This is a genomic window from Mycobacterium sp. NGS39 (assembly GCF_059812765.1).
Genome location: NZ_JCALDH010000004.1, coordinates 112816 through 343501, shown reverse-complemented (window position 1 = coordinate 343501; position 230686 = coordinate 112816). Strand labels below are relative to the sequence as shown.

The 230686-nt window shown below is 67.2% G+C and carries 199 protein-coding genes and 2 pseudogenes (2 of these 201 running past the window's edge); 121 read left to right on the top strand and 80 right to left on the bottom strand.

Translation table 11 applies throughout. The features are described 5' to 3' along the window. The 3 genes in view from cbiE to AC5Y39_RS08345 are tightly spaced (each overlapping or abutting the next) and all read left to right on the top strand, a layout consistent with a single transcriptional unit that may run on beyond the window. On the top strand, positions 1–895 hold the 3' portion of the coding sequence (gene cbiE / locus AC5Y39_RS08355; RefSeq protein WP_500017059.1) for a precorrin-6y C5,15-methyltransferase (decarboxylating) subunit CbiE. 269 nt of this gene lie to the left of the window's left edge; only the last 895 of its 1164 coding nucleotides appear in the window; its start codon lies beyond the left edge, outside the window; the stop codon is at positions 893–895. After that, a complete protein-coding gene (gene cobM, locus AC5Y39_RS08350; RefSeq protein WP_500017061.1) occupies positions 892–1644 on the top strand; it encodes a precorrin-4 C(11)-methyltransferase in 753 nt (250 codons plus the stop codon). The genes cbiE and cobM overlap by 4 nt, the downstream gene beginning before the upstream one ends. Then, positions 1644–2381 (top strand): cobalt-precorrin-6A reductase, encoded by a 738-nt coding sequence (locus AC5Y39_RS08345; protein ID WP_500016523.1) that lies wholly within the window; start codon positions 1644–1646, stop codon positions 2379–2381. The genes cobM and AC5Y39_RS08345 overlap by 1 nt, the downstream gene beginning before the upstream one ends. Before the next feature lie 345 nt (positions 2382–2726). Here AC5Y39_RS08345 and AC5Y39_RS08340 read toward each other — a convergent pair whose 3' ends face one another. From AC5Y39_RS08340 to cobG, 4 genes are all read right to left on the bottom strand, one after another. After that, a complete protein-coding gene (locus tag AC5Y39_RS08340) occupies positions 2727–3644 on the bottom strand; it encodes a GGDEF domain-containing protein (protein WP_500016525.1) in 918 nt (305 codons plus the stop codon). Positions 3645–4061: 417 nt separating this feature from the next. Beyond that, on the bottom strand, positions 4062–5531 hold the full coding sequence (locus AC5Y39_RS08335) for a precorrin-2 C(20)-methyltransferase (protein ID WP_500016527.1): 1470 nt from the start codon (positions 5529–5531) through the stop codon (positions 4062–4064). Continuing rightward, on the bottom strand, positions 5528–6148 hold the full coding sequence (locus AC5Y39_RS08330) for a precorrin-8X methylmutase (RefSeq protein ID WP_500016529.1): 621 nt from the start codon (positions 6146–6148) through the stop codon (positions 5528–5530). Before AC5Y39_RS08330 ends, AC5Y39_RS08335 begins: the two co-directional genes overlap by 4 nt. 10 nt (positions 6149–6158) lie before the next feature. Then, positions 6159–7268 carry a precorrin-3B synthase gene (cobG, locus tag AC5Y39_RS08325; RefSeq protein WP_500016531.1) on the bottom strand — a complete coding sequence of 370 codons (1110 nt, stop codon included), beginning with the start codon at positions 7266–7268 and terminating at the stop codon, positions 6159–6161. 42 nt (positions 7269–7310) lie between these two features. Between cobG and AC5Y39_RS08320 the strand changes: the two genes are divergently transcribed. The 14 genes from AC5Y39_RS08320 (at position 7311) to AC5Y39_RS08255 (ending at position 21195) form a co-directional block, all read left to right on the top strand. After that, a complete protein-coding gene (locus tag AC5Y39_RS08320; protein WP_500016533.1) occupies positions 7311–8261 on the top strand; it encodes a DUF4129 domain-containing protein in 951 nt (316 codons plus the stop codon). Beyond that, positions 8258–8743, top strand: coding sequence for a hypothetical protein (locus AC5Y39_RS08315; protein ID WP_500016535.1), 486 nt, complete (start codon positions 8258–8260; stop codon positions 8741–8743). The genes AC5Y39_RS08320 and AC5Y39_RS08315 overlap by 4 nt, the downstream gene beginning before the upstream one ends. Further along, positions 8740–9708 (top strand): AAA family ATPase, encoded by a 969-nt coding sequence (locus AC5Y39_RS08310; RefSeq protein ID WP_500016537.1) that lies wholly within the window; start codon positions 8740–8742, stop codon positions 9706–9708. The genes AC5Y39_RS08315 and AC5Y39_RS08310 overlap by 4 nt, the downstream gene beginning before the upstream one ends. 13 nt (positions 9709–9721) lie before the next feature. After that, positions 9722–10978 (top strand): DUF58 domain-containing protein, encoded by a 1257-nt coding sequence (locus AC5Y39_RS08305; RefSeq protein WP_500017063.1) that lies wholly within the window; start codon positions 9722–9724, stop codon positions 10976–10978. Between the two features lies 1 nt (position 10979). Next, positions 10980–11459: a hypothetical protein gene (locus tag AC5Y39_RS08300; RefSeq protein WP_500016539.1), complete on the top strand. Its 480-nt coding sequence runs from the start codon at positions 10980–10982 to the stop codon at positions 11457–11459. Further along, positions 11449–12087, top strand: a complete 639-nt coding sequence (locus tag AC5Y39_RS08295; RefSeq protein WP_500016541.1) for an HD domain-containing protein — start codon at positions 11449–11451, stop codon at positions 12085–12087. Before AC5Y39_RS08300 ends, AC5Y39_RS08295 begins: the two co-directional genes overlap by 11 nt. A 132-nt stretch (positions 12088–12219) precedes the next feature. After that, complete coding sequence (locus AC5Y39_RS08290; RefSeq protein WP_500016543.1) at positions 12220–12348, top strand: hypothetical protein; 129 nt, start codon at positions 12220–12222, stop codon at positions 12346–12348. 3 nt (positions 12349–12351) lie between these two features. Next, positions 12352–15921 carry a cobaltochelatase subunit CobN gene (gene cobN / locus AC5Y39_RS08285; protein WP_500016545.1) on the top strand — a complete coding sequence of 1190 codons (3570 nt, stop codon included), beginning with the start codon at positions 12352–12354 and terminating at the stop codon, positions 15919–15921. A 103-nt stretch (positions 15922–16024) separates the two neighbouring features. Beyond that, the gene (locus AC5Y39_RS08280; protein WP_500016547.1) at positions 16025–16408 is read left to right on the top strand and encodes a PPOX class F420-dependent oxidoreductase; all 384 of its coding nucleotides are present in this window, start codon (positions 16025–16027) and stop codon (positions 16406–16408) included. Positions 16409–16411: 3 nt separating this feature from the next. After that, positions 16412–16795 carry a PPOX class F420-dependent oxidoreductase gene (locus AC5Y39_RS08275; protein ID WP_499908153.1) on the top strand — a complete coding sequence of 128 codons (384 nt, stop codon included), beginning with the start codon at positions 16412–16414 and terminating at the stop codon, positions 16793–16795. 33 nt (positions 16796–16828) lie between these two features. Further along, positions 16829–17260, top strand: coding sequence for an FxsA family protein (locus tag AC5Y39_RS08270; protein ID WP_500017065.1), 432 nt, complete (start codon positions 16829–16831; stop codon positions 17258–17260). Beyond that, a complete protein-coding gene (locus AC5Y39_RS08265) occupies positions 17257–18789 on the top strand; it encodes an amidohydrolase (protein ID WP_500016549.1) in 1533 nt (510 codons plus the stop codon). Before AC5Y39_RS08270 ends, AC5Y39_RS08265 begins: the two co-directional genes overlap by 4 nt. After that, a complete protein-coding gene (gene lnt / locus AC5Y39_RS08260; RefSeq protein ID WP_500016551.1) occupies positions 18782–20407 on the top strand; it encodes an apolipoprotein N-acyltransferase in 1626 nt (541 codons plus the stop codon). The genes AC5Y39_RS08265 and lnt overlap by 8 nt, the downstream gene beginning before the upstream one ends. Continuing rightward, positions 20404–21195, top strand: a complete 792-nt coding sequence (locus AC5Y39_RS08255) for a polyprenol monophosphomannose synthase (RefSeq protein ID WP_500016552.1) — start codon at positions 20404–20406, stop codon at positions 21193–21195. The genes lnt and AC5Y39_RS08255 overlap by 4 nt, the downstream gene beginning before the upstream one ends. A gap of 9 nt (positions 21196–21204) precedes the next feature. On the opposite strand, the gene rbpA is transcribed toward AC5Y39_RS08255, so the two are convergent. Next, positions 21205–21540 (bottom strand): RNA polymerase-binding protein RbpA, encoded by a 336-nt coding sequence (gene rbpA, locus AC5Y39_RS08250; RefSeq protein WP_499908158.1) that lies wholly within the window; start codon positions 21538–21540, stop codon positions 21205–21207. Between the two features lie 165 nt (positions 21541–21705). Here rbpA and AC5Y39_RS08245 point away from each other — a divergent pair, with 165 nt between their 5' ends. The 8 genes from AC5Y39_RS08245 (at position 21706) to AC5Y39_RS08210 (ending at position 30283) form a co-directional block, all read left to right on the top strand. Further along, positions 21706–22035, top strand: a complete 330-nt coding sequence (locus AC5Y39_RS08245; RefSeq protein WP_500017067.1) for a hypothetical protein — start codon at positions 21706–21708, stop codon at positions 22033–22035. Positions 22036–22081: 46 nt separating this feature from the next. Continuing rightward, positions 22082–23701, top strand: coding sequence for a RecQ family ATP-dependent DNA helicase (locus tag AC5Y39_RS08240; RefSeq protein ID WP_500016554.1), 1620 nt, complete (start codon positions 22082–22084; stop codon positions 23699–23701). A 67-nt stretch (positions 23702–23768) separates the two neighbouring features. Beyond that, positions 23769–25274 carry a carboxylesterase/lipase family protein gene (locus AC5Y39_RS08235; protein WP_500016557.1) on the top strand — a complete coding sequence of 502 codons (1506 nt, stop codon included), beginning with the start codon at positions 23769–23771 and terminating at the stop codon, positions 25272–25274. Between the two features lie 12 nt (positions 25275–25286). Further along, positions 25287–26465, top strand: a complete 1179-nt coding sequence (locus tag AC5Y39_RS08230) for a lactate 2-monooxygenase (RefSeq protein ID WP_500016559.1) — start codon at positions 25287–25289, stop codon at positions 26463–26465. 9 nt (positions 26466–26474) lie between these two features. Further along, positions 26475–28427 (top strand): DUF7064 domain-containing protein, encoded by a 1953-nt coding sequence (locus AC5Y39_RS08225; protein ID WP_500016561.1) that lies wholly within the window; start codon positions 26475–26477, stop codon positions 28425–28427. Continuing rightward, positions 28428–29678: a chloride channel protein gene (locus AC5Y39_RS08220; protein ID WP_500048202.1), complete on the top strand. Its 1251-nt coding sequence runs from the start codon at positions 28428–28430 to the stop codon at positions 29676–29678. Positions 29679–29730: 52 nt separating this feature from the next. Next, positions 29731–29952 (top strand): hypervirulence associated TUDOR domain-containing protein, encoded by a 222-nt coding sequence (locus tag AC5Y39_RS08215; protein WP_500016565.1) that lies wholly within the window; start codon positions 29731–29733, stop codon positions 29950–29952. A 1-nt stretch (position 29953) separates the two neighbouring features. Beyond that, on the top strand, positions 29954–30283 hold the full coding sequence (locus AC5Y39_RS08210; RefSeq protein ID WP_500016567.1) for a DUF3140 domain-containing protein: 330 nt from the start codon (positions 29954–29956) through the stop codon (positions 30281–30283). Positions 30284–30286: 3 nt separating this feature from the next. Here the strand turns inward: AC5Y39_RS08210 and AC5Y39_RS08205 are convergent, their stop codons facing one another. Continuing rightward, positions 30287–31177 (bottom strand): SCO6745 family protein, encoded by an 891-nt coding sequence (locus tag AC5Y39_RS08205; RefSeq protein ID WP_500016569.1) that lies wholly within the window; start codon positions 31175–31177, stop codon positions 30287–30289. A 20-nt stretch (positions 31178–31197) separates the two neighbouring features. Between AC5Y39_RS08205 and AC5Y39_RS08200 the strand changes: the two genes are divergently transcribed. Continuing rightward, complete coding sequence (locus AC5Y39_RS08200; RefSeq protein WP_500016571.1) at positions 31198–31701, top strand: gluconokinase; 504 nt, start codon at positions 31198–31200, stop codon at positions 31699–31701. Beyond that, entirely contained in the window at positions 31698–33116 is a 1419-nt protein-coding gene (locus AC5Y39_RS08195; protein ID WP_500016573.1) for a GntT/GntP/DsdX family permease, read from the top strand. Before AC5Y39_RS08200 ends, AC5Y39_RS08195 begins: the two co-directional genes overlap by 4 nt. Positions 33117–33124: 8 nt before the next feature. On the opposite strand, the gene AC5Y39_RS08190 is transcribed toward AC5Y39_RS08195, so the two are convergent. The 5 genes from AC5Y39_RS08190 to AC5Y39_RS08170 form a co-directional block, all read right to left on the bottom strand. Further along, a complete protein-coding gene (locus AC5Y39_RS08190; RefSeq protein WP_500016575.1) occupies positions 33125–34033 on the bottom strand; it encodes a DoxX family membrane protein in 909 nt (302 codons plus the stop codon). A gap of 40 nt (positions 34034–34073) precedes the next feature. After that, positions 34074–34592: a DUF6328 family protein gene (locus AC5Y39_RS08185; RefSeq protein ID WP_500016577.1), complete on the bottom strand. Its 519-nt coding sequence runs from the start codon at positions 34590–34592 to the stop codon at positions 34074–34076. Positions 34593–34644: 52 nt separating this feature from the next. Then, positions 34645–35082: a hypothetical protein gene (locus tag AC5Y39_RS08180; protein ID WP_500016579.1), complete on the bottom strand. Its 438-nt coding sequence runs from the start codon at positions 35080–35082 to the stop codon at positions 34645–34647. Positions 35083–35156: 74 nt separating this feature from the next. Continuing rightward, entirely contained in the window at positions 35157–36275 is a 1119-nt protein-coding gene (locus tag AC5Y39_RS08175) for an ABC transporter substrate-binding protein (RefSeq protein WP_500016581.1), read from the bottom strand. Positions 36276–36720: 445 nt separating this feature from the next. Further along, positions 36721–37656 (bottom strand): hypothetical protein, encoded by a 936-nt coding sequence (locus AC5Y39_RS08170; protein WP_500016583.1) that lies wholly within the window; start codon positions 37654–37656, stop codon positions 36721–36723. A 125-nt stretch (positions 37657–37781) separates the two neighbouring features. Between AC5Y39_RS08170 and AC5Y39_RS08165 the strand changes: the two genes are divergently transcribed. Both AC5Y39_RS08165 and AC5Y39_RS08160 read left to right on the top strand, forming a co-directional pair. Further along, the gene (locus AC5Y39_RS08165) at positions 37782–38372 is read left to right on the top strand and encodes a TetR/AcrR family transcriptional regulator (protein ID WP_500016586.1); all 591 of its coding nucleotides are present in this window, start codon (positions 37782–37784) and stop codon (positions 38370–38372) included. After that, a complete protein-coding gene (locus AC5Y39_RS08160) occupies positions 38369–40600 on the top strand; it encodes a molybdopterin-dependent oxidoreductase (protein WP_500016588.1) in 2232 nt (743 codons plus the stop codon). The genes AC5Y39_RS08165 and AC5Y39_RS08160 overlap by 4 nt, the downstream gene beginning before the upstream one ends. On the opposite strand, the gene AC5Y39_RS08155 is transcribed toward AC5Y39_RS08160, so the two are convergent. From AC5Y39_RS08155 to AC5Y39_RS08145, 3 genes are read right to left on the bottom strand one after another with little or no spacing between them, the layout of a single operon-like run. After that, positions 40597–41415: an alpha/beta fold hydrolase gene (locus tag AC5Y39_RS08155; RefSeq protein ID WP_500016590.1), complete on the bottom strand. Its 819-nt coding sequence runs from the start codon at positions 41413–41415 to the stop codon at positions 40597–40599. The two genes, AC5Y39_RS08160 and AC5Y39_RS08155, sit on opposite strands and share 4 nt — an antisense overlap. A 17-nt stretch (positions 41416–41432) precedes the next feature. Next, on the bottom strand, positions 41433–41807 hold the full coding sequence (locus AC5Y39_RS08150; RefSeq protein ID WP_500016592.1) for an ACT domain-containing protein: 375 nt from the start codon (positions 41805–41807) through the stop codon (positions 41433–41435). 23 nt (positions 41808–41830) lie between these two features. Beyond that, positions 41831–42241, bottom strand: a complete 411-nt coding sequence (locus AC5Y39_RS08145) for a nitroreductase family deazaflavin-dependent oxidoreductase (RefSeq protein WP_500016594.1) — start codon at positions 42239–42241, stop codon at positions 41831–41833. A 114-nt stretch (positions 42242–42355) separates the two neighbouring features. Between AC5Y39_RS08145 and AC5Y39_RS08140 the strand changes: the two genes are divergently transcribed. The 8 genes from AC5Y39_RS08140 to AC5Y39_RS08105 all read left to right on the top strand — a co-directional run bounded on the left by AC5Y39_RS08140 (position 42356) and on the right by AC5Y39_RS08105 (position 49861). Next, positions 42356–43387: a histone deacetylase family protein gene (locus tag AC5Y39_RS08140; RefSeq protein ID WP_500016596.1), complete on the top strand. Its 1032-nt coding sequence runs from the start codon at positions 42356–42358 to the stop codon at positions 43385–43387. 18 nt (positions 43388–43405) lie between these two features. Next, positions 43406–43864, top strand: a complete 459-nt coding sequence (locus AC5Y39_RS08135) for a helix-turn-helix transcriptional regulator (protein WP_500016598.1) — start codon at positions 43406–43408, stop codon at positions 43862–43864. Between the two features lie 5 nt (positions 43865–43869). Continuing rightward, positions 43870–44280, top strand: coding sequence for a VOC family protein (locus AC5Y39_RS08130; protein ID WP_500016600.1), 411 nt, complete (start codon positions 43870–43872; stop codon positions 44278–44280). Positions 44281–44295: 15 nt separating this feature from the next. Beyond that, complete coding sequence (locus AC5Y39_RS08125; RefSeq protein ID WP_500016602.1) at positions 44296–46680, top strand: ATP-binding cassette domain-containing protein; 2385 nt, start codon at positions 44296–44298, stop codon at positions 46678–46680. Between the two features lie 139 nt (positions 46681–46819). Then, positions 46820–48298, top strand: a complete 1479-nt coding sequence (locus tag AC5Y39_RS08120; RefSeq protein WP_500016604.1) for an FAD-dependent monooxygenase — start codon at positions 46820–46822, stop codon at positions 48296–48298. 157 nt (positions 48299–48455) lie between these two features. Further along, the gene (locus AC5Y39_RS08115; protein ID WP_500016606.1) at positions 48456–48653 is read left to right on the top strand and encodes a hypothetical protein; all 198 of its coding nucleotides are present in this window, start codon (positions 48456–48458) and stop codon (positions 48651–48653) included. 8 nt (positions 48654–48661) lie between these two features. Then, positions 48662–49009 (top strand): DUF3253 domain-containing protein, encoded by a 348-nt coding sequence (locus tag AC5Y39_RS08110; RefSeq protein WP_500016608.1) that lies wholly within the window; start codon positions 48662–48664, stop codon positions 49007–49009. A gap of 30 nt (positions 49010–49039) precedes the next feature. Next, the gene (locus AC5Y39_RS08105; protein WP_500016610.1) at positions 49040–49861 is read left to right on the top strand and encodes an acyl-CoA thioesterase domain-containing protein; all 822 of its coding nucleotides are present in this window, start codon (positions 49040–49042) and stop codon (positions 49859–49861) included. A gap of 17 nt (positions 49862–49878) precedes the next feature. Here the strand turns inward: AC5Y39_RS08105 and AC5Y39_RS08100 are convergent, their stop codons facing one another. Then, positions 49879–50034: a DUF6131 family protein gene (locus tag AC5Y39_RS08100; RefSeq protein ID WP_499964435.1), complete on the bottom strand. Its 156-nt coding sequence runs from the start codon at positions 50032–50034 to the stop codon at positions 49879–49881. Positions 50035–50160: 126 nt separating this feature from the next. Here AC5Y39_RS08100 and AC5Y39_RS08095 point away from each other — a divergent pair, with 126 nt between their 5' ends. Continuing rightward, on the top strand, positions 50161–50841 hold the full coding sequence (locus AC5Y39_RS08095; protein ID WP_500016613.1) for a response regulator transcription factor: 681 nt from the start codon (positions 50161–50163) through the stop codon (positions 50839–50841). Positions 50842–50924: 83 nt separating this feature from the next. Here AC5Y39_RS08095 and AC5Y39_RS08090 read toward each other — a convergent pair whose 3' ends face one another. Continuing rightward, positions 50925–51317 (bottom strand): glycoside hydrolase family 6 protein, encoded by a 393-nt coding sequence (locus AC5Y39_RS08090; protein ID WP_500016615.1) that lies wholly within the window; start codon positions 51315–51317, stop codon positions 50925–50927. Positions 51318–52220: 903 nt separating this feature from the next. Between AC5Y39_RS08090 and AC5Y39_RS08085 the strand changes: the two genes are divergently transcribed. The 3 genes and pseudogenes from AC5Y39_RS08085 (at position 52221) to AC5Y39_RS08075 (ending at position 55143) form a co-directional block, all read left to right on the top strand. Then, on the top strand, positions 52221–53315 hold the full coding sequence (locus AC5Y39_RS08085; protein ID WP_500016617.1) for a tyrosine-type recombinase/integrase: 1095 nt from the start codon (positions 52221–52223) through the stop codon (positions 53313–53315). Continuing rightward, the gene (locus AC5Y39_RS08080) at positions 53312–53659 is read left to right on the top strand and encodes a helix-turn-helix domain-containing protein (protein WP_020729198.1); all 348 of its coding nucleotides are present in this window, start codon (positions 53312–53314) and stop codon (positions 53657–53659) included. The genes AC5Y39_RS08085 and AC5Y39_RS08080 overlap by 4 nt, the downstream gene beginning before the upstream one ends. 76 nt (positions 53660–53735) lie before the next feature. Further along, positions 53736–55143 (top strand): annotated as a pseudogene (locus AC5Y39_RS08075) (site-specific integrase). 22 nt (positions 55144–55165) lie between these two features. Here AC5Y39_RS08075 and AC5Y39_RS08070 read toward each other — a convergent pair. Next, positions 55166–55480 (bottom strand): type II toxin-antitoxin system Phd/YefM family antitoxin, encoded by a 315-nt coding sequence (locus AC5Y39_RS08070; RefSeq protein ID WP_500048201.1) that lies wholly within the window; start codon positions 55478–55480, stop codon positions 55166–55168. Between the two features lie 109 nt (positions 55481–55589). Further along, positions 55590–58946, bottom strand: a complete 3357-nt coding sequence (locus tag AC5Y39_RS08065; RefSeq protein ID WP_500016623.1) for an NACHT domain-containing protein — start codon at positions 58944–58946, stop codon at positions 55590–55592. A gap of 268 nt (positions 58947–59214) precedes the next feature. Between AC5Y39_RS08065 and AC5Y39_RS08060 the strand changes: the two genes are divergently transcribed. Together AC5Y39_RS08060 and AC5Y39_RS08055 are read left to right on the top strand one after the other, a co-directional pair. Continuing rightward, positions 59215–60630, top strand: a complete 1416-nt coding sequence (locus tag AC5Y39_RS08060) for a HEPN domain-containing protein (protein WP_500016625.1) — start codon at positions 59215–59217, stop codon at positions 60628–60630. Between the two features lie 231 nt (positions 60631–60861). Next, the gene (locus AC5Y39_RS08055) at positions 60862–61647 is read left to right on the top strand and encodes a hypothetical protein (RefSeq protein ID WP_500016627.1); all 786 of its coding nucleotides are present in this window, start codon (positions 60862–60864) and stop codon (positions 61645–61647) included. 545 nt (positions 61648–62192) lie between these two features. On the opposite strand, the gene AC5Y39_RS08050 is transcribed toward AC5Y39_RS08055, so the two are convergent. Then, complete coding sequence (locus AC5Y39_RS08050) at positions 62193–62876, bottom strand: hypothetical protein (protein WP_500016629.1); 684 nt, start codon at positions 62874–62876, stop codon at positions 62193–62195. Positions 62877–62914: 38 nt separating this feature from the next. Beyond that, positions 62915–63715 carry a hypothetical protein gene (locus AC5Y39_RS08045; RefSeq protein ID WP_500016631.1) on the bottom strand — a complete coding sequence of 267 codons (801 nt, stop codon included), beginning with the start codon at positions 63713–63715 and terminating at the stop codon, positions 62915–62917. Between the two features lie 578 nt (positions 63716–64293). On the opposite strand from AC5Y39_RS08045, the gene AC5Y39_RS08040 reads away from it, so the two are divergent. Beyond that, on the top strand, positions 64294–64995 hold the full coding sequence (locus AC5Y39_RS08040; RefSeq protein ID WP_500016633.1) for a S1 family peptidase: 702 nt from the start codon (positions 64294–64296) through the stop codon (positions 64993–64995). 399 nt (positions 64996–65394) lie between these two features. Here AC5Y39_RS08040 and AC5Y39_RS08035 read toward each other — a convergent pair whose 3' ends face one another. Next, positions 65395–67323 (bottom strand): serine/threonine-protein kinase, encoded by a 1929-nt coding sequence (locus tag AC5Y39_RS08035; RefSeq protein WP_500016635.1) that lies wholly within the window; start codon positions 67321–67323, stop codon positions 65395–65397. Positions 67324–67925: 602 nt separating this feature from the next. Between AC5Y39_RS08035 and AC5Y39_RS08030 the strand changes: the two genes are divergently transcribed. After that, entirely contained in the window at positions 67926–68861 is a 936-nt protein-coding gene (locus tag AC5Y39_RS08030) for an aldo/keto reductase (RefSeq protein ID WP_500016637.1), read from the top strand. Positions 68862–69278: 417 nt separating this feature from the next. Here AC5Y39_RS08030 and AC5Y39_RS08025 read toward each other — a convergent pair whose 3' ends face one another. Together AC5Y39_RS08025 and AC5Y39_RS08020 are read right to left on the bottom strand one after the other, a co-directional pair. Next, the gene (locus tag AC5Y39_RS08025; protein WP_500016639.1) at positions 69279–70250 is read right to left on the bottom strand and encodes an NmrA/HSCARG family protein; all 972 of its coding nucleotides are present in this window, start codon (positions 70248–70250) and stop codon (positions 69279–69281) included. 30 nt (positions 70251–70280) lie between these two features. Next, a pseudogene (locus AC5Y39_RS08020) lies at positions 70281–70553 on the bottom strand (zinc-binding dehydrogenase); the annotation flags it as partial. A gap of 354 nt (positions 70554–70907) precedes the next feature. On the opposite strand from AC5Y39_RS08020, the gene AC5Y39_RS08015 reads away from it, so the two are divergent. After that, positions 70908–71825, top strand: coding sequence for a class I SAM-dependent methyltransferase (locus AC5Y39_RS08015; protein ID WP_500016641.1), 918 nt, complete (start codon positions 70908–70910; stop codon positions 71823–71825). A gap of 364 nt (positions 71826–72189) precedes the next feature. Here AC5Y39_RS08015 and AC5Y39_RS08010 read toward each other — a convergent pair whose 3' ends face one another. Then, the gene (locus AC5Y39_RS08010; protein ID WP_500017069.1) at positions 72190–72660 is read right to left on the bottom strand and encodes a DIP1984 family protein; all 471 of its coding nucleotides are present in this window, start codon (positions 72658–72660) and stop codon (positions 72190–72192) included. Between the two features lie 54 nt (positions 72661–72714). Between AC5Y39_RS08010 and AC5Y39_RS08005 the strand changes: the two genes are divergently transcribed. Together AC5Y39_RS08005 and AC5Y39_RS08000 are read left to right on the top strand one after the other, a co-directional pair. Next, positions 72715–73299, top strand: a complete 585-nt coding sequence (locus tag AC5Y39_RS08005; protein WP_500016643.1) for a hypothetical protein — start codon at positions 72715–72717, stop codon at positions 73297–73299. 113 nt (positions 73300–73412) lie between these two features. After that, positions 73413–74030: a hypothetical protein gene (locus AC5Y39_RS08000; RefSeq protein ID WP_500016645.1), complete on the top strand. Its 618-nt coding sequence runs from the start codon at positions 73413–73415 to the stop codon at positions 74028–74030. Positions 74031–74286: 256 nt separating this feature from the next. Here the strand turns inward: AC5Y39_RS08000 and AC5Y39_RS07995 are convergent, their stop codons facing one another. After that, positions 74287–75636 (bottom strand): aldehyde dehydrogenase family protein, encoded by a 1350-nt coding sequence (locus AC5Y39_RS07995; RefSeq protein ID WP_500048200.1) that lies wholly within the window; start codon positions 75634–75636, stop codon positions 74287–74289. A 100-nt stretch (positions 75637–75736) separates the two neighbouring features. Here AC5Y39_RS07995 and AC5Y39_RS07990 point away from each other — a divergent pair, with 100 nt between their 5' ends. The 11 genes from AC5Y39_RS07990 (at position 75737) to AC5Y39_RS07940 (ending at position 86876) form a co-directional block, all read left to right on the top strand. Next, positions 75737–76492 (top strand): glutamine amidotransferase, encoded by a 756-nt coding sequence (locus tag AC5Y39_RS07990; protein WP_500016649.1) that lies wholly within the window; start codon positions 75737–75739, stop codon positions 76490–76492. A gap of 74 nt (positions 76493–76566) precedes the next feature. Beyond that, on the top strand, positions 76567–77010 hold the full coding sequence (locus AC5Y39_RS07985; RefSeq protein ID WP_500016651.1) for a Fur family transcriptional regulator: 444 nt from the start codon (positions 76567–76569) through the stop codon (positions 77008–77010). Between the two features lie 36 nt (positions 77011–77046). Beyond that, positions 77047–79281, top strand: a complete 2235-nt coding sequence (gene katG, locus AC5Y39_RS07980; RefSeq protein WP_500016653.1) for a catalase/peroxidase HPI — start codon at positions 77047–77049, stop codon at positions 79279–79281. Between the two features lie 182 nt (positions 79282–79463). Continuing rightward, positions 79464–80672, top strand: a complete 1209-nt coding sequence (locus AC5Y39_RS07975) for a PP2C family protein-serine/threonine phosphatase (RefSeq protein ID WP_500016655.1) — start codon at positions 79464–79466, stop codon at positions 80670–80672. A gap of 35 nt (positions 80673–80707) precedes the next feature. Then, positions 80708–82288 (top strand): sensor histidine kinase, encoded by a 1581-nt coding sequence (locus tag AC5Y39_RS07970; RefSeq protein ID WP_500017071.1) that lies wholly within the window; start codon positions 80708–80710, stop codon positions 82286–82288. Then, positions 82285–82725, top strand: a complete 441-nt coding sequence (locus tag AC5Y39_RS07965; RefSeq protein ID WP_500016657.1) for a response regulator — start codon at positions 82285–82287, stop codon at positions 82723–82725. The genes AC5Y39_RS07970 and AC5Y39_RS07965 overlap by 4 nt, the downstream gene beginning before the upstream one ends. A gap of 112 nt (positions 82726–82837) precedes the next feature. Beyond that, entirely contained in the window at positions 82838–83296 is a 459-nt protein-coding gene (locus AC5Y39_RS07960) for an STAS domain-containing protein (RefSeq protein WP_500016659.1), read from the top strand. A 54-nt stretch (positions 83297–83350) separates the two neighbouring features. Beyond that, on the top strand, positions 83351–84346 hold the full coding sequence (locus AC5Y39_RS07955) for a magnesium transporter CorA family protein (RefSeq protein ID WP_500016661.1): 996 nt from the start codon (positions 83351–83353) through the stop codon (positions 84344–84346). Between the two features lie 82 nt (positions 84347–84428). Further along, positions 84429–84989, top strand: coding sequence for an Rv1352/Rv1906c domain-containing protein (locus AC5Y39_RS07950; protein ID WP_500017073.1), 561 nt, complete (start codon positions 84429–84431; stop codon positions 84987–84989). A 73-nt stretch (positions 84990–85062) separates the two neighbouring features. Then, entirely contained in the window at positions 85063–85737 is a 675-nt protein-coding gene (locus AC5Y39_RS07945; RefSeq protein ID WP_500016663.1) for an alpha/beta hydrolase, read from the top strand. Beyond that, complete coding sequence (locus AC5Y39_RS07940; RefSeq protein WP_500016665.1) at positions 85734–86876, top strand: alkaline phosphatase family protein; 1143 nt, start codon at positions 85734–85736, stop codon at positions 86874–86876. The genes AC5Y39_RS07945 and AC5Y39_RS07940 overlap by 4 nt, the downstream gene beginning before the upstream one ends. 9 nt (positions 86877–86885) lie before the next feature. Here the strand turns inward: AC5Y39_RS07940 and AC5Y39_RS07935 are convergent, their stop codons facing one another. Further along, positions 86886–87713 (bottom strand): alpha/beta fold hydrolase, encoded by an 828-nt coding sequence (locus AC5Y39_RS07935; RefSeq protein ID WP_500016667.1) that lies wholly within the window; start codon positions 87711–87713, stop codon positions 86886–86888. Between the two features lie 45 nt (positions 87714–87758). On the opposite strand from AC5Y39_RS07935, the gene AC5Y39_RS07930 reads away from it, so the two are divergent. Together AC5Y39_RS07930 and AC5Y39_RS07925 are read left to right on the top strand one after the other, a co-directional pair. After that, the gene (locus AC5Y39_RS07930) at positions 87759–88256 is read left to right on the top strand and encodes a glutathione peroxidase (RefSeq protein ID WP_500016669.1); all 498 of its coding nucleotides are present in this window, start codon (positions 87759–87761) and stop codon (positions 88254–88256) included. 26 nt (positions 88257–88282) lie between these two features. Next, entirely contained in the window at positions 88283–89218 is a 936-nt protein-coding gene (locus AC5Y39_RS07925) for an alpha/beta fold hydrolase (protein WP_500016671.1), read from the top strand. Here AC5Y39_RS07925 and AC5Y39_RS07920 read toward each other — a convergent pair. Then, entirely contained in the window at positions 89196–90488 is a 1293-nt protein-coding gene (locus AC5Y39_RS07920) for a competence/damage-inducible protein A (RefSeq protein ID WP_500016673.1), read from the bottom strand. The genes AC5Y39_RS07925 and AC5Y39_RS07920 overlap by 23 nt on opposite strands. Positions 90489–90565: 77 nt before the next feature. Next, the gene (locus AC5Y39_RS07915) at positions 90566–90997 is read right to left on the bottom strand and encodes a type II toxin-antitoxin system Rv0910 family toxin (protein ID WP_500016675.1); all 432 of its coding nucleotides are present in this window, start codon (positions 90995–90997) and stop codon (positions 90566–90568) included. 92 nt (positions 90998–91089) lie between these two features. Here AC5Y39_RS07915 and AC5Y39_RS07910 point away from each other — a divergent pair, with 92 nt between their 5' ends. Beyond that, entirely contained in the window at positions 91090–92541 is a 1452-nt protein-coding gene (locus tag AC5Y39_RS07910; RefSeq protein ID WP_500016677.1) for a peptide MFS transporter, read from the top strand. Positions 92542–92569: 28 nt separating this feature from the next. Here the strand turns inward: AC5Y39_RS07910 and AC5Y39_RS07905 are convergent, their stop codons facing one another. The 4 genes from AC5Y39_RS07905 to AC5Y39_RS07890 form a co-directional block, all read right to left on the bottom strand. Beyond that, positions 92570–93049 carry an MSMEG_6728 family protein gene (locus AC5Y39_RS07905; RefSeq protein ID WP_500016679.1) on the bottom strand — a complete coding sequence of 160 codons (480 nt, stop codon included), beginning with the start codon at positions 93047–93049 and terminating at the stop codon, positions 92570–92572. A gap of 66 nt (positions 93050–93115) precedes the next feature. Further along, positions 93116–93808 (bottom strand): 2OG-Fe dioxygenase family protein, encoded by a 693-nt coding sequence (locus AC5Y39_RS07900; RefSeq protein ID WP_500016681.1) that lies wholly within the window; start codon positions 93806–93808, stop codon positions 93116–93118. Between the two features lie 129 nt (positions 93809–93937). Next, a complete protein-coding gene (locus AC5Y39_RS07895) occupies positions 93938–94678 on the bottom strand; it encodes a glucose 1-dehydrogenase (RefSeq protein ID WP_500016683.1) in 741 nt (246 codons plus the stop codon). Positions 94679–94694: 16 nt separating this feature from the next. After that, on the bottom strand, positions 94695–95792 hold the full coding sequence (locus AC5Y39_RS07890; RefSeq protein WP_500016685.1) for an NAD(P)H-dependent amine dehydrogenase family protein: 1098 nt from the start codon (positions 95790–95792) through the stop codon (positions 94695–94697). Positions 95793–95834: 42 nt separating this feature from the next. Here AC5Y39_RS07890 and AC5Y39_RS07885 point away from each other — a divergent pair, with 42 nt between their 5' ends. Then, positions 95835–96647 carry an HAD family hydrolase gene (locus AC5Y39_RS07885; protein ID WP_500016687.1) on the top strand — a complete coding sequence of 271 codons (813 nt, stop codon included), beginning with the start codon at positions 95835–95837 and terminating at the stop codon, positions 96645–96647. Between the two features lie 39 nt (positions 96648–96686). Further along, a complete protein-coding gene (locus AC5Y39_RS07880; protein WP_500016689.1) occupies positions 96687–97352 on the top strand; it encodes an O-methyltransferase in 666 nt (221 codons plus the stop codon). A 3-nt stretch (positions 97353–97355) separates the two neighbouring features. Here the strand turns inward: AC5Y39_RS07880 and AC5Y39_RS07875 are convergent, their stop codons facing one another. Together AC5Y39_RS07875 and AC5Y39_RS07870 are read right to left on the bottom strand one after the other, a co-directional pair. Further along, complete coding sequence (locus AC5Y39_RS07875) at positions 97356–98840, bottom strand: amidase (RefSeq protein WP_500016691.1); 1485 nt, start codon at positions 98838–98840, stop codon at positions 97356–97358. Positions 98841–98903: 63 nt separating this feature from the next. Next, the gene (locus AC5Y39_RS07870) at positions 98904–99452 is read right to left on the bottom strand and encodes a hypothetical protein (protein ID WP_500016692.1); all 549 of its coding nucleotides are present in this window, start codon (positions 99450–99452) and stop codon (positions 98904–98906) included. Positions 99453–99703: 251 nt separating this feature from the next. On the opposite strand from AC5Y39_RS07870, the gene AC5Y39_RS07865 reads away from it, so the two are divergent. The 4 genes from AC5Y39_RS07865 to AC5Y39_RS07850 all read left to right on the top strand — a co-directional run bounded on the left by AC5Y39_RS07865 (position 99704) and on the right by AC5Y39_RS07850 (position 103264). Then, on the top strand, positions 99704–100834 hold the full coding sequence (locus AC5Y39_RS07865) for a nitronate monooxygenase (protein WP_500016694.1): 1131 nt from the start codon (positions 99704–99706) through the stop codon (positions 100832–100834). A 120-nt stretch (positions 100835–100954) separates the two neighbouring features. Then, entirely contained in the window at positions 100955–101284 is a 330-nt protein-coding gene (locus AC5Y39_RS07860) for a hypothetical protein (protein WP_500016695.1), read from the top strand. A 114-nt stretch (positions 101285–101398) separates the two neighbouring features. Beyond that, positions 101399–101899, top strand: a complete 501-nt coding sequence (locus AC5Y39_RS07855) for a hypothetical protein (RefSeq protein ID WP_500016696.1) — start codon at positions 101399–101401, stop codon at positions 101897–101899. Between the two features lie 99 nt (positions 101900–101998). Then, complete coding sequence (locus AC5Y39_RS07850) at positions 101999–103264, top strand: cytochrome P450 (RefSeq protein ID WP_500016698.1); 1266 nt, start codon at positions 101999–102001, stop codon at positions 103262–103264. A gap of 7 nt (positions 103265–103271) precedes the next feature. On the opposite strand, the gene AC5Y39_RS07845 is transcribed toward AC5Y39_RS07850, so the two are convergent. The 3 genes from AC5Y39_RS07845 to AC5Y39_RS07835 form a co-directional block, all read right to left on the bottom strand. Beyond that, entirely contained in the window at positions 103272–104843 is a 1572-nt protein-coding gene (locus AC5Y39_RS07845) for an HD domain-containing phosphohydrolase (RefSeq protein ID WP_500016700.1), read from the bottom strand. A gap of 65 nt (positions 104844–104908) precedes the next feature. Continuing rightward, complete coding sequence (locus AC5Y39_RS07840) at positions 104909–106606, bottom strand: ABC transporter ATP-binding protein/permease (protein WP_500016701.1); 1698 nt, start codon at positions 106604–106606, stop codon at positions 104909–104911. A 62-nt stretch (positions 106607–106668) separates the two neighbouring features. Further along, complete coding sequence (locus AC5Y39_RS07835; protein WP_500016703.1) at positions 106669–107928, bottom strand: DUF7159 family protein; 1260 nt, start codon at positions 107926–107928, stop codon at positions 106669–106671. A gap of 132 nt (positions 107929–108060) precedes the next feature. On the opposite strand from AC5Y39_RS07835, the gene AC5Y39_RS07830 reads away from it, so the two are divergent. The 4 genes from AC5Y39_RS07830 to AC5Y39_RS07815 all read left to right on the top strand — a co-directional run bounded on the left by AC5Y39_RS07830 (position 108061) and on the right by AC5Y39_RS07815 (position 112621). Beyond that, on the top strand, positions 108061–108783 hold the full coding sequence (locus AC5Y39_RS07830) for a FadR/GntR family transcriptional regulator (RefSeq protein WP_500016705.1): 723 nt from the start codon (positions 108061–108063) through the stop codon (positions 108781–108783). Continuing rightward, positions 108780–109439 (top strand): sterol desaturase family protein, encoded by a 660-nt coding sequence (locus AC5Y39_RS07825; RefSeq protein WP_500016707.1) that lies wholly within the window; start codon positions 108780–108782, stop codon positions 109437–109439. Before AC5Y39_RS07830 ends, AC5Y39_RS07825 begins: the two co-directional genes overlap by 4 nt. Before the next feature lie 117 nt (positions 109440–109556). After that, positions 109557–110390: an alpha/beta hydrolase gene (locus tag AC5Y39_RS07820; protein ID WP_500017075.1), complete on the top strand. Its 834-nt coding sequence runs from the start codon at positions 109557–109559 to the stop codon at positions 110388–110390. Positions 110391–110461: 71 nt separating this feature from the next. Then, entirely contained in the window at positions 110462–112621 is a 2160-nt protein-coding gene (locus AC5Y39_RS07815; RefSeq protein ID WP_500016709.1) for an acyltransferase family protein, read from the top strand. Here AC5Y39_RS07815 and AC5Y39_RS07810 read toward each other — a convergent pair. Beyond that, positions 112618–113403 carry an alpha/beta fold hydrolase gene (locus tag AC5Y39_RS07810; protein WP_500016711.1) on the bottom strand — a complete coding sequence of 262 codons (786 nt, stop codon included), beginning with the start codon at positions 113401–113403 and terminating at the stop codon, positions 112618–112620. The two genes, AC5Y39_RS07815 and AC5Y39_RS07810, sit on opposite strands and share 4 nt — an antisense overlap. Before the next feature lie 93 nt (positions 113404–113496). Next, positions 113497–113973, bottom strand: a complete 477-nt coding sequence (locus AC5Y39_RS07805; RefSeq protein ID WP_500017077.1) for a lipoprotein LppJ family protein — start codon at positions 113971–113973, stop codon at positions 113497–113499. Between the two features lie 106 nt (positions 113974–114079). Between AC5Y39_RS07805 and AC5Y39_RS07800 the strand changes: the two genes are divergently transcribed. Further along, positions 114080–114535: an SRPBCC family protein gene (locus AC5Y39_RS07800; RefSeq protein ID WP_500016713.1), complete on the top strand. Its 456-nt coding sequence runs from the start codon at positions 114080–114082 to the stop codon at positions 114533–114535. 87 nt (positions 114536–114622) lie between these two features. Here AC5Y39_RS07800 and AC5Y39_RS07795 read toward each other — a convergent pair whose 3' ends face one another. The 4 genes from AC5Y39_RS07795 to AC5Y39_RS07780 form a co-directional block, all read right to left on the bottom strand. Further along, a complete protein-coding gene (locus AC5Y39_RS07795) occupies positions 114623–114850 on the bottom strand; it encodes a hypothetical protein (RefSeq protein ID WP_500016715.1) in 228 nt (75 codons plus the stop codon). Between the two features lie 100 nt (positions 114851–114950). After that, entirely contained in the window at positions 114951–115826 is an 876-nt protein-coding gene (locus tag AC5Y39_RS07790) for a cyclopropane mycolic acid synthase family methyltransferase (RefSeq protein ID WP_500016717.1), read from the bottom strand. Positions 115827–115945: 119 nt separating this feature from the next. Then, the gene (locus AC5Y39_RS07785) at positions 115946–116410 is read right to left on the bottom strand and encodes a hypothetical protein (RefSeq protein ID WP_500016718.1); all 465 of its coding nucleotides are present in this window, start codon (positions 116408–116410) and stop codon (positions 115946–115948) included. 81 nt (positions 116411–116491) lie between these two features. Next, the gene (locus AC5Y39_RS07780; protein ID WP_500016720.1) at positions 116492–117463 is read right to left on the bottom strand and encodes an esterase family protein; all 972 of its coding nucleotides are present in this window, start codon (positions 117461–117463) and stop codon (positions 116492–116494) included. Between the two features lie 94 nt (positions 117464–117557). Between AC5Y39_RS07780 and AC5Y39_RS07775 the strand changes: the two genes are divergently transcribed. Continuing rightward, positions 117558–118124 carry a chorismate mutase gene (locus AC5Y39_RS07775; protein ID WP_500016722.1) on the top strand — a complete coding sequence of 189 codons (567 nt, stop codon included), beginning with the start codon at positions 117558–117560 and terminating at the stop codon, positions 118122–118124. Here the strand turns inward: AC5Y39_RS07775 and AC5Y39_RS07770 are convergent. The 5 genes from AC5Y39_RS07770 to AC5Y39_RS07750 form a co-directional block, all read right to left on the bottom strand. Next, positions 118121–119056 (bottom strand): lysophospholipid acyltransferase family protein, encoded by a 936-nt coding sequence (locus AC5Y39_RS07770; protein ID WP_500016724.1) that lies wholly within the window; start codon positions 119054–119056, stop codon positions 118121–118123. The two genes, AC5Y39_RS07775 and AC5Y39_RS07770, sit on opposite strands and share 4 nt — an antisense overlap. A 73-nt stretch (positions 119057–119129) precedes the next feature. Continuing rightward, entirely contained in the window at positions 119130–119516 is a 387-nt protein-coding gene (locus AC5Y39_RS07765) for a cupredoxin domain-containing protein (RefSeq protein WP_500016726.1), read from the bottom strand. A 46-nt stretch (positions 119517–119562) separates the two neighbouring features. Next, positions 119563–119751, bottom strand: coding sequence for a hypothetical protein (locus tag AC5Y39_RS07760; protein ID WP_499908327.1), 189 nt, complete (start codon positions 119749–119751; stop codon positions 119563–119565). A 186-nt stretch (positions 119752–119937) separates the two neighbouring features. Continuing rightward, positions 119938–120387 (bottom strand): hypothetical protein, encoded by a 450-nt coding sequence (locus tag AC5Y39_RS07755; protein WP_500016728.1) that lies wholly within the window; start codon positions 120385–120387, stop codon positions 119938–119940. A gap of 72 nt (positions 120388–120459) precedes the next feature. Next, a complete protein-coding gene (locus tag AC5Y39_RS07750) occupies positions 120460–121134 on the bottom strand; it encodes an HAD family hydrolase (protein WP_500016730.1) in 675 nt (224 codons plus the stop codon). A gap of 90 nt (positions 121135–121224) precedes the next feature. On the opposite strand from AC5Y39_RS07750, the gene AC5Y39_RS07745 reads away from it, so the two are divergent. Beyond that, entirely contained in the window at positions 121225–122523 is a 1299-nt protein-coding gene (locus AC5Y39_RS07745) for a glycosyltransferase (protein ID WP_500016732.1), read from the top strand. 16 nt (positions 122524–122539) lie between these two features. On the opposite strand, the gene AC5Y39_RS07740 is transcribed toward AC5Y39_RS07745, so the two are convergent. Then, on the bottom strand, positions 122540–123916 hold the full coding sequence (locus AC5Y39_RS07740; RefSeq protein ID WP_500016734.1) for an alpha/beta hydrolase: 1377 nt from the start codon (positions 123914–123916) through the stop codon (positions 122540–122542). A 157-nt stretch (positions 123917–124073) separates the two neighbouring features. Here AC5Y39_RS07740 and AC5Y39_RS07735 point away from each other — a divergent pair, with 157 nt between their 5' ends. Further along, entirely contained in the window at positions 124074–125399 is a 1326-nt protein-coding gene (locus tag AC5Y39_RS07735; RefSeq protein WP_500016736.1) for a TIGR01777 family oxidoreductase, read from the top strand. Here the strand turns inward: AC5Y39_RS07735 and AC5Y39_RS07730 are convergent. Continuing rightward, entirely contained in the window at positions 125368–126516 is a 1149-nt protein-coding gene (locus AC5Y39_RS07730; RefSeq protein WP_500016738.1) for an amidohydrolase family protein, read from the bottom strand. The genes AC5Y39_RS07735 and AC5Y39_RS07730 overlap by 32 nt on opposite strands. Beyond that, a complete protein-coding gene (locus tag AC5Y39_RS07725; protein WP_500016740.1) occupies positions 126504–127856 on the bottom strand; it encodes a type I glutamate--ammonia ligase in 1353 nt (450 codons plus the stop codon). Before AC5Y39_RS07725 ends, AC5Y39_RS07730 begins: the two co-directional genes overlap by 13 nt. A gap of 89 nt (positions 127857–127945) precedes the next feature. Here AC5Y39_RS07725 and AC5Y39_RS07720 point away from each other — a divergent pair, with 89 nt between their 5' ends. Continuing rightward, positions 127946–128440, top strand: coding sequence for a flavin reductase family protein (locus tag AC5Y39_RS07720; protein WP_500016742.1), 495 nt, complete (start codon positions 127946–127948; stop codon positions 128438–128440). A gap of 64 nt (positions 128441–128504) precedes the next feature. Beyond that, positions 128505–129599 carry an Rv2629 family ribosome hibernation factor gene (locus AC5Y39_RS07715; protein WP_500016744.1) on the top strand — a complete coding sequence of 365 codons (1095 nt, stop codon included), beginning with the start codon at positions 128505–128507 and terminating at the stop codon, positions 129597–129599. A 4-nt stretch (positions 129600–129603) separates the two neighbouring features. Here AC5Y39_RS07715 and AC5Y39_RS07710 read toward each other — a convergent pair whose 3' ends face one another. The 5 genes from AC5Y39_RS07710 to AC5Y39_RS07690 all read right to left on the bottom strand — a co-directional run bounded on the left by AC5Y39_RS07710 (position 129604) and on the right by AC5Y39_RS07690 (position 133785). Beyond that, positions 129604–130497 (bottom strand): crotonase/enoyl-CoA hydratase family protein, encoded by an 894-nt coding sequence (locus tag AC5Y39_RS07710; RefSeq protein ID WP_500016746.1) that lies wholly within the window; start codon positions 130495–130497, stop codon positions 129604–129606. 11 nt (positions 130498–130508) lie between these two features. Next, complete coding sequence (locus AC5Y39_RS07705; protein ID WP_500016748.1) at positions 130509–130991, bottom strand: carboxymuconolactone decarboxylase family protein; 483 nt, start codon at positions 130989–130991, stop codon at positions 130509–130511. Between the two features lie 58 nt (positions 130992–131049). Beyond that, positions 131050–131532: a hypothetical protein gene (locus AC5Y39_RS07700; RefSeq protein ID WP_500048199.1), complete on the bottom strand. Its 483-nt coding sequence runs from the start codon at positions 131530–131532 to the stop codon at positions 131050–131052. A 75-nt stretch (positions 131533–131607) separates the two neighbouring features. After that, positions 131608–132717, bottom strand: coding sequence for a fatty acid desaturase family protein (locus AC5Y39_RS07695; RefSeq protein ID WP_500016752.1), 1110 nt, complete (start codon positions 132715–132717; stop codon positions 131608–131610). 15 nt (positions 132718–132732) lie between these two features. Continuing rightward, positions 132733–133785 carry a ferredoxin reductase gene (locus tag AC5Y39_RS07690; RefSeq protein ID WP_500016754.1) on the bottom strand — a complete coding sequence of 351 codons (1053 nt, stop codon included), beginning with the start codon at positions 133783–133785 and terminating at the stop codon, positions 132733–132735. A gap of 70 nt (positions 133786–133855) precedes the next feature. Here AC5Y39_RS07690 and AC5Y39_RS07685 point away from each other — a divergent pair, with 70 nt between their 5' ends. Further along, positions 133856–134536, top strand: coding sequence for a TetR family transcriptional regulator (locus AC5Y39_RS07685; protein WP_500016756.1), 681 nt, complete (start codon positions 133856–133858; stop codon positions 134534–134536). 282 nt (positions 134537–134818) lie between these two features. Here the strand turns inward: AC5Y39_RS07685 and bfr are convergent, their stop codons facing one another. Beyond that, positions 134819–135301, bottom strand: a complete 483-nt coding sequence (bfr, locus tag AC5Y39_RS07680; protein ID WP_499908363.1) for a bacterioferritin — start codon at positions 135299–135301, stop codon at positions 134819–134821. Between the two features lie 135 nt (positions 135302–135436). Between bfr and AC5Y39_RS07675 the strand changes: the two genes are divergently transcribed. Beyond that, positions 135437–135655 (top strand): (2Fe-2S)-binding protein, encoded by a 219-nt coding sequence (locus AC5Y39_RS07675; RefSeq protein WP_499908365.1) that lies wholly within the window; start codon positions 135437–135439, stop codon positions 135653–135655. 36 nt (positions 135656–135691) lie between these two features. Here the strand turns inward: AC5Y39_RS07675 and AC5Y39_RS07670 are convergent, their stop codons facing one another. Then, on the bottom strand, positions 135692–136315 hold the full coding sequence (locus tag AC5Y39_RS07670; RefSeq protein ID WP_500016758.1) for a PaaI family thioesterase: 624 nt from the start codon (positions 136313–136315) through the stop codon (positions 135692–135694). A gap of 65 nt (positions 136316–136380) precedes the next feature. On the opposite strand from AC5Y39_RS07670, the gene AC5Y39_RS07665 reads away from it, so the two are divergent. After that, on the top strand, positions 136381–137658 hold the full coding sequence (locus AC5Y39_RS07665) for an alpha-amylase family protein (RefSeq protein ID WP_500016760.1): 1278 nt from the start codon (positions 136381–136383) through the stop codon (positions 137656–137658). Here the strand turns inward: AC5Y39_RS07665 and AC5Y39_RS07660 are convergent. Together AC5Y39_RS07660 and AC5Y39_RS07655 are read right to left on the bottom strand one after the other, a co-directional pair. Further along, positions 137635–138072: a DUF1810 domain-containing protein gene (locus AC5Y39_RS07660; protein WP_500016762.1), complete on the bottom strand. Its 438-nt coding sequence runs from the start codon at positions 138070–138072 to the stop codon at positions 137635–137637. The genes AC5Y39_RS07665 and AC5Y39_RS07660 overlap by 24 nt on opposite strands. 2 nt (positions 138073–138074) lie before the next feature. Next, on the bottom strand, positions 138075–139655 hold the full coding sequence (locus AC5Y39_RS07655) for an acetolactate synthase large subunit (protein ID WP_500016764.1): 1581 nt from the start codon (positions 139653–139655) through the stop codon (positions 138075–138077). 48 nt (positions 139656–139703) lie between these two features. Between AC5Y39_RS07655 and AC5Y39_RS07650 the strand changes: the two genes are divergently transcribed. From AC5Y39_RS07650 to AC5Y39_RS07610, 9 genes are all read left to right on the top strand, one after another. Then, positions 139704–140945 carry an alpha-hydroxy acid oxidase gene (locus AC5Y39_RS07650; protein WP_500016766.1) on the top strand — a complete coding sequence of 414 codons (1242 nt, stop codon included), beginning with the start codon at positions 139704–139706 and terminating at the stop codon, positions 140943–140945. Between the two features lie 199 nt (positions 140946–141144). Continuing rightward, complete coding sequence (locus tag AC5Y39_RS07645; RefSeq protein WP_500016768.1) at positions 141145–142686, top strand: arylsulfatase; 1542 nt, start codon at positions 141145–141147, stop codon at positions 142684–142686. Beyond that, complete coding sequence (locus AC5Y39_RS07640) at positions 142686–143567, top strand: HAD family hydrolase (protein WP_500016770.1); 882 nt, start codon at positions 142686–142688, stop codon at positions 143565–143567. The genes AC5Y39_RS07645 and AC5Y39_RS07640 overlap by 1 nt, the downstream gene beginning before the upstream one ends. A gap of 103 nt (positions 143568–143670) precedes the next feature. Beyond that, positions 143671–145989, top strand: coding sequence for an endopeptidase La (lon, locus tag AC5Y39_RS07635; RefSeq protein WP_500016772.1), 2319 nt, complete (start codon positions 143671–143673; stop codon positions 145987–145989). Between the two features lie 90 nt (positions 145990–146079). After that, complete coding sequence (locus AC5Y39_RS07630) at positions 146080–146460, top strand: nitroreductase family deazaflavin-dependent oxidoreductase (RefSeq protein WP_500017079.1); 381 nt, start codon at positions 146080–146082, stop codon at positions 146458–146460. 2 nt (positions 146461–146462) lie between these two features. After that, positions 146463–146618, top strand: coding sequence for a hypothetical protein (locus AC5Y39_RS07625; RefSeq protein WP_500016774.1), 156 nt, complete (start codon positions 146463–146465; stop codon positions 146616–146618). After that, positions 146615–147340, top strand: a complete 726-nt coding sequence (locus tag AC5Y39_RS07620; RefSeq protein ID WP_500016776.1) for a DUF72 domain-containing protein — start codon at positions 146615–146617, stop codon at positions 147338–147340. The genes AC5Y39_RS07625 and AC5Y39_RS07620 overlap by 4 nt, the downstream gene beginning before the upstream one ends. 46 nt (positions 147341–147386) lie before the next feature. Then, positions 147387–148622, top strand: coding sequence for an NAD(P)/FAD-dependent oxidoreductase (locus AC5Y39_RS07615; RefSeq protein WP_500016778.1), 1236 nt, complete (start codon positions 147387–147389; stop codon positions 148620–148622). 25 nt (positions 148623–148647) lie between these two features. Next, a complete protein-coding gene (locus AC5Y39_RS07610) occupies positions 148648–149199 on the top strand; it encodes a hypothetical protein (RefSeq protein ID WP_500016780.1) in 552 nt (183 codons plus the stop codon). Here AC5Y39_RS07610 and AC5Y39_RS07605 read toward each other — a convergent pair whose 3' ends face one another. Continuing rightward, positions 149200–150675, bottom strand: a complete 1476-nt coding sequence (locus AC5Y39_RS07605; protein ID WP_500016782.1) for an acetyl-CoA acetyltransferase — start codon at positions 150673–150675, stop codon at positions 149200–149202. Then, a complete protein-coding gene (locus AC5Y39_RS07600) occupies positions 150675–153005 on the bottom strand; it encodes a CaiB/BaiF CoA-transferase family protein (protein WP_500016784.1) in 2331 nt (776 codons plus the stop codon). Before AC5Y39_RS07600 ends, AC5Y39_RS07605 begins: the two co-directional genes overlap by 1 nt. A gap of 80 nt (positions 153006–153085) precedes the next feature. On the opposite strand from AC5Y39_RS07600, the gene AC5Y39_RS07595 reads away from it, so the two are divergent. Together AC5Y39_RS07595 and AC5Y39_RS07590 are read left to right on the top strand one after the other, a co-directional pair. Continuing rightward, positions 153086–155449, top strand: coding sequence for a phosphoketolase family protein (locus AC5Y39_RS07595; protein ID WP_500016785.1), 2364 nt, complete (start codon positions 153086–153088; stop codon positions 155447–155449). A gap of 64 nt (positions 155450–155513) precedes the next feature. Next, positions 155514–156272 carry a CPBP family intramembrane glutamic endopeptidase gene (locus AC5Y39_RS07590; RefSeq protein ID WP_500016787.1) on the top strand — a complete coding sequence of 253 codons (759 nt, stop codon included), beginning with the start codon at positions 155514–155516 and terminating at the stop codon, positions 156270–156272. Positions 156273–156284: 12 nt separating this feature from the next. Here AC5Y39_RS07590 and AC5Y39_RS07585 read toward each other — a convergent pair whose 3' ends face one another. From AC5Y39_RS07585 to AC5Y39_RS07560, 6 genes are all read right to left on the bottom strand, one after another. Next, positions 156285–157061, bottom strand: a complete 777-nt coding sequence (locus AC5Y39_RS07585) for a GAF and ANTAR domain-containing protein (RefSeq protein ID WP_500016789.1) — start codon at positions 157059–157061, stop codon at positions 156285–156287. Positions 157062–157135: 74 nt separating this feature from the next. Next, positions 157136–158155, bottom strand: a complete 1020-nt coding sequence (locus tag AC5Y39_RS07580; protein ID WP_500016791.1) for a zinc-binding alcohol dehydrogenase family protein — start codon at positions 158153–158155, stop codon at positions 157136–157138. Positions 158156–158190: 35 nt separating this feature from the next. Continuing rightward, entirely contained in the window at positions 158191–162240 is a 4050-nt protein-coding gene (locus AC5Y39_RS07575) for a bifunctional nitrate reductase/sulfite reductase flavoprotein subunit alpha (RefSeq protein WP_500016793.1), read from the bottom strand. A gap of 139 nt (positions 162241–162379) precedes the next feature. Continuing rightward, positions 162380–163444, bottom strand: a complete 1065-nt coding sequence (locus AC5Y39_RS07570; RefSeq protein ID WP_500016795.1) for an APA family fibronectin-binding glycoprotein — start codon at positions 163442–163444, stop codon at positions 162380–162382. 63 nt (positions 163445–163507) lie between these two features. Continuing rightward, a complete protein-coding gene (locus AC5Y39_RS07565) occupies positions 163508–164581 on the bottom strand; it encodes a sulfate/molybdate ABC transporter ATP-binding protein (RefSeq protein WP_500016797.1) in 1074 nt (357 codons plus the stop codon). Further along, entirely contained in the window at positions 164578–165375 is a 798-nt protein-coding gene (locus tag AC5Y39_RS07560) for an ABC transporter permease (protein ID WP_500016799.1), read from the bottom strand. Before AC5Y39_RS07560 ends, AC5Y39_RS07565 begins: the two co-directional genes overlap by 4 nt. Before the next feature lie 104 nt (positions 165376–165479). Between AC5Y39_RS07560 and AC5Y39_RS07555 the strand changes: the two genes are divergently transcribed. The 3 genes from AC5Y39_RS07555 to AC5Y39_RS07545 all read left to right on the top strand — a co-directional run bounded on the left by AC5Y39_RS07555 (position 165480) and on the right by AC5Y39_RS07545 (position 168587). Continuing rightward, positions 165480–166154, top strand: coding sequence for an SDR family oxidoreductase (locus AC5Y39_RS07555; RefSeq protein WP_500016801.1), 675 nt, complete (start codon positions 165480–165482; stop codon positions 166152–166154). A gap of 29 nt (positions 166155–166183) precedes the next feature. Continuing rightward, positions 166184–167098 (top strand): LLM class F420-dependent oxidoreductase, encoded by a 915-nt coding sequence (locus AC5Y39_RS07550; RefSeq protein ID WP_500016803.1) that lies wholly within the window; start codon positions 166184–166186, stop codon positions 167096–167098. Between the two features lie 112 nt (positions 167099–167210). Next, the gene (locus AC5Y39_RS07545; protein WP_500016805.1) at positions 167211–168587 is read left to right on the top strand and encodes an NAD(P)/FAD-dependent oxidoreductase; all 1377 of its coding nucleotides are present in this window, start codon (positions 167211–167213) and stop codon (positions 168585–168587) included. Here AC5Y39_RS07545 and AC5Y39_RS07540 read toward each other — a convergent pair. Together AC5Y39_RS07540 and AC5Y39_RS07535 are read right to left on the bottom strand one after the other, a co-directional pair. Beyond that, a complete protein-coding gene (locus AC5Y39_RS07540) occupies positions 168584–168994 on the bottom strand; it encodes a PaaI family thioesterase (protein ID WP_500016806.1) in 411 nt (136 codons plus the stop codon). The genes AC5Y39_RS07545 and AC5Y39_RS07540 overlap by 4 nt on opposite strands. Before the next feature lie 122 nt (positions 168995–169116). Next, positions 169117–169836, bottom strand: a complete 720-nt coding sequence (locus AC5Y39_RS07535; protein ID WP_500016808.1) for an iron reductase — start codon at positions 169834–169836, stop codon at positions 169117–169119. A 160-nt stretch (positions 169837–169996) separates the two neighbouring features. On the opposite strand from AC5Y39_RS07535, the gene AC5Y39_RS07530 reads away from it, so the two are divergent. The 15 genes from AC5Y39_RS07530 (at position 169997) to eccE (ending at position 188913) form a co-directional block, all read left to right on the top strand. Next, positions 169997–170407, top strand: coding sequence for a BlaI/MecI/CopY family transcriptional regulator (locus tag AC5Y39_RS07530; protein WP_500016810.1), 411 nt, complete (start codon positions 169997–169999; stop codon positions 170405–170407). Positions 170408–170421: 14 nt separating this feature from the next. Continuing rightward, positions 170422–171342 carry a M48 family metalloprotease gene (locus tag AC5Y39_RS07525; RefSeq protein ID WP_500016812.1) on the top strand — a complete coding sequence of 307 codons (921 nt, stop codon included), beginning with the start codon at positions 170422–170424 and terminating at the stop codon, positions 171340–171342. A 43-nt stretch (positions 171343–171385) separates the two neighbouring features. After that, positions 171386–172834, top strand: a complete 1449-nt coding sequence (gnd, locus tag AC5Y39_RS07520; RefSeq protein ID WP_500016814.1) for an NADP-dependent phosphogluconate dehydrogenase — start codon at positions 171386–171388, stop codon at positions 172832–172834. Positions 172835–172942: 108 nt separating this feature from the next. Next, positions 172943–174379: a GuaB1 family IMP dehydrogenase-related protein gene (locus AC5Y39_RS07515; protein WP_500016816.1), complete on the top strand. Its 1437-nt coding sequence runs from the start codon at positions 172943–172945 to the stop codon at positions 174377–174379. 140 nt (positions 174380–174519) lie between these two features. Beyond that, positions 174520–176343: a type VII secretion AAA-ATPase EccA gene (gene eccA / locus AC5Y39_RS07510; RefSeq protein WP_500016818.1), complete on the top strand. Its 1824-nt coding sequence runs from the start codon at positions 174520–174522 to the stop codon at positions 176341–176343. After that, a complete protein-coding gene (eccB, locus tag AC5Y39_RS07505; RefSeq protein WP_500016820.1) occupies positions 176340–177839 on the top strand; it encodes a type VII secretion protein EccB in 1500 nt (499 codons plus the stop codon). The genes eccA and eccB overlap by 4 nt, the downstream gene beginning before the upstream one ends. After that, positions 177836–181816, top strand: a complete 3981-nt coding sequence (eccCa, locus tag AC5Y39_RS07500) for a type VII secretion protein EccCa (RefSeq protein WP_500016822.1) — start codon at positions 177836–177838, stop codon at positions 181814–181816. The genes eccB and eccCa overlap by 4 nt, the downstream gene beginning before the upstream one ends. Beyond that, the gene (locus tag AC5Y39_RS07495) at positions 181813–182127 is read left to right on the top strand and encodes a PE family protein (protein WP_500016824.1); all 315 of its coding nucleotides are present in this window, start codon (positions 181813–181815) and stop codon (positions 182125–182127) included. The genes eccCa and AC5Y39_RS07495 overlap by 4 nt, the downstream gene beginning before the upstream one ends. Continuing rightward, positions 182124–183698 carry a PPE family protein gene (locus tag AC5Y39_RS07490; RefSeq protein ID WP_500016827.1) on the top strand — a complete coding sequence of 525 codons (1575 nt, stop codon included), beginning with the start codon at positions 182124–182126 and terminating at the stop codon, positions 183696–183698. The genes AC5Y39_RS07495 and AC5Y39_RS07490 overlap by 4 nt, the downstream gene beginning before the upstream one ends. Further along, positions 183695–183988 carry a type VII secretion protein EsxS gene (locus AC5Y39_RS07485; protein ID WP_500016829.1) on the top strand — a complete coding sequence of 98 codons (294 nt, stop codon included), beginning with the start codon at positions 183695–183697 and terminating at the stop codon, positions 183986–183988. Before AC5Y39_RS07490 ends, AC5Y39_RS07485 begins: the two co-directional genes overlap by 4 nt. Positions 183989–184018: 30 nt before the next feature. After that, on the top strand, positions 184019–184309 hold the full coding sequence (locus AC5Y39_RS07480; protein WP_499949198.1) for a WXG100 family type VII secretion target: 291 nt from the start codon (positions 184019–184021) through the stop codon (positions 184307–184309). Then, positions 184310–185158, top strand: coding sequence for an ESX secretion-associated protein EspG (locus tag AC5Y39_RS07475; RefSeq protein WP_500016831.1), 849 nt, complete (start codon positions 184310–184312; stop codon positions 185156–185158). Positions 185159–185168: 10 nt separating this feature from the next. After that, a complete protein-coding gene (gene eccD / locus AC5Y39_RS07470; RefSeq protein ID WP_500016833.1) occupies positions 185169–186569 on the top strand; it encodes a type VII secretion integral membrane protein EccD in 1401 nt (466 codons plus the stop codon). Then, positions 186566–187924, top strand: coding sequence for a type VII secretion-associated serine protease mycosin (gene mycP, locus AC5Y39_RS07465; RefSeq protein ID WP_500016835.1), 1359 nt, complete (start codon positions 186566–186568; stop codon positions 187922–187924). Before eccD ends, mycP begins: the two co-directional genes overlap by 4 nt. Further along, positions 187921–188913, top strand: coding sequence for a type VII secretion protein EccE (gene eccE / locus AC5Y39_RS07460; RefSeq protein WP_500016836.1), 993 nt, complete (start codon positions 187921–187923; stop codon positions 188911–188913). Before mycP ends, eccE begins: the two co-directional genes overlap by 4 nt. A 10-nt stretch (positions 188914–188923) precedes the next feature. Here the strand turns inward: eccE and AC5Y39_RS07455 are convergent, their stop codons facing one another. The 5 genes from AC5Y39_RS07455 to AC5Y39_RS07435 all read right to left on the bottom strand — a co-directional run bounded on the left by AC5Y39_RS07455 (position 188924) and on the right by AC5Y39_RS07435 (position 206327). Beyond that, positions 188924–190669, bottom strand: coding sequence for an ABC transporter ATP-binding protein (locus tag AC5Y39_RS07455; protein ID WP_500016838.1), 1746 nt, complete (start codon positions 190667–190669; stop codon positions 188924–188926). Then, positions 190666–193272: an ABC transporter ATP-binding protein/permease gene (locus AC5Y39_RS07450; RefSeq protein ID WP_500016840.1), complete on the bottom strand. Its 2607-nt coding sequence runs from the start codon at positions 193270–193272 to the stop codon at positions 190666–190668. The genes AC5Y39_RS07455 and AC5Y39_RS07450 overlap by 4 nt, the downstream gene beginning before the upstream one ends. A gap of 64 nt (positions 193273–193336) precedes the next feature. After that, entirely contained in the window at positions 193337–196819 is a 3483-nt protein-coding gene (locus AC5Y39_RS07445; protein ID WP_500048198.1) for a non-ribosomal peptide synthetase, read from the bottom strand. Positions 196820–196830: 11 nt separating this feature from the next. Next, a complete protein-coding gene (locus tag AC5Y39_RS07440; RefSeq protein WP_500017081.1) occupies positions 196831–201354 on the bottom strand; it encodes an amino acid adenylation domain-containing protein in 4524 nt (1507 codons plus the stop codon). Continuing rightward, on the bottom strand, positions 201351–206327 hold the full coding sequence (locus tag AC5Y39_RS07435; protein WP_500016843.1) for an amino acid adenylation domain-containing protein: 4977 nt from the start codon (positions 206325–206327) through the stop codon (positions 201351–201353). The genes AC5Y39_RS07440 and AC5Y39_RS07435 overlap by 4 nt, the downstream gene beginning before the upstream one ends. A gap of 95 nt (positions 206328–206422) precedes the next feature. On the opposite strand from AC5Y39_RS07435, the gene AC5Y39_RS07430 reads away from it, so the two are divergent. The 4 genes from AC5Y39_RS07430 to nbtC all read left to right on the top strand — a co-directional run bounded on the left by AC5Y39_RS07430 (position 206423) and on the right by nbtC (position 212211). Beyond that, the gene (locus AC5Y39_RS07430) at positions 206423–207019 is read left to right on the top strand and encodes a GNAT family N-acetyltransferase (protein WP_500016845.1); all 597 of its coding nucleotides are present in this window, start codon (positions 206423–206425) and stop codon (positions 207017–207019) included. 98 nt (positions 207020–207117) lie between these two features. After that, positions 207118–207873 (top strand): thioesterase II family protein, encoded by a 756-nt coding sequence (locus AC5Y39_RS07425; RefSeq protein ID WP_500016847.1) that lies wholly within the window; start codon positions 207118–207120, stop codon positions 207871–207873. Next, positions 207870–209192 (top strand): beta-ketoacyl [acyl carrier protein] synthase domain-containing protein, encoded by a 1323-nt coding sequence (locus tag AC5Y39_RS07420; RefSeq protein ID WP_500016849.1) that lies wholly within the window; start codon positions 207870–207872, stop codon positions 209190–209192. The genes AC5Y39_RS07425 and AC5Y39_RS07420 overlap by 4 nt, the downstream gene beginning before the upstream one ends. Further along, positions 209185–212211 (top strand): nocobactin polyketide synthase NbtC, encoded by a 3027-nt coding sequence (gene nbtC / locus AC5Y39_RS07415; RefSeq protein ID WP_500048197.1) that lies wholly within the window; start codon positions 209185–209187, stop codon positions 212209–212211. The genes AC5Y39_RS07420 and nbtC overlap by 8 nt, the downstream gene beginning before the upstream one ends. A gap of 9 nt (positions 212212–212220) precedes the next feature. Here nbtC and mbtG read toward each other — a convergent pair whose 3' ends face one another. Both mbtG and AC5Y39_RS07405 read right to left on the bottom strand, forming a co-directional pair. Beyond that, positions 212221–213525: an NADPH-dependent L-lysine N(6)-monooxygenase MbtG gene (gene mbtG / locus AC5Y39_RS07410; RefSeq protein ID WP_500016853.1), complete on the bottom strand. Its 1305-nt coding sequence runs from the start codon at positions 213523–213525 to the stop codon at positions 212221–212223. Next, the gene (locus AC5Y39_RS07405) at positions 213522–216386 is read right to left on the bottom strand and encodes a non-ribosomal peptide synthetase (protein WP_500016855.1); all 2865 of its coding nucleotides are present in this window, start codon (positions 216384–216386) and stop codon (positions 213522–213524) included. Before AC5Y39_RS07405 ends, mbtG begins: the two co-directional genes overlap by 4 nt. Positions 216387–216495: 109 nt before the next feature. Between AC5Y39_RS07405 and AC5Y39_RS07400 the strand changes: the two genes are divergently transcribed. Beyond that, positions 216496–218142, top strand: a complete 1647-nt coding sequence (locus tag AC5Y39_RS07400) for a (2,3-dihydroxybenzoyl)adenylate synthase (protein ID WP_500016857.1) — start codon at positions 216496–216498, stop codon at positions 218140–218142. Here the strand turns inward: AC5Y39_RS07400 and AC5Y39_RS07395 are convergent. Next, positions 218139–219533: a salicylate synthase gene (locus tag AC5Y39_RS07395; protein ID WP_500017083.1), complete on the bottom strand. Its 1395-nt coding sequence runs from the start codon at positions 219531–219533 to the stop codon at positions 218139–218141. The genes AC5Y39_RS07400 and AC5Y39_RS07395 overlap by 4 nt on opposite strands. Before the next feature lie 193 nt (positions 219534–219726). Here AC5Y39_RS07395 and AC5Y39_RS07390 point away from each other — a divergent pair, with 193 nt between their 5' ends. The 5 genes from AC5Y39_RS07390 (at position 219727) to AC5Y39_RS07370 (ending at position 227280) form a co-directional block, all read left to right on the top strand. Beyond that, positions 219727–221088, top strand: coding sequence for a hemolysin family protein (locus AC5Y39_RS07390; RefSeq protein ID WP_500016859.1), 1362 nt, complete (start codon positions 219727–219729; stop codon positions 221086–221088). Further along, positions 221088–222140, top strand: coding sequence for a hemolysin family protein (locus tag AC5Y39_RS07385; RefSeq protein WP_500016861.1), 1053 nt, complete (start codon positions 221088–221090; stop codon positions 222138–222140). Before AC5Y39_RS07390 ends, AC5Y39_RS07385 begins: the two co-directional genes overlap by 1 nt. Next, positions 222133–223002 (top strand): 3-methyladenine DNA glycosylase, encoded by an 870-nt coding sequence (locus AC5Y39_RS07380; RefSeq protein ID WP_500016863.1) that lies wholly within the window; start codon positions 222133–222135, stop codon positions 223000–223002. The genes AC5Y39_RS07385 and AC5Y39_RS07380 overlap by 8 nt, the downstream gene beginning before the upstream one ends. A gap of 128 nt (positions 223003–223130) precedes the next feature. After that, positions 223131–225347 carry a malate synthase G gene (locus tag AC5Y39_RS07375; protein WP_500016865.1) on the top strand — a complete coding sequence of 739 codons (2217 nt, stop codon included), beginning with the start codon at positions 223131–223133 and terminating at the stop codon, positions 225345–225347. Positions 225348–225351: 4 nt separating this feature from the next. Continuing rightward, a complete protein-coding gene (locus AC5Y39_RS07370; RefSeq protein ID WP_500016867.1) occupies positions 225352–227280 on the top strand; it encodes a substrate-binding domain-containing protein in 1929 nt (642 codons plus the stop codon). A gap of 2 nt (positions 227281–227282) precedes the next feature. Here the strand turns inward: AC5Y39_RS07370 and ctaD are convergent, their stop codons facing one another. Then, the gene (gene ctaD, locus AC5Y39_RS07365; RefSeq protein ID WP_500016869.1) at positions 227283–229034 is read right to left on the bottom strand and encodes an aa3-type cytochrome oxidase subunit I; all 1752 of its coding nucleotides are present in this window, start codon (positions 229032–229034) and stop codon (positions 227283–227285) included. A 167-nt stretch (positions 229035–229201) separates the two neighbouring features. Here ctaD and AC5Y39_RS07360 point away from each other — a divergent pair, with 167 nt between their 5' ends. Next, complete coding sequence (locus AC5Y39_RS07360) at positions 229202–229921, top strand: polysaccharide deacetylase family protein (protein ID WP_500016871.1); 720 nt, start codon at positions 229202–229204, stop codon at positions 229919–229921. Between the two features lie 3 nt (positions 229922–229924). Here AC5Y39_RS07360 and AC5Y39_RS07355 read toward each other — a convergent pair whose 3' ends face one another. Beyond that, positions 229925–230686: the 3' portion of an alpha/beta fold hydrolase gene (locus AC5Y39_RS07355; protein WP_500016873.1), read on the bottom strand. The gene runs 108 nt beyond the window's last position; 762 of the gene's 870 nt are visible here — the last part of the coding sequence; the start codon falls outside the window, past its right edge; it ends in the stop codon at positions 229925–229927.

The window sequence follows — 230686 nt, the reverse complement described above, 5'->3', positions numbered from 1 at the left end:
GGTGAAGGTGCTGCCGCACGTGTCCAGCGCGGCGCTCGCCTGTGCCCGAATGGGCTGGAGCGCGCACGACACCGAGGTGATCAGCCTGGTGACCGCCGAGCCGCACACCGCGGTACGCCGCGGCGGTCGCGCGGTCGTGCTGTCGCGCGACAGGACCACACCGTTCGAGCTGGCGGCGCGGCTGGACGCCTGCGGCCGCGGCAACTCGATGTTCACGGTGCTCGAGCAGCTCGGCGGGCCCGCGGAACGCCGCCGCGACAGCACCGCCCGGGACTGGGCGGCCGACCACCCGCAAGACGTCGACGACCTCAATGTCGTTGCGGTGCAATATCTTCCGGATGAGCGGATCTCGCCCTTGCCCGACGACGTCTTCACTCACGACGGCCAGATCACCAAACAGACCATCCGGGCGCTCACGCTGGCGGCGCTGGCGCCGCGGCCGGGGGAGCGGTTGTGGGACGTCGGGGCCGGTTCGGGAAGCATCGCGGTCGAGTGGTCGCTGCGCTGGCCTGACTGCACCGCGGTCGCTTTCGAGCGCGACGAGCGGCGCCGCAGATTCGTCGAGCTCAACGCGATCGGCAGCGGCGTCGACGTCCAGATCCGCGGCGCTGCGCCGGACGCGTTCGACGGCGCCGCCGACCCGTCAGCGATCTTCATCGGCGGCGGGCTGACCCGCGCAGGAATGGTGCAGGCCTGCGTCGAGCGGCTCCCCAGCGGCGGCCGGCTGGTTGCCAACGCAGTCACTGCCGAGTCCGAAGCTGTTCTCGTGCAATGGTATTCAACGCTGGGCGGTGAACTGCGGCGGTTTCAGCACTACGCGGGCGAGCCGCTGGGGAAATTCACGGGGTGGCGACCGGCGATGCCGATCACGCAATGGGTGGTGACGAAGAGGTGACCGTCTACTTCATCGGCGCGGGTCCGGGGGCGGCGGATCTGATCACCGTGCGGGGCCTGCGGCTGCTTCAGCGCTGTCGGGTGTGCCTGTACGCCGGGTCGATCATGCCCGACGACCTGCTGGCGCAGTGCCCACCGGGAGCTCGCGTGGTGGACACCGGTCCGTTGAACCTGGACCAGATCGTCGACGAATTCGCAGCGGCCGATGCCGCGGGCCACGACGTCGCCCGCCTGCACTCCGGCGACCCCTCGCTCTACAGTGCGGTGGCCGAACAGTGTCGCCGGCTCGACGCGCTCGCCATCGATTACGAGATCGTGCCCGGCGTGCCGGCCTTCGCGGCCGCCGCGGCCGTACTGCGCCGAGAGCTGACGGTTCCCGGCGTCGCGCAGACTGTCACGCTGACCCGCGTGGCCACGCTGTCGACGCCGATGCCGCCCGGGGAGGACCTGGCAAGTCTGTCGGGCCGGGGGACGCTGGTGCTGCATCTGGCCGCCGCGCAGATCGACACCGTGGTGCAGCAGCTGATCGCCGGTGGTTACCGACCCGAAACCCCCTGTGCCGTCGTAGCATTCGCGAGCTGGCCACAACAGCAGACGCTGCACGGCACACTCGGCGGCATCAGCGACATGATGCACGCCGCCGGCATCACCCGCACGGCGGTGATCGTCGTCGGCGACGTGCTCGCCGCCGAAGGTTTCACCGACAGCTACCTCTACTCGCCGGCGCGGCGGCGCACCGGGAGGCACTGATGCGGGTGCTGTTGCTCGGCGGCACGGCGGAGGCGCGGGCGCTGGCGCAGCGGCTGCATCCCGACGTCGACGTGATCAGCTCCCTGGCTGGGCGGGTGCCCGACCCGGCGCTGCCTGCCGGCGAAGTGCGCATCGGCGGGTTCGGTGGCGCCGAGGCGATGCGACAGTGGCTGCTGGAGAACCGGATCGACGCGGTCGTCGACGCCACTCACCCGTTCGCCGCCACGATGACGGCGCGGACTGCCGACGTGTGTGCCGGTCTGGGCCTGCCGCATCTGATTCTGTCCCGGCCGCCGTGGGATTGCAGCGGTGCGATATCGGTGGCGTCGGCAGCCGAAGCGGCCGAAGTCATTGAGCGACAACGGTATTCGCGTGTGTTCCTCACCAGTGGCCGCTCCACCGTTGCGGCGTTCGCGGGTTCGACCGCGTGGTTTTTGATCCGTGTCGTCGTGGCACCGCGCCCGGATGCGCTGCCCATGCGTCACCACCTGTTGTTGTCTCGTGGGCCGTACCACTACGACGACGAACTCGCGCTGATGCGCGAGCACCGCATCCACGCCCTCGTCACCAAGAACAGCGGCGGTGACCACACGCGCGCCAAGCTGGATGCCGCGGCCGCTCTCTACATTCCGGTCCTGATGATCGAGCGGCCACCGCTTCCCCCGGGAGCGCCTGCCGTCGGCACGGTCGACGAGGCGCTCACCTGGCTACGCAACATCGGACCGGCACGCTGCTAGCGCGGGCCCGCCCCTTGCCCGGCGCCGTTGTCGGAGGAATCGGTCAGGTCCTGTTCGCTTGGTGCGCCGGACGGGGCCGGAGCCTCCGGCGCGCACGACACCGAGTTGTCGCCCAGGGTCGTGTCGGTAGTGCAATCGGAGCCCGGAGCTGCTTGCCCGACGCCGATGCCCCCGGTACCCGTAACGACGACGGGCGCCGCGACCGCAGCGACCACGATCGCAAGGGTTGAAGCAACTCGGCGTGCTGTGAGACGACTGGATGACATGTCACCACCCCCGGTGGGTCTTGCTGGTGGGAAAGCCCAAAAGACACGAGTACCCGGTTTCGGGCACTCACATACCGGCTCAGGCAGGGCGTGATATGTGCATTGCACGATTGCCGCCGCTGCGTTTGGCGGCGTACATCGCCGAGTCCGCTGCCGCGATCAGCTGCTCGACGCATGCAGCGGTCAGCGGGTATCGCAAGGTGCGCAGATCGACGCAGGCGGCACCGATGCTTGCGGTGATCCGGTGCGGAAGCGCCGCAATGCCGGCGCACAGGTCGGCGGCAACCTCGGTCGCCGCCGGGGTGGAGCTTCTGATCGCGATCAAGAATTCTTCGCCGCCGGCCCGGCACACCGTGGCGTCGGGTGGACTATGGCGGCGAAGCGTTTCGGCGACACACACCAGAGTGCGGTCGCCCGCAACGTGGCCGTGGCTGTCGTTGATGCGCTTGAAGTTGTCGATGTCGACCATCAGCATCGTCAGGTAGCCGTCCGATATCGGCGGGCGAGCGGACGCACGAGCGAGCGTGCCGATGAATCCACGGCGGTTCAGCAGGCCGGTGAGAGGGTCTTCTCCGCAGCGCGTGGCGAATCGGCCCATCGCATTGATGGCACCCCGGATGGCCAGGGGCACCGAAACATTCAGGAACCAAATCACCCACAGCGCGCACGCCGCTGTCGCGAAGCCGGAGTCACGGGACAGCCGCCACGCGGCGACCAGGCCGACGCAGATGGCCACCGCGAAGTTGAGCGTCAACACCTTCGTGCCGTGGAAAAACGCGATGTAGCTGCCAGTGACGGCCAGGGCCGTACAGGCCAACGCCCCCATAGCGGGTGTGCACTGCAGCAGGCTCAGCAGGGCGATCCAGAAGATGCTGAGGATGACGAAGGTCGCGGACTGTCGGCGCGTCGGCCACCGGGTCAGCCAAAACGTCGTCCGGACCGCGATGTAGCCGAGCGCCAAACCCCCGAAGATGAGCAAGGTCGGATTCTTGTGCACCAGCCGACCATGAGGCTGAGCGCCACCAACGCCGCCGACGAATTCACGACGGCCATCACCTTCTGCGCGGCCCGCAGCAATCCCCGGTCTCGAAGGAACTGCGTGACCCAGTCGAATTGAGTGGCCTGACCCGAGGCCACTGTCGCCGGTGCGCTCGCCCATCGATGCATCATCGATGGCCTGCTCTGAACCGAATCAGATCGACGGCTTCGGCCCATCAGTCCAGCGTGGTCCTTCACCAGGCAGCTGACGAACCCCTTGGCCACGTAGGTCATGGTCCATCGCGCCTCACTCAGACAGGGCTACACCGCTGCATACCATCGAGGTAGCCAACATATTCAGTGGCTTCTGCGCCGGTCAAGACAACATCAAAGGAGTGCCCCTGCTTGGACCGCACAATGATGTCGCCCGTACGCGTCAGGCTGGGTAGCGGCGCGGGGTGAAGACCCGATCCCCGAAATCGCTTGAGTACCACTGGGTTTGGGATGAACCGACGATGAGCATGCAGCGCATGTCGACGCACGCGGGGTCGAGGTCGGCCAGCTGCACCACACGCACGTCTTCCTGCGGTCCCGACACGTCGCGCCCGATCACCACCGGTGTGCCCGGATCGCGGTAGCGCAACAGCAGGTCCCGCATCGCAGCTACCTGCCAGGTGCGGCTCTTCGATGCCGGGTTGTAGATCGCGAGCACCAAGTCGGCTTGCGCTGCCGCGGTCAGCCGGGCTTCGATCACCTCCCACGGCTTGAGCCGGTCCGACAGCGACAGCACCGCATAGTCGTGGCCCAGTGGCGCGCCGACACGGCTGGCGACGGCCTGCGCGGCGGTCATCGCCGGAATCACCCGAACTCGCACACCCGGCCACTGCTTGGCCTCCTCGAGCACCGCGGTCGCCATCGCGAACACACCCGGATCGCCGGACGACACCACCGCAACCGCGCGGCCCTGCTCGGCCAGCGTGCAGGCCAGCCGCGCTCGGGCCGGCTCGTCGGTGTTGTCGCTGGGATGGCGGCGCTGCCCCTCGCGTTCCGGCAGCCGGTCCAGGTATGGGCCGTAGCCGATCAAGTCCGTGGCCGCCGCCAGTTCGCGCCGGCTTTGCGGCGTCATCCACTCCAGCGCCCCCGGTCCGAGGCCCACCACGGCGACTCCACCCACCGTGGATCGGCGCGCGCCGCCGGGCACCATCGCCAGCGAGAAGTACGGCACCGACGCACCGTCGACCTCCGCGGCCGGCAGCACCCGCTCCGCACCGGTGCTGGCCCGCTCGACGTAATACGCGTCGTCGAGCCGGCCGGCAAGCGAAAGTGCTTCTCGCACAGCAGGATACGAGCGCCCTAGCTTCAGCACCACGGCCGCGTCAGCGTCGGCCAGATACCGGGCCAGCTCCGCGGTCGGCAGTGTCCCGGGAAGCACGGACAACACCTCGTCGCCGGCCACCAGCGGCGTCGCAGTCGCAGCGGACGCCGCGCTCACCGACGTCACGCCTGGCACGATCACCGCGTCGAAGCGCTCGGTGAGGCGGGTGTGCATGTGCATGTAGGAGCTGTAGAACAGCGGATCACCCTCGGCCAGCAGCGCCACATCCCGCCCGGCGTCCAGATGTGCCGCGATCTTCTCGGCGCATTCGGCGTAGAAGTCCTCGATCGCGCCGGCGTATCCGCGCGGATGGTCGACCGTTTCGGTGGTCACCGGGTAGACCAGATGCTCTTCGATCTGCCCGTCCCGCAGGTACGGTTCGGCGATGCCGCGCGCGATGCTTCGCCCGTGGCGCGCGCTGTGGTACGCCACCACGTCGGCCGCGCCGATGACGCGGGCGGCCTTGACGGTGACGAGCTCCGGGTCGCCCGGGCCTAGCCCGACACCGAACAATGTGCCGCGGCGGGTCACGCCGGCCCGCCCGCCAAGGCGTTGACTGCGGCGGCGGCCATCGCGCTGCCGCCCCGCCGGCCCGTCACCACCAGATAGGCGATGCCACGGGGGCGGGCGATCAGTTCGTCCTTGCACTGCGCCGACCCGACGAATCCGACCGGCCCGCCGAGCACGGCCGCCGGTGCCGGCGCGCCGTCGTCGACCAGTTCCAGCAACCGGAACAGTGCTGTCGGCGCGTTGCCGATGGCCACCACGGCCCCGGCCAGCCGATCGGCCCACAGCTCGACTGCGGCGGCCGAGCGGGTGGTGTGCAGCCGGGCGGCCAAGCGGGCGGCGCGGGGATCGGCCACCAGCGACACCACCTCGTTGCCGCGCTTCAGCCGCGTCACGCCCGCGGCCACCATCGACGAGTCGCACAGCACCGGCGCGCCGGCGGCCAGCGCCGCGCGGGCGCGGGTGGCGACGTCGTCGGTGAAGGCGATGTGCTCGGCCAGATCGACTTGACCGCAGGTGTGAATCATCCGGACAACGACGTTCGCGACGTCCTCGGGGAAACGCGACAAATCCGCTTCGGCACGGATCGTCGCGAACGACTGCCGGTAGATCTCGGCGGGGTCGCGGATGTAGTCGAGCACGCCGCTCACCCTACGAAGGCAGGCGCCGGTATCCGTCACCGGTGGCCACCCAGACCTCGTCGCCAGGGCGGCTGCCGCATGCCCGCTCGCAGCCGACGTAGCGGCGATGGCCGCCGGTCCCGTCGCCGACCAGCCGGGCCGCGTCGGTGCGCACGTCGGCGCGCGATTGCTCGCATCCCGGGCTGCCCGTGCAGGCGCTGACCGACAGCCACGGCGAGTTCTCGTCGAACACCAGGCCCATCGGCGCCAGCACCCGCAGCGCGGTGTCGGCGACGTGCTCGGAGAGGTCGCACACCAGCACCGACCGCCACGGGGTGACGACGATCGGCGCCTCGATCGCGGCGAGGAATTCGGCCACGCGTGCTTGCAGGACCCCCAACGGCACCGCCGCGCCCAACGCGACCCGGCCGTCGCGCTGCGGCAGCCAGCCGACCGGGGGCTTGGCGGCGGACGGCCGTGCCACTGCGGCGTGGGCCGACCTCCGGAATCCGTCAATCAGCGGCGCTACATCATCCAATTCGCCTATGCGCCAGGCTTTCTCACGCAGTCTTGCGAACCGGGTCGCCACCGTCACGAGCGTCGTCACCGTCTCGGAGAACGGGAGCCGCACCCCGGTGTCACGCCCGGCGAGCAGCAGTGCCACCGCGTCGTCGTCGACCACATGGGCGCCGACGTCGGCGGCCAGCCCGGACACGTCGCCGCGGCCGTCGTCGATGCTGAACCAGAACCGGCCGCCCACCGAAGCCAGCGAAGGCTCGGCCCTGATCGCCGCGTCGAGCTCGACAACCCAACTCCGCACATCGGGGTGATCGCCCACGCGCCCCGACAGCGGCGAGGCGACGATGTTGCGCACCTTCTCGTGGGTGGCCGACGGCAGCAAGCCGGCCGCGGCCGCCGCCTGCGCGACGGCCGCTTCCTCGGTGATGCCGCGGATCTGGATGTTGCCGCGCGAGGTCAGCTCCATCGCCGGGGACGCGACGTCGGCGGCTACCCGTGCAAGTGCCTGCAGCTGCGCCGAGGAGATCATTCCGCCCGGCAGCCGGATGCGGGCCAGCGCGCCGTCCGCCGCGTGGTGCACCGACAGCGCGCCGGGGCAGGCGTCGACGTCACGGGTGCGCATCCGTCCACCGTAAGCGACCCGGACGTGCCACGATGGGTCATGATGCCCGGTATCGATAGGGCGACGGGGCGGATGGTCGCGCTGATCACGCTGGTGGTCTTCGCCGGCGTCGCGCTGCGCGGGCGGTTGCCGGGCCAAACGGCCCGCACGCAGGAGCAGCACACCGACAACCCGGCGGCCATGGTCGCGGTGATCGCGCTGCTGGCGGTCGCGGTCGCGATCATCACGCTCGCGATCGTCACCGTGCTTCGCAATCCCCGTGTCGGGGCGCCGACCTCCAGACAGCTGCCTCGGCGCCGCAGCGGCGAGCGGTGGCGGCCCACCCGGCGCATCCTGCTGATCGGGCTCGCCGCGTTGCTGGCATGGCTGGCGGTCGTCATCGTGCTGCTGCGCCTCGACATCCGGCTGGAGACACCGTCGCCGACGTCGACACCGACCAGCAGCGCGCCCGGCGCCACCCCGACTCCCACCCCGGCGCCCGCGCCGCCCGCCCGGCCGGCAGAGCAGAGCGGCCTGTTCTGGTACCTGTTCGCCACGACGATGGTCATGCTGGCGTTGTGGGGCGTCGGCGCCGTGATCACGCTGCGCCGGCACCGCCGCGACCCTGTCCCGCCGCTGCCGCTCGACGACGACGCCGCAGAGCCGGCGCCTGCGGCGTCGGAGCCGCAATCGCTGGCGCTGGCCGCCGAACGCGGCCTGGCCGCGATGGGCGACCTGAGCCGCGAACCGCGCGAGGCGATCATCGCGTGCTATGCGGCGATGGAGCAGGCCCTCGCCAACGCCCCCGGCGTAATGCCGCAAGAGTCGGACACCCCATCCGAAGTGCTCGCCCGGGCGGTCGAGCACCATGCCGTTCACCCCGGCGCCGCGACAGATCTGGTCGACTTGTTCGCCGAGGCACGGTTCAGTCCGCACGTCATGACGGAGGAGCATCGCGAAACCGCCGTGCGGGCACTGGAATTGGTGCTCGCCGAGCTCAGGAGCGCGGTATGACGAAGGTGGCGCTGATCGGACTGGGACTGGTGCTGGCCACGGAGGTACTGGCGTTGACGATGGTCGACCACCGCTGGGTGCCGTGGATCGCGGGCGGGGTCGCGTCGCTGGTGCTGCTGGAAGCGCGTCGCCTGCTGGTGCGGGTACCCGCCACCGAGACGCCTGAGCGTGAGCAGGACGGGCCAGCAGAGTCGATGCGGCGCTGGATCGCCCGCACCGAATCGATGATCCGCTGGGCCGACTCCAGCCGTGCGGACTGGGACCGGCACCTACGGCCAAGGCTGGCAAGGGAATTCATGCTCGCCACCGGGCAGCGGGCGACCAAGGACCCGGCGGCGATGCAGGCTACCGGCCGGATGCTGTTCGGGGACGAACTGTGGCAGTGGGTCGATCCCAGCAACGTCGCGCTCAATGAGCGCCACACACCTGGCCCAGGCCGCGGCGCGCTCAACGACATCCTGGAGCGATTGGAACGAGTATGACGATGCCGGCGACGGTGACCACCGCCCACGCCGAGGCGGTGCTCGACGAGATCGAACGCGTGGTCGTCGGCAAGCGTGCCGCGCTCACCCTGATCCTCACCACCGTGCTCGCCGGCGGGCACGTGCTGATCGAAGACCTTCCCGGACTGGGCAAGACGCTGATCGCACGCTCGTTCGCCTCAGCGCTGGGCCTGAACTTCACCCGCGTCCAATTCACCCCGGATCTGCTTCCGGCGGACCTGCTGGGCTCGACGGTCTACGACATGCAGTCGGGCCGGTTCGAATTCCGCCGAGGCCCGATCTTCACCAACCTGCTCTTGGCCGACGAGATCAACCGCACGCCGCCGAAGACCCAAGCCGCGCTGCTGGAGGCCATGGCCGAGGAGCAAGTCAGCATCGACGGTGAAACACACCGGCTGCCATCACCTTTCATCGTGCTGGCCACCGACAACCCGATCGAGTACGAAGGCACCTACCCGCTGCCGGAAGCCCAGCTCGACCGCTTCGCGATCAAGCTGGAACTGAAGTACCTGTCCCAGCGCGACGAAACCGCGATGCTGCGGCGCAGGCTCGACAGAGGGTCGGCGCAACCGGCGGTCAATCAGGTCGTCGACGCCAACGACCTTCTCGCGATGCGGGAAACGGTGGAGCAGGTCACCGTCCACGACGACATCCTGCACTACGTGGTGTCGCTGGCCGCCGCCACGCGAAGCCATCCGCAGGTCGCCGTGGGCGCCAGCCCGCGCGCTGAACTCGACCTGGTGCAGCTGGCCCGCGCACGCGCTCTGCTGTGTGGCCGTGACTATGTGATCCCTGAGGACGTCAAAAACCTCGCGGTGCCGGCTATCTCGCATCGGATCAGCCTGCGGCCGGAGATGTGGGTCCGCAGCGTCCACGGCTCCGACGTGGTGGAACAACTGCTGGCGCGCCTGCCGGTGCCCCGGGCGCACGGTCGACGTGACTGACACCGCCGGGGGCCTGGCCGAACACCGCATTACGGAAGTCGAATTCCGTTGGGGCCCATCACCTCTGACCCGGGCGATCGCCACATGTGTGGCACTCGGTCTGGGCGCGGCGGTGCTCGCGTCTCGGCCGTCACTGATCGCGTTCGTGGCGCCGCTGCTGGGCGTGCTTTGTTCGATTCCGTGGCAGCGACGAGCCGCGGCGGTCCGGGCGCATGCCCAACCGGCGTTGGTCCGCTGCTTCGAATCCGAACCGGCACACACCAGCGTGTGGGTGACCGCACAGGCCGGCGATGTCGCCGTGCAGCTGGAGGTCACCGCGCCAGAGGGGATGGAGCTCGACGTACTCGAAGATAGTTCCGTCTACGCGAAAAACGTTGCCGTGAAAGCGCAGCGGTGGGGCCGCTATCCGCTGTCCGCGCGGCTGCATGCGCTGTGCGCAGGCGGCCTGTTGTCCGGGTCGGCGGAGGTGGAGGTGGCCGACATCTTCGTGTTCCCGACCGCGCCGCCGCAGTCCACCCGTCTGCCGCGGACCGAGCTCCCCGATCGACTCGGCACCCACCTCACCCGGCACATCGGGCCGGGTGTCGAATACGCCGACGTGCGCCCGTATCTGCCGGGGGACCAGTTACGCACCGTCAACTGGCCGGTCAGCGCCAGACGCGGCAGCCTGCACGTCACGCAGCGGCTGACCGACCGCGCCGCCGACGTGGTGGTGCTGATCGACACCAGCACCCAGGCCGCCGGTCCGGCGACCGACGCCATGGAGCGCGCGGTTCGCGGCGCGGTGCAGGTGGTGCAGACCGCGTTGCGCAACGGCGACCGGGCCGGGATCGTCACCCTCGGGGCGCGCCGGCCGCGATGGCTGGGCGCCGACATCGGTCGGCGCCAGTTCTACCGCGTGCTCGACGCGATCCTGGCCGCCGGTAGCGAATACGAGGTGAGCACCGGGACGCTGGCACCCCGAGCGGCCGTGCCGCCAGGGGCCATCATCGTCGCGTTCTCCACACTGCTCGACACGGAGTTTGCGCTGGCGCTGCTCGACCTGCGCCGGCGCGGTCACACCGTGGTCGCAGTCGACGTCCTCGTGGGTGCGCCGTTCGAGCAGGAGCAGGATCCGATCATCACGCGGATGTGGGCGCTGCAACGGTCGGCGATGTACCGAGACATGGGCGTGATCGGCGTCGACGTGGTGTCGTGGCCGGCTGATGTCACCCTCGACCAGTCGATGCGTCTGGTGCCCGACCACCTGCACCCGGCGGCGAGGCGCTGAGATGAACAAGCGCAATCAGCCTGGCGCGCTGATTTTGTCGACGGCGTTCGGTTTCTTGATGACTGCCGCCGCCTGGAACGGCGCGGGCTCCGCGGGCACGGTCGCTGCGGCCTTGGCCGCCATCACCGTGGTCCTCGGGCTCCGATACCGCTCCGCGGCAACTCTTTGCGTGCTGCTCGCGGGCACCGCCGTGGCTTTGACCGACCCGGCACCGATGTTTGCGGCGCTGTCGGGCCTTTCGGCCGCTGCCTATCTGGTGTTGAGGCACGCGGCGGAAGCGGACATCGTGACCAGTACTCTGCCCACCGTGATCGGGATGGTGGGGTTCACGTTCGTCGGGATCGTCGCCACAGCGCTGCCGGTCGAGCTGCCTTGGCTTCCGCTGGTCGCTCCTCCCGTCGCGGTGGCGATCTTCCTGCTCACGCTGCTGCCGTTCCAGGGTGGACAGCAGGCCGGTAAAGGGCAGCGGCATGGCCGATGACGCAGAGGATCTTGTGCGCGCCTGGAACGCTTTGATCGCGCGCCACACCTCCGACCCCGCCGCGGAGGCGACCGGGCGCGCGCTGATCGAGGCATGGTCCGAGCCGCACCGGCGCTACCACACGCTAGCTCACTTGCGCGAAGTCCTCACTCACGTCGAGGAATTAGCCGATCACGCGCAAGACCCCGACGCTGTGCGGCTGGCGGCCTGGTATCACGACGCGGTCTACCAGGGCCGCTCCGACGACGAGGAGCGCAGCGCACAGCGGGCAGAAACCGACTTGGCTGCCCTCGGTGTGGACCCGGCGCTGGTCGCGGAGGTGGCGCGCCTGGTGCGCGTGACGGTCGGCCACCATCCGCAGGAGGGTGACCGCAACGGCGAGGCGCTGTGCGATGCGGATCTTGCTGTGCTGGGCATCGAACCGGATCGCTACCGCGCCAACAGCGCTGCGGTCAGAGCCGAGTACCGCCACGTCGGCGACGCCGAGTTCCGCGCCGGGCGCACGCGCGTCCTCAACGAGTTGCTGGCCGCGCCGTCGCTGTTTCACACGTCGCTGGCGCGCAGTCGATGGGAGTCGCGCGCAAGAGCGAACATGGCCGACGAACTGAAAGCCCTCGAGGCAAGGTGACGGGCGCTGTCGGAGTCCACCATCAAGAGCGAGTGCGCGGCCGCGAACGGCACGTACACCACAACCGTCAGCAACGGCAGCCGCTTCTCGAAGTGCTGCTACAAGGACATCGACGGCAAGAAGTGGTGCGACGTGTATCTCGACGGTGAGTACGAGGGCACGGACGCGGCCAAGGTGCAGGTGGAACCGCCGCGGCCGCCCCGCGCGCTTCCTCCTGCTGTGGTCACCGCGCCCTCGATTGCCGGGGTGGGGTACGAATGACGAGTGCCCGCCCCGACCATCCTGCTGCTTTCCACCTCTGACACGGACCTGATCACGGCACGATCCAGCCGGGCGGCGTACCGATGGGCGAACCCGTCTCGACTGCACATCGACGAGCTGCCGGAGCTGCTCGCCGGCGTCGACGTGGCCGTCGTGCGCATCCTCGGCGGATACCGAGCCTGGCAGGACGGCATCGACGCACTGCGGGCCAGCGGCGTGCCGGCGGTGCTGGTAAGCGGCGAGCAGGCACCGGACGCGGATTTGATGGACCGTTCCACTGTGCCCGCCGGGATCGCGGTGCAGACGCATCTGTACCTGGCCCACGGCGGCGTCGAGAACCTGCGCCAACTGCACGCATTCCTGTCCGACACGCTGCTGATGACGGGGTACGGCTTCGCACCGCCCACCCCGTCGCCGACGTGGGGTCTGCTCGACTGGGCGTCGCCGCAGACCGGCGGGCCGTCGATCGCGGTGCTTTACTACCGCGCACAGCATCTGGCCGGCAACACCGGCTACGTGCAGGCGCTGTGCCGGGCCATCGAGAACGCCGGCGGTCGCGCACTGCCGGTGTACTGCGCATCGTTGCGCACCGCCGAGCCCGAATTGATCGAAGCGCTGGCGACCGCCGACGCGATGGTGGTGACTGTGCTGGCGGCCGGCGGAGCGGTTCCGGCCGCCGCGTCGGCCGGGGGTGACGACGACAGCTGGAACGTCGAACACCTTGCTGCGCTTGACATTCCGATCCTTCAGGGGCTGTGCCTGACCAGCCCGCGGGCCGCATGGGAATCCAACGACGACGGGCTGAGCCCGCTCGACGTAGCCAGCCAGGTGGCGGTGCCCGAATTCGACGGCCGGATCATCACAGTTCCGTTCTCGTTCAAGGAGATCGACGACGAAGGGCTGATCTCCTACGTGCCCGACGACGAGCGGTGCGCCCGAGTCGCCGGCATCGCGATGCGGCAGGCGATGCTGCGCCGCGTCGCACCGGCCGACAAGCGAGTGGCCGTCGTGTTCTCGGCCTATCCCACCAAGCACGCGCGGATCGGCAACGCCGTCGGGCTCGATACGCCGGCAAGCGCGATTGCCCTGCTCGACGCGATGCGCCGGCACGGTTATCGGATCGGCGACATCCCCGGATTGGATGCGGGCGACGGCGACGCGCTGATGCACGCGCTGATCGAACGCGGGGGACAAGATCCCGACTGGCTGACCGAGGGACAGCTGGCCGGCAACCCGATTCGCGTGCCGGCACGCGATTATCGGGAGTGGTTCGATACGTTGCCCCGCTCGTTCGCCGAACAGGTGCAGCAGCACTGGGGGCCGCCGCCCGGCGAATTGTTCGTCGACCGCAGCATCGATCCCGACGGCGAAATCGTCGTCGCCGCAATACATTCCGACAACGTCGTGCTGATGGTGCAGCCGCCCCGCGGATTCGGCGACAACCCGGTGGCGATCTACCACGATCCGGACCTGCCACCCAGCCACCACTACCTGGCCGCATATCTCTGGCTGCGCACGGGTTTCCAAGCCCACGCGATCGTGCATCTGGGCAAACACGGCAACCTCGAATGGCTGCCAGGCAAGACCCTCGGCATGTCGGCAGCGTGCGGTCCGGACGCCGCGCTGGGAGATCTGCCGCTGATCTACCCGTTTCTGGTCAACGACCCGGGGGAGGGCACGCAAGCCAAACGGCGCGCGCACGCGGTGCTGGTCGACCACCTGATCCCCCCAATGGCGCGGGCCGAAAGCTACGGCGACATCGCCCGGTTGGAGCAGCTGCTCGACGAGCATGCCAACATCGCCGCCCTGGACCCCGCGAAACTGCCCGCGGTCCGGCAGCAGATTTGGACGCTGCTGCAAGCCGCCAAGCTCGACCACGACCTCGGCCTCACCGAACGGCCCGCCGACGAGCAGTTCGACGACATCCTGCTGCACGTCGACGGCTGGCTGTGCGAGATCAAGGACGTCCAGATCCGCGACGGGCTGCACATTCTCGGTCGTACGCCGGAAGGCGAACAGCTGCTGGACCTGGTCCTGGCGATTCTGCGGGCCCGGCAGCTCTTTGCAGGCGACCAGTCGCTGCCCGGTCTGCGCCAAGCCCTGGGACTGCCCGACGACGCCACCGACCGTGCCGACGTCGACGCTGTCGAAGCCGACGCCCGGGCTCTGCTGGCCGGATTGCAGAAGGCCGGCTGGGATCCGTCAGCCGTGGACGGCCTGACCGACCAGCCGGATGTCGCGCGGATCCTGCGGTTCGCGGCCACGCAGGTGGTGCCGCGTTTGGCTTCGACGGCGGCCGAGATCGAGCAGGTGCTGCGCGCGCTGGACGGACGGTTCATCGCGGCCGGGCCGTCGGGTTCGCCGTTGCGCGGACTGGTCAATGTGCTTCCGACTGGACGCAACTTCTACTCCGTCGACCCCAAGGCCGTGCCGTCGCGGCTCGCGTGGGAAACCGGTGCGGCGCTAGCGGATTCACTGCTGGCGCGCTACCGCGACGAGTTCGGCGATTGGCCGCAATCGGTCGGCCTGTCGGTGTGGGGCACGTCGGCGATGCGCACCTCCGGCGACGACATCGCCGAAGTGCTTGCGCTGCTCGGCATCCGGCCGCAGTGGGACGAGGCGTCGAGGCGGGTGACCGGGCTGGAACCGATCTCCCTTGACGAACTCGGCCGGCCGCGTATCGACGTGACGGTACGCATCTCGGGCTTTTTCCGAGACGCCTTCCCGCACGTGGTGGCGATGCTCGACGACGCGGTGCGGCTGGCGGCCGGTCTGGACGAACCCGCAGACCGCAACTACGTCCGCGCCCACGCCCAGGCCGATCTGGCCCAGCACGGTGACGAAAGGCGCGCTACCACAAGGGTGTTCGGTTCCAAGCCGGGAACCTACGGCGCCGGGCTGCTGCAGCTGATCGACAGCCGCGCCTGGCGCACCGACGCCGACCTCGCTCAGGTCTACACGGCGTGGGGCGGCTTCGCTTACGGCCGCGGACTCGACGGTGTGCCGGCGGCTGATGACATGGCTCGGCAATACCGGCGAATTGCGGTGGCTGCCAAGAACACCGACACCCGCGAACACGACATCGCCGACTCCGACGACTATTTCCAGTACCACGGCGGGATGGTGGCCACCGTGCGCGCGCTCACCGGCCGCGACCCGGCGGCCTACATCGGCGACAACACCCGTCCGGAGGCGGTGCGCACCCGCAGCCTCAAAGAGGAGACGTCGCGGGTCTTTCGTGCCCGCGTCACCAATCCGCGGTGGATGGCCGCGATGCGACGCCACGGCTACAAGGGCGCGTTCGAGATGGCCGCTACCGTCGACTACCTCTTCGGCTATGACGCCACCGCAGGCGTAGTGGCGGACTGGATGTATGAGCGGCTCGCCGAGCAGTACGTCTTCGACGACGTGAACCGTAAGTTCATGGCGGAGTCCAACCCGTGGGCCTTGCACGGCATGGCCGAGCGGTTGCTCGAAGCCGTCAGCCGCGGCATGTGGGCACAACCGCAGGCGGCGACGGTCGACGGGCTGAAGCAGGTTCTGCTGGAAACCGAGGGCGAGCTCGAAGCCTGAGCTAGTTCGCGATTGAATTCAACGCTGTGGCGTGCTCTTCTCGTACTTTCTCTGCATAGCGTTGAATTCGCTGGAGCCGCGACCGCACCGCTAGGTTGAAGCGATGCCCACCACATTCGAGGACGTCGCCAAGTCCAAGTACATCCTGCTGACGACGTTCACCAGGGACGGCCGGCCCAAGCCGACGCCCATCTGGGCAGCACCTGACGGCGACCGGCTGCTCGTCATCACTGAAGCCGACTCCTGGAAGGTCAAGCGAATCCGCAACAACCCCCGCGTCACACTGGCCGCCTGTGACGTCAAGGGCACCCCGAAAAGCGACGCCGTCGACGCCACCGCGACGATCCTCGACAAGTCGCAGACGAACCTGGTTTACGACGCGATCGGCAAGCGCTACGGCCTGATGGGCAAGGTGTTCAACCTGTTCAGCAAGTACGTGCGCGGCGGCTTGCGCAAGAACGTGGGCCTCGAGCTGAAGGCGGCCTGACAAATGACCACCTTCGACGACGTCGCTGGCTCCGAGTACATCCTGCTCACCACGTTCACCAAGGACGGCAGGCCAAAACCGTCGGCGATCTGGGCGGTTCGCGACGGTGACCGACTGCTCGTGATCACCGACGACGACTCCTGGAAGGTCAAGCGAATTCGCAACACCCCGAGGGTCACCATCGCCAAGAGCAGCGGCCTCGGTAAGCCCAAGAGCGACCCGGTGGAAGCCGTCGCGCGGGTACTTCCGAAATCCGAGACGCACGCGGTCTACCAGGCGATCCTCAAGCGCTACTGGTATCACGCGTGGTGGTTCTACGCGCACACGCTGCTGCGCGGAGGCATCGACAAGGTGCACGTCGGCCTCGAGATCACCCCGGCGGGCTAGGAACCGAAACCCGACGTGGCACGTTCTGCTCACATGGTGTTTCGGTGGTTCTGGCTCTACGTCGTCCTCGAGCTCGCGGCCGTGGTTGCGCTCGGATGGGCCATCGGAGTCGGCTGGACGCTGCTGATCGTGCTGGCGTCGTTCGTCGGCGGCCTCGCACTGGCCGGCGCGCAGGCCGACCGGCAGATCCGCCGGTTCCGCAGCGGGCTCGTCACCGCCCAGGGCGCACTCACCGACGGTGCGCTGATCGCGCTCGGCACCGTTTTGGTGGTCATCCCGGGAATCGTCACCACCGCGCTCGGATTGCTGTTGCTACTTCCACCGACTCGGGCGGCCGCCCGCCCGATGGTGGCGGCGCTTGTGGGCAAACGCGTCCCACTCATCGCGCAGCGGCGCGACTACATCGACGGCGAGGTCGTCGACGTGGTCGACTACCAGCCGCCGGCCCTACCGCGCACCCCTTGACCACACTGCTGCTCGGCGGCCGGGTGCACAGCCCGACGCACCCTGAAGCGACCGCACTTGCCGTTCGCGACGGCGTCGTCGCCTGGTTGGGCAGCGACACTGCCGGCCGAGACGCGTTCCCGGGCGCCGAGGTGGTCCACCTCGACGGCGCGCTCGTCACCCCGGCGTTCGTCGACAGCCACGTCCACACCACCGCCACCGGGCTCACGCTGACCGGACTCGACCTGCGGCCCGCCACCTCCTTGCAGCACTGCCTGGCACTGCTGCGCGGTTACGCCCGTGCCCACCCGGACGGGGTGATCTGGGGCCACGGCTGGGACGAGTCGGCGTGGCCGCAGCCGATCGCACCCACCACTGATGACGTCGACGCGGCCGTCGGGGGCCGGCCGGCGTATCTCGCGAGGGTCGACGTGCACTCCGCGGCCGCGTCCACAACACTGCGTGCGCTCGCACCAAACTTGCTGCAGCGCAAGGGGTTTCATCCTCAGGGACCGCTGACCGCAGATGCGCACCACGCCGTAAGGGCCCTCGCTCGCGACCTGCTCACCGCCACGCAGCGGGCGCAGGCACGGCGTGCGGCGCTCGACGCGGCCGCCGCGCTCGGGATCGCCGCCGTCCACGAATGCGCCGGCCCTGACATCGGCGGCCTCGAGGACTGGCAGGAGCTGCGCACCACCACCCACGGCGTCGAGGTCGTCGGGTACTGGGGTGAGGCGGTCAGCGACGCCGACCACGCGGCCGATCTGCTGGCCCGCACCGGGGCGCGTGGCCTGGCCGGCGACCTGTTCGTCGACGGGGCTCTCGGCTCGCACACCGCATGGCTGACCAGGCCGTACGCCGACGCCAGCCACTGCGCCAATCCGCATGGCAACTGCTACCTCGCCCCTGATGCGATCGCCGCGCATGTGCTCGCATGCACGCACGCGGGCATTCCGGCGGGCTTCCACGCAATCGGTGACGCCGCGGTCACCGCGGTGGTCGACGCAATTGCCGCGGCTGTCGACCGCTGCGGGCGCACGGCCGTCGCTCGATGCGGGCATCGCGTCGAGCACTTGGAGATGATCGACGCGCAGCAGGCCCGCAAGCTGGCCGAGTGGGGCGTGACCGCAAGCGTGCAGCCCAATTTCGACGCGCTCTGGGGTGGCGACGACGGCATGTACGCCGCGCGGCTGGGCGCCCGCCGAGCCCGCCGATGCAACCCGCTGGCGCTGTTAGCATCCGAAGGCGTGTCCCTAGCGTTCGGCTCCGACACCCCGGTGACCAGCATGAATCCCTGGGAAATGGTGCGTGCCGCGGTGCATCACCGAACACCGGGCAGTGGGATTTCGATCGAGGCCGCGCTCGCTGCGGCCACCCGCGGCGGCTGGCGGGCTGCGGGCGTCCGCAACGGCCTAGCCGGAACGCTGACACCCGGTGCGCCCGCCTCCTTTGCCGTGTGGGATGTGCCGTCGTTGCCCCGACTCGATCCCGACGACCCACTGCCGCGCTGCCTGCAGACCGTGCACCGCGGCGAGGTCATCTATGGCTGACGCCCGCGTGCTCGAGCGGCTCGGCCGCGGCGTCCTGAACCGGATACCTCAGCTCGCGGCCACTGTCGGCGCGGGGCTGCTGCTGTGCGTGAGCTTTCCGCCGTTCGGCTGGTGGTACTGCGCAGTCGTCGCGTTCGCGGTGCTGAGCTGGGTGCTGCTGCGGGAGACCACCACGGCGCTCGGCGGTTTCGGCTACGGCTTTTTGTTCGGTCTCGCGTTCTACATTCCCCTGCTGCCGTGGACAGGTGAACTGGTCGGCGCGGTGCCGTGGCTGGCGTTGTCAGCGGTGCAGGCGGTATTCCCAGGGCTGTTCGGTGTGGCGGCCGTCGCGGTCAGGCGGCTACCCGGCTGGGCCGTGTGGTTCGCCGCGCTGTGGGTCGGCGCCGAATGGCTGAAGAGCAGTGTGCCGTTCGGCGGATTCCCTTGGGGTGTCGTGGCATTCGGGCAGACCGATGGTCCGATGCTGCCGCTGGTCCGGCTCGGCGGAGTTCCGCTGTTGTCGTTCGCGATCGCGCTTACCGGGTTCAGCATCACCGCGCTGGTCCTCGAGGTCGTGCACGGGTGGCCGCGTCGAGGCGACACCCCGCCGCGCGTTCTGCTGCCCGGCATGTGCATCGCCGTCGTGCTGTTCGCAGTCGCGGCGACCTGGCCGGGTGTGCGCCAGTCCGGCAGCGGTGCCGACACCGACCGCACGATCATCGTCGCCGCGATCCAGGGCAACGTGCCGCGGCTCGGCCTCGACTTCAACGCCCAGCGGCGAGCCGTGCTCGACTACCACGTCCGCGAAACCGTCCGCCTCGCCGACGACGTGCGGGCCGGCCGTGCCCCGCAGCCGCAGTTGGTGATCTGGCCGGAGAACTCGTCGGACATCGATCCGCTGCGCAATCCTGATGCGGCACAAGAGATTTCGACTGCCGCCGCGGTCATCCGCGCGCCGATTCTGGTCGGTGCGGTGCTGCAGCGGCCCGACTATTCCGAAGAGAACCCGGCTTCGACGAACACCGTGATCGTCTGGGACGCCGGGCGTGGGCCGGGGGAGCGGCACGACAAGCAGATCGTGCAGCCGTTCGGCGAGTACCTGCCGTGGCGCGCGTTGTTCTCCCATTTGTCGCCGTACGCCGAGCGCGCAGGCTACTTCGTGCCGGTCGACGGTGACGGGGTCGTGCATGCCGCCGGGGTGCCGGTCGGCGTCACGACGTGCTGGGAGGTGATCTTCGACCGGGCCGCGCGGGAGTCCGTCGTCAACGGCGCCCAGCTGCTGGCGGTGCCGACCAACAACGCGCTGTTCGGCCAGCCGATGAGCCAGCAGCAGCTGGCGTTCGCGAAGGTCCGCGCCGTCGAGCACGACCGGTATGCCGTTGTGGCAGGCACCACAGGGATCAGCGCGATCATCGCCCCGGACGGCCGCGAGGTGGCCCGCACGGACTTCTTCGAGCCCGCCTACCTGGTCAAACAGGTCCACCTGAAGACGCATTTGACCCCGGCGACGCGATGGGGACCGATCGTCTTGTGGGTGCTGATCGGTATCGGCGGTGCCGCCCTGCTCGCCGGAATACTGCACAATGGATGGTTCATACGTCGGCTCCGGCCGGGCGTTAAGGACAAAGGAGCGTCATGACCACCGGAAGCCCCGGCGGCCAACCAAGCCAGCGCACGTTGGCGATCATCCCGACCTACAACGAACGCGAGAATCTGCCGCTGATCGTGCAGCGGCTGCAGAACGCGCGGCCCGACGTGCACATCCTGATCGTCGACGACGGCAGCCCCGACGGCACCGGCGAGCTCGCCGACCAGCTCTCCGCGGCCGACCCCGCACACATCCACGTCATGCACCGCACCGCCAAGGACGGATTGGGCGCGGCATACCTGGCCGGCTTCGCCTGGGGCCTGGCCCGGCAGTACTCGGTTCTCGTCGAGATGGACGCCGACGGCAGCCACGCCCCGGAGGAGCTGTCGCGGTTGCTCGACGCAATCGACGCGGGTGCCGACCTGGCGATCGGCTCGCGCTACGTCGAAGGTGGGCAGGTGCGCAACTGGCCATGGCGCCGGCTGGTGCTATCGCGCACCGCGAACTGGTACTCGCGCACACTGCTGGGCACCAGTGTCAACGACATCACGGCCGGCTACCGCGCCTATCGCCGGGAGGTGCTGGAGAAGATCGACCTGTCGGCCGTCGAGTCGAAGGGCTACTGCTTCCAAATCGACCTGACCTGGCGCACGATCAACAACGGCTTCACCGTGGTCGAGGTGCCCATCACGTTCGTCGAACGCGAACTCGGGGTCTCCAAGATGAGCGGGTCGAATATCCGCGAGGCGATCGTCAAGGTCGCTCAATGGGGAATCCAGGGGCGCAAAGACCGCGCCCGTGGAACCGCCCCGGCCCAGCGGCTCAGCCGCGGTGTCTGATTGCGCGGCTCAGCCGCGGCGGCGCTGGCGGATAATCTCCAGCCGCTCCTTGAGCAGCTCGTCGAGCTCCTCGATGGTGCGGCGCTCGAGCAGCATGTCCCAGTGCGTGCGGGGCGGCTTGACCTTCTTCGGCTCCGGGAGGTCGCCCTCGATCAGCGTGCCCTCCATGCCGTTGCGGCACAGCCAGGTGCCGGGGATTTCGGCGTCGTCGGCGAACGGTACCTCGAACTCTTCGCCGTTCTCGGTGCGATACCGCGCGATCTGACGCGGCGCCAGGTCGTGGTTGCGGTCGGTCTCATAGCTCACGGCACCGAGCCGGCTGCCTCTCAGGACTCGATCAGCCATCGTCAACACTCTCCATCTGTTGCATGTCCGCGCAATTACCCAGGTAAGCAACGCAGAAGGTGCGCTGGCAGTTCCCACGCGGTGGGCGACGCGACCTCCAGGATACCGGGCCTGCGCGGAAAAGCCGCTTAGAGTCATCAGGCGGTGACTACTTCTGCCCCTCGCATCCGCGGCGCCCGCCGCGCGCAACCGTGCCGCTGGTGCGGTCGCGACGTCGCCGACGCCGGAATCGGGCGCAGGCGCCAATACTGTCGCCAGTCGTGCCGCCAACGGGCCTACGAGCACCGCGCCGCCGTGAAGGGCACCACTTTGCCTGCCGACGCGGTGGTGCTCTCCGCCGAGGAAGCCGCGCGCTGGTCCGACCGGCTTTACCAACTGCGCTGCGCGGCAGAAGACGTCGCAACCGCGCTCGACGAGGGCGCGGACAAGGCCGAATTGCGGGAACTGTGCGGCGCGCTGCTGGATGCGGCCAAGGCCGCCGACGGGTGGCGCTGAGCGCGGCTGACGTTAGTTGCCCATCGCCTGCGGGTACCTGGCAGCGGTGAACCCAGCCGAGGAGTTGCAGGCCGTCGCCCGACGACTGTTCGGTTGGCAAGAGCTCCGGCCGGACCAACTCGACGGCATGCGGGCGATCCTTGCCGGCCGCGACGTCCTGGCAGTGCTTCCGACCGGATTCGGCAAATCCGCGATCTACCAGGTGCCGTCGGTCCTGACCGACGGCACCACACTGGTGATCTCGCCGTTGATCGCGTTGCAGCAGGACCAGATCGCCGCGCTGGAAGCCACCGACGAGCTCGAGGCCGTCGCGATCAACTCCCGCCAGCGCGCCGCGCAGGCCGAGCAGAGCTGGGCCGCGGTTCGACACCAAGAGGCCGACTACGTCTTCTTGGCGCCCGAGCAGCTCACCAAAGACGCTGCGCTGGAAGAACTGTCGCACGGACAGGTGTCGCTCGTCGTGGTCGACGAAGCGCACTGTGTCTCGTCGTGGGGGCACGACTTCCGGCCGAGCTACCTGCGCATCCCCGACGCGCTCGCGCGCCTGGGCCGCCCGCCGGTGCTCGCACTCACCGCAACCGCGAGCCCGGTCGTGCGGCGCGAGATCGTCGAGCATCTTCACCTGTGCGACCCCGTCGAGATCGCCGGCGGCTTCGACCGGCCCAACATCCGCCTCGAGGTACACCACCATCTGCGCGACGACGACAAACGTGCCGCGGTGCTGGCTGCCGCCCTGGAACTGGACGGCCCCGGCCTGCTGTACACCGCCACCCGCAAAGACGCCGAGTTCTACGCTCGCGAACTGGCCGAGCACGGCCTTCGCGGCGCGGCCTACCACGCTGGGCTGTCCGCCGCCGAACGCGAGAGGGTGCATGCGGGATTCGGCGACGACCAGTACGACGTGGTCGCCGCGACGTCGGCGTTCGGAATGGGTATCGACAAGCCGAACGTGCGGTTCGTCATCCACGCGTCGGTTCCCGATTCGGTGGACAGCTACTACCAGCAGATCGGGCGCGCCGGCCGAGACGGCCACGAGGCGCTGGCCCGGTTGTTCTACCGGCCCGAAGACCTCTCTCTGGCAAGGTTTTTCACGACTCAGCGGCCCGACGACGCGTTGTTGCGGGCGGTGTACGACGCGCTCGGCGACAAGCCGAAACGGCTCAAACACCTTCGCGCGGAGCTCGATGTGCGTGGCAGCAAGCTGACCAATGCCGTCAACCTGCTCGAGCAGGCCGGCGCAATCAAGAGCACCAAGAAGGGTTTTCGCGCCGGCGGCCAGAACGCCGCGATCGCGGTGCGCCGCGCCCTGGAGGTGGCCGACGTCGCCGAGCGGGTGGACCGCACCCGTGTGGAGATGATGCGCGGCTACGCCGAGGCACGCGACTGCCGACGGCGCTTTTTGCTCAGCTATTTCGGCGAGACGCTCGCCGAGCCGTGCGGCAACTGCGACCAGTGCACGGAGGGGGACACCACTTCCGCGCGCGACGAGACGGCCGGGTTCGCTGTGGACGCGGAGGTGCAGCATCGCGAGTGGGGACACGGCGTGGTGATCGGCGCAGAAGAGGACCGGCTCACCGTGCTGTTCGACGACTACGGCTATCGCACGTTGTCGGTGGCTGCGATCCGCGACAGCGATCTGCTGCGGCCTGCCCGCGCTGCAGGCTGATCAGCGAATCGGTTCTCAAGGCGAGTCCCAACCGGCCGGACGGCTACGCCTTCGCTACCGTCGAGGAATGGCCGATGGCAATGTGCGAGTAACCATCACGAGCGGCACCGTCGAAGGGCGCACGAGTGGTGGGGTGACCAGATGGCGGGCCATCCCGTACGCGCGCCCGCCGGTGGGCCGGCTGCGGTACAGAGCTCCGCAACCGCCGATTCCTTGGCGCGGGGTGCGGTACTGCCATGACTTCGCGTTCTGCGCCCCGCAGCGCCGCCGGTACACGCTCATCGGCTTGAACAAATACCAACCCGTCAGCGAGGACTGTCTGACCCTCAACGTGGTGGCCCCCGCCAGACCGTCGGAGGAGCCGCTGCCGGTGATGTTCTTCATCCATGGCGGTGGCTACATGCTGGGCAGCTCGGCCACACCGCTTTACGACGGCGCGGCACTGGCTCACCGCGGCTGCGTGTACGTCTCGGTGAACTACCGGCTCGGTGCGCTCGGCTGTCTTGACTTGTCGTCGCTGTCCACTCCCGAGCATCCGATCGAGAACAACCTGTTCCTGCGTGATCTGGTGCTGGCCCTGCAGTGGGTGCACGACAACATCGGCCACTTCGGCGGAGACCCGAATCGAGTGACGATCTTCGGCGAGAGCGCTGGCGCGCACGCGGTCGCCACGCTGCTCGCGGTGCCGGCCGCGCGGGGCCTGTTCGCGGGCGCGATCTCGGAAAGCCCTGCCAGCGGCATGGTCGTCAGCGCCGAAGCCGCCCCCCGGTTCGCCGCCAAGTTCGCCGAGCTGCTGGGGGTCGACCGGCGCAATGCCGCCGCCACGCTGATGCACGTTGAGCCGCGCCGCTTGGTCAAGGCCTGCGACCAGCTGCTCGAGCATTCGGTCCAAGACATGTCCGGCGGATCGTTCGCCCTCGGCCCGACCGTCGACGGCGACTACCTGCCCCGCGATCCGGTGCAGGCGATGGCCCGCGGCGAGGCGCACCGAGTTCCCGTGGTCGTCGGCAACAACGCCGAAGAGTCGCGGCTGTTCACCCGCTGGCTGAAGATGATGCCGACGACGGAGAGGGCGCTCGAGCGACTGCTCGCCGACATCGACCCCGCCGCCCGCGAACGCATCCAGGCCGCCTACCCGGGCTATCCGCACCCCGACGAGTGCATGCGGCTGTCCGCCGACATGTTCTTCGGGTCGGCGGCCTGGCAGATCGCCGAGGCGCACAGCAAGCACGCGCCCACGTACATGTACCGGTATGACTACGCGCCTCGGACGTTGGCATGGAGCGGGCTGGGCGCCACCCATGCGATGGAGCTGCTGGCGGTGTTCGACATGTACCGCACTCGGCTGGGGTCTCTGCTGACCGTGGCCGGGGACCGGCGTTCGGCGCTGCGGGTGAGCAACAACATCCAGTCGCGGTGGCGGCGGTTCAGCCGCACCGGCGTACCGGGCCAGGGCTGGCCCAGCTACGACCACAACCGCGCGGTCATGGTCTTCGACAAGCACTCGCGGGTGGAATACGACCCGTACCCCGCCCGCCGAGAGGCCTGGCAGGACTTCAGCCTCGCCCGTTAGGCGGGTCGGCACATGTCTGCGCTTCAGAGCCCATTTGGCAACTACCAGTTCGAGATCTATCTCAAGGGCATGGCCGGCCAGACGCCGGACTTCCCGATGAGCTGGACCGAGCTCGAAGTGCAGGCGTCGGCGGTCATGGACGCCGGTGCCAACGGCTACGTGTTCGGCAGTGCGGGCACCGAGGACACCGAACGTGAGAACAGGGCGGCTTTCAATCGGCACCGGATCGTGCCGCGGATGTTGCGCGACGTGTCGGTGCGCGACCTTCGCACAGAGCTCTTCGGCGTCAAGCACGCAGCACCGCTGCTGCTGGCGCCGGTGGGCGTGCAGTCGATCGTGCACCCCGACGGCGAGCTCGCCGCGGCCCGCGGTGCCGCCGCCACCGGTATCGGGTTCGTCGCATCGACCGCAGCGTCGTACTCGATGGAAGAGATCGCCGCTGCCGGCGCCGAGGTGCCCCGCTGGTATCAGCTGTACTGGCCCAGGGATCCCGAGCTGACCGCAAGCTTCGTCGGACGCGCGAAAGCTGCCGGGTACGGCGCGTTGGTCGTGACGCTGGACACCGGACTGCTGGCATGGCGTCCCCGTGACCTGCAGACCGCTTACCTGCCGTTCCTGCAGTCGGTGGGCATCGCAAACTACTTGTCGGACCCCGTGTTTCGCGCCGCGCTGCCGACACCACCGGAAGAGGACCCGACGGCGGCGGTGCTGCACTTCGTCAGCGTGTTCAGCAATCCCGCCATGAGTTGGGCCGATCTGGCTGCGTTGCGCGAACTGACCGACATGCCGATCATCCTGAAGGGCATCTTGCATCCCGACGACGCACGGCTGGCGCGCGACCACGGCGTGCACGGCGTGGTGGTGTCGAACCACGGTGGGCGGCAGGTGGACGGTGCCGTCGCGGCGCTCGACGCGCTGCCCGAGGTGGTGGACGCAGTCGGCGACCAGCTCACCGTGCTGTTCGACAGCGGCATACGCTCCGGTGCCGACGTGGTCAAAGCGCTCGCACTGGGTGCCGGCGCGGTGCTGCTGGGCCGCCCGTATCTGTGGGGGATGGCGCTGCAGGGTGCCGACGGGGTGGCGCAGGTGATCCGCAACCTGCTCGCGGAAGTCGATCTGACACTGGCACTTTCGGGCCATGCGTCACCGCGAACCCTCAATCGCGGTGTGCTGCGCGCCCGCCCGGCTTAGGGTCGGACAATGCGAGCCGCCGATGTGACCGCCGAGTGGTTGAGCGCCCAGCTGCACGCTGAGGTTTCGGAATTCGACGTGCAGCGCATCGGAACCGGACAGATGAGCGAGTGCTACCGCGTCGCGTTGCGCTACGCGAACGCCGCGGCAGGTCCCGATTCGGTGGTCCTCAAGGTCGCCGCCGCTGACCCGGTGAGTAGCCAAACCGGTTTCGCGCTGGGTCTTTACGAGCGCGAGGTCCGGTTCTACGCCGAGGTGGCCCCGCGGCTGGTAGGGCCGATCGCACCGTGCTACCACGCGTCGTTCGACGGGCAGGCTCAGACTTTCGCGCTGCTGCTCGGTGACGCCGGACCCGCGGAAGTCGGCGACGAGATCGCCGGCACGTCGGTGGATCGGGCGCGGCTGGCGGTGTCCGAACTCGGCCGCCTGCAAGGACCCACCATCGGCGACCCGGCGCTCGCCGGAGCCGATTGGCTCAACCGGGAATCGCCGATCAGCCAAGCGATGCTGGCCCAGCTGTACGCCGGATTCGCCGAGCGCTACGCAGACCGGATCGCGCCGCGCCACCGGGAGGTGTGCGAGCGTCTGGTCGCCAGCTTCGACGCGTACGCGGCGGCCGAAACGCAGAGGCCGCAAGGTCTGGTACACGGCGACTACCGGCTCGACAACATGCTGTTCGGCCTCGACGGCGCCGACCGGCCGCTCACCGTCGTCGACTGGCAGACCGTCAGCTGGGGGCCGGCCATGACCGATCTCGCATACTTTCTGGGATGCGCGCTGCCGGTGCCGCTGCGACGCGCGCACGCCGACGAACTGACCGCTCACTACCACACAGCGCTGGGGCCGGCCAGCGCACTGACGCTCGCCGACGTGCGCGAGGGAGTGCGGCGGCAGAGCTTCTTCGGCGTGATGATGGCGATCGTGTCGCCGATGTTGGTGGCTCGCACCGATCGCGGCGACGAGATGTTCATGACCATGATCGCGCGGCACTGCGAGCAGGTGCTCGACACCGACGCTCTGGCGCTGCTGCCGGAACACGTTGCCTCCCAACCTCTTACGCCTGCAGCGATCGACGAGTTCGCGCACGCTGCCGGAGTGGAGCCGCTGTGGAACGAAAGCTGGTATTGCGATTTCGTCGACCCGGCGCAGCGCATCGGGGGATATGTGCGGCTGGGCCTGACTCCCAACGAGGGCGTGGCGTGGTTCACCGCCCTGTTGTGCGGCCCCGAGCAACCGACCGTCGCGGTGATCGACTTCGCCGCCCCGTTCGACGACCCATATAGCGTTAACACCGACACTTTCGATTTCGCGCATTCGATCGTCTCGCCGCTGCAGCGGTACCGGCTGGTTCTCAATGGCCACGGTCAGGTGCACGACGATCCCGCCGCGTTGCTGCGCGGAGAGCCCGGCCGCGACGTCGAGGTCAGCATGGACCTGGAGTGGTTCACGGCCGGGACGCCGTATCAATATCGCGTCACGTCGCGCTACGAAATCCCTTGCACCGTAACAGGAACCGTCAGTGTCGGCGGCCGGAACGCAAGAATCGACAAAGTGCCCGGACAACGCGATCACTCGTGGGGAGTGCGCGACTGGTGGGGCATGGATTGGGTGTGGAGCGCTTTGCACCTCACCGACGGCACACACCTGCACGCCGTTGACATCCGACTGCCCGGTGCGCCGCCCTTCGGCGTCGGCTACGTGCAACCGCCCGGCGATCAACTGACCGAGCTGCAATCGATCAGCGCGCGGGCATCGTTCGGGGCCAACGGTTTACCGCTGACGACCGCAATCATCTACGACGACCTAGAGGTGGCCGCCGACATCCGAGGTCACGCCCCGTTGAGGTTGCAAGCTCCCGACGGCCGAGTGGCATGGTTCGCACGCGCATGGGCAGCGGTCACCACGTCCGACGGGCGCGACGGTGTCGGCTGGATCGAGTGGAACCGCAACGACGTCGACTAGATGACCCGCCTTCAGCGCTACCTCACCTTCGCCGCCGCGATCCTGGTGACCGGTGTCCTCAGCGGTATGGCCGGCGGCTTCACCACCGTGTTGGTGCGGGCGATCGAACACCTCACCTACGGATATATGCAGGGTCCGTTGCTCACCGGCGTGAAAGACGCCTCGATACCACGGCGATTGCTCGGACCTGCGCTCGGCTGCGCACTGGCCGGCGCGGGTTGGTGGCTGCTGCGACGCAAGACAACAGTGCCCGGTCTGACCGAGTCCATCCGGCAAGGCCGCCCTTTTGCCCAGGGTCCGATGGCCGCTGACGCGCTGTTGCAGGTCTTGGCCGTCGGCTCCGGCGCCTCACTGGGGCGCGAACAGGCGCCTCGACTCTTCGCGGCCGCATCGACTGAGCTGTTGATCCGGCTGGGATCGCTTGCGCCAGAACATCGTCGGATTCTGTTCGGCAGCGCAGCCGGTGCGGGCTTGGCCGCGGTGTACAACGTGCCTGTGGCCGGCGTGCTGTTTGCCTTAGGCATTGTGTTGCGCAGCTGGCGGCCGTTGCCGGTGCTGGTGGCGGTGGCGTCGTCGTGTATCGCCACAGTGACCGTGTGGCCCATCACCCACGGCGCGCCCACATTCGTTTGGCCCGACACGCACTTCACATGGAAGGCCTTCCTGTTCGCAATCACCGCGATGCCGCTTGCCGCGCTCGTGGGCACCGCGTTCAACGGGTTGATCGCGCACGCTCGGGTGAAGGCGCCTGCGACGTCGTGGCTTTTGATACCGGCAATCGGTCTGGCCGGACTGGTCACCGGCGCGGCATCGATTCCGATGCCACAGATGCCGGGCAACGGTAGGAGCATCGTGCTGGAAAGCCTCGCCGGTGGGGACACGCTGATCGCGGTGAGCGTAGCGATGGTGCTCAAGCCGGTTCTGACGGCGTTGTTCATCCGCGCCGGCGCAGTGGGCGGCATGCTCACGCCGGCATTGTCGACGGGCGTGGCCACCGGCGCCTGTGTGGCGCTGGCCGTCAACCGCCTAGGTGGTGAGGCCAGTGTTCCCACGCTGGCTTTGATCGGAGGCGCCGCCGTTCTCGGGATCACCCAGCACGCACCGGTGTTCGCGGCCATGTTCACCGCCGAACTGACCCATCCGCCGCTCGAAGTATGGGTGATGTTGCTGTTCGCCGCAGTCGGCGCCCACGCGGTGCGAGCCGCGGTAGTGCGGCGGCGGTCGATGACCCGGGTTCCCGCCGAGCACTGAGTCGTCACAAATCTGTAAGCGTGCCGGCGCAGGCAGCGGGTATGCGGGCGTAATGGGTGAACAACAATTCCACAAGGGTGACAAGGTGACCTGGAAGAGTCATGGCGGCACCGCAGAAGGCACCGTCGAGGAGAAGATCACGTCGGACACGACGGCTGCCAAGCGCAAAGTGCGGGCTTCTGAGGACGAACCGCAATATCGGGTGCGCAGCGACAAAAGCGGCAACGACGCAGTGCACAAGCCAGAGGCGTTGCACAAGAAGAATTCCACGTGACATGGCAGATGACGACGCCAAGACCTGGAAAGAATTCCGCGACGCGGTCAACATGACGGCCTCGGAATTACAGCGATGGCTCGATACAGACGAGTCGAAGAGCGTGGGGCAAAAGTCAGGACGGTCAGAATCAACCGGCCACAAAAGCGGCCGGCGCATCGTCGAGATTCTCAGGTCCAAGAAGTCGGAGCTGAACGAAGACGACTTCGCCCATATGCGCAAGGTCGTCGGCTACACCAAACGCCATCTGGCGCAACGCCCTTCAGGGTCCGTAGATCACACCGCCTGGCGATATTCGCTGATGAACTGGGGCCACGATCCGACGAAATGAGCGTCAGGCCTGGTGAGCGCTGCTGTCGTCGAGGTCGTCACGACCCAGCCCCATTGGCGTCATCTCCGGGATGTCGCCGCCGCCGATCACGCGCCGCGTGATCGGCGTCAGTGTCTGGAAGAGCGTCTCGACCTCGTCGTCTCCGAGCGCGTCGAGCGCAGCCAGCGCCAGGCGGTCTGTTTCCGTTTCCAGCCGTTCCTTCAGTTCGATGCCCGCAGCGGTGAGCGTCCCGTTGCCGTCGAGCAATCCCTTTGCGGCCAAAGCACTTTCGTGCTCCTGCCAGGACGCCTCGTCGTAATCCCGTGCCCGCATGAGGTATTCGCGCGGCACTTTCCCGGCCGCTGCATGCAGCACATTGGACTGCCGCCCCGAAATACCTGCCGCGGTCAGTAACGCGACGTGGCCGTCGCCGCGGTGCTCGCGCAACAAGGTGCAGGCATGCCACAGCGCCGCCGCCGGCTCGTCGGGCCAGGGCAGCGCCTTGTTCGCCGCGAATAGCGGGCGGCCGTCGACGCCCAGATACTCGGCGGCCCGGCGGGCGAGACCTGCTGCGGTGCGCACGGCGTCGTCGTCGCCGCTGATGCCGTACCGGCGCAGCGCCGCGACAGCCGAGTCGTAGCGTGCCTGCAGCGCCGCTTGGGGACCGGCGACCGCCCATGCGCCGGTCAGCGACTTGGCCACCCGCTGGGGCGCGAAGTTGTAGAACACCGCGGCCACCACGTCGGATGGGACCTTGCCCAGCGGTGCTGACCTCGCCGCGAAGTAGCCCACCCAAAATCCGCGGTAGCCAAGCCCGTCGAGCGCAGCTCGGGCCTCGGGCGCAAAGTACGTCACTGCGTGCACGGGTTCGAAGCGGTTGAAGAAACGTCGCGCGAGTTCAGGCTGTCGGTCCACAGTGAGAGTTAACCTCAGGCATGCGGCCGATCGTCGTGATGGGCGTGTCCGGATCCGGCAAATCGACCGTGGGTGCCGCGTTGGCGCAGCGGCTCGGCGTGCCGTTCGCCGACGCTGACGACTTTCATCCCGCCGCCAACATCGCAAAGATGGCCGCGGGCATCGCACTCGACGACGAGGACCGATATCCCTGGCTCGACGCCATCGGCCGCTGGCTGGCCGATCGCTGCGACACCGGCGGGGTGATCAGCTGCTCTGCGCTCAAACGCAAATACCGGGATCAGCTGCGAAGCCATTGTGCGCGAACGACCTTCGTCCATCTGAGCGGATCTCCCGAAGTGATCGCCGCGCGGCAGGCGAGCCGGCCCGGCCACTTCATGCCCGCGTCGCTGATGGCCTCGCAATTCGCCACGCTGGAACCGCTGCAACCCGACGAGCACGGACTCACCCTCGACGTCGACCACGACATCGACTCGATCGTCGCCGACTATCTGGCCTCCGCGCGGGAGAGGGGCACCCGATGACGCCCACCTTGCTGGCCGCCGACCTGCCTGCGCCGGTGGCCGCATGGTGGCAGCTGATCCTCGCAGCGGCGGCGGGTATCGCGTTGATCGTCGTGCTGATCACCGCTGTCAAGCTGCATCCCTTCCTGGCGTTGATCTTCGGCAGCCTCGCGGTGGGCAGTGTGGCCGGCGAGAACCCGGAGAAAGTGCTCAAGTCGTTCGCTGACGGCTTCGGCTCCACCGCGGCCGGAGTGGGAATCCTCATCGCCCTCGGCGCGATGTTCGCCAAGCTGCTCGCCGACTCCGGTGGCGCCGACGAGATCGTCGACACGATCGTCGGCCACGCATCGCCGCGCGCGCTGCCGTGGGCGATGGCACTCGTCGGCGCGATCATCGGACTGCCGATGTTCTTCGAGATCGGCCTCGTGCTTCTGATGCCGGTCATCTACCTGGTGGCGCGGCGGTCGCAGTTGTCGCTGATCGCCGTCGGCATCCCCGCCCTTGCCGGGTTGTCGGTGATGCACGGGCTGGTGCCGCCGCACCCCGGACCGCTGGTGGCGATCGCGAACCTGCATGCCGACCTGGGCGTCACGCTGGCGCTCGGAGTCATGGTCGCGATACCCACCGTCATCGTCGCTGGTCCGCTGTTCGGCATGCTGGCCGGGCGCTGGGTAGTGGTCGACGTGCCCGCGCCCTTGTCCACCGAACGCCCGGATCCCGCACCGGTCGACGAAGTACGCGTCGACGGTCCCGAACGGCGTTGGCGCCGACCGTCTTTCGGCATCACACTGTTCTCGGTGCTGCTGCCCGTCGCGTTGATGTTGGGCAAGGCCGTGGCGGACATCTTCATCGATGACGACAACCAGCCCGTCCGTGTGGTATTCGACGTCCTCGGGACACCGTTGCTGGCACTGCTGATCGCGGTCGTGGTCGGAATGTTCACCTTCGGCGTGGGGGTCGGCATGTCGCGTGGCGAACTGGCGACCTGCATCGAGTCCGGCTTGCCGCCGGTAGCCGGCATCATCTTGATCGTCGCCGCCGGCGGTGGTTTCAAACAGATCTTGGTCGACACCGGAATCGGCACCATGCTCGCCGACTGGGCGAAGGGCGCGCACATCTCGGTGCTGCTGCTGGCATGGGTGATCGCCGTATTGATCCGACTGGCCACGGGCTCCGCGACGGTCGCGACGGTCACGGCCTCGTCGCTGATGCTGGGTCTGGTCGAGGGAATGAGCAGTGGTCAGGTGGCGCTCGTGGTGCTCGCGGTGGGCGCCGGCTCGCTGTTCTTCTCGCACGTCAACGACGCCGGATTCTGGCTTGTGAACCAGTATTTCGGCATGACCGTAGGACAAACCATCAAGACGTGGTCATTGATGGAGACGCTGCTGTCCGTCGTGGGCTTCGTGCTGGTGCTGTTGCTGGGGCTGGTGATCTGAACCCCGGCTCAGGCGAACTGCTTGTCGAGCCGCTTTTGCGCCTGCTTGGCCGCTTTGTCGGCCCGCTTCTGCGCCTCCTTGCTCAGCTTGTCGGCGCGCTTGCGGGCCTTCTTGGCGGCCTTCTTGCTCTGCTTCCTGGCGGTTTCGGCCAAGTCGGCGCCGCGTTCACGCGCCACGTCGGCCCAGTCGGACCCACGCTCGCGGGCGACCTCAGCCAAGTCGGCGCCGCGCTCACGCGCCACTTCGGCAAGCTCGGCGCCGCGTTCACGGGCGACCTCGGCAAGCTCCGCGCCACGCTCGCGGGCGGCATCGAGTAAGGGAGAGACCCGCTCACCGGCGACGTCGGCGAGCTCGCGGCCGCGCTCGGCGCCGGTCTGCAAGCCTTGGCTGACCTTCTCGCCGACGGTGCCGAGCAACGCGCCGCCGGAGGCTGCGCCCACCGGCAACGCCGCCGACACCGCTTGGGATGCCCGCTTCGCGGCCCGACGGCCCCGCCAGCCGAGCGACGGCTTGCCTTCGGTATCCACCGACGCGATCATCAGCCCGCCAAGCAGGCTGAGATCGGTGAGGAAATCTCGCCGCTGTTGTGCTTTGCGCTGCGGATCGCTTTCGGTCCAGAACAGATGTCCGCCAAGGCTTCCCGGCACCACCGTGAGCGCCAGCGCCGCCGACGCAAGCCGCGGCAGCTTGCCGCTGGCCAACAACAGACCGCCACCGATCTGCACTCCGGCGGTCACTCGGGCCAACGTGAGGGGATCTTGAGCGACCTTGCTCGCCGCGGATGGGGGCAGTTTCTGCAAGCCCTCAGCGGTCGGACGGGCCGTCTCGGCCGCCTCCTCGGGGCTGCGAAGAGCCTCGACCCCTTGGCCAATGAACACAGCTGACAGCAGCGGACGCGCAACTCTGCGAACTAGCATGCCTTCGAATAACCTTCCTTCTCGCTTCGCAAACCCGAGATCAGTGCTGCCCCGGCGCGTGGTTGTCGGTGACTCGTTGAAACACCGGCACCGCGATCCACAGGAACGCCATCGCCACGGCCGCGCAGGCGCCGCCCGCCCATCCGGCCGCCGCGCCGTACACCGCATCAAAGATCACGATCGTGACGCCGATCATCGCGATACCCAGCAGCACCACGCCGGCGATCGCGCACCGATGCGCGGTGGACACCAGCGTCCGCAGGCGCCGCTGCCGGAACAGCACGCGGTGAATGACCACTGGAGCGACCAGCAGCAGCGTGGCGCCGATGGAACACACCACCGTTGCCAGATAGACATCCTTGATGACGTCGCTCAACGCAGAGAACCGCTGCTGGAACGGAAGCGTCAACAGAAAACCGGTGACCAGCTGGGCGCCGGTCTGGGTGACACGCAGTTCCTGCAGCAAGTTGCTCCAATTGCGGTCCAGCCGTTCGGATTCGCTTTCGTGCCGGGCGGAGTCATCCCACTGCTGATCGCGTTCCGGGTGGTCGACGTCCACGAAGTCATTCTTACCCGCGGATGGCGTATCGCACCTCATCGGTTCCCCGCAGTCAGGGACGACCTTCGTGGCCCTCCCGCCCGTGCGTGCGGCGGCTCTCCTTCATCTCGGCTTCGAACACGTGCCGCCTGCCGCCTTGTAGTTCGTCACGGACCTGCTTCTCGTGGTGACGGAATACGGTCCAATAGTTGTCGTCGAATTCTTCGACGATCTGGAACGTCCAGCGGCCGTAGAGCACGTTGCGTCCCACCAGCTCGGCCTGCAGCCGATCCGCGACGGCGCCGTGCCCGGCGTCGCGGAGCTTGTCGCAGGCCTCGCCGAGGAGGAGATCGGCACGCCCCATCAGCTGGTGAAATGAATAGAGCTGGCCGCGGGCGCGTTCCACCCACTCCAGCGCTTCTGACACCGCGCCCACCGCTTCGACGGTCGCGTCGTCGACACCGGAAGGTCGACGGTGGTCGTCACGGGTCACGCTATCTGCTTCGGTCATGGCCGAGCCGTACCCGCTGCGCAGGTGCAGCGAACTTTTCGTCACATTCCGGTTAGCGTCGTGAAGCCGCGCAATCAACTGCCGGTCACGGCGGCGTAGAGGGCGTTGATCTGCTGGGTCTGTCGATCCGGGAGAGTCGGCCATGACTTGACGTTCTCGAGCAGCGACTGGGGCGGGTTGATCAGCGGGTTTGACGCCAGCTTCGGATCGATCTTGTCGAGTTCGTCGGCCATGCCGGACAGCACCGGCACGTAGTGGGTGTGGGCGATCAGCTTTACGTAGTTCGCCCGGTCGTAGACGTAGTTGATCCAGGCCTCGGCCCAGTCCTGATGCTGGGTGGTGTAGGGGATGACCATTGTGTCGGTGAAGGCCGTTCCGCCGGTTTGCGGCATCACGAACTGCAGATCTGGGTTGTCCGCTTGCAGTTGCACGACGTCACCCGAATATGCTTGCGCGACAACCACATTGCCCGAGGCGAGGTCGCTGGTGTAATCATTGCCGGTAAACTTTCGAACCTGGCCCTTGTCTTTTTGCTGCCTGACGAGGTCGACAGCTTTGCGCACGGCCTCGACAGTCGGGTCTTCCGGTGAATTGCCTTGCGACAGCATGATCATGCCCAGTCCGTCCTGCGGATCGGAGAACAAACTGACTTTGCCTTTGAATGCCGGGTCCCACAGGTCGTCGACGGTTGTGATGTCGCGGCCCGTGGCAGCCCTGTTGTAGGCCAGACCGACCAACCCAGACATGTAGGGCGCGCTGAAATTACGGCCGGGGTCCAGCGTGGCGTTGAGGAGATCGGGCCGCATGTTCTTCAAGTTGGGGATGTTCGCGTCGTTGAAGTCGTTGAGCCAACCGAGGTTGCGCAGCCGGCCCACCATGAACGACGTCGGCACCACCAGGTCGCAGCCGATGTCCTGCTTACGTGACAGCGCGTCTTTGACTTTCGCGAACCATTCCTCGTCGTCGTTGAAGTCCTCCTTGTAGTCGACGGTAATGCCGGTCTTGTTCTGGAAGCCGGCGATGAATCCGTCGACCATGTAGAACGGCCAGTTCGAGATCCGAAGCGAGGTCGACACCGGTCCGCTCGACCGGTTGGAGGTACCGCAGGCGGCGAGGAACGACGGGCCCAATGCCAGCGCTGTCGCGGCGGCCGCACCGCGACCAAGGAACTGTCGGCGGCTGCTGGGTGGCATCCAAGCATCTCCTCGAGATCTTCGAATGGGGAATGTCGGGTGGCTGACACCACATGGCGCTCGGGTTCGGTCCACCTTCGCTGAATCCACCAGCGTCCGCAACCACATCCAGGGTGCATGGCATCGGAAACCGTTGTCGGCGCCCCCTCTTGGAAGAGGCGAGTAGATTGCGCACTCATCCGGCGTCGAGGAGGACCTATGAAGCTGCAGGACGCGTTGGACGCGATGTCGGCGGATGGCCGCCCCGCTCACGTTTACAGCGAGCCATACCACACCGCCGACGGGGCGACGATCATCGCTGTGTCGAGAATCCGCGGCAGGATTCGGCGGCACGGGGACGATGTTGCTGTACGCGCAAAGCCGGTGGGACTGTTCGTCATTCGCGGGACGGACGTGAAATGGGAAGCTGCCGTCGACGCAACGCCGATCGCGCTGATCGGCGTGCTCACGGGTTTTGTCGCGGCAACGCTGGGGACAGCGGCGATGATCCGTCGTCCCCCGTGGCCGGATCTGAGGCGGACGGTCGGCTAGGCGCCGTGCCGGCAAGCCGCAGGCGCTCGAAGAACAGCTGGCCGAGGCTGGTACGCGGCCGCACCGCGGCCAGCCATATCAGCAGAACAGCAACAGGAACGCCGATCCACCAACCAAGCAGGTGAATCAGTACGCTCGCGACGATCGCCGAACCCAACGCGCCGACGAACACGAACGCGAGCACGCTGACGAGGATCTCGGCGGCGCCGGGCGGATTGTGCACGTCGGCCAGCCGGTAACCCTCGACGAGCCACGATGCCATGATCCACAGCAGCACCACGACGATCACCGACATGCCGGCCAATGTCAGTGCCACCGGCGACGTCAACCACCGGCCGGCCCGCTCGACCGCCTCACCGGGGGACACCTGGTGCGGCCAGGACGCGAACACCGCCCGGTCAGCCGAAAAAAAGCGTTGATAGCCGCGGCCGTCCCAGCCGTGCACCAGGATGAAGAACATCCCGAAATAGCCGAGGCCAACCTGCAGCCCCGCCGCGTAGCGTCGACCGGCGCGGATCAGACTCGCGGTCACCCAGTAGCCCAGGATGCCTTGGCTCACATTGGTGATCGCGAAAACCGTCACCAGCCATGCCGGTAGCGACGCGTGATCCCGCGCGACTTGCATTGTCTCCCAGTCCGGAAACGCCCACAGCAGGTATGCACCGCTGGGCGCAAACAGTAACGCGCAGTAGAGCACGGCGACGAAAAGGTAAGGCGACGAAAAATACCGCTGCCATCCGGTGGTTGCGGCGCCGGCGGGGCGGTCCTTGGCCAGCGCGATCTGGTGGGTCGCGGCCGCGGCGAACCCCGCGCCGATGCCGTAGGCCCAGAAAACGTCCACCTCGACCATGTGAACCCTCCCGTCGCTGTTGGAACGGCGCGTCTATCCCAGCCGGGCGGACCCGGCGGCGTCAACCCCGGCCAGCGTGTCGAGTCGGAGGTGCGGCGACACGTTATGTATGTCATCATATATAGATGGCTTCTCCGCGAGAGCGCATGGTGCGGTCTGCGGCGCTGTTGATCCGCGAACGCGGCGCCAAAGCCACCGCCATCTCGGATGTGCTGAGACACAGCGGCGCCCCGCGCGGCTCCGCGTACCACTACTTCCCAGACGGCCGGACTCAATTGCTATGCGAGGCAGTCGATTACGCTGGGGAGTACATCGCCAAGCGAATCGCCGACGGGCGCAGCGGCCTCGATGTCCTTGACACGCTGGTCGCCGCATACCGCGATCAGCTAAAGAGCACCGACTACCGCGCCGGGTGTCCCATCGTCGCGGTCGCCGTGGAAGCCGGCGACCCGGACAATCCCGACCGCACCGCGCCGCTGATCGAGCGGTCCGCGGCGGCGTTCGCGCGCTGGAACGAGCTCATCGCGCAGCGACTCGTCGACGACGGTGTTGCGCCGTCGCGTGCTTTGGAGCTGGCGATGCTGATCACCACGTCGCTCGAGGGCGCCATCGTGGTGGCACGTGCATCTCGAGACCTCGAGCCCATCGACGTGGTGCATCGCCAGCTGCGGGCTCTGGTGGAGTCGGAAACACAAAAGAGAAAGAGCCGCCGATGACCGTTGACTGGAAGCCCACCGCCTGCATCCTGTGCGAGTGCAACTGCGGCATCGTCGTGGCGCTCGACGGCCGCACACTGACCAAGATCCGCGGCGACCGAGAGCATCCGGGGTCGAAGGGTTATACCTGCAACAAGGCGCTGCGGCTCGATCACTACCAAAACAACCCCGGCCGGTTGACGTCCCCGATGCGCCGGCGCGCGGACGGCAGCTACGAGGAAATCGACTGGCACACTGCGATTTCCGAGATCGCCGCCGGCTTCAAGCACATCCGCGACACTTACGGCGGCGAAAAGATCTTCTACTACGGCGGCGGGGGACAGGGCAACCACCTCGGCGGTGCCTACAGCGGTGCGTTCCTCAAGGCTCTCGGCTCCCGGTACCGGTCGAACGCCCTGGCTCAGGAGAAGACCGGGGAACATTGGGTGGACCGGCACCTGTACGGCGGACACACCCGCGGCGAGTTCGAGCACGCTGAGGTGTCCGTTTTCGTCGGGAAGAACCCGTGGATGTCGCAAAGCTTTCCGCGAGCTCGGGTGGTTCTCAACGAGATCGCCAAGGACCCGAACCGCTCGATGATCGTCATCGACCCCGTCATCACCGCCACCGCGAAGATGGCGGACTTTCATCTGCGGGTCAAGCCGGGCACCGATGCCTGGTGCCTGGCGGCGATGGCCGGTGTGCTGGTTCAGGAAAACCTCTGCGACGCAGCATTTCTCGCGGACCATGTCACTGGTGCTGATACCGTCCGGCAGGTGCTCGACGACGTGCCGGTCGGGGACTACGTCCAGCGCTGCGGTGTCGACGAGGAGCTGCTGCGGGCCGCCACCCGCCGGCTCGCCGCCGCCGCCAGCGTCGCGGTGTTCGAGGACCTGGGAATTCAACAGGCTCCCAACAGCACGCTGTGTTCCTACCTCAACAAGCTGCTGTGGATTCTCACCGGGAACTTCGCCAAACGCGGTGGGCAGCATCTGCACTCTTCGTTCGCGCCGCTCTTTTCCACCAGTGGAGTAGGCCGTACTCCTGTCACCGGCGCTCCGGTGATCGCCGGGCTGGTGCCGTCCAACGTCGTGCCGGAAGAGATTCTGACCGAGCACCCGGACCGGTTCCGCGCGATGATCGTCGAGAGCAGCAATCCCGCGCACTCGGTAGCCGATTCATCGTCGGTGAGGGCCGCGCTCGAGTCACTGGAATTGCTGGTGGTCATCGACGTGGCGATGACCGAGACCGCTCGACTGGCCCACTACGTGCTGCCTGCGGCGTCCCAGTTCGAAAAGCCGGAGGCGACGTTTTTCAACCTCGAGTTCCCGTGCAACACCTTCCATCTGCGCCATCCGATCCTCGAGCCGCTGCCGGGCACATTGCCGGAGCCGGAGATCTGGGCGCGGCTGATCCGCGAGCTGAACGTGGTCGACGACGCCGAGCTGCGGCCGCTGCGTGACGCCGCCAAGCAAGGGCTGGAGGACTTCGCGCAAGCGTTCATGGCCGGGGTAAGCGCGAATCCGACGTGGAACAAGGTACTGCCCTTCGTGCTTTACGAGACGCTCGGACCCGCGTTGCCCGACGGGCTCGCCGGCGCAGCGGCGCTGTGGGGGCTTGCGCAGAAGACCGCGTTCACCTACCCGGACGCGGTTCGGCGCGCGGGACATGCCGACGGCAATGCGCTGTTCGAGGCGATCCTGAGCAATCGCTCGGGGGTGACGTTCACGGTGCACGAGTACGACGACGACTTCGCGCTCATCACGCATGCCGACCACAAGATCGCGCTTGCGATCCCCGAAATGCTCCAGGAGATAAGCGAATTGGCGGCGAAACGCCAGGAGCTGACGACGCCCGAGTTCCCGATCGTGCTGTCCGCCGGGGAACGGCGGCCGTACACCGCGAACGACATCTTCCGGGACCCGTCGTGGCGTAAGCGCGACGCCCATGGAGCGCTTCGGGTAAGTGTCGAGGATGCACAGGCGCTGGGCCTGGTGTCTGGTGGACGCGCCCGCATCACCACCGCGGCGGGCAGCGCCGAGGCGGTCGTCGAGGTCAGTGAGGCAATGCTTGTCGGGCACGCGTCGCTGCCCAACGGCGACGGCTTGGACTTTGTCGACGAGCACGGGCACACCCATACTCCGGGCGTCGCTCCGAATGCTCTCACATCGAGCACATGGCGCGACGCGTATGCGGGCACACCGTGGCACAAGCACGTGCCGGCCCGCATCGAGGCGCTCGCCGTCTAGACGTTCTCCGCCAGAAAGTTTCGCAGCAGCGCGGTGACGGCATCAGGTTGCTCCAGGGTGCTGGTGTGACCGCAGTTCGGAATCTGTTCCAGTCGTGCGCCGGGGATCAGCTCGGCGATGCGCTGCGCCTTCTGCGGTGGGGTCGCGATGTCGTCGGCACCGACGATCACCAGCGTTGGTGCCTTGATACGGCCGATCTCGTCGTCGATCGGCGCGCGGTTGGCCACACCCATTACGGCCTTGCTGACGCCGCTGCGCCGGCTGCGCTTCAAGCGCCGTTCCCATTCGGCGATAAGCGGCCGGCTGGTCGGATCGGCGAGAAAGCTCGGACCGAACATGATGGGAAACACCGCCTTCCGCAGCGGCGGGATGCCGGTGAACCGGTAGATCGTCCCGAGGAGCTTGTACTGCCTGACCTTGTCGGGGTCTTCGGGGCCGGCGCTGGTGTCGAGAAGGGTCAACGTGCGGATCAGCTCGGGCCGGCGGGCGGCGATGCGCTGCCCGATGAAGCCGCCCATGGACAGCCCGACATAGTGCACAGGAGCGACTCCCAGCTGCTCGATCAACGCCACGGCGTCATCGGCAAGGGTGTCCATGTCGTAACCGCCCTTGGTGGCGGCGCTGTCACCTTGGCCGCGCCAATCGATGGCGATGCAACGGTATTCGCTTTGCAGAGCTTGAATCTGAGGATGAAACATCCAGCCGCTGAACAGCAGGCCGTGGCCGAAGAACACGGTGGGCGCATCGGGCCGCGCCGCGGGCGCCTGCGTGTCGGTGTAGTGGATCGTCGCGTCGTCGCGGCTGAAGGTCGGCATCGGTGTCCTGAATGTCGTTAGGAGAGAGCGGCTTTGGCGGCGGCCAGGTTGTCGGCGGCCAGAACGAGCCGGGTGTTGGTCGCCAAATAGGCAGTCGTCAGATTGACGTCCGCATTGCCGAGCTTGCGGGCGACTTCACCCAGCGCGCCCGGCCGGTCCTCGACGGGCAGCACGATCACCTCTTCTTCGGACACGATCTTGATGCCGGCGCGTTGCAGCGCCTCGAATGCCGGTGTCGGGTCCGCAACAAGGATGTGGATTTCGGCCTGGCCGCCGCCACTGGGCATCGCGCAGAGTCCCTCGATGTTGGCGCCGGCCTGACCGAGGATGTCGCCGACGCGGGCGAGCTCGCCGGGCTCGTCGTCGAGATAGAGCGTCAGGTCGGTCGCCATCGCGCACTCCTTTCGTGCCGTGGTCAGGCGATGTCCGCGACGAACACCCCCATGGACCGGGCTGCTCGCCGCGCTGCTGCCGGCAGCGCCGGGTCATCGGTGCCGGCCGGAATCACCCGCGGGTTGACGATGTGGACGTCTTTACGGAACAGGTGCACGTCAGCTTCGCCAGCGGCCAATACGTTCTTGACCCAGTCGGTCTTTCCGTGGCCCAGCACCACCGCCAGCACATCACCTTTGCGCAGCGCATTCACTACGGTCTCGTACGGCTTGCCGGACTTGCGGCCGCGGTGCTTGATGATCGCGAACGTGGGCAAATACGGGGCGATCTTCTTCATCACCGGGTTCATGTATTTGACCTGCAGACGTTCCACGACGGGTGGAAACCGCATCGGGACGCCGGGAGCGTTGTTGGGATGATCCTTTGCGGACATGCGGTCACTTTACGACGTTGACCAGCCGGGGTGGCGCCGATGACCGGACGAGGCCACGAAGAAGCAACTGCGCCCGCCTTCCGTGTCGACGCGACGTAGGCTTCCGACGACGCCATGACCACGATCTATGCGACTCATCCGCGCTACGCCGAGCACGATCACCCCGGGCATCCGGAGAACGCCGAACGCATCCGCGCGATCTGGCGAGGGCTGGACGAAAGCGGGCTGGCCGCGCGTATGCAAGCCCTCGAGCCTCGGCCCGTCGACACCGGGCTGGTGCTCGCGCTGCACACCGCCGCGTATCTCGAACTGCTGCAACGGATCAGCGCGACGCCGCGCACAACGTTCCTCGATCCGGACACGTACGCGGGCCCCGATGCTCTGACGATCGCGCTGCTGTCGGCCGGCGGTGCGGTCGGGGCCGTCGACGCAGTGCTCAGCGGGATGGCGCACAACGGGCTGGCGGCGATCCGGCCGCCGGGCCATCACGCGATGCCCGGGCGTGCCATGGGCTTCTGCCTACTGGGCAACGTTGCAATCGCGGCGCGATACGCCCAGCGCCGATTCGGGATCGAACGCATCCTGATCGTCGACTACGACGTGCACCACGGCAACGGCACCGAAGCGATGTTCTACGACGACCCCACGGTGCTCTACATCTCGACCCACCAGTATCCGTTCTATCCGGCGACCGGTGCGGCAACCGACACCGGTACCGGCCGAGGCGAGGGCTTCACCGTCAACATTCCGCTGCCTGCAGGCAGTGGTGATGTCAACTACGCCAAGGCATTTGAGCGCATCATCTGGCCGGCCGCCGAACACTTTCAGCCGCACCTCGTGCTGGTGTCCTTGGGCTTCGACGCGTATTGGAACGACCCGCTGGCCGGAATGCGGCTGACCCTAGCCGGCTATTCGCATCTCGCCGGTGAGGTGATTCGCATGGCCCAGCGGTTCTGCGACGGCAAAATCGTCTTCATGCTCGAAGGGGGCTACGACCTCGACGCCCTTCGGCTGGGCGTGGCCGACGTGGCCCGGCTGCTGCTCGGTGAACCGCCGGCCAACCCGTCGGAGACGCCAGCCGAGCGCTTTTCCGAGCCGGACATAACGGCCCTGCTCGGGCGACTCGAACAGCTGCACGGCCTCTAACCGGATCGGCATGGCACCATGTCGGAGGTGGGCAACGGTTCCGCTTCCCAGCAGCGCCTCCGCGAGCTGAAATTACTTCGCCGCGTGCGCGATCGAATCGACCGCGAATACGCAAAACCGCTGGACGTCGACGCACTTGCGCGCGGCGTGGACATGTCTGCCGGGCACTTGTCGCGCCAGTTCAAGTCGGCCTACGGGGAGTCGCCGTACTCGTACCTGATGACGCGGCGCATCGAACGGGCGATGGCGCTGCTTCGTCGTGGCGACATGTCGGTCACCGAAGTGTGCTTCGCCGTCGGCTGCTCATCTCTGGGCACATTCAGCAGCCGCTTCACCGAGCTCGTCGGGATGCCGCCCAGCGTCTACCGGGAGCGGACAGCACGCATGACGCAGGGGATGCCGTCGTGTGTGGAGAAGCAGGTGACCAAACCGATCAGGAATCGAGAAGCACCCGCGGTCGGTCTGCACTTAGCCTGAGCGCCATGGACATCACCATTCACTCCAGCTTCCTTCCGCACGACGATCCGGAGGAGTCTCTGGCGTTCTACCGTGACACCCTCGGCTTCGAAGTTCGCCTTGACGTGGGCGCAGGCGCGACGCGATGGATCACTGTCGGCCCGCCGAATCAGCCCGACACCTCGATCGTCCTGTATCCGCCGGACGCCACGCCGGGCCTCAGCGACGACGAGCGGCGAGTCATCCACGAGATGATGGCCAAGGGCACCTTCGGCATGCTGCTGCTGGCGACCAAGGACCTCGACGCCACGTTCGAGCAGGTGCAGGGCGGCGACGCCGAAGTGGTCCAAGAGCCAACCGAACAACCGTACGGGGTGCGTGACTGTGCCCTGCGTGACCCGGCGGGCAACATGATCCGCATCCAGGAAGTCCGTTGACTGATTCAACCGACTATGACGAACGCGAAGTCCACAGCACCGGCAAAGCAAAAGGCCGACAGCCACGACGTGATCCGCGTAGTAGGCGCGCGCGAGAACAATCTGAAAGACGTCAGCATCGAACTACCCAAGCGCAGGCTGACTGTGTTCACCGGGGTATCGGGCTCGGGTAAGAGCTCGTTGGTGTTCGACACGATCGCCGCAGAGTCGCAGCGGCTGATCAACGAAACCTACAGCGCCTTCGTACAAGGGTTCATGCCGACGCTGGCGCGGCCCGACGTCGACGTGCTTGACGGCCTGACTGCCGCCATCGTGGTCGACCAGGACCGGATGGGGTCCGACCCGAGATCGACGGTGGGTACCGCCACCGACGCCTACGCGATGCTGCGCATCTTGTTCAGCCGGCTCGGACGGCCGCATATCGGCTCACCGCAAGCGTTTTCGTTCAACGTCGCTTCGATCAGTGGAGCCGGCGCGGTGTCGATCGACCGAGGCGGACGAACCGTGAGAGAAAGGCGCAGCTTCTCTATCACGGGTGGCATGTGCCCCCGGTGCGAGGGCCGCGGCTCGGTCACCGATTTCGACCTGTCCGCGCTGTACGACGACACCAAGTCGCTCAACGAAGGTGCACTGACGATACCCGGCTTCAGCATGGACGGCTGGTACGGCCGGATCTTCAGAGGGTGCGGATTCTTCGATCCGGACAAGCCGATTCGCAAATTCTCCAAGAAAGAACTGCGCGACCTTCTCTATAAGGAGCCCACCAGAATCAAGGTCGACGGGGTCAACGTCACCTACGAGGGTCTGATACCGCGAATTCAGAAGTCGTTCCTTTCCAAGGACATCGAGGCGATGCAGCCGCACATTCGCGCCTTTGTCGAACGCGCGGTCACCTTCAGTATTTGTCCGGACTGCCACGGCACGCGGCTGTCCGAGCTTGCCCGGTCGTCGAAGATCGAAGGCAAAAACATCGCGGACGTCAGCGCGATGCAGATCACCGACGCCCTCGAATGGGTGAAGGGCTTGGACGACCCCTCCGTCGGGCCTCTGCTGACAGCGTTGACGGACACCCTCGCGGGTTTTGTGGAGATCGGACTGGGTTACCTCTCCCTGGATCGGCCTTCGGGCACGCTGTCTGGCGGAGAAGCGCAGCGCGTCAAGATGATTCGTCAGCTGGGGTCGTCGCTGAGCGACGTCACCTATGTCTTCGACGAGCCCACCGCGGGGCTGCACCCTCACGACATTCAACGCATGAACGAACTGCTGCTGCGGCTGCGCGATAAGGGCAACACGGTTCTCGTCGTGGAGCACGAGCCGGAGACCATCGCAATCGCCGACCATGTTGTGGATCTCGGACCCGGGGCCGGCGCCGCCGGCGGTCAGGTGGTGTTCGAGGGGACGGTCGACGGGCTGCGGTCTAGCGGCACACTTACCGGACGGCACCTCCACGACAAGGCGAAGCTCAAGGGGTCAGTGCGAAAGCCTAATGACGCCTTGACGATTCGCGGCGCCAACACACACAATCTGCGCGACGTCGACGTCGACATCCCGCTCGGCGTGCTCGTCGTCGTCACGGGGGTGGCCGGCTCGGGCAAGAGCTCACTCATCGACGGGTCGGTCGCCGGGCGGGATGGCGTCATCATGGTCGACCAGGCTCCGATTCGGGGCTCACGCCGGAGCAATCCCGCTACGTACACGGGGCTTCTCGACCCCATCCGGAAGGCGTTCGCGAAGGCCAACAACGTCAAGCCCGCTTTGTTCAGCCCCAACTCCGAGGGCGCGTGCCCGAACTGCAATGGCGCTGGCGTCATCTACACCGACTTGGCGATGATGGCGGGCGTCGCCGTTACATGTGAAGAGTGTGAAGGCAGGCGGTTCAGCGCAGCGGTGCTCGAGTACAAACTGGGGGGCCGAGACATCAGCGAAGTGCTCGACATGTCGGTGGCTCAAGCCCTCACGTTCTGCAGTTCCGCCGACGTGAAATTGCCGGCCGCACAGCGCATCCTGGAGCGCCTGGACAGCGTCGGACTCGGCTATCTGAGCTTGGGCCAGCCATTGACGACGCTGTCCGGCGGGGAACGGCAGCGGCTGAAGCTGGCCGCCCAGATGGCCGGCGACGCAAGCATTTACATCCTCGACGAGCCAACCACCGGTTTGCACCTGGCTGACGTGGAGCAGCTCCTCGGTTTGCTCGACGGGCTTGTCGACGCGGGTAAATCGGTGATTGTCATCGAGCACCACCAGGCGGTGATGGCTCACGCGGATTGGATCATCGACTTGGGTCCGGGCGCCGGGCATGACGGCGGCCGAATCGTCTTCGAGGGCACGCCGGCGGAACTGGTCGCTGCCCGATCCACGCTCACCGGCGAACACCTAGCCGCCTACGTCGGGGCGAATTAATGCTCCTGGAACCTCAACCGGTCGGAGCGGCCCCTCCCACTCTCAACCTATAGCGCACCCCGGGTCTTGCCGCAAGACCCGGGTCATGCCGCAGAATCGCTGCCCTATGCCAAGAGTCGTGGAGATGGGGGAGCGAAGAATGGGATTGTCGTCCAGTCATGCGGTCGTTGTCGCAGGCGGGGGTCCGACCGGTCTGACGTTGGCCGGCGAACTGGCATTGGCCGGTATCGACGTCGCGATCGTCGAGCGCCGCGACGAGCAGACCCTGGTCGGCATGCGGGCGGGAGGTCTGCATTCGCGCACGATCGAAGTCTTCGACCAACGGGGGATCGCTGATCGGTTCCTTGCGCAGGGGCAAGTGGCGCAGGTGGCTGGTTACGCTCAGATTCGCCTGGACATCAGCGACTTCCCCACGCGGCACCCCTACGGGCTTGCGCTGTGGCAGAAGCACATTGAGCAAATTCTGGCCGACTGGGTCGAAGAGTTCTCCGTGCCGATCTATCGCGGACATGAGGTGACGGGTTTCAGGCAGGACGACACCGGCGTGGACGTCGAGCTCTCCGGTGGTCGGTCGCTTCGGGCACAGTATCTGGTCGGGTGCGATGGTGGCCGCAGCGTGGTCCGCAAGGCTGCCGGCATCGAATTCTCCGGCTGGGATCCGACGACCAGCCACCTGGTCGCCGAAGTCGAGATGGCTTTGGATGACGGGGAGCCGCAGTGGGGGATTCGGCATGACGAGATCGGCGTCCACGGGCTCGCGAGAACGGATGAGCAGAATCGGGTTCGGGTCATGGTGACCGAACGGCACCTCGGGCCGGCCGGCGAACCGACGCTGCGTGAGCTCAGCGAGGCGCTTGTGTGCGTCTACGGCACCGATTACGGCGTTCACAGTCCCGTGTTCATCTCGAGGTTCACCGACATGGCGCGACAAGCAGCGGCGTATCGGGACAGGCGAGTGTTGTTGGCGGGAGACGCCGCACATGTGCATCCCCCGGTTGGTGGCCAAGGGCTCAACATCGGTGTGCAGGATGCGGTGAATCTCGGATGGAAGCTCGCCCAAGTGGTGAAACGCTTATCGCCCGATGGTCTTTTGGACACCTACCACGCCGAGCGGCACCCTGTTGCCGCACGCGTGCTGCGCAACACGGTGGCGCAAATGTTGTTGCTGCGCGGTGACGACCGCACAACCGCGTTGCGTGACAACGTCGCTGAGCTTCTCGCCATGGAGGAGCCGCGAAAGCGCTTTGGCGCCATGATGGCTGGGTTGGACATTCATTACGATTTCGGTCAAGGACATCCATTACTCGGTCGGCGCATGCCCGACCTCAACATCGTCACCGCCGACGGCGCGGTGCCGGTATACAGCTTCCTGCATACGGCGAAGCCGGTGCTGATCGATTTCGGCGATACGGGCGGATTCGACGTCACGGGCTGGGCCGATCGGGTGCAAATGGTCGACGCGCAATACTCTGGCGTCTGGGAGCTGCCCGCGCTTGGCCGCGTGACTGCTCCCAAGGCCGTGTTGATCCGCCCTGACGGACACGTCGCGTGGGTTGGAGGTGACGGTGACCTGGTAGCGGCGCTCACCCGGTGGTTCGGGCCGCCGAAGGCCGGGTAGCGCGCTCCCTGGCCTAAATGGCTTGTAAATCACGATTATTCGATCCCGACCGACCACCCGGGCGGGCGCCTGGTTCGCCGTGTGGCGAATGCGACGAGATGTAGCCCAGTCCGGCGTCGGGAAATCTACACTGAAGCCACGATCACGGAGGTTGACCATGCTCGTGTCAGACTTCGAACTGGAGTTCGCGCTCGGTTCGGATCAGAATCCGGCCTATACGGCGGGATATGAGCTCGAGATCACGAACCTGTCGGACAACGAGATTCAGTTCGAAGTTCAGGCCCGCGTGACACAGTATTCGTTCGCCGCGTTCTCGCCGCCAATGAGTCCGTCGGTGATTCTGGCCAACGCGTGACAACTCAAATGGGTGAGTCTTCGGTCCGCAGAGAGCTGGAGCGTGCGGCCGCCGGGGGCGGTGCGGCGGCTGATGAAGCTCGACGCGCCCTTGATGCACGTTCTCTCGAGGAGCGGCTTACGGCCGCCATGCTTGCGCTGGCACGTAATCGCGCACCCGACGGTACGACATGTCCGTCGGACGCGGCTCGGGCGGTGGGCGGCGAAGCGTGGCGCGACTTGATGGCGGAGACTCGCCGGATTGCAGTGGCGCTTGCGCGGTCGGGTGCCGTCGAACTGCTGCAGCGCGGCAACGTCCTTGATCCGAGCACGGCATGGCGCGGGCCCATCCGTATCCGGGCGGTGACAGCTGAGTAGCGTTCGCACACCGTATGCGAGGATGCGCAGATGCCGACGGAGCCTGCGTATTTCACGTCAACTGAAAACGGCACGTTCATGCCTACACCGTTCGCACAAAGTCATTGGGGCGATGATCATCTCAACGGGCCGGCCGTTGTCGGACTCCTGGCGCGGGCGTTGGAAAGTCGATGCGGGTCGCCGGAATTCATGCCGACGCGGTTGACGGCAGACTTGTTCAGGGCAGCGCGCAATGCGTCGACCACCGTCGACGTGCGAATCGTACGAGATGGCCGGCGCGTGCGGGCCGCAGATGCGGTGCTCCAGCAGGACGGCCGGTTGGTGGCAAAGGCGACGCTCGTGTCCTATCGACGCTCCTCTGCTCCACCGGGTCGCCAGTGGATCGCGCCGACGGCCTTCCCGACGCCTCCGCCCGTCGACGGTGAGACGTTGCCGTTCGTCGGTAGTGACGAGGCAGGATGGACCCGGTCTCCGGCGGCACATCAGAACGCCTCACGAAAGCGCTTCTACAACAACGGAATCAATGTCGTCGTGGGGGAGAGTGTCTCGCCTTTCGTGCGTGCCGTCATGCTCGCCGAAGCGACAAGTCTGGTGACCAACCTTGGTACGCAGGGCATCGGGTACATCAACGGGGACCTGACCGTCGCACTGGCGCGGTTGCCTTTCGACGAGTGGATCGGCGTTCAGGGGGATTCACACTGGGCCGCCGACGGCATCGCAGTAGGCACCGCGACGTTGTTCGACAGCCAAGGCGCATTCGGTTCGGGTATGACCACGGCGGTCGCCAATCCGGCGGCGCAGATCGACTTCTCGTCGCGGTCGTTCACGATGAAGGGCATCAACTACGAGTGACCGAGCGCGACGAGCCGCTAGAAATAGTGCCGCCGACCGCCGACCGCGCGGCCCATTGCGCCCAGCGCGGCCAGGATCAGACCGATGACCAGGACGATGATGCCGATGGTCCACAGAATCGACAGTTTCAGCAGCAAGCCGGCAATGAGCAGAATGATTCCAAGAATGATCATGGCTGTTGCCCCTTTCCTTCCGCGCCGATGATCGGCGCTGGGCTGCCGGTGAACGACCGGCATGACACCAGGAGACCAGCGCTGAGCCGGTCCGCGGTACACCCCTAGGGAGGTAATGTCGGCGGCGTGGGGGCCGATCGGAAAGAGCCGATCACCGTGGCTGTCGTCGACGACTACGACGTCGTCGTCATGGGCGTGGCCAACATGCTCGAGCCCTACCGTGACCGCGTCGTCGTCACCGAACTGGACTCACAAGAGAACGTCGACGGCGTGGTCGATATCGCCCTGTATGACTCGTTCGCCCAGCCGGAGTCCGATCAGGAAGAGGTCGGTGTGTTGGTCGGCAATCCTCGGGCACGCCGAGTGGTGGTGTACACCTGGAACTTTCAGCCCGACCTGATCGACAACGCGCGCGCGCAAGGGGCTCACGGTTATCTGTCGAAGACGCTGCCGGCGGGTGATTTGGTCGGGGCCCTGGAGGCGGTGCACGCCGGCGAGATCGTGATAAGTGATCCGCCGGCGCGGGCGCCTCGCGCGGCCGGTTTGGATTGGCCCGGGCGGCACGAGGGCCTCAGTGACCGGGAGGCGGAAATTCTCGCGCTGATCACGCAAGGCAAGAGCAATGCCGAGGTCGCCGCGCTGACCTATCTGAGTCCCAACACCGTCAAGTCCTACATCCGCAACATCTACCGCAAGATCGACGTCGGCAGTCGAACTCAGGCCGTGCTGTGGGGTGTCGATCACGGCTTCATGCCCGATCACCACCGCATTCGGCGATGGCGGCAGGCCGGCGGCAGCGACCACTAGCTCGCTGCGATCGGCTCGGGTGCGAGCCGAAACCTTATGCGAGTCTGCGTAGTTCGTGATGCAGCGCAGTCGCTGGCCGCTTGCTATCGGCCGCCGTTGCGAGCCGCCGTTGCGAAGCCGCCGGCTGCGAAGCTCCCGCAGTCGCGATGGGGAAGCGCATAGACGGCCAGAACGGGCATGCTGCCGGCGGCATGCGCCCCATTGATGTATCGGTTGATAGCAGCACGAGGAACGGCTTGGTCGATCCAGTAGGCCTGTGGCGTGTTCGCGATGGTGTTCAGTTCGGGGCTTGGTGGATTGGCGTTGTGCGCCGCGGCCATGGCCGCCGAGTTGGGGTCGACGTACAACGGCAGCGCGGCCAGAGGGTTTGCCTCATCGGCGGCTAGACGCACTGCCGGAGTGAGGCCATCGGGGTGTCCACAAAGGCCAACGACGACAGCCGCAGCTGCGATCAATGAGACGATCCGCCGCGTCACGGCACGAGCTACTGAAGAAAGCACCTCAGAAAACTAGTGGCACGACGCGGTAGGCGCCAATCGGAAAGTGCGACCGATTTCGGGCCGACGTCGATGCAACGTGCGGTGCCGCCGATAGCCCGCTGGCCCTGAACGCCCGTCACACTGGGCGAACGTCGAGGAACGGCCGACCGGCAAACTACTAGACGGCTTCCTCGCTTCTCGCGCGTCTTGCAACTTACGATGCAATCGGTTGCCTAAGACTGTCCACATCCGCACATCGACGATGACGTCTATGCCGGCCTTGCGCGTCGTGCGGGTGAAGAAGGAATCACGGTTTCCGCGTTGCTCCGCCGTGAGGCGGCTCGGTTAGCGGCCCGTCCGTCGGTGTCTGAGATGCCCACACCCGCAGGCAAATTCGTCACAGTGACGTATGAAGGCGGCAAAGGGCCACGATTTGTCGCGATCAAGGGGCGCACCAGCGGTGCTGGCGTGATGGCGAGGCGGGCGTTGCGTTGGAGGGTTTCGGTTACTGGTGCCAGGTTTCGCGTTTTCCCGGATCATCCTCACGTAGTTGCGGATCCGACAATGGTGGTCGGCGGTAGTTGGGTGCCCGTCATGACAACCTGCTTTGCTAAATGCCGATAAGCCACATTATGTCAAGCCAAGTACGCCGTTTTCATCTGATGAATCACGGCCGTTCCGAGCGGCCCTCACCCGCAGCTCTGGGTCGAGTCGCCCAAAGCGCCTCGACGCCAACGGGTTTAGTGGATTGCGCCAGGTTCTCACCACCTTCTTCCGGTGTAGTTCTCGCGACACGCGCCTATCAACGTTCGTTTCGCGATGGACCTACCAGCGCCGATGTGATAATGATTCAGTAGATGATTCAATGATGCATCAGATGAGACGCCTCAGGAGGCCGAATTGCCTGTCGATAAGAGCGGTCGCGTGTTCCTGGTTGGTTCCGTTCCGCTGCTGCATCCCGAGGTCCAAACGGTCGAGGAAATGCTGGACGGCTGGCGCAACCAGCAACTGTGCCGCAACCTCGACCACGACACGATCGACGGCCGTATCGGCCTGGTTCGCCGGTTCATCGCGCACACCAACGAGTACCCGTGGTCGTGGACGCCGGCCATCGTCGAGGAATTCTTCGCCGACCTCCGCGGCATCAAAGGGCGCGCGCAGTCGACGATCCGCGGGTATCAGAACGGCCTGAGGCTGTTCTGCTCCTACATCGCCGACCCCGACTACGGCTGGGACCGAGTCTGCGAGCAACGTTTCGGCACACACCCAGCGCAGGTGTTCTTCGCCTGGAACACCGCCCCCCACGTTCAGGACAACGAACAGAGTCCTGAGAAGCGCCCGTTCACCAAACAAGAGCTTCAGGACTTCTTCGACCACGCCGACGATCAGGTGGCGCTGATCGCCAAGAAGGGCTGGCTGCCGGCCTACCGCGATGCCGTGATGTTCAAGGTCGCCTACTCCTACGGAGTGCGATTCAACGAGCTGCGGCACCTGCAGACCGTCGACTTCTCCCGCAACCCGCACGCACCGGAGTTCGGCCGCTACGGCGTGGTGAAGGTCCGCTACGGCAAGGCCAAGAAGGGCTCCCCACCCAAACGCCGCACCGTGCTCACGGTCTTCGACTGGACACCAGACATCATCAGTGACTGGCTCACTCACGGGCAGCCCTACCTCGACGACGGCATCGACCTGTTCCCCAGTGAGCGCGGCGCCCTGGTCGCAGAACGAACCATGCTGCGCAGATTCCGGCGGTACTGCAACGACCTCGAGCTGTCCTCAGGCCTGGATCTGCACTCGTTCCGGCGTTCCTACATCACCCACCTCATCGAAGACGGCTGGGACGCCAAGTTCGTCCAAGACCAGGCCGGCCACGAATACGCCAGCACCACATCGCTCTATACCGGCGTCTCGAGCGACTTCCGCACCCGCACCCTGCGCCGCGTCCTGGACCGGACCATCAAAGATGCCCTCTCCTTCGGAGAGGAGACCTCGTGAAACGCGACGTCGACTACACCTGGCGCCTCGCCGAGCTGATGGCCGCGCACGGCATGCACAACAGCACCGACCTCATCCCCCGTCTTGCTGAACGCGGAATACAGCTGTCCCGGCCCCAGGTCTACCGCATCGTGCACCAACGCCCCGAACGCGTCGCCCTGCAGTTGATGGCGGCACTGTGCGACATCCTCGGCTGCGGCGTCGAAGACCTCGTCACCGTCACGGCCACCGACGCTCGCAAGAAGAAGACCGCCTCGGGCACAACTGCACCACCCAACGTCGTCGAACTCAACAAGTCCATCCGACCCCGGCGAGCACGAGTCATCACCGATGGCAACGATTAACCCCACACCGCGATCCATCACCCGCGGGCGACCACGCGTCACTACCGGCGCCCTCGAATGCAGCCGATGCCACCGCATGGCCAACAAGCTGCGGGTCTACTGGCCCGGAGATCAGCTCTGCCACAGCTGCTTCTACACCGCGATGCGCACCCACGGCATCTGTCCCATCTGTGGACACGATGGCGTCTTACCCGGGCCGCTGCGACCGGATCGACTCTCGCCCGGTCTGCCTGACTTGCGCCGGTATCCCTGGCAACTTCACTTGCAAAACGTGCCAGGGCGAAGGCGAGATCTACCGCTCCGGCCAGTGCGCCCGCTGCGCCCTGCGCGAGGACCTGTGCAAAATTCTGCTGCACCATCCCGCCGACCTCGCCGCCATGCAAACGCTGATCGAAGTGCTCTGCGGCGTTGACCGACCCGAAAGCATCCTGACCTGGAAACGCAATATCCAAGTACTGGAGCTGCTCGGCGGGATCACCTCCGGCGCAATACCGCTGACCCACGACGGCCTGACCGCTGCAGGATCCGGCCGCCATATCGATCACCTGCGCAGCCTGCTGCAACACCACGGACTGCTCCCACAACGCGACGAACACCTGGCCCGCTTCGAAATCTGGTTAGCCGACAAACTCGACACTATCGACTCCCCCGCTGTTCGCGCCCCGGTCGAGCAGTTCGCGACCTGGCACCATCTCCGACGGCTCCGCAGTGAATCGAAACCCGGCCAATCCTCGGATGGGCCAAAGCGTTCCGCGAAACAAGAAATCACCGAGACCATTAAGTTTCTCACCTGGCTAGAACAGACCCACCTGCGCACCATCGCCAACTGCACACAACAAGACGTCGATGAATACCTCGCATCAGGCCCGACCACCCGCCACCTGATCCGAACATTCTTCATCTGGGCCAAGAAAAGCAAGCTCAACGTCGCGGTGCAGATCGGCTTCCGAGAGGCGAGAACGACCCCCACAATCACGCAGGATCAACGACTGGCCTGGCTGAAAGAACTGCTCACCGGCGACTCCGAAAGTCTGCCCTACCGCGTCGCCGGCGTGCTGCTCCTGCTCTACGCCCAACCACTCACCAAGGTCGCCGCGCTGCAGACCACGGCGATCTCCCAAGCTGACGGAGAGACCCGCATCGCGTTGGGCAAAGACCCCGTCCCCGTCCCGGAACCATTCGCCTCCCAGCTCAACTACCACCTTCGCCATCGCCCCAACCTGCGCACCGGCGGTGGAGCCATCGGATCGCCCTGGCTCTTCACCAGCAGCCGACCCGGCCGACACATTGACCCGCAGGCCATCATGCAGCGGCTGCGACGGCTCGGCATCAACCTGCAGGGAGCACGCAACACCGCCCTACAAACACTCGTCTCCGAGATCCCCGCTCCCCTAATCGCCGAAATGCTCGGCTACAGCGATCAAGTCACCCAGAAACACGCGGCCGAAGCCGGCAACACCTGGGCGGAGTACATCCAGCCCTAAATCTGTTGTTCGCGAGCAACATTCACGGCGTTCCCTTACTCCTTGAATCCTTACGTCTCGGCTTGCGCTCGGGAAGCCCATACCGCGCGCGGAGTTCTTCCCCACTTATGGTCCGGCCCGCTGCATAATCTCTATCGGCCTGCGCCAGTCCCTCTACAAGCCCGGGCTGCGTCAACGCATGCAAAGTCTCTTGCAACGACTCGAATTCATCGACAGGCATCAGAATGGCCTTTGCCCCGCCCGGCGTCGAGATCATCACCGGCTCCCCCGAGTCACGCACCTGATCGACCAGCCGACCCAAGCTCTGCGCGGCAACTCGAGCACTAACTGACAACATTGTCCCCCCTCCTGCAATCCGCTATCCCATCTTCTGGGCGGTACGCCCTGAGGAATTGTCTCGCCGACGAAACTTGCCTGCAACGACAAATCACCGGGCGCTACCTCGATTAGCGGTAGGCGGCCGCCGTGTCCACCTTGAGCCACTGTTCTGAGCGGGCGACGCTGAGAAGCGAAGGCAAAGCCGTCTGACCACCCGTGCCTAAGCTGTCTACTGGGTTCGCCTTTGGTGCCGGTGCCCGAAGGCGATTGAGTGCGTCCAGCTCGGCGTCGGTTGTGTCGCCGGTGACCGGGCGCTTCTCCAGCCATCCGAAGCGTGCGATCTGCTCTGCTGCGCGTAGGACAATCCGCCGCCGCGAGCTTGGGAGCTGTCCGAGAACGTCCGTGAGTTCAGGCAGCAGCTCGGATACGACCGAGCCGGACGCGACGCACCACAGCGCCAACGCCCACTCCGCTCGGCCGAGGTCATCGTCGACGGTCTCCAACTGCTCGCGCCACCAGCCGACGTTCCCGCTACCTGCCCGTGTCCGACCAAGAAGTTCGGACGGGTGACCTGCGGACCCGAATGCCGTTGCCCCCGCGTGCTTGCTGTACGCGAGCCCGAACGGTGAGGCAGCGCCGATGATCGCGATCTCCGAGGAGATCCAACAGCGTTCGACGCGCTCGTGGATAGCGGCGGCGGTATCCGCCCACGGGAAGGTGCTGTTCTTGTAGCCGGACCTGAACGCGCGTTTCTTGGCGACCTCCTCCCACGGTGAACGGGCCTTCCTGAGTTGGTTGACCGCCTCAGCTCGGCGACGCTTCTGCCGGTCGTCGCCGGAGATGAACCCGGTCGTGGAACTGGTGAAGAACTCACCAGGCGTCAGAGCCACGGCGACTTGCGCCGGCATGGAGCAGGTCGAGGTGACGCACGGGCACTCGCCGTTCAATACCGCGGTGAGCAGCGCCTCCTCGAAGGAACTTCCGGGCTCCGGAGTTAGGCCCGTGCTGAGGAAGAGTTCCGCGGCGCCGTCGGACAGGTCGATGTTGTTGAAGTCCGCGGTGGTTCCCGCGCCGGCCTCGCAGCAGGCCCCGATCGCCAGCCACGCGTTCTGCTGGTCTGTGCCGATCGCTGCTGTGAGCTGCTCGTACCACCACTTCCCGAACTCACTGCGCTGGTTGAGTAGCTCTCGAAGCACCCGCACGCGCTGGGGGTTGGCGCTGTCACCGGGGTTTTTGCTGACCAATGTCGTCAGTCGCGACCAAGTCGGGTCGGCACCGGATTCCGTGGGGTTGGGCAGCTCGGGCAGGGGCGTGATGTCCCGGCGGTCGAGCGCGGCAAGGAGGACTTCCACCCCCGGATCCGAGCAGAGTGCCGTCAACACCTTGCGCGCCTCATGTGGCCGGCGCTGGAATACACCGTCGGTCAGCAGTGCCCACGCGGCGAGGTACGACGCGGAGGCCGACGTCTGCGACAGTTCCTGTTCGATGCCGGCGGCCAGTACGTAGACGTCGCTGCCCTTCGCGTTGCCGCCGTAGAACCTGGCGGTGTTCAGCCAGTACGGGCGGCGTAGGAGCTCCCGCAAAACCGTTGTGCTGTCGAAGTGCGGGTTGTCCTCGCCGGCGTTGTGGTACAGGAATCGGGCGGCGAAGTACTCACGGAGCGAGAGCACCTCGAACTCGTAGGTGCCGTCCACCTGGCTGGTCAGGGCCCACAGGCGGTCGCTGACGCCCTCAAAGAGCTCGTCGACGATCGATTCTTGGTTGCCGTAGGTGCGCTGGAAGTGGCGCATCGCCGCCTTCAAGTCGTTGATGCTCATGCGACCGTTGATCTGCGACTCCTCGGTGTGCGCGTGCAGGTACCAGCCGAGGAACGGGATGATCTCGAGCAGCTCCTCCTTGTGGTCCTTCACGGCCTTGGGGTGCTTGTTCGCCTCGCGGGCGAGGAGGATGTCGACGTACGTGTCGTAGAGGTCGGTCCGCTGCGTGGGTGTGGCTGCGCCCTGCTGGTGGAGAAGATCCAGCAGAATCGTCAGCTGCATCGGGTTCCCTGCAAGTTCGCGGATGTACGGCTCGCGGCTCTTCTCTTGGAAGCTCCTGCGCAGCGCGCGGCCGTCCTTACTCCTGATCCCTCGGACGGCGCACCACTTGCGCAAGTAGTCGGCTCGTTGTTCGCCGGTGAGCTGGTTCAGCGTGATGATCTCGAACTTGTCCGGCGCAGGCTCCGGAAGCTCACCGGCACTGGGGCGCGTGGTGACGACCACCTTGAGTGGCTCGGTGTACGCCTTCCCCGGGCTGGCGAACGCGTTGATCTCGTTGACGATCCGACGCCGGATGTTGGCACTTCCAACCTCATCGAGTCCGTCGAGCACGACGAGACTGGGAACTCGCTCGAAGATCCCCTGCACCGTGTCGGCGGTGGCGGTGATACCGCCGCTCTCGTGCGTCATCAGGTCGGCGATGAAGCACTCGACGGTTGCCTTCTCGCCCTTGCGCGCCTTCTCCCTCTTGGGTTTGCGTTCGTCGGAGTTATCCCACACGTCATTGCCGGAGAGCCACAGCGCGTAGTCACTCAAGTCCAACCGGATCGGAAACCGCGGCTCTTCCAACGCAGGCAGCGTCTTCGGCCGCTCCGACTCGGGCACGAACGCGCTGCGGTGCACCTGGCAGATGTACTGGCTGAGGGTGGACTTGCCCTGCCCGGGGGCGCCTCGCACCAAGGTGAAGGGCGCTGGCGTTTGTAGCAGGTGATGCGCAGCGCCGCCGAGTTCGGTCGATGAGAGTGATCGCACTCGGGTTCTCTCCGGCGAGCGCACCAACTCCGCGGTGACATCGACGAAGAGGTCCACCATCCTCTTCCGGTCCACCTCAGCTTGGCTGAACTTGACCCGCTGGTCGTCGTCCCACTGCGACGCGGCGACCTGCCGGATCAGCTTGCGGTCCGCCTGGTTCTTCGTGGCTCCGACCTGTTCGGCGACGAGGAACCGGATGAGATCCCACCCGGCGAGCATGTCGGCGTAGGCCCACTTGATCGAGTCCTCGGAGTTGTCAAGCCATGAGTTGAGCGCCTCGCGCCAGATGCACGCGATCTCGTCGAAGCCGAGTTCCTTGGCGTACGCATCCAGCTTGTTGTTCAGTTGGGCGAAGGTACCGGTCCCGGGCTTGGCGGTGCTCGGCACGTTGGTCACCAGGACGTAGTGCCGCACACCTTTCTCCGACAGTCTCCGGAGGTTGTCCAGCTCCTTTTTCACGACGGCGTCCAGCCAGCTGACGGGGTTCTTCTCCGAGCCGGACACGGACCACTTGACCTGGTAAATCAACACCGTCGACGGATCGAGCTTGCGCTGCCCATCAATGCCGCCGTCGGCCTGGCGTAGCGCCATCGGGGTGAAGTTGGGGAACTGGGCGGCGAGCAGGGCGTTAACGAGCTGCTGGAAGTCGTGGTCGCCCAGGCGCTCGTAGAGGTAGCGGTGTCGGCTCTCGGGCATGGGCTGACTCCTCTGCTTCACCCCGATCGTGCCGGTACTGCCGTCGGGACTCCGAACACTCAATGCCTATTGAACCCGGAGACACCGGTTCGATTCGGCAACTCAACGCGCGTGCATGTCGTACCGCAATTTGAGTGCCAAGATCGTCAGAGCCCAAGCTTCACCGTGCACGCGTCGTACCGTTCGGTCGCGACTGCTTCGAAAGCGCGACCAATACGGTCGTTGGCGGCTGAGAGCTCAAGACCACGGGGTGTGTCGGCTCGGTCATGTGTTGACGGCGCAAACTAAAGGGATGCAGTCAGCAAAGACGGGGCCTGTAGACGGGACGTTCTGGCAGATCGACACGCCCGAGCGCCAGGTTCGGGGCCAACTAACGATTGCGCCGACACCCGTAATGGAGACGCTAGGACCGATCTTCCAAGAACGTGCTTACCGCGTCGAAGTGTCCCCGCACGGTGGAACCACCGTCATCCACAGCGGCGACTCGGACGATCACGTGGCCGACTGGTCCCCGCGCGACATTCACGGGGTGCTCGACAACGGGCAACGGGTATCGCTGGTCGGCGCGCAGGGCGGGATGAGAGATCCCAGTGGCACCTTTCCACCGCAGTACCGCCAACGGTTCGGCACAATCCGACACGCCATCCTCGACGTACACGTTGGCCGCGAGCAGGAATTCACTACCTGCAGATTTCGCCTCACCGGCTCTAATTGGCTGCGGCACCGCGACGGACGCGCCGAGACACTCGGAGGCGGCCATCTCATTTCCGTGACCGAGGGCAGCAATCACTGGATTGAGTTCATTCCCGCCGAGCCGATGAGCGTCCTGGACTACGACCGGTCGGTCCTGCACCCCATCGAGACGCTGGCGACTCTCCTCACCTCCAACCCTGCCGACACCGTGGAACTATCGGTTCGACAGTCCACCGACGGCCCCTGGCTCCGGGTGCACCGACACGAGGAGCCGACGCCAACCGGACACCATGAACTATTCGATGCCTCGTACCTCACCCCCGAGCGCTGCGCCCTCTGGATCGACTTTCGACAACGCAGCAACGGGCTCGACGCCGTCGTCGTCGACGACTTCAGCGAAGTGGCCGTACAGACCGCCGTGCTCACCCTCGCGTCCGTCGCCGAGGGCCTACACCGCCGAATCTATCGAGACAAACGACGCATACCCGCACTGTCCAAATCCGACCTCAGAGCAGCACGAAAGGCAGCGCGCGCCGCAGCTCTAGAGTCGGTTCGTACCGCCGATCGCGGCGACCGTTCCGCGCTGACGGCGGCGGACCTCACGGCGTTCGGCGAAGCTATGGACAGCGCGTTCGGTCACATCAACGAGTCCACGTTTCGCACCATGATGGACGACCTGGTGGACACCGCCGTCGCCGCGGTACCGGGCATCGTCGCCGAGTTCGCAGACTGGCCGGCCGCGATCCACTCCGTGCGCAACATCCTTGCCCACCGGGGCACCCACGACGATCGTGACGCTCACGATCAATTCATCAACGCCCTGATAGCCGCGAGTTACTCGCTGCAATGGGTACTGCGCACCGTTCTACTCCTTCAAGCGCAAGTCGATGCGAGCGATATCGGCGAAGCCTATCGGCGGTCGTCGGCATACAACCACCATCAGACCAACGTCCGCGAATTCCTGAAGGGAACCGCATATGCACGACGATAGGCGCGCGCCACTAACGGCCGCACCGCCCGCTAACAAAGGCACGATTCGCCCGTGGTGAAGCCTTTCACTCCCGCGGTGCGACCAGTGCCGTTCCATCACGATGGAAGTACCGCCGCATGGTGTAACGCACTGTGTCCCTGCGAATCCGGCCTGCCATCGGAAGACTGTCACCTCCACCGACCGACTGGAAAGTGGCGCCTACCCTCCTATCAGCCACGCCTGTCCGGACCCGTGACCGGATTCGGCCATCGCCGCTGCTATGCCGCCAGCACCAACGACTGCGACGCCAGACTGACCCTTGAGCACCCGCTAAGTAAGGGCATTCTCAAAGACATCGGCGACGGCACTACCGTGACAGCCAGCAATACCTACTGGCAACAGGGCTCTCCGACGCCAACTAGCCTTCCGATCACCACGATGGGCTCGAAGATGTTGTGTAACAGACACAATAACGCCCTGCATAAGTTCGACGACGCCGCGCTCGAGGTCTATCGGACGCTTGAGCGCTTCCAACTCGCACAGATTCGTCGCCCCGACCCTCACGGCAACGAATTCAACCTCGTCAGCGGCGAGCTCTTCGAACGATGGATGCTCAAGGCTCTGTGGGGCATGACCACCGGGGCCAAAACTGCACCCACCAGCATGCGAGACAAGCGCGAACAAAAGATGTTCATGGATTATCTCTTTCGGGACGGACTACTACCTCGGGGGTGGGGCCTGTACATTCGGAGCCTCACGAAAAGCTTCGTACGTCAGTACACGACGGCCATGGAAACCAAAATCGAGGTTCGAGACGACACCTTCCTCACCGGAGACATGACGCTCGGAGCATTTACATTCACGTTCGCTGCCGGAAAACTTGAAGCGGGCAACGGCGCGGTGGCCCACCACCGACCCGATGGAATACGGATGTTCTCCCAGTTCGAGAATACCTGCAAGACTCTCGCATTCGCGTGGGACCACCAACGCCACGCGCCGGCAAACTTCGTCGATATCAATTTTCGCGGCAACCGATAGCCCAGCAGTTCAGGGCCAGCCGCGAAGCCACCAGTAGTTCTGTACCAATCGCCCCGTGCCCATGCAAAACCTGGGCGAAACTTTCAGAAGCCGCGGATCTATGCGGTATCCCGACTAAGTTTCTCAAGATGATGGCGCCTGACGGCCTAATCCCCGATGCCCATTCAGGCCGCATAGCGGGAGGACACGACGGAAATGGCGGGTATACCAGTACGCGCCTAGTACGGTGTTCAACACGCATTGCGCTCATTTCGAGCAACCCTCCCCTGGTGCGCCCGATCTCTCGACGCCAACGGCTTACGGCACTTTCGATAGTCCACCGTCGCTTCTCATCAGATGAATCACGACGGTGCCGTGCGACTCTCGCCTAACGCCTCGGCAAGTTTTGGCGAAAATCCCGCGGCAGCAGCAGCTTTGGGTGGATGGCACCCAATGTGCTCAAACCCATCCTTGTCAGGTGCCGGTTCAATCGAGTGTCTTTCGACGTTTCGGCTGCTTGGTTGCCCGCCGCCACTACCCATTACCCGTGGGCGGGAACCCAAAGGTCAATCGGCGATAAGCTCCCGGAACAGGGTGCATTCGACCGCGTGCCACTCACGGACCAGGATCTCGTTGGTCTGCGGGTCGGTGACCACTTCGGCACGCCAGGGAAGGCATTCCGGGCAGGCCACGATCTCATATGCCTCGCCGACTTCGTTGAAGGCGCGCAGGTCGACCGGCGCAATCGGCGCGTGAAAGGTTATGTCTGGCCGCGGAGGTCGCGGGTGTTCTCGTCTTTGTCGTAGTCGGGGCGACGTCGGACGGCGGGCCTGTTCGGCGCGTTCGTCGTCGGCGAAGTCGTCGGGAGTCAGGGCCCGGCCCAGTCGCCCCTCGAGGCAACCGATGCACAGAAACCCGCTGGGGTCCCCGGCAGTGGCCCACAAAACCTCGTCGACCTTGTAGGTCTCGTCCCAAGTATCTGCGCCGCAGTCTTCGCAACGGCATTCGAGCGCGACGACGACCCACGTGAAGGACAGCGCCGCCCCATGGGTCATGGTGACGTCACGCCGGCCGTCGCCGCCACGAACCAGCGACACGGTCACGCCATGCTCACGGCAGTAGCTGTCGACCGCGTCGTCGACAGCGTCTTCTACTTCGCTCAGCGTCTGGAGTTCGTCGTCGAGGACGGCGCCGTCCCGACTGAGCTGCCACACGTGGTGCACACCTGCCGTCAGCCGGTATTCGAACACCTGATCCTCCCCGGGTCACGAGAAAATACAAAGCTGCGCTACGCGCCAGCGGCTTTCAGATTGTCCAGCGTCTCGATCACGTGGTCCACCAAAATCGGCATGACCACAGTGACCGACTTTTGCTCGGCTACTGTGGGGAGTTCGATGTTTTCGGTGTACCCGAACTCAACGTTCAGAGGCACCGATACATCGGCGGGTGAATCGCCCGGCTTCCGCAAGGGACGGCGGAGGGTCACAGAAGCGACCAGCGCCCCATCCGTCATCTCGCGCGGCTCGTTATCGACCCTTTCGACGTCGCCAGTCGTGCTAGTGATGTCGAAAGCTTCGTTGCTGTAGCTGACCACACGCACTTGGCGGTGCTTGTCACGGTTGACCAGTCCGTTGAGCAGAGCGAACGAATGCCAATCGGGTTTCCGCGCCTTAAATGGTTGGGAGTCTTCGATGACCTGCAGCACAGCCGGTTCCGTGAGCGGTGCGAGCTTGGCCTGAGCACCTGCCCATTCGGAAGCCTTCGCGATCAGTGGATACTGCAGCGCACGCTCCTGCGCCGCGGTCAACGTTTGCCTGGCTGCTGCGTGGCCAAACAGGGCGTGGTCGAGCGCTGCTCGAAGGTTGGTCAGGATGTCGCCAACAATGAGTCCCCAGTTCTCCGGGGGTGGCTGCTTGACGTTCACCCGAAAGTTGACGACCACCAGCTCAGGCTGAAACATGTGATCGACAACCTCCCGCACGAATTCGTGGGGTTCGGACGCTCGGTACTCGTCTACCGACGCTCGCAGTGTGGCGAGGTGTTCCTGCGCCCGTCTCGCCTTTGCATACGCACTATCCAGTGATCCCACGCGAATATGCTGCAGAACCCACCGAGTCGGGTCAAGGGATCTCGCGGGCCGGTGGTAGCAAACATTCCCCAGTCCCGATCTAGAGTGGCCGTGGCGGCATCTGCACTGCAAACGGGGCCCGAACCTCCCTCGGCGCATCCGGAGCGATTGCGGCCGGCATCGGTGCTGAATACGACGGAATCGAATACGGCGGGTTACCAGTAAACCACTGCATATCGCATCAGATGAATCGCCACTTGTGTTCGTGCCGATTGTTCCGGTCTCAATGCATCTGGCGGTTCTCGCGATCAACCTGGCGGTCGGCGACCTGCGGTCACTTTCTCACTCAATCTGGCGGCCACTACCGCCTTCCGCCGCCACTACCGCCTTCCGCATCCTCCGGCCGCGGTTCCAGCGCAGCGATGACATCGCGGACATGCTTGAGTCCGAGCAGCGCCACAACCTCAACTGGGGACCACCCTCACGTCGATAGCGACGCCCTGCCGACACACGACCCCGTCTCGTTTCCATAGTTCTGAGACTGCCAGGTCCTGGTGCGCGAGGCCCGAAACGTCGGCGGCGCGGCATACGCTCTGCCCATGGCAGTCGTTCCAGCTCAGTGTTGGTTGCGCACGTTCAAGGTGGAGTTCGCCGGTGGAGCCGCATCGTGCTTCGTGATCAACTGCCGCGAGCGCCAGTGGCTGATCACCGCAAAGCACGTGGCCGACGCTGCGGTGAAGAACAGCTCAGCTGCCCTCACGCTCACTGGCGAGAACGGTATCGACGGTCAGCTGTTGGGTGAACTGGTGCCTGTGCCCCTGGTCGAGCGGGGACCTGACATCGCGGTGTTCGACCTCGGCGGTAAGAAGATCGTCCTCGACAACATGACGCTGGTGCCGTCGGCCGACGGTGTGGCCCTGAGCCAGGAGGCGTTCTTCCTGGGCTACCCGCTGCCGAGCACTCTGCCCCTGATGGGCCGGCTTCCCGCGGTGAGGCGGGGAATCGTGTCACAGCGGGCGAATATCGACGGAGTGACCGCCTGGATCATCGACGGCCACAATCTCCCCGGCTTCTCGGGCGGCCCGCTGGTGTTCGCCGAGGCTGGTGGGATCGGCTCGACGTGGCACGTACTTGGAGTGATCAGCGGGTACTGGCAGCACCGGATCGACGTCGAGATCGCGGGGGCCGCGGCGCAGGGCAACCTAGGTCTGACGGTGCCTACCAACGCGGGAATCGTGATCGTCTACGACATCAAGCATGCTGTCGACGCCATCGAGGCGTACGTCGATGCAGGGAATTGATAGGGCCATGTGCGACGCGGCGGGCACCGACTTCTGCGACTGTCCCCGCACCGATCACCGGCACCCCGGACGGCCGGTGCGTGGAGCCGTCGATCCATAGAGGGTCGGCGGACGCGGAGATCAATCGCTCGCGCTACTCGCAGTGCGGCTGCTGCATGGCCGACTGCCCGGACGTGCACCCGCCGCCGACGCCCGGCTTCGGTCCAGTGCCCGGCTCGCTCGTGGTCGCAGCGGAGTACTTCGAGACCTTGTCGGCCGAGAAGCAGTGAGCACTGAGGAAGCAGGAGGCACGCGGCGAGCTGCGCATCCTGACGCGGGCCGAGATGGATTTGGGCTTAGCGGAGTAGGTCGTCAGCCCGGCGGTTCGGTGTACACGCCGACCTCAGCCAGCCGGGGCGCTCACCAGCCCCACGCCAAATCGCCGTTCGGGTCTGCCTTGCAAGTGGCGATCCCGTCGGTCTGCACGACACGGGCGCGCGCCCCGGGCTCGCTGCACGCCGACCCGACCTGGACCGCCGGCCGACTCTGGTGGGTCTTGTCTCTCCACGAACCCGTCTCCATGCTGCAGTACAACGTGCCATCTGGTGATACATCGCCGGACTCAGCCGGGGTGCATGGCTTGCCTTCGTACAGGAGGGGGGCACTGGTGGTCGTCGTCACCACGGTGCGGGTCGAAGTGACTGCGGGCGTTGCCGACTTGTCCTCCCCGACGTAACCGCTTCCGCCCCAATGCAAGTCCTTGTCGGTCCATGTCCCGTTGGCACACGAAGGTGTGCAGTCGTTCTGGTGTTCGCGAAGCACGTATCGGCCGTCGACGCCGGGACCGATCAGCTCGGTGTCGAGCATGTCCTCACCGATTGTCCTGAACCCCTGTGCGGTCGGGACCAACACCAGAACCATTGCAGGGTCGTGAGCTCCGCCGCCGTGGTAGCGAATGAAGAGATTGCCGGTGCTATCGGTCGCTGGCTCAGCAAACTCGAATCCGTAGCCGAACTTGACGGAAATCGGCATGAGAACCGAGCCGGCAGCGGTCACAGCAGAGATGCAGGCGCCGTCACCGACCGCGGCGCCGTACGACGGTGTCTGGGGGATGACGAAAACCCGCATCCGGCCCAAATACGGATGCTCTAGGTCGTGGTGACCGGTGGCGGTGCCTGGGCAGCCTGCGTTTGGTGATGGGTTGTCGGGCAGCGGCGCAGCCTGCGCCGATGACGGCGGCGCGCTCACCGGGGGGACGGTTGTTGTCGAAGTCTCCGCCGTCTTCGCCGCCGGCGCCGCGGCTTCATCGCTCCCACCACGGGTGACGTAGATGCCGACCGCCGTCGCAGCGACTGCGACCGTCGCCACCACCGCCGCGGCGATAGGCACCGTCCGAGACTTCGACTGCGGTCGCGGCAAGGCCTTCGCTGCGACCTTCCGCACCTGCGTCGGCTCGTTCGACGGCTGCGTGACCGCTGCCATGGTCGGCGCGAACGCTGCAAATTCGCCGCCAGCCGCCTCCTGCAGCGCGGTGACGAACTCCGCACAGGACTGGTAACGGTCGTCAGGGCTCTTCGCCAGCACCCGTTCGAAGACCGCGTCCATACCCTCCGGAAGACGCGGGTTGACTGCGGTGATGGACGGCACCGGCTTGGTCAGGTGCGCGGACATCGCCGAGGCGATCGAGGTTCCCGTGAACGGCGGCTTCCCGGTGAGCAGGTGGAACGCGGTGCAGCCCAGGGAGTAGATGTCCGACCGGTTGTCGACCTCCTCGCCCTCGATCGCCTCCGGCGAGATGTACTGCATCGTCCCGATGGTCATCCCGGTGGACGTCAAAGAGGTGGACTCACCGGCGGCCTTGGCGATGCCGAAATCCGCGAGCTTCACCGACTCAATCTGCGGCGCCCCATCGGTCTCGTCGATCGCGACCAAAATGTTCGCGGGTTTCACATCGCGGTGCGTCACGCGTTGCTTGCGCCAGGCGTGGTCCAACGCCGCGGCCGCGGCACCTACCAGCTGGACCGCAAGGTCGGGGTCCAGCGGACCGTCGACCCTGAGCAACTCCGAGGCGTCCGTGCCGTCGATGTACTCCATCGTGATCCACAGCCGGCCCTCGAACTCGCCGCGGTCGTGCAGCGTGACGATGTTCGGGTGGCTCAACTGAGCGAGCAGGTCCGCCTCGCGCTGGAACCGCACCTTGAAGTCGTCGTTGCGGGAGACCCCGGCGTCGAGCAGCTTCAGCGCGTCCTGCCGCGGTAGGCGCGGGTGCTGCACGAGGAACACCTGCCCCATCCCGCCCGCACCGAGCTGACGGATGACGCGGTACCCCGCGATCTCGGTGATTTGCACGCTTTGAGTGTGGCAGGCGCGTTCGCTCATGGGACCGGATCCTGAACTGGTTCACACAGGGGACAGTGAGCCCGGCCATGTGCACCCCGTCAAGGAGGTTGCGCCCCCTGCTGCTCCGAGCTTGTACGGAGCGCCCGTCGGGAAGTCAGCGGTAGTTCAGAAGTAAGTAGAAATGAGACGCCGCAAACACGCCGCTCCCCCGCCGCAAATGCGCAGGCCAGTTCGTCTCATATCCTGTCTCGAATTGCTCGCCGCCCACGAGGCGCCCCCTACTCGCGCACTGGACCACCGAACTCTTCGGCGAGCGAGGCTCACTAGTCGACCACCTGCACTAAGACCCACCCACAGGAACCTTGTCACAGCCTCCGCCATCGCACGTCGTGCAACCGGGTCGGCAAACGCCGCTCCCCCACCCCAACGAGACCGGCTCAACGGCAAGCACACGCCCGAGCGCAGATCATCAACCTCAGTCCCCCGCCCGGCGTACCACCCGAATACGACGGAGTCGAATATGGCGAGTTACCGGTATCTCTCGCCATTTTCATCGGATGAATCACGCCTACCCTGACCGACCGGTCCGGTCTCAGAGAGAATAGATAACCATGACATCGGGAAATGCCTTCAATAACACTCCGCGCCCCGGTGGCACCAGTCAGCTGGCCGGCCGTACGGTCTCACGCGTCGGTTACGGCGCGATGCAGCTGGAACGGCTGCACGACGAGCCCGCCGCAGCTGTCGCCCTGCTGTGCCGAGCGTTCGACCTCGGCGTAGACCACGTGGACACCGCCCAGTTCTACGGCGATGGCTTCGTCAACGGCCTAATCCGTGAGGCATTGCGATCCCAGTACGATGTCGTGGTCGTCAGCAAGGTCGGCGCTGTCTCCGACCCCGGCGGTCCATTCCCGCTGAAGGTGGCCCAGCGCCCCGAGGAACTGCGGGCCCAAGTCGAGAACAATCTTGCCTCACTCGGCCTGGAGCAGATCCCGGTGGTCAACCTGCGCCGCATGGACACTGGGGTGACGATTCCTTACCCCGACGACCAGGCGGTCGACATCGACGACCAGATCGCCGAGCTGATCGCGCTACGCGAGCAAGGCAAGATCGGGGCGATCGGGCTCAGCAGCGTGTCCATGGACACACTGCGTCGCGCCTTGCCCGCAGGCATCGTGTGTGTGCAGAACCTCTATAGCCTCGTGGCCCGCGACGACGAGGACCTGCTCCACCTCTGCGAGGCAGAGCAGATCGCCTGGGTGCCCTACTTCCCCTTGGGCGGCGCGATGCCGGGTATGGCGAAGGTCACTGACGAGGCGGCCGTACTCGCCGTCGCCGAGCGCCTGGGATGCACCGCGGCACAGGTCGGGCTTGCCTGGTTGCTGCACCACAGCCCCCAGACGCTACTCATCCCCGGAACCGCCAGCGCACGCCACCTGGAGGAGAACCTCGCTGCCGGAGCGATCACCCTCGATGAAAAGGCCCTCGCCGCGCTCGACGCGATCCCCGCACACCCGACCACCTCGCCGCCGCACCGCCAGGACTGAATGCGACCACATACCCGAGGGGAACCGGCGACCGTTCAACACTTCTCCACTGCGGCGCCTGAACCCATTTCACTTGCGACATGCTGCGGCAAGTTTGATTGTGTGATGTCCCTTGCGACGAGGGAATACGGCGGGATCGAATATGGCGGATTACCGGTAAGGTTCGTCGTATTACCCTGCAGTGCAACGGTTTTCGTTCGCCGACGACGATGATGAATACGCCGGTAAGCCCTTGGCGGCGTCAGGTAGGTCGCAGATCCCTTCCGGAGCCAGATTGTCTATAGAGGGCGCACCCCGCTGCGCGAGCAGCGCTGCGCTCGTGCCACCTTCAACCTTCAACTCACGCGCACGCCATACGCTAAACGCGTCATCGATGGGTTGCGGCAATAGGAAGTCGCCGTGCCATGGCCGGCCTAACTAGGGGCCTTGAAGACCGGCGTGGGCGAGCCAATCGCGGAACGACTGCAGCGCCGGATTGAGTTCGCGCACCGCGGCTAGGTCCCGATCGCCGACGAAGCGTGCCGAGTTCTGTGCGTAGTACTGGAACATGTTGGCCATCTCGACGGCTCCGGGGAAACCCAGCGCGCGGAATTGTTCCCAACTTATGGGTCGGTAGGTTACCGGTTCGCCGAAGGCGTCGCTGAACGCCGACGCGTATTGCTCGCCGGTCAGGTGATCACCGGCGATGCTCACCGTCTGGCCGATCAACTCTGCGCCACGCTTGAAGATGCCCAACGCGGTCTTGCCGATGTCGGCGACGGCGATCCCCGACAGCGGTTGGTCGGCCATCGGGAGGGTCAGTTGCAGCGTGCCGTCCTCGGCCCGGGTGGGGCCGACGCCGCCGGCGAAGCTTTCGAAGAAGAACGTCGTGCGAAGGAAGGTCGTCGGGACGTCGTACTCGCGGAACAAGGCGTCGGCCTCGGCCTCGGCGTCGAAGTGTGGCACCTTGTAGCGCTCATCGACGGTCGGCACCTGGTCGTCAGCGCCCAAGACCTCGCGGGTGTCTTCCAGTGTCGACCAGATGACGTGGCTGACGCCGGCCTGCTTGGCTGCCAGCGCGGCGTTGTCGGCCTGCTGAAGTTCCATGTCGGCCCTGGTTCGTGCGGCGTCCTCGTCGGCGGAGCGTTCAGCCCAGTAGTTGGTGACGACGAACGCGCCGTCGGCGCCGTCGAACGCTGCGCGCACGCTCGCCCCGTCGTCGAGGTCGCCCTCGACGATCTCGGCGCCTGCGGCGGCCAAGTCGCGGGCTTTCGTGGAGCCGGCGCTGCGCGTGAGAACGCGCACGCGGTATTGCTGTGCGGGGTCGTCAAGGATGGCTCGGACGAGGCCACCGCCCTGCGATCCGATACCTCCCACGACGGCGATCAGCTTCTGCTCGAACATGGTCATTCCAATCTCTTGAGGTGTCGGTGGGTACGGCTACTGGCCGGCGGGCACGAGGATGGTCTTGCCGTGTAGGCGGCCGGCATCGGATTCGTCGTGCACGGCCGCGGCCTGCGCGAGCGGGCGGCGGTCGGCGACCTCGATGCGCAGCTGTCCGTCGTCGACGCGGCGCACCAGTTCGGCCAGTTGGGCGGCGTCGCTGCGCACGAAGACTCGCTGCGACCGGACGTTGCGCTCGGGGTTCTGCGGCCCGAAGACCATCGTGCCGACGTGGAAACCGCCGTCGGCGACGACGCCGATCAGCGCCTCGGTCTGTTCGTCAGTGGTGGAAACGAGGTTGAGGACGACGTCGAAGGGTGCGCCCTCGACCGAGACCGGGACTTCGTGTAGTCGATGTAGTCCACGAGTCGGTCGGCGGCGTGGTCACGCAGCCGGTCGGCATCACGTTGCTTGGCGGTGGAGGTGACTCGGCACAATTGGCGCGCGCATGCCTGATTTCGTTCCGCCAGATCTCAGTTGCGCGCCGATACGACGAGCGCCCGAACACCTCGTCGCGCAGCACCTGCCTGGCCGCAGCGCAATCGGACTCGTCTTTTGCGGCAACCCTCTTCGCGTTGATATGGGCTCAATCTGGATGATGCCGGTCACCGGTACCCTCGGAGCATGCGCACCGACGACGACACCTGGGATATCACCACAAGCGTGGGTTCGACAGCGCTCTTCGTTGCCGCGGCAAGGGCTTTGGAAGCCAAGAAGGCTCATCCGCTCGCCGTCGACCCATATGCCGAAGTGTTCTGCCGGGCGGTGGGTGGCCATTGGGCCGATGTTGTCGACGGCCGCGCCGACAGCAAGTTGCACACCGAGTTCGGCAGACACTTCATCGACTTTCAGGCCGCGCGGACCCGCTATTTCGATCGCTATCTCGGCGAGGCGGCCGCCGACGGGGCGCGGCAGGTGGTGATTCTCGCGGCCGGCTTGGACTCGCGGGCCTACCGGCTGAGCTGGCCGGACGGGACAGTGGTCTTCGAATTGGATCAGCCGCGGGTGCTGGAGTTCAAACGCGAGGTGCTCGCCGAGCGCGGTGCATCACCGAACGCCGAGCGGCGCGAGATTGCTGTGGACTTACGCCAAGACTGGCCGGATGTATTGTGTGCCAACGGATTCGAGGCTTCTGCGCCGTCAGCGTTCTTGGCTGAGGGATTGCTGATCTACCTGCCCGCGACTGCGCAGGAGCGCCTTTTCTCCGGCATGGACGCGTTGTCCGCCCCAGGCAGCCATGTCGCGGTCGAAGAAGGCGAGCCGATGCCCGAGCAGGCATTCGAAGCAGCCAAGGCCGCCGAGCGAGCTGCTGGCGAGGACGGCACCTTCTTCACCTTGATCTACAACGAGCAGTGTGCACCCGCAGAGCAGTGGTTCGGTGCGCGGGGATGGAAAGCCATCACCACACCGCTTAGTGAATTGTTGCAGCAGGCCGGCCGTGCCTTGCCGGGACCAGAATCGGAAGCCGCTCAAATGATTCGCTCCAATTCACTTGTCAGAGCTGTCAAAGGCGCGAAGCCCAATGGCCGCGCCGGCAACTGACGGACGTGGATCCCGACATGCCGTACTACCCCGCCGATCCGCGCAGAGAGGCTTAACATCTCCGAGAAGAGTGTCGGCACAACGCATTTCGGTCGCCTCTCTGCCCTTTTTCGCGGTTCGCCGGGCTGATCCGTTTGCCTGCCGCGAGGTGCGTGCCCCGTGCCCGCCCTCGTCTTCGCGGATCTGCACGTGGTGATGTGCTGTGCGTCGTGCTCTGTCACCTGTGCGCGATGCGGGGCTGCGGTGTGACGAGGGAGTTGAACCCTCTGCACTGCCCTCCGTGCGCCTGGAGACCGGCTTGGCCCGCCGGTCAGGGGCTTGTGCACGCCTCCGCGACGACTACCTGCTGCGACCTCGCATGCTGTCAGTCCAGTAGGTCTACCTCCCAGTTCGAGCGTTGAATCCGCACGTCCAGTTCACGAAGTTCTCGGGCCACCTGATCGGCTTGGGCCCGCAACTCGGCAACCGGCAACGCCGACAGCATCTTCAACTCTGACCGCAATTGCCGCGAGTAACCCTGCTGATTGTTGCCCGCGGCCGCGTCCGCGGCGGCGTTCAGAACATGATGACGCCAACGCAGCGCATCCCGGCGAGCCAACGCGTCGGTCAGCGTTTCGTTCGCCCCTATCGTCGTGGCCGCGTTCGTGCGGTTGATTCGCCGGATCAGCGTTTCGTACTCGTTCAGCACGCCATCGACTTCAGCGAGCAAGGCCGCAGCATCCTCGGCCGGTTCCTCGCCCTCCTGATAACGCGCGCTTCCCACGATGCGTGCGCGCAACTGTTCGATACGGCGCACCGCGTTCGCCCGCAGCGACAATGCCTCCGCCAACTTCACAGTCTTCACCCCTTCACGTGGCAGTCATGCGATCCGATTCTCGTGGGACCAACCATGATTGCCGGGACCGAGGCAGTCAGCAAACGCTTTTTGAGCCAGTGGCCCTCTGCCGGCCGCCTGGCTTTCCTTCGCGCCGACCACGATTGCTTTTTTGGTGACGTGATGCTCGAGGAAAGTATCGTAGGGTTTGCTGTGGGCTGGTCGGCGCTGCGCTTGACAGGGAAGGACCGGATGACGGACTGGGAGGCACAGCGGCTCCGGGTGAAGATGAGAATCGAGGCGGCCCAACAACGCCTTGAGCAACTACGCCAATTGCGCAGTGAACTACCCACCCGGCACCTCGATGCCATCGATGCGCAGAACGCGCGTCAGCAGCTGAAAGAGGCCCAGCGGCATGCAGCGGCAGCGCACTTGGCAGCGGCCCGGCAGCTCGAGCGATCGGCGAACGCCCATGAGTCTGCGGCTCGTGCCCATGATGCCGCCGCCAAAAACGCTGTCAATCACCTAGAGCTCATTTCGCATATACACGTTGCTGAAGTGCACCGCAGTGCCGCACGACGTGATCGCGAACTCGCCGCCGAGTACGAAGCGAATGCGCAGCGGTGGCTCGACAAGCCCAACGCCTGTCAATCGTGTTGATTAGAAACGCGACTCTCGGGCACGGTCCGATCTGGATTGCGGAGTTTCTCGGAAGCGGCGAGAAAATGGCGCCGGTCGGTTTCAGCCGTTGTTCACAGGGTTATCCGGACGGCATGTCAGCAAAGAAAAAGTCAGTTACGCGGATGTTTGTCGCCGGCGCCGCCGTCACCGCGGTTGCCGGCATGCCCATGTCGGCGGTCGCCTGGGCTGCTCCTGCGATCGACGCCTCCGGCGTGGCCACCAGCAGCTTCGTCCTAAATCCCCCTGGCTGCAACGACGCAGCGGGCATCCCCTGCGGGCCCGGCGTCAACGCGAATGTGCCCGGTGCGAACGCTAATGCTGGACCGGGTGGCGCCAACGCCAACGTGCCTGGCGCGAATGCCAGCGCTGGTCCTGGCGGTGTCGACGCCAATGCCCCGGGTTCCGAAGTGAGCGCCGGTCCTGAAGGTGCCAATGCCAGTGTGCCGGGAGCCGACGCGGATGCTGGGCCGGGTGGCGTGAACGCCAACGCCCCGGGTTCCGAAGTGAGCGCCGGTCCTGAAGGTGCCAATGCCAGTGTGCCGGGAGCCGACGCGAGTGCCGGGCCGGGTGGCGTGAACGCCACAGCGCCGGGCGCCAATGCCAACACTGGTCCTGGTGGCGCCAACGTGAGTGTGCCGGGTGCCGACGCGAACGCCGGACCGGGCGGCGCCAACGTCTGCATCAGCGGCTGGTGCGCGGGCGCCGGATGACTCGGCAGCTTCAGACCAAGCACGAAGCCGGACTCCGACTGTCACCGAAGACAGGAGGATCCGGCTTCGCGCTTATAGTGGGCACGCCAGCAAACGTTTCTCCGCTTCGCGACTGCCGGTTCAGCAAACCGCCAATCACTTCTCCGAAAACGCGGTGAATGGCAAATTCGCCGGAATGCCGAATTAAGTTGGCATCGCCAGCGCAAACACGCGGCGGACCCTACCAAGCAGATCGCGCGAATTCAACGCCAGTTCGTCAGCTGCCCGGCGGTGACCAGTGCACCACCTTCATGGCGGTCATCTCGTCGAGCAGTTCAGGCCCGAATCCGAATCCGCTGCCGCTGGCCCGTCTGGGTTCCGATGCGCCACCGGGTGCCCCGCCGAAAACAGCATTGATCTTCACCGTGCCCACCGGCAGCCTGCGCCAAGCGGTCTGGGCATGGGCCATGTCCGGCGTCAGCACGGTGGCGGCCAGCCCGTACCGGTCGTTCGCGGCTTCCGACAACGCGTCGTCGAAATCCGGGACCACTCGGACCGGCGCGACAGGGCCGAACGTCTCCTCCTGGAACACAAGCATGTCCGGCCTGCAGTCCACCAATACCGTTGGCGGATAGAACGATCCAGGGCCGGGCCGCGGTTCGCCTCCAGTCAACACTCGCGCGCCCCGGTCAACCGCATCGGTGACGTGCCGATGCACGAGATCACGCTGGCGTTCGTCTACCAGTGGTCCGATCCGATCTGACCACGCTCGCGCCTCGGCGACGAGTGCGTCGATGAACGCATCGGCGGCGGTCTCCACCACATAAATGCGTTCCACCGAAACGCAGATCTGCCCTGCGTTGGCAAACGCACCCAACGCGGCTTGCTCTGCGGCCCAACGCGGCTCGACGCCGGCGTCGACAATCAGCGGGTCATTGCCGCCGTTCTCCAGCAGCGCCTTCGCACCGCGTTCCGCGCACGCCTTGGCGATCTGCCGCCCCGTGGCGCTGCTGCCCACATGCGCCACGACATCGACTCGCTCGTCAGCCGCCAACCGGGCGCCCACAGTTCCGTCGCCGTCGACGATTTCCAGCACGCCGTCGGGCAGGTGGGCGGCAAGCAACTCGGCAAACCGTCGGCCAGTACGCGGACACCGCTCACTTGGCTTGTGCACCACCGTGTTTCCGGTTACCAGAGCGGCGCCCAGAAGCCCGGCCGCGACGGCGACCGGATCGTTCCACGGCGTCAAGACAGCCACCACGCCACGCGGTTCGGGGATCATCAGGTCGGTTGCGGCCCAGGCGCCTTGCAGCGTGTGCCCACGGTGCAGGGGGCCCAATTCGGAGTACTGCACGAGGGTGCCCGCGCCAGCCTCTACCCCGCCGAGCGCATCTTCCCGGAGCTTGCCGGTTTCGCGCTCGTTGAGCTCCGCGAGCTCGTCGGCGGCGGCCCGGACGGCCGCGGCCGCCTTGGCGATGGCGGATGCCCTCTCAGCCGGCGACGTGCGTGCCCACCCCTCGAAGGCGGTGCGGGCGCGCGCGACGGCCTTGTCACACGTCGCGGCGTCGGCGATCGGCACTCGGGCCACGGTGTCGCCCGTGCGAGGGTCGAGGACTGTGACTTCCATCGTCTGCGGCACGCGTTCGTTTACCCCAAGCCGGAATGATCAACACAACGTCCGAGTGTCGATAGGTTGAGCGCAGACGACGAGTTCACGAGCGAAGCTGATGCCACCAGACATTGACCACACCCCGTTCCTGCTGTTGTCGATCCGCGGGGAAGACGAAGCAGCGGACGACGAGTACTACGCGATCATGCGCTTCGCCGGACTCGACAAGCGGGGTTTGCACCGGATCCGCCTGACCCATCAACCGTTGGGACACATCCAACTCGACCAGTGGTCGGGCATCATCCTCGGCGGCGGTCCCTACAACGTCAGCGATCCGCCCGAGGCGAAGAGCCCGACGCAACGACGCGTCGAATCCGAACTGCTGCCGCTCATCGCCGAAGCCGTGGATCGTGACTTCCCATTCCTGGGATGCTGCTATGGCGTCGGCACGCTGGGGTCAGTTATCGGCGCGACCGTCGACCGCACCTACACCGAACCCGTCGGCGCCGTGACCGTCATGCTGACACCCGCCGGTCGGCGCGATCCGCTGTTCGAGGACGTGCCCGACACGTTCGATGCCTTCGGCGGGCACAAGGAAGCGGCCACCGCACTCCCCTCTCGAGCGGAATGCCTGGCCTATTCGCCGGGTTGCCCGGTGCAGGCCTTCCGCGTCGGCAGGAATGTGTACGCCACGCAGTTCCACCCCGAACTCGACTTCGGCGGGATGTGCACGCGGATCGACGTCTACAAGAACTACGGCTACTTCGACCCCGATGCGGCTGAGGCGCTGAAAGTCCAAGCGCGCCAAAGCAATATCAAGCATCCGCCGGCCATCTTGCGCAGATTCGTCCAGCGCTACGCGCGGCGCAGCTGACTCGGCGCTCCCAGGCCCGACACGGCGTCAGACTTACTCTTGACTGATTCCAGAAAAGGGGCCATATTGTCTGCGTGTCCCCGGCACCGGATTACACGGAGCAGCTGCGCATGGCAGAGCTGCGGGTGACCCGTCCGCGCCTCGCCGTGCTGGAAGCGGTGCACGCCCACCCCCACGCCGACACCGAAACGATCTTCTCGGCGGTGCGCGGCGCGCTGCCGGAGGTGTCCCGGCAGGCCGTCTACGACGTGCTGCACGCCCTCACCAGCGCAGGCCTGATTCGTCGAATCCAGCCGTCGGGCTCCGTCGCCCGCTATGAGTCCCGCGTCGGTGACAACCACCACCACGTCGTCTGCCGATCCTGCGGGGTCATCGCAGACGTCGACTGTGCCGTCGGCGAGGCGCCGTGCCTCACCGCCTCAGACGACAACGGCTTCGTCCTCGACGAGGCCGAGGTCATCTACTGGGGCCTGTGCCCCGACTGCTCGACCTCCGCACCACCCGGATCACATCTGTGATCACAGCCCGATCCACCTAACCCCGAAAGGAACGCTGTGTCCGACACATCCGACGCCCGCCCGCCGTACTCGAAGGGCGATTCGCACGACAAGAGCGAGAGCGAAAACCCGATGATCGCGTCGCCTGAGCCGAAAGCTCATGCGCCGCTGAGGAATCAGGACTGGTGGCCCAATCAGGTCGACGTCTCGGTGCTGCACGCGCAGACTGAGAAGGCCAATCCGCTGGGCGCGGACTTCGACTATAAGGAGGAGTTCAAGAAGCTCGACGTCGAAGCGCTCAAGCGTGACCTCATCGAGGTGATGACCACCTCGCAGGACTGGTGGCCCGCCGACTATGGCCATTACGGCGGCCTGTTCATCCGCATGAGCTGGCATGCCGCCGGCACGTATCGCATCCATGACGGCCGCGGCGGCGGCGGCCAGGGCGCGCAGCGCTTCGCGCCACTCAACAGCTGGCCCGACAACGCCAACCTCGACAAGGCGCGCCGGCTGCTGTGGCCCATCAAGCAGAAGTACGGCAGCAAGATCTCCTGGGCGGACCTGCTAGTCCTGGCCGGCAACGTGGCCCTGGAGTCCATGGGCTTCAAGACCGCCGGCTTCGCCTTCGGCCGCGAAGACATCTGGGAGCCCGAGGAAACGCTGTGGGGCTTCGAGGACACCTGGCTGGGCACCGACAAGCGGTACTCCGGTGACCGCGAGCTCGCCGAGCCGTTCGGCGCGACCACGATGGGCCTGATCTACGTCAACCCGGAGGGCCCCGAAGGGGAACCTGATCCGATCAAGGCCGCCTACGACATCCGCGAGACGTTCGGCCGGATGGCGATGAACGACGTGGAGACCGCCGCGCTGATCGTCGGTGGCCACACGTTCGGCAAGACCCACGGCGCCGGTGACGCCGACCTGGTCGGGCCTGAGCCGGAAGCTGCGCCGATCGAGCAGCAGCAGCTCGGCTGGAAGAGCGCCTACGGCACCGGGGTTGGCAAGGACGCGATCACCAGCGGCCTGGAAGTTGTCTGGACCCCCACCCCGACGAAGTGGGACAACAGCTTCCTGGAGACGCTGTACGGCCACGAGTGGGAACTGACCAAGAGCCCGGCGGGCGCGTGGCAGTACGTCGCCAAGGATGCCGAGGAGATCATTCCCGATCCCTTCGACCCGTCGAAGAAGCGCAAGCCGACCATGCTGGTCACCGACCTGTCGATGCGGTTCAGCCCCATCTACGCCGACATCACGCGGCGCTGGCTCGACCACCCCGAGGAACTCGCCGATGCGTTCGCCAAGGCGTGGTTCAAGCTGCTTCACCGTGACATGGGACCGGTCTCGCGTTACCTGGGCCCGTGGGTGCCGCAGGAGACCTACGTCTGGCAGGACCCAGTGCCCGCCGTCGATCACCCGTTGATCGACGAGCAGGACATCGCTGCGCTGAAGGCCAAGGTTCTGGAGTCAGGGCTGTCGGTCGCGCAGTTGGTCAAGACGGCGTGGGCAGCGGCTGCGAGCTTCCGCGGCACCGACAAGCGCGGCGGTGCCAACGGGGCGCGCATTCGCCTTGAGCCGCAGAAGAATTGGGAAGTCAACGAGCCGGCCGAGCTCGCCAAGGTGCTGCCTGTGCTCGAGAAGATCCAGCAGGACTTCAACGGTTCCGCCGAGGGCGGCAAGAAGGTCTCGCTGGCTGATCTGATCGTGCTCGCGGGATCCGCCGCGGTGGAGAAGGCCGCGAAGGACGCCGGGTTCGACGTCACGGTGCCGTTCGCGCCGGGCCGCACCGACGCCACCCAGGAGCAGACCGACGTGGAGTCGTTCGCGGTCCTGGAGCCGCGCGCCGACGGTTTCCGCAACTACATTCGCCCGGACGAGAAGACCCAGGTGGAGCGGCTGCTGGTGGACCGCGCATACATGCTGAACCTGACCGCTCCGGAGCTGACGGTGCTGATCGGCGGTCTGCGGGTTCTGGGTGCCAACTACGCCGGCACCAAGCACGGTGTGTTCACCGACCGCCCGGGCGTGTTGAGCAACGACTTCTTCGTCAACCTGCTCGACATGGCCACCGAGTGGAAGGGCGGCCACGCGGAGAACGTCTACGAAGGCCGCGACCGGGCGTCGGGTGAGGTCAAGTGGACCGCCACCGCCAACGACCTGGTGTTCGGTTCGCACTCGCAACTGCGCGCGCTGGCCGAGGTCTACGCACAGGAGGACTCGAAGGAGAAATTCGTGCGCGACTTCGTCAATGCGTGGGTCAAGGTGATGAACAACGATCGGTTCGATCTCCGCTGACCCGGGCGACTCTCGGCACCCCGCGGGCGATACGGCTCGCGGGGTGCCGTGTCTTTGCCGCAAGGCGAAGCGGCGTGACGACCTGTGGACGTCGCAACTTGCCGGCGCCGGTATTGTCTGACGTTGTCAGCCGAAGAGTGGTCAAAGCGCGGCCCGCGACGTGGACGTAAAGGACATGATGTATGCGCGCGCTGCATGACCCGGAACCGGTGCCAGTGGCCAATCCGGCCGACCCTTCCTCGCCGTTGTCGGTGTTGTTGGTCGAGGACGACCGGGCCGACGCGTTGCTCGTCGAGGAGTTGATCGCCGACGCCGGCGCAGACATCCGCGTGTCATGGGCAAAATCCATGGCGGATGCCAGCCGGGAGCTTCAACGCACTCGCCCTGATTGCGTGCTGTTGGACCTGAATCTGCCCGATGCCAACGGCATCACCGCGCTGGACCGCATTTGCGAACAGGACGCTACCTTGCCGATCGTCGTGCTCACTGGGCTCATCGACGAACACTTCGGCGTCTCGGCGGTGGCCTCAGGCGCCCAGGACTACCTCGTCAAAGGCCGGGTCGAACCGGAGATGCTGCGACGGTCGCTGCTGTATGCGATCGAGCGCAAGCGCGCCGAGCTGACCGCGGTGGACTTGCACGCCAGCCAGCTTCGCGCCCGGGAGAACGCGCGGCTGGAACGCGGTCTGCTGCCCTCTCCCCTGCTGCTCGACGACCCCGGCGTGAACATCGTCGCCAAATACCGGCCCAGCCGCGAGAACGCGCTACTGGGCGGCGACTTCTACGACTTCGTCCAAACCCCCGACCGCACCGTGCATGTGATGATCGGCGACGTGGCCGGCCACGGGCCCGACGAGGCGGCGCTCGGAGTCGCACTGCGAATCGCTTGGCGCACATTGACATTCACGGGGTTGCGAGGAGCCGACCGGATGCGGCAGTTGGAACGGATCCTGCACGCAGAACGAGCCGGAAAAGGCACCTTCGCGACCGTGTTGAGCCTGGCCATTCCACCCGACAGCCCGACGATCACCGCGGTGCGCGCCGGTCACCCCGGGATGCTGCTGCATGGCGGCGGAACCGTGGAATGGGTGGAGCCGCCCGGCGGCCCGGCTCTGGGCCTGCATACCGGCGACTGGCAGCCCCAACAGGTCGAACTGCCGCCCGGCAAGGGACTTGTGTTGCTCACCGACGGACTCTTCGAAGGCCACTCCGGGGAAGGCAACGAACGTCTCGGCGAGGAGGGACTCCTCGAACTCGCCCGCTCCCTCGCGGCGCTGCCCGGCCCGGAGTTCGTCGAGGCGCTCATCGACGAGGCAGAGCAGCGTGCGCAGGGGCACGGCGGGCTGACCGACGACATCGCGGTGGTACGGGTGGAGCGGGCGACCGCGTGACCGCCCCCTCGTCGGTGCCCGGCACGACATCCGATATGCCCGCCCGGCGCAGATCCCAGCTCACCGTGCAGACGTGGCAGAACATCGTGCTGTCGGCGATGGGTGTTGTCGTCATCGCGGGCATCGTCGTCGTCGCCCTGTTGCTGCATCGCACCGACCAGGTGTCCAGAGAGCTGATCGACGACATCCAGCCGGCACGGGTGGCCGCCTATCAACTGCAAGCGGCATTGCGCGATCAAGAGACCGCCGTGCGTGGCTACCTGCTGGCCGCTGATCGGCAGTTCCTCGAGCCCTATTACGAGGGACAACGCGCCGAATACGAGGCGGCCGAAGCGATTCGGCGGGAGGTGGGAAATCGCCCCGAGCTGATCGCCGATCTCGATGCGATCGAACGAGCCTCCGCCGGGTGGCGCGCCCGCTACGCCGAACCGCTCATCGCACAGGTGACACCGGGCACAGCGACGGCGGTCAAACGTGATGCCGCTGAGCGCGGCAAGGCCGAATTCGACCGCATGCGGGCAATGTTCGCCGCCCAGAACGACCATCTGGGCGCGGTGCGCACGGACGGCGTGCACCAGCTGGACCAGATAAGGGCCTGGCGTGACAGGGTCTTGGTGGTCTTGGTCGCCGCGTTCTTGCTCACGGCGATACTGCTGGCGGTGTTGATGCGAAGGGCGGTCACCCAGCCGTTGGCTGCGCTCGCGGCGGCGTGCCGGCGGATCACCGAGGGCAACTTCGGCGAGAAGATCACCCCTCGGGGGCCGCGAGACATCCGCAGCATCGCGATCGACGTGCAGAACATGCGTCAGCGGATCGTCGACGAACTGGAGGCGTCACGGGCTGCCCAGGAAGCGCTGGACGAGCAGGCTGTGGAGCTTCGGCGCTCCAACGCAGAGCTCGAGCAGTTTGCCTACGTCGCCTCGCATGATCTGCAGGAGCCGCTGCGGAAAGTCGCGTCGTTCTGCCAATTGCTGGAGAAGCGTTACGGCGACAAGCTCGACGAGCGTGGCAAGGAATACATCCAGTTCGCCGTGGACGGCGCCAAACGGATGCAGGTGCTGATCAACGACCTCTTGACCTTCTCACGGGTGGGGCGTCTCAACGCGCGGCAGACGGACGTCGACCTCAATGCCTCTTTGGACGCCGCCCTGGCCAATCTCGCGACCACGATCGAGGAGACCGGTGCGCAGATCGTGCGCCCTTCGGTCCGGCTGCCGCACATCACCGGAGATCCGACCTTGCTGGCGATGTTGTGGCAGAACCTGATCGGCAACGCCGCAAAGTTCCGCCGCGAGGACGTCGCGCCCAGGATCGTCGTCGAATGCGAGCAACGCGACGACGAATGGCTGTTCAGCGTGACCGACAACGGCATCGGAATCGCTGAAGAGTTCGCGGACAAGGTGTTCGTGATCTTCCAACGGCTGCATGGCCGTGACGCCTACGCCGGCACCGGCATCGGGCTGGCGCTGTGCAAGAAGATCGTCGAGTACCACGGCGGCGACATCTGGATCGACACGTCCTACACCGCCGGAACGCGCTTCTGCTTCACCCTGCCCATCATGACCGAAACCGTGGACCAGTTGGCCGCGGCCGCCCCGGAAGGAACACCGCAATGACAACGGCTGGTCGACCCATCGACGTGTTGCTGATCGAAGACGATCCCGGCGACGAGCTGATCACGCGAGAAGCGTTCGAGCACAACAAGATCAAGAACAATCTTCATGTGGCCCACGATGGCGAGGAAGGTTTGGACTTCCTCTACCGGCGTGGTCCCTACGGGGATGCGCCGCGGCCCGACCTGATCCTGCTCGACTTGAATCTGCCGAAGTACGACGGACGCCAACTGCTGGAGCAGATCAAGTCCGACCCTGACCTCACCCACATCCCCGTCGTCGTGTTGACGACGTCGTCGGCCGAAGAGGACATTCTGCGCAGCTACAAGTTGCACGCCAACGCCTACGTCACCAAGCCGGTCGATCTCGACCAGTTCATGAACGCAGTGCGCCAGATCGACGAGTTCTTCGTCCAAGTCGTGCGGCTCCCGCAGCGGTGAAGGGCTGTCGCGGGAGTCATTTCTTAGCAAGCAGTTAGACGCTGCTGCTGCTCACCTTAGTTTTCCGCATTAGCGTTGCGGCAAATAACCGCATCGAGAATGGGGTCCGCTGATGACCGCCACAATCATCACGTCGGCTTTCGGCGGCACGTCGCAATTCGACAATGCCGCGTTCCAGTGCAACGGCGCGCACATTCGGGCCCACTACCGTCACCTCGCGACGGTGGTGTCGATCGAGGGCCGCATCGACGCCGGCAATGCCGAAGACGTGTGGGAATACACTCGGCGTTTCGTCTTGGCCAAAGACCCGCTTGTTCTGGATCTGTCTGGCATCAAAGTCTTTGCCGCCGAAGGCATCTCGTTTCTGTCGGCGCTCGCGGCTGAGTGCCTCGCGGCCGGTGTGGAATGCACGTTGGTCCCCGGCGACGTTATCGCCGACCCGCGCCGCGACTTCTACGACGAGTCACCGCTTCCGATGGCCGCCTCCGTGCACGAGGCGTTGCACTTCTACGCCGACGCGATTGCGACGCGACGGCAGATTATGCTGCCGCTGATCAAGAAATCGGCGTAGCCACACATCACCCGGCCTGCGGCAGGCTAGCTGGCCGGCTGCGAAGATGGCTTGGTGCAGGCAGCACCCAATATTCAAGGTCGCGTGTGGCGTTCGGGTAAACCCCAGGACGCTTTCGAGTTCGACAAGATCTCCGACTACCTCGACGAGACCGACACACTGGTATGGGCCGACCTCTGCGATCCAGACCATCCCGCGTTGTGTGAGCTGGCGCAGGAACTGGGCCTCAACAGCTGGGCCGTGGAAGACGCCGTAGCGGCCGCGGAGCGGGTGAAAACCACGGTCTACGGCTCGCACACGTTTTTCACCGTCTACGCGGTCCAAGTCGTCGCACGCTCGAACGACCGGCCGCAGATGTTGTCGATGCATCGGATCTCCGCGTTCGTGCTGCCCCGGGGGTTGATCACGGTGCGGTTGACACCCGACTTCGACATGGAGCCGGTGATCCGCCGGTGGGACGAGATCGGCGGCCAGCAATACGGTGTCGGCGCTCTGGTGCACGGATTGCTCGACGTGGTGGTCGACAGCCATTTCGACGCGGTCGAGGCGCTCGACGACTGCATCGAAAGCATCGAGGACGAACTGTTCGACGACAGGGCTCGCAAGAGCAACTTCCAGCGCCGGACCTTCCAGATGCGCCGCGATCTGGTCAACCTGCGCCGGGTGGCCCTACCGATGCGGGAGGTGGTCAACTCCATCCAGCATCGGCGGATCGACGTGCAGGCCGGCCATGAACTCGACCCGCTCTACGCCGACTTGTACGACCACGTGCTGCGAGTGTCGGAATGGACGGAGTCGTTGCGCGACATGATCACGACGATTTTCGAGACGAATCTGTCGCTGCAAGACGCGCGGCTCAACACGATCATGAAGAAGTTGACGGGGTGGGCGGCCATTATCGCGGTGCCTACTGCGATCACCGGTTTCTACGGTCAAAACGTCCCCTATCCCGGCTTTGGTGTGGTCTCGGGATTCATTGCCAGCAGCGTGTTGATCGTCGTGCTCATGACCGTGCTGTACGTCATGTTCCGCCGCCGCGACTGGCTGTGAGCTCACGCCGCCAGGGGCGTCGAGCTCGCTGAAGGCGGCCCGACGCGTACCCTGTTGCGTTATGGGGTGGACAAAGCCATCGATGGTCGCCGCCGCGCTTGTCGCGTGGTGCTTGTCTGCTGGTCTCGCGGGCGCAGACCCGACCGGTCCGCTGCCCGGTCCGCCGCCAGGCCCGCTGCCCGGACCGCCGCCGGTGGCCGCCCCGTCGGCAGCCGCCGCACCACCGGCGGCCGCCGCACCGCCGGCGGAACTAGCCCCGTCGGCGGCACAAGCCCCGTCGGCAGGGTCAGCCCCAGAGGCACCCGCTGGTCCCAAGACCGTAATGGACCACGACGGCAGCTATGCCGTCGGAACCGACATCATGCCCGGCAACTACTCGTCTGCCGGCCCGGTCGGCAACGGCACTTGCTACTGGAAGCGGCTCGGAGCTGACGGCAGCATCATCGACAACGCGCTGAGCAAGAAGCCCCAAGTCGTTCATATCGATCAGGGCGATCAAACCTTCAAAACCAGCGGCTGCCAGGCCTGGCAGCTCACGGACGCGGCGCCGCCTGCGGCCGTCCCACCGGCTGTCGCCGGCGCGCAGCTGCAGGGCATCCTCGGCGACATCACTGCCCGCGCTGGTCGGCCACCGGGCAGCTAGACCGAAATCGTCTGCGGGCGTTGGCCTTTGGCTGGCCCGTTGCCGCGTCCGCCCCTTGGGGCACAATTGGCGGATGCACACCGACGAGTACGCCCCTGGCCGTCTGGTCGACCTCTACGGCGACGCCGCGCACGGCACCGTCCTGGTCTGGCACGGGATGCAGACCGACGCCCGCGAGGCGGTTCGACCGCTCGCCGAATTGATCGCTGGCCAGGGCCTGAAAGTGGTTGTCCCGGATTGGAATTCGCACGCCGACGATGGCGGGCGCGCCGATCTGCTGGGATCTGTCGCCTTCGTGCGGGAACGTGTTCACGATGCTGAACCCGTGGCACTCGTCGGCTGGTCGATGGGCGGCGCTGCCGCGGCGGGATTCACGCTTCACGCCGATGACTTCGGCGTGTCCCTCGCCCATACGGTCTGCCTGGCCGGTGCCTTCATGGCCGCCGACCCAATCTCCGGCAAGCAGCCCGGCACCGACCTGCCCACCGGCCGGCATCGGACACCGTTCACCCTGCTGCACGGCAATGCCGACGACGTGGTGCCCGTGCAGGCGAGCCGGGACTTCGCAGCGACGCTGCGGCAGCACGAATGGCCGGTCGAGCTCGTCGAGTTGCCCACCGACCACGCCGCGATTGCCGGCGCGCGGTATGACCCCGTCGCCGACCGCTATGGCCCCGCCGACGACGCCGAGACGATAGCGGTGGCCGGCGACGTCGCTGCACGGATCGCAGCGGTGCTGGGGCGTTGACTGCGCAGCTGCCGCGACCGGACGCGGACCAGTCTCACCTGGCCGACGTGAATCCGTCGGTGTTGACCGCAATGGGTGTGAGCGGCTTTGATAGCCGAATCTCTCTGCCCCGCAACATCTCTGGCGCATGCGTGCTGCTCATCGACGGTCTCGGTGCTGAGCTCCTAGACGCTTACGCGGCCGACGCGCCGGTGCTTGCAGAGATGCGAGGGCCGACGCTGCAGGTGGGATTTCCGTCCACCACGGTGGCCGGGCTCGCCGCGCTGGGCACCGGCTGCCGGTCCGGCGAGCACGGCATGGTTGGCCTGTCGTTTCGGTTGCCCGGCGCCGGGCTGATCAGCGCGCTTCGGTGGCGCGGTCACCCAGGGGGCGGTGACTTGCGCGCCGATGCGCCGCCCGAGCAGGTGCAGCCGATGCCGACGACGTTCGAGCGGGCGGCGTCGGCGGGTGTCGACGTGCGCGTGGTTTCCGGCGCGGAGTTCACCGACTCGGGGCTGACGCGCGCGGTGCTGCGCGGCGGCCGCTACGTCGGCGTCCTGGCGATAGGCGATCTCGTTGCCCGCGTGGCCGAGGCGGTCGCCGGTGGCGGGTTCTGCTACGGCTACCACGGACACCTCGACCTGGTCGGACATCTGTACGGTCCCGGCTCGGAAGCGTGGCGGATGCAGTTGCGCCAGGTGGACCGGCTCGTCGAATCGGTGGTCGAGGGCTTGCCGCCCGGCGGGCTGCTCGCGGTCGTCGCCGACCACGGCATGGTGACTGTCGAGCACTCCGACGTCGTCGACGCCGACCTCTGCCCACCCCTGCTCGACGGCGTGAAGGCCATCGGTGGGGAGCCGCGGGCCCGGCACGTTTACGCCGAGGACGGCGCCACCGACGCTGTGCTGGCCGCGTGGCGGGAGACGCTCGCGGAGAAGGCCTGGGTGGTGTCGCGCGACGAGGCGATCGCCGCGGGCTGGTTCGGCGCGCGAGTCACCGACGCGGTCCGCCCGCGTATCGGCGACGTGGTGGCCGCGGCGCGCGGTTCGGCGGCGATCGTCCGGCGCACGGCCGAGCCTGCCGAGTCGGCGCTGATCGGCCAGCACGGCTCACTGACCGCAGCCGAGCAGCGCGTTCCGCTGCTGCTCGCCTACGGCTGAGTCCTGCGGTTACCGCAGAACCGTTTCGATCGCCTCTGCTGTCAAGGGGTCCACGAGGCACGTGAAGTGGTTGGCCTGCGGAGTCTCGACGACGCGCACCGCCGGGTTCGTCGCCCGCAGCGCGTCGACCGCGTTGTCTCCGACGATGAGCGCACCGTTGAGTGGCTTCATCGCACGCACCAGCACTGTCGGCATCGTGAGGGCGCGCCAGTGCTCCGTCCAGTCGCGCGGCCACGGCTGGAAGAGATCCTCCTCGGCCGCGGCGCGCGATGTCGACGGACTCCACGAGCCGTCGTCGCGTTGCTCGAGTTCGTAGGTGTAATAGCTGTCCCAGAACGGCGACCACGGCTCGATCACCCCGGCCGCACGAATGGCGTCCACGTACGCCTGCGGCGTCGGCACCACGGCATCAAGGCGTGCCAGCCCTGATCGGATCGGGGCCAGCGCCGCCGCGTCGGTCGGCCCCGCGTGGTCGATCAGCGTCACGCTGCGCAGCCGGCTGCGGTCGTGCAAGACCACCCGCATCGAGATCAGCGCGCCGAGCGACCAGCCGGCGATGTCGAATTCATCGACGCCGAGCGCATCGGCGACGGCCAAGACGTCGCGGGCGTGGCTTTCCACTCCGTAGGTGCCCGGCGGCGTGATCTCACTGCGCCCGCGGCCACGCAGGTCGATCGCGACGACCCGCCGGTGCGGGCCGGCCAGCCGCTCCGCCAGCCAACCGAACGCGGTCAGGTTGGCGGACAGGCCGTGGATGCAGAGCAGCAGCGGTGCTTCTTCGGCGCCCCACCGGCGGGCCCGGATACGCCCGGAGGGCAGGCTCAAGTCGAAGTCCACCCGGCGGACTCTACGCCGCAACCCGCCCCGGTAACGTTTCCCCACATGACCGCTACGCCGATCCAGGACATCCCCCTCACGACAATCGACGGCGAGTCAATCTCGCTGTCGCAGTTCGCAGATCGCGCGGTGCTGGTGGTGAACGTGGCCTCCAAATGCGGCCTGACGCCCCAGTACAGCGCACTGCAGAAGCTGGCCAGTGACTACGCCGAACGCGGCCTGACCGTGCTCGGCGTGCCCTGCAATCAGTTCATGGGACAGGAACCGGGCAGCGCCGAAGAGATCAAGACGTTCTGTTCCACCACCTACGGCGTGACGTTCCCGCTGCTGGAGAAGACCGACGTGAACGGCGAGCATCGCCATCCGCTGTACGCCGAGCTGACGAAGACCCCGGATGCCGACGGCACCGCCGGCGACGTCCAGTGGAATTTCGAGAAGTTTCTGGTCGCCCCGGGCGGCCGCGTGGTCAACCGGTTCCGGCCGCGCACCGAGCCGGACGCTCCCGAGGTGATCGCCGCGATCGAGGCAGTCCTGCCTGGGTAGCACACAGCGCATGCGACACTCGGGGCATGGTTGTCGCAATCGCTCGGCCGAAGCTCGAAGGCAACATCGCGGTTGGCGAAGATCGCCAGATCGGATTCGCGGAGTTCGGCGCCCCGCAAGGACGTGCGATCTTCTGGCTGCACGGCACACCGGGCGCGCGACGGCAGATACCCACCGAAGCCCGGGTCTTCGCGGAGCGCGAGAACATCCGGCTGATCGGCCTCGACCGGCCGGGCATCGGCTCGTCGACGCCCTATCAGTACGAGACGGTCGCCCAGTTCGCCGACGACATGCGCACGATCGCCGACACGCTCGGCATCGACAAGATGGCCGTCGTCGGCCTTTCCGGCGGTGGCCCGTACACGCTGGCGTGCGCCGCTGCGATGCCGGAGCGCGTAGTGGTCGCCGGTGTGGTCGGCGGTGTCGCGCCGACGACTGGGCCCGATCGGATCGGCGGCGGCCTGATGGCGCTGGGCTCCCGCGTCGCTCCGCTGCTGGAGGTGGCGGGTGGCCCGGTCCGGTTGACCGCAAGCGCGCTCATTCGGCTGATCCGCCCCGTCGCGGGGCCGGCGGCCGATATCTACGGCCTGATGTCGCCGCCTGCGGACCGGCGGCTGCTGGCCCGGCCCGAGATCAAGGCGATGTTTCTCGACGACCTGCTCAACGGCAGCCGCAAGCAGCTCGCCGCGCCGTTCTACGACATCGTGGTGTTCGCCCGCGACTGGGGATTCCGGCTGGAGGAGGTCAAGGTCCCCGTGCGCTGGTGGCACGGCGACGCCGACCACATCATCCCGTTCTCCCACGGGCAGCACGTGGTGAGCCGGCTGCCCGACGCCCAGTTCTATCCGATGCCGGGCGAGAGCCACCTCGGCGGCCTAGGCCGGGCTGAAGAGATTCTGCGCACGATGCTCGAGGTGTGGGACCGCGACCAGTCCAGCCTCACCCACCTGTCGCGGACCTGACCGGCGAGCGGTCGAGCAGCGCGCGGCGCAGCAGGTGCATCGCGACCGTGGTCGACCGTTCGCGGACGTCTGAGCGGTTGCCCGGCAGTCGAAGGGTCCGCGTCACCGTAGGGCCCTCCGCCAGCATCACACTGAAACACACTGTGCCAACCGGCTTTTCGGGGGATCCCCCGCCGGGTCCGGCGATCCCGGTGATGGCGATCGCGGTGTCGGCGCCGAAGCGCCGCAGCGCACCCTGCGCCATCGCGTGCGCCACAGGCTCCGACACCGCGCCGTGAGTCTCGATCAGCCGGGGGTCAACCCCGAGCACGTCGGCCTTGGCCTCGTTCGCATAGGCCACCACCCCGCCCGCCACGTAGTCCGAGGACCCGGCGCGCTCGGTGAGCCGGGCGGCCATCAGGCCTGCCGTGCATGATTCCGCCGTCGCGATCCGGCGCCCGGTGAGCAGTTCGGCCACCTGGTCGTCCACCTGAGAGCCGTCTTCGGAGAAGATCTCGCGGCCGTGGTGGCTTCTCAACATCTCCATCAGCTCGCCGTACACCGACGCGGCGTCGGGCTCGTAGCGGGTGACCATTTCGATTTCGCCGCGCCGCAGGCAGGTGGTGATCTCGAGCCTGTCGAAGCCGGCCACCTTGTGTTCGGCCTCGCGCAGGGTCTCGGCGAGCGCCGACTCGGGCAGCCCGAACATTCGCACCGTTTCCTGCCGGTACACCGTCCGGCCGGCGAGCGCGTGCTGAACCGCTTCCGTCGCAACGGCTTTGGGCCACATGGGCTGAAGCTCGCGCGGCGGGCCGGGCAGCACGACGATCGTCGGCGTGCCGGGGACCACGACCCCGGGCGCCGTTCCCACTGGGTCGATCACGTGCGATCCGGCCGGTATCAGAGCCTGCTTGCGGTTCGCGGCTCGGACCGCCTCGAGGTCGACATTGTCGAAGCGCGCCATCAGCCGCTTGAGAATGTCAGTGATCTTTTGCTCCAGCGCTTCGTCGAGCACCAGCTCCCGGCCGCAGAAGCGGGCCACCGTCGCGACGGTCATGTCGTCGGCCGTGGGACCCAGTCCCCCGCTGGTGACGATCAGGTCCACACGCTCGTCGGCCAGAAAGCGCAGCTGCGCCTCGATGTCGGCGGCGCGGTCACCGCAGATGGTGATGTGGGCAAGCTCGACGCCCAGTTCCAGCAGCCGGTCGGCGATCCACGGCCCGTTGCGGTCCTGCACCCGACCGGTCAGAACCTCGGTGCCCGTGACGACGATTCCTGCGCGAGCGGTCACCGGACAAACGTACCCGCGTGCGAATGGGGCGATGATCGTGGATCCACACGGCCGCAGCGCAGAAAGTGGGCGCTGCGTCAGCCGTACAGGTCTTCGAATCGCTGTATCGAGCGCTCGATGTCGCCTCTGACCGCGCGCGCCGCCGCCGCACCGATCGGTCCGAACAACGGTTTTCCGCCGAGGTCGATCCTCACCTTGAACGAACACCCGGATGGGGTCTCCGACACGGTCATGGTCAACGCGTACTTGGTGCCACCCACGCCGTTGCCGGTGATTTCGAGCAAGGCAGGCGGCTCGATCTTCTGAATCGTCCACGTGACGCGGTTGCGCAATCCCTTGGCGCGGGCGACGCCGACGATTGTGGTGCCGACAGTGAGTTCGTCCGGCAACTCGCTGCGCCAGCCCTCGTGCATCACCAGCCAGTCGCCGAGTTCGGACAAGTTCGACGCATGTTCCCACGCCTGCTCCGGGGTCAGCGACAGCTCGCGGGATAACTCCAGTTTGGCCACCTCGGGATGCTACCGGGATAGCCTGTGGCAGTGACGCAGGCACCACGACTGTATCGGGTTGCCCGCAACCACACCGAACGGCGGTTCGCACGATGACGGTCGCCGAGCGTCGCGAACGGACACTGTTCGGTCACCCGATCGGGCTGGCCAACCTGTTCGGAGTCGAACTGTGGGAACGCTTTTCGTTCTACGGGATGCTGACGATCTTGGGCTATTACCTGTACTACTCGGTGACCGCCGGCGGGTTGGGGCTGCCGAAGGACACGGCGACGGGAATCGTCGGTGCCTACGGCGGACTGGTGTATCTGTCGACGGTCTTAGGCGGCTGGATCGCCGATCGGCTGCTCGGGATGGAACGCACGGTGTTCTACGGCGGCGTCGTGGTGATGGCTGGACACATCGCGCTCGCGGTTGTGCCCGGATTGACTGGCGTCGCAACGGGATTGGTCTTGGTGGCGTTCGGTTCTGGTGCGCTGAAAGCCAACGCCTCCTCGCTGCTGGGCACACTCTACGAGAAAGGCGACGCCCGCGCCGACGGCGGTTTCACGCTGTTCTACCTCGGGGTCAACCTCGGAGCGTTCGTCGGACCGCTGATCACTGGTCTGTTGCAGACTCACGTCGGCTTTCATTACGGCTTCGGGGCCGCCGCCGTCGGGATGGCGGCGGGCCTCACGCAGTATCTGGTGTTCCGCCGGAACCTGGGCAGTCACGGCCGGGTCGTACCGAACCCCTTGCCACGCAGTGCAATTGGCCCCGTGGTCGGCGTTGTCGGTGTCACTGGAGCGGCACTGGCGGTGGTGCTGCTGACTGGGCTGGTGCGGTTGTCGAACCTGTCGCAAGTGACCACCGGGGTGATCGTCGCGGCGTCGGCGGCATATTTCGTGACGATGCTGACCAGCTCGCGTGTCGGACCGACCGAGCGCTCGCGGGTCCGGGCTTTCATTCCGCTGTTCGTGGCCAACGTGGTGTTCTGGTCGCTCTTCCAACAGATCTTCACCGTGTTGGCGGTGTATTCCGACGAACGGATCAACTGGTCGATCTTCGGCTGGACCGCGCCGTCGAATTGGATTGGCTCGATCGAACCCGTGTGGGTGATCTTGCTGTCGCCTGTTTTCGCGGCCATTTGGACCCGACTGGGCGCCCGCGCGCCCACCACCCCGCGCAAATTCGCCTACGGCGTGATCGGGATGGGGTTGGCGTTCTTGCTGTTTCTCGTGCCGGCCGGCTCGTCGGGCAAGGCTGTACCGGCCCTCCTCATAACGGCGATCATGGCGGTGTTCGCGGTGTCAGAGCTGCTGATCTCGCCGATCGGCCTCTCCGTCACGACAAAGCTTGCGCCTCAAGCGTTTCGAGCACAGATGATGGCGCTGTTCTTCCTTTCTGTCGGCATGGGCACGTCGATGTCCGGGGTGCTGGCGCGCTACTACAGCTCCGCGCACGAGTTCGCCTACTTCGGCATCATCGGGGCGGTCGCCGTGGCGGCCGGCGTGGCGGTCTTTGCGATGACACCGTGGGTGAGCCGGCGCATGGAAGGTGTGCACTGAGCTGTTTCTGCGCTGCACGGGTGCACGATCACACCGGTATTCGGCGTTTCCGGTCGGATCCCGGCCACACATACGGCAGGTCCGACGCGACGTCGCCGAAGAAGCGCCGATAGTGCGCGGGATCCTTGCGCAGCAGGGCCGACTGGTGGCTTCGGTGGAATGCCGGATCGCCCAGCCAGGGCGGCAGTTCGCCGGCAGCGCTCAGCTCGTCCTGGCTGCGAACCGCGGCAAGACCGGTCGCCTCCCGCAGGTCGGCGGCGAGAGTGGCCGCACACGTGTCGCCGTGACCACGCTGACACCAGACGTCGCAGACTGTCAGGCCGTAGCGAACCAGCGCCTCTTCGTAGCCGGCCCACATCGCCGCGGCCGGATGATGACGCCACCCATATCCCGGCACTGTCAGCGCGCGCAGCACCTGGATCGTTTCGACGCGCTGCTTACCCAGCCGTCGCTGGTCGAGCACATGCGCGCTGTCGTCGAAACCGGGATATGGCAGGAACGTCTGCACCGGCCGCGGATACCCCGGCCTCCGGCGCGTCACACCCCCGTGCGCTGGCCGGGGTAACCGCCGGCCTCATCGATCGGACGCCGGCGCAAACGTGATCACCAGCACGTCGCGCTGCGCGGGCTGGCCCGCGTCGATCGGCCGGATCGGCGTGACACCGTGGACCGTTCGGCGATCGTCGCCCAGAAGCAGCGTGCCTGGTTGTGAAAGCGTGGTTGTCAGAAGGTGATTGCCGGCGGCGTCGTAGACCAAGCTCTCGCCACCGATCGCGTTGCGCCGGCAGATGAGCAATGACGTCACCAGGATCACGCCGTCACGGTGCAAGCCCTCGGGCGTCGGCTGACCCTCGTCGTCCGCCGTCGCGAGCACCCGGAACGGCGTCACTTTCACGCTCCACTCCGCGCGGTCTTCGAGAGTGGTTGCCAACTCTCGCAACATGTTCAGCACCGCGTGCAGCAGCGGATCCTTCGCGAACGCGTCGGTCAGCGGTTCGAACCACCGGTCGTGGTCGACGTAGAGGGGGTTGGAGTCGTCGGGCTGCACGAAAGTGCTGTGCGGCAACAGCTCTGCGGTGCCGTCGCGAAACCTGAAGTGGCCGTAGCGCCGAAGCCGCTGCGTGCCGAGTTCGGCGGCATAGCGGTCGGGCGCCAGTTCGTCCCAATGCCGGCCGAACGCGGCCCACGCCCCGTCGTCGGCGCCGATGCGTGCGTTGACCTCCGCCGGCGTCATCAACGCCACGCCCGTCGAGGTGAGGTCTGCCATGGCGCAGTGATACCTGCCTGTCGATGCGGTTAAACGCTCACCACGGGCGCCGCGAGCGTGCACACCTGTACAGCCGTCGCCGGCGTGTCGGTGGGCAGACACGCACCCTCGCGGGGGACCGGGGGCGGGTCAGAACTGCTTGTGCGGCACATCGGCGACCAGGCCGCCGTCCATGACGAACTCGGCGCCCGTGGCGAACGACGACTCGTCGCTGGCCAGGAAGACGACGAACGTCGACACCTCTTCTGGTGTGCCGGGCCTGCCCAGCGGGGCCTGCACCATGTCGTCGGGCAAGTGCTTGGTCATCGGCGTGCGGATGAACCCGGGATGGATCGAGTTCACGCGGATCTTCTGCGGGGCCAGCTCGAGCGCCGCGGATTTGGTCAGCCCGCGCACTCCCCACTTCGACGCGACGTAGCCGTGCACCCAGGGCGCGCCGCGCAGGCCCTCGATCGAGGAGATGTTGATGATGGAGCCGCCACCGGCGTTTTCCATCGGCTCGACGGCGGCTTGCATGCCCAGGAACGTGCCGGTGAGGTTGACGTCGAGCACCTGCTGCCACTTCTTGAGATCGTGGGTCTTGAGCGGGCCCAACGCGACCGTGCCCGCATTGTTGACGAGCACGTTGAGCTTGCCGAACTCTTCGACCGCCGTGGACACCGCAGACTTCCACTGCTCGGGGTCGGTGACGTCGAGGTGGACGTAGCGTGCTGCATCGCCGAGCTCGTCGGCCAGCGCCTTGCCTTCGTCGTCGAGGATGTCGCCGATCACCACCTTGGCGCCTTCGCCCACCAGCATCCGTGCGTGCGTCGCGCCCATGCCCCGCGCGCCGCCGCTGATCAGTGCAACCTTGTCGTCCACGCGTCCCATGACGCGTCACGGTACCTCAGGAAATAGAACCTGTTGCAATTCGGTCGGAGAACACCGCCTTGCCCGTGACGAGCGGCAGGTCCAGCGTCGTCCTGATGCCGGGCGGTGCGGCGACCACCGCGGGGATCGCGTTCACGATTCGGCCCGCCGCGGCGACGATCGCGGCGTGGTTGTGGTCGCCGCGCGTGCTCGACGGGCAGATGTCGACTTTGTAGGAGGGCTCGCCGGCGATCTCCACCCGGTAGGAGCCGCCGGGCTGCGCGGGCTGCGGCCAGTCCGGACGCAGGTCCTCGCGTAGCCGGGTGACGTGTTCGACGACGATTGCCGGTCGCCCGCCGACCATTCCGCGGATTTCGAAGCGCAGCGCGGCGACCGTGCCCTTGGCGATGTGCCCGGCCGCGATGTCGAACGCCTCAGGCGCCGGCTCCCGGATGCACGAGTCGGTGATCTCGTCGATCTCGACGCCCAGGCCTGCGGCCAGCTGACGGATGCCGCAGCCCCACGCCCTGGACAGCACGCCGGGCTGGAACAGGATCGGGACGTCGTCGAGGGGTTTGCCGAAACCCATCACGTCGAACATGACGATGGCGCCGTCATAGGTGGCGTAGTCGGCGATCTCCATGCAGCGCACCTGCTCGATGCGCTGGCAGGTCTGGGCGAACGCAAGCGGGATGAGGTCGGTGACGAATCCCGGGTCGACGCCGTTGATGAACAAGCTCGAATTGTTCTGCAGCGCAGCGTCTTCCAGTGGCTTGATGTACTGGTCCGGCATGACCTGCCACGGGTACTGCATCACCACCGGCGCCGAGCCGACGACGTTGATCCCGGCCGCGAGGATGCGCCGCACGTCCTCCATCGCCTGCGGCAGCCGGTTGTCGCCCATCGCGCAGTACACCGCGCAGTCCGGCTTGTCGGCGAGCACCGCGTCGAGGTCGGTGGTCGCCTTGATGCCGGTGGCGGCGTCCAGGCCGGCCAGTTCACCGGCGTCCTTGCCGACCTTCGCATCCGACGACACCCACAGCCCGGTCAGTTCCAGCGCAGGATTGGTGAGGATCCCGGTGAGCGCCAGACGCCCGACGTTTCCGGTTCCGATGTGTGCGACGCGGATGGCCATGCCCGGCACCGTAACAAGCCGGCAGCGGCTACCGTGCTAGTAGTGGATGTTCGGTTGTCAGACCCGGTTGCGCAGATCGCCGCAAGCCCGGACGGCCCGCGCGTCGGTGCGTTCTTCGACCTCGACGGCACTCTTGTCTCTGGCTTCACGGCGACCGTTCACGCCAGTGATCGCATCCGCCGCGGCCAGGCCCGGATCGGCGAAGTGCTGGGCATCCTCGAGGCATCGCTGCGATACCGATTCGGCCGGATGCAGTTCGAGCGTCTGCTGGTCCGGGCGGCGGGTTACCTGCGCGGCGAGCTGATCGACGAGCTCGACGAACTCGGCGAGCAACTGTTCGCCCGCCACGTCGCCGCACGGGTCTACCCGCATATGCGCGACATCGTTGCGGCGCACCAAGATCGAGGCCACGCCGTGGTGATGAGTTCGTCGGCCCTGACCATCCACGCCTTGCCGGTCGCGCGGTATCTGGGCATCACGTCGGTGGTATGCAACCACTTCGAGGTCGACGAGCGCGGCGCGCTGACGGGCGGAATCGTCAGGCCGGTGGTGTGGGGTGAGCAGAAGGCCGCCGCGGTGCAGCAGCTGTGCGACGCGAAAGGTATTGAGCTGCAACACAGTTACTTCTACGCCGACGGCGACGAGGACATTGCGCTGATGTCGCTGGTGGGACACCCCCGCCCGGTCAATCCGCGCCCCAGGCTTGCCGCGACGGCGGCGCAGCGGGGATGGCCGGTGCTACATGTCACCGGCGCCGGGGGACGCTCGCGCGCGCGGTCCCTGCGCGCGGTGGTCAGCCTCGGCTGGGCGGCGCTGATGCGGTACGCGCTCAGCGCCACCACGCGCAGTCGGTGAGAGCGGCCGGCACGCGTCCCGAGCTCTAGTCTCGAGCGTGTGACGAACACGCTCGATGACCCCAAGGTCGCGCACGCGCTCGACCGCATGTACCGCGAGGCCGCCCAGCAGTCGGAGATGCTGCGCCAACGGCACACCGAATGGCAGCAGTTGGACGCGGCGAGCCCCCAGCAGCGCGCTGACGCGCTCAGCGACATCTACATGCCCGTGACACCCGAGGCGGGACGGCTGCTCTATGCGCTGGTGCGTGCCGCGCGGCCCGGCACCGTCGTCGAATTCGGCATGTCGCTCGGCATTTCGGCGATCCACCTGGCTTCGGCGGTGCGCGACAACGGCCACGGCCGCGTCGTCACCACAGAACTCAGTGCCGCAAAGGTGGCCGCCGCCAAGAGGACATTCGCCGAGACGGGATTGGACGACGTGATCACCGTGCTCGAAGGTGATGCGCTGGCAACGCTGCGCACGCTGACGGGGTCGGTGGAGTTCGTGTTGCTCGACGGGTGGAAAGAGATGTACCTGCCGGTGCTCGAACTTCTCGAACCACTCTTGTCGCCGGGAGCGTTGATTGTCGCCGACAACACCGACATGGCCGACACCAAGCCGTATCTGAATTACGTGCGCGATCCGGCCCACGGTTACGTGAGCGTCGGCTTCCGCGCCCGCGACGTCGACAGCATGGAAATCAGCTGTCGCGCAAGTACTTAGCGGCTAGGCGAACTGCGCGGGGCGCCGCTGCGCCCACGGAGCGGCGAGCTCGAGCTGGCGAGCCAGCCGCAGCAACAGCCGCTCTCCGCCCAGCGGTGCCACGAACTGCACGCCCAGTGGCAGCCCCGCACCCGTCCAGTACAGCGGCAGGCTGATAGCCGGGCGCCCGGTGATGTTGGCCAGTTGCGTGTACGGGACCCAGCCCAAGTTGCGCTGGATGATCTGGTCGGCAATGCCGGTCATCTGCAGAACCCGCACGGTTCTGGTGCGCAGCAATGCGTCGGCCATCGTGCGCAGCACGGCGGGCAGATTCAGGGCGCCGATGCGGATCGGCGGCTCGCCCAGGGTTGGTGTCATCAGCAGATCGTGGGTGTTGTGCAGCTGCGCCAGACCGGCGATGTGCTGGTGGCGGCGCTCCTGTGCCTGTTGCAGTTCGACGCTGCTGACCGCGCGACCCAGCGCGGCCATCACCCTGGTGTCCTGTTCGAAGCCGTCATCGCCGGCACCGGTGTCGCGTTTGATCCGGGCCACCTCGATCGCCTGGTTGACGAACCAGACGGTCAAGAAGTCGCGGGCGAGCTGGCTGTCATCCCATGCGGGGCTGACCTCTTCGACGTGGTGTCCGAGCTCGGTGAGCAGATGCGCCGCGCGTTCCACGGCGCGCACGGCTTCCGGGTGGGCCGAGCCGCGAATCACCGAGTGGGTGGTGAATCCGACCCGCAGCTGCTCAGGCGGGCGATCGAGGTCGTCGAGGAACGGGCGCTCGGGCATGGCGGGCGCGAAGGCCGACACCGCGTCGGGCCCGGCCAGCACGTCGAGCATCGCGGCGGTGTCGCGTACCGACCGTGAGATCACCCCGTGGGTGGCCTGTCCGTTGAGCGGATCGCTGGCATTGGGGCCGTGCGGGATCAGCCCGCGACCGGCTTTCAGGCCGACCAGCCCGGTGCAGGCGGCGGGAATGCGGATCGAGCCGCCGCCGTCGCTGGCGCCGGCGACCGGGACGATGCCCGCGGCGACCGCTGCCGCGGACCCGCCCGACGAGCCGCCCGGGGTGCGGTTCAGGTCCCACGGATTGCGGGTCGGGCCGAACAGTTCGGCCTCGGTGACCCCCTTCGCGCCGAACTCCGGGGTGGTGGTCTTGCCGAAGATCAAAAGCCCCGCGTCGAGCCAGCGCTGCACCACCGTGCTGGTGTCGAACACCGTGCGGTTGGCCAGCGCGCGGCAGCCGTCGGTCGTCGTCGTGCCGGCGAGGTCTTGGCGCAGGTCTTTGATCAGGAACGGCACGCCGGCGAACGGACCCTGCAGTGGTCCGCTCGCGCGCTGCTGCGCCCGCTGATCCAGACGCGTGCAGATGGCGTTGATCTTCGGGTTGAATCGGTCTGCCCGCGCTCGGGCAACTTCCAGGAGCTCCCCCGGCTGGATGTCGCCGGCCGCGACCAGTGACGCCAGACCCAACCCGTCGAGCTGCGTGTACTCTCGCTCCTCCACGTGGGCGAACCTAGCGCAAACGCACTGCACGCCCGCCAAATTGGCGGGCGTGCAGCGTGCGGATCAGGGCAGAGCCGAGAACGGGTTGAGGTTCGGCGGCAGCGCAGGGGCGCCCGGCGCCGGTGCGGGAGCCGCGACGGATGCGCCGGGGTTGGCGCCCATGTTCGGCATCCCGAGCCCGTTCAGGTTGCCGGGCAGGCCGAGCTGGTTGAGCAGCGGCGCCACCGGAAGGTTGGCCGGCATGTTGAGCTGACCCTGCGGCACGGTGCCGACGAGCGAGTTCATGGGTGCCGAGATCGGCGCCGCCGGCTGCTGCGGCAGAGTGAGCGACGCGCTGGCGGTCGGCGCTCCCGGCGTGGGGGCGGAGGCCGGTTGGCTGATGCTCGGCTGGGGGGTGGCCGGCTTCGGGGACAGCATGGAGGCCGCGCTCTGCAGGAACTGCGACGCCATCGCCGGGGCGTTGGCGAGCTGCGACATCATGTCGATCCCGGGAACTCCGGGTGCTGCCGGGGCCGGATCGGCCGCGGCGGTTGGACTGAACGCAACGAACGCCGCGAGGAATCCTCCGGCTGCTGCTGCGATGGTGGCGGTGCGAGTGCCGATCCGTGCCATGTGTTTTTCCCTATTCCTTTTGACGTCAAGACCTGACCCGAAGCTAGGTGTGTTACTGATGGTGCTCAAGTGACACCTGTGACCATTACCGAACCGATATGAGGCCGACGCGCGGCGGTTATGGGAGCGGTCCGTCGGCCTGGTGCGGCGCTAACGACGGCCGAGGTGCGCCCCTACTGGCGACATGAGTGCGGCCGGGTACTAAACTAGAACACGTTTCAGTTCGCCGGCCGCGGCCAAAGGAGCAGGTAATGCACACCGCCATCTGTGACGAGTTGGGCATCGAATTTCCGATATTCGCATTCACGCACTGTCGCGACGTGGTCGTCGCGGTGAGCAAAGCGGGCGGCTTCGGCGTGCTCGGTGCTGTCGGTTTCACGCCCGAACAACTCGAGATCGAGCTCAACTGGATCGACGAGCACATCGGCGAGCACACCTACGGCGTCGACATCGTGATCCCCAACAAGTACGAGGGCATGGATGCCAACCTGTCGGCCGAAGAGCTCACCAAGATGCTGCAGTCGATGGTGCCGCAGGAGCACATCGACTTCGCGAAGAAGATCCTCGAGGACCACGGGGTGCCGACCGACCACAGCGACGAGGACGCGCTGCGGCTGCTGGGCTGGACCGAGGCCACCGCGACGCCGCAGGTCGAGGTCGCGCTGCGGCACCCGAAGATGACGTTGATCGCCAACGCGCTCGGCACTCCCCCCGCCGACATGATCAAGCACATCCACGACGAGGGCCGCAAGGTCGCCGCGCTGTGCGGCTCGCCGTCGCAGGCCCGCAAGCACGCCGACGCGGGCGTCGACATCATCATCGCGCAAGGCGGCGAGGCCGGTGGCCACTGCGGTGAAGTGGGATCAATCGTGCTGTGGCCGCAGGTGGTCAAGGAGGTTGCCCCGCTTCCGGTGCTCGCGGCCGGCGGCATCGGCAGCGGCCAGCAGATCGCGGCCGCACTGGCGCTGGGCGCGCAGGGCGCGTGGACCGGTTCGCAGTGGCTGATGGTGGAGGAAGCCGAGAACACGCCGGTCCAGCAGGCCGCCTACGCGAAGGCCACCAGCCGCGACACCGTCCGCAGCCGCTCGTTCACCGGCAAGCCGGCCCGGATGTTGCGCAACGACTGGACCGAGGCGTGGGAGAAGCCGGAAAACCCCAAGCCGCTCGGCATGCCGTTGCAGTTCATGGTGTCCGGCATGGCCGTCGCCGCCACCCACAAGTACCCCAACGAGACCGTAGACGTCGCATTCAACCCAGTCGGGCAAGTTGTCGGACAGTTCACAAAGGTCGAGAAGACCTCGGCGGTGATCGAGCGGTGGGTGCGGGAATACCTCGAGGCGACGAACAGGCTCAACGAGCTCAACGAGGCAGCAGCAGTCTGAGCGCAGTCATCTGATTCGGTTGTGCCGCAACGAAGTTGGCGGCATCATCCGAAAGCGCTCTACCTGCGGGCCGATCCCGATATACTCCGGCTTCCGGTGTGGTGCGGGTGAGGAGTTGCGATGGCGTGGTGGAACCGCTCATGGAAAACCGCCGTCGCCGCCGTCTTGGGCGCTGCAGCGATTCCGGGCGCAATCGTGGTCACTTCTCCCGCAGTGGCGGGGGCCGACGTCTGTGCCAGCGTGAGCCGGCGAGTCTCGGTCAGCGGGTGCGCCAACATCGCTGACACCGTCGCGGACTTCGTCCCGCCGCCGTCGTACTACGCGCCGATGCCTGAGGACGAACCGCCGCCGGACTACGCCGCTCCACCCCCGCCTCCGCCGCCACCCGCACCGGACGTCAATGTGTGCGCGAACGTCGGGCGGCGGATCAGCGTGAGCGGCTGCGTCTGAGACCGGCACCAACTCGTGTCGTGTTCGTGATCGAACGCGCACACCCACGCGGTATCCACGTATCGGTAAAGGCTTCACGGCCGCAGGAACCCACATACGCGGAGGGAATGCTAGGTGCGTCGCTGGCGGTCTCGCGTGGTGTCGACGCTGTTGCTGCTGGCCGCAGTCGCGGCGCTGGTGGCCACGTTGGCATTCGTGAACGCAGTGGTGAAGAAGTCATGGACGGCTCGTCCGCTGCCCTCTTCCGCCGCGCCGACGTTACCGAAATCTGAAGTACCGCAGGCGGATTCGCCGTATCCGTCTGACGCCAGGGGGTTCCTCAACAGCCCTGCCCGATGCGACGGCCCGTGGACCGGCGTCGCCTTCGCGCGTACTCAGGGCTCCCTCGTGGCGATCTGCTCCGATCAGCATGGCGACGACCAGTACCGTGCGGTCCGGCTCACCGACGGCGCAGCGCTGAATGTGGCCGCTCAAAACACCGCCGAGCGTGAGTTCGTCGCACGCAATGACGGCGTCACCTATTCGCTGTCCTCACAGCAGTTGGTGATCAGCCAGGGTGACACCGTCATCCGCCGGGAATCGGTGGTCGAATTCCGCGAGCCACGGGGTCGCTGAGCCGACAGCCTCTGCCACCTTGCCTCAAGGCCGTGACGAGACCCCTGATCGTGGTGTAGCAATGCGATAAGCGTCACACGAGTAGCGAGGATGTGCGTCATGGGTAATGCGGGGCCGACACCGAACCTCCCGCCCGGATTCGACTTCACCGATCCCGACATCTATGCCGAGCGCCTGCCCGTCGAAGAACTCGCGGAAATGCGCCGCACCGCGCCGATCTGGTGGAACGAGCAGCCGATCGGCAAGGGCGGGTTCGACGACGGCGGCTTCTGGGTGGTGACCAAACACAAAGACGTCAAAGAGATTTCGCGACGCAGTGACGTGTTCTCCAGTGAGAAGAAGACCGCGTTGCCGCGCTACCAGGACGGCGCCGTCGGCGACCAGATCGACCGCGGAAAGTTCGTGCTGCTCAACATGGACGCACCGCATCACACCCACCTACGCCACATCATCTCCCGCGCGTTCACCCCTCGCGCGGTCGAACGGCTGCGCGAAGAACTGAGCGAACGGGCCCAGAACATCGTCAAGACCGCAGCGGCGGAAGGCCGTGGCGACTTCGTCGAGCAGGTGTCCTGCGAGCTGCCGCTGCAGGCCATCGCCGGGCTGATGGGCGTGCCGCAGGAAGACCGGATGAAGCTGTTCCACTGGTCCAACGAGATGGTGGGCGACATGGACCCGGAATTCGCCAACAACGACGCCGTGACGGCATCGGTCGAACTCATCAGCTACGGCATGCAACTGGCCGCCGAACGCGCGGACAAACCGGGCGAAGACCTGGTCACCAAGTTGGTGCAGGCCGACGTCGAAGGGCACAAGCTTTCCGACGACGAACTGGGTTTCTTCGTCATCCTGTTGGCCGTGGCGGGCAACGAGACGACCCGCAACTCGATCACTCAGGGCATGATGGCGTTCACCGACTTCCCCGACCAGTGGGAGCTGTTCAAACAAAAGCGCCCGGCCACGGCGGTCGACGAAATCGTCCGGTGGGCCACGCCCGTCACGTCATTTCAGCGCACCGCGCTCGAGGACACCGAACTGGGCGGCGTGAAGATCAAGAAGGGCCAGCGGGTGGTGATGTTCTACCGGTCGGCCAACTTCGACGAAGACGTCTTCGACGACCCCTACACCTTCAACATCCTGCGCGATCCCAACCCGCACGTGGGCTTCGGTGGCACCGGCGCGCACTATTGCATCGGCGCCAACCTGGCCCGGATGACCATCGATCTGATGTTCAACGCAATCGCGGACCACATGCCCGACCTCAAGCCCATCTCCAAGCCCGAGCGGCTGCGGTCCGGCTGGCTCAACGGCATCAAGCACTGGCAAGTCGACTACACCGGTAAAACCGCTGCGGCCCAAGTCTGATCGGCCGCTAAGCGTTCGCGTTCGCGATCAACCCGTGATGCAGCGCGTACATGCTCGCGCCGATCCGGTTGGACACGCCGATCTTGCTGTAGATCCGCTCGACGTGGTTGCGTGCGGTTTTCTGGCTGATCACCAGCGCCGCCGCGATCTGCCTGTCGGATGCACCTCGCGCCACCAAAGTGAGCACCTGAATCTCGCGCGGCGTCAAACCGTGCGGTCGCGGGTTGGGCCGCTGCGATTTCAGGCCGGCCGCGTGCAGCACCGCATCGACGGCCACCGGGTCAAATGCACCGTCGCGCAGGCGTTCTCGTAACCGCCGCCCGGCCGCGTCCGGGCCGAGTTGCTCTCGATACGGCCGCGGCTCACGAGCCGACTGATAACACACCGCAGTCGCCAGAAGACGATCCGGCATGGTCAACGCTGCCCCGCCGAGCCCGCGCGGATAGCCGGAGCTATCGAGTCGCTCGTGGTGATTGCCGGCCAGCTGCGCCTCGTGGCGCAGGCCCGGCACCTGGCTGAGGATCCGCACGGTCAGGTACGGGTGCAACCGGACGCGTTCGAATTCCGCGGAAGTCAGCGGTCCGGGCTTGGACCAGATGTGGTTCGAGATCCCGATCCGGCCGAGATCGTGGACGTGGCCGGCACGCTTGATCAACGCCACGGTGTCGGCATCGAGGCCGACTGCGTGCCCCGCATCCGCGGCGAGCCGCGCCACCGCTCCCGAATGACCAACTGTGAACGGGCATTTCAGGTCGACGAAGTCACCCAGCGCGGACAACAGACCGTCGAGGGTCCGCGCGTCGAGCCGTTGGCGGCGATCCGGCGCCTCCCGCAGCGCCGCACGCCAGACGTCCCCGGCCGGCGGACCGCTGAGAATGCGGTGCGCATCGCCCACGAACACGTCGACCACCTGGGGGTCGAATTGGCCGCCGCGGCGGCTCTGTGCCATCGCGACCGCGCCTTCGGTTCCGTAGCTGCGCTGGTGCACCTCGGCCATGTCGGCCAGCTGTGCAACCCGGATCGCGATGGGGATCTGGTCACCTCGCACACCGCCGGGCAGGCCGCCGCCGTCGTAACGCTCGAACGTAAACGCAAGCGCCGCTTGCACTTCGGGACCGACGCCCAACCGCTCGGCCAGCAGTCCCGCCGACATGCAGTGCGAATGGATCAATTCGGAGAGATGGCCGCGGGCGTTGCGCACGAGCGCGGCCATGACGGTGAGCCGACGGATCAGCGGCTCTCCCCGAGCGACATTGCGCAGCACGAAGTTCCAGTACGGTAAGCCCGACCAGTCCACCAAATATGCGTCGTGGCGCACGGCGATGTCGTCGCCGAACCAGCGTGCGTATTCGTGGGAATCGGCGTGGCAGCCGATCCACATGATCAACGTCGCGTAGTAGATCGTGTCGCGCTCGCTTCGAGGCAGGCCCAGGCGGTCGGCGATTCGCGTCGCAATGAGCGCGGACCGCAGCATGTGCTCGGCCGGCTGCCCGAGACCGAGATCGATCGCCACCGACAGCGCGGCGAGCAGTTCGGCGCGGGTGGGTAACTCGGGTGAGCGCCCGGCCGGCGAGGTCATCTGCCGATTCTGGCGCAGATCGATCGTGGGCGGGGCGCTCTGAACCGCAACCGCAAGGGTTGGCGTCATCGCCGGGCGGAGCCCGGCCGGGACCGGCGCTGCAGCAACCACATCGTCGCGAGCATGAGCGCGACGGCGAATGTGGCGAGTGCAATCAGACTCGGACCTGTGCCGCCGTGAAAGCTGTCGCGGTAGGCGGACATGGCCGGCAGTGCCGGGATGTACCGGTCGAGATCCAGCTCGCGGCCCAGCGCCTCGAACGCGTGGCGGTTGGCCAGCCCGTAGCTCATCAACCGCCCGGGGGCGGCCATTTGGTCGACGGGCACGATCGCGCCGCCGAACAACACCTGAGGGAAGCACAGCATCGGCAGCGCGAGCGCGGCCTGCGCGGCGTTGGAAACCGCAGCCGACGCGAGCAGGCCGAGCGCCAGGGCGGAGGTCGCCTCGACCACGACCGTCACGAACAGCACCGCGTAGACGTCCCATCCCGCCGCGGGCAGCCGGCCGAGCAGCCGCAATGCACCGAGCAGCACGGCGCTTACTGCGGCCAGAACCGGAAGCAGCGCGGTGACCTTGGAGGCGACGTACGCCGCCACGCTCAGCCCGGCCAGGCGTTCCCGCCGGAACACGGCCATCTCCCCGACGATCTGCAGCAGACCGTAGGTCAGGCCGAAGAAGAACCCGTCGAAGGCGATCCAGAATGCGATCTGGGCAGGGCCGACGTCAGCTGCGGTGTGCGGGTCGAAGGTGCCGGGTCTGAACAGTGTCGCCATCATCGCGGTGACCAGCACCGGTGAGCCGAGAAGGATCGCGAGGGTCAGCCGGTTGCGGACCAGGACGTCGACATTGCGCCGGGTCAGCAGCCACCATTGCCGCATCGCGCCGGTGCGGTTGACCTGCGCACGCGGGTCCGGCACGGGTGGCTGAGCACCGGCTGCCGGTCGGACGGCCTGGTGTGCCGCGAACCGGTGCGCCCATGTCTCGGGTGTGTGCTCGGCCAGCCTGTCGTAGACGTGTGCGAGGTCACCCACGCCGAAGTACCGCCGAGCTTCTGCGGGACTGCCGCTGAAGGCCAGATGGCCGTCGCGTGCCAGGAACACCACCCGGTCACACACGTCGATGCCGGCCGGCTCATGCGTCGTCAAGACGACGGTGACGCCGTGCCGGCTGAGCCGGCGCAGCAGCCGCATCACGTCGGCGGCCGTCGACGGGTCGAGCCCCGAGGTCGGTTCGTCGAGGAAGAACAGGCTTGGCCGGGTCAGCAGCTCCACCGCGATGCTGGCCCGCTTGCGTTGGCCGCCTGACAGCGACCGCACCGGCACGTCGGCCCGATCGGTCAGGTCGAGTTCCTTCATCGTCTCCTCGACCACCCGGTCGGCCTCGGCCGCCGAAGTGCCGGCCGGCAACCGCAGCCGGGCTGCGTAGCGCAGCGTCCGCCGCAACGGCATCTCCAGGTGGATGATGTCGTCCTGAGGCACGTAGCCGATGCTGCGGTCGGTCGCCGTCGCCAGCACACCGTCGTCGTGTCGGACCTGGCCGGAAGACGGCGGCTGCAATCCCGCGAGAACTTCCAGCAGTGTGGTCTTCCCGGCGCCGCTGCCCCCGGCGATGGCGACCAGCTCGCCCTCCCCCACTGTCAGCGAAAGCGGCTGGAGGATCTGATGTCTGCCGACATGGCGGGTGACGGCAACGGCGTCGACGCGTCCGCCGCGCGGCGCTTGCTGGTCGAAGGTGTGCTTGATCGGTGCTGCTGAAGTGGTCATGGGCCGATGCTCGCGCCGGTTGCTGCTTGCGCGCTTGAGGCATCTGCCTCAACTGTCTGCTGTCAGGGCGAGGGCGGAGCCGGCGGTGGGACCGGGGCGGGGGCCGGCTGGGGATCGCCGTGCAAGCCAGGGATGTGCGAGAGGATCCGGGTGAGCAGAGGCGGCTTCTCCGCCGACTCCGTCGGTGGCGGCGCGTCGGGCGCCGGCGGCGGCGGACCGAAAACCGGCGGGACGTCCTCGCCCGCCGTGGTGCCTGCGCCATCTGTTGTCTCATCGGGCGCCGTCGCCGCCACCTCGTGGGAGACCGACGACGGTTCGGCCGGCGCGACTGCGCTGGGCTCTGGTGGCAGCGCGGCTACGGCCGGTGACGGCATCACGACAGGCGGCATTGCGGGTGGGCGCACCGTCGGCGCCGCCGCGGGCGGATTGGCCGACGGCCGCTGCGCGGGTGCGGTGGTGTCGCTGTTCGACGTCAGCCGCAAGCCGGCAGCCACGGAGATCGACACGATGAACGTCAGCAGCCCGATGCCCAGCATGGCCAGCGCCGCGGTGTGCGGCAGTGGCCAGGACCGTCGGATTCTTGCCCGAGGCGAGGCTTCGTCGTCGAACTGCACCTCCGGCGGCTGCGCGGAGGCGAGCGCGGCACCGCGGGCAAGCGCAAGGTCAGCCTCGGGTGGCGCGAACACTGGGAGATCGAGGGCGAGCTCGAGTTGCGTTGCCAGCGTTGGGAGTTCGCTGTCGGGGCCGACGAGCACCAGGCATTCGGGGTGCCAGTCGGTCACGTCGAAGACGCGGATCAGCCAGTCGATCAGCTCCGCATCGGTGTCATGAGCGCGATGCGAGATGGTTTGCACCGCGCCGTCATAGGTGTCGACCACGGACACCACCACGGACTGCAGCTCGAGCAGGCAGACCGCGGTCTCGTCGTAGCCTGCGGTGCGGCCGATCCCGCGGGCCAGGGCCTCGCCGGCCTCCGCGCAGGGCACTGCGACGACGTTGTCGAATCCGGCTTCTGACAGTGACTTCAACAGCAGGCAGGCGTGCACCTCGGAGTCATCGCTGAACGTCACGCCGATGGCATGCGGGCGATGACCGCCGGCCATGGCCGCGGTCAGAGACATCGCGCCGGCGACGTATTCGGAGGTGCTGATCGCCGCGGCCCCTCGTCGGGTCGGGACGTCGAACGCGTCGTGGTCCATGATTTCGCCGTCGGCGTCTTCGCCTTCGACCAGCACCAGGCCGACCGCGGTCGGGGTCATCGAGAGTCCGAGTACCGTATCCAGTTCGCACTCCTCATGTCCGGCGCCGCCGATGTTCGACACGCCTAGACAAGGTCGGTCGTCCAGTTACGTCGGCCGAGCCTACCCAAGTCTCTCTGTGAACCTTCGCACCGCCCTGTCCCGAACTGGTCTGACCACTTGACGTCTGGCCGAGTGTCGACAAAGCTGGCGGACATGGCCCTTCAGCCGGTGAACCGCCGCTCGGTACCAGAGGATGTGTTCCATCAGATCGTCGCCGACGTGCTCAGCGGTGAGATGCAGCCTGGGCAGGCGCTGCCGAGCGAGCGCCGCCTTGCCGAGGTGCTCGGGGTGTCCCGGCCCGCGGTGCGGGAGGCACTCAAACGGCTTTCGGCAGCCGGTCTCGTCGAGGTTCGCCAAGGCGATTCGACGACGATTCGCGACTTCAACCGCCATGCCGGCCTGGATCTTCTGCCCAGCTTGCTGATGCGTGGGGGTGAGCTCGACGTTGCCGTCGCGCGAAGCATTCTCGAAACCCGGCTGCACAACGGACCCAAGGTTGCGGAGCTGGCTGCTCTCCGTGGTGGTTCGAAATTGGCTATGTCACTTGAGGATTCGGTTCGCCGGATCGAGGATGAGACGGATCCGGTCGAGCGTCAGCGGTGCGCGTTGGCGTTCTGGGATCACGTCGTGGACGGCGCCGAGTCCATCGTGTTCCGGTTGATGTACAACACTTTGCGCGCTGCCTACGAGCCAGCGCTGGGTGCGCTCGCGACGGTGATGCAGGCCGAAGTCGGCCGACCCGACCTGTATCGGCGACTGGCCGATGCCATTACCGCAGGCGACTCAAAACGTGCAGTGCGCGCCGCGCGTGACCTGCTCGAGCCCGCGACCACCGCGCTGCTCGACGCGCTGGACAGCTTGGAGAAGCAACGATGACGCGCACGCGCCGCAGATTCACGCTCACTGACGCCGCGCGGGAGTTCTGGAAACACCCATCGCCGCTGATGATTACCGCCGCCCTGCTCGCCGCGGGCGCCGCACGGGCCGCCGTCGGTGACTGGCGCATCACCGACGCTCTGGTTCCGGTGGTAATGCTTGCGGTCTTCCCCTTCTTCGAGTGGATCGTTCACGTGGGCATCCTGCATTGGCGGCCGCGACGGGTCGGCGCAGTCACTCTGGACTCGTTGCTGGCGCGCAAGCACCGCGAACACCACGTCGATCCCCGCGATGTGCCGCTGGTGTTCATCCCGTGGCAGTCGCTGCTATGGGTGCTGCCGTTGGCAGTCGCGATTGCGGTGCTGGCGTTCCCGCGCTTGGCACTGGGGTTGAGCTTCCTGGTCTTCCTCACCGTGCTCGGGCTGGCCTACGAGTGGACGCATTATCTGATCCACAGTGACTACAAGCCCAAAACCAATGTGTACCGGGCTATCTGGCGTCACCACCGGTTGCACCACTTCAAAAACGAGCACTACTGGTTCACCGTCACCAGCGCGGGCACGGCCGACCGCGTGCTACGCACGTCTCCGGACCCGGCCACCGTGGCTACCTCGCCCACGGCGAAGAACCTGCACGCCGACCGGTTACCCGCCTGATCTTTGCGCGCACACCGCGCGATTGTGCGGCCCCATTCAGCGCTTTAGGCGCACCGGTGACCGTACTGTGATCGGTTCGGTGCCAGCATGTTTCAAGATGCATCGCTTCGCGCTGCCATGATTGCCCGCATGGCGCCGGTGACACGTCGAGCGGCCTTGCATGCCGCGGGACTGGCCGCAGGAACCTACGCGCTGGCAAACCTGTTGGGACCGGCCGTTGCTCGAGGTGAACCCGCGCCGGCGGCAGCCGCGGCCCCTACCTATCTCACCGGCTCCTTCCTTTCGGCGGCCCGGGGCGGCGTCGAAACGAAATGGGCGATCGCGCGGCCCCCCGGTCAGACGCAACCGCTTCGGCCGGTCATCGCGCTGCACGGCCGCGACGGCGACGCGGCCAGCGTGATGGACCTGGGCGTGGCCGACGGGCTCGCGCGAGTGGTGAGTGCCGGCCTGCCGCCGTTCGCCGTGGTCAGCGTCGACGGCGGCAATACGTACTGGCACAGGCGCGCCACCGGTGCGGACTCCGGCGCGATGGTGCTCACCGAGCTGCTGCCGATGCTGGCCACACAAGGCCTCGACACGTCACGGGTCGGGTTTCTCGGATGGTCGATGGGCGGCTACGGCGCGCTGCTGCTGGGCGCCCGCCTCGGTCCTGCCCGAACCGCGGGAATCTGCGCGGTGAGTCCTGCGCTGTGGACGTCCTACATGGCCACCGACGACGGGGCATTCGACAGCTACAGCGACTGGCAACGCAACACGGTGTTCGGTCAGCCTGCCCTCGCATCGATTCCGATCCGGGTCGACTGCGGTGTGTCAGACCGGTTCTATGCCGCCGCCCGCCAGTTCGTCGCGCAGCTGCGCCGCCCGGTCGCGGGCAGCTTCTCCCCCGGTGGCCACGACGCGTCGTTCTGGCGCGGGCAACTTCCCGACGAATTGGCCTGGCTGGCGACATAGTCATCGCCTAGGCGACGTGCCCGTTCACCTCCCGGGCGCTTGCAGCTTCGCGTGGCAGGATCGGCGCTCGAGTGAACACCGTTGCGACCACCGCTGCCCCCCGACGCGGCACCACGCCCCGCGCCGGCAGACGCCGTGAGTTCCGCGCCGACATCGAAGGTCTGCGGGCGGTCGCGGTGCTGACCGTGGTGCTCTTCCACGCCGGATTTCCCGCATTCCCAGGCGGCTTCGTCGGCGTCGACGTGTTCTTCGTGATCTCGGGATTTCTGATCACCGGGCTGCTGTGGCGAGAGATCGGCCGGCGCGGCGGCATCCGGCTGGTCAGGTTCTACGGCGCACGGGCGCGACGACTGCTGCCGGCGGCCGCGGCGGTGCTCGTCGTCACTGGCGTCGCGGCGTGTCTGCTGTTGCCGCCGCTGCAGGCACGCAGCGTGCTCGGTGACGTCATCGCGTCGGCGCTCTACACCGGCAACTACCGGTTCGCGATCGAAGGCACCGACTACCTGAGCGCCGATGCCGCTCCGTCGCCGGTGCAGCACTACTGGTCGCTGGGCGTCGAGGAGCAGTTCTATCTCGTCTGGCCGCCGTTGATCATCGGTACCGCCTGGGTGCTCCTGCGCGTGCGCCGCCGGGCCGATGCCGGCGCCTCGGCGCTGCCGTACCTCGCGGTCCTCGCGGGATTGGCTGCCGCGTCGTTTGTCGTCTCACTGGCGTGGACGTACACGCTGCCGTCGTGGGCGTTCTTCTCGTTGCCGTCGCGCGCCTGGGAGCTGGCGGTCGGCGGCTTGGTGGCTCTGACCGCCAGCCGGTGGCGCGTGTTGAGCGACGGCGCGGCCGCGGCCGCAGGATGGGGCGGTCTGGTGCTGATCCTCGTCACCTGCGTGGACCTGCACCGTGCGACCCCGTACCCCGGCACCGCCGCGCTGCTCCCGGTGCTGGGCACCGCACTGGTGATCGGTGCGGGCTGTGCGACAGCAGACAGCGGGGTGGGCCGTGCGCTGTCGCGGCCGCCGCTGCGGATGATCGGCCGAGCGTCGTATTCGTGGTACCTGTGGCACTGGCCCGTGCTGCTGCTCGCGCCTGCACTGCTCGGCCACCCGCTGGGTCTGGCCGGCCGCCTGGTCGCCGCCGCGGTGTCGTTCGTGCTGGCGGTGCTGACGCTGGGCCTCGTCGAGAACCCGATCCGCTTCGCCGCACCGGTGCGGCGGTCTGAGGCGCGCAGTCTGCTGCTCGGCGCGGCCGTCACCGCGGTGGCCGCGACCGTCGCCACGATGCTGGTGGTGGTGCGCCCGGTTCCCGTCGGCCACGGCGCGGCCGCGGCCGCGGTGACATACGACCAACCCGCGCCCACGCCGCCCGCCGGTCACGGCGACCCGCTCGCCCAGCTGACCGCACATGTCGCCGCCGCCGTGCAAGCCTCGACTGCGCTGCGCGCCGTGCCGTCGAACCTCAAACCAGCGCTGGCCGATGCGGCCGGCGACAAACCCACGGTCTTCCTCAACGGCTGCGTGCGGTCATGGCAGGAGGTGGGCCAGCCCGAGTGCAGGTCCGGGGACACCGCATCGTCCATCACGGTGGCACTGGTCGGTGATTCACACGCTGCCATGTGGAGCCCTGCACTGGAAGCCGTTGCGCAGCAACGTCATTGGCGGCTCGAGACGCTGGGCAAGGTCACCTGTCCGTTGCTGCAGTTGCCCATCACCAGCCCGTATCTCGGCCGGCGCTACACCGAATGCGAGCAGTGGCGAACCGACGTGGTGAACCGGCTGCAGGTCGAGCACCCGCGGCTCGTCGTCGTCGGCATGTCGCGCCGCTACGGCGCCGATTTCGGCTTCACTTCCTACGATCCCCAGTGGGTGGACAGCCTGCGCCGCTTGGTGAGCCGGCTGCGGGCGACCGGCGCCGCGGTGGTGGTCCTCGGCCCGATTCCCGATCCCCGCAGCACCGTGCCGACCTGCGTGTCGGCTCACCTCGACGACGCGCAGGCGTGTGTGCCGCGACGCTCCGACGCGGTGCGAGACGCCGGCATCGCGGCCGAGGCGGCGGCGACCACCGCGGCGGGCGGACAGTACAACGACCTCACCGCAGTGTTCTGCACCGCCGAGCGCTGCCCTGTGATCGTCGGTGACAACCTGGTCTATCGCGACGACAACCACGTCACCATCGAGTACGCCCAGACGCTGGCGCCCGTCATCGGCGCGATCGTCGAGCATGCCATGACAGTCCGCTAGCGAGGAACGAAATCCGATATGGCGGATACGATTTCATCGGCGGCGTCTTCTTGCATGTAATGGCCTGCACCCTCGAGCAGCACGGTGCGGTGCGTGGGGAACAGCGCCTGCCATCGGGCCCGCTCCCGCGCGCGAAACGCCACATCCTTGGTGGGCCACAACACCAGCGCGGGCTTTTCGGACAATCGTGGCAGACCAGCGGCCACCTCCGCCAAAAAGCTTCTGCTGCGCAGTATTTCGCGCGGGAACACCGACAGGGGCCGTCGCGACTCTGTAGTGGGAAACGGCCCGCGGTAAGCGCCCATCTCGACATCGGTGAGGCGACGACGGCGCACACCCGCGGGCAGGATCCGCTCCACGAAGAAGTTGCGGTGCTCGATCAGGTACCGGCCTACAGGGCCGCCGAGCGTACGCGAGAACGCCTGCGTGCCGAGATCGGTCTTCGGCCACGCCCAGGTGTTGCCGATGACGAACCGGCTGAATCGGTCCGGTTGCCGAGTGGCCACAGCGAAGCCGATCGGGCCGCCCCAGTCCTGCACCATCAGGGTCACGTCGCTCAGATCAAGCTGCTGCACGGCGCGCTGCACCACACCGGCATGCTCGAGCGGGGTGAACCGGTAGCCCGGCGCTGCAGTCGAAAGCCCTAAACCGGGGTAATCGATTGCCACGCAGCGGTATTGATTTCGCAGTCCGACAATGATTTCGTGGTAGAGAAACGACCACGTCGGATTGCCGTGCAGCAACAGCAATGTCGGGCCGTTGCCCTCGTCCACGTAGTGCACCGCCGAGCCGTCGACGTCGAGGTAGCGGTCTCCGAACGGGTACAGCCGGGGGGTACCCAGGCCGGGCGCTCAGGCGGCGTCATCGCGCACACGTTAACGGAATTGGTCGGTCATCTCGACCCAGCCGGTGGTGTCGCGACGGTGGTCGGTCACGTTGCGGCATTCGCCGTAGATCCGCATGACGCCGACGCTGTTGCGGTCGGGGTCGCGGTACAAAACCGCCGTGACGCCGTTCTTCGAGAGTGTGGTGCCGTACAGGTACTGGTTCGGCGGCAAGCCCTTCTGCCAGCCGCGCGCAGTCATCGCGTCGGCCACCTGGTCGAAGAAGCCGCTCGAGGGCAGGTCGAAGGTCAGGTAGATCGCGCCCTGGTAAGGCGGATCGTTCTGGTTCTCGCATGACATCAGCAGGTAGCCGCCGGTCGGGTTGCGCAACTTCGCGGTGCCGACGATCTCCTTCGCCGCGGCGAGCACTTGGCTTTTAGTCTGGTCGTCGGTGAGCGCATCGACGGGATGGTCTGTCGCGCTGTCATGCACGCGCAACACGAGCAAACCCGCGCCCACGATCCCCATTGCTGCCAGCACGGCAAGAAGCACCAGCAGGCGTCGGCTTCTCGTGCCGGTCACGTTGTCGGGCACCTCGGGCCTGCCATATTGCCCATTCTGGTTGAATCGCGCCATGGACGGCTCAGTGACGGTGCACATGTCCGCACCCGCGATGAAAATCTGGGAGCTCGTGGCCGACGTGCGCAACATCGGCCAGTTCTCGCCCGAGACGTTCGAGGCCGAGTGGCTCGACGGCGCCACCGGCCCGGCTGTGGGAGCCCGATTCCGCGGACACGTCCGCCGCAACGAGATCGGCCCGGTGTACTGGACGACGTGCCGGGTCACCGACTGCGAACCCGGCCGGGTGTTCGCGTTCGACGTGTTGATCGGGGACAAACCTGCCAACCACTGGCGCTACGAGATGGCACCCAGCGGCGACGGCACCGACGTGACCGAGTCGTTTCGGCTGCAGCCCTCGCCGCTGCTTCGGATCTACACCGCGACCATCGGCCGGCTTCGCAGGCGGCGCAATCTTCGCGACATGCGCAAGACGCTCGAGCGGGTAAAGACCGTGGTGGAGGCGAGCTGAGCCCTTGCGCTCAGCTCGAAAGCTGTTGTCTCGTTTGGCGGATCTGCCAAGTGGCTATGCGTGCGCCGAAGGGAGACCCGACATGACTCACTGCGCGCTTACCCGGCCCGCCGCTGTCGCCGTGGCCGCGACTGCCATCCTTCTACCGCTGCTAACCGCTTGTGGCGGAAGCAGTTCGGACAACAAGATTACCACCAGCACCACCACAAGCAGCACTACGACGTCGCCGACCAGCACCACCGAGTTGACGCCTACGCCGTGCTGTGCGCCCACGAACTCCACAGTGACCGTGTCACCGGCACCGGGCGATACCACGGTGACCATCGTGCCGCCGGTCCCCGAGATTCCCTCGCCGCCGGCGATCCCGGCGCCACCGGCTATCCCGCAGATACCGGCGATCCCGGGTCGCTGATGCTCAGCGCTTTTCGCAGGTGAACTGGCAGACGTCGGTATAGCCCTCGCGGAACAGTTCCGCGCAGCCGGTCAGGTATTTCATGTACCGGTCGTACACCTCTTGCGACTGGATCGCGATCGCCTGCTCCTTGTTGGCCTCCAAGTTGGCCGCCCAGGTGTCCAGCGTGCGTGCGTAGTGCAATCGCAGCGGCTGTACGCGCGAGACGTTGAAGCCAGCTTGGGTCGCGTGGCGTTTGACCGTCACCGGCTGCGGCGAATCGCCGCCAGGGAAGATCTCGTCCATGATGAATTTGAAGAACCGCAGATGCCGCATGGTGACCGGCAAATTGCGGGCCGCAAACTCCTCGTCGTCGGGTTTGACGATGGTGTGCAGCAGCATCACCCCGTCGGCGGGTAGCGCCTCGTAGGCCATCTTGAAGAAAGCGTCGTAGCGGTCGCGGCCGAAGTGCTCGAAGGCGCCGATGGACACGATGCGGTCGACGGGCTCGTCGAACTGCTCCCAACCCTGCAGCAGAACACGCTTGGACCGGGGGCTCGGCGAGTTGTCGAACAACTTCTGCACGTGCGCCTGCTGGTTCTTCGACAGGGTCAGCCCGACGACGTTGACGTCGTACTTCTCGAGTGCGCGCATCATGGTGCCGCCCCAGCCGCAGCCGACGTCCAGCAGCGTCATGCCGGGCTGCAGCCCCAGCTTGCCCAGCGCCAGGTCGATCTTGGCGATCTGCGCCTCTTGCAGCGTCATGTCGTCGCGCTCGAAATACGCGCAGCTGTAGGTCTGCGTGGGATCGAGGAAAAGGCGATAGAAGTCGTCGGACAGGTCGTAGTGGTGCTGGACGTCCTCGAAGTGGGGCGTCAGATCAGCTGGCGTTTCTGGCAATGTCGATCCTGTTCAGCGGCTGCTAGCCGGCTTCCATGTCGGGGCCGACCCGGGAGATGTTGCGGATGGTCGTCACCGATGGTACGAGATCGGCGACCTAACGAGTTTGCAGAGGGCGGTCAGCCGTCCTGTGCCTTCTTCTCCTCTTCGGGCACCTGTGAGCCGTCCCCGCCGTCCTCGCCTTCGTCGCCCTTCTGGTCGTCATCGTGTTGGGCCTGGGCGCGCTCGTTGCGTTCCCGGTCGCGCTCAGCTGCTTCGCTGCGCTCGTCGCTGATGTCGCCGTGCACCGGGTTGCCCTCATCGTCGATCCAGTCGTTGACTGCCGTTCCCGTCACGGTCGCGTCGGATCCGGGCAGCACGGTCGTCGGGCGCTCCTCCGTGTAGGACTTCGCCATCTCTTTGGCGTGTTCCTTGTGCTCGTCGGTGGGTTCCGGCTTCTCGGCGATCTGACCGGACTCGTAGCGTTCGACATCCTCGCCGCCGCCCGTGGCTTGCTGCTCGCCGCCCTGTTCGCGGTCGGTGTCTTGCTGGCGGTCGGCGTCTTGCTCGCGGTCGGTCTGCTGGGAGCTGCCTTGTTCGCTCATGATGAACTCCAATTTCGACACTGCGTCACACGGTGTTCTGCACGGACTGCCCCGAACCGGTACAGACCAAACCACCGTGTGTCAAGCGGTCGGGTTGGCGCCCAACACCCGCTGCATGTCGGGCTTCATCGCCTGCAGCTGACCACCCCAGTAGCCCCAGCTGTGCGTGCCGTTGGGCGGGAAGTTGAACACACCGTTACTGCCCCCGGCCGCGAGGTAGCGCTGCTGGAACTCCTTGTTGGTGCGGATCGTCAGTCCCTCCAAGAACTGCGCGGGGATCTGCGCGTTGCCAAGACCGGCGTCCAGGTCAGTCGGATTGCCGTTGCCGCTGTACACCCAGATCCGCGTGTTGTTGGCGACGAGCCGGCCGATCTGGTTCATCGGGTCGTTGCGCTGCCAGGCCGCGCCACCGTATGGACCCCACATGTCGAGCGCGTTGAAGCCACCGGCGTCGGCCATTGCGACGCCCACCAGCACCGGCCACAGACCGGCCGACAAGTTGAGGAAGCCCGACAGCGAGCCGGCGTAGATGAACTGATTCGGGTGGAACGCGGCCAGGATCAGCGCCGAGCTGCCCGACATCGACAGCCCCACCACGGCGTTGCCGCTGCTGCTGATTCCCCGGTTCGCCGCCAGCCAGGCCGGCAGCTCTGAGGTCAGAAACGTTTCCCACTTGTAGGTGTAGGTCTGGCCGTTGCCCACCGCCGGCCGATACCAGTCGGTGTAGAAGCTCGACATTCCACCGACGGGCATGACGACCGACAGCCCCGAGCCGTTGAACCAAGAGAACGCCCCGGTCTCGATGTCCCAACCGTTGCGGTCGTCGCGGGCGCGCATGCCGTCGAGCAGGTAGACGGCCTTGGGACCGCCGCCCTGGAACTGCACCGGAATGTCGCGTCCCATCGCGGCGGACGGCACCATCACGGTCTCGGGTGCGTCGGCTCTGGCGGTCGCTGGTTTGCCCGCGACACCGATCATCGCGAACGCGAACACCAACGCGAGGAAAACTGCCGCCAACCGGCGCGGCCAGTGCATTGCTGGAAATGTGTGCATGATTCCCACCCCTGAGTTGTCTTACCGAGTTATCGGCTGTCGCGAGTCTGCGGTTACACCCCGCACCGATTGTTGCTGCTGTTAAAACTGTTCAGTGCTGCGATTGCGTCTGGGATTGGTCGGCGTTGTCGTCACCGCATGCGCGGTGCTGCCGGCATCGGCCGCTGATGCGGCCGGGCTCAGCCCGTTGAGTCCGCTGGTGGAGGCCGCCACGGCCCGGCTGCAGACCGCCGATGCGGTGGCTGCGGCGAAATGGCTGACGAAAGGAAGCGTCGAAGACTCCGCTCGGGCGGAACAGGTACTGGCCGCGGTGGCAGCCGACGCGGCTGCGGCCGGCATCGACACCGACTACGTGCAGCGGGTCTTCGCCGACCAGATCGCCGCCACAGAAGGCGTCGAGTACGGACGGTTCTCCCAGTGGAAGCTCGATCCCGGCGCAGCGCCTGCCTCTGCTCCCGACCTTGCGGCGACGCGATCGGCGATCGACTCGCTCAACCACACGATCGTCGGCGAGATCGCCGCACAGTGGCTGCTGCTGCACTCGCCGGACTGCGGCGCCGCCCGCGCGCAAGCCGTCGCCGAGGTCGCCGACGCGCATAACCTCGACGCGCTGTACAGGCAGGCGCTCGGGTTCGCCACTCGCTCCTACTGCCGGGCTTAGCCGAACAGCGGCAGCGCGCGCTTGCGGGCCAGCGCGTTCATGCCGGCCTGGATGGTGTCCTGCACCTCCTGGTACTTACGCTGCACGTACTCGTCGTCCTCAGCCCGCGACGGGTCATGATCCACCTCGACCGGCGGCATCAGGCGTGTGCGGATCTTGGCCGGCAGGGGGAACTGCGGCAGCGCGGCCGGCGCGATACCCCACGGCAACGACACCGCGAGCGGAAAAACCTTGAGCCGCAGGATCTTGTCCAGCCGCAACGTGCGCGACAACCGGTCACCGCGGATCAACACCGGCATGGCGTCGGCACCACCGACGGTCGCGATCGGCACGATCGGCACGCCGGCGCGGATCGCCATCTTGACGAATCCGGTGCGGCCGGCGAGGTTGGCGCGGTCCCGCTCGCGCCACGGCCGCAGCGAGTCCACTTCTCCCCCCGGCCACAATGCGACGTCGCGTCCTTCGGCCAATGCGGTGGCGATCGAGTCGGGCGCGGCCGGTAGCACTCCCATCGCTCGGAAGTAGCGGCCGATGACCGGAATCGCCATCAGTGCGTCGTGCGCTGTGCCATGCAGCAGCCGGTCTTGGCCGAACCGGCGCCACCACTGCACGCCGACGGTCCACGCGTCCCAGACGAACGGCGCGCCCGAGTGGATGCCGATGAGCAGCACCGGTGGCTCCGGCAGGTTCTCCCAGCCGTCCATCTCCATCCGGAACCAATAGTCCACCAGCGAATTCCACAAGTACTTCTGGCGCTGCATCGTGGCTTCGTCGGGGCCGCTGAGCTCCCATTCGCCGGCACGCTGGGCCACCCAGCCGCTGACCCCGCCCTCCTGCTTCGCGCGCCGGCGATCCATCTGCTCGCGAGCCTGGTCGGCGAATTGTTGGGCTTGTTCTCGAACATCCGGTGATCGGTGGTCGGTAGTGGTCATGCGGGGCGCATACCCGCTGTGGCCGCCGGGTACGCCCCCGCGCCGCAGCACTTGAGCCGTGTGACCGGTGTGGCTACTGCACCGTGAGCACGCCGTGCATGCCCGGGTGATAGGTGCAGTGGAACGGATAGCTGCCGGGCTGTGCCGGTGCCGTGAACGTCACCGTCGCTTCTCCACCGACTTCCACGTCGAACGCGTTGGCGGTGTCGGCGGTGACGGTGTGTTCTGCGGCGTCTTTGTTGACCACTGTCACCTGCGCGCCCGCCGGCACCGTCAGGTCGGTGTACCGCATCCCTTCGATGGTGATCGCCGCCGCCGCGACCGGCGCCGGCGACGATGCGGGCGCGGGCGTGGTGGTCGGTTCAGAGGCACTCTCCTGGGTGACGTTCGAGTGCCCGCAGGCGGCGACGGCGATCGCCGTCGCGCATGACAAAGCAGCCAGTCCGATTCGTGTCGTCATACAAGAGACACGACACCGGCGGCGAAAGGTTCACCGCGTCGTCGGGTCAGGCGGGCGTGCCGTCGGTGTTGTCGAAGAACCGCCACTCGTCGTCGACCTTGACTTCCATGCGCCAGCCGAGTTCGTCGTTGTGGGAAGCCTTGTCGACGAACCAGGCGTGCGCGTCGTCGGCGCTCGCGATGTCGCGTGTCTCGACGACCTCGCCCTTGGGATCCAGCACTCGATACGTTGCCATAGTCGCGTCATTCCCCGGATCGGCGCATCCGAATCACATCGGCAGCCGGCGAAACGAATGCGTGGTCAGGGCGCGCGGTAATCGGCGGCTACGCCACACGAGCCCACAACCAGGAGGGCCGGCATGGCCAACCCGATCGATGTGCAGAAGCATCTGGCCGGCGTGTTCTGACAGCCGGGCCACCGATCAGGTGGCCGTGCCTTGCCCTTGCTCGGCAGCCCGCTGCCCTTCAGACCGCTGGCCTTCAGACCGCTGGCCCTCAGCCCGCTGCTCATGGGCGCCCTGCTCTTCGCGGGCCGCGGGGTCGAGGCGGTCGGCGTGCTGGGCGCGCTTGTCGAGGTCGTCGCGCGCTGACGCGACGTCGCTCTGATGCGCGGCGGCTCGCTCCTGCAGCCGGGCCGCCTCGGCGGCCTTCGCCTCGGCTTCGGCCTGCGCGGCGCGCGCCTTGGCGGCGGTCTCTTCGGCCAGCGCTTCGCGGCGTTCCACTTTTGCGGTCTGCTCGCGGACCTCGCCGCGGATGCGCTCGGCCTCCACGCGGCGCCGCTTCATGCGGTTCTGCCGCGCGATCAGCACCACAGCGACAATCAGCACAATCGCCACGACGACGGCAAGGATTATCCAGCCCACGGTATTCATGACCGCTCCTTATTGACGTAGACGTCGGTAGGCAAGAGCGTGCCCGGGGCGCTGGGTGTTGAAACCCTGCGGTCAGCTCAGCTTGGCGATGCGGGTGTCGGCGATGTGCTCGACGAGTTCGCGGGCGTCTTCGAACACCACCTCCGCTCCGCCGGCGGTCAGCTCGTCGCGGGAGACACCGCCGCTGAGCACACCGATGCTGGGCACCCCGGCGCGCCGGCATGCTTCGACGTCCCACACCGAGTCGCCGAGGAACACCGCTTGCTCGGCGGTGACGCCGGCGCGCTCGAGCGCGACCTCGATGATGTCGGGTTTGGGCTTGGCGGTGTCGACGTCGGCCGACGAGGTCATCTCAGACACCAGGTGGTCGCGGTCGAGCACCGTGCGCAGGATCGCCAGCTCGTCGTCGGGCGCCGACGTCGCCAGCACCACCTGCAGGCCCATCGCCGCGACCCGCTCGAGGATCTCCTGACCGCCCGGCAACACCCGCAGCAGCGGAGTCAGCTCTTTGTAGTAGCGCGAATGCAGCTCTTTGAGCCGCTGCTTCACCTCGTCGTCGACGTCTCCGGCCAGCGTGCCGACCAAGGTGGAGCCGTCCATCCCGATCGAGCGGTGGATGCGCCACGCATCGGCAGCGATGCCGACGTCGTGGAACGCACGCGTCCACGCGTGCACGTGAAGGTAATTGGAATCGACGAGCGTGCCGTCGATGTCGAACAGCACAGCGGGCGCACGGGAAGCGGTCACCGGGCGCGGGTACCCACGGCTCACCGTTGTGTACCTTCTGGGTCCTGCGCGATACCTACACCGCTCTTATAGGCTGACGGGTGAGCGCCGATGGCCAGATACTTGTTGGCTGCCAGCCCGATTCCCGGGCATGTCAGCCCCCTCCTGCAGATCGGCGCAGATTTGCGTCGCCGCGGTCACCGGGTCAGCATGTTGACCGCAGCGCACTACCGCGAGGCCATCGAGGCGCACGGCATGCGTGCCGTCGCACTCCCCCCTCGGGCCCATCCCCGCCGGCACCGACGACGAACCTCTTCACTTCCGGTCCCCCGCATCGTGGACCGCTGGAACTGCGGGCGTGCGGAAATGCGCGCGATCTTCATCGACCCGCTGATCGCGCAGTATCGGGCGCTGCAGCGAGCACTCGACGACGAACGCGTCGACGCGGTGCTGTGCGACGTGGCCTTCACCGGCGCACTGCCACTGCTGGTGGATCGGCGAGCGCGTCCGCCGGTGTTGGTCGGCGGGGTCGGGCCGTTGACACTTTCCAGTGTCGACACCCCACCGTTCGGCATCGGCTGGCACCCGCGGCCGAAGACGAACTACCGGGCGATGACCTGGGTCGTGCAGCACGTGCTGTTCGCCGACATCCAGGCGCAGCTCGACGCGGCGCTGCGCACGGTCGGGCTCGGTGGCTCGCCGGTGTTTCTGACCGACTGGCCGGTGCTGGCTGAGCGCGTTCTGCAATTCACCGTGCCGCGCACGGAGTATCCACGCAGCGATCTGCCGTCATCGGTGACGTTCACCGGCCCGGTGATCACGCCCGCCACCCGCCGACACCGCCCATTGGACCCACCTTGGTCCAAGCTGGCGGCCAGTGGCCGCAACGTCGTTCACGTCACTCAAGGCACATGGGACAACAGTGATTTGAGCGAACTGATACATCCCACTCTCGACGCATTAGCCGATCGCGACGACCTCGTCGTGGTTGCGACCACAGGACGCGCAGGGTCCTCCACGATTCGCCGGCCCATCCCCCGCAACGCCTACCTCACCGACTTCGCGCCGTACCACCAGTTGCTTCCGCATGTCGACGCGATGATCACCAACGGTGGGTACGGCGGTGTCCATCATGCGCTGGTGCACGGGATCCCGTTGATCGTCGCGGGCGCTACCGCCGACAAACCCGAAGTGGCGGCGCGGGTGGCCTATACCGGAGCCGGGATCGACCTGGGCACTGCACGCCCCGGACCCGCTGCGATCGCCCACGCCGTGCATCGGCTTTTCAGTCGCGATTCGTATCGAATTGCAGCGCAAGAACTTTCCCGTGAACTGCGTGCCTACAACGCCTTCGACGCGATCGCCGACGCGCTGGCGGCCGCCGTGCGCGACGGCACCCGTGCGGTGTAGCGGAACGCTCTGCCCGCTATCGGGGCGACGTCCCGCAATGCCCGACGTCTCGGACATCGTCGTGCGCTCGGACGGCCAGCCACGGTAACGCCGCGGCGAACGCGCGCGCGGCGAAAGGCCAGTCATGCTTGCCCGGCAATCGGGCCACGACACACGAGATGCCGTTCGCGGCGCCCAGTGCACAGAGCGAATCAGCGGCCATCCCGGGACTCATTGCGGCGGCGCCCGCGTCGGGACCCTGTGCGACGGTAGGCCCTTCGCTGTCGGGGACGGCGAAGATTCCGGCCACCCCACGGTACGGCCCGTGCCGGCTGATGACCGTGGTCGGATCGAACGACGCCCACGCGTCAGCGTCGCCGCCGAACAGCCGCTCGATGGTTTGTGCCTTGTTGCCGGCGTTGGGGGCGAGATCACCTGCGACGTCGAGGAACGCGGTGAAGAGATCGGGATGCATCACGGTCAGATCCACCGCGCAGGTGCCCCCGGCGGAGAACCCGACGACGCCCCAGGCGCCGGGGTCGCTGCTCACGTCGAACGCCTGGATCAGATGTGGCACAACGTCTTTGGTGACATGGTCGGCGGCTCTGCCGCGCGGACCGTTGACGCATTCGGTGTCCACGGTGAACGCACCGCCGGTGTCGACGAACGCTGCCACCGGCGCAACGCCGTCGTGTGCGGCCGCGAACCTGTCGAGGGTGCTGACCGCATCACCCGCGCGTAGCCAATCGGCCGGAGTATGGAACTGACCGCCGACGAACACGAGCACCGGCAACTGTTGCGGATCACGGTCGAACCAGGCCGGCGGCAGATAGACCCACTCGTTGCGGTGTCGGAAGCCAGAGCCGGCAGTTCCCGTGTCGACCCGGACAACGGCACCCGTGCGCGGCGCAGCGGCGCCTGCCCGCATCGCACGCACAGTCGTCAGGTCGGTCTCATGAGGCAGCGGCCCACCAGTCAGCTGATTCCAGGCGACGTCGACCGTCGGGAAGTAGCCGATCCAGCCGTTGACGGTCAATCCGGCGCTCAGTAGGCAAAACGACACCGCGAACACCAGAACGTTGCGGCGCCGCCAGCCGGCGCCGGACCAGCCGAATACCGCGAGGGCCATCGCCATGCCGGTCAGGGACACCCACAGCCACAGCGACCAGGGCGGCATCTCGCTGGCGAGGCCCGCTGTGGCGAACCACCAGCGTGCCGCCGCCCCGGCCAACACACCGAGCGCCACCGCCGTCGGCACACCGCGACTGCGCCGTCGCCCCCATCCGATCGCGTGCCACAGTGCGACGACCGTGACGGCCTGCACTGCCAGGGGTATCGCTCCGCCCGTCAGCGACGCGCTCGCAGTGGATGCCGCGAGCCCGGCGCTGTCCAACACCGCTTGCCCGCCGCTCATCGCTGCACCTTTCCGCTGGACGGGACTACCCGCACGGTGGGCGAAGAAACGAGGCTACCGCGCCGGCAACCCCTGGGCGGCCGGACCGATTCCGTCACCGTCCGCCGGCCCTGCGGTGTCGAATAAGAATCACAGGTTTGCCGGGAAAGGGCCGTCGATGAGCATCGAGCACACGAGCGTGATCGCTCACCCGCTACCGGAGGTGTTTTCGTGGCACGCCCGGCCAGGAGCAATGCCGCGGCTGATGCCGCCGTGGCAACCGTTGACTCCTCTGTCTGAGGCGGAATCACTGGCCGACGGGCGGGCGGTGCTCGGTCTTCCCGGTGGTTTGCGCTGGGTCGCTGTCCACGACCCGAACGGCTATGTGCCACAACGACAATTCGTCGACGCATTGGCCATCGGCGGATGGCGGCACACCCACCAGTTCAGGGAAACAAGCGCGGGCCACACGCTCATGCGCGACCGGGTCGACACGCCGGTCCCGGCGCGGGTGCTGCGCCCGATGTTCGTCTACCGGCACCGCCAACTTGCCGACGACCTCACCGCTCACCGCACCGCAGCCGAGCACGGCTTCACCGCACGAACCGTCGCGCTCACCGGTGCGTCGGGCCTCGTCGGCTCGGCGCTGTCGGCGTTTCTGACCAGCGGCGGCCATCGCGTCGTCCGGCTCGTACGCCGCCAGGCCGGCGGGCGCGATGAACGCCACTGGGACCCGGCCGATCCGGCGCCGAATCTGCTCGACGGTGTGGATGCCGTGGTCCACCTCGCGGGCGCATCGATCGCCGGTCGGTTCACCGCGGCACGCCGGCGCGCGATCCGAGACAGTCGCGTCGAGCCCACCCGACTACTCGCCGAAGCCGCGCAAAGAACTGACAACGGACCGTCCGTCTTCGTCAGCGCCTCGGCCATCGGGTTCTACGGATTCGACCGTGGCGACGAGGTGCTCACCGAACACACCGAGCGCGGCGAGGGCTTTCTGGCCGACGTCGTGGCGGACTGGGAGGCCGCAGCCGCCACCGCGGCACAGGCCGGCCTGCGGGTGGTGACGGTGCGCACCGGCATCGTCCAAGCCGCCCGCGGCGGAACCCTGCGGCTGCTACGGCCGCTCTTCGCCAGCGGCCTCGGCGGCCGGCTGGGCGCTGGCACGCAGTGGGTCTCGTGGATCGGTATCGACGATCTGGTCGATGTCTATTACCGGACCCTGTGGGATGACCGGCTAGCCGGACCCGTCAATGCCGTTGCGCCACAAGCCGTTCGGAATTGCGAATACACCCGGACGCTGGGCGGCGTGATGCACCGCCCCACGCTGCTGCCGATCCCGGCGTTCGGGCCGCGATTGCTGCTGGGCGCAGATGGCGCCCGCGAGCTGGCTGAAGCCAGCCAACGCGTCGTGCCCCGCCGCCTCCTCGAAGTCGGGCACCGGTTCCGCCATCCGCGACTGACCGATGCGCTCAGCCAGCAACTGGGCCGGCTGCGCGGTTGAGCTGCAAACCGTAGACACGGGTGGCGTTGCGAAAGGCGATCAGCTCGGCCACCCGGATTGCGTCGGCTGCACTCCACTGCCCTGCGTCGACGAAGCCCTGCAGAACATCGCGAATCGCGTTGCGCCACAAGGCTGCTCCGAGATAGTGCAGCTCGGCCGGCCCGAATCCATCCGACGAGTACAAGATCTTGCGGAACGGCGCAAGTTCGAGCAGCCGGCCGACGACCCCGCTGCCGCGGGCCCCGAGGTGGTTGATCGACAGGCCGCCGTCGACGTAGACGTTGTTGAACGCCTGCGCTAGATAGCCCGCTTCCCGCTCGTACGGATAGCAGTGCAACAGCATGATCGGGGTATCGCCACTGGCGCGCAGGAAGTCCAGCAGCAGCAGCGGATTCGTCTTGTGCAGGTCGCAATCGCGGTCGCCCAGACCGACGTGAAGCTGCAACGGCTTGCCCAGCCGCAGCGCGCGGTGCAGCCCGAACCGCAGCAGCACCCGGTCGGTCAGCCGGCCGCCGCTGTCCCGCCAGCGCGCGGCCGCGTGGGCGACCTCGGTGCCGGATGGCTCCGACAGGTCGCCGTCGAAACCGCCGCGATAGGCCAAGATCGACTTGGTGGCGATCGCGCCGGCCGCCCGCCGATGCAACTGCTCGTCGAACGCGTCGGCATACCGGCCATCGGCAGCCCGAGCATCCTCGGCGACCGTTTCGAGCCGCACCACTTCGTGAGCACGGCCGCCGGACAGCGCGGCCATGTCGTCGGGGCCCGCCACATCACCGGAAAGTCCGGTATCCACAAGCCAATCCGACACTCCGGCGCGGGGCAGGAAAATCCGGGCGAGGTCCGCTTCGCTGTGTTCGCTGCGCCGCTGCCAGTAGTCTTCCGCAACCGCATGCGCGCTCAAGCCCAGCAGCGGCGCGCAGTGCGCGCGGACGGCGAACCCCAGCTGGGTGTCGAAGCCGGAATCGAACTCCGCGATCGGTTCGGTGTTGGCTTCGTTCAACGCGTTCTCGAACCGGCTGCGGTCACCGCTGCGAGTCCAGCAGCCGTGCACGTGGTGGTCGACCAGCGTCAGCCGGGCGACGTGTTCGGCGAGGCCCGAGGCGGTCACAGACTCCACGCCATGCGGAACTTGTCGGCCAGTTCGGCCGGCTCCAACGTCCCGTACGTGGCGTGCTCGTAGCGGCGCACCGCGACGGTCACGTCGACGGCAGCGTCACCGAGGATGGCGCGTATCCGCCGCGACCCGTCGAGCGCGTCGAGCACCGTGGCTTGATCCGTCGGCAGCGCGAATACGCCTGCCTGGCGGCGTTGTTCGTCGGACAACGACGCGGGATCCACCGCGACTTGCGGTGGCAGCGGCGTGCGGTTCTCGATCCCGTCGAGGGCCAGGCCCAGGATCACCGCGGATGCGAAGTACGGGTTGGCCGAAGGGTCGACGACCTTGACCTCGACATTGGCGCCGTGCGGGTTGGCCGGGCCGCCGAGCACAAACCGTACCGCCGCTTCACGGTTCTCGGCCCCCCAACAGACGTTGGCGCCCGCCCAGGAGCCCGGCTGCATTCGTAATCCGGAGACGATGGAGCCGCTCAGCACGCCTTGCGCTTCGGGCAGACCGGCGAGAATTCCGCCGATCGCGTGCTCGCCGTCCGGCGTCATTCCCTGTGCGCCCGACCCGCCGGAGAACACCGGTCCGCCGTCCTTTGTCAGCGAAAAGTGTTGGTGCGCACCAGATCCCACACTGCCGGCGAATGGTACCGGCGAATAGGTGACGCGTGTGCCGTAGCGGCGCGCCACCCGGCCCACGATCAGCCGCATCAGCACCAGCTGGTCGGCCGCGGCGACCGGCGCCAGCGGCGACAAGGAGATCTCGAACTGGTTGGCGCCGTACTCGGGGTGGAATTGCTCGACGCCGATTCCGGCGGAGGCTGCCGCTGTGGTGACGTCGCGCACGAAGTGCTCGTGTTCGAGCACACCGGCGAGGCCGTATTGCGCCCACAGCGCAGAAGGCAACCGGCTGCCGTCGGGGCCGACGAGCAGGAACTCGATCTCGTGGCCGAACGACGCCTCGAAGCCGGCGCGGCGAGCGCGCTCCTCGACGCGGCGCAGTGTGCCGCGGCTGCACGCCGGTATCGGGTCACCGTGCTGGTCGAAGAATGAGCCCGGCGCCCAGGCCAGCCCGTCACCCAACGTGCGAAGGGCACCGAGGTCCAGCCGGATGCGCTCGTCGCCGACCACGCCGATGTCTTTGGTGAATGCGATGCCGGTCTGGTCGATCGTGAAGACGTGCCACACCGGGCTGGCGCCCAAGCCGGGATCGGCGAAAGCGGACAACCGGCGCGGTGGCACCATTTTCGCGTGCGTGAGGCCGGCAGGGTTCACCACGGTGCCGATCACGGTTTCGATGCCGCCGGCGTCGAGCTGGGCGAGGGACGGTGCGGCCGGCGCTTCGTCTGTCATCTCAGACATTGTGCAGGGCGCACACCCCGGATGAGGTGTTACCGCATCACGCCGATTGGGGCCGAAAGTTGCGTACGCTGCGAAGTGCGATGACGACAGACCACTGCGCGTTCGACGCCCTCGTCGGCCTCCTCGACTACCCCATGTTCGTGGTCACCACGCGTTCCGATGACCAGCGAGCCGGTTGCCTTGTCGGGTTCACCAGCCAGGTCAGCATCAATCCGTCGCGGTTTTTGGCGGGGCTGTCGAAGAAGAACTACACGTTTCGGGTGGCGAGCCGAGCGACCCACCTGGCGGTTCACCTGCTGCCTCACCAACACCGTGACGTGGCGCGGCTTTTCGGCAGCGAAACTGGCGATCGCGTGGACAAGTTCTCCCGCTGCGCGTGGCAGCCGGGACCCGAGGGGCTGCCGATTCTCACCGACGCGGTCGGCTGGTTCGCCGGACGCATCTTGAACCGGTTCGACGTCGGCGACCACGTCGGATTTCTGCTGGACCCGATCGCCGGACATGCGCCCGAACGGCTGGGCGACCTCGTCACGTTCGCCGACGTGCGTGACCTCGAACCTGGCCACGAGGCGTGACGCGGGTTTGCCCGACACGAGCGGGGGCACTCCTTACCGGTAACCGGTTGACACAGGAGGGCTCATGCACGCCGAACGCTTCCGAAATCTGCTGAATGCGGAGGGACCGTTCGCTTCCGTCTACTTCGACGATTCGCACAACACGCAGGACGCCGAGGCACAGCTGGAGCTGAAATGGCGCGGACTGCGCGAACAGCTCGAGCAGCAGGGCGGCGCAGCGTTGGCCGATGTGATCGAGCCGGCGGTGCTGGGGGCGCGGCCGCCGGTGGGCCGCAGCGGCCGAGGCATCGTGGCGACCGGTGACACGGTGCTTCTCAACGAGCACCTGATCCGCCCGCCCGCCGCGACCGTCGCTCGGGTATCGCCGTTGCCGTATCTGGTGCCGTTGGTCGAGCACGCCGCCGAGCAGCACACCTATGTCTTGGTGGCCGTCGACCACGCGGGCGCCGACATCACCGTGCACCGAAACGACCACGACCGCAGCGAGACGGTCGACGGCGGCGGGTATCCGGTGCATCACGCGCAGAGCGCCGAAACGCCGGGCCGCGGCGACCCCCAGCGCGCCGCCGAGAACGCGCAAGCCAAGAACATCCGCGCGGTCAGCGAGCGGCTCGCGTCGCTGGTGGACGTCACCAAGGCCGAGGTCGTGTTCGTGCTCGGGGAAGTGCAGTCGCGGTCGGATTTGATCGCCGACCTGCCGGAGCGCGTCGCCGACAAGGTCGTCGAGCTCAAGGTCGGCGCCCGGCACAGCGGCATCGACGACGACGAGGTGCGTCACGCGATCGACTCGGAATTCCTGCTGCGCCGTGCCGCGGTGATCGACGATGCGGCGCAACGGTTTCAGGCCGGCCTGTCGCACGACCTGGCCGTCGAAGGCCTGGACGGCGTGTGCGCGGCGTTGCGCGACGGCGCCGTGGAGACGCTGATCATCGGCGACCTCGGCGACGCGACCGTGGTGATCGGCGACGCGGTGACCAGTGTCGCGCCCAACGAGAACGTGCTGTCTGAACTGGGCGAGGCGCCGCGGGTGGTGCGCGCCGACGAGGCGCTGCCGCTGGCGGCGGTGGCGATCGACGCGAACCTGGTGCGCACGGACGAGCGGATCTCGCCAGCCGACGGCGTCGCGGCGGTGCTGCGGTACGCCCGCAGCCACCACTAGCCATCTACGGGTGGATGACGTGGTTGGGGTCAGGTTTGCATGACGGCGGCGCTTGACTGTAGTCGCCGAACCGGCCGTCGCGTTCGGCCACCGCTGCCGAAACACCTTGCGTGGCAGCCTGTTCGATGAACGCATGCGCCTCGGGGATGTTGCGCATGATGCCGTCGAGTATCGCGCCCAATGTTTGCGTGGACGCCAGCCCCATGTTGTCGTAGGCCTGGTTGACCATCAGCTTCTGGGCGGCGAGTTGGCCCATCGGCAACGACGCGAGCTCTGAGGCCTGCGCTGCGACGACCGCTTCCAGCTCGGCGAACGGCACCGCCTGGTTGATCAGCCCGACGTCCGCTGCTTCGCGGCCCGACAGCGGCCGGCCGGTCAGTGCATGGTATTTCGCGCGCGTCAGCCCCAGGCGGTAGATCCACATGCCGGACAGGTATGCGCCCCAGACCCGCGAGTACGGGGTGCCGATCTGTGCGTCCTCACTGGCGATCACCAAATCAGCGCAGAGGGCGTAGTCGCTGCCGCCACCGACGCACCACCCGTGCACCTGGGCGATCACCGGTTTGGGTGAGCGCCAGATGCTCATGAACTTCTGGTGCGGCGACGTCGCAGCTGCGGTGGTGTGGATCATGTCCTTGCCGGGATCCCAGCGCCCGTCGGTGCTGAAAACGTCTGCGCCATAACGAAATCCGCCGCCGAAGTCGTAGCCCGCACAGAATGCGCGGCCTGCGCCGCGCAGCACGATCACCTTCACCGCCTGGTCGCGTACGGCGGTGTCGACGGCGTCTTCGACTTCGTCGGGCATCGGCGCGACGATGGTGTTCAGCGCCTCGGGCCGGTTCAGCGTGATCCGCGCGATCGGGCCGTCGGTGTCGTAGAGGATGGTCTGGTAACTCATCCAGGTTCAGCTCACACCGTGAGCTTGCAGGCCTGGCCGATGTCGAGCGTTCGCAGCACCCGGCCCATGCCCAGCCAGAGGGCACACGACAACGCCAGGTCGGCGAGGATCTCGTCGGAGAAGTGCTGCCGGCAACGCTCCCAGAAGTCCTCGTCGTCACGAAGGCCGGTGTGATCACCCGCGAATCGCGCAGCGAACTCAGCTGCCAGCCGTTCCTGATCGCTGTAGCCGGCCCAGGTCCGCCACTGGGGCACGTGCGCGTAGAACTCCTCGTCGACACCGGCGGCGGGACCGTCGCCGAAGCGGGTGTTCTCGCACACCGCGCACTCGTTGTCCAGCGCGATGACCATGCGCGCGATCTCGCGGATCCGCAGCGGCAACCGGCTGCGGTGGTAGACGGCGTCGCTGAAATTCGCCAGTGCGCCGCCCAATTCGGGTGACGCCGCGAACCAGCCCACGAGGTCGTCGTCGGCGAAATTTCCGATCCGGCTCATGGCACGCGATGCTACGCCGTGTCACCCCGTCCTGTAACACGTTCTAGTTCGACGGCGGTCAGTGCTTGTCTTCGGCGCGTCCGGTGCCGGCGACGTGGGCCGGCCCCGTCATGTCCTGGCCGCGGTCGGTCTCCGGCGCCTGCGATGCCGGCTGCTCGCTGGCCGGCGAGGCGGTGGCGCCGCCCGGTGTGGAACCCGGCGCCGGCGCCTTGTAGTCGGCGTCGGCCTGCGGTCCGCTCGCTCCGCCCGTTCTGGCGTCGGCTGCCTGGTCGGCGGTGGTGCCCGTCGCGGTGCTGGTCTGCCGCCCTTCGTACGGCGGCACGGCCGGTTTCACGTCCTGCGGTGGCAGCTCGCCGGTGGCGTCCTTCGGCGCCGCTTTGCCGCCGCCGCCGTAGGTCGGCACTGTCTCATCGCCCTGATAGCTGTCCGACGGCCGGTCGGTCGGACCACCAGACGGCTGATCTGATCCGGTGTCCCGCGAGCCGGGAGCGCCGCGTTCCTCTTGTGGTTCTTCACCGAGGTGTTCGCTAGGGCTGCTCATGATTTCTCCTCTATCACCGCCGCGCCGTTGCGGCGGTGCCAGCGGGCTACCCCACGCCCCGCGGGTGGAAACCGGCTACGCGGCCGCCGCCGGCGCTTCCTGCCGCCGCTTGAACGCGATGAGCGGGGGCTTGGGCGGCAGCGCCAGCCGCACGATCTTGCGGACGACGGTGCCGAACTGACGGTGCAGCGGCCCGGTGTGGTACGGGATCCCATAGCGCTCGCAGATCTCGCGCACCTCGACGGAGATCTCGGCGTGGCGGTGCGCCGGGATGTCGGGGAACAGATGGTGCTCGATCTGGAACGACAGGTTTCCGGTCAAGATGTGAAAGAGCTTGCCGCCACTCAAGTTCGCCGAACCCAGGAGCTGCCGGAAGTACCACTGTCCCCGCGTCTCCTCGGCCGTTTCCTCGACCGAGAACTCGGCCACGTCGTCGGGAAAATGACCGCAGAAGATGATCATGAAGGCCCAGACGTTGCGCGCCAGGTTGGCGGTCAGATTGCCCGCGGCGACGGCGGGTGCGAACGGACCCGCCAGCAGCGGGAAGGCGACGTAGTCCTTGAGCAGTTGCCGGCGCGTCTTACGCCACATCGCAGCGGCGACGTCCCGCTTGTCCGTCCAGCGCAGCTCACCGGACCGGATGCGTTCGGTTTCCAATTCATGTGCGGCGACGCCATATTGGAACAGGACCATCAGCAGGAATGCGTACAGCGGATTGCCCAAGTAGTACGGGTGCCAGCGCTGCTTGTCGCTCATCCGCAGGATCCCGTAGCCGATGTCGCGGTCCATGCCCACGATGTTGGTGAACGTGTGGTGCATGTAGTTGTGCGAGTGCCGCCACTGGTCAGCGGGGCAGGCGGTGTCCCACTCGAACCGGCGGCTCGAGAGGGCCGGATCGCCCATCCAGTCGTACTGCCCGTGCATCACGTTGTGGCCGATCTCCATGTTGTCCAAGATCTTCGACAGCGCGAGCATGGTGGTGCCGGCCAGCCACGCTGGCGGCAGCACTCCGGCGGTCAGCAGCGCGCGGCCGCCGACCTCGAGCGCCCGCTGGGTCTTGATGACGCGCCGGATGTAGGTCGCGTCGCGCTCGCCGAGGTCGGCCACAACGCGCTGGCGCAGCGCGTCGAGTTCGCGGCCGAAAGCTTCCGTCTGCTCCGGACTGAGGGTGACATGTGTGGTCATCGTTGAATCCTTTCTCTACAAGGCAATTTCGACGTCACCGACGGGCACTGACACGCAGATCTGCACGTCCTGCTCGTCGGTGGTCGAGACTGCGCCGGTGATCAGGTTGCGGACGGCGCCGCGGGTCTTGCGGCGTGTGCAGGTGTGGCAGATGCCCATGCGGCATCCGCTGGCGGGTGTCAACCCCGCGTCCTCGGCCTGATCGAGAAGCGAACGGCCATCGCTTTGCCTGTCGATCCCGCTGTCGCTGAACCGGATTCGGCCCTCCGCCCGATCCGTCGGCACGTCGGACACCGGCGGCACGAAGCTTTCGGCCCGGACGTTGTCGCAATGGTCGCGGACGGCGTCGGCCAGCGACGGCGGCCCGCAGACGTACACGGCCTGCGGCGACGGCATTGCGGCGGCCAGGTGGGTGGCGTCGAAGTGGCCGCGCAGTTCGCCGTCGCCGGACCGGGTGAAGCCATGCAGCACCCGCACGCCCGGCATGGCGTCGAGCTCGTCGCGGTAACAGGCCTCCTGCGCCGAGCGGGCGTAGTGCACCACCGCGACGTGCCCGTCGTACTTCTCGGCCCGAAGCGTGCGCAGCATCGACATCACCGGTGTGATGCCGCTGCCCCCGGCCACGAACAGGATCCGGCGCGGCCGCGGGTGCGGCAGCACGAAGTCACCGCCCACGCCGTCGAGCCCCACCACCATGCCGGGGCGCGCATGGCGATGAAGGAACGTCGAGACCAGTCCGCCCTCATGGAGTCCGACGGTGATCTCGATCAGATCGGTGTGCTCGGCGCTGGCCGGCGAGTAGCACCGGGTGTGGCGGCGCCCGTCGATCTCGACGGTGAGGTTGACGTGCTGGCCCGCGGTGTATCCGGGGAATGCGGCGTTGGGCGCCAGGGTGAGCGTGACGCTGCGCGGTGTCCGGTGTTCGACGGCGACCACCTTCGCCCGGGCGTCGGCGAGCGACCAGGTGGGCGCCACCAACTCGGTGTAGCGATCCACGCCGTGGGGGCCGGTGAGAAGGTCGACCAGGCCCGAACCCAGCACCCGCCTCGCCAATGTTTGAGTGAACATATGTATACCGTTGCGGCCTTGGCGGGCGGATGTCAACGGAAAATTGCTGGTTGTGTTAGGCTTCACATCAGTGAACAGTTGTACGCCCAGCTCACGGTCGCGGCGGTCGCGCACTTCCGACACCCAAGAGAAGGTCTCTCGCGGCGAACGAAAAGAAGCCACTCGGCGCGCGATCGTCGCAGCCGCGCTCAAGCTCCTCGACGATCGCAGCTTCAGCGCGCTGAGTCTGCGCGAGGTGACCCGGGAGGCGGGCATCGTGCCGGCCGCGTTCTATCGGCACTTCGAGTCGATGGAAGCGCTCGGGCTGGTGCTCATCGACGAGTCGTTTCGGGTGCTGCGTGACATGCTGCGCTCGGCGCGGGCCGGCAAACTCGACCCGAACCGCGTGATCGAGTCGTCGGTCGAGATCGTCGTCGGCAGTGTCGCGGCTCAGCGCGAGCACTGGCGGTTCATCGGTCGCGAGCGCAACAGCGGGGTTTCGGTGCTGCGGTATGCGATTCGCACCGAGATCCGGCTCATCACGTCTGAACTGGCCACCGACCTCGCGCGCTTCCCCGCACTTAACGGCTGGAGCACCGAAGATCTCAACATCCTTGCCAGTCTGTTCGTGAACTCGATGATTGTGATCGCCGAGGCCATCGAGGATGCACCGGACGCTGCGGCCCAGGAGGAAATCAAGCGTGCCGCGATCAAGCAATTGCGCATGATCGTCGTGGGCGTGGCAGGGTGGCGCAGCAGTGAAGGGCAGTGACACCGCGATGACGAGCGCGGCGCTGGCTGAATAGCGCAACCGCTCACCGGCATTCGAGGGCACCGGAATCGGTACGACGAATTGCCCCCGTGCTGACCGACGGCCACGCGAGCGCCCGAGGCAATCCGCGGCGACCAGGTTTGGCTTGCCGAAGCGACGGGGACTCGGCAGAGAGCGGCGGGCTGGGGCTGGTTGCGCCTGCGCTCGCTGTTAGGCGATGAAGGGGTCGCAACCCAACGTTAAGAAGCTAGCGGCTGGCCCCCATCGCCGACCGCCTTGAAGTCAATTGCTGGGCGGTCGCGATACGCACTGCGCGGCATAGAGTTGCTCGCCGAGCTTGTCCATCAGCTCCAGCTGCGTTTCCAGCCAGTCGATGTGCTTCTCTTCGTCCGCCAAGATCCGCTCGAACAGCGTCGCCGTGGTCGAGTCCTGCTTCTCGCGGCACAGAATGATCCCCGGGCCGAGGCGCGCCTTCACTTCGTACTCGATCGCGAGGTCGCTTTCGAACTGCTCGCGCAGCGACTGCCCCACCCGCAGCGAGAACAGCCGCTGGTAGTTCGGCAGGCCATCCAGCAGCAGGATGCGGTCGGTCACCCACTCGGCGTGGTGCATCTCCTCGAACGACTCTTCGCGGGTGCGCTTCGCAAGCTCGGTGAATCCCCAGTTCTCCTGCATCTTGGAGTGCAGGAAGTACTGATTGATCGCCGTTAGCTCACTGGTCAATTGCTCGTTGAGCAGCTTGAGGACTTCGGGGTCACCTTGCATGGCTCATGAATCTAGTCCATGCCAAACCGCCACGCCGTCATTCGGGGTGGCGGCGAGACGTGTCACTTGACAGTAGGTAAGCCTAACCTGTTGGCTAGGGAAATGCGTTCGAAGCGGGGGCGGTGACGAGTCGCCATGTACGTCTGCTTGTGTACCGGAGCGACCAGCCACGAGGTCGCCGACGCGGTCTCGCGGGGAGCGTCGACCTGCAACGAGGTCGCCAAGGCTTGTGGTGCAGGATCGGACTGTGGCCGCTGCCGGCGCACGGTGCGGGCGATCATCGCCTCCGCGGCGCCCGGCAATTGCGGCGCCTGCGAGCGCAGCGGAGCCGTCCGGTTGCTCGAAAGGGTCTGAGCGCCAAGGTCGTTCGACGTCAGGATCCCGTTGGACTCAGCGAGCCCACTTGGGGACGATGAACACACCTTCGGCTTGGACCGTGACCCCCTCGTCGTCAGCGAGATGGCCGACCGCGAAGGTCTTGACACCCTTTACCCGGTCGATCGTGGCCTCGGCGTGCAGCGCGCCGAGCCGGGTCGCTCGCAGGTAGCGCAGCGTGATCGTGCCCGTCAGCGCAGGCCGGGGCGGGTTGCTTGCCGCTTCGCCGAGAACATGGTCGAGCACCAGAGCGCAGACCCCGCCGTGGACGTGTCCGGGCGGCCCTTCGTACGGCGCACCCAGGTGAAAGTCCGTCCATACCGTGTCGCTGTCGGGGTCCCGGTGCAGCACCAGCGGCGGCGCGATCGGGTTGCGCACACCGATCGCCGGATTGCCCCACGCCATCCCGTTTCCCTCGCCGGTGTAGCGCACCCCGAAAGGACCGGGCAGCTGCTTTGTCCGCAACCTGGCCGTCGCGGCGTCGATCTGCGCTGTCACCTCGGCGACCGTCTTTCCATCCACCTCTGTCCGGATCGTGGCGTCGATCAGTTCACGCACCGACTGCGTCAGCGGCTCGTAGACCTGACGCAGCCGCGCGATCTCGTCGGCGGTCAGGTCGTGGTGCGTGAACTCCAACATGGTCGCTGATGCTGCCACAGTGCTCGGGCGCGAACGGAAGGAAGTAGGACGTAGACTGCCCACCCGTGGCGCTGGCCTGGGTGGAACACGCGATCTGGTGGCAGCTCTACCCGCTCGGTTTCGTCGGCGCCTTCCCCGCCGACCCTGCGCCCGGCCCGGACGAGCACCGGTTGCGGCGCATCGCTGGATGGTTCGACCACACCGTCGAGCTCGGCGCCTCCGGTGTCGCGCTCGGGCCGATCTTCGCCTCGCGCACACACGGATACGACACCGTCGACCACTACCGCATCGACCCGCGCCTCGGTGACGACGCGGACTTCGACTTTCTGGTCGGCGAGGCGCATCGCAGGGGTCTGCGCGTTCTGCTCGACGGAGTGTTCAACCACGTCAGTGCCGACTTCGGCCGTCCGGATTGGTTTCGCCGGACCCGCAACGGCTTTGACACTTTCGAAGGCCACGGCGAACTGATCACCCTCGACCACTCGAATCCGGAAGTCGTCGACTACGTCGCCGCGGTGATGAGCCACTGGCTGGACCGCGGTGCCGACGGTTGGCGGCTCGACGCGGCGTACGCGATGCCGGACGAGTTCTGGGAAGCGGTCCTTGCACGGGTGCGCAAAGCCCACCCGCAGGCCTGGTTCGTCGCCGAGGTGATCCACGGCGACTACACCGCACGCGTCGAAGCGGCCGGCTTCGATTCCGTCACGCAATACGAGCTGTGGAAGGCGATCTGGAGTTCTCTCAACGACGGCAACTTCCACGAGCTCGACTGGGCGATACAGCGGCACAACGACTTTCTCACCGCATTCGCGCCGCTGACCTTCATCGGCAACCACGACGTCACGCGGATCGCGAGCCGGCTGGACGACGCGCGGCACCTGGCACATGCCTTGGCGATTCAGATGACCGTCGGCGGGGTGCCGAGCGTCTACGCCGGCGACGAATTCGGCTATCGCGGCATCAAGGAAGAACGCTTCGGCGGCGACGACGCGATCCGGCCTGAATTCCCCTCGGCCCCTGCGCCGCTCGGCGGCGAGGCCGAGGAGCTGTTGCGCCTGCACCAGTTCGTGATCGGGCTGCGGCGCCGCCACCCGTGGCTGTATCGCGCCACCACCACGGCATTGCAGCTGGACAACCGCAGCTACGTCTACACCAGCCGCCACGGTGACGACGCACTACTTGTGGCGCTGAACATCGACGACACTGCCCTGTCGGTTCGCTTGTGCGACATGGGAATTGGGCGCGCCGAGGTGCTGGGCGGCACCGGGGCTCCGGAGCGGGCCGTCGTCGACGAGGCTGTGGTCGCGCCGCACGGCTGGCTAGTGTTGCGGCCGCAGCCCTAACAGCGCCAAAGTGGCGGGGTCTTCCTCGCCGCCGTAGAACTTGTCGAGAAGCTCGACGAATTCGCGATTGTCGTCGGTTGCGTGCGTGAACAACGTCATCGACGATCGCACCTTCAAATTGTCCGGCCAGCCGAAGATCTCGTCGACCGAGGCACCTTCGATGGCGTTGACGAGCCTGGTGCATTCCCGCAGCCGCGGGCCCAGGATGGGGTGCGCAAGGTACGCCCGCGCCTCCTCGAGCGACGAGATCGCGAACTTGGCCGCCGTCGGACTGCGGCCCAGTCCCGCCAGCTGCGGGAAGATGAACCAGATCCAGTGGCTGCGCTTGGCGCCGGCCCGCAGTTCGGCGAGCACCCTGTCGTAGACCGAGGCCTGCGCGTCGACGAACCGCTGCAGATCGAACGGGTCGCTCATGGTCAGCCCGTCATGCTCGGGATCACGGCGTCGATCAGATGCGGGCCAGAGCTGATGAGCGCATCGGCGAGCGCGGCGGTGAATTCTTCGGCCGTGGTGGCGCGCCGGGCCGGCACTCCCATCGAGGTGGCCAGTGCGACGAAATCCAGTCGCGGCGGGTCGAGGTCGAGCAGTGCCTGCGCGCGCGGCCCGGGCGCTCCGGCTGCCTTTGCGCCGACTCTTTGCAATTCCAGCCGCAAGATGTCGTAGGCGCCGTTGTTGTAGATCACGGTGGTGACGTCGAGTTGCTCGCGGGCCATGGTCCACAGCGCCGACGGGGTGTACATCGCCGAGCCGTCGGCCTGCAAGCACAGCACTTGGCGCCCCGGCGCGGCGACCGCTGCGCCCACCGCGGCCGGCAAGCCGTACCCGATCGCGCCGCCGGTCAGCGTCAGCCAGTCGTGCCGCGGCGCGCCCGCGGTCGCGCTCGGCAGGGTGACCCCCGCGGTGTTGGACTCGTCGACCACGATCGCGTTCTCGGGCAGCAGCGCGCCGACCGCCGCGGCGATGCTCACACCGGTCAGCGCGCCGGTGGGCAGTGCCGGCCGGCTGAGCTGCGCCACCGTCGCCTGCGTGCCGCTGGCGACCTCGTCAACCAATGCACACAGCGCGGCGGTGGCCTGACCCGGCTCGGCGAGCACGTGGACGTCACACCCCGGCGGGGTGAGCTCGCTGGGTTTGCCGGGGTAGGCGAAGAACGACACCGGTGCCCGAGCGCCGGCCAGAATCAACCGCGCCGCGCCGTCGAGCTGCGCGGCCGCGGCTTCGGCGAAATAGCCCAGCCGTTCGACGGCCGGCAATCCCGCACCTCTGCTGAGTTTGGCCGGGAACGTCTCACACAGCAGTCGTGCCCCGGTTGCCGCCGCGATGCGCGACGCCGCCATCAAGCCCTCTTCCCCGGTCGCGTCGCCGCCCAGGAACACCACCGTCGGCTCGCCGCCGCGCAGCATCTTCGCGGCAACGTCGACCGCCTCGTCGGGTCGCGATGTGATTTCGGCGCGCTCGTCGACACTGGACGTGGTTTTGCGCGCAGAAATCGCCGCGCCATCGGTCCACGACACGTCGGCGGGAAGGATCAACGTCGCGATCCGGCCGGGCGCCGCGGTGGCCACGGCGATGGCTTCGGCGGCGTCCGCGCCCACCTGCGCGGCGGACATCGAACGGCGCACCCAGCCCGAGACACTATGCGCCACAGCGTCGATGTCGGACTCCAGCGGCGCGTCGAAGCGCTTGTGGTACGTCGCGTGGTCACCGACCACCACGACCATCGGCACCCGGGCCCGTTTGGCGTTGTGCAAGTTGGCCAGCCCGTTGCCCAGACCCGGACCCAGATGCAGAAGCACGGCGGCGGGCCGTCCGGCGATGCGTGCGTATCCGTCCGCCGCTCCGGTCGCCACGCCTTCGAACAGTGTCAGCACGCCACGCATCGCCGGCACGGTGTCCAGCGCGGCGACGAAATGCATCTCCGACGTGCCGGGATTGGCGAAGCAGACGTCGACGCCGCCGTCGACCAGTGTGCTGAGCAGTGCCCGCGCGCCATTCATGGTTCTGCAGGCTAGTCTGCTGGCTGACCGGCGATAAGGAGCGGCCAGATGAAGCGGCGGTTGCCCAGGCCCCGTGAGTTCGCGCCGCTCATTCGTTTCAAGAAGCCGGTGTTGAATCCCACCAGGCGCCGGCTGGCAGCCGCACTGACCATCGAGGATCTGCGGACGCTCGCGCGCCGGCGCACGCCCAGAGCGGCGTTCGACTACACCGAAGGCGCTGCGGAGCAAGAGATTTCACTGGCGCGGGCGCGCCAGGCATTTCGCGACATCGAGTTCCATCCCGAGATATTGCGAGATGTCTCGCACGTGCGCACCCGCTGGGACGTGCTCGGGGCCCCGGCTGCGCTGCCGTTGGCCATCGCCCCCACCGGGTTCACCCGGATGATGCACACCGAGGGTGAGATCGCCGGCGCGACCGCCGCCGGCCAGGCCGGGATCCCGTTCACGCTGTCCACCCTGGGCACCAGGTCGATCGAAGAAGTCCGTGCCGCTAACCCCAACGGCCGCAACTGGTTTCAGTTGTACATGTGGCGCGATCGCAGTGCGTCGATGGCGCTGGTGGAACGCGCGGCCCGAGCCGGCTTCGACACACTGCTGGTCACCGTCGATGTGCCTGTGGCAGGTGCGCGCCTACGCGACACTCGCAACGGTCTGACGATCCCGCCGCAACTGACCGCCCGCACCGTTGTCGAGGCGCTGCGACATCCGCGGTGGTGGATCGATTTGCTGACCACCGAGCCGCTGAGCTTCGCCAGCTTCGACCGGTGGCCGGGCACAGTCGCCGATCTGTTGGACACCCTGTTCGACCCGACGATCACGTTCGACGACCTCGCCTGGATCAAGGCGCAATGGCCGGGCAAGTTTGTGGTCAAAGGCGTCCAGACCGTCGAGGATGCGCGGCGCGTGGTGGAGCTGGGGGTCGACGGGATCGTGTTGTCCAACCATGGCGGCCGCCAACTCGACCGCGCGCCGGTGCCGTTTCATCTGTTGCCCCGTGTTGTCGCCGAATTCGGTTCGCACGTCGAAGTTTTCGTGGACACCGGGGTTTTGTCCGGAGCCGACGTCGTCGCCGCGGTGGCCCTCGGCGCGCGGTGCGTGCTGATCGGGCGTGCCTACCTGTACGGGCTGATGGCCGGCGGACGGGCAGGCGTCGACCGGGCGATAGAGATCCTCGCAGGCCAAATCCAGCGGACGATGAGGCTGCTCGGCGTGACCTGCCCGGAGGAGCTGGCGCCGCGTCACGTGACACAGCTGCGCCGGCTGACACCTCGAGCCAACGTCGGAAGCTGAATGCCACGGCGGCTCGCTCACTCGGGCTGCTGCCAACCGAACCGCAGAAGCTGGCCCCCGCCCTGGTGTCCACCGCCAACGCCGAACTCACGGCTGCACTCGTTGGAGTGTCACTGCACGACGACCTTTGCGAATGCGTTGTGGCGGAGGCGGTCGACTCCTAGGCTGGACACAGCGGCCACCCGCGGAAGGAGTCGTCATGCCCGACGGTAAGCCGAACATCCTGGTGATTTGGGGAGACGACATCGGGATCACGAACCTGTCCTGCTACAGCGACGGCTTGATGGGTTACCGCACGCCCAACATCGACCGCATCGCCAACGAGGGAATGCGATTCACCGACTCCTACGGCGAGCAAAGCTGCACCGCGGGGCGGGCGGCGTTCATCGGCGGGCAGAGCGTGTACCGCACCGGGATGAGCAAGGTCGGCGTGCCGGGAGCCGATATTGGTTGGGCCGACGAGGATCCCACGATTGCCGAACTCCTGAAGCCGCTCGGATATGCCACCGGCCAGTTCGGCAAGAACCACTTCGGTGACATGAACAAGTACCTGCCGACCGTGCACGGCTTCGACGAATTCTTCGGCAAGCTGTACCACCTCAATGCTGAAGAGGAGCCAGAGAACGTCGACTACCCGCACAAGGATCAATTCCCGCGGCTGTACGAGTTCGCGCTACCCCGCGGGGTGCTGAGGTGTAAGGCCAGCGACGAGGTGTCGCAGGAACCCGACGACGCGAAGTTCGGACCGGTCGGTAAACAGAGCATCGAGGACACCGGGCCGTTGAACAAGAAGCGAATGGAAACCATCGACGACGAGATCGTCGGCGCCACCGCCGACTACATCAGGCGGCAGCACGAGGCCGGCAACCCGTTTTTCGTGTGGTGCAACTTCACGCACATGCATTTGTTCACCCATCCCAAGCCGGAAAGCGTCGGACAGGCCGGGCTGTGGCAATCGGCTTATCACGACACGATGATCGACCATGACCGCAACGTCGGTCAGGTGCTCGACCTGCTCGACGAGCTGGGCATCGCCGAAGACACGATCGTCATCTACTCGACAGACAACGGCCCGCACCGCAACAGCTGGCCCGACAGCGGCACCACGCCGTTCCGCAGCGAAAAGGACACCAATTGGGAGGGCGCGTTCCGGGTGCCGGAGATGATTCGCTGGCCCGGCAAGATCGCGGCAGGCGCGGTGTCCAACGACATCATTCAGCACCACGACTGGCTGCCCACTTTGGTTGCGGCTGCGGGCGACCCGGGCGTCATCGGCAAGCTGAAGAAGGGCTACACCGTCGGCGACAAAGAGTTCAAGGTGCACATCGACGGCTTCAACCTGCTGCCGTACCTCACAGGTGAAGTCGAACACAGCCCACGCCGGGGATTCTTCTACTTCTCCGACGACGGCGACCTGATTGCGATGCGGTTCGAGAACTGGAAGGCCGTGTTCATGGAGCAGCGCTGCCCGGGCACGCTGCGCATCTGGGCCGAACCGTTCACCGTGTTGCGGGTGCCCAAGCTTTTCAACCTGCGCACCGATCCGTTCGAGTATGCCGACATCACCTCGAACACCTATTACGACTGGTTCATTCGGCGGGCCTATCTGGCGTTCTACATGACCGCGATGGCGACGAAGTTCCTCGACACGTTCCGTGAGTTTCCGCCTCGTCATCCACCGGCCAGCTTCAGTGTGGACCAGGCCGTCGAGAAGCTGCACCAGTTCCTCGCCAAAGATTGATGCTCGAGTCGTGGAACGACGGACCCGCGAAGTCAGCGATCGTCGACTTCGTCGAGCAGGTGGTTGCTGAAACCGAATTCCCCTCTCGCATAGCGGTATTCGACAACGACGGGACGCTGTGGTGCGAGAAGCCGGCATATGTTCAGCTGCATTTTTTGATCCGGCGCCTCGCCGAGAAGGCTGTCGCGGACCCGTCGCTGCGAGAGCGGCAGCCTTTCCGCGCGGCCGCCGAAGGTGACTTGGCCTGGTTCGGCGAGGCCGTCACCAAGCACTACCAGGGCGACGACAGCGACGTCAAAACCCTTGCTGCTGCGGTGTTTTCGGCCAACGAGGCGATCAGCGTCGACGAGCACGCCCGGCAAGTGGCCGAATTCTTCGCTTCGGCCAAGCATCCCATCCTGGACCGGCCTTACGCCGCGTGCGGCTACCGGCCCATGGTGGAGCTGCTGCGGTATCTCGAAGAGAACGGATTCGCCACCTACATCGTGTCCGGTGGCGGGCGAGACTTCATGCGGCCGGTCACTTTCGATATGTACGGGATCCCGCCCGAACGCGTCGTGGGCAGCTCCGTCGGCCTCATCTACCGTGAAGGCAACCTGTACACCACCGCGCAGCCGGAATTCCTCGACGACGGGCCGATCAAGCCGGTACGCATTTGGGGCCGCACCGGACGTCGGCCGACCTTCGCGGTCGGCAACTCGAACGGTGACATCGAAATGCTCCAGTACACCGACGGGCTTCGAATGCTGGTTCTCCATGACGACGCCGAGCGCGAATTCGCCTACACCGCGGGAGCGGAGCGCGCTCTGGAGCTGGCCGGCGGCTCGGGTTGGACGCTGGTCAGCATGAGGAACGACTGGGCGGATGTCTTTGCGGATTAGCGAAATGTGCGCCAGGAACGGGTTCCTTGCACCTCGCCGCTAAGCCGGGAACAAATGGAGCGCCCCCAGGGTTGAGCCCGTCAGGCTTAACTTTGGAGGATGAATGCCTGAACCGATCAACGTGCCGGTGCTGTTCGTCGCCGATCAGGTGGTGTTGCCCGGGATGGTCGTGCCGATCGCGCTGGATGACGCCGCCCGCGCTGCCGTCGAGGCAGCCCGCGCAACTGAAACCGGCAAGCTGCTGATCGCCCCACGATTCGACGACCGCTATCCGTCGTACGGGGTGATCGCGTCGATTCTGCAGGTGGGCCGCATCGCCGGCGGTATGGCCGCCGTCCTGCGCGGCGAGCGTCGGGCGCACATCGGCGCCGGCGCATCCGGGCCGGGCGCGGCCCTGTGGGTCGAGGTCACCGAGGTTTCCGAGCCGACGCCCACCGACGAAGCCAGGGCGCTGGCCGCCGAGTACAAGAAGCTGCTGCTCGCGATGCTGCAGCGCCGTGAGGCATGGCAGATCGTCGACGTGGTCAACCAGATGACCGACCCGTCGGCGCTGGCCGACATGTCCGGGTACGCGTCGTATCTGAGCGACGTGCAGAAGCGCCAGCTGCTGGAGACCCCGGACGTCGCGGAACGGCTGCGCGCGCTGATCGACTGGATCACCGACCACCTCGCCGAGGTGGAGGTCAACGACAAGATCGCCGAAGACGTGCGCGCCGGTATGGAAAAGCAGCAGAAGGAGTTTCTGCTGCGCCAGCAATTGGCCGCGATCCGCAAGGAGCTCGGTGAGGACGACGACGAGGGGTCCTCGGACGACTATCGCTCGCGCATCGAGGCAGCCGATCTGCCCGAGAAGGTGCGCGAGGCCGCGCTGCGTGAAGTCGGCAAGCTGGAACGCACCAGCGAGCAGAGCCCGGAAGGCGGCTGGATCCGCACCTGGCTGGACACCGTGCTGGACCTGCCGTGGAACGTGCGCACGGAAGATTCGACGGACCTGGCGGCTGCGCGCGCGATCCTCGATGCCGACCATCACGGGCTCGACGACGTGAAGGACCGCATCGTCGAATACCTGGCAGTGCGGGCACGTCGCGCCTCTCGCGGCATGGCCGTGGTCGGCGGGCGCGGCTCGGGCGCCGTGATGGTGCTGGCCGGACCTCCCGGTGTGGGCAAGACGTCGCTAGGTGAGAGCGTCGCCCGCGCGCTGGGGCGCAAGTTCGTTCGGGTGGCGCTGGGCGGTGTGCGCGACGAAGCCGAGATCCGCGGTCACCGGCGCACCTACGTCGGCGCGCTGCCGGGCCGGATCGTGCGTGCGATCGGCGAGGCAGGGTCGATGAATCCCGTTGTGCTGCTGGACGAAATCGACAAGGTGGGATCCGACTACCGCGGCGACCCGTCGGCGGCGCTGCTCGAAGTGCTGGACCCCGCGCAGAACCACACGTTCCGCGACCACTACCTCGACCTGGATCTGGACCTGTCCGACGTGGTCTTCCTGGCCACCGCCAACGTCGTCGAGAACATCCCGTCGGCGCTGCTGGACCGGATGGAGCTGGTGCAGATCGACGGCTACACCGAGGACGACAAGATCGCGATCGCCCGCGACTTCCTGCTGCCGCGGCAGCGCGAGAAGGCGGCGCTGAGCGAGGACGAGGTGACGGTCACCGACGCCGCGCTGCGCAAGATCGCCGCCGACTACACCCGCGAGCCGGGTGTGCGGCAGTTCGAGCGGCTGCTGGCCAAGGCCCTGCGGAAGGCGGCGACGAAACTCGCGGAGGATCCGTCACCGGTGGTGATCGACGAACCGGATCTGGTTGCCTACCTCGGCCGCCCGCGGTTCACGCCCGAGTCGGCCGAGCGCACCGCGGTGCCCGGCGTGGCGACCGGGCTGGCGGTCACCGGCCTGGGCGGTGACGTGCTCTACATCGAGGCCAATGCCACCGATGGCGAGCCGGGCTTGCAGCTCACCGGGCAGCTGGGTGACGTGATGAAGGAGTCGGCGCAGATCGCGCTGTCCTACGTCCGCGCGCACGCAGAGCAGTTGGGTGTCGATCCCAGGGCGCTGGACCGGCGCATCCACCTGCACGTGCCGGCGGGCGCGGTTCCCAAAGACGGGCCGTCAGCGGGCGTCACGATGGTCACCGCGCTGGTGTCGATGGCCACCGGGCGGCAGGTGCGCGCTGACGTCGGCATGACCGGTGAGGTCACGCTGAACGGCCGGGTGCTGCCGATCGGCGGTGTCAAGCAGAAGCTGCTGGCCGCGCAACGGGCCGGGCTGTCGACGGTGTTCATTCCGGCGCGCAACGAGCCGGATCTGGACGACGTGCCGGCCGAGGTGCTCGACGCGCTGGAGGTCAAGCCGATGACCGACGTGGCGGAGATCGTCGCCCAAGCGCTGGAAACCGGCCAAGCGGCATCTCTGGCCGCCTGATGTGCGGCGAGCGTGCGGGTCTGCGCGCCGACACGCCGCTAACAGGCGTACAAACCTGCACGCTCGCGCAAAGATGGTCGGATGCCTGACATCAATGCGCTCAAGCGAAGTGTTGTCCACCGCATGCAGCGACTGGTCGTCAACCCGATCGGGCGGCAGCTGCCGGTCACGATGATCGAAACCATCGGCCGCAAGAGCGGACAGCCGAGGCGCACCGCGGTCGGCGGCAAGGTGGTGGACAACCAGTTCTGGATGGTCTCCGAACACGGCGAGCACGCCGATTACGTGCGCAACATGAAAGCCAATCCCCGCGTTCGCGTGCGGGTGGGCGGCCAATGGCGAACGGGCACTGCACATCTGCTTCCCGACGACGACCCCGTGGCACGGTTGACGCAGCTGCCGGGTCTCAACAGCGCGATCGTCCGCTTCATGGGCAGCGACCTGCTCACCATTCGTGTCGATCTGGACTGAGCGTGCCGTACGACGAGGCACTCGCCGACCGCGTCCGCGAACTGATCGGCGCCGAACGCGGCGTCGGGGTGAGTCCTGAGGGAGTGCGCACGAAACAGCAACTGCAGGACTGGATTTCGCATCGCAGCGGCTACGCGCGAGCGCTGCCGGCCAAATGATCCGCATCGGCACGTCCGGCTGGTCGTATGACCATTGGGCCGGCGTGCTGTATCCCGAAGGTATGCCCGTGGCGAAGCGGCTGGCCCGCTACGTGCAAGAGTTCACGACGGTCGAACTCAACGCCAGCTTCTATCGGTGGCCCAAGGACTCGACGTTCGCCGGCTGGCGCGAGCGCCTACCCGAGGGGTTCACGATGTCGGTGAAGGCACACCGCGGGCTGACGCACTTCCGCCGGCTGAAGTCGCCCGAACCCTGGGTGGAGCGGTTCGAGCGGTGCTGGCGCGAACTGGGCAATCGGCGAGAGATGCTGCTGGTTCAACTGCATCCAGAGCAGCAGCGTGACGACCAGCGGCTCGACCACTTCCTGAGCTGCCTGCCCGACTGGATCCGGGTGGCTGTGGAGCTGCGTCACCCCTCGTGGGACGACCCGGCGGTGTACGCGTTGTTGGAGCGTCACCGTGCGGCATACGTCGTGATGAGCGGCGCTGGACTCAAGTGCATCCTGCGTGCGACGACGGACGTGGTGTACGTGCGCATGCACGGCCCCGACGCCCAATCTCTCTATGCCGGTTCATATTCCGATGACGACCTGCGATGGTGGGCCGACCGCATCGGTGAGTGGCATGACCAGGGCCGCGACGTGCTCGTCTACTTCAACAATGACGGCCACGGCTACGCGGTGCAGAATGCGCGGACGCTGAAGACCATGCTGGGCGTGTGAGGTGGGGCGCTCCGGCCGGCGAGGCGGGTCGAGTAACCTCGGTCAGATGACAAAGACCTCGACCTTCGTCATCGTCGGCGGCGGCCTGGCCGGAGCCAAAGCCGTGGAAGCGCTGCGCGACAACGGATTTGACGGCCAGATCGTATTGATAGCAGAGGAGCGGCACCTACCTTACGAGCGGCCGCCGCTGTCCAAGGACTTCCTGGCCGGCGATAAGGCGCTCGAGGATTTCACCGTGCACGACGCGAACTGGTACCGCGACGCAAACGTGGACCTGCGCCTCGGCACCGCCGTCACCGCGATCGACCGGTCCGCGCACACCGTGGCCCTGCCCGGCGGCAGCACGATCGGCTACGACAGGTTGCTGCTCGCGACCGGGTCGCGCTCGCGACGCCCCTCGATCCCCGGCGCGGATGCCACCGGAGTTCACTATCTGCGCACCATCGACGACGCCGAGGACCTCAATTCGGCCCTGCGCGAGGGCTCTTCGCTGGCAATCGTCGGCGCGGGGTGGATCGGGCTGGAAGTCGCTGCCGGTGCTCGCGCCCGCGGCGTCGACGTAACCGTCGTCGAGACTGCGCGCCTGCCCTTGCTGGGCGCCCTGGGTCCCGAAGCGGCCGAGGTGTTCGCCGATCTGCACCGCGCGCACGACGTCACCCTGATGCTCGAGTCGAGCGTCGCCGAGATCACCACCGCATCCGGGGCGGCGACGGGCCTGGCGCTCGGCGACGGGTCCACGGTCGAAGCCGACGCCGTGCTGGTGGCAGTCGGCGCAGCACCCAACATCGAGTTGGCTCAGCAGGCCGGGCTCGAACTCGCCGACGGCGGTGTGGCCGTCGACGCCACATTGCGCAGCAGCGACCCGGACATCTTCGCGGTCGGTGACATCGCCGCCGCGCAGCATCCGTTCTTCGGCACCCGCATCCGCACCGAGCACTGGGCCAACGCGCTCAAGCAGCCCGCGGTCGGGGCGGCCAACATGCTGGGCGGCGACCGCCAATACGACGAGCTGCCATACTTTTTCACCGACCAGTACGACCTGGGTATGGAGTATGTCGGTCACTCGGAAGGCTATGAGCGTGTGGTGTTTCGGGGCGACGTGGCGCGCCGCGAGTTCATCGCGTTCTGGCTCGACGGCCGCAACCACGTACTAGCGGGGATGAACGTCAACGTGTGGGACGTGGTCGACGACGTCAAGGCGCTGATCCGGTCCCGCGCCGAAGTCTCCCCTGACCACCTGGCTGATGCGCAGCTGCCGCTGAGCGGCTTGGCGGCGTCGTAACGTGGACTTGCCTCGCTGGTGTCTGATGGCCATCACAGGCCTGCTGGCCGTCGGCTGCGCCGACGCCACGGTTGTAGACACGGGAGAGCCGCCGCAGCGCACGCCGACCAGCACCACGCCGCCCCTCCCCTCGGGCGACCCGAATCTGGTTGACGCATCTGACTACTACGTGACGACGGACGGCCCCACTGGCTACTACTTCACCACCCCGAGCGGGAAGTGGAGCTGCGCGATCATGCCGCATTCGCGAGCGGGTTGTCAGGCATTCGGCGGCCAAGCCCTGGGCGTCGCCGGCGCGCCCGCCACGATCACCACCAGCGACGGCGACACCGTCGCGCCCAATGCGGTTGCGGTCGGCGACGACGATGAACCGGGATTCACCTGGCTCGAGCGTCCGGGGTTCGCCGAGAAGTCCGGCAAGGCGCCGGTATTGGATTTCGGAAAGACATTGGCGGCGGCAGGGTTTCGCTGCAACGTGCAAGAGGCCGGGGTGTCATGTCAGAGCGAGAGCACGAAGAAAGGCTTCACGTTCTCCTCGACCGATTACTCGCCGCACTACACCCCGGTGCCGGGCTGATCAGATCAGCGTTGCGGTGCCGTCGGTTTGAACCTGGACCTTCGCGCCCGCGATGTCCTCGCTGATCGAGGCCGCCACATCCGACGGTGAGGTCATCACCGCCAGCGTGCGCGCGTCACCGGGGGTCCGCACGGCCAAAAACGTCTTCTGCGGCTTTCCGTCACGGTCGAATGGAGCCGTCCACGATTCCACCGTGCCCACGCCGTCGTACTCCTCCAGCGCTGTGCGTGTGGGCTCCCGGTCGACCTCGGATTGCACGTCCTCCCAACGGAATTCAGTGGCGGGCGGTTTGCTGCCGTAGATCCCGATGCTGTGCTTGGTCAGATAGCCGCCGTTGGCGGTGATCAACCCGAGGCTGCCGGGCGTTTCGACGAGCCGCTCGGCCATCGTGCCGATCGAGTGGGTCACGTAGTTGTTCCACGGCCCCCCGGCGAAGGTGAGCCCGCCTGTGACGGTCAGCGGCCGCTGGGGGTCGGCCAGGGGCAGACCCAACTCCGTTGCTGCGACCTGCACGGCGGACGGGAAACACGAATAGACGTCGACGAATTGGAGGTCGCCGATGCCGCATCCGGCGAGTTCCATAGCGCGACGCCCCGCGATCCTGATGGCCGGGCAGCGGTGCAGGTCGGCCCTTTCGCCGAGTGCGTAGGTGTCGTGAGAATCGGTTCCCGCGTAGGGAAACACCCAGCGCTCCGACGGGATCTTGAGTCGAGACGCGGCTTCGGCAGAAGCCAGCAGGATCACCGCCGCCTGGTCGACCATGTTGTTGGAGTTCATCAGCTTCGTGTACGGCCAGCTGATCATCCGGTTCTCGGGTCCCGGCTGCCAGATCTCGTCTGCGTCGAATCTTCTGCGGTTCCAGGCGTTGGGATTGTGTTGCGCGACAGCGCTGAACTGCGCCCACAACTCGCCGATGCGGCGCCGGTGCTCGTCCGACGGCTCTCCCGCGGCGATGCGCAACGCCTGTTCGAACAGCGGGTACACGTTGGCGGGCTGGACCAGCTCGATGCGGATTTCCGCCGGGCCGGCCAGTGCGACGTCGTCCTCACCGCCGGGTGCGGCCGGCACCGTCTCGTCCTGCTGCGGCCAGTCGGGCTTCTGGCCGGCGTTGCGCAGTCGGGTTCTGGTACGCCACCGTTCGGCGCCACCGATCAGGACGACGTCGGCCGCTCCGCGCTGGATGTCCAGACATGCCTGGTTGACCAGTGACTGCGGCACATTGCCGCCGACGCCACTGTATTGCGATGCGAAACCGGTGGCACCGATCTGCTCGCCAAGCAACAGGCCGGGGTCGCGATAGCGCCAGGACAACATCCTGACAAGGCGGATGGCGTCGACGGCCTCCAGCACGCGGGCGTCGGCCGCCTTGCGGGCGGCCAGCGCGATCAGACCGACGGGGTCGGGTGTCTCGCCCTCGTCGTAGTGGTTGATCTGTCCCGACCCGATCAGCACGGGAGTTCGCGGATCGACTGGCATCAGGGCACCTTTCCGTGTGACGTGAAGAGCACACCGTCGGCAATCAGCTTGTCTATCTGGGTGGCCTCGAGGCCGAGCAACTTCTGGCACACCTCACGCGTGTGCTCGCCGGGCAACGGCGCCGGTCGCAGCTCGGCGGGCGGGATGTGCCGGTACGGCGCGGGCCACGCTTCGGCCGGCAGCGCTGCGTCGAACAGCGGATGAACCATGTCGGTCAACAATTTGCGGTGCCGGATCGCGGGATCGGCGAGGACGTCACCGGGACGGTTCATCGGCGCGGCGGGCACGCCGGCCTGCTGCAATATCCGGGCGACATCCGTCTTGTCGAGAGTGCTTGTCCACCTGGCTATTTCACTCTCCAGCGAGGCACAGCCAGCGCAGCCTATCGCGCTGGTGAGCTGATGCCGGTCGGCATCGTTGCGGATCGAGATCACACACCACTCGTCGTCCCCGGCGCAGGGATACACGCCGTGCGCTGTCTGGTCATCGCACACCGGCTGTCCGGCAGTGCGGGCCTCGTCGGCGACATAGGTGATGTCGAGTTGGTTGACCGCAGCCTCGGCTTGCGAAATATGCACGTGCGCAGGCGCTTTCGTGCGGTCGCGGCGGATCAGCGCGGCGAGCGCGGCCACCGCAACGATCCGCGCGACGACGTGATCGGGAAACACGGTGACCGCGTCGAAGAACGACGGCACATCGCCGTGCGTGGCCCACAGCCAGCTCACTCCGGTGGCCGCCCGCACCAACGGGCCGTAGCCCTTCTGGGTGCTCCACGGCCCGGTGTCACCGAACGCGCTGCTCTCGGCCAGGACGATCCGCGGATTGATCTCGAGCAGCCTGTCGTACGAAAAGCCAAGCGAATCAAGAGTTCCCGGCTTGAAGTTGGCGAACACCGCATCGGCACCGGCCACCAGGCGCTCGAACAGCTCCTTGCCGTCGGGTGTGCGCAGGTCCAGCCCGAGCCCATACTCGTTGCGATGGGCCCACGCAAACGCCTCGCTCATCGGCTGACCGGCTCTGGTCTGCCGCAGCCCATCCGGGTAGGCGGCGCTTTCCACCTTCAGCACCTCAGCGCCAAGGTCGGCGAACAGCCGGCCCAGTTCTCCCCCGGCGACGATGATGCCGAGATCGAGGATGCGCAATCCGTCGAATGGACGCACGCCGGCGCCGGTTGTCGCCAATGCGACACGCGGCGAGTGCCATGCGGGATCGTCCGCACCGGCCGCGGGAGCGGCGTGCCGCAGCCCCGCGCGCCGGCCGTCGACAACAAACGGTCCGACCGGCGCAGCCACGTGCACACCGTCGGCGACCTCTAGTGCCGTCAGCGCGCCGGCGGCTCGAAAGTGCTTTGAGCACAGGGCCTGCGCGGGTGTCAGCACCGGCGCGATCGGGACACCGAACCGCTGACCCGCTGTGACGAGGTCGTCCATCGTCTGATCGGCGAACAACTGCGCGATCAGCGCGTTGATCTCACGGGTGGCCGCGAACCGTGCCCCAAGGGTGTCGAACTTGGGGTCGGCGAACTGCGGAGGCTCGCCGAGCCACGACCGCATGGCGCGCCACTGGCGCGGTGACATCACGCAGATCCGGACGAACCCGTCGGCGCACGCGAACGTGGGATACACGTCCTGGTTGCGCGGGCGGCCGCGCCAGCCAGCCGTGCGCTGCGCCAGCGCACCCTGGCCCATCGTGCCGAACGGCGGGTCGAGCGCCTGCACCACTGCCTCGAAGCGCGAGAAGTCGATGTAATCGCCTGTGCCGCAACGTAGTTTGTGGTAGTAAGCAGCCAGTGTGGCCCATGCCGCCTGCGCCGCCGCGGTAGCCGATGCGATGCCGTCGGGCGGTAACACCGGCGTCCCGGCTGGCGGCCCAGAGCGCGACAGCGCCGTGGACATCGCGTAGAGCACCGCATCGGTGGCGCGCCACGATGCATACGGCCCGGAAATGCCGAAATCAGTCACCGACAGCCCGACCAGATGCGGGAACTGCTGGGTCAGTTCTTCGCAGCCGGCACCGAATGCCGCGGCCTGTCCCGGGATCCCGTCGTCGACGAGGATGTCGGCGTCCGCAACGAGTTCGGCGAACCGCCGCCGGTTCGCGACGACGGCGGGATCGAGCACCGCGCTGCGCTTGTTTGCGTTGCGCATCGCAAACGGGATCGAGACACCGGCCACCGTGGGCCGCGCTCGGCGCGAGGGGCTGCCGCCGGGCGGTTCTATCTTGAGCACGTCGGCGCCCAGATCGGCGAGCAGGCGTGTGACCGCCTCCCCCTCACCAGCCGCGACGTCGAGCACCCGCACCCCGGCGAGCGGCAGATCCGCAGCGCTCATGCCGGGCTCACGACAACTGGTAACACGGCTCCCGGCACGGGGTCAGCGTAATGTAACCCGATTCGGGTACCTCTGAGGTCGTGACCTCACCGAGCCCGCCGCTGTCTCCCGTCGACCTCGATCTGATCAACGCCTACTGGCGCGCCGCGAACTATCTGTCAGTGGGTCAGATTTACCTGCTGGACAATCCACTGCTGGCCGAGCCGCTGTCCGAAGCGCACGTGAAACCACGGTTGCTGGGCCACTGGGGCACCACCCCCGGGCTGAACCTGATCTACGCGCACCTCAACCGCGTCATCAAGTCCCGCGACCTAGACGTCATCTACATCGCGGGCCCCGGGCACGGTGGACCCGGACTGGTGGCGAACGCTTACCTGGAAGGCACGTACAGCGAGGTGTACTCCGGCATCGAAGAGAACACCCACGGACTACGAAAGCTGTTCCGCCAGTTCTCTTTTCCCGGCGGCATCCCGAGTCACGTGGCGGCCGAGACGCCGGGCTCTATCCACGAGGGCGGCGAGCTCGGTTATGCGCTGGTGCATGCCTACGGTGCCGCATTCGACAACCCGGACCTGGTGGTGGCGTGCGTCATCGGCGACGGCGAAGCCGAAACCGGGCCGCTGGCCGCCAGCTGGCATTCGAACAAGTTTCTCAACCCGGTCACCGACGGCGCGGTACTGCCCATACTGCATCTCAACGGATACAAGATCGCCAATCCCACAGTGCTGGCGCGCATTTCAGCCGACGAGCTCGACGCGCTGATGCGCGGCTACGGCTACCGGCCGATCGTCGTCGCCGGCGACGATCCGGCGATCGTGCACCAGCAGCTGGCGATCGCTTTCGACGAGGCGTTCGACGAAATAGCGGCGATCCAGCGCGCGGCCCGGCTGGACAACGAGGCGGGCCGGCCGCTCTGGCCGATGATCGTGCTGCGCACCCCCAAGGGCTGGACGGGACCCGCGGAGGTGGACGGCAAGCAGGTTGAGGGCACCTGGCGGTCGCATCAGGTCCCGCTTGCCGAGACCCACACGAATCCGAAGCACCGCAAGCAGCTCGCGGAGTGGTTGCTCAGCTATCGGCCCGAGGAGTTGTTCGACGACGACGGCGCCCTGCGCCCGGAACTGCGGGCGCTGGCGCCAGAGGGCAACCGGCGGATGAGCGCCAACCCCCATGCCAATGGTGGCCTGCTGCTGCGCGACCTCGACCTGCCCGACTTCACCCAGTACGCCGTGGCCGTCGACAAGCCCGGCACCGTCACGCACGAGGCCACCCGGGTACTCGGCACCTTCCTGCGCGACGTGATCGTCCGCAACCCGGACCGGTTCCGATTGATGGGTCCCGACGAAACGGCGTCGAACCGGCTGTCGGCGGTCTTCGAGGCGACCGAGCGCGCCTGGATGGCCGACACCGAACCGGGCGACGATCACCTGTCCCCCGAGGGGCGGGTGATGGAGGTGCTGTCCGAACACCTTTGCCAGGGCTGGCTGGAGGGCTACCTGCTGACCGGCCGGCACGGGCTCTTCAACTGCTACGAGGCGTTCGTGCACATCGTCGACTCCATGGTCAACCAGCACATCAAGTGGCTGACCCGCAACCGCGAACTGCCGTGGCGCCAACCGATCGCGTCGCTGAACTACCTGCTGACGTCGCACGTGTGGCGCCAAGACCACAACGGCGCGTCGCACCAGGATCCCGGCTTCATCGACCACGTGATGAACAAGCGGCCCGAGGTGGTGCGGGTCTACCTGCCGCCGGACGGCAACTGCCTGCTGTCGACGGTCGACCATTGCCTGCGCAGCCGTGACTACGTCAACGTGGTGGTCGCCGGCAAGCAGCCCGCGCTGGCCTACCTCGACATGGACTCCGCGATCGCGCACTGCGCGCGCGGCCTGGGCATCTGGGACTGGGCCAGCGGCGACGAAACCGGTGACCCGGACGTGGTGCTGGCCTGCGCCGGCGACGTCCCGACGCTGGAGACGTTGGCCGCGGCCGACATCCTGCGCCGTGAGCTGCCCGAGCTGAAGGTGCGGGTGGTCAACGTCGTCGACATGATGCGGCTGCAACCGGAATCCGAACATCCACACGGCTTGTCCGACCGCGAGTTCGACGGTCTGTTCACCACCGACAGGCCCGTGATCTTCGCCTACCACGGCTATGCCTGGCTGATCCATCGGCTGACCTATCGCCGCACCAACCATCGGTCGATCCACGTGCGGGGGTTCAAGGAGCGTGGCACCACTACGACGCCGTTCGACATGGTCATGCTCAACGACATCGACCGCTACCACCTGGTGATGGATGTGATCGACCGGGGCGACGGTCTCGGTAGCCGCGCTGCGTTGCTGCGGCAGACGATGGCTGACGCGCGGCTGGCGGCGCGCCGCTACACCCGCGAACACGGCGAGGACCCGCCCGCGATTGCGAATTGGACGTGGGGTGGGTGATTCGGCGCGCGCACGGTCGCTCAGCGACCTCGAGTGCGCCGAGATCGCTAGACTCGACGGCGCTATGTCCGTCAGCGCGCCAGTTCATCCACATCCGATCGCCGCGCAACTGGCCGCCCTGAACCGGCTGCATGTCTACTCCGACATCGCGGTCGTCGTGGTGGTGCTGACGGCGAGCAATCTCATTGCACACTTCACGACGCCGTGGGCGAGCGTGGCGACGGTGCCCGCCGCCGCGGTAGGCCTGCTGGTGCTGCTGCGGTCTCGCGGCTTGGGCTGGAACGAGCTGGGACTGGGGCGCGAGCACTGGAAGACCGGCCTGGCGTACGCAATCGCCGCGGTGGCGCTGGTGGTCACGGTCATCGCGGTCGGCGCGACGCTGCCGTGGACCCGGCCGATGTTCATGAACGACCGCTACGCGACCGTGTCGGGAGCGCTGATCGCCTCGATGGTGGTCATCCCGCTGCAGACCGTGATCCCGGAGGAGCTGGCGTTTCGGGGGGTGCTGGACGGCGCGCTGACCCGGGCATGGGGCTTTCGCGGTGTCGCGGCGGCCGGATCGCTGCTGTTCGGGCTGTGGCACATCGCCACGTCGCTGGGACTGACCAGCGGCAATGTCGGGTTCAGCCGACTCTTCGGTGGCGGCATCGTCGGCGAACTCGTCGGCGTGGTGCTGGCGGTGGCCGCGACCGCGGTCGCCGGGTTCGTCTTCACCTGGCTGCGCCGACGCAGCGGCAGCCTGCTGGCGCCCATCGCATTGCACTGGTCACTCAACGGACTCGGTGCGCTGGCCGCGGCGCTGGTGTGGCACCTGGCGACCTGACGTACGTCCGGCCTACGCTTTGCGGCCGACCTTGGTCTCGAGCAACTCCTTGGCCACCACCACCACAGGCCGGCGCGACTCTTCCGACAACCGAGTGAGCAGCGCGAACGCCTGTACGGCGTCGACGTCGAACCGCTCCATCAACAAGCCCTTGGCCTGGCCGATGATGTCGCGGCTGCCCAGCGCCGACCGGTAGTGCCGGTCGTGGTGCACGGCGTCGAGAGTCAGCGCCACATGAGTGCCCAGGATCTGGCCGGCCTCTTCGGCGTCGGCATCGAGCCGGTTGGGCTCGTCGGAGAAAAGGATCAGCGCACCCCAGCTGTGGATGTGGGTGTACAGCGGCAGGCACAGAAGCGACTGCACCTCGGTCTGCGCGAGCGCCGCGCGGGTGAATTCGGGCCAGCGCGGCTCGTCGGTGAGGTCAGTGACGTGGACCGGGCGTTGGGTGTTACTGGCGTCGACGGCAGGGCCGCCGAAATCCTTGTGCAGTTCCTCTATCAGGTTCGCCGTGCAGCCGGCGGGAGAAACCGTCCGCAACCCCGTTCTGCCGAGGGCCAGCAGTGCGCCGGCACCGGCCACGCCGTCGATGTGCTTGGGGGCAAGGGCGGCGAACTCTTCGACGACGGGCTCATAGTGCGGCCTGGTTTCCCCGTGCACCCGCCGGGCCAGTGCTGCGACCTCTCGGTGAAGGTCGGTGGACGCTGTTCGCGCTGAGGCTAATCCGCAGTCGTAGCCGACGAACTCCATCTCGACCCGGGATTCTGCCGCTCGATCTCTCGTTTCGCTCATGTTCCCGCCACCTTCCCGATCAGGCAGGGGTTCCCTGCATTATCGCGTACTACACCCCGATCGTGGGCAGAACGTCACGGCAACAACACCGCCGCACCGGCAATGCGGCCGTCGGCCAGGTCGGTCAGCGCACGGTCGGCCTGATCGAGTGGATAGGTCGGGTGGCTGACCTCGATGCGGTGCTGTTGGGCGAAAGCCAGGAACTCGCGGGCGTCGGCACGGGTGTTCGACGTCACCGAGCGCAGCTGGCGCTCCTGGAAGAGGTGGCGCTGATAGGACAGCTTCGGGATGTCGCTGAGGTGGATGCCGGCCACCGCCAGCGTGCCGCCGCGGTCCAGCGCCTCCAGCGCCGGCAGCACGAGATCACCGACCGGCGCGAACAGGATCGCCGAGTCGAGCGCAACCGGCGGCGGGTCCGCCGCGCCCTGCACGGACGCCGCGCCCAGGGCACGAGCCAGCTGCTGGGCGGCGGCGCCGCGGGTCATCACATGGACTTCAATGCCTCGAGCCAAGGCCACCTGCGCGGTGATGTGGGCGCTGCCACCGAACCCGTACAGCCCCAGCCGGCCGCCGGGCGGTACCTCCGCGCGCAGCAGCGAGCGGTAGCCGATGATGCCCGCGCACAACAGCGGCGCCAGTTCGGCATCGTCGTAGCCGGTCGGGAGATGGTGCGCGAAAGCCGCTGGGACGGTAGCGAATTCAGCGTATCCGCCGTCGGCGTCCCAGCCGGTGTAGCGGGATTGCGGGCAGAGGTTCTCGCGTCCGCCCACGCAATAGCGGCAGACCCCGCAGGTGTGTCGAAGCCAGGCAATGCCGACCCGGTCGCCGACCGCGAACTCCGGCCCGGCCTGCTGTCCCACCTCGAGCACCTCGCCCACCACCTCGTGACCGGGCGTGACCCCGGGTCGATGGACCGGCAGGTCCCCTTCGGCCACGTGCAGGTCGGTGCGGCACACCCCGCACGCGCGGACCGCCACCAGCAGCTCGTCGTCACCCGGACGTGGGATCTCGGTGCTGACCCGGTCCAGTGGCCGGGAGTTCATCGGGCCGGGTCGCTGCACCCGCCACGCCGTCATCGTGCCGTTGCTCGCCATGGTCCTATCGTGGCGCGGTTCACCGGCGGGCGCCGTCAGTACACGTCGCGCAGATAGCGCTTCGCGGCGACCAGCTCGCGTTTGTAATCGTGGGCTTGCTCGTCGGTCAGCCGGCCGTGGGTCTTGACGATCTTCGTCAGCGCGGCGTCGACGTCTCTGGCCATTCGGGTGGCGTCTCCGCAGACGTACAGGTGCGCGCCGTCCTGCAGCCACGCCCACAGTTCGGCACCTTTCTCGATCATGCGGTGCTGGACGTACACCCGGTCGGCTTGGTCGCGTGAGAAAGCCAGGTCGAGCCGGTTCAAGAATCCGTCGCTGAACATGTCGAGAAGTTCATCGCGGTAGTAGAAGTTGTGCGCGGCGTGCCGATCACCGAAGAACAACCAGTTGCGGCCGCGATCTCCGAGCGCACGCCGCTCGTGCAGAAACGCGCGGAACGGCGCGATCCCCGTGCCAGGGCCGATCATGATGATCGGCGTGCCCGGCTCCTCGGGAGGCCGGAAGTGCGGAGAGTGCTGAAGGAAGATCGGGACCGGCGCGTTCGCGCGGTCCGCAAGGTACGTCGAGCACACTCCCCCGCGTTCGACGCCGTCGGGCCCGCGGTAGCGCACCACGGACACAGTGAGTTGCACCTCGTGCGGATCGACCAGCGGACTGCTGCAGATCGAATACGACCGTGGGGTCAAGCGGACCAGCGCGCTCTGCCACTGCTCGGCGTCGGCGACTACCGGGAATTGCTCGACAAGATCGATCGCATTGCGCCCCACCAGCCAGCGTTCGAACTGAGAAGCGTTGGCCCGCAAGCGCTTCAGTGCCTTGGACTCGATGGACCGCTCGGCCAGGAAGGTGAGCAGACCGGGCGTGACCCGGCAGATGTCGTAGTGCGACGTCAGGGCTTCGCGCAGGGCACATTCCGCGCCGTCGACGACGACGGGTTCGTCGCCGCTGAGGCCGGTGACCGCCAGCCACCTTGCCACCGTCTGCTCGCTGTTCGACGCATAAACGCCGAGTGAATCCCCCACCGCGTAGGTGACGTCGTGCTCGGAGATGTCGAATCCGAGCTGGCGGACTTCCTTTCCGGCCGCCACCGAGGTCAGAGTGACGTTGCGGCTGAGGGGTACCGCAATCGGGCTGGCGCGCGAAAACGGCTCGGCCGGGCGCCTTTCGGGGCGGGGCGGAGCGCTCGGTTCGGCTACCGGCGCCCCGAGCAGCGTGGTGACTTGCTCGGCCCACTGGGCCATCGGCTCCTCGTCGTGGGCCTCGAGCTCGGCGCGTTCGAGTACCGGGGTGGCGCCCAGGTCGGCCAGCCGCGCGTCGATGGAGCGGGCGTGGCCGCAGAAGTCGGCGTATGCGCGGTCGCCGATGCCCAGCACGGCGTACTTCAGACCCGCCAGGGACGGCGCGTCGGCGGCGCCGAGCCGGTGCCAGAAGTCAGCCCCGTTGTCGGGTGGCCCGCCATCGCCGAAAGTGCTTGTCACCACGAGTAATTCAGTCGTGTCGGCCAAATCGGAGAGATGGCAGTCGTCCATGTTCACCAGCCGGGCGGGTCGTTCCGCGCTGTCGAGTCGCCGGGCCAGCTGCGCGGCGACCACCTCGGCGGTGCCGGTTTGCGACGCCCACAGCACCAGCGGCCCACGAGCAGTCGCCTTCTGCCCTCGCGTGTGGTACGCGCCGGCGAGCATGCCGTCGACACGCGCCCGCACCACCAGGCGCACCGGTGCTGACTCCGGCAGCACCGGCGCCTCCGGCAGTGACTGCGGCAGTGTGCTGAAAAAGCCTGCCAGATAATGTGATTCGAGATCAGTCAGCTCCGGCGGGGGCTCCCGGTCGAGTCCCAGTGTGACGCCGACCGGATGCATATCGGCAGGGGGCGCGTCCACCGGCGCCAACGCGACGGCGCATGCCTTGAACTCGGGCTGCAGCGAATCGGGGTCCACGGCGTCGTTGGTGACGGCATTGACCGTGAGATTTTCACCCTGTTCGTCGTTCCAGTGAAACGGCGCGAAACACGTGCCGCGCCTGACCCGGTCGGTCACGACCGCGGGCAGCACCGCCCTGCCGCGACGGGAACGAATCTCCGTCGGCGCACCGTCGACTATCCCGAGCGCCTCGGCGTCCTCGGGATGCACTTCGACGAACGGTGCACCATTCAGCTTGTTCAGCTTCGCCACCGTGCCGGTCTTGGTCATCGTGTGCCACTGGTGTTGCACGCGGCCGGTATTGAGCACCAAAGGGTAGGAGTCGTCGGGCATTTCAGCCGGCTCCAGGTGCGGCCGCGGCAAGAACCTTGCCCGTCTGCTGGCGGTGGGGAACGCCAACCGCGGGCGCCGGCCATCCTTGGTGACGTGTAGCGGTTGGCTGATGCCGTCGTTGAGGTACCGAATCGGGTGGCGCGGATTGTCGTCGTCGGGCGGGCATGGCCATTGCAGCGGGCCGCTTTGGAGCCGGCGATAGCTGGCGCCGCGGAGGTCGTAACCCGTGCCGGGATTGGAGAATTGCCTGATTTCGTCGAAAATCTGCTCGCTGCTCACGTAGTCGAATGCGTGCCCGTATCCGAGCGCCTGAGCCATGAGGCAGATCAGCTGCCAGTCGGGTCTCGCATCACCGCAGGGCGGCACCGACCGTCGCAGCAGCGTCATCGTTCGTTCGGAATTCACCATCACCGCATCGGCTTCCGCCCACAGCGCCGCCGGCAGCATGACGTCGGCGTAGCGGTTGGTGGCGGTGTCGCGGTAGGCGTCCTGGGTGATCACCAGCTCGGCAGCCTGCAGGCCCGCGATGACGGTGTCGCGGTTGGCGATCGACGCGACCGGGTTGGTGGCGATGATCCAGCAGGCCTTGATCTGCCCTGCCGCCATCCTCTCGAACATGTCGATCGTTCCGGAACTGCTATCGGCGCGGATCGTGTCAGCGGGCAGACCCCAGCGTTGTTCGACGAATGCGCGGTCGGCTGCGGACAAGACGGAGCGCTGACCCGGCAATCCCGGGCCCATGTAGCCCATCTCGCGGCCACCCATCGCATTCGGCTGTCCGGTAAGCGAGAACGGCCCGCTGCCGGGCCGGCAGATCGCACCGGTGGCCAGATGCAAGTTACAGATCGCGTTGGTGTTCCAGGTGCCGTGAGTGCTCTGGTTCAGCCCGACCGTCCAGCAGCTCATCCACTCGCCTGCGGCGGCGATCATCTCTGCCGCCCTGCGGATATCGTCGACGGCAACGCCGGTGACGGCGGCCACCCGCTCAAGAGGATAGTCGGCGAGGAAGTCCGGCATCGCGTCCCAGCCTTCGGTGTGCTCAGCGATGAAATCCGCGTCTATGGCGCCGTTTTCGACAAGAAGGTGCAGAATCCCGTTGAGCAGCGCCAGATCTGTACCCGGCCGGATTTGAAGGAAGAGGTCGGCGCGTTCGGCCGTGGCCGTGCGGCGCGGATCGACGACGATGAGTTTCGCGCCCGCGTTGAGCCGTTCGGCCATGCGCAGGAACAGGATCGGATGGCAGTCGGCCATGTTGGAGCCGATGACGAAGAACAGGTCGGCGTTGTCGAAATCGTCGTAGGAGCCGGGCGGTCCGTCGGCACCCAGGGACTGCTTGTAGCCGGTGCCCGCGCTGGCCATGCACAGCCGCGAGTTCGACTCCATGTATGCGGTCCGGATGAAGCCCTTGGCCAGCTTCGTCGCGAGATACTGCGCCTCCAGCGACATCTGACCTGAGACGTAGAACGCGACGGCGTCGGGTCCATGCTCGTCGATGATCGCGCGCAACCGCATGGCGGCGTCGGCGATCGCTTGGTCCAGCGTTATCGCAGCGGGCTCCGCGTCGCGGCGGCTGCGCGTCATTGCGGTGGTCAGCCGAGTCTCGGTGGCGCGCATCACCTCGGCATGCGTGGCGCCCTTCGTGCAGAGCCTGCCGAAGTTCGCCGGATGCAGCTTGTCGCCGCAAACCCGAGCGATCACACGCTGATTCGAGCCGGCGTCGAGGCTGGTGTGCACCTCCATCCCACATCCGACGCCGCAATACGAGCAAGCAGTGCGCGTGACCGTCGGCGATGAATCGGCCTCGCCGAGGACGCGAGGAGCGGGACTGCCCATGGCCGCCATGGTGGCGAGCCACTGTTTTCCAATGTTTCCGGCGAGGTAATCGCGACGTAGCTAGCTGCTCACCGACGCCGCCCGGTCACGGTGAGACGGCGGCTATGCGCACGTCGGAATCCAGCCCGTGGACTGCGACTTAGCTCGGCGGCAGCATTCCCGGCGCCTGGTCCGGGTTCACCGGCACGGGCACCCCGACCTGCGGACCCGCCGGCGGTGCTTGGTTTCCGGCAGGCGGTGCTTGGTTTCCGGCGGGCGGGGCCGTATTGGCGCCGGGCTGTGCGCCGTTGGGCCCCGGTGGTGTTCCCGGCGTGGCCGGCGAGCCCGGCTCAGCGGGCGCGGGCGCTGCCGGCGGTGGAGTGTACGGCCGGATCGACTCGGCCAGCGCCTTGGCGGCCGCCTTGTCGATCGGGTTGTTGGCCGAGCCGAGCCACACCACGAACCAACGGTTGTTCTGGGCTGATTGAGTGCCTTGGCGCGGCGCGGCGTTGCCCAGCGCCGCGGCCCAGATCTGGCCGTTCGGCTTGTTCGGATCGGTGAAGTCGACCTCGTAGTAGGCGGCGTAGCCGGGCACACCGGCGGCGTCAAGCGGAATCTGCTCCTGGTGGATCCGCTGGCCGGGGAACGGCATGTAGAACTCGCCCATATCGGAGGCCAACCGGATCGCGGCCTTCTGGTTGTCCTGTTCGGCGCCCGCGAACAGCCGCAGGTCGAGCTTGCCGAGGAGGATGCTGGTGTCGGTGGGAGCGGGCTGGCCCTGCGCCGGAGTCTTCAGCAGCACGGCCTGGCCGTAGCTGATCCGCGACGCGTCTCCGGGGGTCCAGCCTGCTGGCGGCACGTAGCTGAAGCCGCCGGCTGCCACGTCGACGCGGTTCGCCTCGGGGGCCGGCGCGGGCGGCGCGTTCCCACCCGGCGACGGAGCATTCTGGTCGCCAGGAGCCGGCGCGGGAGCGCCTGGGATTGGTTCGGCAGGCGCAGGCGCGCCTGGATTCGGCTCCGCCGGCGCGGGGGCCTGCGCGCCCGGGTCGCCCGGTGCCGGAGCGGGGGCCTGCGCGCTCGGTGACGGATTGTCAGGAGACGGTGGCGGCGGATCGGCGTGGGCCGCCGCCATCGGCAGCGTTAAGGCCATCGATCCGGCGATCGCCGTCGTGGTCAGCACCCTGCGAAGCCCCGTACGTTGAGATTTCCCCTCCGGCTTTTTCATGACGACGAAATTACCGTGTTACCGCCGTGACGCAAGTGTGTGCTGAGGAGTATTAACCAGTTCTCAGGCAGGATGAATCGCCACTTCGTGAGCCTTGACCGCGAACTGGACCCGCTCACCGGCGACCAGGCGCATCTCGGCTGCGGCCTCGGCCGTCACGTCGGCCGCCAGGCCGGGCGCCCCGTCTGTCTGTTCTGCGGCGCGCACCCGGACGCCGGCGCTGATCGCCTCCAGCTGCGCAACTGTCACGGCCACCGCGTTGCGTGGGCTGCCGTGTGGGGTGTCGCGGAACACCGCGACCGACGACGGGCGAAAGACCGCCACGGCACGGGTGCCGGGGGGCAGCCAGTGGGCGGCGGCGAACCAGCGGCTGCCGTCCGCGGCCCGCAGGGCACCGTCGTCGCCGACCGTGCCGTTGACCAGGTTCACTCCGGCGATCCGCGCGGCGAAGCCGCTTCGCGGGGCGGCCAGTACGTGCGCACTGTCGGCGGACTCCACGATGCGGCCTGCGTCCATGACTAGCACCCGGTCGGCAAGCGTGAGGATGTCGACGAGGTCGTGGGTGACCAGTAGCGCGGCCCGGCCGTCGCGGGCCAGCACCAACCGCAGCACCGCCCGGACGTCGGCGGCCGCAGCCACGTCCAGGCCGGCGAGCGGCTCGTCGAGCAGCAGCACGTCCGGCTCCGCGGCCAGCGCCCGCGCCAGCGCCACCCGCTGCGCCTGCCCGCCGGACAGTTCGCGTGGCGCGCGCTCGGCAAGCGTGGCGGCGTCGACCTGAGAAAGCCATTGCCGGGCCGCCCGGCGCGCCGCCGGACGTCCGCGTCGACGTGTGCGCGGTCCGAAGGCGACGTTGTCGAGAACAGACAGGTGCGGAAACAGCAGCGCATCCTGCAGCAGCATGCTGATGCGGCGGGCGTGGGCGGGCACGAACGCACATGATGCGGTGTCGGTGAGCACGCGTCCGCCCGAGGCCACGTAGCCGGTGTCTGGGCGCAGCAGTCCGGCGATCACATGCAGCACGGTCGACTTGCCGGCGCCGTTGGGGCCGATCAGCGCGACCACCTCACCGGCCGCCACCTCGAACGTCACATCCACGTCCCGCCGCGCGACCCGCGCCTGCACGGTTACCCCGGTCATCGGTACGGCTCCCCCGCGCGCAGTTGGCGTGCGCCGACCGCGACCACCACCACCGCCGCCACCCCGACGAGCAGCATCGACAGCGCCACAGCCGAGTCGGCGTCGGCCTCGCGTTGCAGATAGATCTCGAGCGGCAGGGTTCGCGTCACTCCAGGACGCGAGCCGGCGAACGTCAGCGTCGCGCCGAACTCACCCAGGGACCGCGCGAACGCGAGCACCGCCCCGGACACCAGCCCGGGCGCCAAGAGCGGCAGCGTCACCCGCCACCACACCGTCGTGGGCCGTGCCCCGAGCGTCGCGGCCACGTCCTCGTACCGCCCGCCCGCGCTGCGCGCCGCACCTTCCAGCGCGATCACCAGAAACGGCAGCGACACGAACGTCTGGGCCAGCACCACCGCGGTCGTACTGAACGCAATGTGGACACCGGCCGCGTCGAGATAGCGGCCGAGCAGTCCGAGCCGGCCGAACGCATACAGCAGCGCGATGCCGCCCACCACCGGCGGAAGCACCAGCGGCAACAAGATCAGCGGCCGCACCAGCCGCACCAGCCGGCCTTCGCTGCGGGCCAGCACCAGCGCCATCGGCACGCCCAGCACCAGGCACAACGCGGTGCTGGCGACGGCCGTGCGCAGGCTCAGCAGCAGCGCGGTGCGCGACGGCGCGCTGCCGATCAGCCCGGCGAAGTTCGGCCAGTCCACCTTGACGGCCATCGCAACCAGCGGGAGGCCGACGAATACCACGCCTGCGACTGCGGGAATGTAGAGCCATCGCGGCAGCCCGACCGGCCGGGTCACGAATCAGACCCTAGACAGTTGCAACCCGGCGCGCCTGACTGCAGCCGCTAGCTACCGTCCAGTAACATCGGTCCGAACACCATTCCGCCGACAGGAGGCTTGCGATGGAGGTGCTTGTCACCGGCGGCGACACCGACCTGGGCCGGACGGTCGCCGAAGGTTTCCGCGACGCCGGGCACCAAGTGGTCATCACCGGCGCTCGCCGCGACGAGCTCGAAGTGGCCGCCAAGGAACTCGACGTCGACGCCGTGGTGTGCGACTGCACCGACCCGGCCAGCCTCGCCGAGGCCGTGCCGCTGCTGCCCCACCATCTCGACACGATCGTCAACGTGCCCGCCCCTCCGTTCGACCCGGGTGACCCGCGCACCTACTCGCTGACCGAGCGTGCAGCCGCATGGCGCAACAACCTCGACGCCACCGTCCTTGCGGCCGTGCTCATGGTCAGCGCGATCGGCGACCATCTGCGTTCGGGCGGGTCGATCGTCAACGTGGTCGCCGGCAGTCCTCGCGAGGGCACCCCAGAGGCGGCCGTCAAGGCGGCGCTGTCCGACTGGACGGCTGGCCAGGCCGAGTTCTTCGGAACCCGCGGCATCACGATCAACACCGTGGCGTCCGGTCGCGGCGCCCAGGCCGGTTATGACGGTCTATCGACCGGGGTGCCGGCCAGTGCGGACAGCGAAATTGCCCGTGTCGCTTTGTTTTTGACGACGCCTGCCGCGCGTCACATCACCGGCCAGACGCTGCACGCCAGCCACGGGGCGTTCGCGCACTGGGGCTGATCCCGCCGCGCGAGGTTACTGTCGAATCCGTGACGATTCGACTCGGCTACCAGATTCCCAACTTTTCGTACGGCACACCGGTCTCGGAGTTGTTCCCGACGGTGATCCGTCAGGCGCAAGAAGCGGACCAGAGCGGTTTCGACGCGGTGATGCTCATGGACCACTTCTACCAACTGCCGATGCTCGGCAGTCCCGACCAGCCCATGCTGGAGGCGTACACCGCCCTCGGCGCCCTCGCGACCGCGACCGACAACGTCCAACTCGGCACGCTCGTCACCGGCAACACGTACCGCAACCCCACGCTGCTCGCCAAGATCATCACCACGCTGGACGTCATCAGCGCCGGCCGCGCGGTGCTGGGCATCGGCACCGGCTGGTTCGAGCTCGAGCACGAAAGCCTGGGTTTCGAGTTCGGCACCTTCACCGATCGGTTCAACCGGCTCGAAGAGGCCCTGCAGATCATTGTGCCGATGATCAAAGGCGAACGGTCGACGTTCGACGGCACGTGGTACCACACCAAGGACGCCTTCGCGAATCCCCGCCTGCGCGAACGGATTCCGCTGTTGATCGGCGGCCGGGGCAAGAAGAAGACATTCCGGTTGGCCGCCCAGCATTTCGACCACCTCAACATCATCGGTGGGTTCGACGAGTTGCCGGGCAAGCTGGCCGCGCTCGAGCAGCGCTGCGACGAGGTCGGCCGCGACCCGGCGACGCTGGAGACCAGCATGCTGGTGACCGCGCTGGTCGACGACAACGCGTCGGCCGACCAAGTCCCACCGGAGATGAGTCAGCGCATGGTGGTCGGCAGCGTCGACTCGATCGCGGAGCAGATCAAGACCAAGGTGCTCGACGCCGGTCTGACCGGCGTGATCGTCAACCTGGCGGTCTACTCCCCCGGCGTCGTCGCGAAGCTGGGCGAGGCGCTCAAGCCGCTGGTGAGCTGACGGCAGCAAAGCGCCGCGGTGGCGAATGCCACTGGGTACACCTCGCGACTGTGCAGTGTGGTCCGACTACCGTGGAGCTAGTCCGCAGATCCCCGCCTGTCGAGGAGCCACCATGAGCGCGCAGTCCCCGGCCACGGCCGAACCGAGACGTCGGCATCAGGTCGTCGTGATCGGGTCCGGCTTCGGTGGGCTCACCGTGACCAAAGCGCTCAAGCGCGCCGACGTCGACATCAAGATGATCGCCCGCACCACCCACCACCTGTTCCAGCCGCTGCTGTATCAGGTTGCCACCGGCATCATCTCCGAAGGCGAGATCGCTCCTGCCACCCGCGTGATCCTGCGGCGGCAGAAGAATGCTCAGGTGCTTCTCGGTGATGTCACCGCGATCGACGTGGCCAACCGCAAGGTGACCTCCGAGCTGCTCGGCCACACCTACGTCACGCCGTACGACACGCTGGTGATCGCGGCCGGAGCGGGCCAATCCTATTTCGGCAACGACCATTTCGCCGAGTTCGCACCCGGTATGAAGACCATCGACGACGCGCTGGAGCTGCGGGCGCGGATTCTGTCGGCGTTCGAACAGGCGGAGCGCTCGAGCGATCCGGCGCGGCGCGACAAGCTGCTGACGTTCACCGTCGTCGGCGCCGGCCCGACCGGTGTCGAAATGGCCGGGCAGATCGCCGAATTGGCCGACCACACGCTCAAGGGCACGTTCCGCAACATCGACTCGACGAAGGCCCGGGTCATCCTTCTCGACGCCGCGCCTGCAGTGCTGCCGCCGATGGGTGAGAAGCTGGGGCGCAAGGCGGCCGAGCGGCTGGAGAAGATGGGCGTCGAAATTCAGCTGAACGCGATGGTCACCAACGTCGACCGAAACGGCTTGACGGTCAAGGATTCCGACGGCACCACCCGTCGTATCGAGTCGGCGTGCAAGGTGTGGTCGGCCGGCGTCTCGGCCAGCCCGCTGGGAAAGCAGCTGGCGGACCAGACGACCGTCGAACTCGACCGCGCCGGACGCGTCAAGGTGTTGCCCGACTTGACCATTCCGGGTCACCCGAACGTGTTCGTGATCGGCGACATGGCCGCCGTCGAAGGGGTGCCGGGCATGGCTCAGGGCGCGATCCAGGGTGCCAAGTACGCGGCCAACTGCATCAAGTCAGAACTCAAGGGCGCCGATCCCACACAGCGCGAGCCGTTCCAGTACTTCGACAAGGGCTCGATGGCGACGGTGTCGCGCTACAGCGCGGTGGCCAAGATCGGCCCGCTCGAATTCGGCGGCGTCATCGCGTGGCTGGCCTGGCTGGTGTTGCACTTGGTGTATCTGGTCGGGTTCAAGACGAAGATCACCACGCTGCTGTCGTGGACCGTCACGTTCATCGGCCGCAACCGCGGCCAGCTGACCATCACCGAGCAGCAGGCATTCGCGCGCACCCGGATCGAGCAGCTCGAGGAGATCGCTGCGACAGTGCAGAGCGAGGCGGCCAGCTAGCGCTGGACGTCAGCGAGGTTCTGCAGGCGCACCTGGCCTCGCGCCACCACGCGGTCCTTCTCATCTGTGATGGTGACCTGCCACAGTTGCTGACGGCGGCCCCGATGGATCGGGGTGGCCACCGCCTCCACCGAGCCGCCGCCGATCGCCCGCAGGAAGTCGGTGTTGTTGTTGACGCCGACGACCGTGCCGCCGCCGTTTTCGGACAGCCACACGTGACCGCAGACGCTGGACAGGCTTTCGACGATCGCGCAGTAGACGCCACCGTGGACGATGCCCCACGGCTGAAGCAGTTTGTCGGTGATGTCGAGGCGCGCGCGGCCTTCGTCGGGAGTGACGTCCAGATACGTCAAGCCGATTTCGCTGTCGAATCCTTTACCGAACTCCAGTGATTGCGTCGTGGACACACAAAAGTGTCTACACGGCTCCAGCGCTGAAGATGAGACGGGGCCCCGCGTCAGATCGACGGCGGGGCCCCGTTCAGGATGGACCGGGAGTCGCTGCAGCCCTCAGCACTCCACGCGGTCCATTAGCTGATGCGTGGTGCGTTGCGCACCGGGAGGCCGAAGCTGGTGAATGCGTCGAGCACCGACTGTGCGCGGCGCATCCCGGTCTCGCCGCAGGTGCCGGCCAGTTGAGGAATCTGCGCGCCTGCGGTCACCACGGCTGAACCGACCATGCCCCACATCGTGGCCACCGGCAGCGCGCCGCAGCTGACCGCGTGCACGTGCCGGAAGAGCGGCGAAAGCGCGCGGTGGCAGCGATGCGCGGTCCAGGTCGCCAGCGCCGCCTGGCTCGGCAGCCGCACCACGCGCTCTCCGTCCACAGGGTCGTCGGCGACGACGCGCAAGGTGGGGTCGACGACCCCCGCCCAGTCGATCTCGCCTTCGGAGTCGAAATGCACCCACAGGTTCTCCAGGCCCGGGTCCCACGCCCGCGCCTCCAGGATCACCAGCGCCACCACGCGGCCCACCACGGTGTAGGCCAGCGCGGAGGCCAATTGCGACGCGGCGGCCCGATTGTCCATCTCGCGGGCTGCGGCGGCGAACATCGTGTACAGCCGATCGCTGGTCAACGCCGCGGCCAACGGCCACCACCGCCGCCGGCCGACATCGGCCATCGCGGCCACCCCGTACATCCGCGGGCACATCGGGTTCAGCTCGCGCAGCCGCCGGCTCGATTCGTGCAACGGCAACGGGCGGACCGTCGTCATCGCCGCGATCAACGGATCGTCGACCAGGACCGTCATGCGTTCCTCCTTGAGTTAGGCTAGCCTAACCACAATGGGTCGGTCGGCGTCAATACAGACTGTGATCGGTCACATACGACACTCAGTAGTAAGCCAGGAGTAGGCTTGCGTTATTGCCGCAGGAGATGTGCCGTCTGCGGATGCGAGGAGCAAAGCAACCATGGCCAAGTTGACTCGGTTGGGTGATCTCGAACGCGCGGTCATGGATTATCTGTGGGCGGCGCCCGGGCCCCAGACCGTCCGCCAAGTGCACGAGGCACTGTCCGCCGAGCGGGACCTCGCCTACACCACGATCATGACCGTGCTGCAGCGGCTGGCGAAGAAGAACCTCGTCGTCCAGCACCGCGACGACCGCGCGCACCGCTATGCCCCCACCAGGGGCCGCGACGAGTTGGTGGCAGGCCTGATGGTCGACGCGCTCGACCAGGCCGCCGACTCGGGAAGCCGCGAGGCCGCGCTGGTGCACTTCGTGGAACGCGTCGGCGCCGACGAAGCCGCCGCGCTGCGTCGTGCACTGGCCGAACTCGAGGCCAAGCATGCGGCACCCGGTGACAGCCCGGACTCCGGCTGAGAGAGACTTAGCGGGTGTCCGCGCTGGCCTTCGTCCTTCTTGCGCTGACCCTCGCCGGCCCCGTACCGGAGATGCTGGCCAGGGCCTCCTGGCCGATGCGTGCCCCACGGGCCGCGGTCGTGTTGTGGCAGTCGATCGCGGCGGCCGCGGTGCTGTCCGCGTTCAGCGCGGGCATCGCCATCGCCAGCCGGCTGTTTGTTCCCGGCATGGACGGTCGGCCCACCGCCACACTCTCCACTGAGATCAGCGCGCTCGGCCTGCCGCTGGGCCTGACGTACCTCGCGGTGTTCGCGGTCACGCTGCTAATCGGTGCGCGGCTCGTCATCGCGGTGCTGCAGGTCGCCATCGCCACCCGGCGCAGGCGCGCTCACCACCGCATGCTTGTCGACCTGCTGGGCGCCACGCGCGCGGGCCACCTGCGCATCCTCGACGTTTCGGCGCCGATGGCCTACTGCCTGCCGGGTGTGCGCAGTCGCGTCGTGCTCAGCAAGGGTGCGTTGAACACGTTGAGCGACAAGGAGATCACCGCGATCCTGCGCCACGAACGCGCGCATCTGCGGGCCCGGCACGACCTGGTGCTGGAGATGTTCACTGCGGTGCACGCAGCGTTTCCCCGGCTCGTTCGCAGCGCCCGGGCGCTGGACGCGGTACGGCTGCTGGTCGAGATGCTTGCCGACGACGCCGCGGTGCGCGCGGCTGGGCCTACACCGCTGGCCCGCGCGCTGGTGGCGTGCGCGGCCGGTCCGACGCCGTCGGGTGCGCTGGCCGCCGGCGGTCCGAGCACCGTGGTGCGGGTGCGCCGGCTCTGCGGCCGCGGCAACAGCGTGGTGCTGTCCGCGGCTGCCTACCTGGCCGCTGCCGCCATCCTGGTCGTGCCGACTGTCGCGCTGGCCGTGCCATGGCTGACCGAATTGCACCGGCTCTTCGTCGCATAGCGAAAATCCCAGCGCCACAACCGAACACACGAAAGGGCTACCTATGCCGCAAGCAGACCCCACCGCTCAGATCGGCGTCACCGGGCTGGCTGTCATGGGTTCCAACATCGCTCGCAACTTCGCCCGCCACGGCTACACCGTCGCACTGCACAACCGGTCGATCGCCAAGACCGACGCGCTGCTGGCCCAGCACGGCTCGGAAGGAAAATTCGTCCGCACCGAGACGATGGCGGAATTCGTTGCAGCTCTTGAGAAGCCGCGGCGGGTGCTGGTCATGGTCAAGGCCGGCGATCCGACGGACGCGGTGATCAACGAGCTGGCCGAGGTGATGGAGGAAGGCGACATCATCATCGACGGCGGCAACGCGCTCTACACCGACACCATCCGCCGCGAGAAGGCGCTGCGGCAGCGGGGTCTGCATTTCGTCGGTGCGGGCATCTCGGGCGGCGAAGAGGGCGCGCTGAACGGACCGGCGATCATGCCGGGCGGCCCGGCCGAGTCGTACAAGTCGTTGGGCCCGCTGCTGGAGGAGATCTCCGCGCACGTCGACGGGGTGCCGTGCTGCACCCACATCGGGCCCGACGGCTCCGGCCACTTCGTGAAGATGGTGCACAACGGCATCGAATACTCCGACATGCAGCTGATTGGCGAGGCGTACCAGCTGCTGCGCGACGGTTTGGGCTACTCCGCGCCGCAGATCGCCGACGTGTTCGCCGAATGGAACACCGGCGACCTCGATAGCTATCTGATCGAGATCACCGCCGAGGTGCTGCGCCAGACCGACGCCAAGACCGGCGCCCCACTGGTGGACGTCATCCGCGACGAGGCAGAGCAGAAAGGCACCGGGCGCTGGACGGTCAAGTCCGCGCTGGACCTAGGTGTGCCGGTCACCGGCATCGCCGAAGCCGTGTTCGCCCGCGCGCTGTCCGGCTCGGTTGCCCAGCGCACCGCGACGGTCGGACTGGCCTCCGGCGAGCTAGGTCAAAAACCAAGTGATGCAAGCAAATTCACCGAAGACGTGCGTCAGGCGCTTTACGCGTCGAAGATCGTGGCCTACGCCCAGGGCTTCAACCAGATCCAGGCCGGCAGCGCGGAATACAACTGGAACATCGCCCCGGGCGATCTGGCCACGATCTGGCGCGGCGGCTGCATCATCCGCGCCAAATTCCTCAATCGGATCAAAGAGGCGTTCGACGAGGACCCCGATCTTCCTACGCTGATCGCCGCACCGTATTTCCGCAGCGCGGTCGAGGCGGGCATCGACAGCTGGCGCCGCGTCGTCGGCACCGCCACACAGTTGGGCATCCCGGTGCCGGGGTTCGCGTCGGCGCTGTCGTACTACGACGCGCTGCGCACCGAGCGCCTGCCTGCCGCGCTCACCCAAGCCCAGCGCGACTTCTTCGGCGCGCACACCTACGAGCGGATCGACGCCGACCGCGGCCGCAAGTTCCACACCCTGTGGAGCGGCGACCGCAGCGAGGTCGAGGCCTAGCGCACCGCTGGCCGCGCGCGAGCAGACGCGGAATCGCGTTACCTGCTCTCGCTGCGTGCGATTCCGCGTCTGCTCGGCGAGGGCGGCTGCGTCACTAAACTCGGCGACATGCGCTTTGTGGAGGGCCACCCGCCCTCGTACGACCTGACCTACGACGACGTCTTCATCGTTCCGAACCGCTCGGACGTCGCGTCGCGGTTCGACGTCGACTTGTCGACGGTCGACGGATCGGGCACCACGATCCCGGTGGTGGTGGCGAACATGACCGCGGTGGCCGGCCGCCGAATGGCCGAGACCGTGGCCCGTCGCGGCGGCATCGTGGTGCTCCCGCAGGATCTGCCGATCACCGCGGTTGCGCACACCGTGGAATTCGTCAAGAGCCGGGATCTGGTCGCCGACACCCCGGTCACCCTCGAGCCGGACGACTCGGTGTCCGACGCATGCGCGCTGATCCACAAGCGCGCGCACGGCGCCGCGGTCGTCGTGTTCGAAGGCCGCCCAATAGGGTTGGTCACCGACGCCGTGTGCGCCGGTGTCGACCGGTTCACCCGAGTGCGCGACGTGCTGGTCGCCGACTTCGTCACCGCGCCCGCGCACACTGACCCGCGCCAGGTGTTCGACATGCTCGAGCACGCCCAGATCGACGTGGCGGTGCTCACCGACCCCGACGGCACGCTCGCCGGTGTGCTGACCCGCAGGGGTGCGCTGCGGGCGGGTATCTACACCCCGACGGTCGACGCTGCCGGCCGGCTGCGGGTCGGTGCGGCGATCGGGATCAACGGTGATGTCGGCGCGAAGGCCACCGCGCTCGTGGAGGCCGGTGTGGACCTGCTCGTGATCGACACCGCCCACGGCCACCAGACCCGGATGATCGACGCAGTCAAGGCGGTGGCGTCGCTGGACCTGGGCGTGCCGGTGGCGGCCGGCAACGTCGTGTCGGCCGAGGGCACCCGCGAGCTACTGGGTGCGGGAGCGACGATCGTCAAGGTCGGGGTGGGACCCGGCGCGATGTGCACCACCCGCATGATGACCGGGGTGGGCCGGCCGCAGTTCTCCGCAGTGCTCGAATGTGCCACTGCCGCAACGCAAATGGGCGGTTACGTGTGGGCCGACGGCGGAGTGCGTCATCCTCGTGACGTCGCGCTGGCGCTGGCGGCGGGCGCGTCGAACGTGATGATCGGATCATGGTTCGCCGGCACCTACGAGTCCCCGGGCGATCTGCTGCACGACCGAGACAACCGGCCGTACAAGGAGAGCTACGGCATGGCGTCCAAGCGTGCGGTGGCCGCGCGCACCACCGCGGACAGCGCCTACGAGCGAGCCCGCAAGGCGCTGTTCGAGGAGGGCATCTCGACGTCGAAGATGGGCCTCGATCCTGACCGCGGCGGTGTCGAGGACCTGCTCGACCACATCACCTCCGGGGTGCGCAGCACCTGTACCTACGTCGGTGCGTCGACCATCGCCGAACTGCACGAGCTGGCCGTCGTCGGCGTGCAGTCGGCGGCCGGCTTCGCCGAAGGCCACCCGCTGCCGATGGGCTGGTAGCAGCTCCCCTCGCCCGCTTTCGGCGCCTTGGCGCGCCTGCTCGCCCCGAGATCAAGTCAGCCTAACCTCACCCAAACTGTCGACACTTAGGTTTGGCAATGCTAACTTTGGGCGAAATTCGGCTCATTCGAGGAGATTCGTTGCGCGGGGACACCACTGCGTCCACTGTCGCCGTCCACCGGCTCGACGACGAGGTGGTCAGCCGGTTCGCCACCTGCTGCCTGGCCCTGGGCCTACCGGTCCGCGATCGGCGCCGGCCCGCCGACGTAGCGACAGCGCGGTCAGGATTCGCCGCGCTGGCGCGGATGGCACACGAGCAGTGCGACGCGTGGGTGGGCCTGGCAGCCGCGGGCGACGCATCCGAGCGTGTGCTCGAGGCGATCTGGCGCACTAGCGACACCGCCGGTCGCCTCCAGCGCGCAGTGAACATGGCGCCAGGCACGCTCGGGTTTCGCTACGACACCGGACTCTACCTGCACCTGCGCGCCAGCACGCCCGACGACTTCACGCTCGCGTATGCCGCGGCGTTGATTGGGCGCGGTGAGTTCGCCCGCGCCGCGGGTCTGATCGACGAGGTGCGCCAGCGCCGACCGCAGTCGATCGAAGCCCGGTGGATGGCGGCCACGGTGAACCACCGCGCCGCCCGGTGGTCCGACGTCGTCACGCTGCTCACTCCGGTCGTCACCGACGCCGATCTGGACCCGACGATCGCTCACGCGGTGCGTGTGGCGCTGGGCACCTCGCTGGCGATGCTGGGCATGTTCGCCCCCGCGTTGTCCTACCTCGAAGACCCTGCCGGACCCGTCGAGGTGGCCGCCGTGGACGGCGCGCTGGCCAAGGCGCTCGCGTTGCGCGGACACGGCCAGAACGAGGACGCCGACGACGTGCTGCACGAGCTGTACGCCGCACATCCTGAGCGGCACGACGTCGAGCAGGCGCTGTCGGACCCGACGTACGGCGTGGTCACCACCACAGCCGCACGCATCGAGGCCCGCACCGATCCCTGGGATCCGGCGACCGAACCCAGCGAGGCCGACTTCATCGACCCGGGTGCGCACGACCGAAAGGCAGAACTTCTCGCCGAAGCCGAACGCGAACTCGGGGAGTTCATCGGGCTCGACGAGGTCAAGACCCAGGTGTCGCGGCTGAAAAGCTCCGTCGCGATGGGCTTGCTGCGCCAACAGCGCGGGCTGGCGGTCGCGCAGCGCACCCATCACCTGGTGTTCGCCGGACCGCCGGGCACGGGCAAAACCACCATCGCGCGTGTGGTGGCCAAAATCTATTGCGGCCTAGGGCTTTTGAAGCGGGAGAACATCCGCGAAGTGCACCGCGCCGACCTCATCGGCCAGCACATCGGCGAAACCGAGGCCAAGACCAACGCAGTGATCGACAGCGCGCTCGACGGCGTGCTGTTCCTCGACGAGGCCTACGCGCTGGTGGCCACCGGCGCCAAGAACGACTTCGGGCTGGTCGCGATCGACACGCTGCTGGCCCGGATGGAAAACGACCGCGACCGGCTGGTCGTCATCGTCGCGGGCTACCGCGCCGAACTCGACCAGTTCCTCGACACCAACGAGGGCCTGCGGTCGCGGTTCACCCGCTCGATCGACTTCCCCTCCTACTCCCCCGCCGAATTGGTCGAAATCGCAACGATGATGGCGAAGAACCGCGACAGCGTCTTCGAGCCGGCCGCCGTCGACGAGATGCTGGCCGTCTTCACCACCCTGTGCAACACCGAAAGTCCCGACGCCCGCGGAGTGTCGCGGCGAAGAATCGACATCGCCGGCAACGGCCGGTTCGTCCGCAACGTCGTCGAACGCTCCGAAGAGGAGCGCGAGCACCGGCTCGACAATTCGGGCCTCGACGAGTTCACCGACGACGACCTGATGACGATCACCGCGGACGACGTGCGCACGACGATCGCGGCGTTGTTACGCGGTCTCGGCCTTCCCGAGGCGGCATGAGCGACGATCAGCGGCGCACGTTCTCGTCGCGCACCCCGACCAACGAGAACCCCGACCAGGTCTCCTATCGCCGGGGATTCGTCACTCGCCACCAGGTTTCAGGATGGCGCTTCGTCATGCGCCGAATCGCGTCGGGGGTGGCGCTGCACGACGCGCGGATGCTGGTCGACCCTTTGCGCAGCCAGTCGCGAGCTCTCACCGTCGGTGCGCTCCTGATGGTGACCGGGGTCATCGGCTGCCTGATCTTCTCGTGGATCCGGCCCGGCGGTGTCGCCGGCAACGACGTCGTGCTGGCCGACCGCGCGACGTCGGCGCTGTACGTGCGGGTGGGCGAAAATCTGCATCCGGTCCTCAATCTCGCCTCGGCGCGGCTGATCGCCGGAAAGCCGGTCGACCCTAAACCGGTGAAAAGCCAAGAGCTGGACCGGTTTCCGCGCGGGAACCTGGTCGGAATCCCGGGCGCGCCGGAACGCATGGTGCAGAACCGCAGCCACGACGCCGACTGGACGGTGTGCGACGGCGACGGCGTGACCGTGATCGCCGGAGCACCCCAGCCCGGTAACGGCCGCGCCGGCGACCTGCCGAGGGCACACGGCGTCCTGGTGGGCGCCGAAAACGGCACCTGGCTGCTGTGGAACGGGCGGCGCAGCCGGATCGACTTGACCGACACCGCGGTGACCAGCGCGCTGGGCTTCGGCGCCGGCGTGCGCGCAGCGCGGCCGATCAGCGAAGGCTTGTTCAATGCGATCCCGGAGGCACCGGCACTGACGGTGCCTCCGATCCCGGACGCAGGCCAAGCGCCGGCCTTCGCGATGCCGGTGCCCGCACCGATCGGTGCGGTGGTCAGCGCCTATGCGCCGGATGGCTCGATGTTGTACTACGCCGTGTTGCCGGACGGGCTGCAACAAGTCAGTGGCGTGCTGGCTGCGATGTTGCGCAACAACGATTCTCACGGACTCGATCAGCCGCCGCGACTCAATGCCGATCAGATCGCCCGGCTTCCGGTCTCGACGATGATCGACACGAAACGCTATCCGGACACTCCGACCGCTCTGGTGCAGGCCGCCGATGCCGCGGTGACGTGCGTGCGATGGTCGCAGCCGGCCGGAACCCCTGCGCCAGCGGTGACGCTGCTCGCCGGATCGCGGCTGCCGTTGCCCGAATCGGTGCGCCCTGTCGAACTGGTCAGCGCCGGTGCCGGCGGAACCGCGAACCAGGTGGCGTTGCCGCGCGGCACCGGATACTTCGTCCAGATCGCGGGTGCGGGCGCGCAGTTCTGGGTGTCCGACACCGGTGTGCGCTACGGCCTGGATACCGAAGCCGGTGCGAAAACCGTCGAAGCACTGAGGTTGACACCGCAGCCGTTGCCGATTCCGTCGGCGGTGCTGTCGCTGTTCCCCGTCGGTCCCACACTGTCCCGTGCCGATGCGCTGGTTGCCCACGACGGCTTGGCGCCCGCTGCGCAGCCGGGACGCCGGATCCAGGAGACCCGTTGAGCAGACTGATATTCGAGGCGCAGCAGCGGCTGCCGCGGCCGGCCGCACGGACCGGCACCATCACCATCGAGCCGCCGCCGGAACTGCCGCGTCAGGTTCCGCCGTCGCTGCTGAGGCGGGTCCTGCCGTACCTCATCGTGTTGCTCATCGTCGGGATGATCATCGCGCTGGTGGCTACCGGCATGCGGCTGATCACGCCGCAGACGTTGTTCTTCCCGTTCGTGCTGCTACTCGCCGCGACTGCGCTGTACCGCGGCACCGACAATAAGACCCGCACCGAGGAGATCGACGCCGAGCGGGCCGACTACTTGCGCTATCTGTCGGTGGTGCGCGACAACGTGCGCGCCCATGCCGCCCAGCAGCGGGCGGCCCTCGAGTGGTCGCACCCCGATCCTGTTGCGCTGCAGGCAGTTCCAGGCACACGCCGGCAATGGGAGCGCGACCCGTACGACTCGGACTTCCTCGTGGTGCGCGTCGGGCGCCACGACGTGCCGCTGGACACCGCGCTGCGCGTCAAGGACACCGCCGACGAGGTGGACCTGGAGCCGGTTTCACACAGCACGCTGCGTGGACTGCTGGAAATTCAGCGCATTGTGCGCGACGCGCCGGTCGGCATCGACATCCGCAAGGTCGCCCGCATCACGCTGCACGGCGGCGACGACGCTCGGGCCGCGCTGCGGGCATGGATTGCACAGGCCGTGAGTTGGCACGACCCCTCGGTGCTCGGTGTCGCGATGGCCGGCCCAGGAGTGGACGACGAGATGTGGTCGTGGCTGAAGTGGTTGCCGCACACCGACATTCCCGCAGAGGTGGACGGTGCCGGACCGGCGCGCTATCTGCGTGCCCGGCCGCAAGACCTGGCCGCCGCGCTCTCCGGGGTGTTAACGGATCGCCCGCCGTTCGGTACCACCACGGACGACGCCGCCAAGCACCTGCTGATCGTGGTCGACGATCCGAACGGAGCCGATGCGGTGGTGCCGCTGCGCGGGCTGGCCGGCGTCACCGTGGTGGAACTGGCCGACACCCCGCCGTACGAAGTGCAATACCCCGACCCCGAGCGACCCGTGCTACGCGTGCGCGACGGCGCCATCGAGCGCTGGGGAAGTGACGGCTGGCAGCCCTACGTCGACGCCGCCGACAGTCTGTCGGTCGACGAGGCCCGCCACATCGCGCGCCGACTGTCACGGTGGGACTCCAATCCCGTCCACATCAGACCCGCGGCGACGCGCGGCGCGACGTTCACCACGCTGCTGGGGATTCCTGACGCGTCACGCCTCGACGTACCCGCGCTGTGGGCGCCACGCAGCCGCGACGACGAACTGCGCGTGCCGATCGGCGTCACCGCATCCGGTGAACCGCTGTACTTCGACCTCAAGGACGAGGCCGAGGGCGGGATGGGCCCACACGGGCTGATGATCGGCATGACCGGATCGGGCAAGTCGCAGACATTGATGTCAATTCTGTTGTCACTGTTGACAACCCACCCCGCAGATCGGCTGATCGTCATCTACGCCGACTTCAAGGGTGAGGCGGGCGCGGACATCTTCCGCAACTTCCCGCAGGTTGTCGCCGTGATTTCGAACATGGCCGACAAGAAGGCGCTGGCGGATCGCTTTGCCGACACACTGCGCGGTGAAGTCGCCCGCCGGGAACAACTCTTGATGGACGCCGGGCGCCGGATCCAGGGCAGCGCATTCAGCTCGGTAGCAGAGTACGAGAACGCGATCGCCGCCGGCCACGAACTGCCGCCGATCCCGACACTGTTCGTGGTGGCCGACGAGTTCAGCCTGATGCTGGCCGACCACCCCGAGTACGCCGATCTGTTCGACTTCGTCGCCCGCAAAGGCCGGTCGTTTCGCATCCACATCCTGTTCGCGTCGCAGACGTTGGACATCGGCAGGATCAAGGACATCGACAAGAACACCTCGTACCGGATCGGCCTGAAAGTGGCCAGCCCCAGCATTTCTCGGCAGATCATCGGAGTCGAGGATGCCTACCACATCGAGTCCGGCAAAGACCACAAGGGCGTCGGCTTCCTGGTCCCCGCCCCGGGTGCGGCACCGATCAAGTTCCGCAGCACCTACGTCGAGGCCATCTACGAGCCGCCGCGCGCCCAGCGGTCTGTGGTCGTGCACGCGGCAACCGAGCCCAAGGCGTTCACCGCCAGTCCCGTCGACCGTGAGCCCGACACCGTGATCGTCAAGGACGATGACGTCGTCGCGGAGCCGCCACGCAAGCTGATCGCGGTCATCGGCGATCAACTCGCGCGCTACGGGCCGCGCGCGCCGCAGCTGTGGTTGCCGCCTCTCGACGAGCCGATACCGCTGGACGCGGTGCTGGCAAGCAGCGGCGTGCAACCGCAGCAATTACGTTGGCCGCTCGGTGAAATCGACCGGCCCTTCCAGATGCGCCGCGACCCTCTGGTGTTCGACGCCAGCTCTGCCGCTGGCAACATGGTGATCCACGGCGGCCCCAAATCGGGTAAGTCGACCGCGCTGCTCACATTCATCCTGTCGGCGGCCGCGCTGCATTCGCCGCGCGACGTCACGTTCTACTGCATCGACTACGGCGGCGGGCTCTTGGACTCCGTCGAAGGCCTCGCGCACGTCGGCAGCGTCGCGGCCGCCTGGGACGACGAGCGCATCCGGCGCACCTTCGGCGAGTTGGAACAGCTGCTGCGCATCCGGCAGCGCGGCCCGGCGGCGCGCGGCCGCCGCTACGACGACGGCTATGGCGAAGTCTTTCTGGTCGTCGACAACCTCTATGCGTTCAGCCGGGACAACACCGACCAGTTCAACACGCGAAACCCCTTGCTGGGCAGGCTTACTGAACTCGTGAACACCGGGCTGGCCTACGGCATTCACGTGGTGATCACCACGCCGAACTGGCTCGAGGTGCCGCTGGCCATGCGCGACGGTCTTGGCCTGCGGCTGGAGCTGCGGCTGCAGGACGTCCAGGACAGCAACGTGCGCGTGGTCGGCGCGCTGCGCCGGCCCGCTGAAAGCGTCCCGCACGACCAGCCGGGCCGCGGGCTGACCATGGCTGCAGAGCACTTCCTGTTCGCCACACCGGATCTCGACCAGATCGGCACGATCAACGCCCGCTATCCCGGCATGTCGGCACCGCCGGTGCGGCTGCTGCCGACCAACCTGTCGCCCGCCGAGCTGATCGCACACGGCGGCACTCTGTACCCGGGACGCGAACGCATCGTCATCGGACAACGAGAGCAGGACTTGTCGCCGGTCGCACTCGACTTCGCCGCCAACCCGCTGTTGATGGTGTTCGGGGACAACAGATCTGGGAAGACCACGTTGCTGCGGCACGTGATCCGCACCCTGCGCGAGCACACCGATCCCGGCCAGCTGGCGTTCACTGTCGTCGACCGCAGGCTGCACCTCGTGGACGAGCCGCTGTTCCCGGACAACGAGTACACCACCAACATCGACCGGGTGCTGCCCGCCATGCTGGGTTTGTCGGCACTGATCGCCGAGCGCCGCCCTCCTGCCGGGCTGAGCCCGCGCGAACTCGCCGAGTGGTCGGCGGGAGCCCGTGCGGCGCAGAAGCATTACCTGATCATCGACGACGTCGACCAGATCCCCGACGGGCCGGCGATGGCGGGCCCGTACGTCGGGCAGCGGCCCTGGACCAGCCTGATCGGGTTGCTGGCAGAGGCCGCCGATCTGGGCCTTCGGGTTATCGTGACCGCCCGCGCGACGGGCTCGGGTCACACACTGATGACCAGCCCGCTCCTGCGGCGACTCAACGACCTGCAGGCCACCACGATCATGCTGTCGGGCAATCCCCAAGACGGGGGCAAGATCCGCGGGCACCGGTTCACGCGGCTGCCTGCCGGGCGCGCAATGTTGTTGGACGACAGCGATGTTGCGACCTATGTCCAGTTGGTCAATCCGCTCGTCGCCGAACCTGCTCTTGGCAAAGCTCACGGAAACGCTCATGGAGAGGAGTACCCGTCATGACCTTGCGAGTCGTCCCTGAAGGGCTCGCCGCCGCCGGGGCGGCGGTCGAGGCGCTGACCGCGCGGCTGCTGGCGGCGAACAACGCCGCCGCGACGGTGACCACCGCCGTCATCCCGCCGGCCGCGGACCCGGTCTCGCTGCAAGCCGCGATCGGCTTGTCGGCGCACAGCGCCCAGCACGGCGTCGTCGCCGCACAGGGCGTCGAAGAACTCGGCCGGTCGGGTGCGGGCGTCGCCGACTCCGGCAGCAGCTATGCCGAAGGCGACGCGCACGCCGCGGCCTCGTACCTGCTCACCCGCGGCGGACGATGACCGCTCCAATCTGGATGGCGTCGCCTCCGGAGGTGCACTCGACGCTGCTGAGCAGCGGGCCGGGCCCAGGGCCGCTGCTTGCGGCGGCAGCGGCGTGGCAAGCCTTGAGTGCCGAATATGCCGCGGCGGCAGCTGAATTGACCTCGATCCTGGGGGATGTGCAGGGCGGCGCGTGGCAGGGGCCGTCCGCGGAGCAGTACGTGGCCGCACACGCGCCGTTCCTCGCGTGGCTGACCGAGCAGAGCGCGGCCCACGCGGCCACCGCGGCGCAACACGAAACGGTTGCGGCCGCCTACACCACCGCCTTGGCGACCATGCCGACCCTGGCCGAGCTGGCGCTCAACCATGCCACGCACGCCGTGCTGGTAGCCACCAATTTCCTTGGCATCAACACGATTCCGATCGCGCTGAACGAGGCCGACTACGTCCGGATGTGGATTCAGGCGGCGACGTCGATGACCACCTACCAGGCGCTGGCCACCACGGCGTTGATGTCGCTGCCGGCTGAGACCCCCGCCCCGGCGGTGCTTGCGCCGGGCGTCGGCGAAGCGGGTCGCGCCGCGGCTGACGCGGGCCAGGGTGCCGCCGACGCACGCGCCGCCGAGGCGGGCGAGTCCCTGAACAACAGCGATCTGATCTCCGATTGGCTGAACCGGTATCTGAACTCGATACCCGGCTGGGACGAGATCCTGAAGTTCTTGCAGGACCCGATCGGAACGCTGCGGCGAATGCTCAGCGACTTTCTCACCAATCCTGCGGCAGCGTTCGTCAACTGGTTCCCGCTGCTGTTCGCGATCGGCTATCAAGCCTTCTTCCAGCCGGTCGGGTGGACGACGTGGATGTTGATCTTGAGTTCCCCGGCGTGGCTCCCGATATTGATTGCCGTCGCCGCCATAGGCGCCAACACACTCCTGCCGCAGCAGCCGCAACCAGAGCCCACGGCCGCGGCACCCGCCCCGCCGGTGCAAGTGTCGGCGCCGCGCGCCGACCAGCCGTCGAGTTTCGCCGCCGCCGGCCTTCCGACCAGCGTCGCGAGCCCCGGGGCGGCACCTGCGACCGCGCCTGCGCCCGGTTCGGCGCCGGCCGCACCGTCGTCGCCGGCTCCGGCGGCCGCCGAGGGTCTGGGCTACGCCGTCCGGGGTGACAACCCGGAAGAAGGTGTCGGACCGACGCTGATCGACAGAACGGGCGCCAAGGCGCCGGCCGCAGACATTCCCGCGGCGGCGTCGGCGGCCGCTTCGGCGTCGGTCGCCGAGAAGCGGCGCGCCAGGCGGCGCCGCGGCGCCTCGCTGAAGGAACGCGGGCACCGCGACGAATACATGGACATGGATGCCGGCAGCGACGGACCGCCGCCCCCCGAGCCGGAGCCGGTCGCCGCGGCGTCGCAGCGCGGCGCCGGCCCCATGGGCTTCGCTGGAACCGCGGGCAAGTCCGGCGCCGCCGCAACGGGTTTGACCATGCTGGCGGGTGACATGTTCGGCAACGGCCCGACGATGCCGATGATGCCCAGCACCTGGGAGTCCGACACCGAAAAACCCACCGAAGAAATCGAGAGAAAGGAAACCGAATGAGCCTGTTGGATGCTCATATCCCCCAACTGGTCGCCTCCGAATCCGTGTTCGGGGCCAAGGCCGCGCTGATGCGCAGCACCATCTCACATGCCGAACAGGCCGCGATGTCGGCGCAGGCCTTCCACGTCGGTGAGTCGTCGGCGGCGTTTCAGGCCGCGCACGCACGATTCGTCGAAGCCGCAGCCAAGGTGAACACCCTGCTTGACATCGCCCAGGCGAACCTCGCCGACGCCAGTGGCACCTATGTCGCCGAGGACGCCGCCGCCGCCAGCCGCTACACCGGCTTCTGAGCCGACACCGATCCCGAGGAAGGAACTCTGATGTCACAGATCATGTACAACTACCCCGCAATGCTGGCGCATGCGGGCGAAATGAACGGCTACGCAGGCGCATTGGGAGCAGTCGCGGCCGACATCGCCAGCGAGCAGGCCGCGCTGGCCGGGGCCTGGCAGGGCGACACCGGCATGAGCTATCAGGCTTGGCAAACGCAGTGGAACCAGGCGGCCGAAGAGCTGGTCCGCGCCTACCACGCAATGGCCTCCACCCACGAGATGAACACGATGTCGATGAACGCCCGGGACAACGCCGAAGGCGCCAAATGGGGTGGTTAGGTGCCGCCGTCGCCTAACGCTGTCGAACTCACCGTCGACCAGGCCTGGTTCATCGCTGACGCGACTGGAGCCGGGAGCTTTCCGTGGGTGCTGGGGATCACGCCGTCGTATGCCGACCGCAGCGAAGCCGCCAGCTTCGAGCAGACGCAACGCGAAGCACTCACCAAGCTGGGCGTGATGTCAGCGGCCGGAGCGGTCAATCCTCAAGTAGCGCAATGGATCCGGACGGTCTGTTTCTGCGAACGGTGGCTGGAGTTGCGCTACGTCGGGCCCTTTCGTGCCGACGTCTTGCGCGGCTTCGTCGGGCGCCGGGGCGACGACACCGTGGTCGCGCTGCGCAACGCGCAGCTTGTCACATTCACCGCGATGGCCGTCGACCATCCGCTGGCGCTGGTGCCGATCGTGGCCGCCGGCCTCACCGGGCGACGGCCGGCCGAGTTTCCCGAGTTCACGCTGCCGGCGCGGGTGGGTGCTCGCGCCGACGAGCAACTGAGGTCAGGCGCGAAAGTCGCTGAGTTGTTGGACTTTCTCGGTGTCCCGGCTGCAGCGCGGCCGGCGGTCCAAGCGGTGGACAGCGGACCGCGCAGCTATGTCGAGATCGTCGCCGGGGCGCGCCGTAGCGGCAGGCACGCCACATCGGAGGTGGGTGTCGGCATCGTGGACAGCACCGTAGGGCGCATCCTGGTCAGCCCCGAGCGTGCGGCCGACGGCCAGTGGGTGTCGACGTTCGCGCCGGGTACCAATCTGGCCATCGCGCTTGCCATCGACCGGTTGACCGCCACCCTGCCGGAGGGCCGCTGGTTCCCCGACGTGGCGCTGACACGGCAATTCAGCACCCAGACGAGCTAAGGAAACTCAGATGTCACAAACCCAAGAAGCCTTCGAGTCGCCCGCCATGTCCGTCGCCCGGGTGGCGGTGCTGGCCGACACCAGACTCGTCGACGTCGTGCTTCCCACGGATCTGCCGCTGCGCGAAGTCATCCCGGCGGTACATCGGTTGACCACACCAGGAGCCACCACCGGTGCGGCGCAGCCCATGAGCCTCGCCCCGGTCGGCGGCGCACCTTACAGCCTCGACGCCACACTCGACACGGTCGGCGTGGCCGACGGGGATTTGCTTGTGCTGCAACCGGTTCCGTCAGGTCCTCCCGCGCCGGGCATCGTCGAAGACGTGGCCGACGCCGCCGTGATCTTCTCCGAGTCGCGTCGCAAGCCATGGGGGCTGCCTCACATCAGGCGCACGGCTCGCATCGCGGCACTCGCAGTCGTCCTCGCCACCACCGGCTTCCTGCTCGCCTATCAGCACGCAATCAGAGGACAGTTGGTCGCGGTGGCGGGGCTCGGCGCCGTCGCGGCGATCGTGGGGGCCGCCGCGCTGGTGGCCGCGGCCAAGTCAGCGCGGGTGGGCGCCGATCTGGCCGCGGTGGCACTGGTGTCGATTGCCGCGGCGCTCGCCGTGGCGCTACCGAGTGACCAGTGGGCGCCGCGCGCCATGCTTGCCGCCGCGGGCGTCGCGGCTTGGTCGCTGTTGTGGATGAGTGTCCGCGACAGCGCAATCGCCTTCTTCACCGGAACCGCCGTGATCGGTGTCGGCGTGCTGCTGGCCGCCGCGGCCGCGACACTGTGGCATCTGTCGGCGGTCAGTCTCGGCTGCGGCTTGATCGTGTTCGCGTTGCTGGTGACGATCCGGGCCGCGCAGTTGTCGGCCGCCTGGGCTCGGCTGCCGCTGCCCGTCATCCCGGCGCCGGGCGACCCGACGCCGGCTCCGCCGTCGTTGCGGGTGTTGCGTGACCTGCCCCGCCGGGTGCGGGTCAGCGACGCCCACCAGACGGGGTTCATCGCCGGTGCGGTGCTTCTTGCCGTCGTCGGATCGCTTGGCGTTGCGGCAGATTCACCCAGCCCGTGGGGCTGGTACGTGATCGGGGCGGCTGCCGCCGGCGCCGTGCTGCGGGCCCGAGTGTGGGATTCGGCGCCGTGCAAGGCGTGGCTGCTGGCCCACCCGTTTCTGCTCACCTCCGCGTTGGCAGTGGGATACACCCTGGCCGAGCACTTCGCGGCGGCCGGGGTTGCACTGGGTGTACTCGCCGCACTGACCCTGGCTTGGATCGTCGTGGCGCTCAACCCCCGGATGGGTGAACCGGACAGCTACTCGCTGCCGATGCGGCGCGCAGTCGGGTTCCTGTCCGCGGCGATCGACGCGTCTCTGCTCCCGGTGATGGCGTACGTGGTCGGCATCTTCGACTGGGTCTTGAACCGGTGAGCTTCGCCTTCTGGCGCGCAACGCGAGCGGGCGCGGCCACCGCCTGCGCGCTGCTCGTCGCGTGTCCGTCGGCCGCGGCGATCACTCCCCCGGTCGCCGACGGCGCGGCGCTTCCACCCAACCCGAATCCGTCGCCGTCGGGCATGGTGCAGCGCACTGAGTGCGTGGTCAGTGGAGTCATGCCCGGGACCGATCCGGCCGCCGCCACGCGCAGCCAGCTGACGCTGAATTTGCCCGGGGCATGGCAGTTTTCGCGTGGTGAGGGGCAGACGGTGGCGGTGATCGACACCGGTGTCAAACGCGGCCCGCGACTTCCGAACGTCGAGCCCGGTGGTGACTACGTCGCGGCGACCGACGGTCTGACCGACTGCGACGGCCACGGCACCGCGGTGGCCGGGATCATCGGCGGCCAGCCGGGAGGTGACGGGTTCACCGGTGTTGCGCCCGCCGCCAGGCTGCTGTCGATCCGCCAGACGTCGGCGCAGTACGCGCCGCAGGCACCCGGACAGGATCCCGCGGTGGCGAGGGCGGCCGTCGACATCGACACGCTGGCGCGCGCGGTGGTGTTCGCCGCCGACCGCGGTGCTCGGGTGATCAACGTGTCGGTGGTGACATGCCTTCCGGTGAACAAGAACATCGAGCAGAGCTCACTGGGCGCGGCATTGCGTTACGCGGCGGTCGAAAAGGACGCCGTGATCGTCGCGGCGGCGGGAAACGCGGTGGGCGTCGCGGGTTGCGAATCGAACCCGCTCACCGACGTCAGCCGCCCCGATGACCCGCGCAACTGGGCCGGCGTGACGTCGGTGTCGATACCGTCGTGGTGGCAGCCGTACGTGCTGTCGGTGGGTTCGGTAACGCCGTCCGGTCTTCCGTCGCGCTTCACGATGGCCGGGCCGTGGGTAGGTCTGGCCGGTCCCGGCGAGGGCATCGCGTCGGTGAGCAACGACCCGTCCGGCGGGCTGGCCAACGGGTTCCCCGCCCCGAATGACCGGATGGTGCCGATCGACGGCACGAGCTATGCGGCCGCATATGTTTCGGGCGTCGCCGCTTTGGTGCGCAGCCGCTACCCGGAACTGAGCGCCGCCCAGGTGGTGGACCGCTTGGTACGCACCGCGAACAACGCCTCGCGCTCACCGTCGAATCTGGTGGGCGCCGGGGTGGTCAATCCGGTGGCGGCGTTGACGTGGGAGCTGCCGCCGCCGGCGCAGCCCCCGGTGGCGCACATCCCGCCGCCGGTCGAGCCGCAGGCGGCCGATCCGATGCCGCGCATCCTCGCGTTCTCGGGAGTCGGTGTGTTGACGGTCGTGACGGTGGTGGCGGCGCTGGCCGCCCGACGGAAGGTGGATACGAAGTGAGATTCCGGGATCCGGCCCGGGCGGGCACATGGCGGATCACCTTGGCTGCCTTGGCAATGACTCTTCTGGTCGCCGCGGTGTGGCGTTGGCAGCCGTCCGACTGGTGGTGGGTCGGTGCGCTGGCCGTGGTGCTCGTTGCGCTTCTCGGCTCGTGGCACAAGGTGCCGCTGTCCACGCTCGTACGCCGCTGGATCGCGCTGATCGGCCGCAAACTGCGCCGTGCCCGGGCGTCGACGCGGGCCCGCGGCGACGCTTCGGCCACCGACGTGACGGCCACCGACGTGAAAACCACCGTGCTTCTGCAGGTCGTCTCGGGTCCGGGCGAAGTGTTTCCCCTGCAGACCCTCGCCGGCTATCTGGACCGCTACGGCATCAAATGTGCCGCAGTGCGGGTGACAACAGTTGTCCCCGAACGTCTTACCTGGATCAGCCTGACCGTCGGTGCCGCGGACAACCTGACCGCACTGCTGGCCCGCGGCGCGCACCTGCCGCTGCACGAGACCGCGCACGTGGTGCAGCGTCGTCTCGCTGATCATCTGCGCGAACTCGGCTGGCAGGTGCAGGCGGTGCACGCGTCGGACATTCCGTGGGCCGCCCCGGTGAGCGAGCACTGGCGTGGCGTGCGGGTGGACCGCGGCTATGTCGCCGCCTACGACGTGAACGTCGACAGCGCGGTGGCGGACACACTGTCGGACATCTGGGCGGCGCCGGTGCTGCAGGCGTGGACCGTGGTGGAGCTGACCGGCGACCCGCGGCGCCCGGCGATGTCGGTGAGCGCTGCATTGTTGTCGGCCGACAAGCCCGCCCGAAAGGCGCCCGTCAAGGGCATCGTCGCTCATGTCGGCGATCATCGGGCCGCCCTGGACAGACTGCATCCCGCATCGACGAAACTCGTTGGAACAGCGGCATACCCGACCGCGGGGCTGCTGCCCGGCCTTTCCTTGCCGGCCGGTGCATCCTCGGCGCGCCAGCCCGCCGCGTCCGCTTAGCGGCGCTCGGCTACCGTGCGGAGATCCGCCAGCCGGCGCTGTCCTGCTGGTGGCGCCAGAAATCGGCGAACCGCCCACCGAGTGCGGTGAGTTCGTCGATGGTCCCCTGCTCGACGATCACGCCGTCGTCGACGAACAGCACATGGTCGGCGTGCCGGATCGCGTCGAGGCGATGCGCGATCATCACCCGGGTGCGGCGCTGGGGATCGTCTTTGATCGCGTCGACGATCAGCGTCTCGTTTTCGGTGTCCAACGCGCTGGTCCCCTCGTCGACCAGCAGTAAACTCGACGGTTTCACCAGTGCCCGGGCGATGCTCACGCGTTGACGTTCGCCACCGGACAGCGCTGCGCCGGCTTCCCCGACGCGGGTGTGCACGCCGTCGGGCAGCCGCTCGACGAGCTGGTCGACCCGGGCCAGGGCCATCGCGGCGCGAATCTCCTCGTCGGTGGCGTCTGGATTCCCCACGCGCACGTTGTCCCAGATCGGCCCGTCGAAGAGGTACGGATGCTGAAACACCATGCTGACCAAGGCCCGACGCGACTCGGCATCCAGATCCGTCACGTCCACCCCGTCGACCAGGATCTGCCCGGAGTCCGGGGTGAGCAGCCCGGCGATGAGGAACAGCACCGTGGTCTTTCCCGACCCGGAGGGGCCGACGATCGCCGTGGTGGTGCCGGGTTCGAGGGTGAAGTTGATATCGTGGAGGACCTGCCCGCCGGAGTCGCGGTAGCCGAAGCTGACATCGCGGAATTCGATTCGCGGAGAATGCGATTGGGCAGTCCAGGCCGTAGACCCGTTTGCGGACGGCGCATGCGGAGCGGAGACGACGGCGCGCAGCCGCGCGAGCAGGCCACGCGAGGATTCGATGGCAGTGGACAGTTCGGCCAGCACCGTGAACGGCTCGAGGAACCGCACCATGACGATCGCCAGCGCCACGGCCTCGGGTGCTCCGATCTCACCGCGCAACGCTAGCGTCGTGATCGTGCCGGCAAGCAGGATCAGGCCCACTTGGCTGGCGATGCTGAACAGCAGCTGCCCGGGGATCTGAAAAAGCAGTAGCCGCAACGTGGTTCCCTGGGCCGCAGTGATGGCCCGGCCCGTTTCGCTGCGCGCGGCGGTCACCCGCCGGCTGGCACGCAACGCCTGCTGGGTGCGGGCGAACTCCAGAATGCGTTCGGTCAGCGCACTGTGTGCACGCGCATCCGCGGCGTCTGCGGCACGCACGATCCGTTGACTGCCTACTAGCGCACCGAAAAGTACCGGCAGTGCGATCGCCGCCGCGACACCCAGCTGCCACGAGAACAAGAACAATCCCGCGGTGATCGCCACCGGCAGCAACAGCGCGCCGACGAACGGAGTGAGCAGATAGGCGACCAACCCGACAAGGTCTGGACCGCTGGCGGCGATCGCCTGCCGAGCCATCGCGGTATTGTCGGCCGTGAACCACCACAGCGGAGTCTCGGTGAGCCGCTCGGCCATTGCGTGCTGGGTGGTGTCCACCAATGCGAAGCCGATCCGGAAACCAATGCGCGCCAATACCGTGTCGACAATCCACCCGGCCGCGGTGGTCGCGGTCAACGCCGCGAGCCAGGGCAGCGCGTCGGCCGGCGTCGACCCGAAAAGGCTTACCACAAGCGGCACCAGCAACAGCGCACTTGCGGCACGCAGCACGACCGAGATCACCGACAGCACCACGTAGCCGACGACGTGGCCGCGGTACTGGCTGGGAATCAACCGGATCAGGTTGGCGATCATCGGGCGGCCTTTCCGGTCAGGACGAACGACGTTGCGGCGACGGTCTCGAGTCGGCTCTCCCAGAGACGGCGATACCGGCCGTGCGCCTCGAGAAGGTCACGGTGGGTGCCGGTCTCGACCACACGGCCGTGGTCGAGGACGACGATCTGGTCGGCATGGGTGATCGTGTGCAGGCGGTGCGCGATCACCAGCACGGTCCGATTGCGGATCAGTCGGCCGAGTGCTTTCTGCACGAGGTATTCCGACTCCGGGTCGGCGAACGCCGTCGCCTCGTCCAGCACCAGGATCGGGGTGTCGGCGAGCAGGGCACGCGCGATGGTCAACCGCTGACGTTCCCCTCCCGAGAGCGCAGTGCCCGCGCCCAGCACCGTGTCATATCCGTGCGGAAGACGCAGTATCCGCTCGTGGATCTGCGCTTCCCTAGCAGCGGCTTCGATGTCGGCGGCACTCGCGTCCGGCACGGCCAACGCGATGTTGTCGCGGACGGTGCTGGCCACCAGCTGCACGTCCTGGAAGACGAACCCGACAAGCCTGTAGAGCTCGTCGGCGCTCAGCGACCGGATGTCGCGGCCGTCGATGCGGATCGCGCCGGCGTCGACGTCGTGGAAGCGCGCGAGCAGCGACGCCAGTGTCGACTTCCCCGAGCCCGACGGCCCCACCAGTGCTGTCACCGTTGCAGGCCGCAGGGTCAGTGACACGTCGTGAATCACCGGTACGCCCGGGCGGTAGCCGAAGCTGACGGAGTCGAACTGCACTGTGCCGCAGCGATTTTCGGGCGACAGAATGGGTTTCGTCTCGCCGTGGGTGGTCAGTTCCGTCTCGTCGAGCGTGTTGGCGATGCGCCGGGCGGCGTCGAGCCCGTCACGCAGGCCGCCCAGCCCGTATGCAATACCCAGCAGACGGCTGCCGAACGTGGTGCCCAACACCAGGAACGGCAGCAGGGTCGCGGGCTGCATCACACCACCGCCGACGAACAGCGTGCCGGCGGCGGCGATCAGCCAGAGAAACGTCGCGGGGCGGGTGACGATGTCCATGAACGTCTTCTTCCCGATGAACGGGCGCTGCCAGGCGTTCAGGAAAGCGATGTACTCGTCGAGGCTTCGCCGGAACGGTGAGGCTGCGGCGCCCCCGAACACCCGGATCACCGGCTGGCCCTCGAGAAACGCCGCTGCCTCGTCGTTCATCCGTTCGGCCCAGCGCGTCGCCTGCGCCATCTTCGGGCCGCTCTGGTACACCATGGTCCAGGTGGTGACGATGTAGACCAGGATCGGCAGCAGCAGCACGAGCGCCAGGCGCCAGTCGACAGCGAACAGGTACACCAGCACGGCCACCGGTGCCACCACCGCGGCTACCGCATCCGAAACCGCATGGGTGACAAGGTAATGCAGCGCCAGGGTGTCGTCCTGGATGAGTTTCTTGACCGCGCCGGAGCCGCGCTGTGTGAACCACCCCAGCGGCAGCCGGGCCAGCTTGTCGACCAGCCGCCGCCGCACCGCCGCGCTGAACCGCAGGTCGACCAGATGCAGCCACAGGATGAGGGCTGCGCCGAGCACCGCGCTGACGCCGAGCAGCACCACGAACGCCGTGACAGTGTTCCACACCCGCGCCTCGTCGGCACCGGCCAGCAGTAGCCGAGCCAGCTCGACCAGCACCACGAACGGCGCCAGTTCGAGCAGCGTGATCAATGCCTGCAGAACGCCGCTGGCGATCAACTGCGGCTTGAGCGGGGCCAGCAGTTCCTTGGCCGCTTGCGAACGCCACCGGCCCCTGCGGGCGGGCGGTCGGCTCGGCTCCCCCTTCTCCGCTGTCCCCTTCTCCGCTGTCCTGGGTGGCGTAGTCACTGCTGCGGTATCGGCCTCGCCGCGTCTGCTGCCCATCGCACGGCCATGCGTCCAGTAAGCCTGGGCGTGCAGATCGCTCTTGGGGAAACCGAACGTGTCGCGCAGCCGCTTGCGCAGATGCTTCAGCGAGCCGGCTTCGGTTCCGGCCCATGCGTACCAGTCAGACCAGTCCCGGTCTTCTATCGCGGACGCAAGAGACGTCTCGTCGACCCGAGGCACCCAGTGCAGTCGGCACCGCGGATGATCGGTGATCGGGATGAGTTCGTCTTCGGCGCAATGTTTTTCGAGATACACCTCGACGTCGACCTCGGGCGGTAGCACGTCGAGAATCGAGTTGATCGCGGGCAGCGACGCCGCATCGCCGATCAGCAGAAAACCGGCGGGCAGTTCGTCGGGAACCTCGAACCGCGACGAGCCCAGCGACACCACCGGCACGGTCATTCCCGGCCGCGCGTTCGACGCCCATATGCAGGCCGGTCCGGCCGGCTCGTGCAGAACGACGTCCACCGCGAACCGGCCGGCGTGTGGGTCGGCCCAGACGATCGTGTAGGCGCGCTGATGTTCGGTGGTGCCACCGGCGGGATCGGGGAACCAGAACCGCAGCCACGCGGTCGGCGCCACCGTGACGTCGTCGAACAGTGTCGGCGACGACATGGTCAACCGCAGACAGTGCGGTGCGATCCGTTCGGTCTTCAGCACGGTCGCGACGTGGTCTTTCCCGCCGAAGCCGCGAACCAGCGCTCCTTGCAAGCCTCTGCTCATGATGGACGTCCTCTGTTGGTCGTTCGCCGCGCTTCGCGCCGAACCGATTGAGAAATAACGGGTTTCATCGCTCGGCGAGCACCTCTTCGTCGGTCAGTGAAGCGACGTCGAGGTAGTGGCGCGCGATCGCGGCGAGACGCTCGGGCGTGCCGCGCTGCGCTTCGCGGGCGGACAGCCGTTCCGCCAAGCGCGCGACGGTGCGGGTGGCGAACAGGTCGGCGACCAGCGCATGCTCCACGTCGAGCCAGTCGCGGACTCTGGCGATGACGGCGGTGGCCAACACCGAGTCGCCGCCTGCGGCGAAGAAATCGGCGTGGACTCCGACGGAATCGATGCCCAGCACCTCGGCGACAATCGTCGCGAGCGCAGCCTCCACGTCGTTGCGCGGTCCGCTGTCTTCGGGTTCCGGGTCGCCGTTCTCCAGCAGCGCCGCCACCGCGCGGCGGTCCAGTTTGCCATTGGCAGTCAAGGGCATTCGCTCGAGGAATACCGTGCGGGCCGGAATCATGTACGCCGGCAGCAGGTCGGCGACAGCCGCTGCGACGTCGCCCGCCTGGTCCGGGTCACCGGTTACCGCGGCGACGAGTTTGGGCGCAGTACGCCCGATTACTGCCGCGACGGCATGGCGCACGCCCGGCACGGTACGAAGCGCGTTCTCCACCTCGCCGAGCTCCACCCGGTACCCGCGGATCTGCACCTGGTTGTCGGCGCGGCCCAAGAACTCGATGGTGCCGTCGGGCCAGTACCGGGCCATGTCACCGGTCCGGTACCAGCGAATGCCGTCGTATTCCACGAAGCGAGCGGCAGTCCGTTCGGGGTCATTGCGGTATCCCGCTGCGACATTCGCGCCGCCGACCCACAGTTCGCCGGCCACCCAGTCCGGGCAGTCGCGGCCTGACGGCGACACCACCCGGCACCGCACGTTGCGCAGCGGAACACCGAACGGGACCGTGGTCCAGTGTGCGGGCGGGTTTCCCGCCACTTCACAGATCGTGTGATGGATCGCCGTCTCGGTTGCACCGCCCAGCCCGGCGAACCGGCATCCGGGCACTTGCCTGGCCAGTCGGCGGGCCAGATCGGCGCTCACCCAGTCGCCGCCGAGCGTCACCGCGCGCAGCGAATCCCCGAGGCGATCACCGCCGAGCTCCAAGACCATCTCGAGCATGCTGGGTACGCAGTTGAGGATCGAAACCTTGTGCTGCCGAAGCAGATTGACCCACGTGGTCGCGGCCGCGCGCTGGTCGGCGTCGACCGCGACCACCGAGCCGCCCACTGAGAACATGCCGAAGATGTCGTAGACCGACGCGTCGAATTCGAGAGCCGACAACGCGAGGACGCGGTCGGTGTTGCCCACCGTGAACCAGTGGTTCACGGCGTCGATGGTGTTCATCGCCGCGGAGTGCGGCACCTCGACGCCCTTGGGTAGTCCGGTCGAGCCGGACGTGAAGATCACGTACGCGATGCCGGCGGTGTCACCGAACACCGGTGCCGCCAGCGGCTGCGGATGGTCGCGAGCCGTGTCGATCGACAGACACGGCACCGAGCCGCCCAGCTGTGCGCCGTCGACGGTCAGCGCGGCGACGACGTCGGCGGTCTGCAATATCGCGGCACGCCGCCCGGCGGGTTGGTCGAAACCGATGGGCACGTACGTGGCCCCGGCGGCCAGCACCCCCAACACGGCCATCACCTGGTTCTTGCCTTTGGGCAGGTACACCGCGACCGCATCGCCCGGACGCACACCCTCGGCTCGCAGAGCGCCCGCGACCGCCAGCGCGCGCTGCGCCAGCTCGCGGTAGCTCCACCCCCCGGTCGCGTCGCCCAACCCCCAGACCACCGCCGGCGCGTCCGGTGTGGACGCAGCATGCTCGAAGAAGCCTTGATGCAGGCACCGGCCGCTGACCGGACCGTCCGTCGCGTTCACCTCGGCGCGCCGTCTGGCCTGTGCGCCGGGCAGCGGCACCGCCGCTTGGGCGTCCCATCCGGCGTCGCCCGCACACAGCCGCTGGACCGCCTCGGTGAAGCTGGCGAACATGGTGTCGATCACGCCGGCCGGAAACGCCGACTCACGGACGTCCCAGTTGACCAGCAGACCGCCGCGCAGCTCGGTGACCTGGGCGTCCAGCAGCACCTGCGGCCCTTGCGAGATGATCCACACCGGCTCGCCGAACGTCTCGACGACGTCGCCGGCGAAAAGCTCGCCCAAATCCAGGGCGCTGGTGAACACCACCGGAGCGAGCACCGGCTCGCCACGGTGCCGCCCCAGGTCACGCAGCACTTCGAGACCGGAATACGCTGCGTGAGAACCGCTTTCGTACATCTGCCGCTGAATGGCGCGGGCCCGCTCGGCCACCGATACGCCGTCGGCGACGTCGACTTCGAGCATGACCGACGACGTGAAGTCGCCGATCACCCGGTCGATGTCCGGGTGCACCGATTCCCGCTGAAACAGCGGCACATTCAGCAGGAACCTGTCCTGGGCCGACCAGCCGCCGATGGTGTCGGCGAACACCGCGGCCAAGGCCATCGCCGGCGTGATTCCACGCGCGTGGGCCCCGGCCACCAGCCTGTCCTTGGCGTGCGGTGCCAGCCAGTGGTGGTAGCGGACGGTGCGATGCGGCGCCGTGCGCTGGCCGACCGGAACCGTGGGAAGCTGCGGCGCGGTGGGCATGTCGGCCAGCCGCTGCTGCCACCAGCGCTTGTCGCGCTCCCGTGCAGCGCTGTCGTCCGTGCATTCCGTGCGGTAGCGGCGATAGGTGTAGCCGGGCGCGCGCAGTGCGGTGCCGCGATACGCCGCGGCGAGATCGGACACCAACACGCGGTAGCTCATCGCGTCGCCCGCCAGCATGTCGACGTCGAGGTGCAGTCGGGTGCGGTCCTGGCCGTAGCGCGTCACCGTGACGTCGATGACTTGGCCCTGCTCGATGGCCAAGCGCTGGTGCGTTCTGACGTCGCGCATCTGCATCAGCGTCGCGTCGACCACGTCCGCCGGCCGGCCGCGCAGATCGACGACACTGAACACCGGCCGCCCCGGCGCCGGCATTGTCTGCTGGGTGCCGTCGGCCAGGAATCGGGTGCGCAACATCGGATGTACGGCGACGAGCTCGGCCACCGCACGCTCCAGACGCGCGGGATCCACCCCGGCACCGTCGAATTCGACGTACAGGTGGGCCGCGACGCCGCCGAGCTCCTGTTCATCGTTGCGGCCGATCCAGTATGCGTGCTGCATGGTGGCCAACGGGAACGGCGCCTCGTCGGGTTCCACCGGCGCCGAAGGCAGAGATGTTGTGTCGCTTGCGAGCTCGTGCCCACGCAGCATCTCGTGCCACGACGCGACGGTGGGGTTCGCCGCAAGTTGGGCGAAGGTGACATTGGCTCCCTGTTTGCGCCACTGGCCCGCCAGCGCCATCATCCTGATGGAGTTCAGCCCCAACTGGATGAGATCGTCGTCGTCGGCGATGTCGCCCGAGAAATCCAGATGAGCGGCCACCACAGCACGGATCTGGTCCTTGCTGACGGGGCGGCCGTCACCTCTGTCCTGCAGCGGCATTGGGCTCCTTCCTACTGCGCGACGCCGGCGGCCAGGGCGGCGACGCTGCGCTGCCACAACTCGGTGAGGCGGTCGATGTCGTCGCTTGCGAACAGTGCATCGCTGTAGCGCCAATTCGTGATCAGTTGTGTGCCTTCGGCAGTCGCCCCGATGAACACGCTGATGTGGAGCGCGAAACGCAGCGGCAAATCGGGCTCCGGGTCGATCGGCAGAGCGTCGAGGTACGGTCCGGTGACCAGCGACCAGGGCTGATCTGAGTGCCCGGCGAAGTCGAGCCGACCCAAGTAGCTGAATTGGATCTGCGGTTCGGCTGCGCCGTGCAGGTCGGGGATGCAGTCGACATAGCGAAGCAGCCCGTAGTCGAGCCCGTCGTTCGGGAGAGCGTCGAGCTCGCCAGTCACCGCGGCGAGCAGCCGACGTCCCCTATGCGGATCCGCTTGCGCTTCGTGCACTTCCACCGCTGCAGCACCGCCGCCCAGCCGCACAGGGAACGCGGTCGTGAACCAACCGACGGTGTTGGTGGTGTCGGCGTCCACGACAGCGTCGGCGCGGCCGTGGCTTTCCAGCGCGACGAGTGCACCGGCCGCCGGGTCCTGGCCGCGTTGGCGCCGCCAACTCGCAACCGTCATTGCCGTTGCCGCCAACAGGAATTCGCGCATGCTGTCGGCTTTGGCCGTCAGGATGCGTTCGGTCAGATCTGCCGACGTGACCACCGGAGTCACACGCAGTGTGGACCAGGTGTCGCGGGTGGGGTCGGGGTGGCGCGCACCCAGCGCCGGATCGGGGCCGTGGACCTGCGCCGCCCAGTGGTCGCGCTGAGCGGCCACGTCAGGTTCGGTTGCGCGCTGCCACATGAGCTGCGACCACCGGCGATAGGAGGTGAACTCTGGCAGCATCTTCGGCGTCTCGCCGGACACCACGGCGCGCCACGCCTGGCTCAGATCGCTCAAGATGATGTGCCATGAGACGACGTCGACCGTGAGGTGGTGTGCGGTCAGCAACAACATCGGCCCGGTGCCCTCGCCTTTGAACCACAGCGCGCGCACCATTTCTCCAGTCCGCGGGTCGATCTCGTCCATGACGTTGCGGGCGCACTGTCCGATCGACGGAGCCAATTGGCCGATGCCGGCGCCGGTCAGCTCCACCTCGGTCAGCAGATCGGCGGCGCGAACGACGCCGGGTTCGCGCGTCACCAGGCGCGGCCCCTCTTCGGTGTCCACCAGTATCGACCGCAGGGTGTCGTGTCCGTCGAGGAGCGCCTGCAGTATCGACTCGATCGTCGGACGGTCGATGTCATTCGGCAGTCGGATCAACACCGCGTGGGTGAAGCGGCGGTAGTTGCCGTACTCGAAGAGCCACGACACCATCGGCAGCGGCGGCACTTCCCCGTACTCGGCGTGTGCGTCGGCGGTGGCGGCGCCGGTACCGTCGTCGATTGCGGCAGCCAGCTGGCGAATCGTCGGATATGTCAACACCATTCGCGGCGTGACAGCGTGGCCGCGCCGGCGGGCCCGATTCACCAGTGAGATCGCCACGATGCTGTCGACGCCGAGTGTGAAGAAGTCGTCGTCGATGTGTGGGACCACGCCGTTGAAAAGCTCGGCGAACACCTGAGCCAATGACCGCTCCGTCTCGGTGCTCGCCGACGCCGCGTTCGTGTCCTCGTGCCGGGACAACGCCTCCTGCGCCAGCCGGTCCAGCTCGTGGCCGTCGAGCTTGCCGTTGGCGTTCACCGGCAGGCGGGGCACCGCCACGATCCGGCCGGGCACCATGTAGGAGGGCAGCCGCTGCGCGAGCGCGGTGCGCACCCGTGCCGGCTCCGCTGCTGTATTGCCTTGCCAGACAACGAAAGCGACCAGGCCTGCACCGCCTGCCCGGCGCACCACGGCAACCGCAGCATCGTCGACTCCCGGCTGGCTGCGCAGCGCGGTCACGACCTCGTCGAGCTCCACCCGGTAGCCGCGGATCTTGACCTGCGTATCCCGGCGCCCGACGTAGGCGTATCCGCCGTGCGGCAGCCGACGAACCAGATCCCCCGTGCGATACATGCGGTGGCCCGGGCGCAGCAGGTCGGCGACGAAGTGTGCGGCGGTTGCCGCCGCGTTGCCGACGTAGCCGCGGGTCACCTGGGCGCCGGACAGATACAGTTCGCCGACGGCGCCATGGGGCACTGCTCGCAGCATCGAGTCCAGCACGTACGCCGCCGTTGAGGCGTTGGGCGTGCCGATGGTCGGTGCCGGATACTGCTTGACCGCCGCGACCACCGCTTCGACGGTCACCTCGGTAGGCCCGTAGCAGTTGTAGACCGCGGTATCGGGCAGGGCGCACAACCGCTCCCACATGGCCGTGTCGATCGCTTCGCCGCCCAACGCCAGCACCGCGAGCGTCCGCCGTGTCAGGCCAGCGGCGCTGAGCTGCGCATACATCGACGGGGTGGTGTCGATCATGTCGACTGCGTGGGTGCTGATTTTCGCGACCAGCCGGTGGGCGTCGCGCATCTCGTCGGCGTCGAAGAGGACAAGTTCATGTCCGTCGAGCAGGCCCACCATCGGCTGCCAGGACGCGTCGAAGCTCAGCGACCATGCGTGCGCTATGCGCAGCGTTCGGCCCAGGCGGGCGCGCGCGGGCCGGTAGACGCGGTCGCGGTGATCGGCGAAGTAGCTCAGCAGCGCGGCGTGAGTACCGGCCACACCTTTGGGTTCACCGGTTGAGCCCGACGTGAAGATCACGTACGCGCACTGCCCGGGATGACGACGAACTTCGGGCGCTGCGGCAGCGCGCCCCGAAATACGTTCGGCCACATCGGTGTCATCCAGCACCAATGTCGGTACGAGGCCTCCCGTCAGGTCCGCGCACTGCGACTCCGTCACTGCCAGCACCGCGGCGGACTGGCGCAGAATCGCCGCGATCCGGGGAGCCGGCAGGGTCACGTCCACTGGCACATAGGCGGCACCGGCGGCGAGTACCGCGAAGATCGTGACGATCGATCGCGCGGAGCGCGGAAGGGTCACCGCGACAACGTTTTCCGGGCCGACGCCGAGCTCGGCCAACTCCGCGGCGAGCCGGCACGCGCTATCGAACAGCTGGGCATAGGTGTAGCGCTCACCGCTGGTCGTCGTCAGCGCCAGGGCGCCGGGAGTGTTGCGGACTTGCCGCTCGAACATCTCCCACACTGTGCGGTCTCGAGCGGGATGCGTTGTCGGTGGCCGCAGTTCGGCCTTCTCGGCCGCAGTGAGAACATCCAACGCGTCGGGGCTGCGGTCGCCGGAGCCGGGAAGCTGGCGCAGCACGCCGAGCAGCCGCGCACCGATGTCGGCCGCCGAAAGGTGCGGCAGCGCCTCCGGAATCGCTTCGACGAGCACCAGCAGTGCGTCACCGCTCATATGCGATACCACCGTCAACGGGTAGTGCGTGAGGCTCTCCATTTGGACCGGCCGGAATCGCACGCCGTCTGGTGTGGTCGCCGGGCGGACCGCGTCGGAGATCGGCGCGTTCTCGAAGACGAACAGCGTGTCGAACAACGCGCCCTGGCCGAACTCACGCTGGATCTCGGCGAGGCTCAGGTAGCCGATGTCCCGCATCGCCGACAGCTCGCGTTGCAATCGTGCACACTGTTGCACCACCGACCCGCTGCGGTCGACGTGGTGGACGACGGGCACGGCGTTGATGAAAAGCCCGACCATCGATTCCACCCCGGGCAGCTGCTCGGGACGGCCGGACACCACGGTGCCGAAAACGACGTCGCGGCGGTCGGCAAGCCGGCCGAGCACCACAGCCCACGCGAAAAGTACCGCGGTGTTGAGCGTGAGCCCATGACGCGTTGCCCACTCGCGCAGCAGTGCCGTGTCGTCGGGCGGCAGCACAAACTCGGTCTTCTGCGGCACGCGGCCTGCGGCGGGAACCGCACCGTCGGCGAGCATCAGTGGTGCGGACACTCCGCTCAGATAGTCGATCCACTTGCGGATCGCCGCCGACGTGTCCTGCTCGGTGAGCCAGACGATGTAGTCACGGTAGGGCCGCGGCTCCGGTAGCCCGTCTGCGGATCCGCCCGCTCGATAGACCGCGAGCAGCTCGGTGAAGAACACCGCCAGCGCCCAGCCGTCCATGAGGATGTGGTGGGCGGTGAAGATCAACCGGCGCTGCGCGCCGCCCGGGGCGCTGAGCAGGACGGCTCGCAGCGCCGGACCGCGGCCCAGGTCGAATGGGCGCCGCCGCTCGGAGCGGGCGATTGCGTCGAATTCTGTTGGCAGAGCGCTACGTTCGGTCCATGGCAGCTGCGCCCGGCTGGGGATGATCTGCACCGGTTTCGGCACATCGCGGTCCCAGAACGCGGCACGCAGATTCGGGTGGCGCGCCAGCATGGCCTGGGCGCTTCGCCGAAGCAGGTCAACGTCAAGCGGCCCGTCGATGTCGATCTCGAACTGCATCGTGTAGAGGTCGAGACTGTCCTGCGCCAGGCGGTATAGCGCAAACAGCCCTTGCTGCAGAGGACTGAGCGCCAGCACGTCCTCGATCTGCGGCGACGCCACGGTCACGATTGCCGCTGCCACGCGTCGGTGAGCTCCGCCAGCGCATCGGCGCTCAACCCCGATGCGCTCATCGGAACGTAATCACGTTGTGGCGCTGCGTCTTTGGTCGCTGCCGGTGCTATCGGTATGTCGCTGGCGGCGTCCACTGCTGCGGCCAACTCGGCTACCGTCATGTGCTCGAACACCATGGCCGGAGTCATGCTCAGTCCCTCGGCGCTGGCCCGGGCCGCCCATTGGACGCAGATGACGCTGTCGCCGCCGAGCGCGAAGAAATTGTCGTCGGGGTCGACGTCGGTGATGTCGAGCAGCTCTTCCAGCAACCGGGTCAACGTCCGCTCCGTTGCGGCCGACCCCCGCGCCGGCGGTTGCTGCGGGCCGCTGACCGGCGGTGCCGGCGGCGCCAGCAGCCTTTCCATCTCCGCCGCGGGCAGCACCTCCACGGCGGATACCGGCAGATCGGGTCGTGTCGCGAAGGCGTCGAGGACGGTGCGGAAGGCGTCGGCGATCAGTGCAACGGTGTGCGGTTCGTAGAGATCGGCATTGCCGACCACCCACACGTCCAGCCCGCCGTCCGCTGTCGCGTTCAGTCCCACGTTGAGGTCCAGATACGAGACGTCCAGCTGCATCGGAAGCGAGACGACGGTGGTTTCGCCGGTGCCGGTCAAGTCACGCACCTGCAGCGCCCAGTCGTCTCCGCGATAGTTGATCATGGTCTGGAACAAGGGGTTTCGTGATCGTGACCGGGCCGGGTTGAGTGCCTCCACCACGCGTTCGATGGGCACTTCCTGGTGGCCGAACGCATCGAGTACGGTCTCGCGGCTGCGGCCGACGAGTGCGCGAAGGGTCGGATCGCCGGACACGTCGTTGCGCAGCACCACCATGTTCGCGAAGAGGCCGACCAGGTTCGCCGTCTCTGGGTCGACCCGGGCGGCCACCGGGGTGCCGACCGGGATGTCCGGTCCGCCGCCGAGTTTGTGCAGCAGCACCGCCAGAGCCGCCTGGTGGACCATGAATTCCGTGGCGCCTTCGCGTTCGGCGAGCCCCGTGAGTGCCGCCCGGCGGCTCGCCGGCAGCGCGAAGTGGACCACCTCGCCTCGTGTGCCCAGCATTCGCGGGCGGGAACGGTCAGGCGCCACCGAGATTTCCTCGGGCAACCCGGCCAGCTGTTGACGCCAGTGCGCCAGCTGCGCCTGTCCCCACGCGCTCGGGCCATCGAACTGATCGCGCTGCCACAGGCAGTAGTCGGCGTACTGGATGGCAAGTGGTTTCCACTGCGGTGCCGTGGCATTCCGGCGGGCGCGGTACGCGACGACGAGGTCGTCGAAGACGATGCCGAGTGAGACGTGGTCGGCGACGATGTGGTGTACGAGCAGGTACAGCACATGGTCTTCGGGCGCGACCGTCAACAGTGTCGGCAGGATCAGCGGGCCGGACTCGGGCCTGAGAACCTGGCGACGAAGCTGTGCGATCGCTTGGTCGACTGTCGCCGCGCCGACGTGCCGGACCGCCAGATCCACCTCACGTGCCGGATGCACGATTTGGTAGGGAACACCGTCGTGCTCGTCGATGTTCGTGCGCAACGCCTCATGTCGCGCCACCACATCATTGAGTGCGCCGGCCAGAGCGGCGGTGTCCAGCGGCCCGTCGAAGCGAAGCGTCAACGCCATGTTGAACGCGTCGCTGGGGCCCTCCATGCGGTACTGGAACCACATCGCCAGCTGGGAGTGGGACAACGGAAGTCGCTGCGGGCGAACAGGTTTCGCCATAGTGGGCCGTGCTGTCTTCTGCTCGCAGCTGCTCGACTGCCCGGCGAGCACGGCCGCCAGCCCCGCGGGTGTCGGAGTGTCGAACACGGCGCGCACCGTCAGCTCCGCTTCGAACTCGGCACGGATCTGGGCGACCAGCCGCGCGGCCAGCAGGGAATGCCCTCCGAGTTCGAAGAACGAGTCGTCGGCGCCGACACGCTCGCAGCCGAACAGCTTGGCGAAGATCGCGCACAATCGGCGCTCGGCCGCCGTCGCCGGCTCGCGATAACGGCCGCGCGCGACGGGAGTGGGTGTCGGCAGCGCCCGCTTGTCCACCTTGCCGCTCACGGTCAGCGGTACCTCCGGGATGACTGCGAAAGCGCTGGGCACCATGTAGTCCGGCAGCGACTCGGCCGCGTGGGCACGCAGCTCTTCCAAATCGGGAGCAATGCCGTCGACGGGCACGACGTAGGCGACCAGCGTCGGTCCGATCTCGGTGTCCTGGGCGACGACGACGCAGCGTCTGACCGCCGGATGGGCCGCGATCGCAGATTCGGCCTCCCCCAGCTCGACGCGAAACCCGCGGATCTTGACCTGCTCGTCGGCGCGGCCGACGAACTCGAGTTCACCAGACAGGTTGCGTCGCACCAGGTCTCCGGATCGGTATAACCGCATGCCCGAGCTGAACGGGTCGGCGACGAATCGCTGTGCGGTCAACCCCGGCCGCCCGAGATAGCCGCGGGCGAGCTGGTGGCCGCCAAGATACAGTTCGCCGACCACCCCCGCAGGCACCAACGCCAAGTCCTCGTCCAGCACGTAGGCGTAGACGTTTCGGTTGGGTACACCGATGGGCACCACAAGTGTTCCGTACGACGCCGTCACCGGCATGTGCGTCGAGCAGACCACGGCTTCGGTGGGGCCGTAGTGGTTACGCAACTGCGCGTCGAAGAAGTCTGGGAACTTGTCCGCGACCTCACCCGGCAAGGCCTCTCCCCCCACCGGGACCAGTCGCAGCTGTCGCCATTCGTCGGCTTGCGGCATCTCCAGCAGCGTGGCGAGCATCGATGGCACCATGTGCAGCACTGTGACGCCGCGGCGCCTGATCAGATCGGCGACATAACCGACGTCGCCGAACGCGTCGGGCTTCGGCACGATCAGCGCAGCGCCAAGCGACAACGTGACGAAGATGTCCAGCAGCGACGCGTCGAAACTCACCGACGACGACTGCAGCAACCGATCCTCGGCGGTCATGCTCCACTCCGCGACGAAGCTGTCCACGTGTTCGGCGATCGCGTGGTGTGCGACTGCGACGCCCTTGGGCAGGCCGGTGGATCCGGATGTGTAGATGACGTAGGCCAGGTGCTGCGGCAGCAACGGGCGAGCACGCTCGGTGTCGCTCACCGCATCATCGGGCAGAAGCGTGGCGGCTGCCTCGGCCTCCCGGTATTCCGGCGGTCCCAGCACAAGCCTCGGCTGCGCGTCGGCGAGCAGGTAGGCGACGCGGTCGGGCGGGTAGGCCGGATCGATCGGCAGATACGCCGCGCCGGCCTTCAGGACAGCGAGCACTGCGACGACGAACTCCACCGACGTGGTCATGCGTAAGCCGACGATGTCCTCGGCGCCGATTTCACGGCGAATCAGCCAGCGCGCCAGCCGGTTTGCGCGCCGGTGTAGCTGCCGGTAGGTCAGCTCCTCGTGCTCCGACACCACGGCTGGCGCATCAGGCGTCGCCGCCGCGGCCGCTTCCAGCAGGGCGACCATCGTGGTGGCGGGGGTGGCCACCAGCGCCCCGTGCGACTGCTCGAGTACGCGGGTGGACTCGTCGGCGCTCAGCATCGCCACGCCGCCGAGGCGACGTCGCGGTTCGTCGATCGCGTTGTGCAGCAACTGGGCGTAGTGCGACAGCATCTGCTCCACGACTGCGCCGTCCACGGCGCCGGCCTGGTAGTCGAACTCGACCGAAACGCCGTCGGCGCCTGACACAACCGCCAACTCCAGCGGCAGCTGCGCGGTTGCTGCGCCCAGCTCCAGGTGCTGGACCGCGACACCGTCGAGGTGCATGTCGTAAGCACTTGTGCGCGTGCTGAATCCGAGCCGGACGAGCTGCTCCATGCCGTCGCGGCCCGTTGTCCTGGCCGGGTTCACTTCTCGTATCACGCGGTCGATGCCGACAGACTGGTGGGCGAACGCACCGAGACAGGTTTCGCGTACGGCCTCGACCACCGAACCGAAGGTGTCATCCGGGCGCATCGAGATCCGCAGCAGCACCGTGTTGCCGAAATATCCCAGGGCGCGCTCAGCAGGCGCCGGCCGCTCGGTGACCGGAACCGACACCAGGAACTCGAGCGCGCCGGTGTAGCGGCGGACCAACGCCGCGAAACCTGCGAGCAGCACCATGAACGGCGAGGCGTGCCGGTCGCGACCGAAGGTTTCTACGCGGCGGTACAGGCCGGCGGGCAGCGGCTGGCTTCGGCGTTCGGCGCGCTTGGTGAAAGCTGTTGCGGCACCGCCCGGAAGAATCAACGGTTCCGGCAGCGGCTGCAGCGTGCTGCGCCAGTAGTCGACGTCGGCCTCGCTGGGCGGTGCGGGCGGTGCCAGCACAGCGGCCGCAATGTACTGCGGGCCATGGCCGCCCGCCTGGCTGCCGTTGTAGGCGGCGCTCAGATCACCGAAGAAGACCGCCCAGCATTCGTCGTCCCAGCAGATGTGATGCACCACGAACAACAGGACGAACTGGTCAGCGCCGGTGCGCAGCAGCGTCACCCGCAGGGGCAGCTCGTTGCTCAGGTCGAATGGTCTGCCGCACTCCTGGTGGGCCAAGACTTCCAGCGTTGCCGGCTCGGCATCGTCGGCGTCCCCGACCAAATCGACTGTGTGCCAGGGTATTTCGACGTCGCTACGCACCACTTGGTACGGCTCGCCGTCGGCGTCGACACCGTAGGTGCTGCGCAAAACGGTGTGGCGGGACAGCACCTCGTCGAAAGCGCGGCGCAGCCGGACTTCGTCAAGGGCGCCCGTCAGCCGGAACGCGACCCCGATGTTCAGCGTGGCGTCGGACGGGTCCATGCTCTGCAGAAACCACATCCGCCGCTGGCCGGCGGAAAGCCGGTAGGGCTGGCCCACCCGGACGTGTTGCTGCTCAGCCGATCTCGGAGCGGCTAGGCCACTTTCGGCGATGCGCCGGCGTAGTAGCTCGCGGCGGCGGTCGTGCACACTCTGGGCGTCCTCTGCCATGGCCCGTCGCTGTCTCCTGAGATTGTGTGCGTCATCCGTCACCACCAAGGTTCTTAGCATAGGCTAGGCTAACTAGCCAAGGCGAGGGAGACCTGATGACGAACGCGGCGCGGGCAAGCGCATCGGTGGGTGCAGCGGACGTGTCGAAGTGGCGCACCGTTCTCGAGCACGAAGCGTTCCCCGGGGTGTTCGCGTTGCACCCACTCGATCCCCATGGCGACCTCGACCTCGTCCACGGGTGGATGAACGACCCGGACGTCGCCCGGTTCTGGAAGATGGCGTGGCCGCGCGACCGGATCGCCGATTATCTGCGCCGCCAGTGCCGCAGCACACATTCCACCCCGTATGTCGGTGTGCTCGATGGCGTTCCGATGAGCTACTGGGAGCTCTACCGCACCGATCTGGACACGCTGGCTCAGCACTATGCCGCCCGTGCGCACGACGCCGGAGTGCACTTGCTGGTGGGTCCGGCGCAGTGGCGGGGCCGCGGAGTTGCGGCGGCTCTGCTGCGCGCGGTCTCCGGCTGGCAGCTGCAGGCCGACCCGCACGCCACCCGAGTAGTTGCGGAGCCTGACGTCGACAACGAGCGGTCAGTGCGGGCGTTCGAGCGCGCAGGCTTTCACCGCTCAGGCGTGCTGGAGCTGCCGAACAAGCGGGCCGTGCTCATGGTTCGTGACCGCGGTCGGGGCTGACGGAGACTCCCGCTATCAAGTCCGGGTTATGTTAGCCTTCGCTAAGTTTAGGCCCTTCGCGCTGAATTCGACACGGCGATCGAGAGAGGCGGTGCTGCATGCGCGCATTGGGTTGGATTCGCCAATTCCACCAACCCCCAACACCGGAATGCCCCCCGCTGCTTGTCTTTCCACACGCCGGCGCCGGGGCATCGGCCTACCGCACGTTCTCGAAAGCACTCAGCGCGACGTTCGACGTCCTCGTTTTCCAGTACCCGGGGCGGCAGGACAGAGCAGCCGAGCCGCCGCTGGTGTCGCTGCCCGAGCTCGCTGCGGGCGCTTTCGACGAGTTCCAGACGTCGCCGCACAACCGCAACGTCCCGCTCCTTACGTTTGGCCACAGCATGGGTGCGTTGGTGGCGTTCGAGTTCGTCCGGCTCGCGGAGGCACGCGGCATCGAGGTGCGCCAGCTCTTCGCGTCCGCCGCAGTCGCTCCGTGCTACGCCGCCGCAAAACCGCCTCACCCGACCAAGGACGAGGCGATCCTCAACCATCTCGGCGCGCTGGAGGGCACCGATGCAGGAGTGTTCGCCAACCGCGACGTGATGCGGCTGGCGCTGCCCGTGATCAAAGCCGACTACCAGGCGTTCGACGCGTATTCCTGCGCCGACGACGTCAAGGTCGCCGCGCCTGTCCACGCACTCGGCGGTGACCAGGACCCGATCGTGACGCTGCGCGATCTTTACGGATGGGCGAAGCACACCGACAACCTGGCGGTCACCATGTTCGACGGCGGCCACTTCTACTGGAACCACCACCTCGACGCAGTCGCAGAGCTGGTGGCGACGGGTGCACGGTGCGGACAGACGGCATGACCAAGTCGACCGGCGACGACGATCCGCTCGTCATCTCAGGAATGGCCGTCGAGGCACCCGGCGGAATCGACACCCCGGCCGCATTGTGGACCGCGCTCAGCGAGGCGAAAGAACTGATCGGACCCTTTCCGCGCGACCGCGGCTGGCCGATCGACGACCTGCTGTCGCTGTCGCGACGGGAAGGCTGGGGCGCAGTGTGCGACGCGGGCGGATTCCTCGACCGCGCAACCACTTTCGATCCGGCCTTCTTCGGCATCACCCATCGCGAAGCCACCGTCATGCAACCGCAGCAACGGGTTGCGATCAGGGTGGCGTGGCAGGCCCTGGAGAATGCGGGCGAAAACCCCGGTGCCCTGGAGGGTTCCGACGGCGGGTGTTTCGTCGGCCTGTCGCCAATGGAATACGGTCCGCGCGCCACCACCCCTGACGACTACAGCGGACACCGGATCGCCAGTCTGGGACAGCTCGGGGCAGCAGGCCGCATTTCACACTGTCTTGGCTTGCACGGCCCGTCGATTGCGGTCGACACCGCGTGCGCGTCGTCGTTGACGGCGCTGCACCTGGCTGCATCGGCGGTGCGGGCCGGCGAATGCGAATGGGCCCTTGCCGGGGGCACCTGCGTCATGGGATCACCCGCCGCCTTCTACGAATTCGCCAGACTCAATGCGCTTTCCGACGACGGGCACTGCCGCGCGTACTCCGATGACGCCAGCGGGACGGTGTGGGGCGAAGGTGCGGGCATGGTGCTCGTCGAACGGGAATCGCGCGCGCGGCAACTCGGTCACCGCGTCTACGGGCGAATCCTCGCCGTGCGCACCAACCACAACGGCAAGGGCAAGCCGATCCTGGTTCCCAGGGTGGGCGCGCAGGCGCAGCTGATCCGCAAGACGATCGACGCGGCCGGCATCGATCCGTCCGACATCGCAATGATCGAAGGACACGGCACCGCAACGCTCGCCGGTGATCCGGTAGAGCTGATCGCGATGTTCCAGACGTACGGGGCAGCGGGGTCGCAGGCGTTGATCGGCTCGGTCAAGTCCAACGCCGGACATGCCCAGGCCGCATCGGGAATCCTCGGACTGATCAAGCTTCTGCTCGCCGGACAGCACGGCTACATTCCGCCGACTCTGTTCGCGGACAACCCGACCCAAAAGGTCGACTGGGACCTGACCCGCCTGCGCCTCGCCGCCAAACTTCACCCCTGGGAACCGAGAGACGGCGTGCGCTACGGCGCGGTTTCGTCCTTCGGCGCGGGCGGTGCCAATGCCCACGCGATCATCGCGATGCCTGCCGACGCAGAAGGTGGCGCGGGTGCATAGCTACCGGCTTCCCGACGGCACCGTTCCCGTCCTCGTCTCAGGCGACAGTCCCGCTCTCGTGCACGCCGATGCCGCGGGACTGCTCTCCTATGTGAGTGACCATCCCGACGTCTCGCCAGAAGCAGTCGCCGGCATGGTTTTTCGGAGCCGAACGGGCCGCCGGTACCGGGCCCTGGCGATGGTGCGCGACCGCGCTGGCATGATCACCGCCCTGCGGGCGATCGCCGACGGCCACAGACACCACACGGTGCTACGCGCCGACCGGCCGGCAACGGCGCGCCGGTTCGCCTTCGTCTTTCCCGGACAAGGTGCGCAGCGGCCCGGAATGGGACGGCTGTTCTACGACACCGTGCCCGCGTTCCGTGCGGAAGCCGACCGCTGCGCCGCAGAGTTCGCCCGACAGTTCGGCGAGTCACCACTGGAATACCTACTCGGAGAACAGATTTCCGAGGGCGACTCCGCCTCGGCCGTCCAACCCGCGCTGTTCACCCAGATGGCTGCGCTGGCGGCCATGTGGCGCTCCTTCGGCATCACCCCGGATGTCAGCGTGGGACACAGCCAAGGAGAGATTGCGGGCGCCTATGTCGCCGGCGCGATGACGTTGGCCGACGCCGTGCTCGTCGTCGGTACGCGCGCACGTGCCGCAGACGAGTTCGTCTCCACCGGGTACGCGATGGCGGTGGTGGCCGCGGATCGCGACACATGCGAAGACGCTCTCGCCCGCGAACCTGGCTGGGCGCAGTTGTCAGTAGTCAACGCCCCTGGCCTGCACGCTATTTCAGGCGAGCGCGGCACCGTCAACGCGATCGTCGACGCCTTCGCCGGGCGGGGCACGTTCGCGCGGGTCATCCCGGTCAACTATCCAGCGCACACGGCGCTGATCCACGAGATCGGCGACAAAGTCCGCGCGGCCACCCGGGGCCGGCTGCGAAACGCGGCGTTCCTCCCGACCGGCATCGAATGCCTCGGTGCCACCCTCGGCGGCCCCATCGGTGGCGGTCTGCCGGTCGAGCAGTACTGGTTTTTAAACCTGCGCAATACCGTTCGGTTCGACAAAGCAATCGCTGCCGCGCTCGCACGCGGCGTCGATACATTCGTCGAACTGGCCGAACACCCCACGCTGCAGGTGGCGATCCGCGAGAACCTCGCCGCGTCGCCCGATGCGGACAAGGCCGTCGTGGTGGGTACGTCCGAACGCACGGCCACCGATCTAGGAGAGTTCAGCCGCATTCTGGCCTCACTGGCAATACAGGACCTCGACTATCGGTGGGAGAGCCTGCGCACCGGCGACCACGGCGGCGTGCGACTGCCGCTGCGGGACTTCCCGAACTCCCCGATGAACGAGACACGGCTCTGGCTTCCCTACGAGGCTGCCCCGGCTCGCTACGCTTCGCCACAACCGGCCCGAGACTCTCATGAGGTGGGCGCGCGTCCGCGGCTGCTCGTCGAGACCTGGGTGCGGCTTTCTCACCGGTCCCTGGCGCCCCCTCGCGCCATCGGAATCGTCGACCACACCGGAGCATGCAATGACCTTGCGGCGGCGCTCTGTACCGCCGCGCCCGACACCGGCGCCACAGCCCGCCTGCTCGACGGCGAAAATGCCGGTGTGTCAACCGATCTCGACACTATCTTGGTGTTGCTGCCACCGTCCCCGCCGCTGGACGTCGATGCGGCCGCCGCCGAAGTCGCGACCTTCTTCGCCGACCGGCCGTGGTGGCCCCGACTGACCGGCAGCATCACCGAATGCTGGCTGGTCACTGTCGGTGGCGAGGCCGTGGTCGACGACGACCCGCCCCCGGATCTGGTGCACGCGGCGGCCAGCGCGGGTTTCCGCAGCATCGGCGCCGAACATCCCCGCGTCCGATTCCGCCATCTCGACCTTCCGGCGAAACCGGAAGCTGCCCACGCCATCCTTGCGGCGTTGCACACCTGCGACGAGTCGGAGCTGGCACTGCGCGGCGGCGGGCTCTACGCCAAGCGGCTGGTCGAGGGTGACACCTCACTTCGCCAGCCGTACACCCCGGATCATGTGCTGATTCTCGGCGGCACCGGCAATCTCGGGCTGGAGTTCTGCGAGCACTTCGCAAAGGGGGGCGCACAGCGGATCACGCTGGTGAGCAGATCGGGCGGCAACGCCGACGTCGCGGCGCGCCTGGCGCAGATCCGGTCCGCGACCACGTCGGACATTGAGGTAGTCAAGTGCGACGTCGGCGATCAGACAGCGGTGGCAGAACTGGCCGACGCGCATCGCAACACACCGGCAGACCTGATAATCCATGCTGCACTGGACTATTCGCATTTGGAACTGGCCGACGTGACCGCGGCGAACGTGGACAAGTCGTTGCGGGCCAAGGTGCTTGGCATCTGGCGCGTTCTCGGCGCGTATCCCCGCACCGACCGCTGCCGGATCGTGTTGTGCTCGTCGATAGCAGCGAACGTCGGCGGCCGGGGCCAGGTCGTGTACGCGGCGGCCAATCGGATGCTCGATGCGCTGGCGCACCGGTTACGCGCCGACGGCGCCGACTGCGTCTCGGTGGAATGGGGCCCCTGGACCGTGCATTTCGACCTCGATGCCACCAGCAAGGCGAGGCTGGCTGCTACCGGTGTGCTGCCGATGGCGCCGGCCGACGCGCTGGCGCTGGGCATGTGCGGAGTGCGCGGCAACGCGCTCGTCGTGGCGTTCGACCTCGACACCGCGCGGCCGGTGCTGGATGCCTACGGCTACGGCCCGTTGCTCTCACAGCTGGCATTCCCCGCCGTCCAGTCCGAGCCGGCGGAGCCCGCAGCGGATGTTCCACACCGGTTCGTCAAGCTGCTTGCCGACGTCATCGGTGTCGAGGGCCCCGATGCAATCGACACCTCGGTACCGATGGTGGCGATCGGCCTGGACTCGTTGCAGGCGTTGGAGTTTCACCGCCGTGTCAAGAACGAGTTCGACTATGAGCTGCCGGTCGCGGATTTGCTCGGCGGGGCCTCCACCGCCGACATGCTCGCTGCGCTGACAGCGCGTGTGCCGTGACCTGTCGCGTCAGATGCGCTGACACTGCGCCGCGCCGGTAGATGCTCGAGCGGTCCCACCGAGGTCGGCGCCCAGCACACGATCCGACATCCGCCCCAGACAGCTCAGGTTGGGAAACCCGGGACCCTGGTTGAGGGCGGACAGATTGGGCAGGAACAGCTTCGGCGTCACACCGGTGACGGCCAAATCGTGGCCGATGGATTCCTCCAGCCGCTCGCGGGTGACGGGGCCGCAGAGACTCAGCTCCAATAGGTCCAGGGCGTCTTGGCGCAGCAGGGCCATGAACCACAGCGGGTCAGCGCCGGATCCGTCGATCACGAGATCGAACCCGTGCACTGTCTCCAGCCGTTCACCGATGGTGCCGCTGCCGTGTGGACCGTCGGTGTGCAGGGTGAGCCGGATCTGCCCGTCCCGCTCGACGGCGTGTGCGACGCGTCCGCGCAAGTGCCGAATCCTCTCGTCGGCGAGCAGCGACTCCTGCACGCGGGCAGAGAACACTCCGCGGTCGGTGCGGGCTATGGCGTCTCGCCGCTCGCCGAGCGACAGGCTGTGCCACTCGGTCGGATCGGAGTACAAAGAGTTCTCGAAGAAGCCCTCGCCGCGGGTGAACAGCGTTGCCTGGGGCGATATCACGGTGATGGCCGAAAACCGGTGGTGGAACAGCTCGTTGAGGATCGATGCGGCGGACTCGCCGCCGCCGATCACAGCTACCCGCGCGGCGCCGATGCGTTCCGTGCCCGCGACGCGCTGCCAGAACTGGGCTATCGACCACACTTTCGGATGGCCCGGCAGGATCGAGCGGGCGGGCTGACCCGGGCCGGTCATCATGATCGCGTCCGCGGGAAGGCGCCAATCGCGGGTGTGCACTACCCATTGCGACCCGTCGACCGAGACCTCGACCACTTCCCCGTCAACGACTTTCAAGCCTGCTGCCTCGGCGACCCAGCGCAGGTATCTCGCCCATGTCGCGTGCGGCGGCGACGGCCGACCGCGGTCGACCCAACCCGCGAATTCGCCCGTGCTGACCAGATACGCCTGCCAACTGTGCCGCAGCATCCGCGTGTCGAGCTCGGCGTTGCGGCCCGGTGCGAGCGTCGACCGGTAAGGAAAGCCGACGTCCTTTTCGGGGCTGGTGCCCAATCGCTGCCTGCCGTCTGTCCAGCCGCCCGCGGCCTGCCAGTTGGCCGCAACGCCCCGGCGTTCGACCGCGAATACGTCGGGCGCCGGTAGGCCCATCTCGCGCAGCACTGCCGCCTTCGCCGCAACCGCCACGGCCTTGGCGCCGGCGCCCACGATCGCGATCGTGCCGGTCATCGGTTGTGCGCCGGAGGTTCGGGCAGCGCGGCCCGATCGATCTTGCCGTGGGTGGTGATGGGTATTTCGTCGAGCACCACGTACGCCGACGGCGTCATGTAGTCCGGCAATACCGCGCTGACCCGGGCCCGCGCCCGGTCCACCTCGACCGCGTCGCAGCCGGCCGACGGCGTCACATAGGCCACCAGTGCGCGGCCGAGGCCGGCCAATTCGCGGACGACGACGACGCATTGGCCGACGCTGGGATCGACGGAGACGGCGGAGGCCACCTGACCGAGTTCGACGCGCAATCCGCGCACCTTGACCTGTTCGTCTGCGCGCCCGATGAACTCGAGGTCGCCGCCGGCGTTACGTCGGGCCACGTCGCCAGTGCGGTACAACCGGCCGCCCGCCCGGTAGGGGTCGGCGACGAACCGCTCTGCGGTCAGTACCGGCCGACCGAGGTAACCCCGAGCCAAACAGTCTCCGCCTATGTAGATTTCGCCGATCGCGCCGACCGGTACGGGCTGCAGCATGCAATCGAGCAAATGCACGGTGGTGTTGATCTTCGGCGTGCCGATCGGCACGACGCGATTGCCCTGCTTGCCCACCGCGTGATAGGTCGTCGACGCGATCGTGGCCTCGGTCGGGCCGTAGAAGTTGTGCAGCGGCGCGTCGAACGTGGCGTGGAACTTGTCGGCAAGATCTCCCGGCAGCGGTTCGCCACCAATCGGGATACGCCGCAGCGTCCGCCACTGCGAGCTGCCGGGTAGCGACAGGAACAGCCCCAGCATCGACGGCACCAGGTGCATGGACGTGATCCGCTCGCGCTTCAGCAAGTCGGTCAGATAGCCGACGTCGCGCAACACGTCCCGACTCGGAATCACCAGGCGCGCACCGCGACTCAACGTTCCAAAGATCTCCTCGATGGAAAAGTCGAAGCTGCTCGAGGTCACCTGCAGCACTGTCTCGGCGCCGTCGGCGTGACATACGCCGCTGAACCAGGCGAAGTACTGCGCCACCGAGGCGTGTGTGACGGCCACCCCTTTCGGTGTGCCGGTGGAACCTGAGGTATAGACCACGTAAGCGAGGTTGTCTGGCCGCAGCGGGCTCACCCGGTCGGCATCGGTCGGATCGCTGGCCGGATAGCTGTCGAGCGATCGGGCGACTTCGTGAAGAGGTTCGCGCAGCACGAGTTCAGGTGCCGCGTCGGCGAGGATGAAGTCGATCCGGTCGGCCGGATAGGCCGGGTCGACCGGCAGGTACGCTGCGCCCGCTTTCGCGATCGCCAACGCGCTGGCCACGAGTTGAGGCGAGCGCTCCATGACCACCGCCACCACATCTTCGGCACCGATCCCCCGTGCGATCAGCCAGTGCGCCAGCCGGTTTGCCTGTTCATTGATGTCGCGGTAGGTGAGGTGCCGGCCGTCGTAGGTCAGCGCGACCGCGTTCGGGGTGGCTCGGACTTGACGCTGCACGGCATCGGCGAGGGTGACAGCCGCCACGTCAGTCTTTACCCCGCGGGACACCTCGTGCAGCCACACGGCATCGCGGCCCAGGAAATCCAGTGCCCACAACGGCGTATCAGGTTGACGCACAGCACTTCTCAACAGTCGTTCCAAATGCCTCAGCAATTGGCCGACCAGTGGGCGGTCAAGCACCTCCGTCAAATATTGGGCCTCCACCCGCGCGCCCCCGGATCCGCGTTCGACCATTATCTCGAGTGGCAGTCGTCCTGGCTCACCGTGCAACGCCGTGCGCGTGCACCGCACACCGTCTGCGAACGTAACGCTGCGCGTGCTCTGCGGGTGATCACGCCACCCGAAGCTCAACCGCGCCAAGCTGTCGGCGCCGCGGGGATCCCCGGTTAACTCACGCGCCACCCGATCCAGCGCGTCGCCCTGATGCGCATATGCCGCACTCATGGTGCCGCGGAGATATGTCACAAGCTCCCGAAAGCTTTGTTGCGGCAGCATCTTTGCCCGCAGCAAGACGGGGCCGGCGAAGTAGCCTATCGCCTGACGCGTGTGGTCGGTGTGGTCCGGGACAGCCGCGGCCATCAGGAAATCGTGGGCGTGGGTGTATCGGGTCATGAGCGCGCAGAGCGCAGCGCATGCGACCGCGTCGGGGGTGGTGCAAGTCTCGGCCGCGAGGCGGTCGACCGCAACCATGATCTCGCCGGACAGCTGTCGCATGCAGACCCCGGAACGTCGGGTGCGCGGGACTGCCGCGCCATTCGGGCCTGGAAGTTCAAGGGGCTCAGGCAGGTTCGCCAGTACATTTCGCCAGTAGGTCAGGTCGGCGCCGGAATCGGCTGCGAGTTGCGGCTGCGTCAACGGCACTGCCGGAGCGTTCGAGTAGCCGCGAGGGTCGGCGTAAGCCGCGCTCAAGTCGGTCAGGAATACTGGCCACGACGCGTCGTCCCAGGCGATGCGGTGGGCGACTACCAGCAGCATGTGTTCGGCCTCATTAATGCGGATCAGTGTGAGCCGCAGCGGCGAATCGACGGTCAGGTCGAACGGCATCCCGAACTGCCGTTGCGCCAACACATCGAGCCGCAATTGCTGGCTCTGTCCGGTCAAGTGCGTCAGATCGTGATGCGTCCACGCCGGCGCCAGTGCGCCGATCGGGTGGACCACCAGTGCCAGGCCGGCGAGATCGTCGACCAGGTATGTGGTGCGCAGGATTTCGTGACGTGTGCTCAGCGCCGCGACTGCGTCCTTGAGCCGCGTCGCATCGAGATCGCCGGTGAGCCGGTAGGACGCGGTGACGGTCAGCGCCGCGCCGCTGGCATCGGCGGTGGAAAGGAACCACATTTTCCGCTGGCTGTCGGTTGGTGCGACGTGCCGCAGCACTTCCGGCGTGACACGAGTCGTAGTCAAGTCGGAGTCGACCTTCCGAGGAATAGTTAGCAGAGGCTGCCCTAACTTGCCGTAGGCTACCGTACGTTCACCGAACAGGACACGCCTACCGTGGAGACTCCGAACATCCGTGACCACTGCCAAGCCCCCCGAAAACGCACCACCGGAGGTGGTGGACGGCTTCGTCCCGTTCCCGCCCGAGCGCGCGGCCTCTTACCGCGCAGCGGGCTACTGGACCGGCCGCCCACTCGACTCCGTGTTGCGCGTGGCCGCAACACGATGGCCGAACCGGACCGCTGTGGTGGATGCCGTCGAGCGCTACACGTATGCCGAACTCGACGCACGGGCAGACCGCGCAGCCGCCGGGTTCGCGTCGCTCGGGATCGCGCCGAACCAGCGTGTACTGCTCCAACTGCCCAATTCGTGCCGCTTCGCGGTCGCGCTGTTCGCTCTGCTGCGCACCGGCGCCATCCCGGTCATGTGCCTGCCCGGCCACCGGCTCGCCGAACTCAGCCACTTCGCCGAGGTGAGCGGCGCGGTCGCGGCGGTGATCGCCGACGAGGTGAACGGCTTCGACTACCGCTCGATGGCCGAGCAGCTGGTCGCAGCACATCCTGCGATGCACCATGTCGTCGTCGACGGCGAGGCCGGCGCCTTCACCCCGTGGGCCGAACTCGTCGCTCACGACGACGAGCCTCCGGCCGTCACCGTCGACCCGGAGTCGCCGGCGTTGCTGCTCGTGTCGGGCGGCACCACCGGCCCACCGAAGCTCATCCCCCGCACCCACGACGATTACCTCTACAACGCCACCGCGAGCGCGGCATTGTGTCGGCTCACCCGGGATGACGTCTACCTCGTGTCACTGCCGGCAGGGCACAATTTCCCGCTGGCGTGTCCCGGCATCCTCGGCGCGATAAGCGCCGCTGCGACAGTAGTTTTCAGCACCGACCCGAGCCCGGAGTCGGCGTTCGCGACGATTGAGCGGCACCGGGTCACCGTCACCGCGCTGGTGCCGGCGCTGGCCAAACTGTGGGCACAGGCGTGCGAGTGGGAGCCGACTCCGCCGAGAAGCCTTCGGCTGCTTCAGGTTGGCGGGGCAAAGCTGGGTGCCGACGACGCGCGCGCGGTCGGGGCTGCGTTGACACCTGGACTGCAGCAGGTGTTCGGGATGGCCGAGGGCATGGTCTGCTACACGCGGCTCGACGATCCGGCCGACGTGGTGTACCACACGCAAGGCCGCCCGTTGTCCGCGCACGACGAGCTGCGCGTGCTCGACGAGGCCGGCAACGACGTCGGGCCCGGCGGGGAGGGCGAACTGCTGGTGCGCGGACCGTACACGTTCAACGGCTACTTCCGCGCCCCACGCGACAACGAGCGAGCCTTCAGCCCGGACGGCTTCTACCGCACCGGCGACCGGGTGCGTCGCTTCACCAACGGCTACGTGGAGGTGACCGGCCGGGTCAAAGATGTCATCCAGCGCGCTGGGGAAACAATCTCTGCGCTCGACCTCGAGTCACATCTGCTGACGCACCCGGCTGTCTGGGCGGTCGCCGCCGTAGGGCTACCCGACGATTACCTGGGTGAAAAGGTTTGTGGAGCAGTGGTTTTCGGTGGGACGCCGACGACGCTGGCCGACCTCAACTCCTACCTGGACGAGCGAGGTGTAGCCACCCACGCGCGGCTGGACATGCTGGTGCCCATGGCTGAGCTGCCGACGACAGCGGTAGGCAAGGTCGACAAGCGCGCGCTCGCAACACTATTGAGCGCTTCGGCCTAGGCGCGCGCGACCAGATAGGGCGCGAGACTGGTCAACTTTTCGCAGGTTTCCTCGAACTCGCGTTCCGGCGACGACTCGGCGATGATCCCGGCACCGGCCCGTAGCCAGGTGCGGCCGTCGCGTTCGTAGGCGGCCCGCAACACCAACGCGGCGTCCAGTCCGCCGTCTGCAGTCAACGCCACGACAGCGCCCGAGTACAGGCCTCGCGGGGACTCGTCCAAGCGCAGGATCGATTCGATGCCCTCGGCCTTCGGAATGCCTGACGCGGTCACTGCCGGGAAGAGCGCCTCGAGCGCGTCCATGCGGTCACACGACCGGTGCAGCCGCGCACGCACCGTCGAACCCAGATGCTGGACGCTGCCGCGTTCGCGCACGGACATGAAGTCACTCACCACCGTGCTTCCCGGTTCGGCGACCTCGGCGATCTCACGCAGCGAACTGCGCACTGAAATGGCATGCTCGACAATCTCTTTGGTGTTGTACTCCAAGTCGTTGCGGGCGGCGATGTCGTGTGCGGAGCCACGGCCGAACGCCCGGGTGCCCGCCAGCGGTTCGGTGACCACGATGCCGTCGTGGCGCACCGCGGTGACCAATTCGGGGCTGTAGCCCAGCGCGCGAATACCGCCCAGCCGCAACAGGAATGAGCGAGCCGGGGTGTTGTGGCGACGGCCCAGCCGGTACGTCGCCGGGAAGTCTAGAGCAAACGGCACCACGACACTGCGCGACAGGATCACCTTGTGGTAGCGGCCGGCGCGGATCTCCTCGACGGCGGCCACCACGCGTTCGCGGTAGCGGCTGGGATCCGAGCGCAGATCGGCCGCGCGGGTCGGCCCGATCGGCGGGGGACCGACGGTCTGCAGCCGCGACAGCACCGCGTCGCACTCGTCCGGCCCGTCGAGGACAGTGCCGTCAGCGGCGACGACGACGCGCGTGCTCGGTACGAACAGCCGCGCCAACGGCGTTTTCGGTGGCAAATGTCGTTGCAGCCCAGCGCGATACGCGCCGAACTCGAAAGCAATCCACCCGTACGCGGCGTCGGACTCCAGTAGCAGTTGGTCGACCACTTCCCCGAGTTTCGCCGCGGGCCGCCCGGACCACGCCTGACGGTGCACCACGCCGTCGCGCACCACGCGAAGCTCGTCGCTGTCGAGTTCGACAAGCGTCTGGGTGCCCATCGCCAGCGTCCAGCGACCGGCGTTCTCGTATAGCAGGTAGTCGTCGCCTCGGGCCTCCGGCACTGCGCCGGCCAGTCCGGCGACGACGTCCGCCGGCGCAACCGTGGCCGCGAGGGACTCCGTCACGGAATGTAAGATAGCAGAGGCTAACCTAACTACGCGCGCGACCGCGATAGTCGCTCTCTCCCGGATGCAGCAATGAACGCTCCAGTCCATGTACGCCATCGCGATACCATGGGTGCTTCTTCGCGATCCGAGGGGAAAGGGGTTCCGTGCCGCAGGCACCCGTCGCGGCCCTTGGTATGGAGGGAACCTTCCGGGCTGAGCGACCGGTCCCGGACCCGTCCGACGCCGAGCCGTCCTCTAGCCAGCCGGGCATGCGGTCCGGCCAGCTCGTCTCGGGGAAGCGATGAACGTCGTCGTGATCCTGCTCAGTCTGCTGGGCTTTCTGGTGCTGACTTTGGGCACCGCGGTATTCGTCAGTGCCGAATTTTCGTTGACGTCTCTGGAACGCAGCACAGTGGACGCCAACGCGCGCACCGGCGGTCCACGCGACCGGATGGTGCAGCGGGCCCACCGCACGTTGTCATTTCAGCTTTCCGGTGCTCAGCTCGGCATCTCCATCACCACGCTGATCACCGGCTACCTGGCCGAGCCGTTGATCGCTCGGCTGCTCCGGCCGCTTCTGACCGCGGCGAAGGTGCCCGACACTTGGGCTGACGGCACCGCGCTGGTGCTGTCGCTGCTGATCGCCACGTCGGTGTCGATGGTGTTCGGCGAGTTGGTGGCGCAGTACCTCGCGGTGGCGCGGCCGCTGCAGACCGCGCGCATGGTGGCCGGACCACAGGTGATGTTCTCGATGGTGTTCACCCCGCTGATCCACCTCACCAACGGCACCGCGAACTGGATCCTGCGCCGCATGGGTATCGAGCCCGCCGAAGAACTGCGATCCGCACGTTCTCCCCAGGAATTGGGGTCGCTGGTGCGCAACTCCGCGCGGCGTGGCTCGCTGGATCCGACCACGGCGACGCTGGTCGACCGATCCCTGCAGTTCGGTGCGCGCACCGCGGAGGAATTCATGACGCCGCGATCCAAGATCGAGGCGCTGGAAGCCGCCGACACCATCGCCGATCTGGTGGCCAAGGCCACCCAGACCGGCTTCTCCCGCTTCCCGGTCACCGAGGGCGACCTCGACGAGACGATCGGTCTGGTGCACGTCAAGCAGGTGTTCGAGGTCCCCCACGACCAGCACGCCCGCACCCGGCTGGCCGATGTCGCGCTTCCGGTATCGGTGGTGCCCTCGACGCTCGACGGCGATGCGCTGATGGCGCAAGTCCGGGCCAACGGGCTGCAGACGGCGCTGGTCGCCGACGAGTACGGCGGCATCGCCGGAATGGTGACCGTCGAAGACCTCATCGAAGAGATCGTCGGCGACATTCGCGACGAGCACGACGAAGAAACGCTGGACGTGCAGCAGTCCGGCCGCGGCTGGCGGGTGTCGGGGCTGCTGCGCATCGACGAAGTCGCAGCGGCGACGGGATTCCGCGGACACGAGGGCGAATACGAGACCATCGGCGGCCTGGTGATGCACGAACTCGGCCACATCCCCGAGGTCGGCGAGTCGGTGGAGCTCGAGGCGTTCGAACCCGACGGCTCGCTGGACGACCCGATTCGCTGGCGCGCGACTGTGGCGAAGATGGACGGCCGGCGCATCGACCAGCTGGAGCTGGTGAAGCTGGGCCGGCGCGGCGACGAACGAGACGAGCTTTGATGGCCGACGTGCTCGGGGTCGTGCTGACCGTGCTGCTGCTGTTGGCCAACGCGTTCTTCGTGGGTGCCGAGTTCGCACTGATCTCCGCGCGCCGCGACCGACTCGAGGCGCTCACCGAGCAAGGCAAACGCACGGCGGTGACGGTCATCCAGGCCGGACAGAACCTGTCCATGATGCTGGCCGGGGCTCAGTTGGGCATCACGGTGTGCTCGATCCTGTTGGGCCGCATCGGCGAACCGGCCGTCGCGCATCTGCTGGAGAAGCCCTTCGACTTGGTGGGCGTGCCCGACGCGGTGCTGCACTCGGTGTCGTTCGTGGTCGCGATCACGATCGTCGTTGTGCTGCATGTGCTGCTCGGCGAGATGGTGCCCAAGAACATCGCGATCGCCGGTCCTGAGTCGGCGGCGATGCTGTTGGTGCCGCCGTATCTGTGGTGGGTGCAGGCCACCCGGCCGGTGATCGCGTTCTACGACTGGTGTGCGCACGTGACGCTGCGCGCGATGCGGGTCGAACCCAAGACCGAACTCGAGAACACGGTATCGGCCGTCGAACTCTCCGAGATGATCGCGGAGTCGCGGTCGGAGGGCCTGCTCGACCCCGAGGAGCACATGCGGTTGTCCCGCGCGCTTCAAATCCGCAACCGGGTCGTGTCCGACATCGCGATCCCGCTCGGCGAGGTCCACACTGTCGAGATTGCCCCCGACAGCGACGGCCCGACCGTCGAAGCCATCCAGCGAGCGCTCGGCGAGACGGGATACTCGCGGTTCCCGGTCGTCGACGCCACGGGCGGGTTCGTCGGATACGTGCACATCAAGGACGTGCTGCCCGCTGTCGACGACCCGGACGCTGTGGTCGACCGCTCGACTGTGCGGCCCCTGCCCGAAGTTTCGGAGAGCATGTCGCTGCCCGACGCGCTGTCGCGGATGCGCCGCAACAACAGCCACCTGGCGTTGGTGGTCGGCGCCGACGGTTCGGTGACCGGCATGGTGGCCTTGGAGGATTTGGTCGAGGACCTCGTCGGCACTGTCCGTGACGGCACGCACCGTGTCTGACGCGCTTATCGAAGCCGACTGGACGCGGCGACGCGAGCTGCACCGGCAGCGGGTCGACGCGCTCGTCGGGCCCTACCTGCAACGGCGCGGCGACGGTGCGTCGCATCCCGTCGTCGACTTCTTGTTCACCTACTACACGTTGCGGCCCGGTCATCTCGCGCGCTGGCATCCCGGGTTCGGCGTGGGACTGGCGGGCCAGGCGGCCGAGGCGTACACGAGGCTGGCCGGCTATCGCCGGATCGGTGACGTGGTCACCGTCGACCCAGCCCTGCTGCAGCGGCGTCGCGGCACCGTCGAATTCGTCGTCGGACTGCTGGACGCCACAGCCGCGCGGCCCGCGCAGCTGGGCTGCTTCGGGCTGCACGAATGGGCGATGGTGTATCGCACCGAGCGGCCTCGCCATCAGGTACCGCTGCGGTTGGGGCATCGCGGCACCGATGCGGTGGTCGAGTCAATGCCGTTGCGCTGCACGCACTTTGACGCGTTCCGCTTCTTCACTGCGCCGGCGCGCGACCGCAACAGCGCGCAGTTGACGCGGGAAATGCAGGTGGACACCGAGCAGCCGGGGTGTCTGCACGCCGCGATGGACCTCTACAAGTGGGCGGCCAAGCTGCTGCCGCTGGTCGACTCCGACGTCCTCATGGATGCGTTCGAGCTGGCCTTCACGGCACGCGAGCTCGACATGCGGGCCAGTCCGTACGACCTTCGCAGCCTGGGGTACGAGCCGGTGTGCATCGAGACGCCCGCAGGCCGCGCGGAGTACGTGCGTCAGCAGGTGGCGATCGCGCAGCGGGCAGCGACTGTGCGCCACGCAGTGCTGAAGCGGTGTCGCGCCTTGCTCGCCGCCGCGTCAGCGCCGTGATTTCGGCGCGCAACACGACGCCGGGCATCGGTTCGCGCACCGAAATCCCTGGAGCCGGTGCTGCCCGTGCCGGAAAAGCCGACGTTACCGCTGGGTAAGCTGTACCGACACAACCGACGGGAGGACGCATGACGGAGCGGGTGGCAACCGGCAACCTGCGAGTGGCCAAGGTGTTGTACGACTTCATCAACGACGAGGCGTTGCCTGGCACCGACATCGATCCCGACACCTTCTGGGCCGGCGTGGACAAGGTGATCACCGATCTCGGTCCGCGCAACGCCGAGCTGCTGGCCCGTCGCGACGAACTGCAGGCCCAGATCGACAAGTGGCACCGCCAGCGGGTCATCGAGCCGATCGACCAGGAGGCGTACCAGCAGTTCCTCGTCGACATCGGATACCTGCTTCCCGAACCCGAGGACTTCACCGTCACCACCGCCAACGTCGACGCGGAGATCACCTCCACGGCCGGCCCTCAGCTGGTGGTGCCCATTCTCAATGCCCGGTTTGCGCTGAACGCGGCCAACGCCCGGTGGGGATCGCTGTACGACGCGCTCTACGGCACGGACGTCATCCCCGAGGACGACGGCGCGGAACAAGGCGACAGTTACAACCCGGTGCGCGGCGACAAGGTCATCGCGTACGCGCGCAAGTTCCTCGACGACTCGGTTCCGCTGGCCAACGGCTCCTACACCGATGCGACAGCCTTCCGCATCGAAGATGCCGATTCGGCCGGCCGCCTGATCGTCACACTCGACGGCGACCGCGAAACCACGCTCGCGCAACCGCAGCAGTTCGTCGGTTACACGGGCGACCCGACTTCACCGGACTCGGTGCTGCTGGTCAACCACGGCCTGCACATCAACATCCTCATCGACCCGGACTCCCCTGTCGGCAAGACCGACAAGGCCGGCGTCAAAGACGTGGTCCTCGAGTCCGCGGTCACCACGATCATGGACTTCGAAGACGCGGTGGCGGCCGTCGACGCCGACGACAAGGTCCGCGGCTACCGAAATTGGTTGGGACTCAACAAGGGTGACCTGGCTGCCGAGGTCACCAAGGACGGCAACACGTTCACCCGGGTTCTGCACGAAGACCGCCGATACACCGCGCCGGACGGCAGCGAATTCACCCTGCCCGGCCGCAGCCTGCTGTTCGTCCGCAACGTGGGCCACCTGATGACCAACGACGCGATCACCGTGAGCCAAGACGACGGCACCGAGACCGAGGTCTACGAGGGCATCCAGGATGCGTTGTTCACCAGCCTCATCGCGATCCACGGGCTGCGGTCCAGCGACGCCAACGGCCCGATGGTCAACAGCCGCGCGGGCTCGATCTACATCGTCAAGCCAAAGATGCACGGTCCCGACGAAGTGGCGTTCACGGTCGAGCTGTTCAGCCGCGTCGAGGATGTGCTCGGCCTGCCGCAGAACACGATCAAGGTCGGGATCATGGACGAGGAACGGCGCACGAGCGTCAACCTCAAAGCGTGTATCCGCGCCGCGGCGGACCGCGTGGTGTTCATCAACACCGGCTTCCTGGACCGCACCGGCGACGAGATCCACACGTCGATGGAGGCCGGCCCGATGGTGCGCAAGGGCACCATGAAGAGCCAGCCGTGGATCCTCGCCTACGAGGACAACAACGTCGACGTCGGGCTCGAGTGCGGACTGCCCGGGCACGCGCAGATCGGCAAGGGCATGTGGACTATGACCGAGCTGATGGCCGACATGGTCGAGCAGAAGATCGGCCAACCCAAGGCCGGCGCCACCACCGCATGGGTGCCTTCGCCCACCGCGGCCACGCTGCACGCGATGCACTACCACCAGGTCGACGTCGGCGAGGTGCAAAAGGAGCTCGCCGCAAAGGGCCGGCGGACAACGCTGCAACAGCTGCTGACCATCCCGCTGGCCAAAGAGCTGGCCTGGGAGCCCGACGAGATCCGCGAAGAGGTCGACAACAACTGCCAGTCGATTCTGGGTTATGTGGTGCGCTGGATCGACCAGGGCATCGGCTCGTCGAAGGTGCCCGACATCCACAACGTCGCGTTGATGGAAGACCGTGCCACGCTTCGCATTTCGAGTCAGCTGCTGGCCAACTGGCTCAAGCACGGGGTGATCACCGCCGAAGACGTGCGCGCCAGCCTCGAGCGGATGGCTGCGATCGTCGACCGGCAGAACGAGGGCGATTCGGCGTACCGGCCGATGGCGCCGAATTTCGACGACAGCATCGCGTTTCTGGCCGCCCAGGATCTGATTCTGTCCGGAACGGAGCAACCCAACGGCTATACCGAGCCGATCTTGCATCGCCGCCGTCGCGAGGCGAAAGCCAGACTGAACGGAGCCTGAGGGCATGGGCAAGCACAGCATTCCCGGCCCGGACGAGACGCCCAGAGAACCGTTCCGCGCCACGCCGCCGCCCGAGCCGTCGTCGGCGTCGCTTCCTGCCCACGGCCCGACCGAAGAATTCGACGGCCGCGACTCGGCGCCGGACGCGGCGGCCGGGCCGTCCGATGAGACGCCCAGCGGCCGCTTCGCCCGCGGCACCTGGCAGGGCGGCCACCGCAGCACAGACCGCAGGCGTCGCGGTGTGAGCATCGGCGTGATCGTGGCGTTGGTTGCGGTCGTGGTGGTAGTCGGCGCGATCATCATGTGGCGGTTTTTGGGTGACACGCTCTCCGACCGCTCGGACACCGCGGCGACCAGCTGCCACGGTGCCGACGTGCCCGTCGCCGTCATCGCCGACCCGTCGATCGCCGAGCAGATCACCACGCTGGCCGACCGGTACAACAAGTCCGCCGATCCGATCGGCGACCGCTGCGTGAAGCTTGGTGTCAAAGCGGCCGACTCCAGCGCCGTGGTCGACGGTTTCGCCGGCACCTGGCCCGGCGAGCTGGGACAGCGGCCGGCGCTGTGGATTCCGGCGAGCTCGATTGCGACCGCAAGACTGCAAGCGGCGGGCGGATCGAACGTCATCACCGACAGCCGGTCACTTGTCAAGACGCCGGTGGTGCTGGCCATCAGACCGCAGCTGAAAACCGCGCTGGCCGAACAGAATTGGGGCTCGCTGCCCGGCCTGCAGACCAACCCGGTGTCGTTGGATGCGCTGAACATGCCGGGCTGGGGCTCGCTGCGGCTGGCGCTGCCCACCACGGGCAACAGCGACGCCACCTACCTGGCCGCCGAGGCGGTTGCGGCTGCGTCCGCTCCGCCCAACGCCCCGGCCACCGCCGGTGTGGGCGCAATCAATGCGTTGCTCGCCGGACAGCCCAAACTGGCCGACTCGAAGCTTTCGACCGCACTCGACGCGCTGACCGCCAAGGGCGACCCGGCCGCGGCACCGGTGCATGCGGTGGTGATGACCGAACAGCAGCTGTATCAACGGTCGGCGAAGATGCCTGAGGCCAAGGACGTCGTCAGCTCCTGGCTGCCGCCGGGACCCGCCGCGGTGGCCGACTACCCGATGGCGTCGCTGGCCGGCAACTGGCTGTCCGAGGAACAGGTCACCGCGGCCAGCGAGTTCAAGAAGTTCCTCCAAAAGCCGGAGCAGCAAGCCGAATTGGCCAAAGCCGGATTCCGTGCCGGAGATCAGGCGCTGCCCAAGAGCGACGTCACCAGCTTCTCGCCGCTGTCGGCAACGCTGTCGGTCGGCGACGAATCGGCGCGGGTCACATTGGCCGACGCGGTCACCACGCCCTCGTCCGGAGGCGCGGTCACGATCATGCTCGACCAGTCGATGCCCGAACAAGAGGGCGGCCAGAGCCGACTGGCGAATGTTGTTGCGGCGCTGAAGAACAAGCTGCAAGCGCTGTCTCCCACCGCGGCGGTCGGGCTGTGGACGTTCGATGGGGTCGAGGGCCGCAGCGAAGTGCCGACCGGTCCCCTGTCCGACGACGTGAACGGGCAGCCGCGCTCGGCCGCGCTGACGGCGGCGCTGGACCGGCAGTACTCGTCGAACGGCGGTGCCGTGTCGTTCACCACGCTGCGGATGATTTACGACGGCGCGCTGGCGAACTTCCGGCCCAACGCGAAGAACTCCGTGCTGGTGATCACCGCCGGTCCGCACACCGACCAGTCTCTGGACGGCGCCGGTCTGCAGGACTACATCCGTAAGACGTTCGATCCGGCCCGTCCGGTGGCCGTCAACGTCATCGATTTCGGTGCCGACTCCGACCGCAGCACATGGGAATCGGTTGCCCAGGCCACGGGCGGCACTTACCGGAACCTACCCACGTCAGACAGCCCGGACCTCACGGCCGCGGTGTCGACGATGATGGGCTGAGGTCAGTCGCGGTCCGGCGCGGTGCGCAACGGTGTCGGCGCGTCGGTCTCGAGTTTCTTCTCGCGATGGCCGCCGATGTGGGATTCGGCGCGCATGCGCTCGACCATCCACGGGTAGTGCAGCTCGAATGCCGGCCGCTCCGAACGGATCCGGGGCAGCTCGTAGAAGTTGTGCCGCGGCGGCGGGCAGCTGGTGGCCCACTCCAGTGAGTTGCCGTAGCCCCAGGGATCGTCGACGGTCACCGGCTCGCCGTAGCGCCAGCTGCGGAACACGTTCCAGGTGAACGTGATCATCGAGATGCCCAGAATGAAAGCGCCGATGGTCGACACGATGTTCAGCGTTTCGAAGCCGTCGCTGGGCAGGTAGTCGGCATAGCGGCGCGGCATCCCCTGGTTGCCCACCCAGTGCTGCACCAGAAACGTGGTGTGGAAACCGATGAACGTGGTCCAGAAGTGCAGCTTGCCCAGCCGCTCGTTGAGCAGCCGGCCGGTCATCTTCGGGAACCAGAAGTACACACCGGCGAACGTCGCGAACACGATGGTGCCGAACAGCACGTAGTGGAAGTGTGCGACGACGAAGTAGCTGTCGGTGACGTGGAAGTCCAGCGGCGGGCTGGCCAGCAGCACCCCTGACAGCCCACCGAGCAAAAACGTCACCACGAACCCGACGGCGAACAGCATGGGCGTCTCGAAGGTCAGCTGTCCCTTCCACATCGTGCCGATCCAGTTGAAGAACTTGATGCCGGTGGGCACCGCGATCAAGAACGTCATGAAGGAGAAGAACGGCAGCAGCACCGCGCCGGTGGCGAACATATGGTGCGCCCAGACTGCCATCGACAACGCGGCGATGCTGAACGTGGCGTACACCAGCGTGGTATAGCCGAACAGCGGCTTGCGGCTGAACACCGGGATCACTTCGGTGATGATCCCGAAGAACGGCAGCGCGATGATGTACACCTCGGGGTGGCCGAAGAACCAGAACAGGTGCTGCCACAGGATCGCACCGCCGTTGGCCGGGTCGTAGATGTGCGCGCCGAGATGCCGATCGGCCGCCAGCCCGAACAGCGCGGCCGTCAACAGCGGAAAGACCAGCAGCACAAGGATGCTGGTCACCAAGATGTTCCAGGTGAAGATCGGCATCCGGAACATCGTCATGCCCGGGGCACGCATGCAGACGATCGTGGTGATCATGTTGACGCCGCCCAGGATGGTGCCCAGGCCGCCGACGGCCAGACCCAGAATCCACAGATCGCCGCCCGCGCCGGGGCTGTGAATAGCGTCAGTCAGCGGACTGTAGGCCGTCCAGCCGAAATCCGCCGCGCCACCTGGCGTGATGAACCCGCTCAGCGCGATCATCGCGCCGAACACGAACAGCCAGAAGGACAGTGCGTTGAGCCGCGGGAACGCGACGTCGGGTGCGCCGATCTGCAACGGCAGCACGATGTTGGCGAACCCGAACACGATCGGGGTGGCGTAGAAGAGCAGCATCGCGGTGCCGTGCATGGTGAACAGCTGGTTGTACTGCTCGTTGGACAGGAATTGCAGCCCGGGTACGGCCAGCTCGGCGCGGATCAGCAACGCCATCAGCCCGCCGATGAAGAAGAACACGAAGCAGGCGACCATGTACATGATGCCGATCAGCTTGTGGTCGGTGGTGGTGATCAGCTTGTAGACCAAGTTTCCCTTGGGCCCCAGCCTGGCCGGGAAGGGTCGACGTGGCTGCAGTCGTGGCAGGGCGGTCGCTTCTGCGGTCATGGACATCCCTTGTCATCGGATGCTGGTGTGCTCGATCCTATGCCTGTACCCCGTCGAGGCGAAGATTTTCCCGACGAGCTTCGGCGGCCCGCGATGTCGGCCGCACTCACAGTGCACTGACAGGTGAACGGGCCCCAGGCGTGCCGATGGATCGTTACCGTGAGAATGTGCCGAGCGTCGATCGACGCACATTGCTGAAAGCCATTGCGGTCGGAGTGTTGGCGGCGACGACCCGGCCGGCGCCAGCCCACGCCGCGCCCACCGGGCGCATACCGCCGCCCGATGGCGTGCTCACCCGGTTGCCGGGTGACGGAAACCTGTTGGCGCTCACCATCGACGACGGTGCCAGCATCGCTGTGGTGTCGGCGTTCGCCCAGTTCTGCCGCGACAGCGGCACCCGGATGACGTTCTTCGTCAACGGCGCCAACGCCTCATGGTCGGTCAACGCGCCGCAGTTGCGGCCGATGGTCGACTCCGGCCAAATCCAGCTGGGCAACCACACCTGGTCGCATCCCTACGTCACGCGGATCAGTCCGGGCGCGCTCATCGACCAGATCCAGCGGAACAAGGACTTCCTGCAAAACGCCTACGGCGTCGATGGCACCCCGTACTTCCGGCCGCCTTACGGTGTGCACAACGCGGCGACCGACAAGATCGCGGCCGATCTGGGCTACCCGACGATCACGTTGTGGAGTACGACGATCGGCGACTCCAGAGTGGTCAACGAGCAGCAGCTGATCAACTACGCCAAGCAGGCGTTCACCGGCCAGCAGATCGTGCTCGGCCACGCCAACCTACCGCCGGTCACGCACACCTATCCGCAACTGCTCGACATCATCGCCAGCCGCAACCTGCAGACGGTGACGCTCAACGACGTGTTCGGCTGAGCCTCATGCGTCGGTGAGCAGCTTGAGCGCCCCGGCTGCGAACGCCTCGGGATCTTCGAGCTGCGGATAGTGGCCCAACCGCGGCAGCTCGATCACCGGCGCGGTCGGCCGCAGCTCGCGAAGCCCGTCGAGCACGTTCGTCGTGGCGACGGGATCCCGCAATGCCCAGAGGAACCCCAGCGGTTTCGGCCAGTCGCGCACCGCCCCGTGCCAGCGCTGCGCGTACCGCACACGCTCGTCGAGATAGGAAATCAACAGATGGGCAATGCGGTGACCGTCGTTGTGCGACAACAACGCCCACTGCGCCGCGGCCTCTTGCGCCGACAACGGATGGTCGTCGCTGAACAGCCTGCCGAACCCACGGGTGAAGCCCCGGCGGTTGACCAGTCGCGCGAACGCCGGTCCCAGCCGGCTGCGCAGGATCTTCTGACTCGGCCGCAGGCTGGCCCGCGCCAGAATCACGCTGCCGTTGGAAAGCACCGCGCGTTGCAGCTCAAAAGGCAAGCGGCCGTGAAGATCTCGTGCGAGCAGCTCGGTGGTCACCGAGGTACCCATGTCGTGGGCGAGCACCACGACCGGCCCGTCGGTGACCTCGTCGACAACCGCCTGCACCAGATCGGCTTGCTCGAGCAGGCTGTAGTGGTGCGGCCTGGGCTTGTCCGACAGGCCGAAGCCCAGAAAGTCCAGCGTCAGCCACGCCCGGCCGGCCAGGTGCGGAACGACTTGGCGGAAGTCATAGGAGCTGGACGGAAAGCCGTGCAACAG

What these genes read in the sequence shown, in the direction of transcription:
- AC5Y39_RS08345 (WP_500016523.1), top strand. Translation starts at nt 1,644, where the DNA reads ATGCGGGTGCTGTTGCTCGGCGGCACGGCGGAGGCGCGGGCGCTGGCG.
- cobG (WP_500016531.1), bottom strand. Translation starts at nt 7,268, where the DNA reads ATGCGCACCCGTGACGTCGACGCCTGCCCCGGCGCGCTGTCGGTGCAC.
- AC5Y39_RS08320 (WP_500016533.1), top strand. Translation starts at nt 7,311, where the DNA reads ATGCCCGGTATCGATAGGGCGACGGGGCGGATGGTCGCGCTGATCACG.
- AC5Y39_RS08315 (WP_500016535.1), top strand. Translation starts at nt 8,258, where the DNA reads ATGACGAAGGTGGCGCTGATCGGACTGGGACTGGTGCTGGCCACGGAG.
- AC5Y39_RS08310 (WP_500016537.1), top strand. Translation starts at nt 8,740, where the DNA reads ATGACGATGCCGGCGACGGTGACCACCGCCCACGCCGAGGCGGTGCTC.
- AC5Y39_RS08300 (WP_500016539.1), top strand. Translation starts at nt 10,980, where the DNA reads ATGAACAAGCGCAATCAGCCTGGCGCGCTGATTTTGTCGACGGCGTTC.
- AC5Y39_RS08295 (WP_500016541.1), top strand. Translation starts at nt 11,449, where the DNA reads ATGGCCGATGACGCAGAGGATCTTGTGCGCGCCTGGAACGCTTTGATC.
- AC5Y39_RS08280 (WP_500016547.1), top strand. Translation starts at nt 16,025, where the DNA reads ATGCCCACCACATTCGAGGACGTCGCCAAGTCCAAGTACATCCTGCTG.
- AC5Y39_RS08275 (WP_499908153.1), top strand. Translation starts at nt 16,412, where the DNA reads ATGACCACCTTCGACGACGTCGCTGGCTCCGAGTACATCCTGCTCACC.
- AC5Y39_RS08270 (WP_500017065.1), top strand. Translation starts at nt 16,829, where the DNA reads ATGGTGTTTCGGTGGTTCTGGCTCTACGTCGTCCTCGAGCTCGCGGCC.
- lnt (WP_500016551.1), top strand. Translation starts at nt 18,782, where the DNA reads ATGGCTGACGCCCGCGTGCTCGAGCGGCTCGGCCGCGGCGTCCTGAAC.
- AC5Y39_RS08255 (WP_500016552.1), top strand. Translation starts at nt 20,404, where the DNA reads ATGACCACCGGAAGCCCCGGCGGCCAACCAAGCCAGCGCACGTTGGCG.
- rbpA (WP_499908158.1), bottom strand. Translation starts at nt 21,540, where the DNA reads ATGGCTGATCGAGTCCTGAGAGGCAGCCGGCTCGGTGCCGTGAGCTAT.
- AC5Y39_RS08235 (WP_500016557.1), top strand. Translation starts at nt 23,769, where the DNA reads ATGGCCGATGGCAATGTGCGAGTAACCATCACGAGCGGCACCGTCGAA.
- AC5Y39_RS08230 (WP_500016559.1), top strand. Translation starts at nt 25,287, where the DNA reads ATGTCTGCGCTTCAGAGCCCATTTGGCAACTACCAGTTCGAGATCTAT.
- AC5Y39_RS08225 (WP_500016561.1), top strand. Translation starts at nt 26,475, where the DNA reads ATGCGAGCCGCCGATGTGACCGCCGAGTGGTTGAGCGCCCAGCTGCAC.
- AC5Y39_RS08220 (WP_500048202.1), top strand. Translation starts at nt 28,428, where the DNA reads ATGACCCGCCTTCAGCGCTACCTCACCTTCGCCGCCGCGATCCTGGTG.
- AC5Y39_RS08215 (WP_500016565.1), top strand. Translation starts at nt 29,731, where the DNA reads ATGGGTGAACAACAATTCCACAAGGGTGACAAGGTGACCTGGAAGAGT.
- AC5Y39_RS08210 (WP_500016567.1), top strand. Translation starts at nt 29,954, where the DNA reads ATGGCAGATGACGACGCCAAGACCTGGAAAGAATTCCGCGACGCGGTC.
- AC5Y39_RS08200 (WP_500016571.1), top strand. Translation starts at nt 31,198, where the DNA reads ATGCGGCCGATCGTCGTGATGGGCGTGTCCGGATCCGGCAAATCGACC.
- AC5Y39_RS08195 (WP_500016573.1), top strand. Translation starts at nt 31,698, where the DNA reads ATGACGCCCACCTTGCTGGCCGCCGACCTGCCTGCGCCGGTGGCCGCA.
- AC5Y39_RS08190 (WP_500016575.1), bottom strand. Translation starts at nt 34,033, where the DNA reads ATGCTAGTTCGCAGAGTTGCGCGTCCGCTGCTGTCAGCTGTGTTCATT.
- AC5Y39_RS08180 (WP_500016579.1), bottom strand. Translation starts at nt 35,082, where the DNA reads ATGACCGAAGCAGATAGCGTGACCCGTGACGACCACCGTCGACCTTCC.
- AC5Y39_RS08175 (WP_500016581.1), bottom strand. Translation starts at nt 36,275, where the DNA reads ATGCCACCCAGCAGCCGCCGACAGTTCCTTGGTCGCGGTGCGGCCGCC.
- AC5Y39_RS08170 (WP_500016583.1), bottom strand. Translation starts at nt 37,656, where the DNA reads ATGGTCGAGGTGGACGTTTTCTGGGCCTACGGCATCGGCGCGGGGTTC.
- AC5Y39_RS08165 (WP_500016586.1), top strand. Translation starts at nt 37,782, where the DNA reads ATGGCTTCTCCGCGAGAGCGCATGGTGCGGTCTGCGGCGCTGTTGATC.
- AC5Y39_RS08160 (WP_500016588.1), top strand. Translation starts at nt 38,369, where the DNA reads ATGACCGTTGACTGGAAGCCCACCGCCTGCATCCTGTGCGAGTGCAAC.
- AC5Y39_RS08155 (WP_500016590.1), bottom strand. Translation starts at nt 41,415, where the DNA reads ATGCCGACCTTCAGCCGCGACGACGCGACGATCCACTACACCGACACG.
- AC5Y39_RS08150 (WP_500016592.1), bottom strand. Translation starts at nt 41,807, where the DNA reads ATGGCGACCGACCTGACGCTCTATCTCGACGACGAGCCCGGCGAGCTC.
- AC5Y39_RS08145 (WP_500016594.1), bottom strand. Translation starts at nt 42,241, where the DNA reads ATGTCCGCAAAGGATCATCCCAACAACGCTCCCGGCGTCCCGATGCGG.
- AC5Y39_RS08140 (WP_500016596.1), top strand. Translation starts at nt 42,356, where the DNA reads ATGACCACGATCTATGCGACTCATCCGCGCTACGCCGAGCACGATCAC.
- AC5Y39_RS08135 (WP_500016598.1), top strand. Translation starts at nt 43,406, where the DNA reads ATGTCGGAGGTGGGCAACGGTTCCGCTTCCCAGCAGCGCCTCCGCGAG.
- AC5Y39_RS08130 (WP_500016600.1), top strand. Translation starts at nt 43,870, where the DNA reads ATGGACATCACCATTCACTCCAGCTTCCTTCCGCACGACGATCCGGAG.
- AC5Y39_RS08125 (WP_500016602.1), top strand. Translation starts at nt 44,296, where the DNA reads ATGACGAACGCGAAGTCCACAGCACCGGCAAAGCAAAAGGCCGACAGC.
- AC5Y39_RS08120 (WP_500016604.1), top strand. Translation starts at nt 46,820, where the DNA reads ATGGGATTGTCGTCCAGTCATGCGGTCGTTGTCGCAGGCGGGGGTCCG.
- AC5Y39_RS08115 (WP_500016606.1), top strand. Translation starts at nt 48,456, where the DNA reads ATGCTCGTGTCAGACTTCGAACTGGAGTTCGCGCTCGGTTCGGATCAG.
- AC5Y39_RS08110 (WP_500016608.1), top strand. Translation starts at nt 48,662, where the DNA reads ATGGGTGAGTCTTCGGTCCGCAGAGAGCTGGAGCGTGCGGCCGCCGGG.
- AC5Y39_RS08105 (WP_500016610.1), top strand. Translation starts at nt 49,040, where the DNA reads ATGCCGACGGAGCCTGCGTATTTCACGTCAACTGAAAACGGCACGTTC.
- AC5Y39_RS08100 (WP_499964435.1), bottom strand. Translation starts at nt 50,034, where the DNA reads ATGATCATTCTTGGAATCATTCTGCTCATTGCCGGCTTGCTGCTGAAA.
- AC5Y39_RS08070 (WP_500048201.1), bottom strand. Translation starts at nt 55,480, where the DNA reads ATGTTGTCAGTTAGTGCTCGAGTTGCCGCGCAGAGCTTGGGTCGGCTG.
- AC5Y39_RS08065 (WP_500016623.1), bottom strand. Translation starts at nt 58,946, where the DNA reads ATGCCCGAGAGCCGACACCGCTACCTCTACGAGCGCCTGGGCGACCAC.
- AC5Y39_RS08040 (WP_500016633.1), top strand. Translation starts at nt 64,294, where the DNA reads ATGGCAGTCGTTCCAGCTCAGTGTTGGTTGCGCACGTTCAAGGTGGAG.
- AC5Y39_RS08030 (WP_500016637.1), top strand. Translation starts at nt 67,926, where the DNA reads ATGACATCGGGAAATGCCTTCAATAACACTCCGCGCCCCGGTGGCACC.
- AC5Y39_RS08025 (WP_500016639.1), bottom strand. Translation starts at nt 70,250, where the DNA reads ATGACCATGTTCGAGCAGAAGCTGATCGCCGTCGTGGGAGGTATCGGA.
- AC5Y39_RS08015 (WP_500016641.1), top strand. Translation starts at nt 70,908, where the DNA reads ATGCGCACCGACGACGACACCTGGGATATCACCACAAGCGTGGGTTCG.
- AC5Y39_RS08005 (WP_500016643.1), top strand. Translation starts at nt 72,715, where the DNA reads ATGATTGCCGGGACCGAGGCAGTCAGCAAACGCTTTTTGAGCCAGTGG.
- AC5Y39_RS08000 (WP_500016645.1), top strand. Translation starts at nt 73,413, where the DNA reads ATGTCAGCAAAGAAAAAGTCAGTTACGCGGATGTTTGTCGCCGGCGCC.
- AC5Y39_RS07995 (WP_500048200.1), bottom strand. Translation starts at nt 75,636, where the DNA reads ATGGAAGTCACAGTCCTCGACCCTCGCACGGGCGACACCGTGGCCCGA.
- AC5Y39_RS07990 (WP_500016649.1), top strand. Translation starts at nt 75,737, where the DNA reads ATGCCACCAGACATTGACCACACCCCGTTCCTGCTGTTGTCGATCCGC.
- AC5Y39_RS07975 (WP_500016655.1), top strand. Translation starts at nt 79,464, where the DNA reads ATGCGCGCGCTGCATGACCCGGAACCGGTGCCAGTGGCCAATCCGGCC.
- AC5Y39_RS07970 (WP_500017071.1), top strand. Translation starts at nt 80,708, where the DNA reads ATGCCCGCCCGGCGCAGATCCCAGCTCACCGTGCAGACGTGGCAGAAC.
- AC5Y39_RS07965 (WP_500016657.1), top strand. Translation starts at nt 82,285, where the DNA reads ATGACAACGGCTGGTCGACCCATCGACGTGTTGCTGATCGAAGACGAT.
- AC5Y39_RS07960 (WP_500016659.1), top strand. Translation starts at nt 82,838, where the DNA reads ATGACCGCCACAATCATCACGTCGGCTTTCGGCGGCACGTCGCAATTC.
- AC5Y39_RS07950 (WP_500017073.1), top strand. Translation starts at nt 84,429, where the DNA reads ATGGTCGCCGCCGCGCTTGTCGCGTGGTGCTTGTCTGCTGGTCTCGCG.
- AC5Y39_RS07945 (WP_500016663.1), top strand. Translation starts at nt 85,063, where the DNA reads ATGCACACCGACGAGTACGCCCCTGGCCGTCTGGTCGACCTCTACGGC.
- AC5Y39_RS07930 (WP_500016669.1), top strand. Translation starts at nt 87,759, where the DNA reads ATGACCGCTACGCCGATCCAGGACATCCCCCTCACGACAATCGACGGC.
- AC5Y39_RS07925 (WP_500016671.1), top strand. Translation starts at nt 88,283, where the DNA reads ATGGTTGTCGCAATCGCTCGGCCGAAGCTCGAAGGCAACATCGCGGTT.
- AC5Y39_RS07910 (WP_500016677.1), top strand. Translation starts at nt 91,090, where the DNA reads ATGACGGTCGCCGAGCGTCGCGAACGGACACTGTTCGGTCACCCGATC.
- AC5Y39_RS07900 (WP_500016681.1), bottom strand. Translation starts at nt 93,808, where the DNA reads ATGGCAGACCTCACCTCGACGGGCGTGGCGTTGATGACGCCGGCGGAG.
- AC5Y39_RS07895 (WP_500016683.1), bottom strand. Translation starts at nt 94,678, where the DNA reads ATGGGACGCGTGGACGACAAGGTTGCACTGATCAGCGGCGGCGCGCGG.
- AC5Y39_RS07890 (WP_500016685.1), bottom strand. Translation starts at nt 95,792, where the DNA reads ATGGCCATCCGCGTCGCACACATCGGAACCGGAAACGTCGGGCGTCTG.
- AC5Y39_RS07870 (WP_500016692.1), bottom strand. Translation starts at nt 99,452, where the DNA reads ATGGCACGGATCGGCACTCGCACCGCCACCATCGCAGCAGCAGCCGGA.
- AC5Y39_RS07865 (WP_500016694.1), top strand. Translation starts at nt 99,704, where the DNA reads ATGCACACCGCCATCTGTGACGAGTTGGGCATCGAATTTCCGATATTC.
- AC5Y39_RS07860 (WP_500016695.1), top strand. Translation starts at nt 100,955, where the DNA reads ATGGCGTGGTGGAACCGCTCATGGAAAACCGCCGTCGCCGCCGTCTTG.
- AC5Y39_RS07850 (WP_500016698.1), top strand. Translation starts at nt 101,999, where the DNA reads ATGGGTAATGCGGGGCCGACACCGAACCTCCCGCCCGGATTCGACTTC.
- AC5Y39_RS07845 (WP_500016700.1), bottom strand. Translation starts at nt 104,843, where the DNA reads ATGACCTCGCCGGCCGGGCGCTCACCCGAGTTACCCACCCGCGCCGAA.
- AC5Y39_RS07840 (WP_500016701.1), bottom strand. Translation starts at nt 106,606, where the DNA reads ATGACCACTTCAGCAGCACCGATCAAGCACACCTTCGACCAGCAAGCG.
- AC5Y39_RS07830 (WP_500016705.1), top strand. Translation starts at nt 108,061, where the DNA reads ATGGCCCTTCAGCCGGTGAACCGCCGCTCGGTACCAGAGGATGTGTTC.
- AC5Y39_RS07825 (WP_500016707.1), top strand. Translation starts at nt 108,780, where the DNA reads ATGACGCGCACGCGCCGCAGATTCACGCTCACTGACGCCGCGCGGGAG.
- AC5Y39_RS07820 (WP_500017075.1), top strand. Translation starts at nt 109,557, where the DNA reads ATGATTGCCCGCATGGCGCCGGTGACACGTCGAGCGGCCTTGCATGCC.
- AC5Y39_RS07805 (WP_500017077.1), bottom strand. Translation starts at nt 113,973, where the DNA reads ATGGGGATCGTGGGCGCGGGTTTGCTCGTGTTGCGCGTGCATGACAGC.
- AC5Y39_RS07800 (WP_500016713.1), top strand. Translation starts at nt 114,080, where the DNA reads ATGGACGGCTCAGTGACGGTGCACATGTCCGCACCCGCGATGAAAATC.
- AC5Y39_RS07785 (WP_500016718.1), bottom strand. Translation starts at nt 116,410, where the DNA reads ATGAGCGAACAAGGCAGCTCCCAGCAGACCGACCGCGAGCAAGACGCC.
- AC5Y39_RS07780 (WP_500016720.1), bottom strand. Translation starts at nt 117,463, where the DNA reads ATGCACACATTTCCAGCAATGCACTGGCCGCGCCGGTTGGCGGCAGTT.
- AC5Y39_RS07770 (WP_500016724.1), bottom strand. Translation starts at nt 119,056, where the DNA reads ATGACCACTACCGACCACCGATCACCGGATGTTCGAGAACAAGCCCAA.
- AC5Y39_RS07765 (WP_500016726.1), bottom strand. Translation starts at nt 119,516, where the DNA reads ATGACGACACGAATCGGACTGGCTGCTTTGTCATGCGCGACGGCGATC.
- AC5Y39_RS07760 (WP_499908327.1), bottom strand. Translation starts at nt 119,751, where the DNA reads ATGGCAACGTATCGAGTGCTGGATCCCAAGGGCGAGGTCGTCGAGACA.
- AC5Y39_RS07755 (WP_500016728.1), bottom strand. Translation starts at nt 120,387, where the DNA reads ATGAATACCGTGGGCTGGATAATCCTTGCCGTCGTCGTGGCGATTGTG.
- AC5Y39_RS07745 (WP_500016732.1), top strand. Translation starts at nt 121,225, where the DNA reads ATGGCCAGATACTTGTTGGCTGCCAGCCCGATTCCCGGGCATGTCAGC.
- AC5Y39_RS07740 (WP_500016734.1), bottom strand. Translation starts at nt 123,916, where the DNA reads ATGAGCGGCGGGCAAGCGGTGTTGGACAGCGCCGGGCTCGCGGCATCC.
- AC5Y39_RS07735 (WP_500016736.1), top strand. Translation starts at nt 124,074, where the DNA reads ATGAGCATCGAGCACACGAGCGTGATCGCTCACCCGCTACCGGAGGTG.
- AC5Y39_RS07725 (WP_500016740.1), bottom strand. Translation starts at nt 127,856, where the DNA reads ATGACAGACGAAGCGCCGGCCGCACCGTCCCTCGCCCAGCTCGACGCC.
- AC5Y39_RS07720 (WP_500016742.1), top strand. Translation starts at nt 127,946, where the DNA reads ATGACGACAGACCACTGCGCGTTCGACGCCCTCGTCGGCCTCCTCGAC.
- AC5Y39_RS07715 (WP_500016744.1), top strand. Translation starts at nt 128,505, where the DNA reads ATGCACGCCGAACGCTTCCGAAATCTGCTGAATGCGGAGGGACCGTTC.
- AC5Y39_RS07710 (WP_500016746.1), bottom strand. Translation starts at nt 130,497, where the DNA reads ATGAGTTACCAGACCATCCTCTACGACACCGACGGCCCGATCGCGCGG.
- AC5Y39_RS07705 (WP_500016748.1), bottom strand. Translation starts at nt 130,991, where the DNA reads ATGAGCCGGATCGGAAATTTCGCCGACGACGACCTCGTGGGCTGGTTC.
- AC5Y39_RS07700 (WP_500048199.1), bottom strand. Translation starts at nt 131,532, where the DNA reads ATGAGCAGCCCTAGCGAACACCTCGGTGAAGAACCACAAGAGGAACGC.
- AC5Y39_RS07695 (WP_500016752.1), bottom strand. Translation starts at nt 132,717, where the DNA reads ATGACCACACATGTCACCCTCAGTCCGGAGCAGACGGAAGCTTTCGGC.
- AC5Y39_RS07690 (WP_500016754.1), bottom strand. Translation starts at nt 133,785, where the DNA reads ATGTTCACTCAAACATTGGCGAGGCGGGTGCTGGGTTCGGGCCTGGTC.
- bfr (WP_499908363.1), bottom strand. Translation starts at nt 135,301, where the DNA reads ATGCAAGGTGACCCCGAAGTCCTCAAGCTGCTCAACGAGCAATTGACC.
- AC5Y39_RS07675 (WP_499908365.1), top strand. Translation starts at nt 135,437, where the DNA reads ATGTACGTCTGCTTGTGTACCGGAGCGACCAGCCACGAGGTCGCCGAC.
- AC5Y39_RS07670 (WP_500016758.1), bottom strand. Translation starts at nt 136,315, where the DNA reads ATGTTGGAGTTCACGCACCACGACCTGACCGCCGACGAGATCGCGCGG.
- AC5Y39_RS07660 (WP_500016762.1), bottom strand. Translation starts at nt 138,072, where the DNA reads ATGAGCGACCCGTTCGATCTGCAGCGGTTCGTCGACGCGCAGGCCTCG.
- AC5Y39_RS07655 (WP_500016764.1), bottom strand. Translation starts at nt 139,655, where the DNA reads ATGAATGGCGCGCGGGCACTGCTCAGCACACTGGTCGACGGCGGCGTC.
- AC5Y39_RS07650 (WP_500016766.1), top strand. Translation starts at nt 139,704, where the DNA reads ATGAAGCGGCGGTTGCCCAGGCCCCGTGAGTTCGCGCCGCTCATTCGT.
- AC5Y39_RS07645 (WP_500016768.1), top strand. Translation starts at nt 141,145, where the DNA reads ATGCCCGACGGTAAGCCGAACATCCTGGTGATTTGGGGAGACGACATC.
- AC5Y39_RS07640 (WP_500016770.1), top strand. Translation starts at nt 142,686, where the DNA reads ATGCTCGAGTCGTGGAACGACGGACCCGCGAAGTCAGCGATCGTCGAC.
- lon (WP_500016772.1), top strand. Translation starts at nt 143,671, where the DNA reads ATGCCTGAACCGATCAACGTGCCGGTGCTGTTCGTCGCCGATCAGGTG.
- AC5Y39_RS07620 (WP_500016776.1), top strand. Translation starts at nt 146,615, where the DNA reads ATGATCCGCATCGGCACGTCCGGCTGGTCGTATGACCATTGGGCCGGC.
- AC5Y39_RS07615 (WP_500016778.1), top strand. Translation starts at nt 147,387, where the DNA reads ATGACAAAGACCTCGACCTTCGTCATCGTCGGCGGCGGCCTGGCCGGA.
- AC5Y39_RS07610 (WP_500016780.1), top strand. Translation starts at nt 148,648, where the DNA reads ATGGCCATCACAGGCCTGCTGGCCGTCGGCTGCGCCGACGCCACGGTT.
- AC5Y39_RS07605 (WP_500016782.1), bottom strand. Translation starts at nt 150,675, where the DNA reads ATGCCAGTCGATCCGCGAACTCCCGTGCTGATCGGGTCGGGACAGATC.
- AC5Y39_RS07600 (WP_500016784.1), bottom strand. Translation starts at nt 153,005, where the DNA reads ATGAGCGCTGCGGATCTGCCGCTCGCCGGGGTGCGGGTGCTCGACGTC.
- AC5Y39_RS07590 (WP_500016787.1), top strand. Translation starts at nt 155,514, where the DNA reads ATGTCCGTCAGCGCGCCAGTTCATCCACATCCGATCGCCGCGCAACTG.
- AC5Y39_RS07585 (WP_500016789.1), bottom strand. Translation starts at nt 157,061, where the DNA reads ATGAGCGAAACGAGAGATCGAGCGGCAGAATCCCGGGTCGAGATGGAG.
- AC5Y39_RS07580 (WP_500016791.1), bottom strand. Translation starts at nt 158,155, where the DNA reads ATGGCGAGCAACGGCACGATGACGGCGTGGCGGGTGCAGCGACCCGGC.
- AC5Y39_RS07575 (WP_500016793.1), bottom strand. Translation starts at nt 162,240, where the DNA reads ATGGGCAGTCCCGCTCCTCGCGTCCTCGGCGAGGCCGATTCATCGCCG.
- AC5Y39_RS07570 (WP_500016795.1), bottom strand. Translation starts at nt 163,444, where the DNA reads ATGAAAAAGCCGGAGGGGAAATCTCAACGTACGGGGCTTCGCAGGGTG.
- AC5Y39_RS07565 (WP_500016797.1), bottom strand. Translation starts at nt 164,581, where the DNA reads ATGACCGGGGTAACCGTGCAGGCGCGGGTCGCGCGGCGGGACGTGGAT.
- AC5Y39_RS07555 (WP_500016801.1), top strand. Translation starts at nt 165,480, where the DNA reads ATGGAGGTGCTTGTCACCGGCGGCGACACCGACCTGGGCCGGACGGTC.
- AC5Y39_RS07545 (WP_500016805.1), top strand. Translation starts at nt 167,211, where the DNA reads ATGAGCGCGCAGTCCCCGGCCACGGCCGAACCGAGACGTCGGCATCAG.
- AC5Y39_RS07535 (WP_500016808.1), bottom strand. Translation starts at nt 169,836, where the DNA reads ATGACGGTCCTGGTCGACGATCCGTTGATCGCGGCGATGACGACGGTC.
- AC5Y39_RS07530 (WP_500016810.1), top strand. Translation starts at nt 169,997, where the DNA reads ATGGCCAAGTTGACTCGGTTGGGTGATCTCGAACGCGCGGTCATGGAT.
- gnd (WP_500016814.1), top strand. Translation starts at nt 171,386, where the DNA reads ATGCCGCAAGCAGACCCCACCGCTCAGATCGGCGTCACCGGGCTGGCT.
- AC5Y39_RS07515 (WP_500016816.1), top strand. Translation starts at nt 172,943, where the DNA reads ATGCGCTTTGTGGAGGGCCACCCGCCCTCGTACGACCTGACCTACGAC.
- eccB (WP_500016820.1), top strand. Translation starts at nt 176,340, where the DNA reads ATGAGCGACGATCAGCGGCGCACGTTCTCGTCGCGCACCCCGACCAAC.
- AC5Y39_RS07495 (WP_500016824.1), top strand. Translation starts at nt 181,813, where the DNA reads ATGACCTTGCGAGTCGTCCCTGAAGGGCTCGCCGCCGCCGGGGCGGCG.
- AC5Y39_RS07490 (WP_500016827.1), top strand. Translation starts at nt 182,124, where the DNA reads ATGACCGCTCCAATCTGGATGGCGTCGCCTCCGGAGGTGCACTCGACG.
- AC5Y39_RS07485 (WP_500016829.1), top strand. Translation starts at nt 183,695, where the DNA reads ATGAGCCTGTTGGATGCTCATATCCCCCAACTGGTCGCCTCCGAATCC.
- AC5Y39_RS07480 (WP_499949198.1), top strand. Translation starts at nt 184,019, where the DNA reads ATGTCACAGATCATGTACAACTACCCCGCAATGCTGGCGCATGCGGGC.
- eccD (WP_500016833.1), top strand. Translation starts at nt 185,169, where the DNA reads ATGTCACAAACCCAAGAAGCCTTCGAGTCGCCCGCCATGTCCGTCGCC.
- AC5Y39_RS07455 (WP_500016838.1), bottom strand. Translation starts at nt 190,669, where the DNA reads ATGATCGCCAACCTGATCCGGTTGATTCCCAGCCAGTACCGCGGCCAC.
- AC5Y39_RS07450 (WP_500016840.1), bottom strand. Translation starts at nt 193,272, where the DNA reads ATGAGCAGAGGCTTGCAAGGAGCGCTGGTTCGCGGCTTCGGCGGGAAA.
- AC5Y39_RS07445 (WP_500048198.1), bottom strand. Translation starts at nt 196,819, where the DNA reads ATGCCGCTGCAGGACAGAGGTGACGGCCGCCCCGTCAGCAAGGACCAG.
- AC5Y39_RS07435 (WP_500016843.1), bottom strand. Translation starts at nt 206,327, where the DNA reads ATGGCAGAGGACGCCCAGAGTGTGCACGACCGCCGCCGCGAGCTACTA.
- AC5Y39_RS07430 (WP_500016845.1), top strand. Translation starts at nt 206,423, where the DNA reads ATGACGAACGCGGCGCGGGCAAGCGCATCGGTGGGTGCAGCGGACGTG.
- AC5Y39_RS07425 (WP_500016847.1), top strand. Translation starts at nt 207,118, where the DNA reads ATGCGCGCATTGGGTTGGATTCGCCAATTCCACCAACCCCCAACACCG.
- AC5Y39_RS07420 (WP_500016849.1), top strand. Translation starts at nt 207,870, where the DNA reads ATGACCAAGTCGACCGGCGACGACGATCCGCTCGTCATCTCAGGAATG.
- mbtG (WP_500016853.1), bottom strand. Translation starts at nt 213,525, where the DNA reads ATGACCGGCACGATCGCGATCGTGGGCGCCGGCGCCAAGGCCGTGGCG.
- AC5Y39_RS07395 (WP_500017083.1), bottom strand. Translation starts at nt 219,533, where the DNA reads ATGGACTGGAGCGTTCATTGCTGCATCCGGGAGAGAGCGACTATCGCG.
- AC5Y39_RS07390 (WP_500016859.1), top strand. Translation starts at nt 219,727, where the DNA reads ATGAACGTCGTCGTGATCCTGCTCAGTCTGCTGGGCTTTCTGGTGCTG.
- AC5Y39_RS07385 (WP_500016861.1), top strand. Translation starts at nt 221,088, where the DNA reads ATGGCCGACGTGCTCGGGGTCGTGCTGACCGTGCTGCTGCTGTTGGCC.
- AC5Y39_RS07375 (WP_500016865.1), top strand. Translation starts at nt 223,131, where the DNA reads ATGACGGAGCGGGTGGCAACCGGCAACCTGCGAGTGGCCAAGGTGTTG.
- AC5Y39_RS07370 (WP_500016867.1), top strand. Translation starts at nt 225,352, where the DNA reads ATGGGCAAGCACAGCATTCCCGGCCCGGACGAGACGCCCAGAGAACCG.
- ctaD (WP_500016869.1), bottom strand. Translation starts at nt 229,034, where the DNA reads ATGACCGCAGAAGCGACCGCCCTGCCACGACTGCAGCCACGTCGACCC.